Source organism: Salinibacter grassmerensis, from assembly GCF_947077765.1.
Lineage (GTDB): Bacteria > Bacteroidota > Rhodothermia > Rhodothermales > Salinibacteraceae > Salinibacter > Salinibacter grassmerensis.
On record NZ_CAMTTF010000004.1, the window covers coordinates 1 to 230686 of the forward strand.

General features: G+C 62.7%; 202 protein-coding genes, 7 tRNA genes and 1 pseudogene (1 of these 210 cut by a window edge). 79 read left to right on the forward strand and 131 right to left on the reverse strand.

What is annotated here, in order from left to right; translation table 11 throughout:
- The coding region (locus OJB03_RS10110) for a hypothetical protein (protein WP_251923365.1) at positions 1–77 on the reverse strand (77 nt) is incomplete at its 3' end.
- A 438-nt stretch (positions 78–515) separates the two neighbouring features.
- Here OJB03_RS10110 and OJB03_RS10115 point away from each other — a divergent pair.
- Both OJB03_RS10115 and OJB03_RS10120 read left to right on the forward strand, forming a co-directional pair.
- Positions 516–2300, forward strand: a complete 1785-nt coding sequence (locus tag OJB03_RS10115) for an SLC13 family permease (RefSeq protein ID WP_263787042.1) — start codon at positions 516–518, stop codon at positions 2298–2300.
- A 171-nt stretch (positions 2301–2471) separates the two neighbouring features.
- The gene (locus OJB03_RS10120; RefSeq protein WP_263787045.1) at positions 2472–2783 is read left to right on the forward strand and encodes a hypothetical protein; all 312 of its coding nucleotides are present in this window, start codon (positions 2472–2474) and stop codon (positions 2781–2783) included.
- A gap of 132 nt (positions 2784–2915) precedes the next feature.
- On the opposite strand, the gene OJB03_RS10125 is transcribed toward OJB03_RS10120, so the two are convergent.
- The 13 genes from OJB03_RS10125 to OJB03_RS10185 all read right to left on the reverse strand — a co-directional run bounded on the left by OJB03_RS10125 (position 2916) and on the right by OJB03_RS10185 (position 20086).
- Positions 2916–3158, reverse strand: a complete 243-nt coding sequence (locus tag OJB03_RS10125; RefSeq protein WP_263787047.1) for a hypothetical protein — start codon at positions 3156–3158, stop codon at positions 2916–2918.
- 84 nt (positions 3159–3242) lie between these two features.
- Positions 3243–4853 (reverse strand): hypothetical protein, encoded by a 1611-nt coding sequence (locus OJB03_RS10130; RefSeq protein WP_263787048.1) that lies wholly within the window; start codon positions 4851–4853, stop codon positions 3243–3245.
- 543 nt (positions 4854–5396) lie between these two features.
- Entirely contained in the window at positions 5397–6218 is an 822-nt protein-coding gene (locus OJB03_RS10135) for a segregation and condensation protein A (RefSeq protein ID WP_263787050.1), read from the reverse strand.
- A 62-nt stretch (positions 6219–6280) separates the two neighbouring features.
- On the reverse strand, positions 6281–7267 hold the full coding sequence (galE, locus tag OJB03_RS10140; RefSeq protein WP_263787052.1) for a UDP-glucose 4-epimerase GalE: 987 nt from the start codon (positions 7265–7267) through the stop codon (positions 6281–6283).
- A gap of 153 nt (positions 7268–7420) precedes the next feature.
- On the reverse strand, positions 7421–9556 hold the full coding sequence (gene pnp / locus OJB03_RS10145) for a polyribonucleotide nucleotidyltransferase (RefSeq protein WP_263787054.1): 2136 nt from the start codon (positions 9554–9556) through the stop codon (positions 7421–7423).
- Between the two features lie 141 nt (positions 9557–9697).
- Positions 9698–9964, reverse strand: coding sequence for a 30S ribosomal protein S15 (rpsO, locus tag OJB03_RS10150; RefSeq protein WP_263787056.1), 267 nt, complete (start codon positions 9962–9964; stop codon positions 9698–9700).
- A gap of 125 nt (positions 9965–10089) precedes the next feature.
- The gene (locus OJB03_RS10155) at positions 10090–11025 is read right to left on the reverse strand and encodes a bifunctional riboflavin kinase/FAD synthetase (RefSeq protein WP_263787057.1); all 936 of its coding nucleotides are present in this window, start codon (positions 11023–11025) and stop codon (positions 10090–10092) included.
- Between the two features lie 458 nt (positions 11026–11483).
- Complete coding sequence (rbfA, locus tag OJB03_RS10160; protein ID WP_263787059.1) at positions 11484–11882, reverse strand: 30S ribosome-binding factor RbfA; 399 nt, start codon at positions 11880–11882, stop codon at positions 11484–11486.
- Positions 11883–11958: 76 nt separating this feature from the next.
- Positions 11959–15099, reverse strand: coding sequence for a translation initiation factor IF-2 (gene infB, locus OJB03_RS10165; protein ID WP_263787061.1), 3141 nt, complete (start codon positions 15097–15099; stop codon positions 11959–11961).
- A gap of 70 nt (positions 15100–15169) precedes the next feature.
- Positions 15170–16810, reverse strand: a complete 1641-nt coding sequence (gene nusA, locus OJB03_RS10170; protein WP_263787063.1) for a transcription termination factor NusA — start codon at positions 16808–16810, stop codon at positions 15170–15172.
- A gap of 66 nt (positions 16811–16876) precedes the next feature.
- A complete protein-coding gene (locus OJB03_RS10175) occupies positions 16877–17359 on the reverse strand; it encodes a ribosome maturation factor RimP (protein WP_263787065.1) in 483 nt (160 codons plus the stop codon).
- A 275-nt stretch (positions 17360–17634) separates the two neighbouring features.
- A protein-coding gene (gene prfB / locus OJB03_RS10180) for a peptide chain release factor 2 (RefSeq protein ID WP_263787067.1) occupies positions 17635–18772 on the reverse strand; the annotation gives its coding sequence in 2 pieces (ribosomal slippage) (positions 17635–18702 and positions 18704–18772; 1137 coding nt in all).
- A 111-nt stretch (positions 18773–18883) separates the two neighbouring features.
- Positions 18884–20086, reverse strand: a complete 1203-nt coding sequence (locus OJB03_RS10185) for a pyridoxal phosphate-dependent aminotransferase (protein WP_263787069.1) — start codon at positions 20084–20086, stop codon at positions 18884–18886.
- A 191-nt stretch (positions 20087–20277) separates the two neighbouring features.
- Here OJB03_RS10185 and OJB03_RS10190 point away from each other — a divergent pair, with 191 nt between their 5' ends.
- Entirely contained in the window at positions 20278–21765 is a 1488-nt protein-coding gene (locus OJB03_RS10190; protein ID WP_263787072.1) for an aldehyde dehydrogenase family protein, read from the forward strand.
- 120 nt (positions 21766–21885) lie between these two features.
- On the opposite strand, the gene OJB03_RS10195 is transcribed toward OJB03_RS10190, so the two are convergent.
- The 7 genes from OJB03_RS10195 to OJB03_RS10225 all read right to left on the reverse strand — a co-directional run bounded on the left by OJB03_RS10195 (position 21886) and on the right by OJB03_RS10225 (position 29321).
- Positions 21886–22194 carry a hypothetical protein gene (locus tag OJB03_RS10195; protein ID WP_263787074.1) on the reverse strand — a complete coding sequence of 103 codons (309 nt, stop codon included), beginning with the start codon at positions 22192–22194 and terminating at the stop codon, positions 21886–21888.
- A gap of 178 nt (positions 22195–22372) precedes the next feature.
- Complete coding sequence (locus tag OJB03_RS10200) at positions 22373–22723, reverse strand: hypothetical protein (RefSeq protein ID WP_263787076.1); 351 nt, start codon at positions 22721–22723, stop codon at positions 22373–22375.
- A gap of 75 nt (positions 22724–22798) precedes the next feature.
- Positions 22799–23539 (reverse strand): DUF434 domain-containing protein, encoded by a 741-nt coding sequence (locus tag OJB03_RS10205; protein ID WP_263787079.1) that lies wholly within the window; start codon positions 23537–23539, stop codon positions 22799–22801.
- 49 nt (positions 23540–23588) lie between these two features.
- A complete protein-coding gene (locus OJB03_RS10210) occupies positions 23589–25010 on the reverse strand; it encodes a malic enzyme-like NAD(P)-binding protein (protein ID WP_263787081.1) in 1422 nt (473 codons plus the stop codon).
- 161 nt (positions 25011–25171) lie between these two features.
- Complete coding sequence (locus tag OJB03_RS10215; RefSeq protein ID WP_263787083.1) at positions 25172–27751, reverse strand: 30S ribosomal protein S1; 2580 nt, start codon at positions 27749–27751, stop codon at positions 25172–25174.
- Between the two features lie 224 nt (positions 27752–27975).
- The gene (cmk, locus tag OJB03_RS10220) at positions 27976–28659 is read right to left on the reverse strand and encodes a (d)CMP kinase (protein WP_263787085.1); all 684 of its coding nucleotides are present in this window, start codon (positions 28657–28659) and stop codon (positions 27976–27978) included.
- 47 nt (positions 28660–28706) lie between these two features.
- On the reverse strand, positions 28707–29321 hold the full coding sequence (locus OJB03_RS10225; RefSeq protein WP_263787088.1) for an LEA/WHy family protein: 615 nt from the start codon (positions 29319–29321) through the stop codon (positions 28707–28709).
- Between the two features lie 100 nt (positions 29322–29421).
- Here OJB03_RS10225 and OJB03_RS10230 point away from each other — a divergent pair, with 100 nt between their 5' ends.
- The 6 genes from OJB03_RS10230 (at position 29422) to OJB03_RS10255 (ending at position 38402) form a co-directional block, all read left to right on the forward strand.
- A complete protein-coding gene (locus OJB03_RS10230) occupies positions 29422–29985 on the forward strand; it encodes a TrmH family RNA methyltransferase (RefSeq protein WP_263787091.1) in 564 nt (187 codons plus the stop codon).
- Between the two features lie 64 nt (positions 29986–30049).
- Positions 30050–32071, forward strand: coding sequence for a methylmalonyl-CoA mutase family protein (locus OJB03_RS10235; protein ID WP_263787093.1), 2022 nt, complete (start codon positions 30050–30052; stop codon positions 32069–32071).
- A gap of 50 nt (positions 32072–32121) precedes the next feature.
- A complete protein-coding gene (scpA, locus tag OJB03_RS10240) occupies positions 32122–34272 on the forward strand; it encodes a methylmalonyl-CoA mutase (protein ID WP_263787094.1) in 2151 nt (716 codons plus the stop codon).
- A 46-nt stretch (positions 34273–34318) separates the two neighbouring features.
- On the forward strand, positions 34319–35356 hold the full coding sequence (gene meaB, locus OJB03_RS10245; protein ID WP_263787096.1) for a methylmalonyl Co-A mutase-associated GTPase MeaB: 1038 nt from the start codon (positions 34319–34321) through the stop codon (positions 35354–35356).
- Positions 35357–35439: 83 nt separating this feature from the next.
- Positions 35440–35940 carry a hypothetical protein gene (locus OJB03_RS10250; RefSeq protein WP_263787098.1) on the forward strand — a complete coding sequence of 167 codons (501 nt, stop codon included), beginning with the start codon at positions 35440–35442 and terminating at the stop codon, positions 35938–35940.
- A 95-nt stretch (positions 35941–36035) separates the two neighbouring features.
- A complete protein-coding gene (locus OJB03_RS10255; RefSeq protein ID WP_263787100.1) occupies positions 36036–38402 on the forward strand; it encodes a glutamine--tRNA ligase/YqeY domain fusion protein in 2367 nt (788 codons plus the stop codon).
- A gap of 46 nt (positions 38403–38448) precedes the next feature.
- On the opposite strand, the gene gltX is transcribed toward OJB03_RS10255, so the two are convergent.
- On the reverse strand, positions 38449–39915 hold the full coding sequence (gltX, locus tag OJB03_RS10260; RefSeq protein ID WP_263787103.1) for a glutamate--tRNA ligase: 1467 nt from the start codon (positions 39913–39915) through the stop codon (positions 38449–38451).
- A gap of 356 nt (positions 39916–40271) precedes the next feature.
- Between gltX and OJB03_RS10265 the strand changes: the two genes are divergently transcribed.
- The 6 genes from OJB03_RS10265 to OJB03_RS10290 all read left to right on the forward strand — a co-directional run bounded on the left by OJB03_RS10265 (position 40272) and on the right by OJB03_RS10290 (position 47335).
- Entirely contained in the window at positions 40272–42296 is a 2025-nt protein-coding gene (locus tag OJB03_RS10265; RefSeq protein ID WP_263787105.1) for a peptidylprolyl isomerase, read from the forward strand.
- Positions 42297–42318: 22 nt separating this feature from the next.
- Entirely contained in the window at positions 42319–43191 is an 873-nt protein-coding gene (locus tag OJB03_RS10270; protein ID WP_263787107.1) for a peptidylprolyl isomerase, read from the forward strand.
- Positions 43192–43246: 55 nt separating this feature from the next.
- On the forward strand, positions 43247–44635 hold the full coding sequence (locus OJB03_RS10275) for a peptidylprolyl isomerase (RefSeq protein ID WP_263787109.1): 1389 nt from the start codon (positions 43247–43249) through the stop codon (positions 44633–44635).
- 76 nt (positions 44636–44711) lie between these two features.
- Entirely contained in the window at positions 44712–45707 is a 996-nt protein-coding gene (locus OJB03_RS10280; protein WP_263787112.1) for an AAA family ATPase, read from the forward strand.
- 163 nt (positions 45708–45870) lie between these two features.
- Complete coding sequence (locus tag OJB03_RS10285) at positions 45871–46641, forward strand: ferredoxin--NADP reductase (RefSeq protein WP_263787114.1); 771 nt, start codon at positions 45871–45873, stop codon at positions 46639–46641.
- A 127-nt stretch (positions 46642–46768) separates the two neighbouring features.
- The gene (locus tag OJB03_RS10290; protein WP_263787116.1) at positions 46769–47335 is read left to right on the forward strand and encodes an FxsA family protein; all 567 of its coding nucleotides are present in this window, start codon (positions 46769–46771) and stop codon (positions 47333–47335) included.
- A gap of 43 nt (positions 47336–47378) precedes the next feature.
- Here the strand turns inward: OJB03_RS10290 and OJB03_RS10295 are convergent, their stop codons facing one another.
- Positions 47379–48182, reverse strand: a complete 804-nt coding sequence (locus OJB03_RS10295; RefSeq protein ID WP_263787118.1) for a tellurite resistance TerB family protein — start codon at positions 48180–48182, stop codon at positions 47379–47381.
- Positions 48183–48518: 336 nt separating this feature from the next.
- On the opposite strand from OJB03_RS10295, the gene OJB03_RS10300 reads away from it, so the two are divergent.
- A complete protein-coding gene (locus OJB03_RS10300) occupies positions 48519–48947 on the forward strand; it encodes a hypothetical protein (RefSeq protein ID WP_263787119.1) in 429 nt (142 codons plus the stop codon).
- Positions 48948–49037: 90 nt separating this feature from the next.
- Positions 49038–50444 carry an aminopeptidase P family protein gene (locus OJB03_RS10305; RefSeq protein WP_263787121.1) on the forward strand — a complete coding sequence of 469 codons (1407 nt, stop codon included), beginning with the start codon at positions 49038–49040 and terminating at the stop codon, positions 50442–50444.
- Between the two features lie 277 nt (positions 50445–50721).
- On the opposite strand, the gene OJB03_RS10310 is transcribed toward OJB03_RS10305, so the two are convergent.
- The 4 genes from OJB03_RS10310 to OJB03_RS10325 form a co-directional block, all read right to left on the reverse strand.
- Positions 50722–54147: a UvrD-helicase domain-containing protein gene (locus OJB03_RS10310; RefSeq protein ID WP_263787123.1), complete on the reverse strand. Its 3426-nt coding sequence runs from the start codon at positions 54145–54147 to the stop codon at positions 50722–50724.
- Positions 54148–54194: 47 nt separating this feature from the next.
- A complete protein-coding gene (locus tag OJB03_RS10315; protein WP_263787125.1) occupies positions 54195–57287 on the reverse strand; it encodes a PD-(D/E)XK nuclease family protein in 3093 nt (1030 codons plus the stop codon).
- 135 nt (positions 57288–57422) lie between these two features.
- A complete protein-coding gene (locus OJB03_RS10320) occupies positions 57423–57968 on the reverse strand; it encodes a thermonuclease family protein (RefSeq protein ID WP_263787127.1) in 546 nt (181 codons plus the stop codon).
- Between the two features lie 16 nt (positions 57969–57984).
- Positions 57985–58284, reverse strand: coding sequence for a hypothetical protein (locus tag OJB03_RS10325; RefSeq protein ID WP_263787129.1), 300 nt, complete (start codon positions 58282–58284; stop codon positions 57985–57987).
- Positions 58285–58437: 153 nt separating this feature from the next.
- Here OJB03_RS10325 and OJB03_RS10330 point away from each other — a divergent pair, with 153 nt between their 5' ends.
- Both OJB03_RS10330 and OJB03_RS10335 read left to right on the forward strand, forming a co-directional pair.
- Positions 58438–59829: a DUF2851 family protein gene (locus OJB03_RS10330; protein ID WP_263787131.1), complete on the forward strand. Its 1392-nt coding sequence runs from the start codon at positions 58438–58440 to the stop codon at positions 59827–59829.
- A 72-nt stretch (positions 59830–59901) separates the two neighbouring features.
- Positions 59902–60243 (forward strand): putative quinol monooxygenase, encoded by a 342-nt coding sequence (locus tag OJB03_RS10335; RefSeq protein WP_263787133.1) that lies wholly within the window; start codon positions 59902–59904, stop codon positions 60241–60243.
- Between the two features lie 80 nt (positions 60244–60323).
- Here the strand turns inward: OJB03_RS10335 and OJB03_RS10340 are convergent, their stop codons facing one another.
- Positions 60324–60833, reverse strand: coding sequence for a hypothetical protein (locus OJB03_RS10340; protein WP_263787135.1), 510 nt, complete (start codon positions 60831–60833; stop codon positions 60324–60326).
- A gap of 387 nt (positions 60834–61220) precedes the next feature.
- On the opposite strand from OJB03_RS10340, the gene OJB03_RS10345 reads away from it, so the two are divergent.
- Complete coding sequence (locus OJB03_RS10345) at positions 61221–64808, forward strand: DUF4175 family protein (RefSeq protein ID WP_263787137.1); 3588 nt, start codon at positions 61221–61223, stop codon at positions 64806–64808.
- A 308-nt stretch (positions 64809–65116) separates the two neighbouring features.
- On the opposite strand, the gene OJB03_RS10350 is transcribed toward OJB03_RS10345, so the two are convergent.
- The 4 genes from OJB03_RS10350 to OJB03_RS10365 all read right to left on the reverse strand — a co-directional run bounded on the left by OJB03_RS10350 (position 65117) and on the right by OJB03_RS10365 (position 65616).
- Positions 65117–65188: transfer RNA gene (locus tag OJB03_RS10350), tRNA-Met, on the reverse strand.
- Positions 65189–65306: 118 nt separating this feature from the next.
- Positions 65307–65378: transfer RNA gene (locus OJB03_RS10355), tRNA-Thr, on the reverse strand.
- Between the two features lie 19 nt (positions 65379–65397).
- Positions 65398–65469: transfer RNA gene (locus OJB03_RS10360), tRNA-Gly, on the reverse strand.
- Positions 65470–65533: 64 nt separating this feature from the next.
- Positions 65534–65616 (reverse strand) — tRNA-Tyr (locus OJB03_RS10365).
- A 241-nt stretch (positions 65617–65857) separates the two neighbouring features.
- Between OJB03_RS10365 and OJB03_RS10370 the strand changes: the two genes are divergently transcribed.
- Positions 65858–66904 carry a sodium:calcium antiporter gene (locus OJB03_RS10370; protein ID WP_263787141.1) on the forward strand — a complete coding sequence of 349 codons (1047 nt, stop codon included), beginning with the start codon at positions 65858–65860 and terminating at the stop codon, positions 66902–66904.
- Positions 66905–66945: 41 nt separating this feature from the next.
- Here the strand turns inward: OJB03_RS10370 and msrB are convergent, their stop codons facing one another.
- Positions 66946–67347, reverse strand: coding sequence for a peptide-methionine (R)-S-oxide reductase MsrB (gene msrB / locus OJB03_RS10375; protein WP_263787144.1), 402 nt, complete (start codon positions 67345–67347; stop codon positions 66946–66948).
- A gap of 52 nt (positions 67348–67399) precedes the next feature.
- Positions 67400–69460 (reverse strand): ATP-dependent zinc metalloprotease FtsH, encoded by a 2061-nt coding sequence (gene ftsH / locus OJB03_RS10380; protein WP_263787147.1) that lies wholly within the window; start codon positions 69458–69460, stop codon positions 67400–67402.
- 288 nt (positions 69461–69748) lie between these two features.
- On the opposite strand from ftsH, the gene OJB03_RS10385 reads away from it, so the two are divergent.
- Together OJB03_RS10385 and OJB03_RS10390 are read left to right on the forward strand one after the other, a co-directional pair.
- A complete protein-coding gene (locus OJB03_RS10385) occupies positions 69749–71728 on the forward strand; it encodes an AMP-binding protein (protein WP_263787150.1) in 1980 nt (659 codons plus the stop codon).
- A gap of 106 nt (positions 71729–71834) precedes the next feature.
- Positions 71835–72935, forward strand: coding sequence for a carboxypeptidase regulatory-like domain-containing protein (locus tag OJB03_RS10390; RefSeq protein ID WP_263787152.1), 1101 nt, complete (start codon positions 71835–71837; stop codon positions 72933–72935).
- Positions 72936–72948: 13 nt separating this feature from the next.
- On the opposite strand, the gene OJB03_RS10395 is transcribed toward OJB03_RS10390, so the two are convergent.
- Positions 72949–73320, reverse strand: coding sequence for a YraN family protein (locus tag OJB03_RS10395; protein ID WP_263787154.1), 372 nt, complete (start codon positions 73318–73320; stop codon positions 72949–72951).
- 21 nt (positions 73321–73341) lie between these two features.
- Positions 73342–73971 (reverse strand): GbsR/MarR family transcriptional regulator, encoded by a 630-nt coding sequence (locus OJB03_RS10400; RefSeq protein WP_263787156.1) that lies wholly within the window; start codon positions 73969–73971, stop codon positions 73342–73344.
- Positions 73972–74181: 210 nt separating this feature from the next.
- On the opposite strand from OJB03_RS10400, the gene OJB03_RS10405 reads away from it, so the two are divergent.
- Complete coding sequence (locus OJB03_RS10405) at positions 74182–75036, forward strand: SAM hydrolase/SAM-dependent halogenase family protein (RefSeq protein WP_263787159.1); 855 nt, start codon at positions 74182–74184, stop codon at positions 75034–75036.
- Positions 75037–75081: 45 nt separating this feature from the next.
- The gene (locus tag OJB03_RS10410; protein WP_263787161.1) at positions 75082–76356 is read left to right on the forward strand and encodes a hypothetical protein; all 1275 of its coding nucleotides are present in this window, start codon (positions 75082–75084) and stop codon (positions 76354–76356) included.
- Positions 76357–76359: 3 nt separating this feature from the next.
- Here the strand turns inward: OJB03_RS10410 and OJB03_RS10415 are convergent, their stop codons facing one another.
- From OJB03_RS10415 to OJB03_RS10435, 5 genes are all read right to left on the reverse strand, one after another.
- A complete protein-coding gene (locus OJB03_RS10415) occupies positions 76360–77760 on the reverse strand; it encodes a sensor histidine kinase (RefSeq protein ID WP_263787165.1) in 1401 nt (466 codons plus the stop codon).
- Between the two features lie 96 nt (positions 77761–77856).
- Positions 77857–79176, reverse strand: a complete 1320-nt coding sequence (locus tag OJB03_RS10420; protein WP_263787166.1) for an adenylosuccinate synthase — start codon at positions 79174–79176, stop codon at positions 77857–77859.
- 54 nt (positions 79177–79230) lie between these two features.
- A complete protein-coding gene (secF, locus tag OJB03_RS10425) occupies positions 79231–80142 on the reverse strand; it encodes a protein translocase subunit SecF (protein WP_263787169.1) in 912 nt (303 codons plus the stop codon).
- Positions 80143–80202: 60 nt separating this feature from the next.
- Positions 80203–82164: a protein translocase subunit SecD gene (secD, locus tag OJB03_RS10430; protein ID WP_263787171.1), complete on the reverse strand. Its 1962-nt coding sequence runs from the start codon at positions 82162–82164 to the stop codon at positions 80203–80205.
- A gap of 151 nt (positions 82165–82315) precedes the next feature.
- On the reverse strand, positions 82316–82579 hold the full coding sequence (locus OJB03_RS10435) for a hypothetical protein (protein ID WP_263787173.1): 264 nt from the start codon (positions 82577–82579) through the stop codon (positions 82316–82318).
- Positions 82580–82791: 212 nt separating this feature from the next.
- Here OJB03_RS10435 and OJB03_RS10440 point away from each other — a divergent pair, with 212 nt between their 5' ends.
- A complete protein-coding gene (locus OJB03_RS10440; protein WP_263787175.1) occupies positions 82792–83646 on the forward strand; it encodes an alpha/beta hydrolase in 855 nt (284 codons plus the stop codon).
- Here the strand turns inward: OJB03_RS10440 and OJB03_RS10445 are convergent.
- The 3 genes from OJB03_RS10445 to OJB03_RS10455 form a co-directional block, all read right to left on the reverse strand.
- Entirely contained in the window at positions 83627–84370 is a 744-nt protein-coding gene (locus tag OJB03_RS10445; RefSeq protein WP_263787177.1) for an SIMPL domain-containing protein, read from the reverse strand. The genes OJB03_RS10440 and OJB03_RS10445 overlap by 20 nt on opposite strands.
- Before the next feature lie 144 nt (positions 84371–84514).
- The gene (locus OJB03_RS10450; RefSeq protein ID WP_263787179.1) at positions 84515–86077 is read right to left on the reverse strand and encodes an asparagine--tRNA ligase; all 1563 of its coding nucleotides are present in this window, start codon (positions 86075–86077) and stop codon (positions 84515–84517) included.
- A gap of 118 nt (positions 86078–86195) precedes the next feature.
- Positions 86196–87017, reverse strand: coding sequence for a UbiA prenyltransferase family protein (locus OJB03_RS10455; protein ID WP_263787182.1), 822 nt, complete (start codon positions 87015–87017; stop codon positions 86196–86198).
- Positions 87018–87322: 305 nt separating this feature from the next.
- Between OJB03_RS10455 and pckA the strand changes: the two genes are divergently transcribed.
- Together pckA and OJB03_RS10465 are read left to right on the forward strand one after the other, a co-directional pair.
- Positions 87323–88930, forward strand: a complete 1608-nt coding sequence (pckA, locus tag OJB03_RS10460) for a phosphoenolpyruvate carboxykinase (ATP) (protein WP_263787185.1) — start codon at positions 87323–87325, stop codon at positions 88928–88930.
- Positions 88931–89356: 426 nt separating this feature from the next.
- A complete protein-coding gene (locus OJB03_RS10465) occupies positions 89357–89548 on the forward strand; it encodes a hypothetical protein (RefSeq protein WP_263787187.1) in 192 nt (63 codons plus the stop codon).
- 287 nt (positions 89549–89835) lie between these two features.
- On the opposite strand, the gene OJB03_RS10470 is transcribed toward OJB03_RS10465, so the two are convergent.
- From OJB03_RS10470 to asd, 3 genes are all read right to left on the reverse strand, one after another.
- A tRNA-Gly gene (locus OJB03_RS10470) sits at positions 89836–89911 on the reverse strand.
- Positions 89912–89956: 45 nt separating this feature from the next.
- Positions 89957–90481, reverse strand: a complete 525-nt coding sequence (locus OJB03_RS10475; RefSeq protein WP_263787189.1) for a GNAT family N-acetyltransferase — start codon at positions 90479–90481, stop codon at positions 89957–89959.
- 47 nt (positions 90482–90528) lie between these two features.
- The gene (asd, locus tag OJB03_RS10480; protein WP_263787191.1) at positions 90529–91608 is read right to left on the reverse strand and encodes an aspartate-semialdehyde dehydrogenase; all 1080 of its coding nucleotides are present in this window, start codon (positions 91606–91608) and stop codon (positions 90529–90531) included.
- A gap of 229 nt (positions 91609–91837) precedes the next feature.
- Here asd and folD point away from each other — a divergent pair, with 229 nt between their 5' ends.
- Positions 91838–92731 (forward strand): bifunctional methylenetetrahydrofolate dehydrogenase/methenyltetrahydrofolate cyclohydrolase FolD, encoded by an 894-nt coding sequence (gene folD / locus OJB03_RS10485; RefSeq protein ID WP_263787192.1) that lies wholly within the window; start codon positions 91838–91840, stop codon positions 92729–92731.
- 35 nt (positions 92732–92766) lie between these two features.
- Positions 92767–93801, forward strand: coding sequence for a mechanosensitive ion channel family protein (locus OJB03_RS10490; RefSeq protein WP_263787194.1), 1035 nt, complete (start codon positions 92767–92769; stop codon positions 93799–93801).
- Between the two features lie 456 nt (positions 93802–94257).
- Here the strand turns inward: OJB03_RS10490 and surE are convergent, their stop codons facing one another.
- The 8 genes from surE to OJB03_RS10530 all read right to left on the reverse strand — a co-directional run bounded on the left by surE (position 94258) and on the right by OJB03_RS10530 (position 103901).
- A complete protein-coding gene (gene surE / locus OJB03_RS10495) occupies positions 94258–95076 on the reverse strand; it encodes a 5'/3'-nucleotidase SurE (RefSeq protein WP_263787199.1) in 819 nt (272 codons plus the stop codon).
- Positions 95077–95152: 76 nt separating this feature from the next.
- Entirely contained in the window at positions 95153–95986 is an 834-nt protein-coding gene (gene panB / locus OJB03_RS10500; protein WP_263787202.1) for a 3-methyl-2-oxobutanoate hydroxymethyltransferase, read from the reverse strand.
- A gap of 148 nt (positions 95987–96134) precedes the next feature.
- The gene (locus OJB03_RS10505; RefSeq protein WP_263787205.1) at positions 96135–96734 is read right to left on the reverse strand and encodes an OmpH/Skp family outer membrane protein; all 600 of its coding nucleotides are present in this window, start codon (positions 96732–96734) and stop codon (positions 96135–96137) included.
- A gap of 70 nt (positions 96735–96804) precedes the next feature.
- Complete coding sequence (locus OJB03_RS10510) at positions 96805–97413, reverse strand: OmpH/Skp family outer membrane protein (protein ID WP_263787207.1); 609 nt, start codon at positions 97411–97413, stop codon at positions 96805–96807.
- A 57-nt stretch (positions 97414–97470) separates the two neighbouring features.
- Positions 97471–100011 (reverse strand): outer membrane protein assembly factor BamA, encoded by a 2541-nt coding sequence (gene bamA, locus OJB03_RS10515; RefSeq protein WP_263787209.1) that lies wholly within the window; start codon positions 100009–100011, stop codon positions 97471–97473.
- A 172-nt stretch (positions 100012–100183) separates the two neighbouring features.
- Positions 100184–101014: an isoprenyl transferase gene (locus OJB03_RS10520; RefSeq protein ID WP_263787212.1), complete on the reverse strand. Its 831-nt coding sequence runs from the start codon at positions 101012–101014 to the stop codon at positions 100184–100186.
- A gap of 168 nt (positions 101015–101182) precedes the next feature.
- Positions 101183–102625: an RIP metalloprotease RseP gene (gene rseP, locus OJB03_RS10525; protein ID WP_263787215.1), complete on the reverse strand. Its 1443-nt coding sequence runs from the start codon at positions 102623–102625 to the stop codon at positions 101183–101185.
- Between the two features lie 70 nt (positions 102626–102695).
- Positions 102696–103901, reverse strand: coding sequence for a 1-deoxy-D-xylulose-5-phosphate reductoisomerase (locus OJB03_RS10530; RefSeq protein WP_263787217.1), 1206 nt, complete (start codon positions 103899–103901; stop codon positions 102696–102698).
- Between the two features lie 197 nt (positions 103902–104098).
- On the opposite strand from OJB03_RS10530, the gene OJB03_RS10535 reads away from it, so the two are divergent.
- The 6 genes from OJB03_RS10535 to serS are packed head-to-tail and all read left to right on the forward strand — an operon-like array spanning position 104099 to position 110708.
- Complete coding sequence (locus OJB03_RS10535; RefSeq protein WP_263787220.1) at positions 104099–105982, forward strand: tetratricopeptide repeat protein; 1884 nt, start codon at positions 104099–104101, stop codon at positions 105980–105982.
- 51 nt (positions 105983–106033) lie between these two features.
- Positions 106034–107311, forward strand: a complete 1278-nt coding sequence (locus tag OJB03_RS10540) for an asparagine synthetase B (protein WP_263787222.1) — start codon at positions 106034–106036, stop codon at positions 107309–107311.
- Between the two features lie 51 nt (positions 107312–107362).
- On the forward strand, positions 107363–107917 hold the full coding sequence (locus OJB03_RS10545; RefSeq protein WP_263787224.1) for an acyl-CoA thioesterase: 555 nt from the start codon (positions 107363–107365) through the stop codon (positions 107915–107917).
- Complete coding sequence (locus tag OJB03_RS10550) at positions 107904–108413, forward strand: RNA polymerase subunit sigma-54 (RefSeq protein ID WP_263787227.1); 510 nt, start codon at positions 107904–107906, stop codon at positions 108411–108413. Before OJB03_RS10545 ends, OJB03_RS10550 begins: the two co-directional genes overlap by 14 nt.
- 27 nt (positions 108414–108440) lie before the next feature.
- Positions 108441–109364 (forward strand): dTDP-4-dehydrorhamnose reductase, encoded by a 924-nt coding sequence (gene rfbD / locus OJB03_RS10555; RefSeq protein ID WP_263787228.1) that lies wholly within the window; start codon positions 108441–108443, stop codon positions 109362–109364.
- 57 nt (positions 109365–109421) lie between these two features.
- A complete protein-coding gene (gene serS, locus OJB03_RS10560; protein WP_263787230.1) occupies positions 109422–110708 on the forward strand; it encodes a serine--tRNA ligase in 1287 nt (428 codons plus the stop codon).
- Positions 110709–110782: 74 nt separating this feature from the next.
- On the opposite strand, the gene fbp is transcribed toward serS, so the two are convergent.
- The 3 genes from fbp to OJB03_RS10575 form a co-directional block, all read right to left on the reverse strand.
- Positions 110783–111868, reverse strand: a complete 1086-nt coding sequence (fbp, locus tag OJB03_RS10565; protein WP_263787232.1) for a class 1 fructose-bisphosphatase — start codon at positions 111866–111868, stop codon at positions 110783–110785.
- A 113-nt stretch (positions 111869–111981) separates the two neighbouring features.
- A complete protein-coding gene (locus tag OJB03_RS10570) occupies positions 111982–112653 on the reverse strand; it encodes a TIGR04282 family arsenosugar biosynthesis glycosyltransferase (protein ID WP_263787234.1) in 672 nt (223 codons plus the stop codon).
- A 54-nt stretch (positions 112654–112707) separates the two neighbouring features.
- Positions 112708–113871: a cysteine desulfurase family protein gene (locus OJB03_RS10575; RefSeq protein ID WP_263787237.1), complete on the reverse strand. Its 1164-nt coding sequence runs from the start codon at positions 113869–113871 to the stop codon at positions 112708–112710.
- Between the two features lie 228 nt (positions 113872–114099).
- On the opposite strand from OJB03_RS10575, the gene murA reads away from it, so the two are divergent.
- The gene (gene murA, locus OJB03_RS10580; protein ID WP_263787239.1) at positions 114100–115416 is read left to right on the forward strand and encodes a UDP-N-acetylglucosamine 1-carboxyvinyltransferase; all 1317 of its coding nucleotides are present in this window, start codon (positions 114100–114102) and stop codon (positions 115414–115416) included.
- Positions 115417–115474: 58 nt separating this feature from the next.
- On the opposite strand, the gene OJB03_RS10585 is transcribed toward murA, so the two are convergent.
- The 3 genes from OJB03_RS10585 to purD form a co-directional block, all read right to left on the reverse strand.
- Entirely contained in the window at positions 115475–119056 is a 3582-nt protein-coding gene (locus OJB03_RS10585) for a hypothetical protein (RefSeq protein ID WP_263787241.1), read from the reverse strand.
- An 83-nt stretch (positions 119057–119139) separates the two neighbouring features.
- On the reverse strand, positions 119140–120063 hold the full coding sequence (locus tag OJB03_RS10590; protein ID WP_263787243.1) for an NHL repeat-containing protein: 924 nt from the start codon (positions 120061–120063) through the stop codon (positions 119140–119142).
- A 15-nt stretch (positions 120064–120078) separates the two neighbouring features.
- Entirely contained in the window at positions 120079–121371 is a 1293-nt protein-coding gene (purD, locus tag OJB03_RS10595; RefSeq protein ID WP_263787245.1) for a phosphoribosylamine--glycine ligase, read from the reverse strand.
- Between the two features lie 146 nt (positions 121372–121517).
- Here purD and OJB03_RS10600 point away from each other — a divergent pair, with 146 nt between their 5' ends.
- Genes OJB03_RS10600 through OJB03_RS10610 form a run of 3 tightly spaced genes read left to right on the forward strand, consistent with a single transcriptional unit; the run spans position 121518 to position 124532 of the window.
- On the forward strand, positions 121518–122774 hold the full coding sequence (locus tag OJB03_RS10600) for a BamA/TamA family outer membrane protein (RefSeq protein ID WP_263787248.1): 1257 nt from the start codon (positions 121518–121520) through the stop codon (positions 122772–122774).
- 49 nt (positions 122775–122823) lie between these two features.
- A complete protein-coding gene (locus OJB03_RS10605) occupies positions 122824–123837 on the forward strand; it encodes a hypothetical protein (RefSeq protein WP_263787250.1) in 1014 nt (337 codons plus the stop codon).
- Positions 123838–123884: 47 nt separating this feature from the next.
- Positions 123885–124532: a polysaccharide deacetylase family protein gene (locus OJB03_RS10610; RefSeq protein WP_263787251.1), complete on the forward strand. Its 648-nt coding sequence runs from the start codon at positions 123885–123887 to the stop codon at positions 124530–124532.
- Between the two features lie 284 nt (positions 124533–124816).
- Here the strand turns inward: OJB03_RS10610 and OJB03_RS10615 are convergent, their stop codons facing one another.
- From OJB03_RS10615 to OJB03_RS10665, 11 genes and pseudogenes are all read right to left on the reverse strand, one after another.
- Positions 124817–125152 carry a MerR family transcriptional regulator gene (locus OJB03_RS10615; RefSeq protein WP_263787253.1) on the reverse strand — a complete coding sequence of 112 codons (336 nt, stop codon included), beginning with the start codon at positions 125150–125152 and terminating at the stop codon, positions 124817–124819.
- A gap of 256 nt (positions 125153–125408) precedes the next feature.
- Positions 125409–128324: pseudogene (locus OJB03_RS10620) on the reverse strand (SbcC/MukB-like Walker B domain-containing protein); the annotation flags it as partial.
- 90 nt (positions 128325–128414) lie between these two features.
- Positions 128415–128846 (reverse strand): hypothetical protein, encoded by a 432-nt coding sequence (locus tag OJB03_RS10625; protein ID WP_263787256.1) that lies wholly within the window; start codon positions 128844–128846, stop codon positions 128415–128417.
- Between the two features lie 110 nt (positions 128847–128956).
- Positions 128957–129547, reverse strand: coding sequence for a CvpA family protein (locus OJB03_RS10630; protein ID WP_263787257.1), 591 nt, complete (start codon positions 129545–129547; stop codon positions 128957–128959).
- A 205-nt stretch (positions 129548–129752) separates the two neighbouring features.
- Positions 129753–130220, reverse strand: coding sequence for a GatB/YqeY domain-containing protein (locus OJB03_RS10635; protein WP_263787258.1), 468 nt, complete (start codon positions 130218–130220; stop codon positions 129753–129755).
- Positions 130221–130301: 81 nt separating this feature from the next.
- Positions 130302–132113, reverse strand: a complete 1812-nt coding sequence (gene ptsP / locus OJB03_RS10640) for a phosphoenolpyruvate--protein phosphotransferase (RefSeq protein WP_263787259.1) — start codon at positions 132111–132113, stop codon at positions 130302–130304.
- 63 nt (positions 132114–132176) lie between these two features.
- Entirely contained in the window at positions 132177–132446 is a 270-nt protein-coding gene (locus tag OJB03_RS10645) for an HPr family phosphocarrier protein (RefSeq protein WP_263787261.1), read from the reverse strand.
- Positions 132447–132542: 96 nt separating this feature from the next.
- Positions 132543–133544 carry a polyprenyl synthetase family protein gene (locus OJB03_RS10650; RefSeq protein ID WP_263787263.1) on the reverse strand — a complete coding sequence of 334 codons (1002 nt, stop codon included), beginning with the start codon at positions 133542–133544 and terminating at the stop codon, positions 132543–132545.
- A 51-nt stretch (positions 133545–133595) separates the two neighbouring features.
- Positions 133596–134234 carry an adenylate kinase gene (locus OJB03_RS10655; protein WP_263787266.1) on the reverse strand — a complete coding sequence of 213 codons (639 nt, stop codon included), beginning with the start codon at positions 134232–134234 and terminating at the stop codon, positions 133596–133598.
- 52 nt (positions 134235–134286) lie between these two features.
- On the reverse strand, positions 134287–134808 hold the full coding sequence (locus OJB03_RS10660) for a hypothetical protein (RefSeq protein WP_263787268.1): 522 nt from the start codon (positions 134806–134808) through the stop codon (positions 134287–134289).
- A 57-nt stretch (positions 134809–134865) separates the two neighbouring features.
- On the reverse strand, positions 134866–135384 hold the full coding sequence (locus OJB03_RS10665) for a phage holin family protein (RefSeq protein WP_263787270.1): 519 nt from the start codon (positions 135382–135384) through the stop codon (positions 134866–134868).
- Positions 135385–135575: 191 nt separating this feature from the next.
- On the opposite strand from OJB03_RS10665, the gene OJB03_RS10670 reads away from it, so the two are divergent.
- Positions 135576–135851 (forward strand): NifU N-terminal domain-containing protein, encoded by a 276-nt coding sequence (locus tag OJB03_RS10670; RefSeq protein ID WP_263787272.1) that lies wholly within the window; start codon positions 135576–135578, stop codon positions 135849–135851.
- Positions 135852–135853: 2 nt separating this feature from the next.
- On the opposite strand, the gene OJB03_RS10675 is transcribed toward OJB03_RS10670, so the two are convergent.
- Positions 135854–136909, reverse strand: a complete 1056-nt coding sequence (locus OJB03_RS10675; protein WP_263787274.1) for a hypothetical protein — start codon at positions 136907–136909, stop codon at positions 135854–135856.
- Positions 136910–137088: 179 nt separating this feature from the next.
- On the opposite strand from OJB03_RS10675, the gene OJB03_RS10680 reads away from it, so the two are divergent.
- The 4 genes from OJB03_RS10680 (at position 137089) to OJB03_RS10695 (ending at position 141179) form a co-directional block, all read left to right on the forward strand.
- A complete protein-coding gene (locus OJB03_RS10680; RefSeq protein WP_263787276.1) occupies positions 137089–138330 on the forward strand; it encodes a 4-hydroxy-3-methylbut-2-enyl diphosphate reductase in 1242 nt (413 codons plus the stop codon).
- Positions 138331–138423: 93 nt separating this feature from the next.
- A complete protein-coding gene (locus tag OJB03_RS10685; RefSeq protein ID WP_263787278.1) occupies positions 138424–139167 on the forward strand; it encodes an SAM-dependent methyltransferase in 744 nt (247 codons plus the stop codon).
- Between the two features lie 228 nt (positions 139168–139395).
- On the forward strand, positions 139396–140766 hold the full coding sequence (locus OJB03_RS10690) for a dipeptidase (protein WP_263787280.1): 1371 nt from the start codon (positions 139396–139398) through the stop codon (positions 140764–140766).
- A 326-nt stretch (positions 140767–141092) separates the two neighbouring features.
- Positions 141093–141179 (forward strand) — tRNA-Leu (locus tag OJB03_RS10695).
- Here the strand turns inward: OJB03_RS10695 and OJB03_RS10700 are convergent.
- The 20 genes from OJB03_RS10700 to OJB03_RS10795 form a co-directional block, all read right to left on the reverse strand.
- Positions 141177–141368 carry a hypothetical protein gene (locus OJB03_RS10700; protein ID WP_263787282.1) on the reverse strand — a complete coding sequence of 64 codons (192 nt, stop codon included), beginning with the start codon at positions 141366–141368 and terminating at the stop codon, positions 141177–141179. The two genes, OJB03_RS10695 and OJB03_RS10700, sit on opposite strands and share 3 nt — an antisense overlap.
- Positions 141369–141453: 85 nt before the next feature.
- The gene (locus OJB03_RS10705) at positions 141454–141711 is read right to left on the reverse strand and encodes a hypothetical protein (protein ID WP_263787285.1); all 258 of its coding nucleotides are present in this window, start codon (positions 141709–141711) and stop codon (positions 141454–141456) included.
- A gap of 106 nt (positions 141712–141817) precedes the next feature.
- Positions 141818–146344, reverse strand: a complete 4527-nt coding sequence (locus OJB03_RS10710) for a hypothetical protein (protein ID WP_263787286.1) — start codon at positions 146342–146344, stop codon at positions 141818–141820.
- Positions 146345–146354: 10 nt separating this feature from the next.
- Positions 146355–148187 carry a hypothetical protein gene (locus OJB03_RS10715; RefSeq protein WP_263787287.1) on the reverse strand — a complete coding sequence of 611 codons (1833 nt, stop codon included), beginning with the start codon at positions 148185–148187 and terminating at the stop codon, positions 146355–146357.
- 397 nt (positions 148188–148584) lie between these two features.
- Entirely contained in the window at positions 148585–149058 is a 474-nt protein-coding gene (locus OJB03_RS10720; protein WP_263787288.1) for a periplasmic substrate-binding domain-containing protein, read from the reverse strand.
- Positions 149059–149063: 5 nt separating this feature from the next.
- Positions 149064–149471, reverse strand: coding sequence for a phage tail protein (locus OJB03_RS10725; RefSeq protein ID WP_263787289.1), 408 nt, complete (start codon positions 149469–149471; stop codon positions 149064–149066).
- A gap of 63 nt (positions 149472–149534) precedes the next feature.
- Entirely contained in the window at positions 149535–150494 is a 960-nt protein-coding gene (locus OJB03_RS10730; protein WP_263787290.1) for an NHL repeat-containing protein, read from the reverse strand.
- Between the two features lie 13 nt (positions 150495–150507).
- Complete coding sequence (locus tag OJB03_RS10735; RefSeq protein WP_263787291.1) at positions 150508–153522, reverse strand: hypothetical protein; 3015 nt, start codon at positions 153520–153522, stop codon at positions 150508–150510.
- Between the two features lie 5 nt (positions 153523–153527).
- The gene (locus OJB03_RS10740; protein WP_263787292.1) at positions 153528–153911 is read right to left on the reverse strand and encodes an HK97 gp10 family phage protein; all 384 of its coding nucleotides are present in this window, start codon (positions 153909–153911) and stop codon (positions 153528–153530) included.
- Between the two features lies 1 nt (position 153912).
- Positions 153913–154233, reverse strand: coding sequence for a hypothetical protein (locus tag OJB03_RS10745; RefSeq protein ID WP_263787293.1), 321 nt, complete (start codon positions 154231–154233; stop codon positions 153913–153915).
- Positions 154230–154652, reverse strand: a complete 423-nt coding sequence (locus tag OJB03_RS10750) for a hypothetical protein (protein WP_263787294.1) — start codon at positions 154650–154652, stop codon at positions 154230–154232. Before OJB03_RS10750 ends, OJB03_RS10745 begins: the two co-directional genes overlap by 4 nt.
- A gap of 92 nt (positions 154653–154744) precedes the next feature.
- Positions 154745–155704 carry a major capsid protein gene (locus OJB03_RS10755; RefSeq protein WP_263787295.1) on the reverse strand — a complete coding sequence of 320 codons (960 nt, stop codon included), beginning with the start codon at positions 155702–155704 and terminating at the stop codon, positions 154745–154747.
- A gap of 34 nt (positions 155705–155738) precedes the next feature.
- Positions 155739–156530 carry a hypothetical protein gene (locus OJB03_RS10760; protein ID WP_263787296.1) on the reverse strand — a complete coding sequence of 264 codons (792 nt, stop codon included), beginning with the start codon at positions 156528–156530 and terminating at the stop codon, positions 155739–155741.
- Positions 156531–156655: 125 nt separating this feature from the next.
- On the reverse strand, positions 156656–157330 hold the full coding sequence (locus OJB03_RS10765; RefSeq protein ID WP_263787297.1) for an LEM-3-like GIY-YIG domain-containing protein: 675 nt from the start codon (positions 157328–157330) through the stop codon (positions 156656–156658).
- A gap of 113 nt (positions 157331–157443) precedes the next feature.
- Entirely contained in the window at positions 157444–158313 is an 870-nt protein-coding gene (locus tag OJB03_RS10770) for a hypothetical protein (protein WP_263787298.1), read from the reverse strand.
- The gene (locus OJB03_RS10775; protein ID WP_263787299.1) at positions 158313–159938 is read right to left on the reverse strand and encodes a hypothetical protein; all 1626 of its coding nucleotides are present in this window, start codon (positions 159936–159938) and stop codon (positions 158313–158315) included. The genes OJB03_RS10770 and OJB03_RS10775 overlap by 1 nt, the downstream gene beginning before the upstream one ends.
- A 34-nt stretch (positions 159939–159972) precedes the next feature.
- Positions 159973–161211 carry a terminase large subunit domain-containing protein gene (locus tag OJB03_RS10780; RefSeq protein WP_263787300.1) on the reverse strand — a complete coding sequence of 413 codons (1239 nt, stop codon included), beginning with the start codon at positions 161209–161211 and terminating at the stop codon, positions 159973–159975.
- A gap of 204 nt (positions 161212–161415) precedes the next feature.
- Entirely contained in the window at positions 161416–162153 is a 738-nt protein-coding gene (locus OJB03_RS10785; protein ID WP_263787301.1) for a hypothetical protein, read from the reverse strand.
- Positions 162153–162296 carry a hypothetical protein gene (locus OJB03_RS10790; protein ID WP_263787302.1) on the reverse strand — a complete coding sequence of 48 codons (144 nt, stop codon included), beginning with the start codon at positions 162294–162296 and terminating at the stop codon, positions 162153–162155. The genes OJB03_RS10785 and OJB03_RS10790 overlap by 1 nt, the downstream gene beginning before the upstream one ends.
- Before the next feature lie 2 nt (positions 162297–162298).
- A complete protein-coding gene (locus OJB03_RS10795) occupies positions 162299–162715 on the reverse strand; it encodes a hypothetical protein (protein ID WP_263787303.1) in 417 nt (138 codons plus the stop codon).
- Positions 162716–162805: 90 nt separating this feature from the next.
- Here OJB03_RS10795 and OJB03_RS10800 point away from each other — a divergent pair, with 90 nt between their 5' ends.
- Positions 162806–163159, forward strand: coding sequence for a hypothetical protein (locus tag OJB03_RS10800; RefSeq protein WP_263787304.1), 354 nt, complete (start codon positions 162806–162808; stop codon positions 163157–163159).
- Positions 163160–163203: 44 nt separating this feature from the next.
- On the opposite strand, the gene OJB03_RS10805 is transcribed toward OJB03_RS10800, so the two are convergent.
- From OJB03_RS10805 to OJB03_RS10845, 10 genes are all read right to left on the reverse strand, one after another.
- Complete coding sequence (locus OJB03_RS10805) at positions 163204–163470, reverse strand: hypothetical protein (RefSeq protein WP_263787305.1); 267 nt, start codon at positions 163468–163470, stop codon at positions 163204–163206.
- Between the two features lie 214 nt (positions 163471–163684).
- Positions 163685–164062: a hypothetical protein gene (locus tag OJB03_RS10810; protein WP_263787306.1), complete on the reverse strand. Its 378-nt coding sequence runs from the start codon at positions 164060–164062 to the stop codon at positions 163685–163687.
- Positions 164055–164414, reverse strand: coding sequence for a hypothetical protein (locus tag OJB03_RS10815; RefSeq protein ID WP_263787307.1), 360 nt, complete (start codon positions 164412–164414; stop codon positions 164055–164057). The genes OJB03_RS10810 and OJB03_RS10815 overlap by 8 nt, the downstream gene beginning before the upstream one ends.
- Complete coding sequence (locus tag OJB03_RS15775; RefSeq protein ID WP_423816374.1) at positions 164411–164785, reverse strand: D-Ala-D-Ala carboxypeptidase family metallohydrolase; 375 nt, start codon at positions 164783–164785, stop codon at positions 164411–164413. Before OJB03_RS15775 ends, OJB03_RS10815 begins: the two co-directional genes overlap by 4 nt.
- 3 nt (positions 164786–164788) lie before the next feature.
- Positions 164789–164959, reverse strand: coding sequence for a hypothetical protein (locus OJB03_RS10820; protein ID WP_263787308.1), 171 nt, complete (start codon positions 164957–164959; stop codon positions 164789–164791).
- 27 nt (positions 164960–164986) lie between these two features.
- Positions 164987–165253, reverse strand: coding sequence for a hypothetical protein (locus tag OJB03_RS10825; RefSeq protein ID WP_263787309.1), 267 nt, complete (start codon positions 165251–165253; stop codon positions 164987–164989).
- Positions 165254–165667: 414 nt separating this feature from the next.
- Positions 165668–166051, reverse strand: coding sequence for a hypothetical protein (locus OJB03_RS10830; protein ID WP_480919094.1), 384 nt, complete (start codon positions 166049–166051; stop codon positions 165668–165670).
- 183 nt (positions 166052–166234) lie between these two features.
- Complete coding sequence (locus OJB03_RS10835; RefSeq protein WP_263787310.1) at positions 166235–166522, reverse strand: hypothetical protein; 288 nt, start codon at positions 166520–166522, stop codon at positions 166235–166237.
- A gap of 15 nt (positions 166523–166537) precedes the next feature.
- Positions 166538–166732, reverse strand: a complete 195-nt coding sequence (locus OJB03_RS10840) for a hypothetical protein (RefSeq protein WP_263787311.1) — start codon at positions 166730–166732, stop codon at positions 166538–166540.
- Between the two features lie 7 nt (positions 166733–166739).
- The gene (locus OJB03_RS10845) at positions 166740–167189 is read right to left on the reverse strand and encodes an NUMOD4 motif-containing HNH endonuclease (protein ID WP_263787312.1); all 450 of its coding nucleotides are present in this window, start codon (positions 167187–167189) and stop codon (positions 166740–166742) included.
- 277 nt (positions 167190–167466) lie between these two features.
- Between OJB03_RS10845 and OJB03_RS10850 the strand changes: the two genes are divergently transcribed.
- From OJB03_RS10850 to OJB03_RS10865, 4 genes are all read left to right on the forward strand, one after another.
- On the forward strand, positions 167467–168945 hold the full coding sequence (locus OJB03_RS10850) for a hypothetical protein (RefSeq protein WP_263787314.1): 1479 nt from the start codon (positions 167467–167469) through the stop codon (positions 168943–168945).
- 117 nt (positions 168946–169062) lie between these two features.
- Positions 169063–169458, forward strand: coding sequence for a hypothetical protein (locus OJB03_RS10855; protein ID WP_263787316.1), 396 nt, complete (start codon positions 169063–169065; stop codon positions 169456–169458).
- A gap of 66 nt (positions 169459–169524) precedes the next feature.
- A complete protein-coding gene (locus tag OJB03_RS10860) occupies positions 169525–170346 on the forward strand; it encodes a hypothetical protein (protein WP_263787319.1) in 822 nt (273 codons plus the stop codon).
- Positions 170347–170420: 74 nt separating this feature from the next.
- Positions 170421–171041: a hypothetical protein gene (locus OJB03_RS10865; protein ID WP_263787323.1), complete on the forward strand. Its 621-nt coding sequence runs from the start codon at positions 170421–170423 to the stop codon at positions 171039–171041.
- Positions 171042–171842: 801 nt separating this feature from the next.
- On the opposite strand, the gene OJB03_RS10870 is transcribed toward OJB03_RS10865, so the two are convergent.
- The 3 genes from OJB03_RS10870 to OJB03_RS10880 all read right to left on the reverse strand — a co-directional run bounded on the left by OJB03_RS10870 (position 171843) and on the right by OJB03_RS10880 (position 173705).
- Entirely contained in the window at positions 171843–172139 is a 297-nt protein-coding gene (locus tag OJB03_RS10870) for a hypothetical protein (protein WP_263787325.1), read from the reverse strand.
- 44 nt (positions 172140–172183) lie between these two features.
- Entirely contained in the window at positions 172184–172525 is a 342-nt protein-coding gene (locus OJB03_RS10875) for a hypothetical protein (protein WP_263787327.1), read from the reverse strand.
- 100 nt (positions 172526–172625) lie between these two features.
- Complete coding sequence (locus tag OJB03_RS10880) at positions 172626–173705, reverse strand: tyrosine-type recombinase/integrase (protein WP_263787329.1); 1080 nt, start codon at positions 173703–173705, stop codon at positions 172626–172628.
- A 1184-nt stretch (positions 173706–174889) separates the two neighbouring features.
- On the opposite strand from OJB03_RS10880, the gene OJB03_RS10885 reads away from it, so the two are divergent.
- Together OJB03_RS10885 and OJB03_RS10890 are read left to right on the forward strand one after the other, a co-directional pair.
- Positions 174890–175087: a tyrosine-type recombinase/integrase gene (locus OJB03_RS10885; RefSeq protein ID WP_263787330.1), complete on the forward strand. Its 198-nt coding sequence runs from the start codon at positions 174890–174892 to the stop codon at positions 175085–175087.
- An 82-nt stretch (positions 175088–175169) separates the two neighbouring features.
- On the forward strand, positions 175170–175376 hold the full coding sequence (locus tag OJB03_RS10890) for a hypothetical protein (protein WP_263787332.1): 207 nt from the start codon (positions 175170–175172) through the stop codon (positions 175374–175376).
- Between the two features lie 129 nt (positions 175377–175505).
- Here OJB03_RS10890 and OJB03_RS10895 read toward each other — a convergent pair whose 3' ends face one another.
- Complete coding sequence (locus tag OJB03_RS10895) at positions 175506–175682, reverse strand: hypothetical protein (protein ID WP_263787334.1); 177 nt, start codon at positions 175680–175682, stop codon at positions 175506–175508.
- Between the two features lie 123 nt (positions 175683–175805).
- Here OJB03_RS10895 and OJB03_RS10900 point away from each other — a divergent pair, with 123 nt between their 5' ends.
- Complete coding sequence (locus OJB03_RS10900) at positions 175806–176660, forward strand: AGE family epimerase/isomerase (protein WP_263787335.1); 855 nt, start codon at positions 175806–175808, stop codon at positions 176658–176660.
- Between the two features lie 54 nt (positions 176661–176714).
- On the opposite strand, the gene OJB03_RS10905 is transcribed toward OJB03_RS10900, so the two are convergent.
- Positions 176715–179129 carry a TonB-dependent receptor gene (locus OJB03_RS10905; protein ID WP_263787338.1) on the reverse strand — a complete coding sequence of 805 codons (2415 nt, stop codon included), beginning with the start codon at positions 179127–179129 and terminating at the stop codon, positions 176715–176717.
- 241 nt (positions 179130–179370) lie between these two features.
- Complete coding sequence (locus tag OJB03_RS10910; protein WP_263787339.1) at positions 179371–179751, reverse strand: hypothetical protein; 381 nt, start codon at positions 179749–179751, stop codon at positions 179371–179373.
- A 203-nt stretch (positions 179752–179954) separates the two neighbouring features.
- On the opposite strand from OJB03_RS10910, the gene OJB03_RS10915 reads away from it, so the two are divergent.
- Positions 179955–180416, forward strand: a complete 462-nt coding sequence (locus OJB03_RS10915) for an NUDIX hydrolase (RefSeq protein ID WP_263787340.1) — start codon at positions 179955–179957, stop codon at positions 180414–180416.
- 214 nt (positions 180417–180630) lie between these two features.
- On the opposite strand, the gene OJB03_RS10920 is transcribed toward OJB03_RS10915, so the two are convergent.
- Positions 180631–181260: a CPBP family intramembrane glutamic endopeptidase gene (locus OJB03_RS10920; protein ID WP_263787341.1), complete on the reverse strand. Its 630-nt coding sequence runs from the start codon at positions 181258–181260 to the stop codon at positions 180631–180633.
- Between the two features lie 132 nt (positions 181261–181392).
- On the opposite strand from OJB03_RS10920, the gene OJB03_RS10925 reads away from it, so the two are divergent.
- The 5 genes from OJB03_RS10925 to OJB03_RS10945 all read left to right on the forward strand — a co-directional run bounded on the left by OJB03_RS10925 (position 181393) and on the right by OJB03_RS10945 (position 185342).
- Positions 181393–182811 (forward strand): amidohydrolase, encoded by a 1419-nt coding sequence (locus tag OJB03_RS10925; protein ID WP_263787343.1) that lies wholly within the window; start codon positions 181393–181395, stop codon positions 182809–182811.
- Between the two features lie 50 nt (positions 182812–182861).
- On the forward strand, positions 182862–184151 hold the full coding sequence (locus OJB03_RS10930) for an amidohydrolase family protein (RefSeq protein WP_263787345.1): 1290 nt from the start codon (positions 182862–182864) through the stop codon (positions 184149–184151).
- Between the two features lie 261 nt (positions 184152–184412).
- Positions 184413–184592 (forward strand): hypothetical protein, encoded by a 180-nt coding sequence (locus OJB03_RS10935; RefSeq protein ID WP_263787347.1) that lies wholly within the window; start codon positions 184413–184415, stop codon positions 184590–184592.
- A gap of 61 nt (positions 184593–184653) precedes the next feature.
- Positions 184654–185094 (forward strand): site-specific integrase, encoded by a 441-nt coding sequence (locus tag OJB03_RS10940; protein WP_263787349.1) that lies wholly within the window; start codon positions 184654–184656, stop codon positions 185092–185094.
- Positions 185091–185342, forward strand: coding sequence for a hypothetical protein (locus tag OJB03_RS10945; protein ID WP_263787351.1), 252 nt, complete (start codon positions 185091–185093; stop codon positions 185340–185342). Before OJB03_RS10940 ends, OJB03_RS10945 begins: the two co-directional genes overlap by 4 nt.
- On the opposite strand, the gene OJB03_RS10950 is transcribed toward OJB03_RS10945, so the two are convergent.
- The 7 genes from OJB03_RS10950 to OJB03_RS10980 all read right to left on the reverse strand — a co-directional run bounded on the left by OJB03_RS10950 (position 185299) and on the right by OJB03_RS10980 (position 191062).
- Positions 185299–185799 carry a hypothetical protein gene (locus tag OJB03_RS10950; protein WP_263787353.1) on the reverse strand — a complete coding sequence of 167 codons (501 nt, stop codon included), beginning with the start codon at positions 185797–185799 and terminating at the stop codon, positions 185299–185301. The two genes, OJB03_RS10945 and OJB03_RS10950, sit on opposite strands and share 44 nt — an antisense overlap.
- A 121-nt stretch (positions 185800–185920) precedes the next feature.
- Positions 185921–186658, reverse strand: coding sequence for a head GIN domain-containing protein (locus OJB03_RS10955; RefSeq protein WP_263787355.1), 738 nt, complete (start codon positions 186656–186658; stop codon positions 185921–185923).
- Positions 186659–186749: 91 nt separating this feature from the next.
- Positions 186750–187247, reverse strand: a complete 498-nt coding sequence (locus OJB03_RS10960) for a nuclear transport factor 2 family protein (RefSeq protein ID WP_263787357.1) — start codon at positions 187245–187247, stop codon at positions 186750–186752.
- Positions 187248–187263: 16 nt separating this feature from the next.
- Complete coding sequence (locus tag OJB03_RS10965; protein ID WP_263787359.1) at positions 187264–188916, reverse strand: M1 family metallopeptidase; 1653 nt, start codon at positions 188914–188916, stop codon at positions 187264–187266.
- 22 nt (positions 188917–188938) lie between these two features.
- Positions 188939–189745 carry a hypothetical protein gene (locus tag OJB03_RS10970; protein WP_263787361.1) on the reverse strand — a complete coding sequence of 269 codons (807 nt, stop codon included), beginning with the start codon at positions 189743–189745 and terminating at the stop codon, positions 188939–188941.
- 161 nt (positions 189746–189906) lie between these two features.
- Positions 189907–190806 (reverse strand): ZIP family metal transporter, encoded by a 900-nt coding sequence (locus OJB03_RS10975; protein WP_263787362.1) that lies wholly within the window; start codon positions 190804–190806, stop codon positions 189907–189909.
- A 181-nt stretch (positions 190807–190987) separates the two neighbouring features.
- Positions 190988–191062: transfer RNA gene (locus OJB03_RS10980), tRNA-Asp, on the reverse strand.
- A gap of 269 nt (positions 191063–191331) precedes the next feature.
- Between OJB03_RS10980 and OJB03_RS10985 the strand changes: the two genes are divergently transcribed.
- Positions 191332–191577: an FmdB family zinc ribbon protein gene (locus tag OJB03_RS10985; RefSeq protein ID WP_263787364.1), complete on the forward strand. Its 246-nt coding sequence runs from the start codon at positions 191332–191334 to the stop codon at positions 191575–191577.
- A gap of 58 nt (positions 191578–191635) precedes the next feature.
- Here OJB03_RS10985 and OJB03_RS10990 read toward each other — a convergent pair whose 3' ends face one another.
- Positions 191636–192010 carry a (2Fe-2S)-binding protein gene (locus OJB03_RS10990; RefSeq protein WP_263787366.1) on the reverse strand — a complete coding sequence of 125 codons (375 nt, stop codon included), beginning with the start codon at positions 192008–192010 and terminating at the stop codon, positions 191636–191638.
- 303 nt (positions 192011–192313) lie between these two features.
- On the opposite strand from OJB03_RS10990, the gene idi reads away from it, so the two are divergent.
- From idi to OJB03_RS11030, 8 genes are all read left to right on the forward strand, one after another.
- The gene (gene idi / locus OJB03_RS10995; protein ID WP_263787368.1) at positions 192314–192868 is read left to right on the forward strand and encodes an isopentenyl-diphosphate Delta-isomerase; all 555 of its coding nucleotides are present in this window, start codon (positions 192314–192316) and stop codon (positions 192866–192868) included.
- 91 nt (positions 192869–192959) lie between these two features.
- The gene (locus OJB03_RS11000; protein WP_263787371.1) at positions 192960–193250 is read left to right on the forward strand and encodes a hypothetical protein; all 291 of its coding nucleotides are present in this window, start codon (positions 192960–192962) and stop codon (positions 193248–193250) included.
- 9 nt (positions 193251–193259) lie between these two features.
- The gene (locus OJB03_RS11005; protein ID WP_263787373.1) at positions 193260–194093 is read left to right on the forward strand and encodes a DUF547 domain-containing protein; all 834 of its coding nucleotides are present in this window, start codon (positions 193260–193262) and stop codon (positions 194091–194093) included.
- A 109-nt stretch (positions 194094–194202) separates the two neighbouring features.
- A complete protein-coding gene (gene gatB, locus OJB03_RS11010; protein ID WP_263787376.1) occupies positions 194203–195729 on the forward strand; it encodes an Asp-tRNA(Asn)/Glu-tRNA(Gln) amidotransferase subunit GatB in 1527 nt (508 codons plus the stop codon).
- 8 nt (positions 195730–195737) lie between these two features.
- Positions 195738–197156, forward strand: coding sequence for a TlpA family protein disulfide reductase (locus tag OJB03_RS11015; RefSeq protein WP_263787378.1), 1419 nt, complete (start codon positions 195738–195740; stop codon positions 197154–197156).
- Positions 197157–197275: 119 nt separating this feature from the next.
- The gene (locus OJB03_RS11020) at positions 197276–197848 is read left to right on the forward strand and encodes a class I SAM-dependent methyltransferase (protein WP_263787380.1); all 573 of its coding nucleotides are present in this window, start codon (positions 197276–197278) and stop codon (positions 197846–197848) included.
- A gap of 46 nt (positions 197849–197894) precedes the next feature.
- Positions 197895–198677 carry a triose-phosphate isomerase gene (gene tpiA, locus OJB03_RS11025; protein WP_263787382.1) on the forward strand — a complete coding sequence of 261 codons (783 nt, stop codon included), beginning with the start codon at positions 197895–197897 and terminating at the stop codon, positions 198675–198677.
- 246 nt (positions 198678–198923) lie between these two features.
- Positions 198924–200006: a class I fructose-bisphosphate aldolase gene (locus OJB03_RS11030; RefSeq protein ID WP_263787384.1), complete on the forward strand. Its 1083-nt coding sequence runs from the start codon at positions 198924–198926 to the stop codon at positions 200004–200006.
- A gap of 108 nt (positions 200007–200114) precedes the next feature.
- Here OJB03_RS11030 and OJB03_RS11035 read toward each other — a convergent pair whose 3' ends face one another.
- On the reverse strand, positions 200115–201020 hold the full coding sequence (locus tag OJB03_RS11035; RefSeq protein ID WP_263787385.1) for a sucrase ferredoxin: 906 nt from the start codon (positions 201018–201020) through the stop codon (positions 200115–200117).
- 269 nt (positions 201021–201289) lie between these two features.
- On the opposite strand from OJB03_RS11035, the gene OJB03_RS11040 reads away from it, so the two are divergent.
- The 4 genes from OJB03_RS11040 to OJB03_RS11055 all read left to right on the forward strand — a co-directional run bounded on the left by OJB03_RS11040 (position 201290) and on the right by OJB03_RS11055 (position 207941).
- Positions 201290–203101, forward strand: coding sequence for an ATP-binding protein (locus tag OJB03_RS11040; protein ID WP_263787388.1), 1812 nt, complete (start codon positions 201290–201292; stop codon positions 203099–203101).
- Positions 203102–203270: 169 nt separating this feature from the next.
- Positions 203271–205010, forward strand: coding sequence for an amidohydrolase family protein (locus OJB03_RS11045; RefSeq protein WP_263787390.1), 1740 nt, complete (start codon positions 203271–203273; stop codon positions 205008–205010).
- Positions 205011–205121: 111 nt separating this feature from the next.
- The gene (locus tag OJB03_RS11050) at positions 205122–206549 is read left to right on the forward strand and encodes an amidohydrolase family protein (protein ID WP_263787392.1); all 1428 of its coding nucleotides are present in this window, start codon (positions 205122–205124) and stop codon (positions 206547–206549) included.
- Between the two features lie 48 nt (positions 206550–206597).
- Positions 206598–207941, forward strand: a complete 1344-nt coding sequence (locus OJB03_RS11055; protein ID WP_263787394.1) for an amidohydrolase family protein — start codon at positions 206598–206600, stop codon at positions 207939–207941.
- Between the two features lie 270 nt (positions 207942–208211).
- On the opposite strand, the gene nadA is transcribed toward OJB03_RS11055, so the two are convergent.
- The 7 genes from nadA to OJB03_RS11090 form a co-directional block, all read right to left on the reverse strand.
- Complete coding sequence (gene nadA, locus OJB03_RS11060) at positions 208212–209309, reverse strand: quinolinate synthase NadA (RefSeq protein WP_263787397.1); 1098 nt, start codon at positions 209307–209309, stop codon at positions 208212–208214.
- A gap of 54 nt (positions 209310–209363) precedes the next feature.
- The gene (gene nadC, locus OJB03_RS11065; RefSeq protein WP_423816378.1) at positions 209364–210218 is read right to left on the reverse strand and encodes a carboxylating nicotinate-nucleotide diphosphorylase; all 855 of its coding nucleotides are present in this window, start codon (positions 210216–210218) and stop codon (positions 209364–209366) included.
- Between the two features lie 124 nt (positions 210219–210342).
- On the reverse strand, positions 210343–211839 hold the full coding sequence (locus OJB03_RS11070) for an L-aspartate oxidase (RefSeq protein ID WP_263787401.1): 1497 nt from the start codon (positions 211837–211839) through the stop codon (positions 210343–210345).
- 303 nt (positions 211840–212142) lie between these two features.
- On the reverse strand, positions 212143–212970 hold the full coding sequence (locus tag OJB03_RS11075) for a hypothetical protein (RefSeq protein WP_263787403.1): 828 nt from the start codon (positions 212968–212970) through the stop codon (positions 212143–212145).
- A gap of 276 nt (positions 212971–213246) precedes the next feature.
- Positions 213247–214878 carry a PKD domain-containing protein gene (locus tag OJB03_RS11080; RefSeq protein WP_263787406.1) on the reverse strand — a complete coding sequence of 544 codons (1632 nt, stop codon included), beginning with the start codon at positions 214876–214878 and terminating at the stop codon, positions 213247–213249.
- A gap of 129 nt (positions 214879–215007) precedes the next feature.
- On the reverse strand, positions 215008–218598 hold the full coding sequence (locus OJB03_RS11085; protein WP_263787408.1) for a TonB-dependent receptor: 3591 nt from the start codon (positions 218596–218598) through the stop codon (positions 215008–215010).
- Positions 218599–219100: 502 nt separating this feature from the next.
- Positions 219101–219865 (reverse strand): DUF6503 family protein, encoded by a 765-nt coding sequence (locus OJB03_RS11090; RefSeq protein WP_263787410.1) that lies wholly within the window; start codon positions 219863–219865, stop codon positions 219101–219103.
- Positions 219866–220078: 213 nt separating this feature from the next.
- Between OJB03_RS11090 and OJB03_RS11095 the strand changes: the two genes are divergently transcribed.
- The gene (locus OJB03_RS11095; protein ID WP_263787412.1) at positions 220079–220516 is read left to right on the forward strand and encodes an SPOR domain-containing protein; all 438 of its coding nucleotides are present in this window, start codon (positions 220079–220081) and stop codon (positions 220514–220516) included.
- Positions 220517–220558: 42 nt separating this feature from the next.
- On the forward strand, positions 220559–221404 hold the full coding sequence (locus OJB03_RS11100; RefSeq protein WP_263787415.1) for a carbon-nitrogen hydrolase family protein: 846 nt from the start codon (positions 220559–220561) through the stop codon (positions 221402–221404).
- Positions 221405–221435: 31 nt separating this feature from the next.
- Here the strand turns inward: OJB03_RS11100 and OJB03_RS11105 are convergent, their stop codons facing one another.
- On the reverse strand, positions 221436–221915 hold the full coding sequence (locus OJB03_RS11105) for a hypothetical protein (protein WP_263787417.1): 480 nt from the start codon (positions 221913–221915) through the stop codon (positions 221436–221438).
- Between the two features lie 168 nt (positions 221916–222083).
- Between OJB03_RS11105 and OJB03_RS11110 the strand changes: the two genes are divergently transcribed.
- From OJB03_RS11110 to glgA, 4 genes are all read left to right on the forward strand, one after another.
- Positions 222084–222311 (forward strand): DUF2905 domain-containing protein, encoded by a 228-nt coding sequence (locus tag OJB03_RS11110; protein ID WP_263787419.1) that lies wholly within the window; start codon positions 222084–222086, stop codon positions 222309–222311.
- Positions 222312–222474: 163 nt separating this feature from the next.
- Entirely contained in the window at positions 222475–224421 is a 1947-nt protein-coding gene (locus tag OJB03_RS11115; protein WP_263787422.1) for a choice-of-anchor B family protein, read from the forward strand.
- A gap of 155 nt (positions 224422–224576) precedes the next feature.
- Entirely contained in the window at positions 224577–225860 is a 1284-nt protein-coding gene (locus tag OJB03_RS11120; RefSeq protein WP_263787424.1) for a glucose-1-phosphate adenylyltransferase, read from the forward strand.
- A 156-nt stretch (positions 225861–226016) separates the two neighbouring features.
- A complete protein-coding gene (gene glgA, locus OJB03_RS11125; protein ID WP_263787427.1) occupies positions 226017–227234 on the forward strand; it encodes a glycogen synthase in 1218 nt (405 codons plus the stop codon).
- A 24-nt stretch (positions 227235–227258) separates the two neighbouring features.
- Here the strand turns inward: glgA and OJB03_RS11130 are convergent, their stop codons facing one another.
- Both OJB03_RS11130 and OJB03_RS11135 read right to left on the reverse strand, forming a co-directional pair.
- The gene (locus tag OJB03_RS11130; RefSeq protein WP_263787429.1) at positions 227259–227525 is read right to left on the reverse strand and encodes a hypothetical protein; all 267 of its coding nucleotides are present in this window, start codon (positions 227523–227525) and stop codon (positions 227259–227261) included.
- Positions 227526–227540: 15 nt separating this feature from the next.
- Positions 227541–228689 (reverse strand): DmpA family aminopeptidase, encoded by a 1149-nt coding sequence (locus OJB03_RS11135; RefSeq protein ID WP_423816376.1) that lies wholly within the window; start codon positions 228687–228689, stop codon positions 227541–227543.
- Between the two features lie 161 nt (positions 228690–228850).
- Between OJB03_RS11135 and OJB03_RS11140 the strand changes: the two genes are divergently transcribed.
- Entirely contained in the window at positions 228851–229429 is a 579-nt protein-coding gene (locus tag OJB03_RS11140) for an RNA polymerase sigma factor (RefSeq protein ID WP_263787433.1), read from the forward strand.
- A 62-nt stretch (positions 229430–229491) separates the two neighbouring features.
- Here the strand turns inward: OJB03_RS11140 and OJB03_RS11145 are convergent, their stop codons facing one another.
- Positions 229492–230205: a ferredoxin--NADP reductase gene (locus OJB03_RS11145; protein ID WP_263787435.1), complete on the reverse strand. Its 714-nt coding sequence runs from the start codon at positions 230203–230205 to the stop codon at positions 229492–229494.
- A 132-nt stretch (positions 230206–230337) separates the two neighbouring features.
- Positions 230338–230686 carry the 3' portion of a hypothetical protein gene (locus OJB03_RS11150; RefSeq protein WP_263787437.1) on the reverse strand. It continues 119 nt past the right edge of the window, so 349 of the gene's 468 nt are visible here — the last part of the coding sequence; its start codon lies beyond the right edge, outside the window; it ends in the stop codon at positions 230338–230340.

A 230686-nucleotide genomic window follows, 5' to 3' on the forward strand; every position in this document is an offset into this window, starting at 1 on the left:
GTCTTCCCGTGGTCGACGTGACCGATCGTTCCTACGTTTACATGCGGCTTCTCCCGCGCAAACTCTTCCTTGGCCATAGGTTCTGTCTGGTAGTGGTATTCAGGGTGAATCGGAGTGGATGGGGAACGTCCGCCACGTCTCGGCGGAGAAGCCTTCCTCTCAGAGGATGGCTCACGACAGGTACCCCCGCAGCATTCGTCGTGCAGTCTGGAAAAACCTTCGATGTCACGCAGGGTTCCAGCGTGACACTGACTTCACTGGCTTTCCAACTCTGAGGAGTGTGCGCGTGGTCTCGTATCCCCACGGAGAGAGACTTCAGGGGCGCGCACTTGGTTCCACGGTTTCTCCAACAGATGCAAGAAGCTTTCCTGTGCATACAGCCCCTGCGTCCCACCAGTATTCGCACACTCCTTCCCGTTCTCCGGCGCGTACACAGACCAATTCCACCGTTCCCCGGTTGTATTAACTTGTGCACAGTCTCTACTCTTCTTCTCTGTAGCCCTCCTCCCTGTCGTATGGACCCACAGTTGCTGATTGTATTTGCGATTCTAGGACTGACCGTCGTCCTGATTGTCACCGAGGCGTTTCGCATCGACGTGGTGGCAATCCTTGCCATGCTCTCGCTGGTCTGGGCCGGCAGCATCACGCCAGAACAGGCGCGATCGGGCTTCTCGAGCAATGCGGTCTTTGCCATCATCGCGGTCATGATCATGGGACGAGGCCTCTACAAGTCGGGCATCACCGAGACGATTGCTAATTTCATCCTACGGGTCGCAGGGTCGGGGCGGCGCCAAATCATCTCCACCGTTTCGGTAACCGTCGGGCTCATGTCCGGACTCATGCAGAATCTTGGGGCCGCCGCCCTGTTTCTCCCCGTCATGACCGGAATCTCAAAACGGGAACAGATTTCCATCTCCAGTCTCCTTATGCCCATGGGCTTCGCCGCCCTGCTCGGGGGCACCCTGACGATGGTCGGGACAAGCTCGCTGATCGTACTCAACGACCTCCTCACCGCCCGGGGGCTCTCCACGTTTGGCCTGTTCGCCGTCTTCCCCATCGGGATCGTCCTGCTGACCGTGGGCGTCGGGTACTTTTCCCTCCTCGGCCCGTATGTGCTTCCGTCCAAGCGCGAGGAAAGTGACACCACGTCCCCCGGCCAAAAGCTGTTGAACGTCTGGGGCCTCTCGGACACCATCTATACCTTTCAGATTTCCAGCGACAGCGACCTCATCGGGAAATCCGCCGAGGAATCCCGGATGGGCGCCAACTACAATATTAACCTGCTGGAGGTGTACGACGACGAGCAGTCGGACTACGACATCTGGAGGGAGATTCGGTTTCAGGAGCGGCAGAAGATTGTCGTTCAGGGTCAACAGGAGGACGTCGAGGCCTTCAAGGACACCTACGGCCTCGAACTTACGGAAGAGGAAGACAAGTCCAGTGTCGGATCGAGCGGGGGGTATCTAGAGGTCGTCATTCCGGCACGATCGAGCCTCGTGGGCAAAACCCTGCGGGATGTGCCTCTCCGCGATACGTATAACGCGCAGGTGGTGCTCTTTTTCAGCGAGAGCGAGGTGGTGGAAAAGGGCCGAACCGACCGGGTCATTCAGGCCGGGGACACGATGGTCCTACACGCGAAGTGGGAAAGCCTAGAGTTCTTCAAGCAAAGTGAGAACTTCATCACCGTTACTCCACTGGAGTATGAGCCGAAGTACCCGGAGAAGGCATGGCTGTCACTTGGTAGCTTCGCGGGAGCGATCGGGCTGGTGCTTGCGCTGGACCTCTCAATCTCGATCGGATTTCTCACCGGGGCCATCGCCATGATTCTCGGCGGCGTCTTGACAATCGAAGAGGCCTATCGGTCGGTCGAATGGAAGGTCGTCTTTCTGATCGCAGGCCTCATCCCCATCGGCATTGCCATGGAGGAGTCGGGCGCCGCCTCGGTCATTGCGCAGACCTTAGTGACCCTGGTCCAGGGCGTCCATCCATTTCTGATCTTGTTTTCCCTGGGCCTGCTGATGACCTTCTTCTCGTTGGTCATGTCCAACGTGGCGGCCACCGTTCTCATGGTGCCCCTGGTGCTCGAGATGGCCGGCACCATCGACCTCACGGCCCAGGTTTTGGTCCTGCAGGTCGGGCTTTGCGCGGCAAACTCGTTCATCTTGCCCACCCACCATGTCAATGCGCTCCTCATGACGCCAGGCGGCTACCGCGTCCCGGACTACCTGCGTGCCGGGAGCATTCTGTCGATCATCTTTGTGCTCGTCACCACCACAATGCTCTACATGTTCTACCTGTAAACACTGGTTCGGAGGGCCTCATCTCGGGGGGCGGCGGTGCCTTCACACGATACACATAGAGAAACCTGAGGCCTCTCCCGTCGGTAGCATTTGGTCCATACTGTATGGGCTCTCTTACACCCGCAGTATCGACTTGACCCTCCGTTTTTCTTTTGACGATCCCGTTCATCCATGAGGTCTCGTTCCGCTAGAAGTCAGAAGGTACAACCTCATACCCGAAGTGGAGAGCTTACCTCCCAGTCTGGCATCATTACTGGACGCCTGGCCGACTGGGCCGATGCCTTGGAAACAACGAGCTCCGAATTGCTGGATGCCATGGACCGCGCCAGCATAGAGCCACTCATCGACACGGGGGCGTCCAAGGACGGAGAGGGTCACGACCGCCCGACCAATCCTGAGCTCCGCTGCATCGCGATGACGGAGGCGGACGTGGGGCGCGTGAGCGCCGAACTGCTCGAGATTTCCCCGGTGGCGCGTGAGTAGGAGGCAGACGGTTCTCATCTCACATTCCTCCTTGTCTGTGCCCGCCGCAGCCCTTAGGGAGCACGGTTCAGCTTAGCCCCCAGAGAACACGCTTGTCTCTGGAGCAGCGAGGACGCCCCGACCTAGAGTCCCCTACCCAGGAATCTTCTGTCCCACAAGGTTTGCGGCTTCGTCCATTAGGCGTTTGAAGCGGTGGGCGGTTGACACACTCTCGAACGAGAGCTCCCAGCGATTCCCCTCCACGCGTGTCAGCGTGAAGTCCGACGGATCAAAGCCTGCCGGTACGGCAAGGTGAACAACCGCGTACATGCGCTTCTTACTGTCGGTCGTCACGGTTACGACGGTCTCGTGACGCTCGACGTCGATCGGTATCATTGCCCTGATTGTTTTTGGAAAGTCGCGGGGATGTCACTGCACCGGGGCCATCGGGCCTCCGGAGGTGACGTGGAGGCGAGCAGACTACTCCTGCGGTGCACGGACCGTCACCTCTCCTGAGGCGGTCCGACGCACCGTCGCCCCCTCCGTGGTGGTTAAAGACTGGGTGGAGCTTGCAGTGGTCGAACTAGAGCTGGTGGGGGTAAGGACCACCTCCAGACTTCCGTTCGGGCCGTTCACGGTAATCGTGACGGTTTCGACCTGGGGGTCTCCCGGCACCTCCGCGTCCGGCTCCTCCACGACCCGAAAGGTAAAGGACGTCGTTTCGTCCATGTTTACGATATCTCCTGCGTCAAACCCGTCCCCATCGTCGTCACTGAGTGCCGTGTCGTCGAGGGTGACGTCGGTGTTGCCCACGGCCTTTACCTTCGTCCCCTCGGCCTGGACCTGGATCGACGTCCCTGGGGCAAGCGGATTTCCATTCTGCACATCCTGCACCGTCAGATCGTACGTCTGAGGTAGATCCGTCGGGCTCGGCTTAATGTCGCCAGGATCAACTGTCACCTCTGGTCGCCCCGAAAAGACAACGGGAATCGTTTCGGTGATCTTGTTCTCGTTGCCGTTGCCTGTGTCTGCCGGATCGGGGCAGTTGTCGGGGCTCACGATCGTATTGACGTCGTCGGTTCCTACTGTGCTGGCCTGTACGGTGCCGACCCCGCCAGCCGGCAACGGGTTCGCGGACGTGAGCGCAACGGACCCTTGCCCCTGATCATTGGTCTGAAGGGAGCCTCCGATGAGGCCCGCATTTGTGCTAAAGGAGACCGAGGTGCCCGGCACTACGGGGTTTCCGTACTTGTCTCCCACGAACACCTGAACGGAGGTCGTTACGCCGAGGTCAACCAGACCTGGGAAGTTCGTCCGTTCCGGAGCAAGGCTGAAGTGACACTTGTTGGGAAGCCCGCCATGAATGGAGAGCCCCACCGGCTTGGACTGGAAGGCCGTCCCGTCGGGCCGTTCGGTCTGTGCCACCACCTGTACCACCCCCGCTGTCTTCCCGCTCGACACGTTCACGGTCGCCTGCCCCTGCCCGTTGGTCTCTGCGGTGCTCGGGGTCAGGCTTGCCCCTTCGGGCCGCTGCCCAAACCGGAAGTTGACGTCCACAGCCTGATCCGCCTGGATCGCCTTCCCGGTCGAATCGACGACCTGAAACGTTAGTCGAGCAATGCTCGTCCCCCCACTCTCCTGAACCCGAATCGAACTGGCCGATTGATCCTGCAGCACAATGTCCGTGGGACGCCCCGGCTCTCGATTTTCTTCTCCCCCAATCTCGAGCGTGAAACTCAGGTCGGACGCGCCCGCATCGGGCGAGACCCGCCGTGTCTGCCGGACATCGACTCCCTCTTTCGACACCGTGATGACGACCTCCGTCGGCTCGTCCAGGTCAATTCGCTGGTTGAAACGGCCCGTTGAATCGGTCGTGGCCGTCTCTTCGATCTGCTCGCCCGTCTCGTCCGTGAATTGAATGATAACCTGTGCTCCCACCACTGGATCAGAAGCGGCGTTGAGCGCCTGACCAGCCACAGTCGCGTCACCGGAGCCGCCCCCGCCCAAGTCACACCCGAGTCCACCAACTAGGAGAAGGACGGTCGCCAGGATGAGGGATAGCGGTCGACCGGTGCGAGAAGAGAACAACATGAAGCCGGAGAAAGAATCGGAAGCCTGCGCACCATCATGATGTGGCAAGAAGTATTCCGGAGTCTCTCTAACTCTGGCCGGGCACCCCGCAAAGCAACTCAACGCCGTCGTTTTCTCGGTCCGTCCCTGAGTTTAGCTTGGCCCATGAACGATGAACGGAAGAGCAGTACGACAGGAGGAAAACAGATTTTGCCCCGTCTCGCCGTACAGGCAGGTCCTCAGACCCTATTTTTGTGTATTTATGGAGGAATATTCTGTACCCTCTTTCATCCTGAAGAGCAAAATTGAGCTGTACACGATCGGAGAGGTGCTTTTCGTAATGGGACGGCTGGAATTTTTACACTCCGAGATGTTCACGGCCTTGGATCCGTCCATCATCGGCCGACGTCTCCGTTCGGAAACCGCCGCTCGAAGAGGACGGCGAGGAAAAGAGCAGCATTGGCTTTCTAGCACTTTTCCGCAGCGGAAACTTTTGACGAGCCGGACGGGACGTCTCTCGTAGAGGACCGCGCGACGGGTGGTGTGTGGAGACTTTGCTCCTCCTCACTCTTCGTCGGAACGCCCTGGGGACTCCCCAACGGCTCCATCGCCTTGGGGCCCGGAGAGGTCTTGCGGAGACGGATCGTCGGTCCGGAGTGACGTGTCGTCCCGTGCTTCCACAGAGAAGTCGGACGCCCGTTCTTCGATTCGAAGCCGGAGGTGCTGCTGCCGCGTCAGTTCCAAGAGCGCCAGGAAGGTCGCAATCACGAAGCCGCGCGATTCTCCCCGAATCAGTGTCCGAAAGGACACCTGCGACTCCCGACGCAGGCGCTCAATTACATATTGCTGCTGTTCTTCAACGGTATACTCAAGCGGCTCAACTTCGTGGATGGGCGTGTCGTCCTCGTCCTCCTCGTCGGCTTCGAGGACTCGCCCGAGCGCTTCGACCAACTCGAAGACAGACGAATCCACCTCCACTTCGTGGGACTCCTCAACACGCTCCCGGTCCGAAGACGCATCGCCCCGCACGAAGTGCTCGCGCCGTCGCTCGCGGCGGGTGGACAGTTGATCGGCCGCCTCCTTAAACCGCACGTACTCCAGAAGGCGCTCCACCAGCTCGCGGCGCGGATCAACGGATTCTCCGTCCTCGTCGGCCTCCTGCGAGGGCAAGAGCATCCGGGCCTTGATGTTGATGAGGAGGGCGGCCATGTAGATAAAGTCGCCCACGCCGTCAAGGTCGATTTCCTCCATCACACGGACGTACTCGAGGTACTCGTCCGCGATGCGGGCAATGGGGATGTCGTAGATGTCGATCTCATCCCGCTTAATAAAAAACAGGAGGAGATCCATCGGGCCCTCAAATTGCTCCAGCTCAACGCGGTACATGTCCGCTCATGCCGTTGTGGAAAGGACGACGGCGCCTACTCAACCCTTGTTGCTGAAGGCCTTCACTGCAGTCCGTCATACCCGTCTGGGTGACGCTGGTGCCACTCCCAGGCCGAGCCGATGATGTCGTCGAGGGCGCTGTGCTCCGGGGCCCACCCAAGCTCCTCACGGATCTTGTCGCTGCTTGCGATGAGGGCCGGCGGATCGCCCGGGCGGGGATCGCCCTCTTTGGCGGGGATCGCATGACCGGTGACACGGCGGGCGGTCTCGATGACCTCCCGTACGCTGTAGCCCTCTCCGTTGCCCAGATTGTACACGCGGCTCTCACCATCCAGGGCGTTCAGGGCCAGAATATGCGCCTGCGCGAGGTCGAGCACGTGGACGTAGTCCCGCACACACGTCCCATCGGGGGTGTCGTAGTCGTCTCCGAAGATGACGATCTCATCGCGCTGGCCGAGCGCGACTTCCAGCACGATGGGGATGAGGTGCGTCTCGGGGTCGTGGTCTTCGCCCTGGTCGGGCCCGGCGGCCCCGGCCGCGTTGAAGTAGCGGAGCGCGGCGTAGGAAAGGTCCTCGGTCTCGTCGAGCCAGCGGAGGGTTCGCTCCAGGATGAACTTCGACTCGCCGTAGGGACTTCCCGGATCGACCGTCACATCCTCATCGATGGGAATGCGCTCCGGGGTGCCGAATAAGTTGGCGGTCGAGGACAGGATGAAGCGGTCTACGCCGTGCTCCACGGCAGACTTCATCAAGTTGACCCCGCACCGCACGTTTTCGTCGAGGTACAGAAACGGTTTCTCCATCGACTCCCCCACCAGAGTATGCGAGGCGAAGTGCATGATCGCCTCGGGTCGGTGTTCGGCGAGGGCGTGATCAATCAGTCCACGATCGTTCAGGTCCCCGTGGACGAAGGCCGCCCCGTCCGGCACCGCCGCCCGGTGCCCCTGCGATAAGTTGTCGAACACGATCACGTCATTTCCGGTCTCGACGAGTCGTCGGGCCACGGTGCTTCCGATGTACCCGGCCCCTCCTGTTACAAGAACGCGCATGAACGTCAGATCTGTCGTGTGATTCATTCCGAAGACGAACGGCCCCGGCACACGACGGGCCTATACAAAAGGCGAGAGCCTAAGGGCCCTCGCCTTTTGTGAGGAGAAACGTAGCTTCAAGACCCGCCGTGTGCCGCGGGCTGCCCATCCCCGCTATCCGTCCTGTTCTCCATTTTCTTCGACGAACGGCTTGCGCGTGAGGCGCATCTTGCCGTCGTCGTGGACCTCGAGAAGATGGACTTTCACCTTATCGCCCACCTCGAGGTAGTCCTCGACGTTCTCGACGTAGTCGTAGTCGATCTCGGAGACGTGGAGCAGGCCCGTCTTCTCGGGCATGATCTCGACGAAGGCCCCGAAGTCGCGGATGCCCTTGACGGTGCCCATGTAATCCTCGCCCTCCTCCGGCACGGCCACGATTTGCTTGATCCGCTCGATGGCCGCCTCGGCGTCGTTTTGGTTGGTCGCCGCAATCGTCACGATGCCCACGCCCTCTTCCTCCTCAACCGTGATCTCGGTGTTCGTCTCTTCCTGAACGCTCTTGACCACCTTTCCGCCCGGGCCAATGACGGCACCGATCCGGTCGGGATCAATCGTGAGCTTGGTCAGGCGCGGGGCATGGCTGGACAACTCGGTCCGCGGCTCCGAGATGGTCTCCTCCATGCTGTCGAGGATGTGATGACGCGCATCTCGCGACTGCTTCAGGGCCTTCAGCATGACGTCGCGGGACAGGCCTTCAATCTTCATGTCCATCTGACAGGCCGTGATGCCGTCCCGGGTGCCCGTGAGCTTAAAGTCCATGTCGCCCAGGTGGTCCTCCTGGCCGAGAATGTCGGTGAGGACGGTGGTCTCGTCGCCCTCCTGCACAAGTCCCATTGCGATGCCGGCGACCGGCTTCTCGATGGGCACCCCGGCATCCATGAGTGCCATGCTACCGGCGCAGACACTCGCCATTGAGGAGGAGCCGTTCGACTCCATCACGTCGGCGTTGATGCGGATGGTGTAGGGGAATTCGTCCTGCTCCGGGATGACCGGCCGCAGGGCCCGCTCCGCAAGCATGCTGTGGCCGATTTCACGGCGCTTGGGTCCGCGCAGGTAACTGGCCTCGCCCACGGAGAACGGCGGAAAGCGGTAGTGGAGGTAGAAGGATTTGTCTGTATCGGCGAAGACCTCGTCGACCGGCTGCACGTCGTCCGATGTGCCGAGCGTGATCGAGCCGAGTACCTGCGTCTCGCCTCGCGTAAAGATGGCGGACCCGTGGACACGCGGAAGATAGCCAACCTCCATCCAGAGGTCTCGAACATCCGTCTGGTCGCGTCCGTCGATGCGCTTGCCTTCCTCAACGATCATGTTGCGCATTTCGTCTTTCTCCACCTCCCCGATGGCGTCGCGGATGTCCGACGCGGTGTAGCCCTCGGGGGTCTCGCTCTCATCGCCAAGCACGTCGTCGACGGCCTGATCTTTCAGGTCCCCAATTCCGCCGTGGAACGCCTCTTTGCTGTAGGGGCCGTGGATGTGATCGGCCACTTTGGGCCCGTACTCCTCCCGCATGCGTCCAATCAACTCGTCCGGCACGAGATCGGCCTCCCATTCGAATGGCTCGGGCTCGCCCGCCTGCTCTACGAGACGATGCTGCCCCTCGCACAGCCGCCGGATCGACCGGTGGGCCACGTCGAGGGCCTCGATCATGCTCTCCTCACTGATCTCTTCGGCCTCCCCTTCAACCATGACGAGGGCATCCTCCTTCCCCGCCACCACGAGGTCGATGTCACTCTCCTCGGTTTGTTGCATCGTCGGGTTGACAATGTAGTCGCCATCCACGCGGCCCACGCGGACCTCCGCGAAAGGCCCCGCAAAGGGCGCCCCCGACAGCATGAGGGCCGCGGACGATCCAACCCCGGCGATCACGTCGGCGTCGAAGTCCTGCCCCGCCGAGATAACAAAGTTCACGACGTGGACGTCGTGGTAGAAGCCGTCCGGGAAAAGCGGCCGGATCGCGCGGTCAATCAGCCGCGAAGTGAGCGTCTCTTTGTCGGTGGGACGCCCCTCGCGCTTGATGAATCCGCCCGGCACCTTCCCCCCCGCCGCAAACTTTTCCCGGTAGTCAACGGTGAGCGGGAAGAAGTTTGATTCGTTGACGGAGTCACTGAGGGTGGCGGTGGAGAGGACCATCGTGTCCCCCAACCGAGCCACGACGGATCCATCTGCCTGCTTGGCGATGCGGCCCGTCTCCAGCGACAGCGACCGGTCGGGGACAAACTCGATGTCTTCAATGTGGGCTTCAGGCTTCATACGTCTCAATCTGCTGCTCTCATAGGTCAACAAAAGGCGAAAGGGATTCCGACACGAGACCCGTCGGTGGTGGAGCTCTACGCAGCCCCCATACAGCAAACGGCCTCCCGGCAGGACCGGGACGCCGTGTTGCGGAGTAGGCTACTTTCGGAGCTCCAACTCGTCTCGGATGGTACGGTACCGCTCAATCTCGTTTTCCTGAAGATAATTGAGCAGCCGTCGGCGTTTGCCGACGAGATCAAGGAGCCCCTGTCGGGTCGAATTGTCGTTGGGGTGCTCCTCGAGGTGCTCCGTCAGGTGCTCAATGCGCTTCGTAAAGATCGCAATTTGCACCTCCGGGGTCCCCGTGTCGTTAGGTCCGTTGCCGAACCGGTCTACAATGTTCTGTCTCTCTTCGTTGGTAATCATCGTGCGGTGGAATACCTCTTTAGATTATGCCATGCTAAAGAAGAAACCGCGACTCCGGTTTGGGTTCGCGGCCGAATGGGCCGAACACCACTTCCGCCCCGGAACGTCAGGACGGTAGCCAGCCGCTAGGCCTGTGTTCGAATAACGGTTCTGCAACGCTCTTCGTCTTCAGAAAGTTGCGCCACCAATGCCTCCGCGGATTCAAACTTCTGTTCGGCCCGCAATCTTTGCAGGAACTCAACAGAGAGGAATGATCCGTATAGATCGCCTTCGTAGTCGAGAAGGTGCACCTCAGCGGTGACGTCCATTTCGTCGAACGTGGGTCTGCGCCCGATATTCATCATGCCCCCCCACTGGTTCCCATCCGGGAGCGTGACCCGTGTGGCGTAGACTCCAAGGTTTGGGACCAACTTGCGGGCATCTTCGAGCGCGAGATTGGCGGTGGGATACCCGAGCTTGCGTCCCCGCCCCTGGCCCCGCGAGACAACGCCGTTGAGCCGATAGGGCCGCCCCAGGCGATCATTGGCCCGCTCAATGGCCCCCTCTTCTCTCAGCAGGGACCGGATGCTGCTGGACGACACGACATCGTGATCGACCTCTTGGGGAGGAATGACGTCGACCGAAAAACCGTACTCGCCGCCGAGCGCCCGAAGGTCCTCCACGTCCCCGGCCCGGTCTTTCCCAAACCGGTGGTCGTAGCCGACCGTGACCTCCTGCACGCCGACTCGGTTCACCAGCACCTCTTCGACGTACGCCGTGGGGCCAAGCTGTGCGAAGTCGTCCGAAAACGGGACGACCACGAACCGGTCCAGACCAAGGGCTTCCAGCAGGTCCGCCCGCTCGGCCACGGTCGTCAAGAGCGGAACCTCTTCGTCGTGCACCACGGCTCGTGGGTGCGGATCGAATGACACGAGGGTGCTCGGTCCATTCTGGGCCTCGGCCCGCTCCTGCAGGTATTCGATGATTGCCTGGTGGCCACGGTGAACGCCGTCGAACGTCCCGACGGTGACGACCGATTCGGGGTCACGGCTGATGGCGTCCCATCCAATTTCGCGCTTCATGGAGAATCGGCTCGTCCTAGGTCAGCGTATTCAGCAGGGCCTGTAAAGTCTAATCGCGCTCTCCCACAGGCTATCCAGTGGTGGTGCGTACCGGGAATCGAGAGCCCCGCGGGCTTTTTCCCATGAGTTCGGGTTATCGTGAGGAAGAGCGTTCCCATCGGGACCTGTACGATGACCTGAGGCAACTTCAAGTCCGAAATCCCACGACGGTCAGTTCGGCCCTGATGCAATGGGGACTCGATGGGGGCCTGTTTGCTCACCACCCGGCAGCGTAGGCCTGGACGGATCGTTCCGGCCCACGAACACGGTCCTATGGGCGTCGCGATGTGCCCTCTTACTGAGGGGCCCTTCGCGGATTCTGTGGAAGTGCACATGGACGGCCGGAGGTGGTCGTGAAGCCTACCAGCGTACAGGACCGTTCACGGTAGAGCGCTCGCCCTCTCGGCCAAACACCATGTTCACTCACGATCGTCGGGAGTACTCTCTCCGTCTTCAAGCCGCCGCTCTCGCTCCTCGCGGATGCGATCAAACAGGTTTTCCATGCGCTTGGCCTCCTCCATCGACTCGTCGTGGAAGAACTTGAGTTCTGGAATCTCCCGAACCTTGTGCCGAATTCGAGACGCCAGCTGATTCCGGATCTCGTCCGCGAGACTTTCCAACTGCCGGAACGTGGCTTCTCGCTCTTCAGCGGTGTCTCCCATCACGCTTGCGTGGAGGTACGCAATGGAGAGGTCACCGGTCACTCGAGCCCGGGTAATGGTCACCATCGGCTGGAGTCGGTCTGCGTATTCGCGTTGTAGGATGCGGGCGACCTCGCGCTGAACGAGCTCCGCAACGCGTTCAGTATATACACTCATGGTGGGCGGGAGGTGGAGGTGAAACCATCAGAGGACAGAGCCGAGCCACAAACGGCGTCGGGGTGGCGGAACGGAATCAGACCTCAAGCTCCCGTGCCTCCTCGACAATTACGTAGGTTTCGAGCTCATCCTCGGCCTTCAGGTCGTCGAAGTTCTCGATCGAGAGCCCACACTCGTACCCGCTCTGGACCTCATTGACGTCTTCCTCGAAGCGCTTGAGCGAACTGATCTCGCCCTCGTACTGCACCACGCCGTCTCGCACGAGGCGCACCTTGTGGTTTCGGCCCACGGTGCCCTCGTTGACGTAGCAGCCCGCCACCGTTCCCACGTCGGGCACGCTGAAGGTATCTCGAACCTCGGCGCGGCCCTTCGTCTCTTCACGGCGCTCTGGGGAAAGCAGTCCCTCCAGGGCGTCGCGGACGTCTTCGATGGCCGCGTAGATCACCGAGTAGGTTCGAATGTCAACGTCCTCGCGCTGAGACGCGTCCCGGGCCCCGGACGTGGGACGTACCTGGAAGCCAAGGATGATGGCGTCCGATGCGCGGGCCAACATGACATCGCTTTCGGTAATGGCCCCTACGCCGCTGTGAATCACGTTGACCGCCACCTCGTCGGTCTTCAGCTTCAGAAGGGCGTCCGACAGCGCCTCGACGGATCCGCCCACGTCGGCCTTGATGATGAGGTTGAGCTCGTGGAACTCGCCCTCGGCCATTTGGCGGCTGACCTGATCGAGCGAAACCTGGCTCTGTCGCCGAAGCTCCTGCTCGCGGTGGATCCGCTGGCGCTCCTGCGCCACATCTCGGGCCTCGCCCTCGTCGTCCATGACGACGAATTGGTCGCCCACCTCTGGGGAGCCGTCACACCCGAGCACAAGGGCCGGTTGAGAAGGTCCCACTGACTCGATGCGGTTGTCCCGCTCGTTGAACATTGCACGGACGCTTCCGCTGTGAATCCCGGCCAGGAAGGGGTCGCCCGTTTCGAGGGTGCCGTTCTGGACGAGAACGGTGATCACGTTTCCGCGCCCCTTCTCCAGGCGGCTCTCGATGATGACGCCGGAGGCCTCCCGGTTGGGGTTGGCCTTCAGCTCCATGATCTCGGACTGCAGAAGGACCTTGTCGAGCAGCTCGTTGATGCCGTCGCCCGTCTTCGCGGATACCTCGGCGGCCTGAACGTCACCGCCGTACTCCTCCACGAGCACGTTCTGGTCGGCGAGCTCGGCCCGCACCTTTTCGGCGTCCGCCTCGCGCTTGTCCATCTTATTGATGGCCACCACGATGGGGACGTCGGCGGCCTGGGCGTGGTTGATCGCCTCCTTCGTCCGTGGCATCACGGAGTCGTCGGCGGCAACAACCAGGATCACGATGTCGGTGGCCTTGGCACCACGAGCACGCATGGCAGTGAAGGCCTCGTGGCCGGGCGTGTCGAGGAACGCAATGGCCTCGTTGTCGTGGTCGGTGAGCTCCACGTAGTGAGCCCCCACGTGCTGCGTGATGCCTCCCTCCTCTCCAGCCACCACGTTGGCGTTCCGGACGTAGTCGAGCAGCGAAGTTTTGCCGTGGTCGACGTGGCCCATCACCGTCACCACTGGGGCACGCGGCTCAAGGTCCTCCGGATCGTCTTCCTCAACCTCAACGGCCTGCGTGTCCCGCTCCGCGACGAATTCGACCTCGTAGCCGTACTCGTCGGCGACAAACTCGATCGTCTCGGTATCGAGGCGCTGGTTGATAGACACCATCATGCCCGCGTCGAACAGCGTGTCGATCACGTCACTCACGGGCTCCCCGATCAGGTTCGCGAGTTCGCCGGTCGTGACGAACTCGGTCACCTCGAGGATATTCTCCTGCTCACGCTTGCGCTCTCGCCGGCGCTGACGCTCTTCCTCGTGGCGCTTGCGGCGGCGACGGCGGCGACGTTGACGCTCGCGGCTAGCGCCCTGCTCCAGTTCCTGAAGCGTCTCTTGAAGCGTCTGCTCGATGTCTTCCTCGTCGGGGCCACCGCCGCCCTTCTGCTTCTTGCTCTTGTTCTTGTTGCTCCTTTTGTTCTTTTTGCTCTTTTTACTTTTATTCTTGATTTTATCTTTGTTCTTATCTTTCTCTTTTTGCTTGCGCTTGCGCTTACGCTCAGGGCGCTGAAGCTGATCGCTGTCCATCTTGCCAACCACGCTGGGCCCCTTGAGGCGGTAGCGCCCGGCCTTGAGCGTCTCCCCGTCTTCTTCCGCGTCGTCGCCCGCCGCGTCGGCAGAGTCATCTGCCTCATCTGTGTCGGCGGCCTCATCTGTGTCGGCGGCCTCATCTGTATCGGAGGTCCCATCTTCAGGCTCCGCAGACTCTTCCGAGGCCTCTGTGTCTTCCTCAGAGGTGGGTTCGTCTGCCGCGTCGGTCGGTTCTGTCTCCTGATCGGGAGTCGACGCTTCCGCCGTCCCCTCGGCCGACGCCTCGGACTCCTCCTCGGCCGGTTCGGACGCAGTGGCCTCGTCCTCAACGTCATCCGCGACATCTGTCTCTTTCGCCTCTGCGGCCTCCGCATCAGCGGCCTCTGCATCAGCGGCCTCTGCATCAGCGGCCTCTGCATCAGCGGCCTCCGTGTCAGCAGTCTCCGTGTCAGGGGCCTCTTCAGCAACCTCTTCCTCCGAGGTCGCCGCCTCGACTTCCGGTTCCTGCTCGTCGTCAGCTGCTGATCCTTCCCCCTCGTCGGCCTCGTCGACAGAAACGGTCTCTTCATCCGACGACACCTTATCGGCGGGCTCGTCGACGGGCACATCCTCCCCGGAATGCTCCGCTTCATCTTCTGCGGGGGGCTCAGTCTCCGAGGTGGCCTCTTCTTTCTGAGAGGCATGCGGCTCCGCGTCGCCTGAGGCCTGTGGCTCCTCCTCCACGACAGTGGACTCCGGGTCTTCTGCCTCTTCAGCGGTAGACTCCGGCTCGGCCTCCTGCTCCTCATCGAGGGTGGCCACTTCATCCCGCTCCGGACCGCTGTCGTCGTCCTCCGAGCGAAGTTCTCGGATGCGGGCGGCCACCTCTGCGTCATCGGCGTACTCCTCCCGCAGGACGAGATACGCCTCCTCGTCAACAATCTTCGCGTTGAGGCCAGATCCGGAGAGGGCTTCTTCGTAGCCCTCATTTTCCAGAAACTCTACCACGCGGTCTTCGGAAACATTTAGCTCCCGAACGACCTGAAAGAGTTTCTTCGCTTGGAAGTCTTTCGTCTTAGTTGCCATATGGCAATCGGTTGTTGCTCAGACTCACTACAAAAACGACCGCCGGAGTCGTCTCCGGCGGCATGAGCAGTTAGGATCGAACCTCCGGCTCTTCTGGGGTCGACTCCGTTTCCTGCTGCTCTTCAGAAGGGTGTTGGGGAATCTCGTCATCGTCAGCCTCTTCGTCGCCTTCATCCTTCACCGCGTCGTCCTCGTCGATGTGCTCGGGCGCATCCGTGGGCGTCTCGTCAGCGGCCGGGTCTTCCGCATCCGAGTCGGGGGCCGGCGCGTCGACCTCCGGCTGTTCGTCGTCCGGCTGTTCGTCGTCCGCATCGCCCGAAGTCTCCGCGTCAGCGGAATCGGACGGGCTGGCAGAAGACGCGTTTGCCTCGGTCGATGCCTCGCCGGGCACGGTGCCGTCCGTATCGGTCGCCTCCGCCGTCTGTACCGTGAATCGCCCCTGCCGAATCGACTCGATGATGCCGGGTCCCTTCTCGAATTCAGTCTCGATGATCTCCAGCACCTGCTTGGCGGTGTCGCGGTCAAGGTCGGCGCGCCGCGCCAGCGCATCCGCCGACAATTCGAGCACGGCCTTTCCGGTATCGCACCCAATTCGCTTCAGCTTCCCAATGGTTTCTTCTGTAAGTTCATCGCCAAACTGCTCGATGTCAATGTCTTCCTCATCCGCCGGAATTTCGCGGTAGACATCGATTTCGTACCCGGTCAACTGCGAGGCAAGCTTGATGTTGACACCACGCTTGCCGATCGCTTGACTGACCTCGTCTGCCGGCACTTCCACGCGAGATCGCGGGGGCTCCTCATCCTGATTTAGGGACACGTTCGTCGGCTCGGCCGGCGACAGAGCCCGGGCGATGAGCTCTTGGGGATCGTCGGACCACTGCATCACGTCGATGTTCTCGTCGGAGAGCTCCCGGACAACGGCGTTGATCCGGACGCCCTTGACACCCACGCACGCGCCCACAGGGTCCACCTTTTCATCGTGGCTCTCGACCGCCACCTTGGCGCGGTCTCCAGGAATCCGGGCCACCTTCTTGATCTCAACGATGCCGTCGTGCACCTCCGGCACCTCCACTTCGAAGAGGCGCTCCATGAAGACCGGGGAGGTGCGGCTTACCACAACCTGTGGATCACTTCCGGCATCGCGCCGCACTTCTTTGACGACAGTGCGGAGCATGTTGCCCTTCCGGTAGTGGTCCCCCGGAATTTGTTCGTCGCGCGGCAGCACGAGCTCGGTGTCTTCGTGCATCAAAAGCGTCTCGTGGCGACGAACCTGATAGATTTCCCCGACGACAATTTCCCCAATGAGCTCCGTGTACTCCTGGTAGACCTGTTCCTTTTCAATGTCACGGATCCGCTGGCGAAAGGTCTGCCGCGCGGTCATCACCGCCCGCCGTCCAAACTCGCTGACGTCTAGGCCGCCGGCCACCTCGTCACCAACCGCGAAGCCGTCGTCAATCTCCTGGGCCTCGGACTCCTTGATTTGAGTCACCGGGTCTTCCACCTCCCAGTCCCCGACGACCTCTTGGATGTGGAGGATCTGGATGTCCCCCTGCTTCGGATTGAAAATGATCTCGAAGGCTTCGTCCGATCCGTATCGCTTGCGAAGCATCGCGCGGAACACGTCCTCCACGATGATCTGCAGCGTGTCCCGGTCCATATCCTTCGACCGGGCTATTTCCCCAAATGAGGAGATCAGGTCTTCGCTTCGCATAATCCGTCTCGTCCTGTGAAGAAGTAAGTCCGCGTAGCCCGCCGCGTCCGCCCCGGCGCCCCTTACTCACCAGGGCAATTCAATCCGTGCCTGGGTAATGATTGTATATGGCAGTTGAAGGCGCTCCGTAGAAGGAAGCTCCAGCTCAATCTCATCGTCGTCTGCGTCCGTCAAATCCCCGACCACGATCTCTTCGTTGCCGTCGCTTTCGAATCGTACACGCAAGGTGCGGCCAACGTTCTTCCGATACTGCGCCGGCATCGTCAAAGGACGCTTAATCCCGGGCGAGGAGAGCTCCAACTTGTAGCTCCCATCCACCACGTCCTCTACGTCGAGTAGAAATCCGATCTCTTTGCTAATGAGTGCAAGGTCATCGTGGCCCACCTCGTTCTCGGAGTCAATGTACACTTCCACAACCCGTGTCCCCTTGTGCCCTCGCACCTCCACGTCCACCAGGAAGTAGTCGGTTCCGACGATGACCTCTTCGGTCAGTCCGGAAACCCGATCGGCGAGGCGTTGCTGCGTATGGTTCACGAATGCAATCGTCAAGTGTCCAAAAGCACATAGTGCAAAAAAGCGCCCGGCCCGACAGGCGGGACGAACGCCGTGTGCGGCTCAGGATCACCGAGCCGCCCCTCAATCTTCGGATGTCCGCAGACATCAGTACAAAAAGGTGGCGTCGGAGGCCACCTTTTCGCGCTGTTTTCTAGCGGACCACGAAATACGTGTGTCAAAACATTGCAACGTTGGCCCCCATCCGATGTTTCTGCGCGTCCGTCCGCCTCTCCTCGGGCTTCCCCGGGCCAGTTTGCATGAGGACCAGCCTACACCGGAGACGTATCCCGGTCTTTCTTTCCCTTCAGGAGGTAGGCCTTAATGAACGGATCCAGCTTCCCTTCCAGGACGGCCTCCGCGTCGCTCCGCTTGGTTTCCGTCCGGTGGTCGTTCACCATTTTGTAGGGGTGTAGCACGTACGAGCGAATCTGGCTGCCCCATTCGATACTCTTTTTTGAGCTCTCAAGCCGTTCCTTTTCTTCTTCTCGGAGCTGCCGCTCCGCCTGATAGATGCGACTCTTGAGCATCTCACGGGCACGGCGGCGGTTTTGGTGCTGACTTCGCTCTTGGGTGCACGCGGCCCGGACGGTGGTTTCCTCGCCGTTGGACAGAGTGCCCGTCCAAATCAAACGGACGCCCGTTTCCACCTTGTTGACGTGTTGCCCTCCCTTGCCGCCGGACCGAAAGGTCTGGAGCTCAATCTCACCCTCACTTAAGTCCACCCCGATGCTATCATCGACCTCGGGGTAGACGAAGACGCTCGCGAATGAGGTGTGGCGGCGACTGTCGGCATCGAAGGGGGAGATCCGCACCAGTCGATGAACACCGGTCTCGCTTTTGAGGCGGCCGTAGGCGTGTCGTCCCTGCACGTTCAAGGTCGCGCTTTTGATGCCCGCCTCCTCCCCGGACTGCTGGTGGACGAGTTCTATATCGCACCCCTGGTCTTCAGCCCATCGCATGTACATGCGGAGCAACATTTCTGCCCAGTCCTGCCCTTCGGTGCCTCCGGCGCCAGGGTTGATCTCGACAATGGCGTCTCGCTCATCGTCGGGATCGTCGAGAAGGCTCTCCAGCTCCAACCGGTCGAGCTTCTGTTCGAGCTTCGATGCCTCCGCGGCAATCTCGTCCGACATGTCCTCCCCCTCCTCTTCGGAGAGAAGTTGGAGCGTCTCGATGTCTTCGGCCTGTTCCTTGACGTCCTCCCATGCCTCAATCCATTCTTCTTCCCGGGCAATTCGCTTTTCGATCTCGCGGGCTCGATCTGGGTCGTCCCAAAAGTCGGGATCCATCCGCTCTTGGTTCAGCTCTTCGACGGTCATGCGGCGACCGTCTACGTCAAAGATAGCCCCCGAGCGCCTCCACGCGCTCAGCTAGCTGTTCAAGGTCTTCGTCCGAATACGACTTCATGGTAGGAAGGAGAGATTTTGCAAAGAATGAACCGGGCTCCCGTCTTCTCATCCGCGGAAGCTACAACAGCCCGAAGCGGGTTGTTTCTCTGGGACGACTTGGGAAGGGCCGTCAGGACTGGTGCCGCGACACAAACTGGTCGATGCGGGTGATCGCCTCTTTGATGTCCTCCAGGCCGGTGGCATAGGAGCACCGTACGTACCCCTCCCCACTTGGGCCGAAGGCGGTTCCCGGGACGCACGCCACTTTCTCCTCTTCCAGGAGCCGCTGGGCAAATTCCTCGGACGTCATCCCTGTGGAGGTAACGTCGGGAAAGCAGTAAAAAGCCCCCTCCGGTTCGAAGGTGGGAAGGCCCGCGTCGTTCAGGCCCGATACGATGGTGCGGCGGCGCTCGTCGTAGCTTTGCCGCATCTGCTCCACGTCGCCCTTGGCCTCGCGCAGCGCGGCGATGGCTCCCTCCTGGGCCATCGTCGGCGCGCTCATGATCATGTACTGGTGCACCTTGAGCATCGCCTGCAGGAGCGGCTCCGGCGCGCAGGCAAACCCGATGCGCCACCCTGTCATCGCGTAGTTCTTCGAGAAGCCGCCCAGCAGCACCGTCCGTTCGCGCAGTCCGTCAACGGTGGGGACGCACACGTGCCCCCGGTCGTGGGCCGTGCCGTAAATCAGCTGATCGTAGATCTCGTCGGAGACGACCAGCAGGTCGTTGTCAACCACAAGCTGGGCAATCTCTTGAAGCGTGTCGCGCCGCAGCACGGCCCCGGTCGGGTTGTTCGGATACCCGAGGAAGAGCACCTTGGACCGGTCAGTAAGGTGCGGCTCAATATCGGCGGCCGTCACCTGAAAGTCGTTCTCGACGTGGGTCGGGACATGCACGACCTCGCCCCCTGCGAACCGGGCGGACGGGCCGTAGGACACGAAACAGGGTTCGGGGACCAATACTTCATCCCCTGGGTCGAGGAAGGCCTGCATGGCCAGCTGCATTGCCTCACTGCACCCCACCGTGGCGATAATCTCGCCCTCCGGATCGTACGAAAGGCCGTGTCGCTCCTCGTAGTCCTCCGCGATGAGCTCGCGGAGCTCTTCCATGCCGGCGTTGGACGTGTAGCTCGTGCGCCCATTCTCCAGCGCGTCGATGCCGGCCTCCAGCGCCGGGTCTGGCGAGTCGAAGTCCGGCTCCCCAATGCCGAGCGAGATGACATTGTCCATCGTGGCGGCAATGTCGAAAAACCGGCGGATGCCGCTCGGGGGCGTCTCACGCACGCGCTCCGAAACGTACGTATCAAGGTTGGGGGCGGTGGCGGGGGCGGCCATGGGAACAGGTTCGGGTCTGAGGTCAGGCAAGTTGTTAACGTAGATGCGTACTCCGTCTCACCCGGGAGGTTCAGTGATTCTCCGTAACGATGCCGCCCAAACGCACCGCACCGGATTGTACTTTGAAGTTCTCGGCACCTAGATTTGGGAAAGCGCTTTCCCTCTCCAAATTGTCTCTTTTTGCCTCTGGTATGCCCGATACGTTCGACAACTACATCGGTGGCCGCTGGACCGGCGCCGCCTCCCAGGCGACCTTCGACAACCGAAATCCCGCCGACCCCGACGACCGCATCGGCGAGTTCCCAGACTCGGACCCCGCCGACGTGGATGCCGCCGTGCAGGCGGCCCGGGACGCCTTCTCGGACTGGGGCAGCGCCCCCGCCCCCAACCGCGGGAAGATCCTGAAAGCCTCCGGCGACCTGCTCACGGAGCGGAAAGACGAGATCGCTCGATCGATGACCCGCGAGATGGGCAAGCCCTTCTTCGAAACCAAGGGCGACGTCCAAGAGGCCATCGATACGGCCTACTACGCGGCCAGCGAGACGCGACGGCTGTTTGGCACCACCGTCCCAAGTGAGCTGCCCGACAAGATGAACATGGCCATCCGTCGCCCCCTCGGGGTATGCGGCATCATCACGGCCTGGAATTTCCCCGTCGCCGTGCCGTCCTGGAAGATCTTTCCCGCCCTCGCCGCCGGCAACACCATCGTCTTCAAACCAAGCGAAGACGCCCCGCACAGTGGACTTCGCTTCGTGCAGACGCTGATTGACGCGGGCATCCCCGATGGGGTCATCAACGTGGTGCACGGCGCGGACGAGGCGGGAGAGGCGCTCGTGGAGCACCCTGAGGTCGACGCCGTCGGCTTCACCGGGTCCTACGAGGTCGGCACCGCGATTGCCGAAACCTGCGGCCGCCTCAATAAGCCGGTGTCGCTGGAGATGGGCGGCAAGAACCCGATGATCGTGATGGATGACGCAGACCTGGACCTCGCGCTGGAGGGTGCCATCTGGGGCGCCTACGGCACCACGGGCCAGCGTTGCACGGCCACCAGCCGCCTCATCTGTCACGAGGCGGTCCACGACGAGCTTGTGGAGATGATTCGGGACGAGGCGGAAACGCTCGTCCTGGGAGACGGGAACGATGCGGACACCGACATCGGGCCTCTCATCAATCAGGCGGCCGCGGAGAGGGTGCACCGGTACGTCGAGATCGGACAAGACGAAGGGGCCACCCTGAAGACGGGCGGTGCCCCCGCTTCGGTTGACGAGCTCGACGGTCACTTTTACGAGCCCACCCTCTTCACGGACGTGACACCGGACATGACGATCGCCCGAGAAGAAATCTTCGGGCCGGTGCTCGCGACGTTCGAGGTCGGGTCCTACGACGAGGCCGTCACGGTGGCCAACGACACCCAGTACGGGCTCTCGTCCTCGATCTACACCCAGGACGTGAACAAAAGCTTTCGGGCGATGCGTGACCTTGAGGCCGGCATCACGTACGTCAATGGGCCCACGATCGGGGCCGAGGCGCACATGCCCTTTGGGGGGGTCAAAGATACTGGCAATGGGCAACGGGACGGGGGCTACGCCGCCTTCGAGTTCTGGACGGAGCACAAGACCCTCTACGTGGACTACTCCGGCCAGCTACAAAAGGCCCAGATGGACTCGGTGAACGACTAGGTAGAAGTGACTTCTTTTCCTACGTCTTCTCCTGCAATGCGGGTGGTGATGCGTGCCATCACCACCCGTTTTGTATTGCAGAAACGAGGAGACCTCGTGTGCACGAGGTGTCTCCCTCAATTACTCATCGTTTCGAAGATACTCGTCGTTCTCTCGGGCTCGGACGACGGCTTTATAGCTTTCGTCCTCCTGTTGGGCCGAACGCACAATGACGTTCTCCTTGCCGAAGCGGCGGTACAGGAGATTGCGAAGGTTCTGAATGTCGTTCTGCTCAAGGTCCGAGAGCACAATTGCTTCGTCGTCGCCAACTTCACTCCACTTCTGAGCGATAGGCTCATACTTGGACGTACGGCCTCGTCCTCCGCTCGCCCCGAGTTCACGTTCGGCGTCCTGCTGATCCATGACTTCCATTTTAAAATCTGCGTCCATAATTCAAAATATAATTATTACTGAGATTCGTGTCGACACGGAATTTAAAATCAAAGACATGGTTCCCCTCTTCCGTCGGCTTCATTTAATGTCTACACCCACCATTTGGAATCCAAACGCGCTTCATCGTACGCGTTAGTGGAATTGAAGACAGGCCCGGCAATACCCAAGTTGTGACTCATGTACCGACATTAAATACGTATCCATGCTCAATATTTCCTGCCCGTTTTCCGCCGATAAAAACGACAGATCGGAGGTGTTCAATGTGATCAAATCGTTCTTCGACTTCACAGTACGTAACCGTTGCCTCCGGAAATGCCTCCGAGAGCTCTCGGCAGGGCGTTTCTAGGTCGGTGCGATCCTCCAAGGCACTCGTCGCCGCAAATTTGAGGGCCGGGAGCGTCTCTTCGGGCTCGTCCTCCTGAATCGGCCGCCCCTCGAGTTCGTACTCTTCGATAGTCGGGTGGGAGCGGACGGCGTCAGGGTCGTCCGGGTTGGAGACAAGCACATACGTGACGACAGTCGCCATCGGGACACTTTGGGACGTTTTTTCGAGTCACTGCGGAATTTAGGACAGCGCCGCCCGCCGTCCCGGGGATCCACCTCATGCCGAGGGGCTCCGGGATCGCTCACCGTCTGGTCGAAGATCGACGACATGCGCGTCGGGGACGTGGCGGGCGTGAACGAGCGCCTCCAGCGGCAGCCACGCGTCGACGGCGTCGAGAACCGCACTGTCGCTGGTCACAATCGGGGCCGGTACGTCTCTCAGTGTTGCGTCTACCTTGTCCTCCACGACAGGGGTCCAGGCGCTTCCCGTCGCGGAGGAGGCATCCGCAATTTGGGCTTTCACCCGCCCGGCGTTTGAGACCGAGCGGTCAAGGTGCCATGTAACTCGCGCTGGACGCAGGGCCTGAAGGGTGTCTGCGAGATGCCGCAGGGCGGGCGCAGTCTGGTGGGCGACACGGTAGGTGCCCTGCACGGGATCCACGTCGCGGTAGGCCGCATCGCGCCCCATGAACAGGTACGCCCCCCCGAGCATCGCCTCGACAGTGATAAGCACATTGAACCCGTCGAGGTGAAGATCCTGCCCCGCAATGGCCTCCGGAGGGAGACGCGCCCCAAGACGATGTGCTCGCTCGGCGTCGCTGCAGGCCGATCGCGCGACCGCGTTGCGCTGCCGGCGCCTCAACTGGTACCGATTCCCCACAAGCTCGGAGGCACTTTGTCCACCGTAGCCTCGGGTGCGAAGCCACGATAGATCCCGCACAGCGGCTCGGAGCCGATCAAGTTGGGGGCTCCCAAACTGCTCAGGGTCCTCCGGATGGGCCCCACGATTCGCGGGCATGACGACGGGTCGGATCCAAGTACGGGATGCACACGTGGGGCATCTTTTTTTACGTGCGCTTCCGGGCCAGCCCCTGCTTCTGGGCCGTCTCAGAGACCGCCTTCGAGACCTCAGCCACCACGTTCTCGTCAAACACACTGGGGACGATGTAGTCCGGAGTCAGACTCTGATCATCGATTGCGTCGGCAATCGCCTCGGCCGCCGCAATTTTCATCTCACTGGTAATGCCCTTCGACCGGCAGTCGAGTGCTCCTTTGAACAGGCCGGGGAAGCACAGCACGTTGTTGATCTGGTTCGGGTAGTCGCTGCGGCCAGTGGCCATCACGGCCACGTGTGGGTAGGCAACCTCCGGCATGATCTCCGGGCGAGGGTTGGCCATCGCGAAGACGATGGGGTCGCGGGCCATGCTGTTCAGGTCCTCCACGTCGAGGATGTCCGGGACGCTCAGCCCGATAAAGACATCGGCCCCCTCCATGACCTCCGACAGTGTATCGCCGTCCACGGACGGATCTGTCATCTCCGCGTATCGCTGCTTTGCGTCGTTCAGGTCGTCGCGCTCCGTGGTCACCGGCCCTTTGCTGTCGACCCCTACAATCTCTTCGACCCCCATCTCTGAGAACATTTCCGTCACCGCGGTGCCCGCCGCCCCGATGCCGACCGTCACGACCTTGATCTCGTCGAGGTCCTTCTCTACGATCTTTAGTGCGTTGAGGAGGGCGGCGGCCGTCACGACCGCCGTGCCGTGCTGGTCGTCGTGAAAGACCGGGATGTCGAGCTCCTCCTTGAGGCGCTCCTCGACCGCAAAGCAGCGTGGGGCCGCAATGTCTTCCAAATTGATTCCCCCGAAGACCGGCGCGATGCGGCGAACCGTATTTACGATCTCGTCGACGTCGGTCGTGTCGAGGCAGATGGGAAAGCCGTTCACGTTCGCAAACTCCTTGAGGAGCTGCGCTTTTCCCTCCATCACCGGAAGCGCGGCCCCCGACCCGATGTCGCCCAGCCCGAGGACGGCTGTGCCGTCGGAAACGACCGCGACCGTGTTGCTCTTGATGGTGAGCCGGTGCGCATCCTCAGGGGTCTCGTGGATCGCCTCACACACGCGCGCCACCCCGGGCGTGTACGCCATCGAAAGCTGATCGCGGGTGCGAAGCGGGGTCTTGCTCTCAACCTCCACCTTTCCGCCGAGGTGGAGCAGAAAAGTACGGTCCGAGATATTGACCATGTCGACGCCATCAAGATCTCGAAGCGCCTGAACGATCGACTCGGCATGGTCGTCGCTCCGGGTATTGATCGTAATATCGCGGGTCAACTCGTCCTTCTCGGCCCGGACGATGTCGATGGCCCCAATGTTGCCGCCATGCTCTCCAATCTCGGACGTGACTTTTGCGAGCATGCCGGGGCGGTTGGAGATGACTACCCGAACGGTGATCGAGTTGCTGGCACTTGGTAGGTACTCTTCGGTCTCTTCCATAAAGTAGCGCGTCGTGGTGGGAAAGTCGTGCTGCAGAACAAAGGGGAGAACGCAGGGGCAAGGGTCAAAGCACCCCACTGCGGCCCCAAAAAGAAAGGGCGGCTTCCGATCGGGAAGCCGCCCTTTGTAGTTCAGGAATGCGTCTTCGTAGCCCGGGAGGACTAGCTACTCACGGAGCCCGTCTCATCAAACTCATCGAGGGCGTCGGTGATTTCCTCCGCGTAGGCGGATCCGATGCCGTCAAGGTCGGTGAGGTCGTCCACCTCGCGGACATCTGCCAGGGCGTTCACACCCGCGTTCTCAAGTCGCGAGACGCGCGGGAAGTTTTCCGGAAAGCCGTTCGCCTCGTCGAAGGTGGACTCTTCGTCCTCCGATGTTGCCTCGGCGTCAGGCTCATCGCCCACCTCATTCTCAGATGCGGCCTCCTGGTCGTCGTCGGTCTCGGCTTCGGCGTCATCAGCCTCGGCCTCCTCTTCCTCCATTTCACGGCGCAGATCGGCCAGGCCGGAAAGCTCACCGAGCGTGGTAGGGCCGGTCGTCGGCTCTTCCGGCTCGGGCTCCGGCTCCTCCTTGAAGTCGCGCACGGCCTCCTGCTGCTCGCGCTCCTCCCGGCGGGACTCGCGCTGCTCTTCTTTCTGCTCTTCCTCGCGGGCGGCCTCTTCCTTCGCCGTCTCGCTCAGGACGATGTCCTTCTGGTCCTTGTCGAACCGGATGACCTGCAGCTCAAGCTCGTCGCCTTCGTGGTAGTGGTTCTTAAAGGCCTTGGGGCCGTTCTTGAGCTCGCTGCCCGGAACGAAGGCCTCTACGTCGAGCGGCAACTGGACAACAAGCCCCTTGTCCTCCACACGGACGACCTCGCCGGCCGTGTCGTTGCCCTCCCCGTAGGCGTCAGCGAACTGGTCCCAGGGGTTGGTCTTCACCTGCTTGTGGCCCAGAGAAATGCGGCGTCGCTCCTCATCGATGTTGAGGATCACGACATCCAGCTCTTGCTCCTCGTCGACCATGTCGCCCGGATGGCGAATCTTCTTGGTCCAGGACAGGTCCGAGACGTGTACCAGCCCGTCGATGCCAGGCTCAATCTCGACGAAGACGCCGAAGTTGGTGATGTTGCGCACCGTGCCGGTCAGCACCGTGCCCGCTGGGTAGCGGTCGCTGATACCCTCCCAGGGGTCGGGCTCCAGCTGCTTCATCCCGAGCGAGATCTTCCGCTCCTCTTGATCGATGTTGAGAATCTTGACGTCCACCACCTGGCCGAGCGACACCATTTGACTGGGGTGCTCGATGTGGCGCGTCCACGACATCTCACTGATGTGGACGAGCCCCTCAATGCCCTTTTCGATCTCGACAAAGGCCCCGTAGTTCGTGATCGAGACGACCTTCCCCTCAACTGTGCTGCCCTCGTCGTACTTGTTGCCGATTTTGTCCCAGGGATGGTCTCGAAGCTGTTTCAGACCCAGGGAGATACGCTGGCGTTCCTCCTCGTAGTCGAGGACAACAACCTCGAGCTCCTGATCGAGCTCCACGACCTCGCTCGGGTGCGAGACGCGGCCCCAGGACAGGTCCGTGATGTGCAGAAGACCGTCGACTCCACCCAGGTCGATGAAGACCCCGAAGTCGACGATGTTCTTGACGGTGCCCTCGAGCACCTGACCGACCTCGAGCTGCTCGAGAATTTCTTGTCGCTGCTCTTCGAGCTCGTGCTCGATGAGCTCCCGGTGCGAGACGACGATGTTCTCGTTCTCGGGGTTGAGCTTGACAATCTTGAATTCCATCCGCGTCTCCAGGTAGGACTCGAAGTCCCGAACCGGGCGGACATCAATCTGAGAGCCAGGCAGGAAGGCCTCCATCCCGTCGAAGAGCTCCACGATCATTCCGCCCTTAATGCGGCGGATGATTGTGCCCTCGATGACCTCTTCGTCCTCGTAGATCTCCTCGACCCGCTGCCAGCGTCGGACCTTGTCGGCCTGCTCCTTCGAGAGCACGAGTTGGCCGTCGCGGTCTTCCTTGCGCTCCAGATACACCTCCACGGTGTCCCCGGGATGAATTTCGGCCTCCCCGAACTCGTCACGGGAGACAATTCCGTCACTCTTATAGCCGATGTCGATGACCACGTAGTCTTCGTTGACCCGAAGCACGCGGCCCTCAACGATGTCCTGCTCGCGGACATCGATGGAGGTCTCGTCGACGACATCACGGAACTGGTCGTACACCGAGGTGCCGGACGGCGTCTCCTCCTCGGTCTCCAGCTCGTCGAGCGAGACCGTTTGTCCATAGGTCTCACCCGTGAAGCCCTGCTCCTCCTCCGTCCGCTCGAGCTCATCGGGCGAAACGGTGCTCGTCGGCTCGTCAAACTCAGATACGTCAACTGAAGCCTCGTCTCCCGACGGCATCGGAAGGTCCTGAGACGCCTCCTCGACGGCTTCCTCGAGAATGCGGCTCACGAAGCCGGGCTCCGGGGGAGGATCCGCAGGGACCCCGTCGCCGCCTTCATCCGCGGGATCCGCCGGGGCATCCTCTTCGGGCCCCGACTCTTCGGCGGCGGGCTCATCGGCGTCTCCGTCCTCTGCATCCGGTGTCGGCGTGGCGGCGGGATCCGCCGTCTCCACGTCGTCCTCCGCGTCTGCAGCGTCGGCGGGCGGCGCTTCGGGCTCGGCCGCCTCCTCCGTATCGGGAGGAGCGGTCTGAGCATCAGCAGTATCTTGAGTGTCGTCCTTGGAAGCTACTTGTTCTTGTTCTGCCATATACGGTGTGGTAGGTTTGCGAGGCGCTGGCCACACGGCCGGCCAGCGACAAGTGCAATTTGTACCAGCCTGGCCCTGACGATCCAGGAGGGAATGTGAAGAGGGTGAAGGGGGCTTGAGGACAATCGAATCCGCCTCAAGGAAGGGGGTCAAATGTCAGGCGCACCTGTTGAGTGACCGCGATTCGCTCACTGACAGGCGAAAGTTGTATTACGCCCGGCCATCTACGTTCCGCGGGCGTTCTGTGCTTTAACGCGATCTGCGACAAAGTCAACCTGTTCCCTGATGGTGCAATCGGTCGTGTCGAAGATGATGGCGTCGTCGGCACGTCGAAGAGGCGCAATGTCTCGGGTCCGGTCCTGTCGGTCCCGCTCCTCAATCTCAGTGCGGACCTCCTCGAGGGTGACCTCTTCCCCGGCCGCCTCGTACTCTTGAAGCCGGCGCCGGGCCCGTTCGTCGATGTCGGCCACTAGAAAAATTTTGACGGGGGCCTCTGGAAAGACCACCGTACCCGTGTCGCGGCCGTCCAGCACCACGCCGCCGTGTCGGTCGGCCTGGGCGCGCCCAATCCGGCGCTGCTGCTCCACCATGTACTCGCGGACCGGCGCCAGGGTCGAGATGTCGCTCACGATGCGCCCCACCTCTGCGGTCCGGATGCGGTCAGTGACGGCCTCGTCACCGAGGAAGACTTGCATCGTATCGTCCTGGTGCTGCACGTCGACCTCCAGGGAGGGAAGCACGGCCTCCGCTCCTGTCGGCGTGGCGGACGCGCCAACCCGAAGAAAACCAAGGGCCACGGCCCGGTACATGGCGCCCGTATCTAAGTACACGTACCCGAGCCGGGCGGCGGCACGTTTGGCCGTGGTGCTCTTGCCAGAGCCAGCAGGACCGTCGATGGTGACAATCACGTTGGGAAACCACTGGTAAAAATGATGGGGGCAGCGAGGGTGTATGGCTAAGGCGTCTGGGAGCCGTCCCCGACGCTCCGACTCACGACCGTGATGGGAGACGGGTATTGGAGCGGGCCGAGCCTCGTGTTGATGGTCGGCTGTACTCGCAGTTTGAGGGTTTGCGGGGGCGCGTCCCCACCGATGGCCGCGGCCAGGTCCACGAGGCCCTGAAGGTTGTCGTCGAAAAACCGGACGAGGTCGAGCTCCACGTCGAACGGCACGTCCGTGGGCTCTCCGGGCGGCAGGGCCACCTCTTGTTCAAACCGGCCCGATACCGTTTCTTTGTCTTCAAGCAGGAGGGTCCAGTCCATCTGGGTAAGCCGCGCATCGACACTGTTCGAGGACGGATTCTCGGCGCCTAGGTGGAGCGTGAAGGAGAGCGGAAGGGTTCCGTTGGAGAGGGCCGAGCCCAGCCGAAGCACGTCGGTCCCTCGAAGATTCTCGTAGGACTGCACCCTCGCCAGGTCTACCCCCGCTAGGCGGGGCTGCGCCACCCGATCGATCGAAAACTGGACCTTGCGCAGGTTGGCGACCTCCCGAAACGCCGTGCAACCGGCGATGGCCAGTAGGAGAAGGCCGAGGACACACGGTAGAGCCCATCGGAGCCGGGGAGAAAACATGGCGCTGCGCCTGCGTGAGGAGGGCCCGGAAAGAAACAGGGCTTCGGAAAGCGAATTCAGAAGACCGACTACATTTACAAATTTCTCCACCAGTTGCCTCATGCGCAAGCTTAGTTGGGATGAAATTGAGCGACCGGCCCCTGAGGAAGTCCCAACACTTCCGAAGCACCCTGTACGACTCGTCGTGCACAACGTGCGCTCGATCCACAACGTCGGGTCGATGTTTCGAACGTCCGACGCAGCCCGCATCGAGCACATCCACCTCACTGGCTTTACGGGCACCCCGGAGCACAAAGACCTTCACAAAACGGCCCTTGGCGCGCAGGACGCCGTGGAATGGACTCAGCACGACGAGGCGCGCCCCCTCCTCCGTGACCTGAAGGACGACGGGTACACAATCGCGGCCCTCGAGCAGACGGACCATACGCAGCGTCCCGACGCGGTGCCGACCGACGCCTTCCCGATCGCGCTCGTGGTGGGCAACGAGGTGCGGGGAGTGGAGACGGACGTGCTGGACGCGGTCGACCTCGCCCTGGAGATTCCTCAGTACGGCGCCAAGATTTCCCTGAACGTGGGCGTCGCCTACGGCATCGCAGTCTACGACCTGATCCGTCGCTCGCGAACGCTCCTCGGACCGCCCGGAGACGAAGATCGTATGGAGTAAGCCACGATACCAGTACTGCTCCTGTACCCTTTTCCCGCTCTCGGCAAGTCTCCCTCTTCACCTCATGTCCGGAACGGAAGCGTTTCCACCGCTTTTCGACGAGTTCGATGCGGTCGCCCCTAGGGAGTGGCGAGAGCACGTACAGTCGGACCTCGGAGGCGCGTCCCCGGAAGCATTTCTGGAGTGGTCATCCATGGAGGGCGTGTCGCTCCCAGCGTACCTCTCCCCCGAAGCCCTGCGGGACGCACTACACACCGACCCGGAAGGGGGCCATCCGCCCCTGGCCCGCTCCGGGGACGCGCCGGCCAACACGTGGACCGTTTGCCAACCCATCCGGCATCCCGACCCCGAGGTGGCGGGCAAGCACGCTCGGGCTGCCGTCGACGGAGGGGCCGATGCCCTCCAGTTGGACCTCCCGCCCCCGCTTTCCGATGGGTCCGAGGCCACGCCCCGATCGACGGCCAATCTCGCTCAAATCCTCGACGGGATCGACCCAACGAGCACCCCTCTACACCTCGATGGAGGCCCGGCCGCCCCCGCGCTGTACGCACTGCTCCGCGAACACCTCTTGTCCGCACCGGCCGATTTTAACGCCATCCGTGGATCGCTCCTGTTTGATCCCGTGGCCGCGTCGGCGTCGGGCGCGGACCCGGACCAGGCGTTCTCGCTGGCCGACGACCTCGTGGCGGAGGCCGCGGAAACGCCTCACTTCCGCACGGTGACCGTCGACGCCAGCGCCTACCACGACGCAGGGGCATCGGCCGTTCAGGAACTGGCCTGTGCCCTCGGTGCCCTCACTGAACGCCTCGTCCGAAGCACCGAGCGAGGCCTCTCTCTTTCTGCCCTCCTCAACAACCTGCAGGTCCGCGTTCCCGTCTCGACCTCCTACTTTGTCGAGATGGCCAAGCTCCGCGCCCTCCGCCTGCTCGTGCCACAGGTCATCGATGCCTTCGCCCCTGAGGCAGGGCCGCCTTCCAGCTTAGCCCCCACCGACGTCTTCGTTCACGCCACGACCTCTCGGCGTGCAGAGACCGTCTACGACCCGTACGTGAACATGCTCCGGGCCACCACCGAGGCGATGGCCGCGGCGCTTGGGGGGTGCGATGCACTCACCATCCGGCCCTACGACGGCTCCGTAAAGCCCCCCGATGAGTTTGGCCTCCGCATCGCCCGCAACACACAACTCATCCTGCGTCACGAGGCGCACTTCGATCAGGTGGCCGATCCGGCCGCCGGGTCGTACTACATCGAAACCCTGACCGACCAGCTCGCCCAACGGGCCTGGGCTCAGTTTCAAGATCTCGAGGCGGAAGGCGGGATTGTTCAGGTGCTCCGCAGCGGCGACCTGCACGCACAGATCTCCGAGACGCGGGCGGAACGTCGTCAGGCCCTCGACGAACGGGACCAGGTGCTCGTCGGCACCACGCACTACCCCGCCCTCGACGAACGACGGCGGAGCGACCTGGTGGCACACGATGCTACGCCTGCGAGCGGCGGATCGCCTCCCTCCCTCGACGCATCATCCACCGATGCGCTCCGGACGGCACTCCGCGACGGCCACGCGCTCCGGGACGTCACCTCGGCCCTCCAGTCCGACTCGACAGCGATCGACCCACTGCCCCGCGTCCGGCTCGCCGATGAGGTGGAGACAGTCCGTCTTCGGACCGAGGCACACGCCGAGTCTCAGGGCGGGCCCCCTCAGGTCCTGCTCGCTCCACTCGGCCCCGCCGCCGTCCGCAGCGCCCGTGCGAATTTCTGTCGCAACTTCCTCGGCGTGGCGGGGTTCGCGATTAAGGAGCCCCTCAAGTTCGAATCCGTGGACGCGGTGGCCGACGCGGCGGTTGAGCAGGACGCCGACGCGGTGGTCCTCTGCAGCTCGAACGAACACTATGCCGACCGTGCCCCCGCTCTCGCCGCGGCCCTTGCCGACCGCGGCCACGATGCCCTCCTCGGGATCGCCGGCGCCCCCGACGAGATCGATGTTGACGGCGCCGCTGATTTCTTCGTTCACAAGGACAGTCCCCTGCGAGAGACCCTCACTGCATTGCAGAGCCTCCTCGGCATTGCGACGGGCGACGAGACCTAGCGCCCCCGTTCCCCCTCTACTCAACGCCTGTCCCCCGATCCCCGCCCGCCATGCGTCCCGATTTTTCCAATATCGAGTACGATCCGCCCCGTAAGGGCGGGTCGCCCCCTGAAGACGCCGCCTGGTCGACACCTGAGCACATTGACGTCGACCCGGCGTACGGGCCCGACGCGCTTGACGACCTGGACCATTTCGACTTCGACTCGGGCCTCCCCCCTTACCTCCGCGGACCGTACACAACCATGTACAAGTTTCGGCCGTGGACCATCCGGCAGTACGCAGGCTTCTCGACCGCAGAGGAGTCCAACAAGTTTTACCGTGAGGCCCTCGCGTCCGGCCAGAAAGGGCTCTCCGTGGCCTTCGATCTGGCCACCCATCGGGGCTACGACTCCGACCACGACCGCGTGCGGGGCGACGTGGGCAAGGCCGGCGTCGCCATCGATACGGTCGAGGACATGAAACGCCTGTTCGAGGGCATTCCGCTCGGCGACGTGTCGGTCTCGATGACCATGAACGGGGCGGTGCTCCCCGTCATGGCCTTCTACATCGCCGCCGCGGAGGAGCAGGGCGTCGCCCACGAAGAGCTGGCGGGCACCATCCAGAACGATGTTTTGAAGGAGTTTATGGTGCGTAACACGTACATCTACCCGCCGCAGCCTTCCATGCGGATCGTGGGGGAGATCTTCGCCTACTGCGCCGCGGAGATGCCGAAGTTCAACGCCATCTCGGTAAGCGGCTACCACATGCACGAGGCGGGGGCCCCGGCGGACCTGGAGCTCGCCTACACGCTGGCCGACGGCCTAGAGTACCTGCGCACGGGGCTCGACGCCGGACTCGGCATCGACGACTTTGCACCGCGGGTCTCCTTCTTCTGGGCGATCGGCATGAACCACTTCATGGAGATCGCCAAGATGCGGGCGGGACGGATGCTGTGGGCCAAGCTCGTGAAGCAGTTCGACCCGGAGAACCCGAAGTCGATGGCCCTGCGGACCCACTGCCAGACCTCCGGCTACAGCCTCGCCGAGCAGGACCCCTTTAACAATGTGGCGCGCACCACCATCGAGGCAATGGCCGCGGCGTTCGGCGGCACGCAGTCGCTCCACACGAACGCGCTGGACGAGGCCATCGCACTGCCCAGCGAGTTCGCTGCGCGCATCGCCCGCAACACGCAACTGTACCTGCAGGATGAGACCGACATTACGGAGGCCGTCGACCCGTGGGCTGGGTCCTACTACGTCGAACACCTCACGGGGACGCTGGCCCAGCGCGCGTGGACGCTGATCCAGGAAGTGGAGGAGGAGGGCGGCATGACGCGCGCCATCGAACAGGGACTGCCGAAACGCAAGATCGAGGAGGCCGCCGCCCGCAAGCAGGCGCGCATCGATGCCGGCGAGGAGACGATCGTGGGCGTCAACGCCTACCAGACGGAGGCCGACGAGCCGATCGAGCGGCTGGAGGTGGATAACGAGGCGGTCCGGCGCGCACAGCTTGACCGCCTCGACCGAATCAAGGACGAGCGGGACGACGCCGCGGTCCGAAACGCACTGAATGCCTTGACCGAAAGTGCCGAGACGGGCGACGGCAACCTGCTCGCCCGTGCCGTAGATGCGGCGCGCACACGGGCCACCCTCGGTGAAATCTCGGCGGCCCTGGAGGACGTGTTCGGGCGGCACACGGCGCGGACGGAAACCATCTCAGGGGTATACGCCTCGGAAGCCGATAAGAATGAATATTTCCACACGGCCCGCGACCGGGCCGACCGCTTTGCTCGCGCCGCCGGTCGGCGTCCCCGCATCATGGTTGCCAAGATGGGTCAGGATGGGCACGACCGTGGGGCGAAGGTCATCGCTACCTCGTTTGCCGACGTGGGCTTCGACGTGGACGTCGGGCCGCTTTTCCAAACCCCGGACGAGGTGGCACGCCAGGCCGTGGAGAACGACGTCCACATCCTCGGCATCTCCAGCCTCGCCGGCGGGCACAAGACGCTCGTGCCGGAGGTCATCGACGCCCTGCAGCAGTACGGGCGGGACGACGTTCTCGTGGTCGTGGGGGGCGTCATCCCGCACGACGACTATGAGACGCTTTACGACCAGGGTGTGGCCGCCATCTTCGGCCCCGGCACCAACATCGCGGAGGCCGCCACCCAGATCCTCGACGTTCTCCTCGACCGGTACGACGAGGAAGCGCCCATCGAGGCGTAGCCGATCGCACTTCTCCACCGCAGGCACCTGTGTTCCCCCTCACGTCGTGGCCCCCCTCAATCCCAACCTCCAGGACCAGTCCCGGCCGTCTCGTCCGGATGCGCGGTCGGCCACCGACTACGTGACCGGCATTCTCGACGAAGACCGGGTGATGCTGAGCCAGGCCATCACCCTCCTCGAGAGCACCCGCCCGGACCACCGCGACACCGCCCGGACGGTCGTGGAGGAATGCCTCCCCCACAGTGGCGACTCGATTCGGGTGGCCGTCACGGGCGTTCCCGGCGTCGGCAAGAGCACGTTCATCGAGGCCCTCGGGCAGCGGCTCGTGGCGGAGGGCCACCGCCTCGCCGTCTTGACGGTCGACCCCAGCAGCGAGCGGTCGAAGGGGAGCATTCTCGGGGACAAGACCCGGATGGGAGCCCTGGCCTCCGACGAAGACGCCTTTATTCGCCCGTCCCCTACCGCGGGCGCCCTGGGGGGCGTGGCGCCCCGAACCCGCGAGGCCATTCTGTTGTGCGAGGCGGCCGGGTACGACACGGTGTTCGTGGAGACGGTGGGGGTCGGCCAATCGGAGATCAGTGTGCGCTCGATGGTCGACTTTTTCCTTCTCCTCGCCCTGGCCGGCGCCGGGGACGAGTTGCAGGGCATCAAGCGAGGCATCGTAGAGGTCGCCGACGCCATCGCCGTCACGAAGGCGGACGGGGACAACCGCGAACCCGCCAAGGCGGCCCGCGCGGAGTACGAAAAGGCGCTGCGCCTCCTGTCGGACCCCGACTCCGGGTGGGAGCCTCCTGTGCTCACGTGTTCGTCGCAGACCGGTGCGGGCCTCGAGGACGTGTGGGACGCCGTGGAGCGCTACCGCACCCATGCTCAGGAGACCGGCTTCTTTGAGGAGCAGCGCCGCCGACAGGCGCAGCACTGGATGGAGCAGGCCATCGAGCAGCGGCTGCACGAGGAGTTCTTCTCCGACCCCGACGTCCAGGCGGCACAGGAAAACGTGGAGGCGGCGGTTCGGGACGGACGCCTCAGTTCTCTGGCCGCCGCCGAGCGACTCCTGTCCGTCCACCGCGACTCGACGGGTTGACGCCTCCACCGGAACGCCTGACTCACCAAATTTTAACAGTACTGGTCGCTCCTCCTGCTCTACAACGCTCCGCCTTGCTCGTCATGCCACGCTTTAGTCGCGTCCGGCTATCACTTCTGCTCGTTCTCGGGGCGGGACTTCTGGGAGGGTGTGCCGCGTCCCAGTCCGCGCAGGACGAAGCCGCGGCCCGGGCCGCAGCGGTAGGCACGTGGTCGTACGAGGTCGAGGATTTTGCCCCTCTCGACCAGGGCCGCTTCCACATTACCGTGCAGGATGGGGACCTCCAGGGAATCGTGCGAGATCGGCGGCTCGGTCGGCTGCGCGCCAGCGTGAGGGTGCACGACTCTCGTCTGGAGATTGACCTCAGGGACCTTCGGATTTCCGGGTACATCGAAGACGATCAGTTCACAGGGTTCCTCCGCCGGTCTCAGTGGGAGGTAACGACCCGGCGACAGACCCGCACCCGGTCGCAGTTCCGTTCGGCGTCGCTGTTCGCCCGCCGCGTTCGAAGCGCCGCCGCGGTGGACAAGCCACAGGTTTTGGAGTGTCGGTCCCTTCTGCGGGAGGCCGACGACTGCGACTAGTCCGCAAGGGACGTACGGATCTTTCGGGAAGTCCCAGACTTTCAATGGTCTAACTGTTTTCGAAGAACGCCGCAACTCAAGCCTTACCCCTCCTTGTGACCACGTCGGACCCTTCGGCCGAGCGCCCGCGCGACAACTTCGTTTACGACATCATCGACGAGGACCTCGAACAGGGGACCTATGGCGACCGGGTCGTTACTCGGTTCCCCCCCGAGCCGAACGGGTATCTCCACATCGGACACGCGAAGTCCATCGTCCTCAACTTTGGCATCAAGCACGATTACGCCGACCGGGCCGATACCCGCTGTCACCTGCGGTTCGACGACACAAACCCCGATACCGAAAGCACCGAGTACGTCGAGTCCATCAAGGAGGCAGTGCGGTGGTTGGGATACGACTGGGAGGAGCACGAATACCACGCGTCCGACTACTTCGAGCAGTTCTACCAGTACGCGGTGACGCTCATCGAGCAGGGCGACGCGTACGTCGACAGCCTCAGCGAGGAAGAGATCCGCGAGTACCGCGGGACGGTGGACGAGCCCGGAACCCCCTCCCCGTACCGCGACCGGTCCGTCGAGGAGAACCTGGAGCTGTTCCGCAGAATGAAGGCGGGCGAGTTCGACGACGGCGAGCACGTGCTGCGGGCGAAGATCGACATGAGCTCGCCGCACATGATCATGCGGGACCCCCTTCTCTTCCGCATCAAACACGCCCATCACTACCGTCGGGGAGACGAGTGGTGCCTCTACCCGATGTACGATTACGCCCACCCGCTGGAGGATACCATCGAGGACATCACCCACTCCCTCTGTACGTTGGAGTTCGACAACAACCGACGCGTGTACGACTGGGTCATGGAGCACTGCCTGGACGAGGACGACATCCCATCCCGCCCCCGCCAGTACGAGTTCAACCGGCTGAACCTCGGCTACACGGTGATGAGCAAAACGAAGCTCCGTCACCTGATTGAGGACGACCTTGTGGGTGGGTGGGACGACCCGCGCCTTCCCACGATCTCGGGACTTCGCCGCCGTGGCGTGCCCCCGAGCGCCATCCGTTCGTTCTGCCGAAAGGTGGGCGTGACCCGGTCGCAGAGCCGTGTCCAGATCGGCCACTTCGAGCACGCGCTCCGCGACGACCTGAACTCGAAGGCTCCCCGGGTCATGGCCGTCCTCGACCCGCTGAAGGTGGTGGCCACCAACGTGGAGGCGGACACGGTCGACTGGATCGATGCGAACCACTGGCCGCGCGACATCGACAAGGACGCGACGCGACCGGTGCCCTTCACCCGCGAGTTTTACATCGAGCGGGACGACTTCCGTGAAGACCCGCCCGAGGACTTTATCCGGCTCGCCCCGGGTCGCGAGGTGCGCCTGCGCCACGCCTACTTCTTTACCTGTGAAGAGGTCGTGCGGGACGAGGACGGCGTCGTGACGGAGCTCCGCGGCACCATCGACCCCGACACGCGGGACAGCACCGCCCCGGATGGGCGCTCACCGGACGGGACGCTGCACTGGGTCTCCGCCGCCCACGGCGTTCCGTTCGAGGCGCGGCTCTACGACCGCCTGTTCGGGGTGCCCGACCCCGACGCCCGCGACGAGCATTTCACCGAGTTTCTCAACCCGGACTCGCTCAATGTCCGACAGGGCGTTTTAGAGCCCGCCGTGCGCGACCTGGAGGCCGACCGGCGGGTGCAGTTTGAGCGGCAGGGCTACTTCTGGCCCGACCCGGAGGCATCCCGCCCCGACGCGCTCGTGTACAATCAAATCGTGCCCCTCCGCGACACGTGGGGTGGGGACGAGGACGGGCTCACCCAGGAGGAGCTGGAGCGGCGACGGCGGGCAAAGGAGCAGCGCAAACAAGAACAGAGGCAGCGCTCGCTCGAAGGCAAAACCGACCCCGCCGAATACCTTGACGATGCCCAGCAGGACCGGTTTGACCGGTTCCATGACGAGCTGGGCATCGACCGGGAAGACGCCGCCACCATCGCAGGGGACGATTCGCTGGCGGGCTTTTTCGAGCGGGCGCTGGAGCACTACGACGCCCCGGTGCCCGTCGCCAATTGGACCGTCAACGAGCTCCTCGGTCGGTTACAAGACCAGACGGCGGCGGACCTTCCATTCGGGCCGGGCGCGTTCGCGGAGCTGGTGCGGCTCGTGGATACGGAGATCATCTCCACCCGCGGGGGCGACGAGGTCCTGGACGAACTTCTCGAAGGAGGTGGCACCCCCGAACACATCGTGGATGACCGAGGCCTGCGCCAAGTAGACGACTCTGAGGCCTTGCACCCCACCGTCCAATCCGTTCTCAACGACCACCCCGATGAAGTGGCCCGGTACCGAGAGGGCAAGAAAGGCCTGATTGGCTTCTTCATGGGGCAGGTGATGGACGCCACCGATGGCGCCGCCAGCCCCGAGCTCGCCCGCGAGCTTCTGCAAGAAGAACTTGACTCCTCAGAATAAGCCCGACGAGAACGGCCTTGCGCGCTCCCCGCTCATCTCTATCATTCTATCCAAGCGTCTCGGCCGCCCGGTGCATCCGGCGAATGCAGGCCTTCTTCCCCACCGCGGCGAGCAGGCCGAACACGCCCGGTCCGTACGACCGGCCGCTCACGGCAAGGCGGGACGGGTGAATAATGGCGCCGGCCCCCACGTCTTTCTCGTCGGATAGGTCGCGGAGCTCGGTCTCCACCGTATCCGTGTCGAAGGGATCGACCGCCTCCAGCCGATCGGCGTAGGCGAGCAAGAGGTCGGCGGACTCGTCCTTCCACCGCTTTTCCACGCCCGCCTCTTCGTACTCCTCCGGGTCCTCGAAGAAGTAGCGGTTCTCGGTGACGATCTCCGGCACCACCTGGATGCGATCTTGCACCAGCCCGCAAATGGTTCGGAGACGGTCGTCGCTCACGTCGTAGCCGGCCGCCTCGACGTGGGGACGGGCCTTCTCCGCAAGTGCGTCGACTGAGAGGTCGCGGACGTAGTGCTCGTTGACCCAGCGCAGCTTGTCGAGGTCGAACTGCACGCCGCTGGCCCCCACACGATCGAGACTAAATGCCTCCACCGTCTCGTCCAGGGAGAAGAGCTCCTCCTCCGTCCCAGGACTCCAGCCCAGGAGCGCGAGGAAATTGAGGAGCGCCGCTGACTCGTAGCCGGCCTCCCGGTAGTCCATGACGTAGACCGGAATGCCTAGCTCATTGGCGTCCCGCTTCGAGAGCTTCCCGCCATTCGGGCTCAGAATCAGCGGCAGGTGCGCGAAAGCGGGCGGTTCCCACCCCAGCGCATCATACATGAGCACGTGCTTCGGGGTCGACGAGAGCCACTCCTCGCCCCGGATCACGTGCGAGATGTCCATGAGGTGGTCATCGACAATGTTGGCCAGGTGGTAGGTGGGCATGCCGTCGGACTTCACCAGGACCTGGTCGTCGATCTCTGAGGTGTCGAACGACACGGTGCCCCGAATTTCGTCCTCGACCTGTACCGACTCCTGACGCGGGACCTTAAGCCGAATGACGTAATCTTCGCTCTCGCTGATAAGCTGCTCGACCTTTTCGTCGGGCAGGGTCAGCGAGTTCCGCATCTGTTGGCGCGTCGATCCGTCGTACGCGCCGTGCGCCTCCCGCAACTCCTCGAGCTCCTCTTCCGTGTCGAATGCGTAGTACGCTCGCCCAGCCTCAATGAGCTTCTGGGCGTACTCGTGGTAGTGCTCCGAGCGTTCGGACTGCCGATACGGGGCATAGTCGCCGCCCTGCTCGGGTCCCTCATCGTGCTCCAACCCCGTCCATGCGAGGGCCTTCCGAATGTCGTCTTCAGCCCCTGGTTCATAGCGGGCCTGGTCGGTGTCCTCAATGCGCAGCACGAAGTCGCCATCGTGCTTGCGAGCAAAGAGATAATTGTACAGCGCCGTTCGCAGCCCACCGATGTGGAGGCGGCCGGTTGGGCTTGGTGCGAAACGGACACGAACAGAAGCGTCGGAAGCCATTGTGGGCGAGGACGGTACGTTGGAGAAAGGAATCGAGACAAGGCACTGATCCACGCACTGATCCACCCGCCCCGACATATTCGATCAAGGAGCGCGCGGCAAACTTGTCAACCACGCATTTTGTAGAACTCGTCCGGTCCTCAGTTCCTCCACGGACTGGAATTGGCGGGGGATTTGCGAAGCTCAACTCCCGGGTGGGGTCCTCTATTTCCGCTGTCGCCGGGATCCGACAATCACCACCGCGCGAATTCGTATCAATCCCCAGTGCAAACGGGAACGTTCGGTTGCAATCTGCGGACCCGGGTCGGTAGCATGTAAACGCTTCCCCAAGCCCCCTTCAAACTGGTGCGCTGTTTGTGTTGCCTCTTCCTCACTCCCCTATGATTCGCCTCGGGTACACGCTCGGCGTTCTCCTTCTTGCCGTCCTCGGAGTGGCCTGTAGTAGCAGCCCGAAGACCACCGAGCCCCCCCCCAGCGCCCCGCCCTCCGACGATACGGTCGTCGCTCACTACGCCGACACGACCCTGACGCTGGCCGAGCTGGACTCGGCGTTCATCGACGCCGCGGGTGGCCCCTCGGCCGCGGCCGACAGTTCCCTTCAGGCCTACCGGGACTTTCTCGATCGGTACCTCCACTTTCGCCTAAAGGTGCGCGCCGCCTACGATGCCGGGCTGGACACCCTCCCACGCGTCCGCCGGGAGGTCCACGACTATCGGCAGGAACGGGCCCGGCCCCAGCTCCTGCGGGAGGAGGTCTACGAGCCCCTCGCGCGCACCCTGTACGAGCGCCGGACGCAAGCCGTGGACGTGAGCCACATTCTGATCCGCCCCGCCTCGTCCCCGGACACCCTCACGGCCTACCGCACGGCCCAGGCGATTGCCGACTCGGTCGGGCAGGGCGTGCCGTTCGGCGACCTGGCCCTGCGAAACTCCGACGCCCCCGCAGCCCGGGAGGAGGGCCGTCGCGGCTACCGGGGTCGGCTCGGCTACGTGCAGGCCGGGGACATTGCGAAACCGTTCGAGGACCGCATGTACGCGCTGTCCCCCGGCGAGACGAGCGACGTCTTTCGGACCAAGTTCGGCTACCACATTCTCAAGGTCCACGACCGGCGGCCTGCGGAGCAACCCATCGAGCTGGCCCACCTCCTGCGCCGGCCGCAGGGCGACAGCGCCGCAACTCGCCGTCTGCTCGACTCTCTCCGGACGAAAATTCTAGACGGCACCCTGTCGTTCGCCGCGGCGGCCCGAGAGTACTCTCAGGATCCGCAGTCGGCCTCGAAGGGAGGCGCCCTCGGCGAGGTCGTGCCCCGGGCGCTCCCGTCTCCCCTCCGCGAAACCGTGGCGACACTCGACTCGGTCGGTGCAGTGTCGGAGAGTGTTCAGAGCCGCTTCGGGTATCATCTTCTGAAGCTCATTGATCGGCAGCAGCGCCCCTCCTTCGACGAGGCGTACAGCGACCTGAAGGACCGCCTCGTCGGCCGGCCGCGTGCCGAGCAGCGCACGGCCGCCCTTGCCCGCACCGTCCGCACGGAGGTGGGGGCCAGCACAGACACCACCCGGCTTCTCGCAACCGCTCGTGCCGCCTCGGCCGACTCACTCGCCCGTCCTCTCCTCACGTACGCCGATACCCTGTCGGGCGCTGCGCCCCCGGCAGCCACCCTGGGCGACTCGGTCTACACCATCGACCAGATGGCCCAGCACCTCATGCAGACCGACGGAGGCGCCCAGACGACCCTTGCGGAACTGATCGAGTCCTTTTTGAACGAAAAGGCCCTCCAGTACGCCGCCACGCGCCGGGCTCAGACCGACCCAGCCCTCCGCCAAAATATTGAGGAGTACCGCGACGGAACGCTTCTTTTTCGCTACATGCAGGACTCGGTCTGGGCAGCCGCGGCTCGGGACACGGCCGGCCTGCGGAGAACATACCGGCAAAACCGTACAAAATATCAGTTTCCGGAGCGCGTCCGGACTCTCGCGCTCCGCGCTCCCGCGGACTCGGTGCTCCGTCCCTACGCCACGCTGTACGGGCGGGACTCTTCGGTGACGGCCGTCCTCGATGCGGCCGCGACCGATTCCCTCATCTCCACCGACACCGCGTACGTCACCGACCGCTCCGCGGACGTCTACCAGTCGGTTCGTGCTGCCGCCGACGGGGAGGCCACGGGCCCATTGGCCCAGGGCGACGAGTGGCTGTTCTTGATCCGGGATGCCCGCCTTCCGCCCCGTCCCATGCAGTTCGAGGAGGCCCGAAGCCGCGTCGTACAGGACCACCAGGACCGCCTTGAACAGCGGGTGCTACGTCGTCTGCGGGAGCGATACGACGTGGAGACGTTCCCGGAACGCCTCCGCCCACCAGTCAGTGACGCTCCCACTGCTCCTTGATCGCACGGCTTTCTCTGCACCGATGATCTTCACCGCTCCCCCCACCACGCGTTCCCGCGTCCTCCTTGTGCTTCTTCTTTTGGGCGCAGGGCTTGCCGGATGCGAGACAGAGGCCCCGCCCGACTCTTACGTGGCCCGTGTGGGGACAAACTACCTGACTGAGGCCGACCTGGACCGGATGCTCGGTAGCATGGGCCCTGTTGGCGACTCCACCGAGGCCCGGCAACAGGCGATCGACCAATGGGTGACCCGCAGGCTTCTGTACCGGGAAGCCGAACGGCTGAATCTCGGCTCCGACGACGAGGTTCAACAGCAGTTGCGGCGCCAGCGGCGCGCCGTTCTCGTATCGGCCCTGCGCACTCGGCTCGAAGAGAAGGCCGACGTGCGTCCCACGGCGGAAGAAGTGCGCATGTATTTTGAGCGCCACGAGGAGCAGCTGCGCCTCCGGGAGCCGTACGTGCGCATCCAGTACCTAGCCACCCCGGACCGTGCGTCGGCCCAAACCGTCCGACAGGCACTGCGCGCACCCTCTGCTCCCCCCGATACCACCTGGGCCCGTCTCGTTGCGGAGTACGCCACGGACACGACCCAGGCCCGCCGGTTGTCTCGCCGCTTCGTCCCTCAGAGTCGACTTGCCCGGCGGCTGCCTCCCCTCGCGGACCGAATTCAGGATCTTCAGGAGGGAGACACCACTCCGGTCGTCCAGGCCAACGGGCGCTACCACGTGCTCCGCCTCGACCGCCGGCTTCCGGAGGGCGCGCCGCCAAAGATCGACTGGATTGAGCCCGAAATCCGCCGCCGCCTCCGAATCCGCACCCGGAAACAGATCCACGCAACCGAGGTTCAACGCCTGCGCAACAGAGCCCAGGCCGACGGGGCCCTCGAACGGCCGTAGCATTTCCCCACTGTGTCCCGTCGTTCACCGCCCTTCGAATTCGAGTCGTACTTGCATGCGTCACGTGTGCCGCGTTTTCTCATCTTCTTTCCAATGTGGTGGAGGCGTACTGCTTGGGGCCGTTCTGCTCCTCGCAAGCTTCGCCCCCGCCCATGGCCAGAATACACAGGTAGTGGACCGCATCGCCGCCGTCGTGGGGGATGAGATTGTCCTGAAGTCCGAGGTTGACCAGCTCGTCCGCCGTCAAACCCAGCGGCAAAATGCCTCCTACTCCAACACCCTTTGGATGGAGGCCCTTCGGCAACTGGTCGACCAGAAGCTCCTGGCCGAAGAGGCACGGCGCGACACGACCATCACGGTCTCGGACCAGCAACTGAGCGATCAACTCGACCGCCGGATCAACCAGTACGTCAAGCGCGCCGGGAGCGAGGAGCGCCTGGAGCAGGCGTACGGCAAGAGCATCCTCGAAATCAAAGAACAGTTCCGGGAGGACCTTCGGGGCCAAATTTTGTCCCAGCAGCTGCGGCGGCGGCACATGCAGGGCATCGACATCACGCCCAGCGAGGTTCGCCAGTGGTTTGAGAGAATCCCGCAGGACTCACTGCCCCAGCTTCCCAAGACCGTTCGCCTCTCCCACATCGTCCGGTACCCGAAGCCAACGGAGGAGTCTCGTCAGCAGGCGAAGTCGCTGATTGCCTCCGTTCGGGACTCGATCGTCAACGGTGGAGCCTCCCTGGAGGCCATGGCTCGCCAGTTTTCCGCGCCGGACGCCGCCGGCACTGCATCCGGCGCCCTTACCAACGTAAATCTCGACGACCTCGTCCCCGAGTTTGCCGCGGTGGCGTCCCGGACCCCCGTCGGCACGGTGTCACAGCCCTTCTACAACGAGAGTCAAAATGGCTTCCATATTCTCCGGATCGACTCCAAAGACGGAAGCGCCGTGGATCTCCACCACGTGCTCATCAAGCCCGATGCCCCCACCGGTGAGCGTGCGAAGGAGTACCTGAGCGCCGTGCGCGACACCCTTCTCAGCGATGAGGACGTCCCCTTCGAGCGCATGGCACGGCGGCACTCCGAGGAGGACCGGACGGCCCAAAACGGCGGCCGCGTGACCGATCCGGAGTCCGACACGCGCGACTTGGTCCTAGATGCCCTCGGGCCCTCTTGGACCCGGACGATTCGGACCCTGGACCCTGGAGAGATCAGTGAGCCGTCTCGCGTGCAGCTGCTAAACGGCGACGAGGCCTACCACATCGTCCGCCTTGAGCGCCGCGTGCCCGCCCACCGCGCCAGTCTCGAGACCGACTACGCGCGCATCCGTCAGCTTGCCCTCCAGGACAAGCGCAGCCGAAAGATGCGGGAATGGACCGATCAACTCCGGGAGAAAATCTACGTGGACATTCGCATCACGGAGTCGGAGCTGACGGCCATGCGCCGTCGTTAAATCCTCCGCCTCCTGTCGCCGCTGTTCGTGCCGGTCCGATTGACGGACCCCGCTCTGCTTCTGAGTCGATTTCCCTATGCCTCCTTCCTCGTCCTCCCCTCCGCAGGACCCCGAGACGCTCGACGAGCTCAGCACGGCCTACGACGGCCTCCGACAGGAGATTGGCAAGGTCATCGTGGGGCAGGAAGACATTATCGAGATGGTGGTAGTCTGCCTCATGGCCCGCGGGCACACGCTTCTAATCGGGGTGCCCGGCCTCGCCAAGACCCTTCTCGTGCGCACCCTCGCCGGGGCGCTCGACCTGGACTTCAGCCGGATCCAGTTCACCCCCGACCTCATGCCCAGTGACATCACGGGGACGGAGATCATTCAGGAAACGCGCGACGGGCGTCACTTCGAGTTCGCGGCCGGGCCTGTCTTCGCAAACGTCATCCTCGCGGACGAGATCAACCGCACGCCCCCCAAAACCCAGGCGGCGCTCCTGGAGGCCATGCAGGAGCAGCACGTTACCGCCGCGGGCGAGACCCACACGCTGGACGATCCGTTTTTCGTCCTCGCCACGCAAAACCCCATTGAACAGGAGGGCACCTATCCCCTCCCCGAGGCTCAGCTGGACCGATTCATGCTCAACCTCTGGCTCGACTATCCCTCGTTCGACGAAGAGACCGAGGTCGTTCGCAGCACCACCGCCGGTCCCCAGTCGGAGGTGTCCCCCGTCATGAGTGCCGACGAACTGCAGTCCTACCAGGAGTTTGTTCGGCAAATTCCGGTCGCCGACAACGTCATCGAGTACGCTGTCCAGCTTGTCACCCACACCCGACCCGACTCCGGAGAAGCCCCCGAGTTCATTCAGGATTACTTGAGCTACGGCGCCGGCCCTCGGGCCTCTCAATACTTAGTGCTGGGCGCAAAGACCCTCTCCGCCCTGGACGGACGCATGACCCCGGTGGAGGACGACGTCCGCCGGATGGCCGTTCCCGTTCTGCGACACCGCATCGTTCCGAGCTTCAACGCGGAAGCGGACAACGTGTCGTCGGTCGACCTGATTGATCAGCTTCTCGACGAGATGTAACGGCATTTTGGGGACGCGGGTCGGGCAAGCTAAAACTCGATTCTCAACCGGCGGTAGCATTTCTTGAAATAGGAGGGGTCAACTGCCCTGCTGAAACCGAGTGGCTCTGACGCTGCTCGGTCGCATCGCGCGCTAATTTCCTCACGAAGCTGCCGAACGCAGAATGGACGCCTCCCGGTACAGCCGGTTGACTTTTGTGGAACGGGTCGACTTCTCCGAAGAGCTTGCGGTGTTTCGTCTTCGTGCCGACGCCCCCGTCGACTTTACGCCGGGGCAGTACGCCACCATCGGGCTGATGAACGACGACCGCGACCGCCCGCTCCTTCGCCCCTACTCGGTCGCCTCGGCCCCCGGAGGCACGGAGCTGGAGCTGTTTATCGAACGAGTGGACGACGGGGCACTCACACCGGAGCTGTGGGACCTCGAACAGGGCGCGGACGTGTGGATGCGGGATAAAATCGTCGGCCGATTCACCTTGGATCCGGACCGCACGCATCATCTCATGGCGGCGACGGTCACCGGCGTGGGGCCCTACGTCAGCATCATTCGGGACCAACTGCAGAGGCTCCGTGCCGGGGCCCTGGATGCACCGAAGCCGATGCTCGTCCTGCACGGGGCGAGTCGGTCCTGGGAACTCGGCACGTACCTCGATGAGCTTCGGACGCTGGCCGATCAGGTGAAGTGGTTCGAGTACGTCCCCACTGTCAGTCGTCCTTGGGAGGACCCGGACTGGGACGGCGAGTGCGGGCGCGTCGAGGACGTCCTGCGGAAGCACCTGGACGCTACTTCATTCGCCCCGTCCGACAGCGCCGCCTACACCTGTGGGCATCCGAAAATGATCGATAAGGCCCAGGGCATTCTCCAGCGCGCCGGGTTTGAGGAGGACGCGATCCACGAAGAGAAGTACTTCGTGGAGCGCAACGGGAACGGATAGCCCCACAATCGCCAGCGACCGGTCTTCCGGGCGGGGAACCGTACATCAGGCGGTAGATTTGCCCCTGACCCACCTCAGATGGAGGTAAAACCCTCTGCCCCCTTCACCAGCCCCCCGGGATCACCTCATGCTTGGTCGCCTGATTCTGCTCTTCTTACTCACGCCCGCGGTGGAGTTGGCCCTTCTCATCCAGGTGGACCAGCTTATCGGGTTCTGGGCCACGATCGCGCTGATTATCGTGACCGGCATCGTGGGAAGTCATCTGGCCCGCCGAGAGGGGCTGTCGACGTGGGGGCGTCTCAACCGCCGGCTGCAGGCCGGAGACCTGCCCGGAGAAGAGCTTGCCGACGGTATCATCATCCTAGTGGCGGGCGCACTGCTCATTACGCCCGGCATTCTGACCGACGTGGTCGGCTTCTCCGGACTGATTCCCTTCACGCGCACCCGCCTCCGCAACGTACTGATGCGCTGGTTTCGGCGAAAGGTCGACCAGGGCACCATGCAGGTACAGTTTGGCATGTTCGGGGGCTCCACCGCCTCTGGTTCCAAAGGGGCAAATGTCCCCCCCCGGTCGCCCGGTGGCCCCCGCCGGTCCACGCCGGACGATACGTGGGAGGGGCGGCCTCAGGATCGGCCCAACCACGTGGACGAGCCGCAGGAAGACGGGAGCGGAGGCGCACCGTCTTCCTCCTAACTTCGGGCCCCAAACGGTCAGGTCCGAAGCAGATTGGCAACGTTCACCCACTGTGCCCGTTCATCCGTACGTTTACGTCCCAGGCCTGGGCCAGGGACGAGATGAGATCACGTTCGGTCCGGGTGAGGTGGCCGTCGGCCCGAGCTACGGTGTAGAGGTCGTCGAGGGCCGTCAGAAGATGCGTGCTCGATAGGGCCTCTTTCAGCGCCTCTACCGAGTCGTAGATGAGGTCCTCCTCGGGCTGCTCCGCGTACACCTGTAGGGCCCGCCGCACCACGTCCCGCAGCGCCTCCGTCGACCGCTCCGGCTGCCACTCCTGCAGCCGCTCCACCATGACATCCACCGTGTCCCCCGACAGGTCGTCGCCGGCGGTGTGTCCCACGAGGATGTAGAGAAAGGCCAGCTCGTGGATGAGCCCCCAGTCCTCGCCTCGGCGCTGCACGACTGCCGATGTGTTTTCCAGAAGGTCTTCGCTGAGTGCCTTGAGCGACCACGCCTCCGCCAACGTGTGGATGAGCCCCTGTTCCCGCTCCAAGAGCACCCCGTCGGCCTCCGCAATGCGGATCAGGTACCGAATCGTGTCGCGTCGCTCCTCCGAAGAGAGGGCCGATTTGAGCTCCCGTACGGCCCGCCGGAACTCCGCCTCGGCCTCCCGCTCGGCAAAGACCGTAGCGGCCTCTACGATCAGGTCCTGAACAGTGGGTTCGTCCATGGACTCCCACGCCTGAAGAGCGTTTTTGAGCACCATGAGCTCTTCGTCACTGAGCTCATGGTCGGTGCCGTAGGCGAGGGCGATATACACGACTGCCAGGTCGTGGGTCGTCGTCCAGTCGTCGGGAGTGTTCATGGGGGATGAGGGCTGAATTCACGGGACATCGCGCTGCAAGTATACAGAACGACGGCCCCGAAACGCAACGGGACGGGGCCGGTGGTCGCACGGTGGCCTGCCTATTCGTTCTCCATTGCCCCCGCGACCAGACTCACCACTGGGGCTGTCGGCACAGGAGGTGTTTCAAAAGCAGAGGGAGCGGTGCCACCGAAGGCAGCCAGACATCCGACGGTTTCCCTGTGAAACCGGTCGTGATCTGTCCCTGTCGGTGTTGCATTCGTCCAGATTTGCTGCCAATGTTGGGTGTGCCGTGGTGTCCGGCCCCTGGTGTCTTTCTCATCCTCTCCCCTTGTCATGTCCGCCATTGACCCTGACGCCCTTGAGTCGCAGGTCGCTCAGCGGCTTGATCCCCACGGCAGCGACGGCGTCCAGGCGGCACTCTCCGGGGTTGTGGATCTGGATGCGTTGGAAGAGGGCCGCTACGGTGAGGTGCTCGGGGCCATTGACCAGCGGCTGACCCAAAGTCGGTACTCGCTGCTGTCGATGGTTGTGGCCGGCATTTACTTTGGGATGCTCGTGGGGTTGTGGCTGGTCGACGGCTCCACCTGGGGCCGCATTGCCCTTTGGCTTACCCCCACACTCTTGGTGGGCGTGTACGGGCTGTACGCCACCCACCAAACCGTGCGCCAGATTCGACATCTGTCGGAAACCCGGGCCATGCTCCAGCTTCTGACGGACAGTCTGTCTGTCGACAGGGGACCGGATTCCCCAGCGGAGCGTTAGTGGAGCAAAAAGGCCCGCCCGAAAGCCTTTTCCAGTCAATTCAGTATCCGCGCCCGACGCCTTTCCCCTCAATTTCTCCTAACTGATTTGATGTTCGACTCCGCCACATATCGTTCGCGGCGTCGCACGCTCGTTGAACAAGAGCGCCCCGCGTCCGGGCTCGCATTGCTGCTCGGAAATCGGCGGTCCCCTCGCAACTACGTCGACAACCCCCACCCTTTTCACCAGGACGGCACTTTTCTGTACTACTTTGGGCTCGACCGCCCCAATCTGTACGGCCTCGTCGACCTCGACGCAGGGTCCTCGACCCTGTACGGCGAAGAGGCGACCCTCGACGATGTGGTTTGGGAAGGGGAGCAGACCGCTCTTCGGGAGGACGCCGCTTCGGTCGGCGTCGACACGGTCGATCCTCCTTCGGCCCTCGACTCTCGACTCGCGCAGGCCTGCGAACAGGATCGCCCCATTCACGTCCTTCCCCCGTACCGCGATGAGCACCGGCTCCGCCTGGGGGCGCTGCTGGACCGCCCTCACTCTCAACTCGACGACGCCGTTTCGGAGTCACTGATTCGCGCTGTGGTCCGGCAACGGTCGGTCAAGTCTTCGGAGGAGGTAGCCGAAATCGAAACGGCCCTCGACCGCACCGCTCAGGTCCACGCCTGCGCTCAGGGGCACGCGGTCCCCGGCGCGTCCGAACAAGAAATCATGGGGGCCATGACGGGCCTCCTGGCGAGCGAGGGGGGTAGCTTCTCGTTTACGCCGACCTGTTCGGTACGGGGTGAAGTCCTGCACAACCACTCGTACCCAAACACGCTTGCGGAGGGCGACCTTCTTCTGGTAGACGCCGGGGCCACCTCGCCTGGCCACTACGCGGGCGATGTCACCCGTGTCACGCCGGTTGGGGGGAGCTTCACGTCTCGACAGCAGGCCGTCTACGAAGCCGTGCTGTCGGCCCAAACCGCCGCCATCGACGCGCTCGCTCCCGGCGTGCCCTTTATCGAAATCCACAAGCACGCCGCCCGCACCCTCACGGAGCACCTGATCGACCTGGGGCTCATGCAGGCCCCCGCCGACGAGGCAGTCGCGGCGGGGGCCCACGCCCTCTTCTTTCCGCACGGCCTCGGGCACATGATGGGCCTCGACGTCCACGACATGGAAAGCCTGGGGGAGGAGTTTGTGGGGTACGCTAGGAATCAGACCCGCCCAGAGCAATTCGGCCTCCACACCTTGCGCCTGGGACGTCCCCTGCAGCCCGGATTCGTGGTCACCGTGGAGCCGGGGTGTTACTTCATCCCTCCCCTCATCAAGCAGTGGCGGGCGGACCAACGACACGAGCGGTTTATCAACTACGAGCGGGTGGAGGACTTCTTGGGGTTTGGCGGCATCCGCATTGAGGACGACATGCTGGTGACCGAGGACGGAGCCCGCATCCTGGGGCCCGACATTCCGAAGGCACCGGGCAAGGTGGCCGCTCGGGCTGGCTCCTCTGACCCCGCCTAGCCCCCCAGCCGTCATGCGAGTTCCCCTAGGGGGCATTCGGAGCGTGTGCCCAGATCGTGCGCATCAGGCGGAAACGTCTTTCGTGCACGACGAAGCATGAGTCCGACCTCGCCCCAGATTCGAGACTGCTGTGCGTTGGCTCGCCGGCTTGTGCCTGCTGTCCCTTTCGGATTGGCGACGTGCAGCTCTTCGTCTAAACCGAGAGTGACGGCGAATGGTGGAGCCGGCGCCATACACCGTTCTCAGTGACGACAGACCGTGTCCCGAGTAGAGCCGATTAGTCCGCGGAGCGACGGGCCAGAGAAAGGGATTGCTCGTCCCTTTCGGGTTCTCCAAACAGGTGCGCCCCGGCGTCCGCAAGCCAGAGTCCCACGTTCGCGACCGGCTCGTCAACCACGGCGGTCCAGGCCCTCGCGTACATCTGGAGCTGTCGGACATATGGATGGTCAAGGGACAGGGTTGCTGGCGGCTGGCCCTGTATGCGATCGGTCTTGTAGTCAACCAGCGTCCAGGCTCCTCCCTGTCGACAGGCCAGGTCGACCGTGCCCCGACGCACGATTGGAGTCTCATGCTGGACTGCGTGGGCGATCGGGTACTCGGCGTGCACGCGATCCGCGTCCTGCACCAGCGCCCACACGCGGCTGTCCAGGAACCGCCGGACCATCGTCGTAGCCCGCTCAACGGCGTCGGGCGTGTTCTCCGCCCCTGTTCGTTCGAGTACGGACGCCACCACAGATTCGTCGGTCCACGGGGCCGGACGGCCCGTGCGGACGCACTGCTCCAGGAGCTGGTGGATTACTGAGCCAAACGCTTCTCCGTATCCTTCCGACGCCGTGGACGGACGCACGGCGGAGGCACAATCGCCTTCGGTGACGGACTCCGTCCGGTACGAGGGACGAGATTGATGCTCAAGTTGAGCGTCCCGTCCAGTGCGCTGGGCCTTCAGGTCGGGGGCAGGGGCCTCCAGCCGGTCACCGGGCGGCTCCGTGTCTGGAATCTCCAGTTCGGGGACGTCCGCCGCGTCCAGGTGTGAGTAGAGGGGCGCCCAAGGGCCGTCCTCAGGCTTTTCCGGGTAGGTCGATACGACCAACAGGGATTTCGCCCGGGTGGCCGCCACGTACAGGAGGCGGCGCTCCTCGGCCGCCTCATGGCGCTCCTCACTCTCGCGGAAACTCTCGTCCCGCCCGTCTGCGGGCCTCTCCCATCCCAGCGGTGGGTGCGTCACTCGTTCACGGTAGCCGCTTCCCTGTACGATGGGGGCGACGAGTTCACCGGCCTCCCGGCGGAGGTGGCGACGCACTGACGGCCCGCTGCTCCGGCTGTACGGATCGGCCAGGAATACGACCGGCGCTTCGAGTCCCTTGGCCTGGTGCACGTTCATCACGCGCACCGCGTCATCGCCGCCTGTCTCCAGGGTCATGCCGTCCACGTCTTCCTCCCCGTCGACCACCCGCTGCAGCTCTTCCAGCACCTCGGCCCAGCCGAGTCCCTGCGCGGCAAGATCCTGCACGTAGGTGATCGTGCGGAGCACGCGCCCGGCCCGGAGCGACCCCTCGGCCGCGTCCGGCGGGTGCGCGGCCCCGGCGAGCAGCCCCAGGTCGTCAATCATCTGTTCGATCGCGACGCCCGGACGGTGCTCGTGAAGCAGGCGCCGTGCCGCACGCAGGTGACCGAAGGCCTCTTCAAACAGCCGCGCTGTCTCGGCCGGAAGGGCCTCCAGCACCGACGCCGGCACCGGCTCGTGCATGCAATCAAACGACCCGCCGGCCTGCGAAAACCGGTACAGGTCGTCGTCACTCGCCCCCACGAGTGGCCCCTTCAGGTACGCCACACACGCGACCTCGTCGTCGGGGCGGAGGGCGCAGGTGAGCAGGTCCACGAGGGCCTTTAGCTCGGCCGCCTCGCCCAGGTCCTCACTCCCGGTCACGGTGTACGGAATGCCGCGCTCGGCCAGGGCCTCGGCGTAGACGGAGAGGCGCGACTTGGTCCGCGTCAAAATGAGAAAGTCAGAATAGTCTGCACCGCCGGAGAAAATCGCCCCGTCCCGATCGTCAGCCCTCTCGTTGAGCCCTTCTTCCCGAGCGCCCCGGATGAAACGGGCAATGCGCTCGGCGTCCTGCCGGGCGATGTCGGTCCCCCAGTTCCCACGCACCTTTTCAAGGTTGATCCGCCGCACCCCACCCACGTCCTGGTCCGTCGTGCGCTGGGGGTCGAACGGGGTGTATGTAGCCTGGAGATCCACCAGGTCTGAGTCGTCGAAGAGGGTCCCAAACGCCCCGTCGCACCAGTCGCAGATGACGTCGAGCGAGCGGAAGTTCTTGGTCAGCGTCACGGCCTCGCCCCCCGTCTCCTCGATGCGCTCGCCGACGGCATCGAACACCTCCATGTCCGCCCGTCGGAATCGGTAGATGGATTGCTTGTCGTCCCCGACAATGAAGAGGCTGCCAGGGATCGGACGGCAGTCGGTCCAGGTGGTCTCGGTCGGAGTGCGGCTGGTGAGGTAGAAGAGGAGCTCCGCCTGCAGCGGGTCTGTGTCTTGAAACTCGTCGACCAGCAGGCGGGGATGGCGCTCCTGAATGGTCGTTCGGAGGCCAGGGTGGTCGCGCAAGAGGTCCCGAGTGCAGGCGAGCAGGTCGTGAAAGGTGAGCCGGCCCTCTTTCCGTCGAAGGGACGCAAACCCGTCCACAGCCGGACGGACGAACGCCACGACCTCCTGGTGAACGTAGGCCCGCCACCGACGCAGGGCCGGCTGCACCACATCGCGCACCAGCGCGGGCAGGTGCTCATCCCGCAGTGTCCGCGCCCAGTCGTAGGCGTCCGTTTGGGGGCCGCGCCAGCACTTTAGCGTCACGTCCGCCGACTCCTCGTCGGCCACGCCAGCAAACAGCTCGAGCAGCTCTGCCCGCTGGGCCGGGGTCTCCACGCCCGTCTGCGCGATCAGTTTTTCCGCCGTGTCGAACGCCCGCATCACCTCGTCGCGGCCCTCGGGCAGCGCATCCGGACGGCGGGCCTGCCACGTGTCGAGTTCGGCCCGCACCGCCGCCACGGCCTGCTCCAGCTCAGGGACGGTGTCCGGAGCGTCGACGTACGGGTCCAGCTCGGGGTGTTCGCACAGCCGCTCGAAGTAGGCGTCCAGGTCTTCCGGCTCCATCCCCAGGCTCGTGAGCGCCTCCATGCGGGCGGGCCGGTCGGCCTGTACGGTCTGGAGATAGTCCTGCCAGGCGCGGTCGCGGAGCTCCCGTTCCTCCCGGTCCTCCAGGCCCGCAACGAATCCAGGGGGGAGGTCTGCCGCAATTGGCCGCTCGCGCAGGAGACGCGCGCAGAACGCGTGGATGGTGCCGATGAAGGCCTGCTGCGCATCCTGGAGGGCGGCCGTAACTCGTCGTTGCTGTGGGCTTTCCGCCGGCAGTGCCGACTGAGCACGCCGGAGCTCCTCGTAGAACCGCTTGCTCATTTCCCCTGCCGCCTTCCGGGTGAAGGTAATGGCCGTGAGATCCTCCACGGCCACCCCCGAGCGCACGAGGGCCACCATGCGGGCCACGAGGGCCGTCGTCTTGCCCGAGCCGGCCGCCGCCCGGACGAAAAAGTTTGTGTCCGGCTCGAAGGCCGAGAGGGCCGGCACCTTGTCCTCCCGCCATGGACCAATCCGTCGGCGAACAGCAGCATCGTCGTACGTTGAGGAGACCGAGTGGGGGACAGACATAAACGCTGGTCGGTATGGGTGAAAAACGGCAGTTGGGCAGCCGATGACTACCCGAAGGACGGGGGGGTGGGACGCTCCTCGGGATACGTCTTCGCCTGGAGGGCCGTGCTCCGGGCCGGCAGATCGCGGAAGAGGCGGTCGTACCCCCGGTACCGCCATGCGTTGAGGTACCGGGCACGAGGATGCATCGGGAAACTTCCCGAGGCGGCAAGGGCCCTCAGCCGATCGAGAAGCCGCCCCACCTCGGCCCGGTGCCGGCCCGGATCGAAGGCGAGCCGCGTGCCGCGCTCTCGGGTCGTTGGGAAATAGTAGCCGGACGCCCCGACCGTCTCGTCCGTCAGCGTGGCGAGCGCATAGGCGTAGAGCGCCCACTGCAGCTGGGCGCCGTCCGCAACGGGGTCGCCCTCCTCGAAGGAGGACGCGCGCCCCGTCTTGTAGTCCCACACTGCAAGGGTTCCATCCGGCCGACGATCCACGCGATCGATGCGTCCTCGGAGGGACATCTCACGTCCCTCAACCGGGATCGTAACCGCCCCAAAGTCCTCCTCATCCCGCCGGTACGGGCCGTAGCCAAACCCGACTTCGTGGTACAGCGGCGCGTGGGTGCGACAGTGCTCCGTCTCGCCCCGTAAGAACACAAGCGCGTCCTCCCGGAGCCGACGAAAGGCCGCCTCCTCCACGACGTCGCTCGGAGGCGCGACCTTTTCGGCTTCCGTTTCAAACGCGGCCCGGAGCGTATCTTCGAGGAGCGGTTCGTGCTCAGGCGCAGGCGGCACGTCCCGCTCCCGGAGGGTCGTCATGAACGCCTCGAAGGTGGCGTGGAGAATGCTGCCGCGCCGAAGGGCATTGAGCCAGGGCTCGTCGTCCAGCGCAGGCTCGTCGAGGGGCTCGACGCCCAGGACGTATTGTAGAAAGTACAGATACGGGGTCTCAGCGAAGGTCTCTAGTCGCCCCGCCGACATCGGCTCGGCGTTCTCGCGGTCCCGAAGAAAATCCAGTTCCGGATACGTCCCCGCCTCCAGCAGTCCGTCGTGCACCGTGTACTCGCCGCCCTGGCGGGCCTGTCGGGCCTCCTCCCCACGCCGGACCCAGGGGTAGCAGTCGGAGAGTGCGTCGCGGGCAGTGCTCGCCCCTGTGCCTGCGCTGCCTCGATTCCGAGAGACCGTCAACCACGCCTCCATGTCGTTGAGACAGGTGCGCTCGCCGGTCGGCACAATGCCTTCGGTCCGCTCGGACTCAACCTCAGGGGTCTCCTCCAGCCGCAGAAAGAGCGGGGAGGGATACCGTTCCTCCCCACTGTCGAGGTCGAAGACGCGGGTGTACAGGGACAAAACTCCGGCGTGTCGCGCAAGCGCCTGTTCGTGGTGCCACTGCGCCTCGTCCGAGGCCGAGCGTCGCTCGGGAAGCTCTCCGTCCAGGGATTCGCTGAGCGCACGACGATCCGGATCGCGGAGCATGGCGTCCTCCACCGCCGCCGTCGAGAGCGTGTCGCTATCCATCCCGACGACGCAGAGGTACGGGCGGTCGCCGTACCCCGCACTTTCGAGCGGCACGACGTGCGCAGTGCCGGGGCGCGGGTGCTCGGCCCGCACGTACTGTCCCTCGAGCCAGCGCCGGAGGAGGGCGGCGAGTTGTGGGCCGGACGCCTCGTAGTCTACCGGGGCTCGTGTAAGGCGGTCGAGGCGCTGCCAAAGAACAGTACGACCCGCCTCGTCGAGCGTCCGCTCCGCCTCCGGCTTGTCTTCGGCGGGCGGGTCAACAGGGCCGAACCGCTCGACGAACTGCTGTGCTTTCGCCGCCATCTCTTGCACGGAGGCCTCTCGCGGGACGAGATTCAATAGCGTCTCCACGAGCCGGGCGACAAACTGCAGCGCCCGCCGCTTTTCACGATCCCGCTCCGGGTCAAGACCACGCTCCTCCAACTCCGCAATGCGCTCTTCGATTTCTCCGATCGCGGCCCCGAGTGCTTTCGCGTATCCGTCCCGCCCGGGCTCGTATCGTCGCGCGGCCAGCAGGGTCGCAACCTCGTGGGCCTCTAGGAGCCCCGCCCCCGTCCCGTTCTCGATCTCGGAACGCATCCGGTCGATGCGGAGATGCCCACTTCGCAACATCCGGATCAGGACCGCCGGGTCAAAGTCCTCGGTCACCCACTCCAAGAACGCGAGTAGTGCCGTGCCCGTGCGGGTCTTCCCCGCAGACACCCCGGTCGCGATGGACACCGGCAGGCCCACTCGCTCGGCCCGGTCGGCAATCAAAGAGACGTAAGGCTGCTCTCCCGCCACGGCAATTTCCACCTCGTCAAACGGCACGTCGGCATCGAGGAGATCGCGGACGAGCGCGTCCACCTCCTTCGCGCTCCCAACCGCCCGACGCACGTGAACCTCCTGAACCGTCTCGTTTTCCTTCTCGCCGGGCGGCAGCGGGGCGTCCGCAAAGCGCGCAGCGGCCGTTTGCGGAGGCGGGGCCTTCGACTGCGGGCGGCCAATCCGGTAGAACGCCTCGGCCTCAGACCGGACGGCACGCAAAAACTTCTGGGCCTCCTCCGGCAGGTCCACGGCGTCGCACACCGCTACCACGGAGGTCTCCACGGCCGGAGATGCCTCCTCTCGCACGCACCCGGTGGCCCACCGGAAGACCTGCGCGTCGTCGTAGAGATCGTTTGCGTCTAGCGCATCCAGGTATCCCTCGTAGCAGTCCGCCACCACCCGAAACGTCGCCGACGCGTCCTCCGTCTCGGCTCGCTGCTGCACGTCCGCCAGCGGGGCCCCATTCCGGCGGAGCGTCTCGATGGCCTCGGCCACCGTGTCGGCCAGCTGACGGGGGCCGGGCAACCCATCGAGCCGCCCCCGACGCCGTAGCTGCTCCAGCAGGCGCGCCGCCAGAAACGACCGCCCGCCGACCGGCAGCTCGCTCCGCCCCGAGGCAAGCATCCAGGGCTGCGCCACCTGTTCGGCGTGGTGACGCACGATGCGGGTTGAGACTCCAGCCCATCCGTCCGCGTCCCGCGCAAGTGCATCTTCGAGGGCGCGCCCGATTTGCGTCCGGGGCACGAGAACAACCTTCGGCGCGTGAGGATGGGCACGGCAGAGGGTCCGGAGCTGAGCGCCCGGCGAGGCGGAAGATGCAGACACAGCTGACATAATCGAGGAAAACGAACACAGAGAACGGTGGGGCTGGCCGGCGGATGCTATGCCGCATACAACCTGCCGGCTGAACGGCACAATCCAAAGTGGACGAGCGGATGATCTGCTGGGCATGCCAACTCTCGCTCGGAGCTACGGGCCCTCCTCGCCCCGCCACGTCCACGGCGGCACCGGGTCGGACTGCGCCCAGAGCCCCCGCTCATTCGCTCGGGCCTGCTGCTCCAAGCGGCGATACTGATCGTTGTGGGGGGCCTGTCCACGGTCCCACCACGCGAGTCCATTTCGGAGCAGATGCTCGTTGAGCACGCGGTCGTTCACACGCACCACGAAAGCGGAGCGGCCATCGGGGCCGTCCGTCTCCGCCCGGGCCTGCACGTCCGTCCGGAACACAACACGTCGCACAACCTGGGCCGCCGCGTCGGCAAAAGGCTGTCCTCGCTCGGGCGCGTCGATACCGTACAACTCGACCCGTACGATTTGTCCGGTTTCACGGAGGAGGTGGATCGTGTCCCCGTCCAATACCCTGTGCCCTTTGCCCACGTACGACTGCCCCTGTGCGAGGACGGGGCCCCAAAGAAGGAGCACAAGGCCCGCGAGCACACCTCGCCGTCCCCACACGAGCGAAAACGAACAGTCTTCAGCGTTTACGGCGATAAGAATACAGGTAGAGACAGACATCAAGCGACGGATTCTGTCAAAGCATGAGCCCTACGAGTCCGCCAAGGGCCGCCGCGGCCCACACCACGAGACTCAACCGACGGAGTGTCTTCTCGCCCGGACGGCCCCGGCGCGCCAGCCATCCCCCGGCGGCCCGAAACCCCATGCCCAGTCCCACCCCCACGAGGACCCAGGTCTCGGACACCCGGAATGGATCGGTCCAGTGCGACGCGAGCGCGATCTCCAGCGCGAGCGCCCCAAGCAGCAGAGCAACGATCACACTGAACACCCGCCACGACGCCAAGTCTGGGGGCCTCCAGCGGTCGGACGTGTCCATTCCGGATCGTGGGTTATCAGGGTAAATATCGGAACCGGAGGGGTCTCCGAGAAGCGAAGGCTGTTTTCGCCGCCGCAACGTTATGATTGTGCAGGGCAGGTGTCTGACAGACACAGGCCGCCGAACGATCCCCATGTCCACCGAGCCTGTGTCATGCCGACGCTCGACTCCCCGCTTTCCGACCCCGATACCCTCCACGAACCCGCCCCGGAAACCGCTACGGTGCCGGAGGCGCTCGTGCAGGACCTCTGGGCTCAGCAGCGCTTCGAGACCGAGGACCTGGCCACGACCGACGGAGACACCATCGACGTTTGCGACCCGGGGCAACTCAACGCCGATGCCGGGCCGGATTTTCAAAATGCCCACGTTCGCATCGGGGGGATAGACTGGCGTGGACAGATTGAAGTCCACACCACCTCCGGCGGGTGGTTTCGTCACGAGCACCACACCGACCCGCGCTTCAACAGCGTGGTGCTCCATGTGACCCTCCACGCGGACATGTGGACCGGGGGGCTGCTCCGGGCCGACGAATCCCCACTCCCCGAACTCGCGCTCTACCCGCGCCTCGACACACCCCTCCGCGAATTGCTCTACTCGTTCAGGACGCGGGCCGACGACGATGCGCTGCCCTGCGCGTCACGCTGGGACGAGGTGCCGGCCGTCCGGCGCCAGTCGTGGATCCGCCGACTCGGCCAAGATCGACTCACCGAAAAACGCGACCAATTGCCGGAACCGTCGGAAACACCCCCGGCCGAGATTCTCCACCAGCATCTGTTCGGCGGACTCGGCTATGCGAAAAATGACGCCCCCATGACGACACTCGCTCGACGAACCCCCCCGAAGGTGCTCCGTCCCCTCGACGCGGCCCCAGAACGAGAGGCACTTCTCCTCGGAACGGCAGGACTCCTTCCTGAGCCCGGTGACTTGCTGGAGGCGGACCGCCCCACGGCCGACTACGCGATGGCCCTCCGGGACCACTTTCGGCGGCTCCAAGTCGGCCTCGACGTCCGGCCGATGGCCTCAACGGCCTGGACCTTCTTTCGCCTCCGGCCCAACAACTTCCCCCCGCTTCGTATTGCACAGGCAGCGGCGTGGTACGGCGAGGGGGGCCTGTTGCGCGAGTCTCCGGTCTCCACACTCCGCACGGCGCTGGGGTGCGACACTCCCGTCGCGACGCTTCGGGAGGCGCTTGCGGCCTCTCCCCCAGCGTTCTGGCGCACGCACTACCACCTTACGAAGCGGGCCGCCGAGCACGACCCCAGCCTCGGCACGTCTCGCCGCGACACGCTTCTCGTCAACGCCGTGGTGCCGGTGCTCCTACAGGATGCCGAGCGTCGGGGAGACACCGCACAAGCCGACGCTGCGCTAGACGTGCTCCGCGCACTTCCGGCCTCCCAGGACCATGTGGTCCGGCGCTTTCAGGACCTCGGCACTGATCCCGAGTCGGCGTACGACGCTCAGGGCCTCCATGAGCTCTACAAAAACTACTGCTCGGCGGGGGGCTGCCTGGACTGCCGGATTGGCCAGCATCTCCTCAGCGACTGAGGCGTTTCCAACTCCCCACGCCGCGATCCATAGAAGGCAGCGCGTAACGGCCCTCCACACTCCCAGTCGCCCGTGCTCGTTCGTATCGTTCGGATGACGTTCGCTCCTGACAAGGTCGATCAGTTTCTCGCCCACTTCGACGAGGCCGCTCCGCACATTCGATCGGCTCCAGGCTGTCGGCACCTTGAGCTCTGGCAGGGTGCGGATGCCCCCGCCGTGTGCACCACCTATAGTCAGTGGGAAAGCGCGGAGGCACTCGACCACTACAGAGACAGCGACCTCTTCCGGCGTACGTGGTCGGCGGTAAAGCCCCTGTTCGCCGAGCGCCCTCGCGCCCAGAGTTACACCGTCGCCCGCCCAGCCGGCGCGATTGACGACGCCGCCCGAGACGCTCCGAATCCGACTGGCACTTGAGAGCCCCCGTTGTGAATTGATAGGCCAGAGGGCGCCCCCAGAAGCAACTCAGGAAGGCCACAAACCAGTATACAGGCCCCTTAACGGTCGCCGAGGGCCTGCTCCATACTCAGCCGCTCTTCGTCCTGGAGGGACGGGAAGTTGACGGGGCGGATGGTGTATCGTCGCTCTGTTTCCGGAGCCGTGGGCCCGACCTGATCTCCCTGAACGGTCGCGTGCACGGACCGCACCAGGTGTCGGTACTTCTTCTTCATTATTTTCTTTTCTTTGACGGTGGCTCCGTACCCGCGCTGAAGCGATCTGTAGGCGCTGCTGGCCGAGAGCCGCTCAACCCGGTTCCGTTGGGTCTCCAACAAGCCCTCGTGTTCGTCCAATAGGGCCTGGTAGTCCTCCGCCAGTGCTTGGAGGGTGTCGGACGCCTCCGCGGCGTCCGTGAGGGTGCGAAAATCGGCCTCGGCCCGGTCGAGCTCGTCGGCGAAGGCCTCAACCGACCGCTGCATCGCCTGATAGGTCTTCGGCTTGGAGTCGTACCCGCCGTAGGTGCGACACCCACTGGCCAGCAGTCCCACGAGGGCGAGAAGGAGTACCAAACGGTCTGCGTGTAGCATAAGGGAGGCGAAGAAAGTGTAACGGCACGCAAGAAGATCTACTGCACGAATGCGCGAAGGTGTCCGTCGAAATGCGCCTTTGATCCCACGAGCACCAATTTGCGTCCATTTTCACGTTGGTCTCCCGCGAGCGAGGACGAACTTGTGCGCCACGAGACCGGGTTCAGGATGAACACTCAGAGAAACACCAAACGATACAGAAAGGTACGCTGACACGGCACGACGCATCAAAGGCATTCCGCCAACCAGTCTTTCAGCCAGCACAGGGGCCTTTCGTTGTTGGATGCTCCCAGCACCAGGATCTTCGGGACGCTCTCCTGTGTCCCGCCTCCCGCCGGATATACGCTTTCCGATCAGCTTTTCCCGCCCATGAGCGAACAGACGGCCCAACTCGTCGAGCGCCTCCGCACCCGTCTTCGTCGGGTGACGCGACGCATGTCATGGGCGCGGCTCGCGTTCGGGGGAGCTCTTGCGGGAGGGACCGCAGCGGCCCTCTGGGTTCTCGCCGCCACACTGGAGGCGACGCTGTGGCTTCAGCCCAGCCTTCGCACCGGCCTGCTCCTTGTTGCCGGCGCCGTTCTGTTGGGAATCGGCGCGGCGTTCATCGCCCGCCCGGTGGGCCGCCTCCTCGGACTCCTCGACGGCCCGTCCGAAGAGGACATCGCCCGGACGGTCGGCGAGCATCACCCGGTGGTGGCCGATCGGCTGGTGAACCTGCTGCAACTGGCGGAGGGCCAGCGGTCGCACGCCCCCGCCCCGTACGTGGACCAGGCCGTCCAACACCTCGCCGATCAAATCGACGAGGTGCGGTTCGACGAGGTAGCCGACTTTCAGCCGGCACGACGGGCCGCCCGGTGGGCTCTGTTTCCAGCCCTGGCCGTTCTGACGTTTCTCCTCGCCGCCCCCTCCACGTTCCTCGACGCCTCGGAGCGTCTCCTTGCTCCGCGAACCGAATTCGAGCGGCCAGCCCTGTTTCAATTTGACGTGCGCCCAGGCGACGCCCAGCTCGTCCGGGGCGATTCGCTTCGCGTCACCATCCAGGGCACCGGCACCGTCCCCGAGACGGCCACGCTCCTGCTTCGCTCCCCCGAGGGCACATCGCCCCGGCGCGTCGCCGTGCAGGCCGATTCCATGGGCACCTACCAGCACACGGTCCCAAACGTCCGCCGCCCCCTACGCTACCGCGTGGCGGCCTCGCCGGTCCGCACAGAGTGGTACACGGTGGAGGTGGCCCAGCGTCCCATCGTGCGACGGCTGCGACTCCACGTGCGCCCGCCCGATTACACCAACCGCCCCGCCCGGGAGCTTGCCCCCAACGTGGGCACCGTGACGGCCCTCCCCGGCACAGAGGTTACGGTATCCGCGGCCCTCGGCGGGGCTGCGGTCACGGACGCAACGCTTCACTTTGAGAATGGCCCCGCTCAGTCACTTACGGTCGCTGACGACTCGGCCACTGGTCGCTTTCGCCTTCGCCGCGAGGACACCTACGCCCTCCACCTGGAGAGTGCAGACGGCATCTCGAACCGCGATCCGATCCGCTACGAGGTCGATCTTCAGACCGACGCCCGGCCGTCGGTCTCCTTCCTCGAGCCCGGCCACCCCGCCGAGTTGTCGCCGGATCTCACACAGCCGCTTCGGCTCCAGCTCAGCGACGACTACGGGTTCCGGCGGGCGGCCCTGTTCTACCGTCGCACCGGCGGGGCAAATGCGGACTCGTCGTTCGCCTCCATCGACCTTTCCCTGCCCGATGCTCAGGCCACGGACCAGGTTCTCTCCCACACATGGCTCCTCGCTCAGGAGAGTGGCCTCAGCCTGGAGCGCGGGGACGAGGTCGTCTACTACGTCAAGGCCTGGGACAACGACACCGTGAACGGCCCCAAAGGCGGCCGCACCGCCACCCAGCGGCTCCGCTTCCCCTCTCTTTCTGAACAGTACGAGGAGCTCGACACCCTGCAGCGGGAGACCGGCGAGCAGATGCAAGAGCTCGACCGGCGGTCGAAAGACGTGCAGCAACAGTTTCAGGATCTTCGCCGGGAGGTTCGCCGCACGCGAGAGGCGGACTGGGAGGACCAGCGCCAGATCGAGCGGCTGCAGCAGAAGCAAAAGTCGCTCTCCCAGAGCAAGTCGAGCCTCTCGCGCCAGGTGGATTCCCTGAACCGCGAGATGCAGCGCAAGGACCTGTCGAGCCCAGAGACCAGCAAGAAATTTCAGGAGCTGAAGCAAACCATCGACGAGATGGAGTCGAAGGACCTGCAGAAGGCGCTCGAAAACATGCGCCGGTCGATGCAGGACCAGAGCTTCCGCCAGATGCAGTCGGCCATGGAGCAGGCCCAGTCCCGCCTCAGGCAGCAAGAGCAACAGCTGGAGCGCACGCTCAACCTGTTTAAGCAACTGAAGGCACGGCAGAAGATGGAGGAGCTGGGCCGACGGGCGGAGGACATTCGGAAGCGGGAGGACCAAGTTGCCCAGGAGACGTCCGAGCGCATGGATGCGCCCTCCGACGCGGACTCGACTGGCCAGTCTCAGGAAGGGCCGTCTTCGTCGGCCCCGCCGTCGTCCGACTCCACGACGGTGCCCTCCCCCTCCGACTCGTCCCGGGCCGATGCTTCCTCACCGAGCGCCTCGGACTCGACAGCCAGCGCGCCATCCGACTCGCTCGCCTCACAGCGGTCTCCGAAGGCCGACTCGTCGGCCAACCCAGACCTCGCGCGCGAGCAGGAGGAGTTGGCGAACGAGATGGAGAAGCTCATGGAGGAAATGAAGAGCGCCGAGCAGGACATGGAGGGCGTCCCGTCGGCCCCGAAGAAGGACCTTCAGCAAATGCGAAAGCAGATGCAGAAGCAGGACATGTCGGGGCAGATGCGACAGAATAGCAAACAGCTTCGGAAGAACCAGCTTCAGAAGGCCCGTCAGCAGCAGCGGCGGTTGCAGAAGCGCCTCCAGAGCATGCAGTCTCAGATGTCCCAGATGCAGCAGCAGATGAAGGGGCAGCAGCGCCAGATGAACATGACGGGTCTCCGTAGTACCCTGGAAAACACCCTTCGCCTGTCCACAGACCAAGAGGCCCTCCGCACGACCCTTGAGGAACTGGAGGGAGGCGGCTCCGCCGTTCGTCGATTCGCTGCCCAACAGAAGGGACTACAAGATGGCCTCAACCACGTCGCCGACTCGCTCCAGTCCATTGCGAACCGACTTCCACGAATGTCAAAGGCCGTTCAGGAGAAGACGGGCAACGCGTTGCGGGCGATGGGGGACGCGACCGCCGCACTGGACGCCCGTGAGGGGGGAAAGGCCACCGGCTACCAGAAGACCTCGATGATGCACCTGAACGAGTTGGCCCGCCTGCTCTCTGATCTGTTGGATCAGATGAAGCAGCAAAGCAGCGGCGGAAGCGGCAAGATGTCGATGCAGCAGGCCATGCAGCAGCTGCAACAGGCCTCCGGCCAGCAGCAGAAGCTCAATCAGCAGATCCAGAAGTTCCTCAGCAAGGCCCAGGGCAATCGTCTCTCAAAAGACATGCAGGCCCGGCGGAAGCAGCTCGCCAAGCAGCAGCGCCAGATCAAGCAGCAGCTCGACGAGATGAACATCGAGGAGGAGGCAAAGCAGAAGTTGATGGGCGACCTGCAGAAGATTGCCGACGAGATGGAGCAGTCCGCCGACGATTTGCAGGGCGGCCGCCACAGCCGAGACCTCATTAACCGCCAGCAGCAAATTCTCAGCCGTCTTCTCAACGCCCAGCAGTCGCTCCGCACACAGGGCAAGAAACAGCAGCGGCGGGGGCGCCAGGCGGACGACGTTGATCGACAGCCTCCCGGCGACCGTCCTGACTCGGAGGACACCGACACACTCCGGCGCGACCTCATTCGCGCTCTGGAGATGGGGTACGACTCAGACTACGAGGCGCTCATCAAGAAGTACTTTGAGCTTCTTGAGCAAAGCGAGGGGACGCGAGACTAGCCGATCCCCCTCCACGTCGGCCCCGTCGGAGAGCTGACGTCTCCAACTTAAACACCTCCGTCGTGCTCATCGGACCGGTGCTGTTGGTGAGTCAGGGTCGAGCACCCGTCTTGGGCGGAGTAGAAACGACGTTGGGGGCACGAGCGAGTATCCAGCTCGGGGTACGCCGGTGCCGTAGTCCGAACGGTCTCAGTCGTTGGGCGATAGATCGGTCACTTCTGCACCGATCGATGCTGGCACCTCTCTCACCTAACAACAAAAACGGCTCCGTCGACTGACGGAGCCGTTCAAGGTGAATACTAAATCAGTAGCGGGGGCGGGATTTGAACCCGCGACCTTCAGGATATGAGCCTGATGAGCTACCACTGCTCCACCCCGCGGTGTAAAGCATCATCTGGTATTCGCCACGTCCCCCTGAGTTCCGTCATTCGTCGGTTTCACGGCGATCTAAAACCAATTCAATCTCTCTTCGGAAACCGGCCAGTACCAGATGCTCAGAGCCGCCTCCCGGACTCGAACCGGGGACTTCATCCTTACCATGGATGTGCTCTACCACTGAGCTAAGGCGGCCGCTACAACCTGTACGGTGAGCGGGAGACGGGATTTGAACCCGCGACTTTCACCTTGGAAGGGTGATGCTCTACCCCTGAGCTACTCCCGCAAGGTGCTTTCAAGCTTGCAGTCCCGAGCATTCTCTACTCGGGGCATCTCATTTAAGATCGAGGTGGGCCGGGGAGGATTCGAACCTCCGAAGGCATAAGCCGGCAGATTTACAGTCTGCTGCGTTTGGCCACTTCGCTACCGACCCGAGGAGCTACTCGGTGCTGATTCGACCAGTTGGTCAACTCGGCGTTGCGGTTTCCCTTCTAGATTCTGACGGCGGAAAAGTTGCCCGGGAGGGGGGCGAATTTCAAATGAAGAGGTGGAGCTTCCTGTATTCCGGTCTGCCTGGGTCGGTGTCCCTGGTCCCTCCCCCGGTGAACTCCGTCTTCGATGAGTGGTTGGAGGAGCCGATTCGTGACGCTGTTTCCTCCAATTCGAATCCCTGTATGAACGTCATCGCGACGATTCTGGCCTACACGGGCCTCGCGATCGCATCCACCGTCGTCGTCTGGAAGGGCAGTGAGTGGCTTGAATCATCCGCCGAGGAGTTGTCGGCGTATTACCAGCTTCCCCCTCTCGTGCAGGGGTCCGTTGTGCTCGCAGTCGGATCGAGCTTTCCTGAACTTTCGACCGCCGTGTTATCCGCCGCCCGGCACGGCGACTTTGAACTCGGCGTTGCGGCCGTCGTGGGCTCCGCCCTTTTCAACATTCTCATGATTCCGGCTCTCGCCGGCCTGTGGGCGGGGGAGCAGCTGGAGTCGACCCGCGATCTGATCTATAAGGAGACCCAGTTCTACCTCATCTCGATCGTCGTCCTCCTGCTGGTGTTCTCCTTCGCTGTCATCTACAACCCCCTCTCGGGAGATACGGTGGCCCAGATTGGGGGCGTGACGCGCGGCCTCGCCCTGCTTCCCCTCGCGCTCTACGTCGTGTACGTGTATTTACAATACCAGGACACACGGGATTATCAGCCCGAGGCCCCTCCCGCCGACATCTATCTTCCGAAACAGGCAGGATGGCTCGTAGGATCGCTACTGGTCATTCTCGTCGGGGTGGAAGGGCTCATTCAGTCGGCCGTGGCGTTCGGTGACATCTTCGGCACCCCAAGCTTTCTGTGGGGCATTACGGTCGTTGCAGCCGGCACCTCCGTGCCAGATGCCTTTGTCAGCATCCGGGCGTCTCGGTCCGGCAGTTCCGTTACAAGCGTGGCCAATGTGCTGGGCAGCAATATCTTCGATCTCCTCGTCTGCATCCCTGCCGGGGCTCTCGTCGCCGGTACGGTCGCCATCAACTACTCTGTGGGGATGCCCATGATGGGGGTGCTTTCTCTCGCCACCCTCGTCGTTCTCCTTACAATGCGGTCGGAAATGGTGTTGACCACGCTCGAGGCCTGGGGGCTCATCGCCCTGTACTTGGCATTCGTGGTATGGATGGGGGCCGAGACGGTGGGGACCGTCGATCTGATCCCAAACCTTCCCCCTCCCGGCCCGTAACGTGTCCCCATTAGCGGTCGCGCCGTTGGGACCGGGGCCTACTACTCGTCGTCAAAGTCAAGGGCCGCAGAATTGATGCAATACCGTTGTCCTGTAGGCTCTGGGCCGTCCTCAAAGAGATGCCCAAGGTGGGCCCCGCAGTCGTCGCACACCACCTCGGTCCGGCGCATCCCGAGGCTGTGGTCGGACTTCAGCTCGACGTTTCCCTCTTCCACCACATCGTAGAAGCTAGGCCAGCCGCTGCCAGACTCAAACTTGGTGTCGGAGTCGAAGAGGGGGGTTTCGCAAACCACACAGCGGTATAGGCCGTCGCCCTTGTGGTCCCAGTACTTTCCACTGAAGGGTTTCTCCGTGCCCGCCTCTTGGGTGACATGGTACTGCTCTTCGGTCAGCTCATCACGGAGTGTGTCATTGGACGGACGGAGCGGATCAATTTCAGCCATGGTGGGGGATGCTGTTCTGAAACGTATTAATCTAGTGTACGACCGGTGGGACTCAAGAACCGGAGGCACCGCCGGTTCCGGAGGCGTGATCTTCCTCCGGCTCGCCTCCCTCTTCAATTACCTCGGCCTCGTCGGGCTCGTGCTCGTCCACTGACCCATTCTCCTCAGACGCGACTTCGCCGTTGGTGCCGTTGGTCGTAGGCATGTGGCCGATCTCGTCGGTATCTCCGTTCACAAGGTTGAGGACGTCCTTGCCGGGCACTTCTTCCCGTTCGATGAGCATCTCGGCCAGCTGGTCGAAGGCCTCGCGGTGCTCGGTCAAGGTATCGACGGCCCGCTGGAAAGCATCTTCGGAGATGCGGCGGATTTCCTCGTCCACCTCTCGGGCCGTGTCGTCACTGTACTCGCGTCCCTTGGCAATCTCGTCGCCGAGGAACACATTTCCCTGATCTTCCCCCAGGGAGATGTGCTTGAACTGGTCCCCCATTCCCCAGTCGAGAACCATCTTTCGTGCCATCTTCCGCACCTGCTTGAGGTCGTTCTCGGCGCCACTCGTCGCGGTGTCGAAGATCAGCTCCTCCGCCGCACGGCCGCCCATGATGACGGCCAGGCGATCCAGGATGTAGTCGAGCCGATAGAGGTACTTGTCCTTTTCTGGCAGTTGCTGGGTCACTCCCATGGCCTTCCCCCGAGGCACAATGGTCACCTTGTGCACCGGGTCGGCGTTGGGGAGAACCGCCCCGACGATGGCGTGGCCAGCCTCGTGGTAGGCCAGGAGCCGCTTCTCCTCATCGTCCAGCACCATGCCGTCACGCTTGAGGCCCATCATGACCTTGTCTCGCGCTTCCTCAATGTCGCTGTACCGAATGGACTCGTGCTCGTAGCGCCCGGCCAGGAGTGCCGCCTCGTTGAGTAGATTTTCGAGGTCTGCCCCACTGAATCCAGGCGTGCTGCGCGCGATCTCCTCAAGATCCACGTCGTCGTTCAGCGGCTTATTCCGGGCGTGGATCTTCAGAATCTCGTGGCGGGACTGCTTCGTGGGCAGGTCCACAGTGATCTGTCGGTCAAAGCGGCCGGGCCGCGTGAGGGCCGAGTCAAGAATGTCGGGCCGGTTTGTGGCCGCCATCACGATCACGCCTTCGTTCTCTTCGAAGCCGTCGAGCTCCGACAGCAACTGGTTGAGGGTCTGCTCCCGCTCGTCGTTGCCGCCCCCGAGGCCCGCCCCCCGCTTGCGGCCAATGGAGTCAAGCTCGTCGATGAAGATGATGGCCGGAGACGTTTCCTTTGCCTCGCTGAACATATCCCGGACGCGAGAGGCCCCAACGCCCACAAACATCTCCATGAAGTCGGATCCCGACACGCTGAAGAACGGGGCGTTCGCCTCACCGGCCACCGCCCGGGCAAGCAGTGTCTTGCCGGTTCCCGGCGGGCCTACCAAGAGGACCCCCTTCGGCACCTTGCCCCCGAGCCCCTCAAATCGCTTCGGGTTCTTCAAGAACTTGATGATCTCGCGGAGCTCCTCCTTCGCGCTGTCGGCACCGGCCACGTCGTCAAACGTGGTGTCCTCCTCGTCCTTATCGTAGAGCTCTGCCTTGCTCTGCCGGACCGAGAACAGCCCCTGGCCCTGTGACTGCATTCGACGGAGGAAGATGTACCCCACTCCGAACAGGAGGAGAACGGGCAGGAGTCCCATGATGACCAGCCCCCATGGGAAGCTGCTCTCGGGCTTCGTCACCACGTTCACCCCTTGTGACTCAAGTAGGTCCATGAGCTGCTCGTCCCCGAACGAAGGGAGGTAGGTCACAAAGTTTTGATACTCGACCGTATTTCCCTGTTCGGTACGGGTGGCCTGGGACTGCAGCTTGCCGTTGATGGCGTTGCCCTCCACCTCCACGCGCTCCACATTTTCCTGCTGCAGCTGCGTGCGGAACTCGCTGTAGCTAATGCGCTGGCCCCCCGACGCCCCCATGCCAAAGTAGGTGTATGCCCATAGGGCAAGCAGTGTCCCGGCAACGACCCAGACGATGAGGCGCCCACGGCTAGTTCCTGAGGGCCCTCCTCCGGGCAGCCCGGATCCGTTCTGATCGTTATTCTGAGAAGTTTGGTCAGCCACGTCGACTCAGTCAATTAGGAATGATCATCGAGGGCTCCCTGGCACGGGGACGTTGCCCAGAGCGCAAGGGTAGACCCAGAACATCAAGCGTCTCCTCATACACCCGTGGGTATGGATTGTGTCCCACCACAGGCCTGTAGGGAATGTTCTTTCATTCAGAGAATGTACGTTACACAGACGTTTCGGGGATGGGTCCGGAGATATCGGTTGCTTCTATTCCACGGTGAAGATTATTGTGTAAGCCCTTTCACCTCCTTCTCTTTTCGTTCACCGGTCCCATTTTCCCTCATGTCCACTGACATGTCGCACCCCTCTAACTCGTTTCCGTTCGGCCAAGATGTCGTGTGGCGCCCCGACCCGGACGTCGTCGCTGACTCAAATTTGCGACAGTTCATGGATCAACACGACCTGGCGGACCTCTCGGCCCTCCGAGCACGGGCCGCCTCGGACGTCGCCTGGTTCTGGGACGCGGTGCTCGACGACCTGGACATTGAATTTTACGATCCGTACGACCAAATCGTCGACCTCTCGGCGGGCATTGAGCGGCCCTCCTGGTGCGTAAACGGGAAGATGAACATTGTCCACAACCTCCTCGACAGGTGGCAGGGCACGCCCGTGGAGGACCGCGCGGCGCTGCGCTGGGAGGGCGAGGACGGGACCACGAAGACGCTGACGTACGGCGAGCTTCACCGGCGCGTCTGTCGCTGTGCAAACGCGCTGCGGGAGATGGGGCTCGGGACGGGCGACCGAATTGGCTTGTACATGCCCATGACCCCGGAGATCGTCATTGCATTCCTGGCGATCGCAAAAATTGGGGGGGTGCTGCTGCCTCTCTTCAGTGGGTACGGGGTCGGGGCACTGGTCACCCGGCTCCAAGGGGCGGAGGCGCAAGCCCTCTTCACGGCCGACGGCTTTGCGCGCCGAGGTCGTCCCATCGAGATGAAAGAAACCGCGGACGCGGCCGTCGAGCAGTGCCCCACGGTCGAACACGTCATCGTCCGTCGTCACCTCGGGCGGGATGACACGCCCATGACGACCGGGCGCGACCGCTTCTGGGACGATTTCGTGGCGGGGCACGATCCGGAGGCCCGCACGGCCCGCACCAGCGCCGACGACGTGGTCATGGTCATCTACACGAGCGGCACCACCGGGCCGCCGAAGGGGACGGTACACACCCACTGCGGCTTTCCCATCAAGGGCGCGCAGGACATGTACCACCCGATGGACCTGAAGCCGGGAGAGACGATGTACTGGATGAGTGACATGGGATGGATGATGGGCCCGTGGCTCGTCTTCGGCACGCTCACGGTGGGGGCGACCATGGTGCTCTACGACGGAGCCCCCGATCACCCTGACCCTGGACGCCTCTGGCGAATGGTAGACGACCACGAGGTGACCCACCTCGGCGTCTCCCCCACCCTCATTCGTGCCCTCAAGACGCACGGCGACGCGCCCGTGACAGCGTCCAATCGGTCGAGCCTCCGCGCCATCGGTTCCACCGGCAGTCCTTGGGACCCCGAGTCCTGGTCGTGGTGCTTCGAAACGGTGCTCGACGGCGAGAGGCCGATTCTTAACTACTCCGGCGGCACCGAGATCTCCGGCGGCATCCTCTGTGGCAACTTCCTGGAGCCCCTCAAGCCCGCCGCATTCTCCGGCCCAGTCCCCGGCATGGACGCCGACGTCGTGGACGCGGACGGCACGCCGGTCCGGGAGGAGGTCGGCGAGCTCGTCCTGCGGGCGCCCTGGATCGGCATGACGCGCGGCTTCTGGGGCGACGACGACCGCTACCACGAGGCGTACTGGGATCGGCTCGACGACGTATGGGTGCACGGCGACTTTGCGGCCGTCGACGAAGACGGGCTCTGGTACATCCTGGGCCGCTCAGACGATACGATTAACGTGGCCGGCAAGCGCCTCGGCCCGGCCGAGATTGAGGCGCTTCTCAACGCCCACGAGGCGGTCGCCGAGAGCGCGGCCATCGGCGTGCCACACGACGTGAAGGGTTCTGAGATCGTCGCCTTCGTGATGCTGGAGCCGGACCACGCCGAAACCGCGGCCCTCCGCGAGGAGCTGATGCAGGTCGTCGTGGACGAGATGGGCAAGCCCTTGAAGCCGCGTGAGATTCGCTTCACCGACGCCCTGCCCAAGACGCGCAACGCCAAGGTCATGCGGCGCGTAATCCGGGCGGCGTACCTGGGAGAAGAGCTCGGCGATACGTCAAGCCTGGAAGACCCGAGCACCGTCGAGGCCATCCAGGAGGCGCGGTAGGATCCCCCCTACTTCTGCGCCTCGCCTGGCCCACAGACAAACATCCCCCATTTCTCGCCATTGAACAGTGTACGAACTCGTAAAGGAACGATGAATCCAATCCGATATGTGGGTGCGTCTCGTTGCGCTCCTGGCCGTCTTGACGTGTGTGCCTGGGGGCGCGTCGGGCCAGTCCACCGGCGTCATTGAAGGACGGGTGCTCGACGCCGACTCGAATGCGCCACTCCCCCGCACCCACGTCTTCGTAGTGGAGTCAATGCACGGCACCGTGACCGATTCAAGCGGGCGGTTTCGGCTGGAGGGCGTCCGCCTGGGCTCGAAGCGGCTGTACGTGTCGCGGGTGGGACACGAGCGGCGTGCGCTCTCCCTCCGGCCCGCCCCCGATCGTCCCTTGACCGTGACCGTGCGCCTCGACGACAAGGTGCTCGATTCACCGCCGGTCACGGTCTCGGCGGAGCGCGACGACGAGTGGTACGAGCGTCTGGACCACTTCAGGCGTCTGTTCATCGGGCGCTCGGACCTAGCAGAGGACTGCACGCTCGTGAACCCCGAGGTCCTCCGCTTCGACGATAAGTGGTGGGGTCGGTTCGAGGCGTGGGCCGAGAAGCCGGTGGTCATCGAAAACCGGGCCTTGGGCTACCGCCTCACCTACTTCCTGAAGGAATTCGAAGAGCGGGGGTCGGTGGTGCGGTGGGACGGCGAGCCGCTCTTTGAGGCCCTCACGCCGACGGACTCTGCGGAGGCCGCCCGGTGGCGGCAAAACCGACTGGGGGCCTATCGAGGGTCCCTCCGTCACTTCCTCCGTGCCCTCATGAGTGACCGGCTCGACGCGGAGCACTTTGACCTCTACCGCCTGCCTCGGGCGTCCGCCGTCCGCCGCACTGCGCGCGCCGATCGCTTCCCCACGAGCCGCGATCGCATTCTGGAGGCCGGCCCCGACTCCACCTATCTCCTCAACGCTCACGATCGGCTGGAGGTGGTCTATCACGGGAGGCCGGAACGCAAGGCGTACCTTGAATGGGCCGACCTGCGCCGGCGCACGCCTCGGGACCACCAGACGTCCCGGATCGAAATCAATGAACGGCCTCTCCACGTCGACCCGTCCGGCGAAATTATGGAGCCCTACGGGGCCACGCTCTACCAGTATTTTGCCTTCACCGCCCGGATGGCTCAGCGCCTGCCTCGTGGGTATGAACCGCCGCGGTAGCGCGGCCGGTCCCTCAGCTGGCCCAGAAGGCATTTTCGTAGTGGTGAACCTCCGGTGCCCGGTCGGTCAGCATGACCGTCACGACGTCGAAGCGGGCCGGAGCCCCCTCGGACGCATGCTCGTGGAGGTAGCCTCGGGCCGCGTGGTGCAGTGCCTCTCGTTTCTGTGCGGTGATCGAGGCTTCCGGCGCCCCAAATCCCGTCCCGCTCCGGGTCTTTACTTCCACGAAAACGTACTCCGTATCCGCACCGGGCCTCCGACACACCAGATCCAACTCGTTGCGTTCATAGCGGTAGTTGCGCTCCAATATCTCATAGCCGGCCTCGTCGAGATGGGTGGCGGCGATCTCTTCCCCGCGGTCTCCAATGTCGTTGGTCGTTGCCATGACGGACAGGGGAGCATCCCATCAGGAGGAGTCGGGAGAGGTGGTGGTGTCCTCGGACTCGCCCAGCCGGCGCGCCACGGCGAGCAGCTGCTCGATCTGATCGACATCTCTGTTGCGGACGAGCGGCAGAAGGGCCTCGGAGGCGCCCTCGAGCACGTTCAGGAGGTCGATGAGGTCGGCAAAGCGGTGGTGGAGCGCCTGTTCGGGCCCTGGATGGCCTTCGAGCGGCTCGCCGTCCTCGACCAGCAGATCGGTACACTCCTGGAGACGCGATCGGACGGGATGAATCTCCCGACGCTCACGTTCTTCGATGATGCATGCGGCAATCCGCCACACATCGGTCTCTGCCCGGTAGTAGTCCTTGCGCGAGCCCGGACGGTGCGTTTTGTCCGCAAGGTTCCAGTCCACGAGCGACCGGAGATTCATGTTGGCGCTGCCCCGGCTCACGTCCAGACACGCCATAACCTCGTCGGTGCTGAGGGGCCGCGCCGCGCAGTAGAGCAGCGCGTGAATCCTCGCCCTGGTGCGGTTGATCCCCCACGCCGACGCCATCTCCCCCCAAAGGGAGACAAATCGGTCGACGGCGACTCGGGCCTTGGAGTCGCGGTGAAGGTCCAGGAGATCAAGCCCGGACGGCTCGGGGGATGACATGGATGAGGCTGTGTTGTTGGCAGCCCGGTTTTCTGGGGGAATGCCCACCAGCGTGATGAAGCCAACTCCTAAATCCCTCCGAATTGTTTCTCTCAGGCGGGGCGGGTCTACACATCACGGTTCACGGTTCGTATGCTCATGTCCCATCACTGAGATGCGCTACACCTGCCGTCGCACTCACGAAGCACTTTTCCACATCATTCGAGGCCCATGTCCGCCCCCGCCCCCCTCTCGCCCCCCATCGTCACCCTCACAACGGACTTCGGCACGGAAGATGCGTATGTGCCGTCGATGAAGGGGACGATGCTCTCCATCTGCTCGGACGCACGACTCGTGGACGTGACCCACGAGATCAGCCCACAGGACGTCATGGAGGCGGCCTTCGTGCTGCAGTCGGCCCGCCCCTACTTTCCCGACGGCGCCGTGCACCTGGTGGTGGTGGATCCAGGGGTGGGCACGGAGCGACGCGCCGTGGCCCTCCGCGCCGAGGGGCAGTGGTTTGTGGGCCCCGACAACGGCGTCTTTCCACTCGTGCTGGATCAGGCGTCGCCAGACGCCATCGTAGAGCTCGACGATCCGACCTTTTGGCGGGACGAATCGCCAAGCACGACGTTTCACGGCCGCGATATTTTCGCTCCCGCCGCGGCCCACCTCGCCGACGGCCGGTCCGTGGACGCCCTCGGGACGTCGATCGACACGCTCGAACCGCTCCGCTGGGCCCGTCCGTCGACCGGTGCCCAAACGGTGCAGGGCTGGGTGGTGCATGTGGACCACTTCGGCAACTGCATCACGAACATCCGGCGCCCGGCGATGGCCGAGGCCGCCGGCCTAGAGGAGCGAAATCCACCGCTCGACGCCTTTCCGCCCCTCAAAACCTATGCGGGCAACACGACCCTGCAGGCCCTCCACCCGACGTACGGGGCCGTGCCAGAGGGCGACCCGCTCTTGCTTTTTGGAAGCACGGGCTACCTGGAGATCGCGGCCAATGGGGGGAACGGCGCCGAACTACTGGACATACGAAAGGGCGATTCCATAAAAATTGTCTTCCAGGGGCCGTCTGAATAGTCCTGGTCTTCGGTTGCGTCCTCTACGCCCCAGGTACTTTTTCCCATGGCGCTCGCGTCTACGTCCCCCGACCCACCCTCTCCCCTGAAGAACCTGGAGGCCCTCTACCCACTCGCCTGCACGCTGGTGGGCGACGAGGCCGCTCCGTCCCTTCTCGTCCGGGTTTACGAACGGGTGGCCGACGCGCCACCGGACGAACGCCCCGATACCCCGGAGGACTGGCTCGCTCTGCTCCTTCGGGAGGCCCCAGAACAGGGCCAGCCCCCCGGCGGCCCGGAAGCATCCAACCCCTCGGCCACTCCGGATGCGGGGTCACTTCGACGCGACACCGCAGAGCGCCTCGCCCGCAACACCATGCCTGTCGCGCTCGCAACGTGCTCGACTGCAGAGCGATTTGTTCTCGCCCTGAACGCGTCCCGACTGTCCGAGGCGCCCCGATCCGCCCGGCTTCCCTTGCTTTTTGACGCCCCCCTTCCTACCGACCCGTCCGCGTTGCTAAGAGAAAAACTACGGGCGGTGCTCTCGGCCCCCGAGGCCGACCTGATCGACGAGACCCTCTCCGACGCGGAGCTGCAGGGAGCCCTGCGCAACGTGCTCCGGGATCACTTTGCCCCAGTGCCCAGCTCCCTCCGCGCTCGTCTCCGTGCCGTCCTGCGGTCGTCTTCCTCCGCGGCGGACGAGGAAGAGGAGGACGAGGATGCCCCCGGAGCGAACCCCTCTGCGGCGGTCGACACGTCGGGCCGTCTGCTCGGCCGGCTTCCATCGCGGCCGAAGCCCCGCACTCTACTGGTTGTCCTTTTGATGGGGGTCCTCGTCCTCGGTGGGGGACTCGGGGTGTCATACCTGACAGGGTCCTCGTCGGCCTCTTCCCCGATGCCCCCAACCCTCACGGCCTTTTCCGCGGGGCAGGCCGGGGCCGTGACGACCGAGCTCGCGACCACACAGCCGGCCGAGGCGGAGGCCTACCTGGACTCAACGTGGGGCCGCCAGGTGCGCCTGCCCTCCATTGAAAACGCACAGCTGCAGGGCGTCGGGCAGCTCCGGGCGTCCGGCAACACCGAGATTCCCGTCGTGCTGTACACGGACGACGATGATGCACGCATCGCTGCGTTCGTGTACAGCTACGCCCTCGTCGACCGGCTCGACGACACCGCGACCCTGGACACGCAGGTCCGATCTCAGCTGGCCCAGCGCAACCAGTTCGTCGCCGACGGGCAGACCGCCGGGCCCGGCCTCTTGTGGCGCGATCGGGCCAACATCTTCGTCGTCGTCTCGCCTACCCTCTCCTCCGACACGCTCCGGGCACGGGTACAGCCGTAGACACTACCCTGCACCCGCCGCCGGAATCTCGATGCGGAAGGTCGATCCCTCTCCGACCGTCGACGACACGAGTTCAAGGCGTCCGCCGTGGTAGCTTTCGATCACGCGGCGGGCGAGGCTCAGGCCCAGTCCCCAGCCGCGCTTCTTGGTGCTGTACCCCGGTCGGAAAATGTTATTCCACTGCTGTCCCTCGATCCCACGCCCCGTATCTTCGACCTCGATAAAGACCTGTCCCTCTTCCTCCCACGCCGTCACCGCGATGCGGCCCTCCGCGTCCTCAATCGCGTCGAGGGCATTCTTGAGGAGGTTCTCGAGCACCCACGCGAACAGCTCCTCGTTGGCCTCGGCCCGCACCCGCCCGGGCAGGTCCACGGTTAGCGCGATGGACTGGCCCTGTTGAGGAATGCGCCGGCGGAGGTAGCTCGCCGTCTGCTCGATGATTGGCACCAAGTCACAGCGTTCCAGCTTCGGCTGCGAACCGATGTCCGAGAACCGATCCGCAACCCGCTGGAGCCGCTCCACGTCGTTTTCGATCTCCGTCAGGGCCCGCTCACGCTTGTCCTCCGACAGGTTGGGCGTGCGCAGCATCTGAATCCACCCCATGAGGCTAGACAGGGGCGTCCCGAGCTGGTGGGCCGCCTCCCGGGCCATCCCCATCCAGAGGCTGCTCTGCTCGCTGCGGCGGATGTAGGAGAAGCCAAAGTAGCCCACCATCACGAACAACCCGACGAACACCAGCTGCACCCACGGAAACACACGTAGCTCCGTGATGAGGGCCGACTCGTCGTAGAACACGTACTGGGTGAGCCGATCCGAAGAGGTGCCTGTCTCCTCCCCTGGAGTGCCGGACACATCGATCCGAACCGGGATCGGCTCGAAGGCCGACCGCATGTCGTCCAGTTTATCTCGCAGCTGTTTCTGTACCCCTGGGGACCCGTCCACGGGAAGCGCCGCGGTGGTGTCTGGCACCCCTACATTCTGCCAGCTCAGCGGCCGTCGACGCGTCGAGTCGGTGATGATGGCCGGCACCTCGAACTGGTCCGGCTGCAGGATTTCGTTCAGGATGAAGTTGAACTCCCGCGTGGGCGGCATGGCCCGGGCCCAGTCGACCGCCTCCTGCAGGGCGGCCACCTGTTCAGCGGAGAGGGTGTCGCCGGCGGGACGGGCCTTCAGGGACTGCAGAAGCGAGTCGAGCCGGCGGAACTCTTCCCGATGCGGATTCGACGCCTGCTGGGTCTGCACGACCTGCTCCAGCCCATCGGCCCAGAGCTGGATGACCGCCTGCTCACGCTCCTGCAACCGATCGACGAGCCGCTGGGTGTACCAGAGCGACGCCAGGGCAATCCCCACGGCAAAGACGATGAGGCCGAGCTTGAGTTGGACCGACCACCGATAGGCGTCCATGGCACCGCGGGGTTGTGTACGTATGAGTCCACCGCGAGGGACGAACGTACGAACCGGGTCCTCCCCACGGCGAGCACTCCCCGCCGATCTGGGGACTCAGGCCGCGGCCATCGGCTGCACGTCCGTAATGATCTGGCTGCGGCGCGGTCCGTTTGAGACCAGCCCAATCTCCACGTCGAGGTAGTTCTCGATGAAGGCGAGGTAGTCTTGGGCCGCTCGGGGAAGGTCGTCGACATGACGCACCTCCGAAATGTCGGCCTCCCATCCGGGCAGGGTTTCGTACTGGGGCTCCACGCGGGTGAGGTTCTGCGGCTCGCTCGGGAAGCGCCGAGAGGTCTTGCCGTCGTACTGGTACTCCGTGCACACCTTCAGCTCGTCAATCCCGGAGAGGACGTCGAGCTTGGTCAGGGCCAGCTCGTTGAAGCCGTTCACCATGCAGGTGTAGCGCAGGGCCACGAGGTCGAGCCAGCCGCACCGGCGGGGACGGCCCGTGGTGGCCCCAAATTCGCCGCCCTTCTCCCGCAGCGCCTCTCCGACCTCCCCGTCGAGCTCTGTGGGGAAGGGCCCGTTGCCGACGCGCGTGCAGTACGCCTTCGCGATGCCCAGAACGCGATCGATCTCGGTGGGCGCGATCCCGAGCCCGGTGCAGCACCCGCCGGCCGTGGGGTGGCTGGAGGTGACGTACGGGTAGCTGCCAAAGTCGACGTCAAGGAGCGACCCCTGAGCCCCCTCGGCCAATACGCGGGCCCCGTCGTCGAGGGCGCGCGAGAGGTAGGCCGAGGTGTCGGTGACGTAGTCGTCGATCTTCTGGTCGAACTCGACATATTCTTCCACGATGCGGTCCACGTCCAGCGCCTCGGCGTCGTAGACGTCCCGGAGAATGGCGTTCTTCTCTTCGATGGAGCGGCGGAGTTTCCGGCGCAGCACATCCTCATCGAGCAGATCGACCACCCGGATGCCGGTGCGGGCGAACTTGTCGGTGTACGCGGGCCCGATGCCCCGTCCCGTGGTCCCAATTTCGTCGTCGTCGGACGCGGAGGCTCGGTCCTCTTCCTGTGCCGCCTCGATCGCCTTGTGGTACGGCATGATGAGGTGGGCGTTGTGGGAGATCTTCAGCCGCCCCTCCACGTCGATGCCCAGCGACTCAATCTTTTCGATCTCCTCCAGGACCGCCTTCGGGTCCAGCACCACGCCATTCCCGATGACGCAGGTGACCCCTTCGTGGAAGATGCCGCTCGGCACGAGGTGAAGGACAAATTCTTCGGTCTCGCCCTCCTCGTCCCATACGATGGTGTGGCCGGCGTTGGCGCCGCCCTGGTAGCGGGCCACAATGTCCACGTCCGGGCTCAGAAGGTCCACAATTTTCCCCTTCCCCTCATCGCCCCACTGGCTTCCAATTACGACAGATACTGGCATGGCAAACGGTATCGATTAAAAAGCAAGTCGGTGTTGTCGTCTGCGCTGCCCCCCTTACGCTGCGCTCCCTTCGAGACGACGGTTCAATTCCACGATCGTGGGCGAGGCGACGAAGATCGACGAGTACGTTCCGATGACGACCCCGACGATGAGGGCGAACGAGAAGCCCCGCAGCACCTCGCCCCCGAAGACAAACAGAATCGTGACCACGATGAGAGTGGTTAGGGAGGTCACGACGGTTCGGCTCAGCGTCGCGTTGATCGACCGGTTTACGATCTCGTCGAAGGCCTCCGTCTTAAACAGATTGACGTACTCTCGCACGCGATCGAAAACCACGACCGTGTCGTTCAGCGAATATCCCACAATCGTGAGGAACGCGGCGATAAGGGACTGATCAATCTGGAGAGAAAACGGGGCGATGCCGGCCAGGACCGAGAAGATTCCGAGCGTAATCGTCACGTCGTGCACCAGGGCCGCCACGGCCCCAAGGCTGTAGCGCCACTCAAAGCGCACCATGATGTAGAGGAACACGACGAGCAGGGCCCCCAGCACGGCGTAGATGGCCCCCCGCTTCAGGTCCTCCGCGAAGCGCGGCCCCACCACGTTGGTGCTCTCGATTATGATGTCGCGCCCCGAAAACTGCGCGCCAAGTGCCGACAGCACCTGGTTCTCCATCGTCGTAATGTCTCCCTTCTTCGAAATTCGGACCAGGTGGCCGACGTCCCCAAACCGTTTCACCTCCGGCTCCTCCTCAAATGATTCTGTGAGGGCGGACCGGACGTCGACGGTTTTCAGGTCCGTCGTGTTGCCCACAACAAACTCCATCCCCCCGCGGAAGTCAATGCCCAGGGCGAGCCCCTTCGTGAGCAACGAGAGGATACTGATCGCAAGCAACGTCCCCGAGATGATATAGCCAATGCGGCGGTTCGGGATGAGACTGTAGTCGGCGTTTTCGAAAAGACGCATGGTAATCCGTCGTTGAAGAAAAATCCCGTCGTGATGACAGCCTGGTGTGGGGGCGGCGCCCTACCCGTAACTCACCTGCATTCGGCGTTCCTCGACCATGTAGTCGAAGACGATGCGGGTGACGATGATGGCCGTGAAGAGCGAGGCGAGAATCCCGGCCATGAGCGTAACGGCAAAGCCCTTGATCGGGCCGACGCCGAAGGAGTACAGAATGACGCCGACGAAGAAGGTCGTGATGTTGGCGTCGAGGATGGCGCTCAGAGACTGCTCGTAGCCGGCATTGATCGCGGCACGGAGGGTCTTGCCGGTGGCCTGCTCCTCACGCACCCGGTCGTAGATGAGCACGTTGGCATCCACGGCCATACCGATCGTGAGGACGATCCCGGCGATGCCGGGCAGGGTCAGGGTGGCACCGAACCCGGCGAGGATGCCCATGATGAGAATCAGGTTCAGCAGCAACGCAATGTCGGCCACGACCCCGGCCGTGCGGTAGTACATGATCATGAAGAGCACGACCAGAAGAAACCCAGCCACGACGGAAATAAAGCCGGCCCGCGTGGACTCCTCCCCGAGGCTCGGTCCGACCGTGCGCTCCGAAATAATGTTCAGGTCCGTCTGGAGCCGGCCCGACTGCAGGACGGTGACGATGTCCGAGGCCTCCTGCCGCGAATCAAGCCCGGTAATCTCTGTGCGCCCCCCGGAAATTCGGCTCTGGATGTTCGGGCTCGAGTACACGACGTCGTCGAGGACGATCGACACGCGGTTTCCGATGTTCGCCGCTGTAATCCGGTCCCAGCGTCGCGCGCCGTCCGAGTTCATGGTGATGGAAACCTTCGGGTCATTTGTCTGCCGGTCGAACTGAACCGACGCCTCCGTGACCACCTCGCCGGTGAGCTCCGGCTCCGCCCGGACGGCCAAAAGGTGAAATGCCTCGCGCCCGTCCTCGGTGGTCAGCACGGGACTGGCCGTCCACATCGGCTCGACCCCAGGGGGCATCATCTTCTGAACCGACGGGTCCTGGAGAAGCTCGTTCACCCGCGACGTGTCGGACGCGAAGGCCCGCCCGATGACCGGCTGGTCCTGTCCGGGCATGGGTTGCATCGCGGCCAGAAGCGAATTCTGGGGCCCCGTCTGCACCCCCTCCCCGGGCTCCGTGAGAGCCGTTCCCTGCTGCCCCCCGGATGCCTCCTGCCCCGACGCCGCCGCAATCTCGGTGCCCTGCGTCACTTCGGACGTGTCGGTCGAGGCCTCCATCGCGGCCGTATCGGCGGCCTGGGCCTCCGCAATGCGGGCGGAGTCCTCCGCGGTCGGCTCGTAGTACTCGATGATGCGCTGTACCGACTCCCCCAACTGCTGAGGATTCGCCATCAGGTGAAAGGTGAGCTGCGAGGCGCTCTCCAGCAGGTCCCGGACGCGCTCTCGCTCACTCACCCCCGGAAGCTCCACCACAATTCGCTCGTCGCCCTGTCGCTGAATGGACGGCTCCGTCACCCCGTACTGGTTGACACGGTTTCGGACGACCTGAATGCCGTTCTGGACGGCCGCGTCCGCCTGGCTCTGCAGGTACTCCAGCACTTCGTCGTTCGAGGAGCGTCGCGTAATGTCCTCGCCCTGATTGCGGAAATACCGGGAGAGGCGGCCGTCCGGATTTTCGGCCTCAAACTCCTCAACGAACGCCTCCACGACCGACACATTCTCTTCTTCTGCGCGCTGCTCCGCCGCCCGGAGGGTCTGCTGAAAGGCCTCATCCTTGTTGACCGCCAACTGGTCGAGGAGATTTCCGACTTCCACCTCCAGCGTCACGTGCATTCCGCCCTGAAGGTCAAGCCCCAGGTTGAGGGAGCTTTCGTCCACCTGCTGAAGCCACTGGCGGTTCTCCTCCTGATACTCCACCCGCTCCCCCTCGGGCATGTTGTTCATTTTGTAGCTGACGTACAGGTTCTGCACCGAGGGAAAGAGGTAGAACCCGCACAGCCCGACGAAGAAGATCGTGAGTCCAACTTTAAAGCCGTTCCCCTGCATAGAAGACACTCGTTCAATTCAAGTAGAACCAGATTGAGAGACGGGCCCATCCGCCGTGCCGCTGCAACGGTCCACGAGGAGGGCCGACGTAGGCCTTCCCACGGGCGTCCCGTCGTAGGGGCCCCACGGGACGAGAGACGAAGGAACGACCCTACGGTCCCAACGGGCGGGACGCGACCAGCACACGGGCCAACCACCGGGCCTGAAGGGGAAGGAGAACGGCCCGCTCCGCCGGTGGGTCTTTGAGAATCCGAGACTGAGGACGGAGGGTGTCCCAGATGGGCCGCTGCTCTCGTCGCACACTGCGCCCCCTAGACACCGCCCATTGTGAGAACTGCTGGACGAGTCGGGCGAGCCTCCGGAACGGCAGCGCAACGAGCGCCGGGCAGGTCCAGAACAACAGAAAGAGACGCATGAAAAGGCTCGCCGTCCGGATTGGAGTTGACGGTTACCAAAAATAACAGGGTTGATGTAATTGTTTCCCCGATAGGTGCCGCGGCTTCTTCTCTCCTCCAAATTGTTGGGGGTTTCACCCGCCGGGGCCCCGCCCTCTTGTTACTTCTCCACCGAGTCGGCCACTTTGTGGAGCGCCTCATCCGGTCTTGTTCTCGTCGACCCTTACTCCCCATGCCGCCTTCCACCGAAGCGGATACGTTCCGCACCTACGATGGCCTCTCGCTCGCGACGCGACAGTGGATGCCGAGTGGGCCCCCGAAAGCACACGTTCTTCTGGTGCATGGCTACGCCGAGCACTGTGGCCGGTACGACCACGTCGCGGATGCCCTCGTGGGGCAGGGGGCCGCCGTCCATGCCTATGATCAACGGGGCCACGGGCGCTCGGAGGGACGGCAGGCCTACGTGGATCACTTTGAGCAGTACCTCGCAGACCTCGATGCGTTTCGGCTGCACGTCGCCCCCGAGGACGAAAAGCCGGTTGTTCTCTTCGGCCACAGCATGGGCGGGCTCGTCACGTTGCTCTACGTCTTGAACCGCCGTCCCGAGGTTCACGGTCTACTGCTCAGTGCCCCCGCCATCGAGGTGAACCCCGACCTCGCCCCGGTCTTACGCCGCACGGCTCAGGTCCTCGGCCGCTTCGCTCCCACCCTGCCAACCGTGCGCTCCCCGCAGGGATCAATCTCTCGGGATCCGGCGGTCCTAGAAGACGCAATGAACGACCCACTCAACTACCACGGGCGCACCCTCGCCCGCACCGGCGCCGAACTCTTGCGGGCCGGGAACGAGGCCCAGCATCGCCTCCATGAGCTGACGACCCCGTTTCTCGTGTTTCACGGCACGGCGGATCCCCTCGTCTCACCCACCGGAAGCCGACATCTACACGAGCAGGCCTCCGCCCCCGACAAGACCCTCAAGCTCTACGACGGCCTCTACCACGAGACCCTCAACGAGCCGGAGCGCGAACACGTTCTCGGAGACGTGAGCACCTGGCTCGCAGAACGGTTGCCTACCGATCCGACCCCGTAAGGAGGCCGAACGTCACCTGCACCTGGGCCGAGACTTCAATTTCCCCAGCGGCATATGCCTCCGGCTCTTCCTGACCGGTGCTGGTGGTCTTGGCCATCTCCATACGGGCCACCCGGGGCTGGGGACGCACGAAGTCGAAGCTTTGCTCGTTGATGGTCCGCACGGCCCCGAGCCGGGCGTCGAGCGTCTCCGAGAGGAGGCGGGCCTTCTCACGGGCCGCCCGGGCCGCCTCGCGCAGTGCCTCGTTGCGGAACTGCGTCCGATCGCTCAGCTGATAGTCAATATTGTCCACCCGGTTCGCCCCGCTGTTTACGATGTCGGCCACGAGCTGAGGAAGCAGTTCCAGTCGATCGAGCTCGACCACCACCTGACGGGTGGCCTCGTAGCCCACCCGCTCGCGTTGGTTTTTCTCGTCGTTGTACTCGTACCGGGGCTGGAGGCGGAGGCGCTCCATGCGCATCTTTTCGTCCGGGACGTCGAGGGCGCGCACCGCGTTGAGGGCGTCTTTGGCACTGGAGGCGTTCTGGCTGCGGGCCTGCTCGGCCGTCGCCGCCCGCGTGACCACCCCGAACCGAACGACGGCCTGGTCGGGCTGCGCTGTGACGGTGCCCTCCCCGCTCACGGACACGGTCGATCGGTCGTCGTCCTGCGCGGCGACGGGTCCCGCCACGGCAAAAAAGGCCGCAAAGACGACGAGCCAGAAGGAGCGGACGTGACAAGACATCGGAGAAAGGGGCTGGATGAGAACAACGCAGATGACACTCGGGTCTTCAGAACGGGTCGGCGACCAGAATTCGTACTACTGTTCTTGCACCTGTTACAGGTCCAGCAGGCCCGCGGGCCATGTGCCCTCGACTTTTTCTACCTCTTACGGGTGCAGGCGCGCAATCGTCCGCGGGAAGGGAATGGTCTCACGCACGTGGTCGCGGCCGGTAATCCAGGAGACCGTCCGCTCCAGGCCCAGCCCGAATCCGCTGTGGGGCACTGAGCCGAACTTGCGTAGGTCGAGGTACCAGTCGAACACCTCCTCCGGCAGGTCATGCGCCTCGATCTGCTCCTTCAGGAAGTCGAGGTCCGTCGCCCGCTCGCCCCCGCCAATGATCTCGCCGTAGCCCTCCGGCGCGAGCACGTCGATGCCCATCGCCAGGCGATCGTCGTCCGGGTCGCGCTTCATGTAGAAGGCCTTGATCTCGGCGGGGAATCGGTGCACGATGACGGGACGATCAAAGTGCCACGTGAGCACCGTCTCGTCGTCGCCGCCGAAGTCGGAGCCCCACTCAAACGTCTGCGCCGACTCCTTCCAGTCCGGCAGGTTGCGGAGGGCCTCCTCAATCTCGTCGACGCGCTTGTTGATCTCGATCTCGCGGGCGTCAATCTTGCGCTTCACGTGCTTCTTCGCCTGGCCGCGGCGCTTCTGGTTCTCCTCTTTCTCCTCCAGAAGCTCGGCCTTTTCCTCCTTTAGTGCCTCCATCCGGGCATCAATCATCTCGGCCGTCTCGTCGCTACGGAGCAGATCCACCGCCTCGTCGTAGCTGATTCGAGGGAACGGCGCTTCCACCTGTTCGAGGACGGACGTGTCCCGGTCCAGCGCCTCCAGCTCTTCCTCGCAGTCCTCTAGGACGGCCTGGACAATGTGGGCCACGAAGTCCTCCGCGAGTTGGGCATTCATCTCCAGATCGTAGAACGCCATCTCCGGCTCGATCATCCAAAACTCGGTGAGATGGCGCCGGGTGGCCGACTTCTCTGCCCGGAATGTGGGGCCGAACGTGTAGACTTTGCCGTAGGCCATGGCCATCGCCTCCCCGTGCAGCTGTCCGCTCTGGGTGAGGTAGGCGCTCTCGTCGTCGAAGTAGTCCAGGTCAAACAGCGTGGACGTCCCCTCCACAGCATTTCCCGTCAAGACGGGCGCGTCGGTCTGGAGGAACCCGCGCTCCTGGAAAAAATCGTGGATGGCCGTCTCGACACGGTTGCGGATGCGCATGACCGCCCACTGGCTCTCGCTCCGGAGCCACAGGTGGCGGTGCTCCATCAGAAAGTCGATTCCGTGCTCCTTCGGAGTGACGGGGTAGTCCCCCGACTCCCCGATCCGCTCGATGGCGTCCGCCTGCAGTTCGTACCCCCCTGGCGCGCGCTCGTCCGCACTCACGGAGCCGGTAATTTCGAGCGCGGCCTCCTGCCGCACGTCGTCGGCGACGGCCCAGCTGTCCTCGTCCACCGCGTCCTGCGGCACCACGCACTGCACGAAGCCGGAGCCGTCGCGCAGGATCAGGAACTTGATGCCCCCGGAGCCGCGCTGGTTGTGGAGCCAGCCCTTCAGGGTGACCGTCTCGTCGACGTGATCGGCGAGGTCCTCGATGCGGGTAAAGTCTTCGATGGTTCCGTCCTCGCGGTCGGGACTGAGCATCGGGGCGGAGGAGTCGGCGTCGGACATGCGTCGGAGAGGGATGGGTGAGAACGAGTGACGGACGAGACAGAGCACCGTGCGGACGAACGCACCGTCAACGTGATACATCGGCGCGGGCTGAGGTTCCTCCCCGTAACGGCCTTCGTCAGACGATCATCCACCGCACAAGCGCAGGGATGAGGGGCCACGCCACGACCAGATCGGCGAGGAAGGCATCGCGGGGCCGCGACGGGTCTAGTCCCCAGACCGTACCCCCCATGAGCAAGAGGCCCACGGCGTCAACCCCGATGAGCACCGGGGTCGTCGCGACAGTGGCCCACCCCAGGGCCCCGAGGGCCGCAACGAGGAGCCCACTCGTCGCCGTCCATTGCACCCGTCGCAGCGTCCACTGTGGCGCCCAGGGCGCAAGGCCGGCCTCGGTGTCGCCCCGACGGTCGCCCCAGTCCGCAAGCATCAGGTTGGGCAGGATGAACAGCGTACGGTACCCGAAGAACAAGAGCGCTTCGCTCCCGGCCGTAGATCCTGCCTCCATAAAAGGAAGCAATGCCCCACCGGCGGCCCAGGTCGTGGCGATGGCCCCCGGCTTTGCGAGCCCGACGAGCACAGGGCGCTCCCCCGCCCACGACCGGACGTGCAGGACCGCCACGCCCCCCAGTGCCGCCGTCCCCAGGAGCGTGGCCCACTCCAGGTACGGAAGCAGTGCTCCACCGACCGCGAGGAGCCCCCCCGTCTCGGTCGCCAGCCACCCCTGATGCGCCCGGATCCACGCCACCCGCTCCGGACGGTTGAGACGATCTTCGGGGGAGGCGCCCCACACCCGATCCGCCGCGTAGATTAGCGTGACGCCGCAAAAGCCCACGACCAGCAGCGGAAGGTCCATGGGCAGGCCGAAGAGGCCGTACGTGCCCGACATCAGCGCCACGGCGACGCCACCAACCGGGGCCGGGTCGTGGTACAGAGCGCCCATCAGTCCAAATCTCGATGGACCAACGGGACGTGATGGTGACATACGGCAGAAAGCGCGTCGTGGGTACCGCCCTGTGCACAGCGTGGGATTCTCAACGAAACCGTAAAGTCATACCTTGTTGTCCCCGCGCCCTTCCGATTCGCAAGGGCCCCCAACGAATTGTTCATGGCAATTCTCCCTCGAAACGATTAGCATGAACGTCGGCCGACACGGAAGCGCTTCCAAAAGCTGTTTTGTCTCTTGCCGGGTTTCCTTCCGCGGGAGGCACCGCTTGCACAGACTTCGCGGACCAATTCAACGCCACGATGCCTCTTCCCGATCACGTGACGTCTCACCTCCGTTCCCTCCAGCTCGCCCCCGACACGGTACACTACAACCTGAAGCGGCCCCGCCTCTACGAAGAGGCCCTCGACCGCAATGAGGGGCGGCTCGCCGCGGACGGCCCACTCGTGACCCGCACGGCCCCGTACACGGGCCGAAGCCCCAACGATCGATTCATCGTCCGCGACGCGTCGGTGGCCGACCAGATCAACTGGGGCGACGTGAACCAGCCCACGGACCGGGCTACGTTCAACCATCTCCACGGGCGGATGGCCGAGCACGCCGAGGGGCGTGACCTCTTTGTGCAGGATCTCCACGCCGGATGGGACGAGTCGTACCGCCTTCCCGTCCGCATCATCACCGAAAAGGCGTGGCACAGCCTGTTCGCACGCAACATGTTTGTGCGGCCGGACGGCCCCGTGCCGGACTCGTTCGAGCCCGGGTTTACCGTGGTGGACCTTTGCGAGTTTGAGGCCGATCCGGAACGGGACGGGACCAACTCCGAGGCCGCGATCTTCGTCGACATTGCCCAGAACCTGATCCTGATCGGCGGCACGCACTACGGCGGCGAGATCAAAAAGTCCATTTTCTCGGTCCTCAACTATCTCCTCCCCGAGGAGGGCGTGCTGCCCATGCACTGCTCGGCGAACGAGGGGGACGACGGGGACACCGCGGTCTTCTTTGGCCTGAGCGGCACCGGCAAGACCACCCTCTCGGCCGACGCGAGCCGCACGCTCATCGGCGACGACGAGCACGGCTGGAGCGACCGGGGCGTCTACAACTTCGAGGGCGGCTGCTACGCAAAGATGATCGATATCACCCCAAAAAGTGAGCCCGAAATCTACGGCACGACGGAGGAGTTCGGGACCATCCTGGAGAATGTGATCGTGGATCCCAACACCCGCGAGCCGGACTTTTCGGACGACACGATCACCCAGAACACACGCGGCTCGTATCCCCTCCACCGCATCCCCAACGCCTCCTCGGACGGCCAGGGCGGGCATCCGGACCACATTCTCTTCCTGACGTACGACGCGTTTGGCGTGCTGCCCCCGGTCTCGGAGCTCACCCCCGCACAGGCGATGTATCACTTCTTGAGCGGATACACGGCTAAGGTCGCCGGTACCGAGGCAGGGGTAAACGAACCGAAGGCCACCTTCAGCACCTGCTTTGGCGAGCCGTTCATGGTACGCGATCCATCGGTGTACGCCGAGCTCCTCGGCCAGAAAATTCGTCGGTACGACACCGACTGCTGGCTCGTGAACACGGGCATGACGGGCGGTCCCTACGGAGAGGGACACCGCATTGCACTGGACCACACGCGGGCCATGGTGGACGCGATCCTCAACGACACCCTGAGTGACGCTTCCCGCACCCAAGACCCGGTCTTTGGGCTCTCCGTTCCCGCCCGGGTCCCCGGCGCTCCGACCGCTCTCTTGACGCCCCGCAAGACGTGGGATGACGCGGAAGCGTACGACCGACATGCCCGCGAGCTGGCCGACGCCTTTGCCGACAACTTTGAGACGTACGTGGACCAGGTTGGGACGGAGGTTCGCGCCGCCGGCCCGTCGCTGGAGAGAGCACACGGCTGATGCAAGAGACGGAAGGAGGCCCCAATTGCTATCAGTTTGGCCCTTTGACGCCACGAGGAGTGTAGACTACGGCGTTGAAACCGCCATCCGGACGGAGCGTGTGAAGACAGACCAGGAGTCCCGATGGCGGAGACGCCAATCACGGTACCCGGACCCGAGAGGTGGTGTGCCCATACCAACCACAGCCCCCAAACCGAAAGAGCAATAGGAACGACGGCAGAAGATTGGTGGTGATTCGCCCCTCGGCAAACTTCCCTGTGGGGCCGCGACCAATCGTAAAGGGGCCAGACCGTCTCGGGCCGCATTCGCTGTCTCACTCCGACCTGCAGGAACAGATTGGCGCCTTGGGCCTCCGCTGATCGGCGCTCCGAGATGAAAGAGACTGGCGGCCCACCGATGTTTGCTCCCGGAATTGGGATTGAGGGAATGGAAGACGTCAACAGGATAGACGCGATGCACAAGAGATGTGCCCTCTACCGGGAGGCTGGCGCCGACGGGGTCTGGATCGTGGGCCCAGAGAGACCGGTTCAGTTCTTCGGCGAGGGGAGGAGGGAGCGGCCAGACTTCGTGCCTGACGTCCCCGGTCGCGTGCAGTTTGAAGGCCACACCGATCCATGAGTGGATGCCCCATACATTCCGGCGATGAGTCGCCCTCCTCCACCGATCGGTCCGCCTCCGTACGGTGGGACTTCATCTTCCTGGGTCTGGCCGTGGGGATGCTAACCTTGATCCTGGCCGTGGCCTTACAATTGCCCTAGTGGTGGACGCAGCCCATCGTCCGTTTCACCCCACCGCTCCATCCGCACCGGAGCGAAATGCACTTTTAAACACAGGAGTTCGGGGGACCCCAATAGAAAAAGCCCTGCTTTCTCACTGAAAGCAGGGCTTTGCGGTCTGCGTGTTTGTGGAGCGGGCGATGGGAGTCGAACCCACGACCTTCTGCATGGCAAGCAGATGCTCTAGCCGCTGAGCTACGCCCGCGTCATAATCTATTCTCTGAGACGAGCCTGTCTCGGGTGCGTTCCGCTAAAAGCCAATCTTTTTGGATCCTTCGTCGTCCGTCGTGTCCTCAGCGCCCTCGTGCTCGACCGCCAACGTAACGGTAAGCGGACGGGCCTCTTGCGCCGCCCAGAAGGCCTGCGCCTCCTCATTGGCCGCGAGGACGTTGAGGCGAAGGCGCTGCGCCCCGATTCGATCCGTCCAGTCGCGCACCGCCTCCACGAGCTGGCTGCCCAGGCCCTGCCGCCGCTCGTCCGGCCGAACATACAGCTCGTCGATGAAGACCTCCGAGCTCTCCGCGTAGATGGGCGGCGGGCCCCACCGATGCGCCGTGGCAAAGCCCGCGACCTCGCCGTCTACCTCCGCCACGTACACACGGTACGTCTCGTCGTCGAGCCATTGGGGGAAGTCATTTTCCCACCGGTCCCGGGCGTCCTCCGCAATGCCGAAGCGCTCCTCCATCGCCTCCTGCTCGTCGAGAAGCTGCGCCCACAGGTCGCCCACCGCGGCTTGATGATCGGGCTGGGCGCGTCGCACGTCGGGAAAGGCCATGGAGAATTGTGTCGTGAGAAGCAGGACAGGCAGGCTACGCGTCGCCGCTACGCCGTCGTGGTAGCGGCCTGTGGGCGCTCCAGGTAGCCCTCCGATGCCAGCAGTTCGGCGTTGAGGAGGGCCCCGCCGGCCGCCCCGCGCACGGTGTTGTGCGAAAGGAGAACAAACTTGACGTCATTGACGGGGCAGTCTTGCACCCGCCCCACCGAGACGGTCATGCCGCCCCCAGCCTCCACGTGCCGCTGCGGCTGGGGCGCATCGGGCGCGTCCAGGACCTGCACGAACGGGTCGGGGCGGCTCGGGAGCGACTCAGTCACGGCGGGTGCCTGAAAGTCACGGAGCGCGTCGCCCACAGCCTCGGCGTCCACGTCGTCGCGGAACCGCACGGAGGCGCAGGCCAGGTGCCCATTCCGAACCGGCACGCGCGTGCACTGCGCACTCAGGGTCAGGTCCGCCGGGACGACTTCATCTCCGGCCAGCATACCCAGAATCTTGCGCGGCTCCGTCGCTAGCTTTTCCTCCTCTCCCCCAATGTGGGGAATGACGTTGCCCACCGCGTCGAGCGATGGCACGCCCGGGTAGCCGGCCCCGGACAATGCCTGTAACATCGTCACCTGCACCGCTTCCAGATCGAACGCATCCATCAGGGGATGGAGCCCGCAGATGAGCCCCGTCGTGGAGCAGTTCGGATTGGTGACAATGAAGCCCCCGGAGCCCCACGACTGCTCATCGATTAGGGCAAGGTGACCGGGGTTCACCTCCGGGATAAGGAGCGGCACCTGGTCGTGCTGCCGGTAGTTTTTGGCATTGGAGACGACCGGGAGGCCCGCCCTCGCGAAGGCCTCCTCGATCTCGCCCGCCACGGCAGAGTCGAGCGCGGAGAACACGAAATCGCAGTCCATGTCCTCCGGCTCCGTCGACTGTACCTCGAGGGACGCGACGGACGGCGGGATCGGCTGCCCGCTCAACCAGTTTGCTGCGTCGCTGTACGGACGTCCCGCCGATCGCTCGGACGCCGCCACGGACGTGATCGTGAACCACGGATGATCGTCAAGCAGGCGGATGAACGTTTGTCCCACGGCGCCCGTCGCCCCAAGGATGCCGACCCGGTAGTTGTGTTCGTCCATGATCTTGCAAGCCGCTCGGAAGAAGGTGAAAGCAATCGCTGGGTCCGACAAGGCCCCCGCGAGACTGCCTGGCTGCTACCGTGCGTTTTTCGAGCATGTTCCCCTCCCTGCAGACGGCCTCGCAATCGTCCCTAATTCTTCGTGCATGACGGTTTGCGCGCACCCAGTCGTTTTGTAGATTACGGATGTCTCTCCAATGTGTCCTCACAATCTACCTTCTGCTTCCTCTATGCCCGACGCCTCTGACGCCGACCTGCTCGACGGACAGGCCCTTTCCCAGGCCGTTCGCGACGAGGTCAAGGCCGACATCCAAGCCTGGACCGACGACCACCGCCCGCCGTTTCTTTCCGCTGTTCTCGTTGGGGACAACCCGGCGTCGAAGGCCTATGTGCGCGGCAAGGAAAAAGACGCCGCGGAGGTCGGCATCGAGACCGAAACGCATCGCCTCGACGCCGACACGTCGCAGGCTGAACTCCTCGACCTGGTGCGCGACCTAAATGCCGACGCCTCGGTCGACGGCATCCTCGTACAGCTTCCCCTCCCCGACCACGTCGACGAGCGAACCGTTATCGATGCCGTGGACCCGTCGAAGGACGTGGACGGCTTCCATCCCGAAAACCTAGGCCGCCTGATGCGCGGCACACCGCGGTACGTACCGGCCACGCCGTACGGCATCATGGAGATGCTGTCGCGCTCCGACATCGACCCGGAAAGCATGGACGCGGTGATCGTGGGGCGATCCAACATCGTCGGCAAGCCCCTCGCCAACCTGCTCCTGCGTCGCACGGCCAACGCCACGGTCACCGTCTGCCACAGCCGGACGAAAGACCTCGCCGCCCACACCCGCCGGGCCGACCTTCTGGTTGCCGCCGCCGGCCAGGCCGCCTTCATCGACGCCGACATGGTGAAGGAGTACGCCGTGGTGATCGACGTGGGCATCAACCGGGTCGACGACCCATCGACCGACCGCGGCTACCGACTCGTCGGCGACGTCGACTTTGAGGAGGTCCGTCCAAAGGCTCGTCGGATCACTCCCGTGCCGGGGGGCGTCGGGCTCATGACACGGGCGATGCTTCTGAAGAACACCCTCAAAGCAGCGCGGCTGCGGGCCGAGTCGGCGTAGGGCCCCTCTTTTCCATCCTGCCTCTGTACGGCGCCATGGTCGCTCCCCAGTCCCTTCCTCAGCGATTCCAAACGCGAACGGACACCACGGCCCAGTCGGGGCCCGTTGGTGAGGCCGCCAACAAGTTCAACAATGCATTCAGTGACGGCCTCCGTCTCTTCCTGGATGGCAACTGGGAGGGACTCTACGATCACCTTACGTCGGGGGCCCTGTACCTGGTGGGGCTGCTCACCGAGCGGGGGCTTCAGTCTCTCGCAGCGTTTCTGCTGTTGTACGTCATCTACCGGGCGCTGTACATCGCGTCCGAGCGTGCCCTGGACCGCAGCGACAGCATCGAGCCGGGCCTCCAGAGCCTCCTGCTCAAGACCTTCCGGGTGGCGTCGTTTTTCTTCATCGGTACGGTTGTCCTCGACCAGCTCGGCGTGAACGTGGCGGTGCTCGTCGGAGGCCTGGGCATCGCGGGGATCGTCGCCGGGTTCGCGGCGCGGGACTCGCTGGAGAATTTTATCGCGGGCGTCACGGTCCTCGTCGACAAGCCGTTCCAGGTGGGCGATTACATCGAGATTGACGACCAGTACGGACAGGTCGACGAGATTACGCTCCGTTCCACCCGCCTCCGCACGGTCCGAAACCGCACCATGGTGCTCCCCAATACGCACATGATCACGCAGGACCTGATGAACCACACCAAACGGAAGGTGCTGCGTATCGACATCGCCTTTGGCATTGCCTACAAGGAATTTCCCGATGAAGCGCGGGCGGCCCTTCTTTCTCTCTTCGAAGGCGACGATCGGGTGTTGGTCGAGCCGGGCCCCAGTGTGGTCGTGACGGAGATGGCGGACTCCAGCGTCAACATGGCTCTTCGCTTCTACACCCGCGATCCGGACCAGGAGGTGGCGCTGCGCTGGGAGTACACGGAAAAGGTCCGCGAACAGCTGCGCGAGGCCGAGATCGAGATTCCTTTCCCCCACCGCCAACTCTTCCTCGACGAGGCGAAGGCCCTCCAGGGGTCAGACCTCCTCGCTCCCACGGACGGCTCCACGAACGGAGAAGGATCGTCGACGGAGTGATGAGCAAATCAGTCGCTGCGCACCGTCACTACGGTGGTCCGCCCGCGAGGCCTGACATCACATTCGAGGTGGGAACCCTGCTGCCACGTGCCGAGGATCGGGGCCGCCGTCCCCGTCCGGCACGGCGACTGACGGGCTCAGCGTGGCGGCCTAGAGGTGCGAGTGGCCGTTGCCGCCGTGCCCGCGCTACTCGTGGTCGTAGGTCTCGTCAAGCGGGAAGGGCTCGTCGGGTTTCACCGACAGGTTCCGCTGACAGCCCGGCTCGAACTCGATGGTGCCGGCCCCTGCACTGCCGACGTTGTGCACGTGCAGAGTCCTGCATCAGTCTTCGACGCGCGAACCGTCTCCGTCACCGGGTCTGTCAGGTCGTGCATGTCCAGGTGCCCATCGGTCGATCACTCGATGCGGTCCTGACACGTGGCCATGGACCTACTCAGGGCGGGCAGGGAAACAGGACTATTCGGCGTCGTCGGGCCCGGACGACTCGTCCCAGTCCCACTCCCCAAAGGCATCGAACGCGTCATGGGCCGTCATGTCGTGCTGGATCGGGGTGACGGACACGTAGCCCCGCTCAACGGCAGAGAGGTCCGTCTCCTGCCCCTCGTCGAGGTTCACAAAGGTCCCAGCGAGCCAGTAGTAGGGCCGGTCGGTCGGGTCCGTCCGCCGTTCGAAGCCCTCCTCCCACCGCGACCGGGCCTGGCGAGTGAGCGCAACTCCTTCAATCTCTTCTGCCGATAGTGCCGGAACGTTCACGTTCAGTAGCACGCCCTGCGGCAGCCCCCGCTCGAGCGCCCAGCCTGCGATGCGCCGGGCCCACTGGCCCGCCACCTCAAACTGCGGCTCCGACCATTCACACAGCGAGATGGCCAGGGAGTCCAGCCCCAGGATCGAAGCCTCCGTGGCGGCACTCACCGTGCCCGAGTAGAGCACGTTCACGGCCGTGTTCGGGCCCTGGTTGATGCCACTCACCACCAGGTCGGGCGGCGCGTCGAGCAGTTCGTGGCAGGCAAGCTTGACGCTGTCGGCGGGCGTTCCGGTCACGCCCCAGGCGGGGATGGGACCGGACGGCACCTCGAACGCCTCCCGATGCGCACGAACCGGATCGCGGACCGTGATGGCGTGCCCCACGGCGCTCTGCTCGGTGGTGGGTGCCACGACAGAAAGCTCGCCCAGCCCATCGAGGGCCGACGCGAGCGACTGAATGCCTGGGGCGTGGATGCCGTCGTCGTTGCAGAGAAGGATGCGGGGCTCATCGCCCGACGCGGGACTACTCATGTGTGGTGGGGATTTCAACTCGTAAAATAGACAGACTCCTCCCGCCATCAATACAGCTCAGCGGGACGCTCAAGGATCAGTAGCTTTCGTCCTCGTCGGGAAACGACCGGTTCCGCACGTCCGACACGTACTCGCCGATCGCGTCAACAATCGTCTCGTCGAGGCGGGCGTAGCGGCGCACGAACCGAGGCTCAAAGTCCGTCGACAGCCCGAGGGCGTCGTGGGACACCAAAACCTGCCCGTCCGTCTGGTCGCCCGCCCCAATTCCGATCGTCGGGATGGAGAGGGACGCCGTCACCTCCGCCGCCAGGTCGGCGGGGATCTTTTCCAGCACGAGGGCGAAGCATCCGGCCTCTTCGAGCCGTTTCGCGTCGGCACGAAGCTCGTCGGCCTCGTCCTCGTCGCGGGCCCGCACCTGGTAGGTGCCGTAGTCGTAGATGCTCTGGGGCGTGAGGCCCAGGTGGCCCATCACCGGGATGCCCGCCGTCACCATTCGCTCCACGGCTTCGACCACCGGCGCGCCCCCCTCCAGCTTCACCGCGTGGGCCCCAGCCTCCTTCATCACCCGGATGGCCGAGTCGAGAGCCTCCGTCGAATCCCCTTGGTACGCGCCAAACGGAAGGTCGACGACCACGAGCGACCGGTCGATGCCCCGCACCACGCACTGCGCGTGGTAGATCATCTGATCGAGGGTCATCGGGAGCGTGGTCTCGTGCCCCGCCATCACGTTCGCGGCGGAATCGCCGACGAGCAGCACGTCCGCACCGGCCCGGTCCAGGAGCCGGGCCGAGGTGTAGTCGTACGCCGTCAAGGCGGCGATTGGCACCCCGGCCTCCTTCATCTCCTGAACGGTTTTGGTCGTCACGCGCGAGACGTCCGCGACGTCCGGGGGGGAAGAATCGGCACCCATGAGGTCGTAGAATCAAGTGGACGAGAATGGTCCCCCCAGAGGCAACCCGCAGCTGGTGTCTTCTTCCCTGAGTCGGGCCGGACATGCTCCACCGGCCCGACCCACTTGGAAGAATGAGGCGCTTCTTCGAAAACCCGGGGCGTTGAGGCTACTGTCCGGCCCCGCCTCCCCCGGCCGGCGGCGCGTTCTGGTCCAGGGTCGGAGAAGGTTCGCCGGGAGACTGTGTAAGCGAGATGCCGAGTTCTCCCGCAACATCGCGGGTGATGTCGGCCACACGCTCACTGGTCTCGTCCTCGTAGAGAAGAACCTGTCGACGCAGAACCATGTCCAGCTCCTGCTGGGCTGCTACCTTGTCGATCGCTCCCTGGAGCTTCTCCAGCAGGGGCTGCATCATTTTGCGACGCTGCTGCTGCATCTGCTGCTGGCGCTGCTGAGCGGCACGCTGGAGCTCCTGCGAGCGCTGCTGGAGCTCGCGCTCACGCTCGGCCCGCGCAGAGTCATCGAGCAGCGACTGCTGCTGTTGAAACTGCTTGACCCGCTTCTGAAACTGCTGGCGCTGCTGCTGGAGCTCTCGCTGTTGCTGCTTCATTTCCTGCTGCACCTGCTGCTGTACGTCCTGCATCTCCGGCATACTCACCAGGACGGCCTGCTGGTCGACATACCCGATCTTCTGGGCCTGCGCCGGCATCGCGACCATCGCCGCGAGGAGAAGGAGAAGTGAAAGAAACCTTGTAACTCGATTTGACATGGCCATAGGACCTGTTCCGAAAGCTAGTTTTCTGATGAATACACTGTGTTTGTACAGACAGGGGGCTTCGTCATCGCCCTTCTGTCTGCTGCTCGGGGGTCATCCCGAGTGCCCGAAGCACCCGATCGTTCAGATTGTGATCGTCCCGAGCGTACATGAAAAGCACCTTTTCGCTCTTGTCGAAGACGTAGTCGTATCCTTCTTCCGTGGCGACCTCCTCGGTGGCGTTGAGAATGCGTTTCTGAATGGGACGCATGAGCTCCTGCTGCCGGGTGTACAGCCGGCCGTCCGGCCCGAAATATCGCTGGCGTAGTTGTTCGACTTTTTTCCGGGCCTTCTGGATGGCCGCCTGCTTCCGCCGACGTTCTTCGTCGGTGTATAGAAGCTCCCACGCCCGGTACTCGTCCCGCAGGGCCTGCACTTTTTCTTCCTGGTCCTCGATCTCGGCGCGCCACTCGTCCTCCAACTGGTCGAGCTTCTGTTCTACACTCGTGTATTCTGGAAGCTTCTCTAGGATGGCCTGCGAGTCGACGTACCCGATTTTCTGCTGGGCATGTGCCTCAAGGCCCCACAGCACGCACAGCACCGGGGCGATCAGGGCAATCCGACCCAAGCGTCGCGCAGCGGCCCCGGCGGAATTTCGGATCGTGCCCCCTCCGTCACGTCGCTGATCCTGCATAACACTCGGGTCGATGGCTGGTTCGGTGCAGGCGAGCGGTGGGCATCCCTTCGTTGATTATCGTCCGCCCCCCCCTCCGCCAAAGCCCTGCCCCAGCGAGAACTGGAACGACCAGCCCGGCGATTCGATGCCGCCCGTGTCGAGCGAGCGGTGGGACTCAAAGTTGTATCCGTAGTTGAACTCAATCATGCCGACAATGGGGAGGAACAGCTTTACGCCCACCCCGGCCGATCGGTACAGGTCGTTGGGGGTGTACGCGTTCAGGCTGCTCCACGCATTGGCCGCGTCAAGGAACAGGTACGGACGGGCCTGCAGCTGCTGCGACTCGACTGCCTTCCAGCGAAACTCGGAGGTGTACTTGTTCATCACCTGTCCGCCCTGCGGCTGCAGGTTCCCCCCTCGGGTGCGGTTGAGGGGCCCGATCACGCCGCGGGGGTACCCGCGCATGAAGACCGGGTCCGTCCCGAACGTGCCGCCCTGATAGTCGAACGGCGTCCCGCCCACCTCGAAGGTCTCGAACCGAACCGGGTCGCCGGTGATGGAGCCGATGTAGCCGAAGTTGGTCCCAACGCCGAACGAGAAATTGTCCCCGATCGGGACGTTCCAGCTGGAGTTGAGTCGCCACTTGTGATACTGAACCAGGTCGCCGATCGGCGGGGCCACCTCCACCGAGAGCGACACCCTCGATCCGGTGCGGGGGAACGTGGGGTTATCGACGGAATTGCGGCTCAGCGACTGCCGGAACGTGATGGACTGATTGGTGCCGTACGGGACGCTGCCGAAGAGGGGACGCCGCTCTCCAGTGCTCGCGTCACGGCCCCGGTTGTCGTAGAGCTGAAATCCTACGCGTGACCCGACCATGAATTTGTCATCGGGCCAGTTCAGGCGCTGGCGGACGAACAGGTTGGCCGAGATGTTCTGGAACCGACCGTCGCGGATGCCGCGGGACGCGCTGCGCCCCCCAAAGACCGAGCGGGTGTACTTCGAGTACGACACCGACCCCCCGACCGGCGTCGGGCTACCCCCAAACCAGGGCTCCGTAAAGGAGAGCGAGTAGTTCTGGTAATAGGTCCCGTTGGTCCGCACGTTCACGCTCAGCTTCTGCCCATCGCCAGACGGGAGCGGGCGCCAGGCATCTCCCTCGAACAGGTTCTGGGCCGAGAAATTGTTGAACTGAAATCCAAGCTGGAGGACGAGCCCGAACTGCCCGAACGTCCCGGAAAGCTGCAACTGATCGCTCCCCACCTCCTCAACGCTGTAGCCAATGTCTGCCTCCTTGTCTTGCTGGTCTACACTGATGTTGGGCCCTCCGGACAGGGATTCCTGACTGAAGTAGTCCAGCTGATTGAGGCGGCGAATCGACTCCTGAATTGCGCTGCGGCTAAACCGGTCGCCGGGCACCGTATACAGCTCTCGACGAATGACGTAGTCTTTGGTCTTCGTGTTGCCGGAAATGTTGATGTCGCCGAAGTTGTAAACTTCGCCCTCCCGCACGTCCATCGTGATGTCGAGCGAGTCCTCTCCAACAACCCGCACCGTCGGCTGCACGTCCGCCCGCATGTATCCGCGGTCCATGTAGAGCCCCAGCACCCCACTCTGCCGCCCACTGCCGTACAGGTTCTCGTCGAGGGCCTTGCCGTTGTACACCTGGCCCTCCGTGAGTCCCAACTGCTCAGACAAGATCCGGTCGGGATAGACGCTGTTGCCCTCCCAGGCGACCTCGCGAACATGGTACTGATTGCCCTCGCGGACCTCGACGTCAATCCCAAGGCCGCCGTCTCCCATGTAGTACACCGAGTCACGGACGATTTGGGCATCGTAGTAGCCGTGCTCGCGGTAAAGATCGACGACGAGGTCAAGGTCGTCCTCGTAGGCGTCTCGCTTGAACTTTTCGCCCTTCCAGATGCGCCACCAGCGGTTCTCGCGCGTCTCCTCCATCGCACCCCGGAGGTCCCCGTCGTCAAACCGCTCGTTGCCGAGAAACCGGATGCGTTCCACCTCAATTTCCTCCTTCCGATCTACGTTGAAGACCAGTCGGACCCGGTTGTCCTGGGTGTTCGTGCGCTGCACGTCGACTTCCGTCCGCAAATAGCCCTCGTCCTCGTAGAAGTTTTGGATGATCTGTTTGGTCCGCTCCACGTCAGAGGGACGGGCGGGACTTCCCTTCAGCAGAGGAATCTGCTTCTTCAGGTCCTCACGGTCCCCATTGTCGATGCCCTGCAACTTGTACGCGGTGAGGGTGGGCTCGGGCGTCACATCGATGACGAGAGTAACGTTGCCTCCCGATTGGTCGGTCCGGTGGATGGACACGTCCGAGAATGACCGGAGGTCGTAGATGGCGCGGATGGCCTGTCCGATGGCCTGCCCGGACGGGAGCGTCACTTCCTGACCCGTCGCCAGACCGCTTGACTGGATAACGAACTGGCGCGTCTGCGCGTCATCCACCCCGCGCACCTGGATGTCCTCAATCACATACGCAGGACGCGGCGCAGGCGCACGCCCCGACCCGGACGCGGGGCTCGTCGTCTGAGCAGCTCCCACGAGGGGCGCACCGACAAAGAGCACAGCGAGAACAAAAGCGGAGAGCCGTAAACGCATACTGACTGGGCGCTCGTTTGAGGACGACGCTTTGTGGCAATCAGCCCGGTAAAACAGGAGTCCACCTGGGCGGTTTCGGGACGACGGGCATGCGTGTTCTCTTTAACGCACCTTCCCCAGGAATTATTCTCTCCCCCGCCCAGAGACGACTCGGTCCGGGTGGGATATCCCACTATGTTTCCGTGGTGGGGTCGTCGGTGGCGGAGCGCTCGATGCGGCCGAACCGGCGGTCGCGGTCCTGATAGCTGCGAATGGCCTCATACAACTGGGCCCGCCGGAACTCCGGCCAAAACTCGTCGGTGATGTAAAACTCCGTGTAGGCGCTCTGCCAGAGCAGGAAATTGGACAGCCGAAACTCGCCCCCCGTCCGAACCAGAAGGTCAGGGTCCGGCATGCCCGACGTGTCGAGCTGCTCCTCGAACAGAGCAGCGTCGATGTCGTCCGGAGAGCACTCCCCCGCTTCTACCTTGGCGGCAAGGTCCCGGGCGGCCCGCACGATTTCCCAACGCCCGCTGTAGGAGAGCGCAAGGGTGAGCGTCATGCGGTCGTTCTCGGCCGTGTCGCGCTTGGTCTGTCGGAGGGCATCTTGGCAGGACGCGGGAAGCTCGGACAGGTCGCCGATGACCTGCAGCTGGACCCCATTTTCCATCAGTGTGGCCCGTTCCTCCCTCACAGTCTGCACCAGGAGCTCCATCAGCGCATTGACCTCCGCCTCGGGCCGCTCCCAGTTTTCGGTGCTGAACGTATAAAGGGTGAGGTAGTCGATGCCGAGTTCCGCGCAGGCCTCCGTTACGTCGCGGACGGACGTCACGCCCTCGTGGTGCCCCACGACCCGGGCTTCGTCCCGCTCCTGAGCCCAGCGGCCGTTCCCGTCCATAATACAAGCAACATGAGCCGGGAGCTCTCCCCGATCCCGAAGGGCGTGCTGCAGTTGCTCGTCGCTGAGCTCGGCCGCCTCAAACTGGGCGGATCCGTTCGCTGAGGGATGCCGAGACGATGCCATGGGACTACGTCGCTCCGTCCGAATGTACGCACGATGGGGACGCTCTCTCCCCAGTTTTGAGAAGTGCAACAGGGCTGTAACCTACGAGGCACTACTTCGAAGGTCAACGACCCCCTCTGCGCATTTTGTATCAACCGATCTCCCCGACGAGACCGCCCCGGCTCCGGGCTACAGCCGCAGAATGTCGTTAAAGATAAGGAACGCCATAAACCCGATCAGCAGGATCATGCCCACCTGCTGGGCCACCAGGCGCACCCGCACGGAGGGGCGGCGCCGCGTGACGGCCTCGTAGAGCAGAAACAACAACTGTCCGCCGTCCAGCGCCGGGATGGGGAGAATGTTCATGATGGCCAGCGTGATCGAGAGCGCTGCGATGAGCCGCCAGTACGCAGTCGCGCCCGCGGCCGCTGCTTCACTGGTCACGTCCGCGATCATCACCGGCCCGCCGAGACTATCGGTTAGGCTGTCACGGCCTTCAGCAATCCGCTTTAGGGTGACGACGATGTTGCGGCTATACGTCCAGGTGTCCACGGCCCCTGCCTTGAGTGCAGCCAAGGGGCCATACGTCACGGTCCGAATCCCGAACTCGTCGAACAGGGCCTGCCGCGTGACCGCGCTCGCATCGGGGCTCCGAACGCCGAGGAGGTACTTCTCCCGGTCCGAATCATACCGGGCAGAAACCGAGTCCGAAAACACGACGCCCTGACCGGTCCGCCGGACAATTTGGGGCGACCGCGACCGGTCCGACTCCCCCACAAGGGAGTCCGGACGGAACCAGTGCATCGCCACCCGTCCCCCCTCGGCCTGTTGCAGCCGCGCACTCATCTCCCGCCAGAACCGCACCGTGTCCCCCTGAATGGCGTAGATCCGATCTCCGGTCTGTAGCCCCGCCGAGTCGGCCGGGCTGCCGGCTACCACGGCCCCGATGAGTGGGGGCTGAAACCCAAGCCCAAAGCCCTGTTCGTTGTTGCGGGCGCGGCTCAGTCGCGAAATAAAGTCAGGGGGGCCGGTAATGGTCTGCCGCTCCCCGTCCCGAAGAACGGTGATCGTCAGCGTATCCGCCGCGATGAGCGACGACGGCTCCACCTGCTGAAAGCGCTCAAAATCGTTGCCGTTCACCCGGACGATGCGGTCTCCCGTTCGCAGTCCCAGGTCGTGGGCAACCGATCCCTCCTCCACGTACACCTGTTCCACGTTCTTCGCAGGGATGTAGGTGTCGCCCCCACTCCAGCTCAACCCGCCAAAGATTAGGATGGCCAAGAAGGCATTGAACGTTACCCCGGCACTGATCACGATAATGCGCTGCCACACCGGCTTCCCCCGAAACTCCCACGGCTCGGGGTCGGTCTCCACGTGGTCCGTGTCGAGGCTTTCGTCGATCATGCCACTGATCTTCACGTAGCCGCCCAGCGGCGTCGCGCCGACCGCGTACTCGGTGTCCCCGTACGTCTGGCCGAACAGCGTCGGAGGAAACCCAATCGAGAAGCGCTCGACCCGCATGCCAAAGTACTTGGCCGCCAGGAAGTGGCCCAGCTCATGGACGAACACCAGGATGGTGAGCGCCAAGAGCACCCAGAGGGTAGATGTGAGAATGCTGATTACAAGCTCCATACAGACAGCAGAGGGGACCGTGAGGCCAGCACGCCTCGGTGGAAAGGCAGCAACGAATTCATCCTGTCGTTCAATTTGATGCCGGTAAGGGGAGTTCCTTGACCCGCCGTCGGGCCTCACTGTCCGCCGTCACTAGATCGTCTAGGGTGGGATTGGGCCGAACGGAGACCTGCTCAAGCGCCCGTTCGACCGCACGAGGAATGTCCAGAAAGCCCAGTTGCCCCTCCAGAAAGCGCCCCACGGCCGCCTCGTTGGCGGCATTCAGAATCGCCGGGGCCGTGCCGCCCGCCTCAAGGGCATCGTAGGCGAGCCGCAGGCACGGAAATTTCTCCAGGTCCGGCCGCTCGAAGTCGAGGCGCGACAACTCGTCCCAGTTCAGTCGCTCGTGGGACGCGGGCCAGCGGGACGGGTAGCTCAGCGCATATTGGATCGGCACCTTCATGTCGGGAACGCCGAGCTGTGCCTTCACCGCCCCGTCGGCGAACGACACCATCGAGTGCACGATGGACTGCGGGTGGACGAGCACCTGAATGCGGTCGACCGGCACGTCGAACAGCCACTTCGCCTCAATTACCTCCAGGCCTTTGTTCATCATGGTGGCGGAGTCGACCGTGATTTTCGCCCCCATCGACCAGTTCGGATGGTCGAGGGCTTCGTCCACCGTAATGTCGCCGAACGTCTCGGCCGGGCGGTTCCAGAACGGCCCGCCAGACGCGGTCAGCACGAGCTCCTCAACCGATCGCTCAGACTCGCCCGCCAGGCACTGAAAAATGGCCGAGTGCTCGCTGTCAACGGGCAGCAGCTGCCCGCCTCCGTCCTCCACGGCCTGCGTCACCAGCGCGCCCCCCACGACAAGCGTTTCTTTATTGGCGAGGGCGACCTGCTTCCCCGCCCGCACCGCCCCCAGGATGGGTCGGAGCCCCGCAAAGCCGACCACCGCCCCCAGCACCACGTCCACGTCCGACCGCGTGGCTGCCTCGCAGAGCCCCTCTGTGCCAACGAGAACCCGCACGTCCGGCGCGTCCGCCGGCAGCGTTTGTCTGAATGCCTCGGCGCTCTCGGCGGACCCCACGGCCACACAGTCGGGACGGAACTCCTGGACCTGCTCGGCGAGGCGCTCCACGTTCTGATAGCAGGTGAGCACCCGGACGTCGAACCGGCCCGGGAAGAGCCGTACAACCTCGAGCGTCTGGGTGCCAACCGACCCGGTCGCGCCGAGGAGGGCGAGCCGTCGTGGCTCCGGGTCCGACGTGCCGTTCTGGGAGAATGCGTCCATGAAGATATGCCACACTAGACTAGTAAAAGTCGAACCCATCGCTCCGCCGGTCGCCGCTTCGCCAGATCAGGCCGGACACGGAGCTCAACCCCGGAAACGTCCGTCTCGGGCGCACCGTAGGGTACCATCCAACCTTGGTCATCCCCCTCGTGCCCCGAACGCACAGGCCCTCTCCCCCACGCCTTCCCATCTCCGCCGTGCCCCACCGTCCTCTGCCGCGGTCGATTTCCGTCGAAGGCCTGCACCGCCTGCCGATCGTACTCGCCCTTGGGCTCCTGCTCGGGATCACGGCCGGCCCCGTCTGTGCTCAGCAGTCCGACAGCACGCAACTGAAGAAATTCCAGCGGGTCAACGAGTTCCTGCGTGCCGACCGGCCCGAGCGCGCCCTTCCCCTTCTGGAATCTCTGTACGCTAACGCCCCCGAGAACACAGCGTTCTACCGGAAGCTGAAGCAGACCTACGAGAGCATCAAGCGCTACGACGACGCCCTGCGGCTGGTGAACGAGCGCATCGGCTCCACCCCGACCGTTTCTCGCCTCACCGAAAAAGCCCGGCTTCAGTACCAGAAGGACGCAGTGGACGCCGCCAACGACACGTGGGATCGGGCGCTCGCTCTTGCCCCGAACAGGGCCCAGACGTACCGGACCGTCTACAACACCCTGGCCGAGCTTCGCCAGTTTCGCAGGGCCATCGCGGTCCTCCAGAAGGGGCGCACCGCCCTCGACCAGCCCGACGCGTTCCGGACCGAGCTGGCGCACCTGTACGGCCTGGACGGCCAGTTTGAGGCGGCCATGCAGGAGTACGTTGCGTTTCTTGCCGAGGCCCCCAACCGCCTTAACTACGTCCGAAGTCGCCTCCGGACGTTCGTGGAGCAGGGGCAGGGCATCGAGGCCAGCATCCAGGTGCTCCAGCGCACCGTTCAGGAGAACCCCCTGAGCGAGGCCTACCGGAAGCTCCTGGCCTGGCTGCACACGGAGCAAAACGACTACGCGGCGGCATTCGACGCGTACCGGGCCCTGGACCGACTCGGGGACCGTCAGGGACAGGTCCTCTTCCAGTTTGCCCGGCGGGCCGCCGACGCGCAGCGCTACGGCGTCGCCACCCGGGCCTGTGCGGCCATCCAGGAGCAATACCCGCGGTCGGGCGTCGCCCCGGAGGCCCAAAGGCTTCGCGGCGACCTCTACCGCCGGTGGGCGGACCAGGGTGCAGACTCCACCACGGCGGCCCAAGACTCTGCCCGCTACGCCCAGGCCCGAACCGCCTACGAGACGTTCCTCCGAGAGAATCCAGGGCACGCGGACTATCCGGCGGCCCTTCTCCGGCTCGGTACGCTCCAGATCGACGCCTACCGCGCCCTGGACGACGCCCAGGATGTTCTCAGCCAGCTTGTGTCAGACCACTCGGAAACCGCGGCCGCCGATGAGGGGCAATATCAGTTGGGCCGCATTGCAGTGCTCCGGGACTCGCTCGACCGGGCCCGCCTTCTCTTTTCCCGCCTGGCCGCCAGCGCACAGTCAAGTGACCTCGCCGATCAGGCCCAGTACGAACTGGCACTCCTGCACTTTTACCAGGGTGAGTTCGACGCCACGACGGCCCGGGCCTCCGCCATCAGCAAAAATCCGTCGGCGGACGTGGCCAACGACGCCATTGCGCTGAAGACCCTCCTGCAGGAGGCCCGCGGCCCTGACTCGCTCGATACCCCCCTTCGCACCTTCGCTCGCGTTCGGCTTCGCGAGCGGCAGCATGCCCACGACCGCGCCCTGGACTCGCTCGACGCACTCCTACGGCGACACCCGCGGCACCCACTCGCCGACGACGCCCGGTTTCGGCGGGGCCACATCCATCTCGCCCGCCACGACACCTCGGCGGCCCTCGCGGCGTTTCGGGCCGTGCCGGAGCAGCACCCGCGCAGTTCCTACGCCGACCGCAGTCTGTTCCGGAGTGCGTCCCTCTTAGAGGCAAGCGGCCGCCCCACGGCAGCCGTCGAGATCTACGACCGCCTCTTGTCGGAATACCCCAAGTCCCTCCTCGCAGGGGATGCCCGCAGCCGCCTCCGTGTCCTCCGCCGGTCTCAGGGCTGACGCCGCGTCCATCGTTTCGCAAACGCCTTTCTCCAACCCGCACGCTCCGCAATGCGCCTCCGGTCCGTTCTTGCCTTTGCCGCTGCGCTCGTGGTCTGCGTCGTTGCCACGCCCCCGGCCGCGGCGCAGGACCTGCTCATTCCGATGGACGAGCAACAAGAGAACCACCTGAAGGCCTACGGGGCCGTCTACGCGGCCCTCCAGGACGGCCAGACGGTCGACTGGCTCCTCAATCACCGCGGTGGGTCGTTCCTCGCCGAGGCCAGCGACGCCGTCCGTCAAGAGCTGCAGGTCCGCGGCGTCACCTTCACGGCCGTGAGCGCCGGCCAGGCGTCCAAGATCATCGCAGAGGTGGAGGCCGACGGCAGCAACAAGTCCGTCGTGCCTCTTGAGAAGGCCCCCGAGATTGCCGTCTACGCCCCGGAGGGGGCCGTGCCGTGGGACGACGCCGTCCGGCTGGCCCTAGAGTACGCCGAGGTTCCCCACGACGTGATCTACGACGAGGAGGTGCTCAACGGCGACCTCGCGTCCTACGACTGGCTGCACCTCCACCACGAGGACTTTACCGGCCAGTTCGGCAAGTTCATCCGCTACCGCAACGAGCCCTGGTACATTCAGAAGCAAAACAAGGCCGAGGCGGCGGCCGAGGAGTTTGGGTTCCGCAAGGTGAGCCAGCTAAAACTGGCCGTGGCCGAGCGCCTCAAACAGTATGTCTCGCAGGGCGGCTTCCTGTTTTCGATGTGCTCCGGCACCGAGACCCTCGACATCGCCCTCGCCGCCCACCAGGCCGACGTCGTGCCCGAGGAGTACGACGGAGATCCGGTGGACCCGAACGCGCTGGATCGGCTCGACTTCAGCAACACGCTCGCCTTTCGCAACTTTACCCCCAACCTCAACGCCCGCGAATACGAGCACTCCACCATTGACGTGGGCCCGCCGCCCCCGGAGATGCGAGACCCCTCGCTGGACTACTTCACGCTCTTTGAGTTCAGCGCCAAGTGGGACCCCGTGCCCAGCATGCTCACGCAGAACCACGTGGCGACCGTCAAGGGCTTTGTCGGGCAGGCCACCGCCTTCAACAAGGACGCGTTGAAAGAGGACGTGGTGGTTCTCGGGGAGGCGCCGGACCGTCCACAGGTGCGGTACATCCACGGTACGCACGGGCAGGGCACGTTCACCTTCTACAGTGGGCACGACCCGGAGGACTACCAGCACTTCGTGGGGGACCCGCCCACCGATCTTTCGCTGCATCCCAAATCGCCCGGCTACCGGCTTATTCTGAATAACATTCTCTTCCCCGCCGCCAAGAAAAAGAAACAGAAGACCTGACGTCCGCGGCGCGTTCTCTCCCTTCACCTTCCCTCCGTCGTCCCCGCCTCTATGAGTTCATCCCTCCCCCCCAAACCGGTCTCGGCCTCCGAGTGCAAGATGACCGAGATCGTTCTCCCCAACGACACGAACGGCCTCGGCAACATGATGGGCGGCCGGCTGCTGCACCTGATGGACAAGTGTGCAGCCATCTCTGCCCAGCGGCACGCCAACCGCGTCTGCGTGACCGCCGCCGTAGACAGCGTCGAGTTTCAGTCGGCCATCCGAAAGGGCGAGGTGGTTGTCATCGAGAGCCATGTCAATCGGGCCTTCCGAACGTCGATGGAGGTGGAGCTCAACGTATGGGCCGAAAACCCGCTCGAAGAGACGCACCGGAAGTGCAACCGCGCCTTTTACACGTACGTGGCCCTGGACGAGGACGGCGGCACGGTGCCCATCCCGGACGTATCCCCGGACACGGAGCAGGAGCAAGACCGCTACGAGGCCGCCGCCAAGCGGCGCGATATTCGCCTGGTGCTTGCCGGGCGGAAGGAGCTTGAAGACGCGGCGAGCCTCAAGGAAGACATGCTGACGGCACTACAACACTCGACGGATGCCCCTGCGTGAACCGACCAGAGCCACGCCGGGGCGCCGCCCGACCCGGGCACTCGCCTCACTGGTTGTCCTGGTCCTATTGATTGCCGCCACCGCCAGTCCGGCAACGGCCCAGCGACAGCCTGGGGCCCTGGGCGCCGGATTCCAGGTTGGACGCCCTGGGGGGCTCGCCCTCAAGTGGTATCGCTCGTCCCCGGCGGTGTACGACGGGATCATCAGCACCGACGGCGACGACTTCATCGTCGGCCACATGCATCGGCTCTGGGAGCGCCCCATCTCCGATTCGCCCCTCCACCTCTTCGCGGGACCCGGCCTGATGGTCGGCACGTCCCGGCTCACCCAGTCGCCCCGTCTTCGCCTCGGCCTGAGTGGCGAGGTTGGACTCAATTTTTACGCCGAACGCTTCGAGGTCTTCTTGCATGTGACGCCCGTCCTCCGGTTTTTGCCTAGTACCCACACGGCGGTTGATGGCAACGTCGGCCTCCGCTACTACCTCCGGTTCCCCTGACATCACGGGCGTCCCGCAACTGCCCTCATGCTGTTCAATCGTGTTCTCATTACCGGCGCCAACGGACTGCTCGGGCAGGCCCTGGTCCACCGCCTCAGTCAGAACCGCGAATACGACGTGCTCGCGACTGCTCGGGACGACACCCCCCGGTTTGAGGACGGGTCGTGTGGCTATACCCCACTCGACGTGACTCAGCCAGACGACGTGGCCCGGATCTTCGAGGACTTTGCCCCCAACGTGGTCGTGAATTGCGCCGCGATGACCGACGTGGGGGAGTGCGACGAACACCGAAGCCAGGCGTGGGCCGTCAATGCCCGCGCCGTCAAAACACTGGCGAAGCACTGCCGCACCAGCGGGGCCCGCCTCGTGCAGGTCTCCACCGACTTCGTCTTCAACGGCAAGCGAGGCCCCTACGACGAAGAGGCCCGCCCCGACCCCGTCAACTACTACGGGCGCACCAAACTGGCGGGCGAAAACGCCGTACGGGAGGCCGGGCGTGCCAACTGGGCCATCGTGCGCACCGTTCTGCTCTACGGCACGGGTCGGGACCTGCGCCGCTCAAACATCGTCCTCTGGGTTGCGGACCAACTGTCTCAGGGCGAATCCCTCCACATCGTCGACGATCAGCACCGCACCCCCACGCACGTCGACGACCTGGCCGACGGCATCGAGCGCCTGCTTCACCACGAGACGACCGGCATCTACCACGTGTCCGGGGCCGACATGGTCTCGATCTACGAGCTGGCCTGCACGGTGGCGAGGGAGTTTGGGCTCGATGCCTCCCTCATCGAGCCCGTGCCGAGCGACTTCTTCGAAGACGCCGTGGAGCGCCCGCCGCGCACCGGCTTCGTCATCGACAAGGCCCGAGACGAACTCGACTACGACCCGCGCCCGCTCGACGACGGCCTCCGTGCCGTCCAGGCATCCCTGCAGGGCTTCTCTAGCCCATGACTCCCCCTATATCGCTATCGCTTCTCTCGTCCGTCCCACTCTGGACCCCGCGCTCCCATGCTCAACCTCGACACCGTCCGCAACGATCCCCGTCGCGTCAAAGAAGCCCTCCGGGCCAAGGGCATCGGCTCTCCCGACCTCGTTGACACCCTTCTCGAAGTCGACGAGACGCGCCGGTCCACCATCACGGAGCTGCAGGACCTTCAGTCCCGTCAGAACGAGCTCTCCCAGCAAATCGGGACGCTGAAGCGGGAAGGCGAGGACGAGGAGGCCGAGGCGATCATCGAAAAGACCGGCCGGATGAAAGAGGAGATCAATCGCCTGAAGGAGGAAGTCCAAGAAGTGGAGGCCCAGCAGGAGGAGCTCGTGCTGGAGCTCCCGAACATTCCGCACCCGAGCGTCCCGGTCGGGGCGGACGAGGACGACAACGAGGTCGAGGAGACGGTCGGCGAAATGCCCTCGTTCGACTTCGACCCGGCGCCGCACTGGGAGTTGGCCGACCGGCACAATCTCGTGGACCTGGAGCGGGGCGCCAAGGTGGCGGGGAGTGGCTTCCCGTTTTACCTCGGGAAGGGGGCCCGGCTCCAGCGGGCCCTCCTCAACTTTTTCTTGGATCGCGCTCGGGAGCGTGGCTACACCGAAATGCAGGCCCCGCTCTTCGTGAACCCGGAGAGCGCAGAGGGCACCGGGCAGCTCCCGGACAAGGATGAGCTGATGTACGAGATTCCGCGCGACGACTTCTACCCCATCCCCACCGCCGAGGTGCCCGTTACCAATTTCCACCGGGACGAAATCCTCGCGGCCGACGACCTGCCCCGACAGTACTGTACCTACTCGCCCTGCTGGCGGCGCGAGGCCGGCAGCTACGGCGCGGACGTACGTGGCCTCAACCGCCTGCATCAGTTCGACAAGGTTGAGCTCGTCCGGATCGTCCACCCCGACGAGAGCTACCGCGCGCTCGACGCGCTTCTGGAGGACGCCGAAAGCGCGCTCGACGCCCTCGATCTGCCCTATCGCCGCCTCCTCATGTGCACTGGCGACATGGGCTTCACGCAGGCCAAGGTGTACGACCTGGAGGTGTGGAGTGCGGCGCAGGACCGCTGGCTGGAAGTATCCTCCGTCTCCAACTTTGAGGCCTTTCAGGCCCGTCGCGCACAGATCCGCTACCGGCCCGAGCCGGAGGCCAAGCCGGAACTCGTCCATACCCTCAACGGGAGCGGCCTCGCCTTTCCTCGCGTTGTCGCAGCCCTCCTCGAAAACAACCAGCAGCCCGACGGCACCATCGAACTACCGGAGGCGCTCCACCCTTACACGGGATTTGCCCGAATCGGAGCGGAAGACTGATATCTGCAGTGATCGATGCCCCGTGCAGGGAACCGGACAGGCCCCGCTCGCATCATGAGGCCCGCCCCACCCTGTCATGCCGGGAACGCCTGCTCCGGCTCGCCCTGCAGAAATGCCTCGGCCCGGCGAACCATCTCTTCGCTGCCAATGAAGAGCGGCGTGCGCTGGTGGAGCTTGTCCGGATCCTTTTCGAGGATGCGCTGGTGCCCGTCCGACGCCGCCCCGCCGGCCTGCTCGGCGATAAAGCCCATCGGGTTGGCCTCGTACATGAGGCGGAGCTTCCCCTCCGGACTGCCGTCCGTCGCCGGATACATGTAGATCCCCCCTTTCAGGAGGTTGCGGTGGAAGTCCGACACGAACGAGCCGATGTAGCGCGTCTTCGCAGGACGATTGGTTTCCGGGTCCTGCTGCTGGAGCCAGTCGATATAGTCCCGCAGCCCGCCCTCGAAGGAGTGGTAGTAGCCACTGTTGATCGAGAAGAGTCGGCCCCGAGACGGCGTCTGGATGTCCGGATGCGACAGCAGAAACTCTCCGATCGACGGGTCCAGCGTGAAGCCGTTCACCCCGTTGCCGGTGGTGTAGACCAGCATCGTGGAGGAGCCGTAGACGACGTATCCGGCGGCCACCTGCTCGGTCCCGGCCTGCAGGGCCGCCTCCGGATCCGGCTTCTCCTCGTCGAAGGCGTCTGGCAGCCGGTAGATGCTGAAGATGGTGCCCACCGACACGTTCACGTCGATGTTGGAGGAGCCGTCGAGGGGATCGAGGAGAACAATATACTTTCCGTCCCCCTCCTTCGAAACGGTGCTTATGGGGATCGCCTCCGCGTGCTCTTCGGAGCCGATGAGGCAGCACTCCCCGCCGCGCCGCAGCGCCTGCACAAACTCGCGGTGGGCGAGGGCGTCCATCTTCTGCTGGACCTCCCCCTGCACGTTTCGCTCGCCCGTGCTGCCGTAGACGTCGAGAAGCCCGGCGCGGCGCATGTCGCGGTTCACGATCTTGGCGGCCAGGCTGATGTCGCGCAGCAGCCGCGAGAACGCACCGGTAGAGTGCGGGAACGAGTCCTGGCGATCAAGGATGAATTGCTCGAGGGTTTGGAACGTGCCCAGGTCGTCTTCGGGGGCGCCGTCACCGGCGTGGGATGTGCGAGGAGATCCGGTCATGACGTGCGTGGATGGAATATGAAGAGGGAAAGTGCGGGGGACAGAGCCCTGTACCGAGCAAGATACAGGATTTCGGAAGCGGTTCCAAATGTGGGTGGCACCCTGGTCTTTTTTCACTGGACGAGCGCCCCAAGCTCAAGACGATCCGCAATCCGTCGAGTGTTCGGGGCGTCCGCGGGCCGCTTATCCAGATCCGTCAGCAGACGGTCCAGGTCGTGCGGTCGATCCACGTCGTACCATTGCGGGAGCACCGTGACGTCCGCCCCGGTCCGCCCGGCGCGGGCAAGCGTATCGGCACACACCTTAGAGTGGCTGTAGCTCATGTCGTCGAACAGCTGCGGGTAGAAGGCGCTCATGCCCAGCAGGTAAAACCCGCCGTCTTCGGTAGGGCCGATGCAAAGCGACGCCGGGTTCTGAAGGGCCTGATCCGCCCGTCGCAGGAACGAGCGAGGCAGGGTCGGATGGTCGCTCCCCATCACGATGACGCGCCCGTAGCCGGCCCCCAGGGTCTCCCGGAAGGCCTGCTCCATGCGTGCCCCGAGCCCGTCCCCCGTCTGTACGTGTACGTCCACGCCGGACGGCACCGCGTCGAGCTCTCCATCGGGCAGCGGCGGGGCCAGGTAGAGCTGCACGTCAGCCTCCAGCCGCGTGACCCGGCGCAGCGTGTCCCGCAGGAACGCCGTGTAGAGGCGGGCCGCTTCCGAGGGACTCAAGGTTGGTGTAAGGCGCGTCTTGACGGACCCCGGTCGCGGGACCTTGGCAAAGACGAGAACAGAAGTGTCCATTGGGTGTGGGACCCGAGGGGAAAAGGGCGCCGGAATGCCACGTCGCGCCCGGCGTCAGCGCATGCGTTGCAGGGTGGAGTGAAGGGTGTCGAGGGCCTCATCGATGTCCGGCTCGGTCGTCTTCGCCCCCAGTGAGAACCGAACGGCAGCGGCGGCCGTCGAGCGATCGAGCCCAATGGCCGTGAGGACGTGGCTCGGTTCCAGCGCCCCGCTGGTACAGGCCGACCCGGCCGAGACGAGCACGCCCTGCATGTCCAGGTTCAAGATCAACATCTCCCCGTCAAGGGGCTCCTCCTCGACCGGCGGAAAGGCTACGTTCACGACGTGTGGCGCGACGGGGGCCTCGTCCAGCGGCGTGTTACAGACGTACGGCCCGGGCACCGCGTCGTCGAGCCCTTCAACGAGACGCCGCTGAAGCCGGGACAACCGCTCTGCCCGTTCCTCCGCCTCCGCCACGGCCCGCTCTAGCGCCTCCGCCAGCCCGATGGCCCCGGCCACGTTCTGGGTACCGCCCCGGCGGTCGCGCTCCTGAGAGCCCCCCTCCACGAGCGGGCCAAGGTCGACGCCGTTGCGGACATACAGCACGCCAATGCCCTTCGGCCCGTAGAACTTGTGTCCGGAGAGGGACAGCAGATCCACGCCGAGGTCCTCTACGTCGAGGGGCTGCAGGCCCGCCGCCTGGACGGCGTCGCAGTGCAACAACACGTCGTGCTCGTCGCAGACCCTCGCCACGGCCGGGATGTCGTTCTGCACCCCAATTTCGTTGTTCGTGTGCATGAGGGACACGAGGGCAGTCTCCTCCTCAATCGCCGCTTCCACCTGTTCAGGGGTAACGGCGCCGTGGGTGTCCGGCGATAGAAGGGCCACGGGCCGCCCCTGCTCCGACATTCGCCGGGCCGGCTCCAGGACGGCCTTGTGCTCGGCGGTGGAGGTCACCAGGCCGGCCTCCGACCCCGTTGACGCCGCCCCCAAGACCCCCTTCAGTGCCAGATTATCGGCCTCGGTCCCCCCACTGGTGAAGACAATCTCACTCGGCTCGGCCCCCAGACAGCCCGCGACGCGCTCCCGCGCCTCCTCCATTGCGACCCGTGCCCGCCGTCCCATCTGGTGCACCGACGACGCGTTCCCGTATTCCTCCAGCAGGTACGGTTTCATCACCTCAAACACCTCGGGGTCGAGAGGCGTGGTGGCGGCGTGATCGAGGTAAACGCGCTCCATCAGGCGAAGGAAGTCGGTGCGTCGAGAAGATATAAGGCATGCGGAGACACTCCAACAATCTATCTTACGAAGCAGCGGGTCGGCTGATTCGGACGCGGCACGGTCGAATCCCGCATATTTTGTCGACCCTGCCGACGAACAATTTCAGGGGTTGGCATTTTCACCCGGCAACGTTTTTCAGTTTGCGACCGGCCTAGCATCTCCTTTTCCCACCAGCATCGTTGCTTCATGGATAAACTCGTCGTTCGCGGAGATTCGTCCCTTCAAGGCCCCCTCACCGTGAGCGGGTCGAAAAACACGGCCCTCCCGCTCATGGCCGCCACCCTCCTGGCGAAGGGCCCCTCTACCATCACCAACGTGCCGGACCTACGGGACGTGCGCACCTTTTCGAAGGTCATTCGGCACGGGGGGCCGGCGGTGACGTTCGATGCCGACGCCCACACCCTCTCGGTGGACGCGACCACCATCGAAACGCCGGTGGCGCCCTACGAGATGGTCAAAAAAATGCGCGCCTCCTTCTACATGCTCGGTGCGCTCCTGGGGCGTTGCGGGACGGCCAAGGTATCGCTCCCCGGGGGCTGCGCATGGGGGCCGCGACCGGTCGACCTGCACATCGAGGGCATGAGGGAGTTCGGGGCCGACATTGAGTTGGACGAGGGTTACGTGCACGCCTCCACCCCGAAGGGCGGGCTCGCGGGCGGCACCTTCCGGCTGGAGCCCGTGAGCGTGGGCGCCACGATCAACCTTCTGCTCGCCGCCGTAACGGCCCGGGGCGGCTCCAAGATCGAGAACGCGGCCCAGGAGCCGGACGTCGTGGCCTTCGGGCATGCCCTCCAGGAAATGGGCGCTCAGATTGACGGCCTCGGCACCCGGACGATTGAGGTGCAGGGCGTCGACGCGCTCAACACGGGCACCTTCCGCAACACGCCCGACCGCATCGAGCTGGGCACCTTCATCCTCATGGCCGCGACGGCCGCCGAGCCCGGCCACCCCGTCGACATCCACGAGGGCACCCACGAGCACCTGGGCCCGGACTTCAAGGAAAAGCTGGGCGAGACCGGGGTCGACGTGTCCTACGGCGACGAGACCGTGACCGTCGTGCGCCCCGAGACGATTCGTCCGGTGTCGGTCGAGACGTCCCCCTTCCCGGGCTTCGCGACCGACCTGCAGGCGCAGTGGACCGTCCTGCTGAGCTGCGCCGATGGCACGGCCACGGTGACGGACACAATCTACGACGACCGGTTCAAGCACGTGCCGGAGCTGCAGCGTCTCGGCATGGAGATCGAGGTCGACGGAAACACGGCGACGGTACACGGGGGCGCGCCGTTGAAGGGAGCAAAGGTCATGAGTACGGACCTCCGGGCCGGCGTCTCCCTCGTGATGGCCGGTCTGCTCGCCGAGGGCCGCACGGACGTTCTCCGCGTCTACCACCTCGACCGCGGGTACGAAGATCTCGAAGACAAGCTCCGCGACGCCGGGCTCACCATCCACCGCGAGGAGTACGACGAGTTTGCCGAGCCGGACCGGGCCCCTGCACAGGGGTAGCTCCCCAGCGTGCGACCGGTTACAGACGTCCGGAAGTCCGCCGGTAGGGAGGCGGGCGTCAAAACGAGGCGTTGAGCTGCACGCGCACCGTATGGATGGGGTCGGTCGTGGCGGGGGCGCGTCCATCGTAGTTCAGCGTGGCACGGAGGCGGTCCGTAAACGCGTACTGCCCCTGCAGCCCCCAGAGCAGCGAGGTGCCGGGCCCGCGTCCATCGGTCAGTTCGAACTGCGCCCGCCCGACGGCCGCCCCGTTGAGGTCGACGCGTGCCACCTCGGCGTTCGCCGTGAGCCGCAGGCGCCCCGCGCGGCGCCACGTCAGTTCGAGGGGCAGCGTGTACAGGTCGGCCCGTCGCCCCTTCGCCCGGTCCCGCTTGCGGGCGTATACCCCCGCCAGGGTCACATCGAGCGTGCGACGGGGCTGGTACGAGACGCTGGGCCGAATTCGGAGCGTACGGATGTCGAAGCTGCGGGCCTTGTCGAAGGCCTCGCTCTCCACCCGATCACGTTCCGACGTGCCCGTCGCTCGGAGACGCCAGGACGAGGCCGGGCGGAGCTGCCCCTCGACCTCCCACCGGTTCAGGAACTGCCGCTCGCCCCCCACGGCGCGCTCCGTGAGGCCCCGCACCTGCCGCCAGGAAACATCCAGGCCGTATCCCCGCTGCGCCCGAAACACTTCCAGGCGCTGCTCGAGCCGCAGTGACCCATCGGTCGTGCGCCCCGGCCGCCGGAATTCATCCGGATCCAGCCGGTAGAGGGCCGTGGGGCTGTCGGTCCGGCTCTGCTCACGGACCTGAACGCGCGTTTCGGTGGTGATCCGGCGCAGCCCCTGTTTCCACCACGCGTCCCCGTCCGGCCACAGGCGCCGGGGCCGCAGCGCGAGGCGGGTGCGCAGCTGCAGATCAACGACGGATTCGAGCGTGTCGGACGGCACGAAGCGCTGCACGTACGTGCCCTCGTTGGGGGTCGTCTCCGGAACGAACTCGTCGATCTGCTGCACACCGTCGCCGTTCGCGTCGCGCCACATGTATTGGCCCCGTTCGGGCGACGTTTGGACGTATACCTCGCGCTGAATAGGGGTGCGCTCGGTCGCCGCGTCGTAGAACAATCGAGCATCGACCGCCCGATCCAGTGGCCGGGCGCGCCCGTCGAACCGCATGACGATCGACTCGGTCTCGCGCCGCTGCTCGGTGCGCCGGAAGACATCGGTCACGTCTCGGCGTCGCAGTCCGCCCCGCACCGACACCCGGTACGGCGCCTGGGGATCGAGGGCGAGCTCCGTCTGGGCCGTCCACGTCCGCGACGCGTCCCGAAACGATCCATCCACGACGCCCTGCTCGGTGCGGCGCTCCAGGCTGCCGGACGCCTCGACGGGCCCGTTGACGTACGACACCCCGGGACGGACCTCTAGGAACCGAAACGACTCGGCCGTCAGGCTGTCCGTGGCGCGTGCCCGCTGGCGTCGGCGTTCCCGCCGCACGTTGAGCCGAGGCTCCAGGCGTCCCCCCCAGAGCGGCTGGCGCACCGTGGCCGCCTGTCGCCGCCAGGCGCCATCGATTTGCGCAGAACGGTCGGTGCTGGTGATGGAGACGGCCCGGAGTGAGAGACGAGGCCATCCGGGTTCTTCAACAGAGAGGGCCCCACGGCGCCGCCACGCCTCGTAGGCCGAGCCGACGGACAGCCGCCCGCCGCCCGCCTCCAGAGACGAATCGCTTCCCCAGTCGACGGTCACCTGTCCCTCGTCCACCGTCTCGTTGCCGCGATCTTGGAGGCGGCCCGGAAGCCCCGACCCGCCGCGCGAAAGATTCCACCGCCGTCCGTACTCGATGGGACGCGTCTGGTCGAACGTGACGAAGTTCTGCCCGCGCTCGCGCCGCCGAACCTGTCCCGACACCGTCCCGAGTTCCATGCTCCCCACTGTCATTGTCATCGGGTCGACCCGCACCCCCGCCGTGTACGCCCGCCCCCGATCATCATCCGCGTCACGCCCCGAAAATCGATTCTGATCATTCAGCGACCCGGCCCACTCCCCGAACACCTCAACGCCGGCCACCGGCTCGACCGATCCCGTCAGATCAACGAGGCGCTGACGGGTCGGGGCTGGAAGCGGCTGAACGGGGGCGTACGCCCCGCTCCCCGGCCCTGCGTACTCGTAGACGACCCCATTCGTCTCGGCCCCGGCGCGCTGGTAATCTCCTTCTCCGCTCCCCACCCGCGTGAAGCGGACCCGAAAGACCGGCGTATCCGGGGGCGGCGCGTCCTCCACAGCAGCGAAGATCGTATCCTGCGTCCCGTCGGGCGACGCGATCGGCTCGCGGCGGTAGTGGACGTAAGGCGCATCCGAATCGAACTCCACACGGCGCGCTCCGCTCCGGACCGCCGACTCGTCTCCGGCCCGCGCGAGGCGGAGCGAGTCCTGGCGGGACAGGTCGAAGGCCGTCTGAAAGTCGCGCCCGTCGGCCTGCCGGACAACCGTGGCCCCCACGTTGACCCGGGCGTCGCCATCGCTTCCCTGCCACACTCCCGCCGTCGCCCGCCCGCCGACCAGCGTCCGCGTGAACTGCGTCGTCGAGTACTGAAACTCGACGGTAATGCGCCGATCGTCGGTGATGAGGCGGTCGGCAGTGAATGTGATCTCGGCCTGCGTGTAGTCGATCACGTAGTCCTCAGTCTGGCCGCGCGTGAGGCGCTCCCCGTCTAGGAAAACACGCTCCGATCCCGCCACGACGATGATGGCCTCCTCCCCGTTCGCCCCTCGAAGCCGGTACGGGCCCTGGACCCCGTCGGTCGGCTCAAGGTCTTGGGTACGAAACTGGCCCCGGCTCACCGCCCCGAAGGCCGTGGCCTCCCCCTCCGCCAGCCCGGCGGCCGCGCCCAGTCCGTCACTCTCGACCAAGACGCCCTGCACCTTCTGCGAAAACGAGCCGAACGTCCCGCCGTCGAGGTTCACGTCCACGTCGCCGAGACGGACCCGTCCCTGAGGAGCATCCACCGACAGAAAGACACGGTCGAAGTCCTGCAGGCGCTGGGTCGTCCCCTCCGGCTGGATGGGTGTGTTCTCGTCGGTGAGTAGGGCCTGGACGAACACGCTGTCGGCCACCTCGCCCTGCAGCTGCATACGGAGCCCCGACTCCACGCTCACGTCGCGCTGCGTGCCGCCCACCACGCCCCGCGAGATCGAGCCGCTCCGCTGGATGTCGACGCCGGCGAAGGGATTGAACCCGGTGGTGTCGGGCCGCTCCTCCTCCACGACCACCGTCGCCGAGTCGGCCGTGGCACTCGTGTCCGGGGCCCGGCGGCGATACACCTCCTCGAAGGCAAACGGGTACGTCCGGTAGCGGGCAAACAGCGTGTCGCGGGCCCCAAGGAGGTCGTCCCGACGCACCCACAAACGCCCCGTCCGCGCCTCGATCCGGTACTCGGACGTGTCGAGACGCGTGGGGCCGACCCGAACCGTCTCGCTTCCCGGAAGCACAAACCGGCGCAGTTGATACGGCTGCGGCTGAAAGGTGTCGATCGTATCCCGGTGACGCCCAAGGTCTTTCAGCACCTGTGTCGTGTCCTGTGCCGCCGCCTCTCCCAGGAGCAGCCCCCCCACGCCACACAGCAGCAGCACCCGAACAATCGACGGAGCGTACGACACGAGCAGTACCGCGCCAGCGGAGCGAAACGATCATGAGCGATTCCCAGGGCGCCCTCTTCGAGACGGCGTTCGTCCTCCTGCCGCTACCAGGCCGGGCGCCGAAGCAGCCGCGTTTCGGTGAGCAGATACACGCGGTCCTGGTACGCAGCCACGTCGACGAGTGGCTCTCCGAGGTCGACCGTGTGCTCCGCGACGACGCCCTCCGATCGGTCCCACACGAGGACGCGGTGCGCGCAGACGATCCACAGTCGGCCGCGGTGGACGGCAAGGGCCTGTATGTTCGCAGGGGCGAGCCCGGCGACGCGGCGGCGGAAGGTGCCAAAGGCATCGTAGATGAGCACCGCCTCGCGGCCGGCGTCGGCCACATAGAGGCGCCGATCCGGCCCTGGAGCCAAGGCCACCGGATTCTGGAGCCGCCCCCCTCGTCCAGACACGAGGGATTGCGACCGCCCACCATCACTCCACTTCCACACTCGGCGGTCGCGTGCATCGAGCACGAACACAGCCCCCTCGTCGTCCTGCACCACCCCAATCGGCCGCCCGTCGCCCTGGACCAGGGTGCCTCCCCGTCCGTCCTGAACGGTCCACTCCGGGCCCGCCCGCCCCTCGGTCCGCCCAACGGGCAGCGACTCGAGATACTGTCCCTCCATCGAGAACCGCTGGACGCGCCCGTTGTAGGTGTCGGCCACGAGAAGGACCTGCCCGTTCGTCGGATCTATGGCCGAGGGCGTGTCGAACTCGCCCGGCCGCGTGCCCGTCCCGCCCAGGACGTCTCGGCGGGTGCCGTCGGCCTCGAACATGGCCACCACGTCGCGCCCCGCATCGGCGACGTAGAGGCGGCCTCGCGGATCGACCGCGAGCGCTCGCGCCTCCTCGAATCGCGCGAGGACCGGTTCTGCCCCGCGGTCCGGCGCCTGCGCACACGCTGGACCGACGGTCCATACGCCTCCGCACCCCCATAGCAGCAGGAGTCCAAGACCAGCACCTAGCAAATGGCGAGGACGCATGTATACAGAAGGAGTCTAGGACGCATCCAGGTGAGCCAGCCCCTTTTCGCCAATATCGCTCCGGTAGGTCTCGCCCTCAAACCCGACGCGGTCAACGCCGTCGTACGCTCGGCTGAGGGCCGCCGGCAGGTCTCGTCCGGTGGCGGTGACGCCGAGCACGCGTCCCCCACCGGTCACGAGCGTCCCCGCCGGCGTAAGTCGTGTGCCGGCGTGAATGACCGACACGTCCTCGAGGGCCTCCGCGTCCCCAATCCCAGTGATCTCGACGCCCGTCTCGTAGTCGATCGGGTATCCCTCCGAGGCGAGCACGACACAGGCCGCCGCTCCGGGCGTGGTCCGAAGGTTGCCGCCCTGCAGGTCGCCGTCCGCGAGGTTCCGGAAGACCGCGGCCAGGTCCGACTCTACGAGCGGGAGCACGACCTGCGCCTCGGGATCGCCGAGGCGGCAGTTGTACTCGACCACCTTCGGCCCTTCCTCCGTAATCATGAGGCCGCAGTAGAGCACCCCACGGTACGGCGTGCCTTCCTCCTGCATGCCCTGAAGGGTCGGCTCTATGATCTCGCGGCAGATGCGTGAGAGCAGCGTTCCGTCCACGATCGGGGCCGGGGCGAACGCGCCCATGCCCCCCGTATTCGGGCCGGTGCCCCCCTCCCCGATGGGCTTGTGATCCTGGGACGGCGGAAGAAGAACGTAGTGCGCACCGTCGGTGAGGGCAAGGACGCTCACCTCCTCCCCCTCCATCTTTTCCTCAATCACGACCTGATCGCCCGCCGCCCCGAAGGCCCGTTGGTTTACGATCTGGCCCAGCGCGTCGTGGGCGTCATCTAGGGTCGAGCACACGAATGCGCCCTTCCCGCCCGCCAGGCCGTCCGCCTTCACCACGACCGGGGCTCCCACGTCATCGAGGTAGGCCGCCGCTTCGTCGGCCTCCTCCGCGCCGAACACTCGAAACGATGCCGTCGGCACGTCGTGGCGCGCCATGAATTGATCGGCGAAGGCCTTGCTGCCCTCTAGTTGCGCGGCGGTCTTCGTAGGCCCCACGATAGGCAGGCCGGCCGCCTCAAATCGGTTAACGATGCCCTCCACGAGCGGCCGTTCGGGCCCGACCAGGGTCAGGTCGATGTCCTCCGTCTCCGCAAAGTCAACCAGTCCGTCCAGATCGGTCGCCTCCAGGCCGACGTTCGTGGCCTTCTGGGCGGTGCCGGGATTGCCAGGCGCGGCAAACAGGGCGGACACCTGATCGCTTTGGGCTAGGGCCTCGACGAGCGTGTGCTCTCGTCCTCCACTTCCGACTACGAGGATTCGCATACGGTTTTTGATGACTGACCGGGAAGAAGCAGTTACACTGAAACCTCCCCCCTCGCCGCGCCGTGCGGCAGGGTCCATTTTAGTATAGGTGACGGCATCCACTGATGCACACGCTCCTGTCTCGTTTTTCCCGCTGGTCATCCCGGATGCTCCGTCGCCGGAGTGGCGCCCGGCCCGTCCTCGCACTTCTCCTCGGCGGGATGATCGGGCTGGTGGCAGCCCCGGCGGCCGGCCAGGCGTTCCCGGGCGCCCCAGACGAGCCCGGTACCAACCTACGGGTGTACCCCCTCGCCACGTGGAGTCCACGGGTCGGCGTGGGCGCCGGGGCCGGACTCGTCGTGCACCACCTGGGGCGTCGGCACGCACAGGCCCTCCTTGCCGCGGCGCCCGCCCAGCACGAACAGGTGGCCACCGCGGCCTGGGCCAGTGCTAATCCCGACCGGGCCCGACAGTACGTGCTCGTGAGCGCACGGGGCCTCCATACAAACCGGGATTGGTTCTACGGACTCGGGCCCGGGTCGTCGTCCGACGCCCGGCAGCCCATTGAACGCTCTGCCGTGCAGGTCCGCGTTCGGGCCGGCCAGTACTTTCTCGACCGGCGACTGCTCCTCCAGCCCCACGTTGGCCTCTCGACACACCGGGTCGATCGCGTCCTGTCCCCTGCGGACCCGCGCCTGGACGAGGCGTCCCGGCAGCACCTCCGGCAACTGGCGAGCAGCCGCATCGGCCCGTTGTCCCCGAGCCATACCGGCCTGCGTGTGGGGGTCGACGTGCGGTACGACACCCGTTCCCCCCGTCCTCGGCCTACACGCGGCGTGCTCCTGAACGGCGGCTGGGAGCGGTACGGGTCGCTCTCGTCCTCCTTTGTGCAGTACGATCGCCTGGACCTCAGCGCCCGGGGATTGGTGCCCCTGGGCGGCGCACATCACCTGGCGGGACAGCTGTCGCTGGCCCACACCGTGGTGCGGGGCGAAGCCTCCGTTCCCTACTACCTGCGCCCGATGCTCGACGGCACCCGGGTCCCCGGACTGGCCCGGCACCGCTTCGTTGGCTCCGACCGCCTGATCGGCAGCGTGCTGTACCGCTTTCCCCTTGTCCAGCCCCTGGGTGTGGTTCGTCTCGGCGGCCACGTGGGCCTTCACGCCGCGAGCGTGTACGACGACGTGTTTTCCGACGCGGCCCTCGACGTTGCATTTGACGACGCCGCGGCCGTAAGCGACACGTCCGTTCCCCTACGGCCGGCCGCGTCCATCGGGCTCCGGATGGGGCTCTCCTTCCGCGAGGTGCCCTCCCTCGACCTTGCGCTCGGCATCAGTCCGGAGGGAGTGACGGGCGTCCGGTTTGCCCTGCAGCAGGACCTACAGGCCCTGCGTCCGCCTCTCCACCAGCTGCGTCAGCCATAAACCCGCGCTCCTCGTCCACTCGGTCGCTCCATCGATCCCTCCGTTTTCCATGCCGACCGTCCTCGTTGCCGTTCTCTCCGTCCTCATCGGAACGTATGCGCTTCTGGCGGGGGCCGCGGCGCTGGGTTTTCTCGCCGTCCGGGACAGTTCGCCGCCGAGCGCGCCTGCAGAGTGGCCGTCCGTGGCGGTCGTCCCTGTCCAGGCCAAGGACGTGGGACGCCTCCAGGACGCCGTACAGTCCTGCGAGTATCCCGCGGACCGCATCGAGGTTGCGCGTCCCGACGCCCCCCGCCCGCGGACGGACGGAGACGGGCTGGCCTCAAGCGATGTGACCCTGACGCTTCCCCCCACGGCCGACGTCCCGCCCACCTGGCCCCAATCGATGGTGCGGCGACGCCAACCCGACACGCCCGTCGTGATGGGGCCCACGCTGGTGGAGCACGACAACCTGTTTCTTCCCCGCCTGGAGGCCCTGCAGCACCTGGGCCGCCTGACGCTCCTCGGCGGAGCCGCGCATCTGGGGCTCCCCCTCGGCCCCGGCACGGCCAACCGGGCCCTCGATGCCGGGCCTTGTGCCTCCGACTCGACGTCTCCTGAGGAGTCTGTGCCGCCCTCTCCCCTTTCAGCCGCCACGTCCACCTTCAACCCGGAGCCGGAGGCCGCCGTGATGCGCGCGCCTGTCGACTCGTTCGCCGATCTTCTCCGGAGACAGGCCGAGTGGTTCCGTCACGCAATCCGCGCGTCGTCCCGGTTCGTGCAGGCCCAGGCCGCAGGGCTCTGGCTGGTCCACGCCGTGCTGCTTGCCTGCTGTGCCGTCGCCCTCGCGTTGCCCGCGTGGCGACAGCCCACCCTCGCCGCGCTTCTCGGCAAGATGGGGGCGGACGTGATGCTCACCCTCCCGGCCGCGTCTCACTTTGGGCAGCGGCGCCTGCTCCGGTCAATCGTCGCGACCGTCCTGATGCTCGTGCTCTCCATTCCTCTCGCGGGCGGATGGGCCCTGGCAAGCCCGTCTCGGACAGGGCAGTTCAAACGGGACGATCGTGGCAGAACGACGGTGACCTGATTTCCCCACCCGACTCGTGAACCAATCTCCGTCGCACGCCTCCCGCAATGCGCCTCCTCATTCCCTACCTGGCCACCCATGGCCTGCGCCCGTTCCACCGCTTCGTTCCGGACCTCCTCTGGCGGATCGAGGCGGAGGCCAAGACCGCGTACCTCACGTTTGACGACGGCCCGACCGAGGAGCTCACGGACGATCTGCTCGACCTGCTTGCGCAGTACGACGCGCAGGCCACCCACTTCCTCGTCGGCCAGAACGCGGACCGCCATCCGGACCGTGCCCGCGCCATTGTACGGGCTGGGCACCGCGTCGGCAACCATACCTACACCCATGTCGACCCCTGGTCCGTGCCCCACGAGCAGCTGCAGAATGAGCTCTCCCGCACCACACGGCGGCTGCAGTCCCTCACAAAAACCCGAGTCCGGGCGCTCCGCCCGCCCTACGGCCACCCCACGCAGCGGCTCCGCCAGTGGTGTGCGGCCCAGAACCAGCGGATGGTGATGTGGGACGTGATGCCGGGCGACTACCTGAAGACGGCCCGGGCCCGGCGGGTATCAAACTTCGTGGTGCGCCACGTGCGCCCCGGCTCTGTCATTGTCCTCCACGACAACCCCACCTGCGAAGACGTAACCCTCCCGGCCCTAGAGACCATTCTCCATACGCTGTCCGCCGAGGGCTGGACGTTCGACGCGCTCTGACAGCCCTCCCTCACATGAATGCAGAGCATGGGAGCATTCCCTAGATTCGACGAAGCCTCAGCGGGACTCTCGAACGAAATCGGAGTTGATCCGCGTGGCCTTTCCTTCTCAGCCCCTTCGAATCCTGTTTGCTCCCGACGCCCCGGACGAGACGGCCACTGAGGTGCACTGCTGCCGCCACGGCAGCATCCTCCCCCATGTTCTGCGCGAGACGCTGCGAGAGGTGCCGGTGGCGACGTGGCAAACAGCCGTCTCGACGGCTCGGTCCCCCGCTGGAGGCAGGCCTACTCGTCGAGTTGGTCGCGGAGCTCGACGAGGAAGGCCCGGAGCGCTTTCAGGTCGTCTTCGATTTCACTGTCCCCCTCCGCCCCGGCGTCCTCGCGTGCGATGGCCTGCCGTGCGCCCTCGATCGTGTACTTCTCGTCCTTCAGAAGGTGACGAATGCGTTCGACCGTTTCTACATCGTCCTTGGTGTAGACCCGCCGCCCGGCCCGGTTCTTTCGGGGACTCAGGACCTCGAACTCCTGCTCCCAATACCGGAGGACGTGGGGCTCCTGGTCAACGATTTCACCAACCTCCCCGATCGAGTAGTAGAGCTTCTCGATTTCGTCCTCAGGCATGAGCGTAGACGATCGGCAGAAAGGACGTGAGCGGAAGAGTTATGCTCCCCGTACGACACTGGGCCGTCACCGTTCGGGAGACACCCCGCCGGACTGATTCTCGTCGGTCGGGCTACGCCCCGACGAGTTCGAACGTCGAGCCGACGGAGGGATCCTTCTCGACCTCGATGCGCACCGGAAACGCTCGCTTGAGCCGTTCGAGGTGCGTGATGACGAGAATCTTCGCGAAGTCCTCGCGGATCGCCTGGATGGCCTCCACGAGGCGCTCGATCCCGGTCTCGTCCTGCGTGCCGAACCCCTCGTCGATCACGAGGGTGCGCACCCGCACGCCGCTGCGCTCGGCCAGCAGTTGCGCCAGTGCGACGCGGAGGGCAAAGTTGACCCGGAAGCTCTCGCCGCCCGAGTACGTCTCGTAGGGACGAGGCGCGCCGTGCTCGTCGGTGATGATAATCTCGAGCGTTTCCTTGGTGCCTCCGCTTTTCTTCTCCTTGAGGGTCTCGAGCCGCACGTGCATCCGGCCGTCGGTGAGCCGATCCAAGATACGATTTGCGCGCTCCTCGATGTCGGGAAGCGTTTCTTCGATGATGAGCGACGGGATGCCGTTCTTCCCAAAGGCGGCGCGGAGGTGCTTGTACCGCTGCCGGTCGGCAACGGCGTCTTGACGCTCTTCTCGGGCCTCCTTCAGGGCCTCCGTGTCCGCCGCGGCCTGCTCTAGCTGCGCGTTCAACTTGCCGAGGCGCTGCTGCAAATCGTTGAGCGCCTCTTCTTCCGCCTCCACCCGCTCCGACACGTCCTCTTGCTCGGCGACCACCTCAGGCTTGTCCTCCAACGCCGACTCGCACTCCGCGAGGCGTCCGGCCAACTCCTGTTTTTCCTCCTCGGCCGCTTCCATCCGGTCCCGAATGCGGGTGCGCTGCTCCGCCCACTCGGTGCGGTTTTCCTGGGCGTTGACGAGGGCGTTGTGGCGATCCGGCACGTCGCTCAGCTCCTGCAGTCGCTCCCGAATTTCTTGGAAGCGGTCCGGGTCGAAGTCGAGGTCGTCGATCTCCTCCCGCAGAGCCTCCATGTCTGCCTGTAGGTCCTCGGCCACGCGGTTCTCCTCCAATGCCGTCCGGAGCTGCTCGATCTTCTCGTCCCGCCCGTCCCGTTTCTCCGTCAGCTCCTCCCGACGCGCCGCTGCGCGCTCGATCTCGCCCAGCCGATCCGCGTACCGGTCGAACTGTGCCGCCCGGTTCTGCAGGGCCTCGAGGGCTTCCGAATCGACCTCCACGCCCGCGAGGCGCTGCTTGCAGGCCTGCCACTGCCGCCGTGCAGACTCTGCGTAGCGCCCCTCCGTGAGGCGCTGGTCAAGACGCTCGGCCTTTTCACGGTGGGCCGCAAGCGCCTCCGCCGTCTCCTCCAGCGACCGCTTCTGCTCCTGTGCCGTCGCGAGGGCCTCCCCGACGTCGTCCAGCGCCTCGCGCTTCTCCTGAAGCTGGCGGTACGTCCGCCGCAGTTCGGCCCGTTGCTCCTTTTCTTCGTCCAGTTGCGCCTGGGCCGACTCGATGGCCGTATCGAGCTCGTCGATGTGGGTCCGGAGCGTGGCCTCCGCCTCCTCCCGGTGCGTGTCGGTCAGCTCGGTGCCACAGGTCGGACACACGTCCCCGTCGGCCGCCCGGAACCGCCGTAGCTCCTCAACCTCCCGCTCGCGTTCGTCCCGGAGCGCCTCCAGCTGCCCCGCCTGTTCCTGCACGGCCTGGGACAGGATCTTCCCCTCCTCCTCGATCTCGGCCATGCGCTCGTCCAGGGCCGCCCGCGTCTCCTGCTTCAAGCGAAGCGCCTCGATCCGCGTCTCGATCTGCTCTCTCTCTTCCAGCGCCTCCGCCTCCTCCTCAATTTGGGACCGGAGGGTGTCAATCTCGCCCCGGAGTTGCTGGCGGGCCCCTACGATGGCCTCCCGCGCCTCGGCCTTCTGCTGCTCCAGCCGGTCTCGACGCCGACGCACCCGCTTCCGCTCGGGCACCCGCTGCCGGGCCGCCTGGGCCCGCCGCAGGCGGGTCTCTACCTCGTCCCGCTGGGTGAGGGTCTCCCGACAATCAGCCAGCGACTCTTCAATCCCGGACCGCTCGGCCACCAGTCGCTCCAGGCGGCGCTCGACGTCGTTGCGCCGCTCCTGAAGAGCAGACGCCGTTTCGTCCAGCTTCCGCTTCAGGACCCGGTGCCGTTCGCGCGTGTCCTCGAGTGCGTCCCGCTCTGCGACGAGGGACTGATGCTCTTCGTAGGCCTCCTCGATGGCCGTGCGGTCTTCTAGAAGCGCCTCGGCCTCCTCGATGCGCTCCGTAAGGGCCTCAATCTCCTCATGGTGCTCGTCGATCCGATCGTCCAGACCGGCCATCGATTCGCGAATGGACTCGGCCTCCCGGGCCGTTGCCTCCAGATTGGCTCGTTTCTGGGTCAGCGCCGTCTCCCGGTCGCGCAGATCAGAGAGGGTGTCCGTCTGCGCCTCAATGTCCGCCTGCACGGCCGCCCGCTCTTCTTCCCAGTCCGGCACGTCCTCCAGGGCCGTCTCCAGGCGCTCCACCTCCACCGTTGCCCGCTGCTGGCGCTCCTTCGCCTCGCGCCAGTGGTCGCGCGCCTCGTCTTCGAGCGCCTCGTACCGACCGAGGTTGAGGATGCGGGTAAGGATCTCCTTGCGCTGGCTGGGGCGCTTCTGGGTAAACTCGTCGGAGCGGCCCTGCAGAAGAAAGGCCGAGTTGATGAACGTGTCGTAGTCCAGCCCCAGCGTGTCCTCGATCCGTGCCTGCGTCTCGCGCTGGGTTGCCCTCGTGAGGGGACGGTAGCCATCGCCCGCGGCGTCGCTGAGCTGAAACTCAAGGTCCGACGAAGTGGTCTTGCCCGTCTCCGATCGGGAGAAGGAGCGGACCACCCGGTAGCGCGTGTCTTCAAGGTCGAAGGTGAACGAGACCTGCATGTGCCGGGTCCCGATCCGGATGAGCTCCTCATCGGGCTTGCGGCGGCCGCTCGACTTGCGCGCCTCCCCCCAGACGGCCCACGTCATGGCGTCGAGAAGGGCCGACTTGCCCTCCCCGTTGCCACCGGACAGGCAGGCCACGTCGAAGTGATCAAATTCGAGGGGCGGGGCCTCCGTGCCGTAGCTCAGGAAGTTTTTCAGTTCCAGACGGACCGGGACCATGCAGGGGACAAGCGCGGACGAGAAGACGAGACGCCGGTGGGACTACGGGAAATTCCCGATGCGCCCGCGCTGTTTCCAGGACGCGCCGTCTCACCGAAATTCCACGGGCGTCACGATCACGGTTGCGTCCACCACGTCGGTCAGCTCCCGGTCGCGCAAGCGATCATTGAGCTGCGCCTCCGCGGCGTCGGCAATCCGGGCCCGCTCCGGTGCGTCCAGGGCATCGTCCGCCGCCGCCAGGGCGGAGCGGTCGGCCTCCACGTTCAGGTCGGCCTCCACCCGTTGGCGCGGCGCCCCCGGCACCCGGTCCCGTACGAGACTCAAGTCGACGGCAAGCGTGCAGTCCTCCGCGCCTGCACCATCCAGGATCTCACGGGCCGTGTCTTCAATCGCCCGCTGCAGATCCTCCGCGAGCTCTGGACGCAGGCGTCCGTTCTCCTGCACGAGGCCGCGGATGGTATCGAGCTCAACGTCCCCGACAATGTGGAGGTCGATCGAGATGTCGCTTCCAAGAACGGGCATAGGAACGAGCAAGGTTGATGAACCCACATGCATGAACGAACCGGTACCGCCAAATACACACCTTCATTCGCGTTCTTCCCGAGTGCCCACACGAGCCTTATCCCGCGTCACTAGACGTCGGAGCGGAGGCCCGAGCGGGTGCTCTCCGAATCGGACGACTCCGGGACCGCATCCATACGGGACCGCACCTGTCGGCCCAACTGGTCAGCCGCTCGTTTGGCCGCGGGAAACCAAGACTCGGTCGCCTCGATCGTCTTGGGCAGGAGCTGCGCGACCGGGCGGTAGAGCGCCGAGTCGGTCCGCGTTTCCTTCTCCGGAAGCTCCAGGCCGGCGAGGACCAGAAAAAGCAGGCTCAGGAGCAACGCCGCCTTTGCCCCGCCGACCGCTCCCCCGGCCGCCCGGTTTAGAAATGAGAGGGACAGGGTGTCGAACAGCTGCTCCAGGAGCCGAGCCAGGACCAGAAACAGGAGATAGACGCCCAAAAACAGCACCGTGAAGCCGGCGAGCGGCGCGACGGACTCGGCCAGGCCCAGGCTCTCCACGATGAGGGTCCCCACCGCCCCCATAAACTCCACGGAGAACAGAAGCGCGGCCACGAGCCCCAGCAGACTGGCCGCCTGACGCACGGCCCCCACCAGGTACCCACGGATGAGCCCCGCGAGGAGGATGGCAAGGATAAGCCAGTCGAGCACAGTCAGCATGTCAACACCGCCGGTGAACTGGATGCGGGATCACGGCCGAAAAGATGAAGAAGAGATGCAATTATATAAAGCGGCCCGCGGGGACAAGGTTCACGGCAAAGAGGAGGGGCCCTGAAGCGGGTGGGCGACGCGCTGAAAAGCCCCGGAGCACGCGCCGGGTCCACCGCGCGGAGAGACGTCCCGACTGATCCGTCCAGGGGGCGGCCTAATCCGAGAGGCGATCCTGCACCATTTCTCGCACGCGGTTGCCGTCCACTCGGCCGCGCAGCTCGTCCATGGCGCGCCCCATGACCGGCCCCATGTCGGCCATCGAGGTGGCGCCCACGTCGTCGATGATGGCGTCAAGCCGCTCGGCCAGCTCTTCGTCGCTCAGCTGGTCTGGCAAATAGTCCTCGAGAACCTCAATCTCCTCCCGCTCTTTCTGGGCCAGGTCGTCGCGATCCGCCTCCTCGTACTGTTCGATCGAGTCGCGGCGCTGCTTGACTTGCTTCTGGACGACGGCCAGTTCCTCCTGATCCTCGAGGCTGGAGTCGGACCCCGACCGCCGCTTCGCAATCTCTTTGTTGGCGAGGGCCGCCCGGAGCGATCGGAGGGCGCGCCGGCGCACGTCATCCTGCGCCTTCATGGCGTCGGTGAGGTCCTGCTTTACACGGTCGAGAACGGAGTCGGACATGATTTGCGGTCGGAGATGACTGGAAGGGGATGAAGGGCGGGTACCTAAACAGGCCATGTGCTCTTTCAGCGCCGCTGCGGGTCATCGGTCGGGGGCATCCGTCGCCGAAGCAGCAGTTTCGGAGGACGATAGATGGGTGTCGACCCACGTCCGGGCTCGGCGGCGCACCGCCTGGGCATCGTCCTCCTGCAGCACCTCACGGCCGAGGCCTTTGGCCGCGTCGTACTCAATTTTCCGGATGATCCGGCGCACAGTGGGCAGCGACTGGGGCGAGACGCTCAGGGTATCGACGCCGAGGCCCAGCAGCACCGGCACCGCCTGGACGTCGCTCGCGATTTCCCCACAGACCTCCACCGGACAGCCGGACATCCGGCCCGCCTCGACGACGCGCAGGATCAACCCGAGGACGGCCGGGTGCAGCGCGTCGTGCCGCGCCGCCACCTGTTCGTTGGCCCGGCCCACCGCCAGCACGTACTGGGTCAGGTCGTTCGTGCCGATGGAGAAAAAGTCCACGACCTCGGTGAACGCAGGCGCCTGCAGGGCCATGGCGGGCACCTCCACCATTGCGCCGAGGGGCACATTCGGATCGTGGGGCACGCCGTTCTCCGTGAGGCGGGTACTCTCCTCGTCTAGCATCCGCCGCACGCGCCGCACCTCCGCCACGTCCGTCACCATCGGCAGTAGGACCCGGAGGGGCCCCTGTCGGTTTGCGCGCAGGAGGGCCCGCAGTTGGGGGCGCAGGAGCTCGTCGGGACGGTCCAGAAGCACCCGAAGTCCCCGCCAGCCCAGAAAGGAGTTGTCGTCGTGTGCCCCAGTGGCCTGACGGGAGAGCTGATCGCCCCCTAAATCCAAGAGACGGATCGTAGCGCCCTCGTCGCCGGCGGCCTCAATGACCCGCCGGTACGCATCCACCTGCCGTTCCTCGTCGACCGAAAGCGAATCGCCATCGGCCAGCAAAAACAGTTCAGTGCGAAGAAGCCCAATGCCGTCCGGCGGGTCGGCCTGGAGCAAATCGAGGTCGGCCTCCAGCCCCACGTTGGCCCGCAGGGTGACGGTGTGGCCGTCGGTCGTTCGGAGGGGACGGCTGGGCTCTTGCTCCCCACCTTCTGTCGCGGTCGACGCGTCGGCCGCTCGCCGTCGGTAGTCGTCTACAGTGGACGGATCGGGGCGGGCAATCAGACGGCCCTCGTCCCCGTCGACAATGACGCGATCTCCCGACGACACGGTCTCTAGTGCCTCCCCGGCCCCGACGAGGAGGGGCAGCCCGAGCGCCTGGGCGACGATGGCCGTGTGCGAGGTGGGTCCCCCGCGGGCCGTGACGCCCCCCAGAAGGTTATGGCGTCGGAAGTGAAGCAGGTCGGTGGCGGTCAGGTCCTGGGCGGCCACCACCGAGTGCGCATCGATGGGGGCCGCGGCCGCACTTCGTTGTAGCGCCCGCAAGAGACGGCGCTCAAGCTCTCGGAGGTCGTCGGCCCCGGTGCGCAGGTGGGCGTCGTCGCTGTCTTCGAGTCGTTCGCGGTGGGCCGACAGCACCTCCTGCACCGCCGCCCCCGCCGGCTCTTTCTCGTCCTCGATACGTTGCCGGACGGCTTGCAGCACGTCTTCGTCGCGCAGCATAAGGGCCTGCGCCTCGAAAATGGCGTCGGCATCCGGCACCAGGGCGTCCGGCGCCAGTGCGCGAACGGTTTCCAGCTCCTGCTCGGCCCGTTGTACGGCGTTGGCCAGGCGATCCAGTTCTGCGTCCACCTCGTCCGGCGGAATGGAGTCTCGCTGCACGGGGGGGGCAGAGGCCTCGTACCGGTACGCGGTGCCGATTGCGATTCCGGGCGCTGCACCGGTGCCTTCAATGAGGAGTTCGTCGTCGGAGGTAGACTCCGGGGGCGTCTCTTCCATGGCATAAGTGACTGGCAGTGGCGGCCTGCACTGAGTCCGGCCTCATGGCTCGAACAGGCCGGATTAGAGCTCTTCTCCGAATCCATCCTCAAAAAGCGCCTCGATCGCGTCGGCGGCCTCGTCCTCGTCCGCCCCCTCCACCAGGAGCGTGAGCGTCGCGCCCTGCTCGGCGGCGAGGGTCATGACCCCGATGACACTCTTCCCGTTGATCTCGTAGTTGTCGCGTCGCAGGAACACATCCGCGTCGAATTGGGACGCGGTCTTGACGAGCATCGACGCCGGCCGCGTGTGCAGGCCGGCCCGGTTGCGGATGGTGACTTCGCGTTCAATCATGGGGCGTTGAAGGGGGAACGGCGGCGGGCGATCCGCCCACCGGACTCCATTCTGGGGCTCTCCGGCGGGGCAACCGGCGACGGACAGTGGCAACGGTCAGTACTCACGCGCCTGCAGACGATCGAGGAGCCAGTGGAGCGCCTCCGCTGCGGCCGTGTCCGGGAGGAGGTGCAGATGGTCTCGGGCCTCCTCTGTGTACGTGCGGACTGCCTCCCGGGCCTCCTCGAAAATGCCAAGCTCCGCCATCCGCTCACGGGCCTCCGGCACGTCGTCCACCGGAAGCCCCCCGTCGGTCACGAGACGTGCGAACCAGTCGTGCTCCCTCCCCTCGGCACGCTCCAGGGCGCGCAGGGTCAGGAACGTTTTCTTGCCCTGCACGAGATCGCCCCCCACTCCACGCCCCCACTCCTCCTCATCGTCGGCGGTGAGGTCGAGCAGGTCGTCCTGAATCTGAAAGGCCCGTCCCACCAGCCGGCCGGCCGTGCCGAGGCGATCACACTCGGGCGCCGGGGCCCCTCCGATGACGCCCCCCAGCTCGAACGCGGCCGAAAGGAGTGCCCCGGTCTTGCGGTCGATCATGTCCAGATAGGCCTCCACCGTCACCGCGTCGTCGGTCTCGAACGACGCGTCGAGGGCCTGGCCGGCACAGAGCCGCTCCACCATTGGGTGGTACACTGCGTAGAGGGCCTCTGCGTCCGCTCCGTCCACCTGGCCCAGCAGGTCGTAGGAGAGGCCCATCATGAGGTCTCCCGCAAGGATCGCCGTACCGGGGTTCCATTTCGCGTGCACGGTTGCGCCCCCCCGTCGCTCCTCGTCTTCGTCCATCAGGTCGTCGTGGACGAGCGTAAAGTTGTGAAACACCTCCACGGCGAGGGCGGCCGGCAGCGCCCGGTCGACGGACGTGCCGTACGACTGGGCCACCAGGAGAAGCAAGATGGGGCGCACACGCTTCCCGCCGGCCCGCAGCACGTGCTCCACGGCGTCGTAGAGCGAGGCGGGTGATCGCTCGTCCACCACCGCCGGCAGGGCCTCATCGATGCGCGCCCGCAGCGCCGCCACACGTTCATCGGACGACACGCTCTGCGTGGAGGAAGCCATTGGGGAATCGGGGTCAGCCAACGTGCTCAACAATCGTGCTCGGTGCAGCCCCTAGCGCTCAAGGGCATCCAGCGCCTCCTCGATGCGCCCGAAGACCTCTTCGATCCCTCCGGTCCCGTCCACCGGGACGAGCAGGTCTCGCTCTTCGTAGTACGTAGCCAGCGGCTCCGTCTCCTCGCGGTACACGTCGAGCCGGTTCTGGATGGTGTCAGGCTCGTCGTCGGAACGCTGGACGATGAGGTCCGAATCTACGTCGTCGGGGGGCGGGTCATGGTCGAGGTGATACGTTTCTCCCGTTTCCTCGTGGACCCGGCGCCGACTGAGCCGGCGCACGAGCACATCGTCGGGCACCTCCATGCTGAGGACGGCGTCGAGGGGCGTCTCGTTCGACTCCGAGAACTCGGTCAGCCACTCCGCCTGCTGGTCGGTACGCGGGTAGCCATCGAGCATGAAGTCGTCGTGGCCCTCGTCGGCGATGGCCTGTTCGGCGAGATCACGGACCAGCGCGTCCGGCACCAGCTCCCCCGCGTCGATGTAGGACTTGGCCTTCGTGCCAAGCTCAGTCTCCTGCGCCATGGCCTCTCGGAGGATGTCTCCGGTCGAGATTTGGGTGATGCCGTGGCGCTCTTCCAACAGCCCGGCCTGCGTGCCTTTTCCGGCACCCGGCGGGCCAAAAATGATCAGTCGCATCTGTGTGGGTCGGTCGTGCAAAAGAATGCGTGGACGGGGGTCTGGCGCACCCTCATTCGAAGAGCTCGTCCTCCAGTCCCGCTACGTCGGTGTCGTCGAGCCAGGAGAGGATTTGATCGCGGATCACCTCGCGGGCCACGAGGCGCACCACAAACCCGAGGCTATCGCCCAGGAACCCTCCGCCGGAGCGACTCGCCGAGGATGACTCTTCCCCATCGCCCCGGTACACCACGAGGGGGGCGCGCCCTCGCAGGGCCTCCTCCACGGCCTCGCCCGGCGTGTCGCCCGTCGCCATCGCCTCCTCCACCTCCGTGCGGAGGGCGTCGATATATTGATCCAGCAGCTCCGCGTGCTCGGGCCGCCGCGAACGGCCTCCCCCGACGAGGGCCCCCACCGCCACGCCGGCCGCCAGCATGCCGCCGACGCTCTTCAGCGGGTTCTGGACGACCCAGTCGCGCAGCGACGAGCCGGTGGTGGACACCTCATCCTGAAGCGAGTCGAAGCGGTCGGCCATGGCGTCCGCTGTTTCTCGAAGGCGCGCCTCCACATCCGCTCTGGTCGAGTCCGAGTCCATGGGGCAGAAAGGGTCGTAAAACAGATTAGTCGAAAAGGCCTGGCGCCTGGGTGCCCACTACGCCTCTATATCTGTATCGGGCGCGGAAGTGCGCGTCTCGGAGGCGCCCGCCTCGTCCACCGCGGCCGAGGCGGAGCGGGCCGAGGGGCCCTCATCCGACGCGGCCTGTTCTCCACGAAGAGACTCCAACAGGTTGGACGGCGGCATCAGGGTGGGCTTCGTCACGCGGAGGGTCACGATGATCAGGATGAGCGCCACCGACACCGCGAGGAATCCCCAGAACGGATGCCCAAGCAGCCACCCCACCCCCAGTGCCACGGTCGTCAACGAGAAGAACGCGGCGAAGAAGGCAAACACGGCGACCGTGAGCCCAAGCGCCAGGTCGTTCTTAAACGCGTCGAGCCGCTCCTCCACCTCCAGAATCGCAAGGTCGGCCCGCAAGTCAATCCACTCTCGGAGGTCCGTGAAGAGCCCCTGTGTGTGGGCCGCGATGCGACTCACCTTGCCGCCGTCGGGGGACTCCTCCACGGGGCGTTCGGCGTTCGGGGCCGACGGGCGGTCGTCGAGGGACTCCATGACCGAGTAGGGAGACGTGAAGCTGGAAAGGTGGAGAGTGATAAGATACCATATTCTGCGGAAGACGCAAGTGAATTCACCGTACAACACCAGCGGTCGTTCCACCGTGAACTCACCTGTACGGTCCCCGTTTTGCGACATCTGACGTCGTCTCTTCTCCCTTTCCCACCGACCCCGGTTCCAGAACCCCCATGGCCACCACGCAGGCGGAGTCGACCCCCAACCCGAACAGCCTCAAGTTCACGACGGACGAGGGCCCGTTTCTCGACGACGGCGTGGCCGCGTACTCCTCAGCGGACGAGGCCGCGGACGATCCCCTCGCCCGCCGTCTCTTCACGGTGTCGGGGGTAGACGACGTGTTCATCACCCCCCAGTTCGTCACCGTCTCGAAGGCCCCCGCCGTCGACTGGAGTCGCGTGAAGCCGGACGTAGAGACGATTCTGGCCGAGCACCTGGAGGCGGCGTAGCGTCAGCGCAGGGCCCGCACGAAGTTGGCGACGGCCTGTCCCCCATCGTCCGCGAGGGGCGGGAGGTGAAGGTCGCCCGGCGTGCGGAGCGGCCAGGTCTCGGGCAGCTGGTCGTGCAGCGGCTCGCGGGCCACGACCGCGCCGAGCACCGACCGGTGGTCGTCAATCCAGTCGCCGACCGCGTCCAGGTCCCCGTACTCCGTCCACCGAAGGTGCCCCTCGGGGCTCGGCTCCGTCGGATCGCCCCGGCTTACGAGAAACTCAAGGCCCTCGGCGTAGGCCCGCGGCTCGTCCCGGGCCTCGAGGAACGCCTTCTGCATCTGGAGGGCGCCCGGCGTATCCTCGTGCGCCGGGAAGACGCCGCGAAAGCGCGCCATCGCTTCGAGGTACGGGTCCGGGGACAGGTCGCTCGGGGCCCATAGGAGCGCGAGCCGCCGGTGCCCGCCGCCCTCATAGAGCAGCGCATCCTCCGCCAGTCCGCCCTGAGCGTCGTCGCCCTCGTGCCCGTCGAGGACCGCCACAGCGCGCTGGGAAGGACGCACGAGTCGACGGTCGTCCGCGATGTTGTGGTCGTCGCACGCCTCGCGGACCGCGGCGGCGCCCTCTCGGGCCGGCTGCGCCGTGACCGCGGAGGCGCGTTCGAGGAGGGCCCCCTTCTCCACAAACGCCGCGTCGATGCCGTCGGCCCGGTCCATCACCGCTTGCGCAAACGCGGGAAGCAGGGCGGGCGAGACTTCGGGCGTGTGTCCGAGGTACGTGTGCCCCTCGGCCCACACCGCCACGGCGTCCCGGAACCCCACGAGGGGGCCGGACGGGCCGTGCAGAACGCCCACCGTCGTACGGGCCTCCGGGGCTCCGTCGCCCAGCCACTCGGCAAGGGCCTCGGGCGTGAGGCGCTGCATCCACCGGTTGAGGGCGTAGTCGAGCGCCTCTTCGGTCCACCGGTTGGGCGCCTCCAGGGTATCGGCAACGGCCGTTTCGCGGGGCGGATGGTCCGGCTCCCGCCAGTCCGCGGCGGCGTCGGCAATGGCGTCGATGCGGGCTTGCTTCGAGCTCACGTACACATGGGGTAGTCAGGGAGACACGACACGTGTTTTGCTGCGCCCTGCACGCGCACCCCGGCACCGGTTGTTCCTCCTTCACGCCCTCCACACGTCGGCCCGCTCTGAATCACCGGCGGTCCCCTTCCGTACGACCGGGCGGAGTGTCACTGTCCTCCCGCGATTTCCGACTGCTTATGCGCCAGTTCGACGTTCCCACGTTCTACAAAAGCCCCATCATCTCGACGGTCACGGACGCGCGCCAGGCCACCGACCCGCGCAAAAAAGACCTGTCTCCATCGGTGATCGACTTCGGGCCGGTCCGCTTTAAAATCGCGCGCCACTTCGGCTTCTGCTTCGGAGTGGAGCAGGCCATCGAGATCGCGTACGAGGCGCTGGACGAAAACCCCGGCAAACGGATCTTCCTCCTCTCGGAGATGATCCACAACCCGCACGTGAACGAGGACCTGCGGGACCGCGGAATCCAGTTCCTGCGCACCACACAGGGGGAGCAGCTCATCCCGTTCGACGAGCTGGAGCCCGACGACGTGGTCATCATTCCAGCCTTTGGCACCACGCTGGAGGTGGAACAGGAGCTCGAAAAGCACGGGGTCGACACCGAGACCTACGACACCACCTGCCCGTTCGTCGAGAAGGTGTGGCGCAAGAGCTCCCAGATTGGGGATGACGACTACTCGATCGTGGTCCACGGCAAGCGGTACCACGAGGAGACGCGCGCGACGTTCTCCCACGCGAAGGAGGAGGGGCCGGTGGTCGTCGTGCGAGACATGGAGGAGGCGGAAGAACTGGCGAAGGTGATCCGGGGCGAGAAAGACGCCGGCTTCTTCTACGACTACTTCGAGGACAAGTACTCGGAGAACTTTGACCCGGAGCAGGACCTGCGGAAGCTGGGCGTGGTCAACCAGACGACCATGCTGGCGGAGGAGACCGCCGCCATTGCGGACCTGATGCGCGACGCCATGATGGAGCGCTACGGCGAGGCCAACGTCGAGGAGCGCTTCGCCGACACGAGCGACACGCTCTGCTACGCCACCAACGAAAACCAGAACGCCACGAAGGTGCTCATCGAGGACGGGGCCGACCTCGGCATCGTCGTGGGCGGCTACAACTCCTCGAACACGAGCCACCTCGTGGAGCTCTGCGAGGAGCACATGCCGACCTACTTTATCCGGGACGCCGGCGAGTTCGACGCCCCGTCGGAGATTCATCACTTCGACGTCCACGCGAAGGAGGAGGTCGCGACGGACGACTGGTTTCCCGCCGAGGACACGCCGGTCGACGTGCTGCTCACCTCCGGGGCCTCCTGCCCCGATGCCCTGCTCGACGAGGTCGTCCGCAACATCATCAGCTGGTTCCCGGACGCCCGTCCCGTGGAGGAGGCCATTGCTCCTTTCAAGGAGGACTTGGACGACGGGTAGGTGCTTCTCGTTGACCACTGCACTGGGTGACCGATCACGTTGGGGGCGACCGCGGTCGCCGTTCCTCCCCCGTCTTCTCCCTTCTCTCCACACATGCCCTGGTACGAAGAGTGGTTCTGGAGCGACGCGTACACCCGCGTCTACGACCACCGAGACGACGCGGAGGCCGAGCGGCTGGTCGACCTGATTGAGCAAAAGATCGCGCCGGCCTCGGGGGCCCACATCCTCGACATCGGCTGCGGCCGGGGCCGGCACGCCCGGGCCCTCGCCCGGCGCGGCTGGCACGTGACCGGCCTCGACCTGTCGGAGGCCGCCATCGCGGCGGCGCGGTCGAGGGTGGCCGGCGACGACCTCGACGTGAGGGCCTCCTTCCAAGTGGGCGACATGCGCACCCCGGTGTGCGATGGGTGTGCGGACGGGGTCGTCAACCTGTTCACGTCCTTCGGCTACTTCGACGCGGACGCTGAGAATGAGCGCGCCCTCGCGGCCATGGCGACGGCCCTGCGGCCCGGCGGGTGGTTCCTCCAGGACTTCCTTAACGCCCCCCACGTTGCCGAGTCGCTGGGGCCCTCCGAGTACGAGACCGAGGATGGACACACCATCCACCAGGACCGCTGGATTGAAGACGGCCGTGTTAACAAGAAGATCACCGTCCACCAGAATGGCCACACGGAGACCTTTCAAGAGAGTGTGCGCCTGTACACGCTGTCCGATCTGACGGACATGCACGCCCGAGTGGGCCTCGAGGTCGTGGAGCTGTTTGGGGACTACGACGGGGGCAGCTACGTCCCCGGCGAGAGCCCGCGCCTCCTGCTTCACGCCGTACGCCCAACGTGACGAAGGCAGTCCGTGCGTCTCCAGCCGTGGCGCACACTACTCTCAAGGGAGGCTCTCGCCACGCGGGGGCCCGAGACGGAGACGCAGTGCCCGTTTCGTGAAACATCCGATCCCTCCGTCTGGACATGCGGCCTCTTTTCTTGTATTCTGTGGGTTCCCGTTGCCAGAACCATGAGGGAAACCCTTCCTGCTCTCTCGAACGTCGCTCATCGCAAGTTGATACCGCCCATGGACACCGCGCTCAGCTACGCCGACCGCCACGCCGACCGGTTCGTCAGCGAGCTTCAAGAGCTCCTGCGCATCCCGTCGGTCAGCACCGACTCCGCCTACGACGACGAGGTGGAGCGGGCCGCCCAGTGGCTCACCGACCACTTCGACGGCATCGGGATGGAGCACACCGAGATCATCGAGACCGACGGCCATCCCCTCGTCTACGCCGAGCACATCACCGACCCCGACAAGCCGACCGTCGTCGTGTACGGCCACTACGACGTGCAACCGCCCGACCCGCTGGAGGAGTGGTCCACCGACCCGTTCGAGCCAACCCGGCACAACGGCGCCCTGCACGCCCGCGGTGCATGCGACGATAAGGGCCAGATGTTCATGCACGCGAAGGCCGCCGAGGCGTACCTGTCGGCCGAGGGCGACCTTCCGGTCAACCTCAAGTACATCATCGAAGGCGAGGAGGAGACCGGCTCGATGGCGATCGAGACGTACGTCCGCGATCACGGGGAGCGGCTCGACGGCGACGTCGTCCTCGTTTCGGATACGGCCATGTTTTCGCCGGAGACGCCGTCGATCACGTATGGCCTGCGCGGGCTGGCCTACGCCGAGATCACCCTGGAGGGCCCGAACCGCGACCTCCACTCCGGCAACTACGGCGGCGCCGTGGACAACCCGGCCAACGCGCTCAGTCGCCTTGTCGCCGGCCTGCACGACGACGACCACCACATCGCAATCCCTGGGTTCTACGAGGACGTGCGCGACCTGACGGAGGCCGAGCGCGAGACCTACGCCGACCTCCCGTTCGACGAGGCGGCCTGGCGGGACACCATCGGCATCGACGACGTGCGGACCGAAGGGGGCTACACAACGCTCGAATGCCTCTCGGCCCGCCCCACACTCGACGTCAACGGCATCTGGGGCGGCTACACCGGTGAGGGCGCCAAGACGGTGCTGCCGTCCCAGGCCCACGCCAAGCTCTCGATGCGCCTCGTGCCCGACCAGCAGTTGGGGGACATCTACGACAAGCTGGAGGCCCACCTGGAGGCGGAAGTGCCCGACACGATGACCTTTTCCATGCGGCGGCTGCACGGGGGCGAGCCGGTGCTCGTCGACCGGTCCGCCCCGCCAATGCAGGCCGCAAAGGACGCGATGGGCGAGGTGCGCGGCACCGATCCGGTCTTCGTGCGCAACGGCGGCACGATCCCGGTGGTGGCGGACTTCCAGAACCACCTGGGCCTGGACAGTGTGCTTATGGGGTTTGGGCTCGACTCCGACGCCATCCACTCCCCCGACGAGCACTTCGGCCTCGACCGCTTCCACCAGGGCATTCAGGCCATCATCCGGTTCCACGACCACTACGCCGCGATGGCCTAAACTGCCCCGGTGGACGCGTGCCGCGCTTCCACTCTCGTGTTTCTTCGGGGTCGGGTCCCCGGTCGGGATGGGCGGCCGGGGGACGGTGCGGCCCGGAACCTGAGGGATGATCTACGAATTGAGCCCCCTCGGTATCCACAGGGCCGCCCGCCGCACCTCTTCGGGGCCCCGGCGGATTCAACCGCACTCTTGCCCGAGTGGCGGAATTGGCAGACGCGACGGATTCAAAATGGTGTGTCGGATTCTCATAAACTACTACAAAACATAGACTTACAAAAATAAAAACCGCAAAGGGGTAGTCCCTTTGCGGCGCTTATAACTACGTTGGCGGTGTGGTGGAATTGGCAGACACGCGGGATTCAAAATCCTGTGGGGTTTGTAGCCCCGTGTGGGTTCGAGTCCCACCACCGCTACTTCTTCGCCACGGTCTTCGCTGCGTGCTCTCCAACGTTGCCCAAAGCGTAGATCCCTGCCGTCCACTTTACAAGTTCAACCCAAAGCTCCGGCGGCAAGATACCGACTGTTAAAAAGGTGGTCGCCGATACGAAGACAATTAGCGTTACTTGGAGCTTTCTCGACTTTAGTTTTTCGGTGTAGTCCATAGGATCGTTAATTTAGCGTTCTAAGCGGCTGAAGGGCAGGGGCTTACCGATGCCCTTTCCCCCGCTTTTTATAATCTTTTGTTGGTTATAAAGGTAGCCCAAATACTACTGCCAAAATAGCGTGGATAACAAAAAGCCCACCTACGACGTAGTTAATCCAACGAGAGTTTTTATTTACTTTCTCTTTCAAATCGGACTGGCTTTGTATACGCTCTTCTTGCGCTGCGTTGGACTGTTCGAGGCGGCGCAAGCGCCCGTTTATTTCGTCCATCCGATCTGCTATTTTCTTTTTTCTCTCGTTTAGCCTTTGCAGGCTTTGAATTACTTTCTGCTCGTTGTCCACTTGGTTTGGCTTGAATTATGCGTTCAAGTTTCGAGCATAGCCGCTCTTCCTCGTCGGCAAGCTCTTGTTCAAATTTAATTAGCTCTTCGATAGTCATAATTTTGCGTTACTCATAGTTCACTTGGTCTACGTTTCCGTTCGGCTGCTTGAAGAAGAGCAAAACGCCATCACTTCCGCTACGCTTTGCATAAAGCCTACCTTTGCCGCTTGGCGGCGCTGGTGGTTCGGAACTGTTTTTTCCTCTTCCTTGAATATCGATATATGCGTTGCTGTTAAACTCGTATAGGTTGGCAAGAGCCCCACCTTGAATAATAAAGTCGCTTTCCTGAACCGACACGTTGCCGTTCGGACCTGGCTGAATATACACGTCTTCTGCCTCTGAAGTAAGCTCCAAACGGTCCTCTGCTTTTACTCGAAGGTTGGAGTGAAACGAGCCAGTGTAGTACTCCGACTGTCCACGAACGTAGCCGTGAAAGTTATTTTGATTAGGCAGATCTCCGTACCAAGCTATTTGGTTATAACCGAACGATCCGGTCTGCATACTTACGCCGTTGTCGTCGATCTTAAACCCTCCGTCTCCGGTTACAATCTTTCCGGTGTTGAGAGTAAAGGTCCCGTCGATATTTAAGTCTAGAGAAAAGAGTTGCGTCGTATCGATCCGGTTTGCGTCGACTGTTCCAGTAACAATATCTCCCCCGTCGATCCTTGTGTACGACTGCTTAAAGCCGGAACCCGTATAAGTGTACTGCGCGTCTCCGTCGTTGGTATCGATCCACACGTCCCCCTTTTGTAGAGAGTCGCCGTTGTCTCTGCTGCTTGGCTGCGTGTCGTTTCGAATCGTCGTCGTGTTTTCGGAAGGGTCGAAGCCGTCTGTAAAGGTGGTGTTGCTGTTTATTTTGAGCTTCGAAGCGTTAATGTTAATCCCTTCCGTCGAAGCGTTGATAGACCCGATAACGCTGTCTGTCTCAACGGGGCTAAATGCCACCGAATCAAGAACAACTAAGTCGGTGTCAATAACTCCCCCGCTTATAACTGTCGTGCCGTTTTTTAGAGAGTCGTCAAGTATGCCGTTAAGGTCGGTTCGAACGCTATCGTCTAGTCCGTCTGCGTAGTTGAAAGCCGCCGTTTCTGCGTCCGTTTCGGCACTGTCAACGTAGCTTTGGTCTGCTAGATTTTGCGCCTCTGTACCCCCTACGGTAACAGAGTCTTGAATAATTCCGTCTTCTGCTACGACTACGCCTTTCAAATACGCGTTGTCGCTCCATATACCGTGATCCTGCGGAGTTATGCCGTCGATGTTAGGCATACCGCTTACGTTTCCGAAGCGTGCTCTTGGCTGCCTGTTGTTAAAGTCTGCGTGGCTGTTTATGCCGTCGAGCGTGTCTATAAAGGGTCCGTAAGGGCTAAGAAAGACAGAGCTATCTCGTGAAGTATCCGACGAACCGACAACAACAAGGTCGTCGCCCTTCTCTGGCTTTTCGGACGTAGAGTTAGAGACCGATACTTCGACGGTCTTTGTGCGGTTGGAAGTGGAGTTAACCGTAAGCTCCAACTGCTTTATGATCGTTCGGTCTCCGCTGCCTAAGTCCGACTCTTGAATAAGGCAAATATCGGTTGTCTGTACGCCCGTAGGCTCTGCAAAGGTAAGCGTGTAAGGTCCGCTTCCGCTTACGCTTTCGACCTTGCCCCCTCCCGGTCCGAACACTCTGTCGCCCTTAGTTACAGTGATCTTGCGAAGCTCAAATTCCCGAGCGATAAGGCTACCCCGTACTTGCAGATCTTCAAACCAACTCTCTTGGTCGTCTATAACGGTTCCGCTGCTGGAAAAACCTGTTGCTGCACCCTGCGTCCGAAGCGTCGTGTCGTCAAGCACAACGCGGCTTGTGTGCGTCTTCAAGCCGCTTATCGTCTCGTCTTCGGCTTTGAAAGAAAGCGGTGCTAAGTCTGCAAGAAGGTTCGTCGTGCTTCCGACTTTCGAAAATACGCCTTGCGGGTCGTTGTCTGTTTTAAGAGTTGAAAGCCCGTTGATATCTACTTCGCCGTCGTTGCCGATATCAACGTTGATCGCCCCCGCTATCCTCCGAAGAGATCCTTCCGTTCCGGCAACCCATTGGTCGTTTGTCTCGTCCCACCGGATAAGGGCGTTTGGAGAATTGAACCTATTTGCGCTTATATCTACGTCTCTTACAGTGCCGTTTTCGGTTGCGCTCTCTTCCGAAGCGGCTGTGTTGATCTCCAAAAGGGCGTTTCTTACGTCGAGATCGTTAAGCGTAAGATCGGTTGCGGCTGAATCTATGTCGTCGTTGTTAAGCCCTACCGTAGAAGTGTAAGTGTCGTTGTCTCCGTTTCGGGCAAACAGATCGGACGGTTTGTTAGTGATCTCGTCCCATATGCCGGAACCTTCTCCTACACTTCCCCCGCTTCCGGCTCCCCCGCTGCCGCCTCTTGAAGATCCCCCACCGGACTGCATTTCGTAAAACGCTTGTTCGAGTCCGGCTGTACCGGAGTCTTTAAGCCTTGTAAGCTCTACTTCCGCACGGTCGCCCCTTTGCCCGTTGAACTGCCGACGCAAGTAAGATACGGTGTAGAGCTTGCCGTTTATGTCGAATACGTCTTCGGGGCTTATGTCTGCTCCGTCTCGAAGCTCTACTTCGTGGGTAAGCCTCTCTAAGCTGTCCCTTTGCTCTCTCATACGGTGCTTTGCCGTAAACTCTTCGATGCTTTTACCCGAAGGCGATTCGCCGGAGCTGTAAGGACCTTCTTTCCAGTCGTTTGTTATATCTACACCAGAAAACTTAATTGCCTTCGGGTGCCCAACTTTAGGACCATCACCGATTAGCTGTTTAATTTCCTCTTCTCTTCCGGTTTGGTCATCAAGTGCGGTGTAAGAAGTTGAATTTATAACTTCGTCATCTACTGTAACCTTCAAGGATATGTTGTCCAGTAGCACTTTTTGATCTGATCCTACTGACAATTCTACTTTTGCATAGAAGTATGGTTGACCTGTAACCTTATCTCCGGATATAGTTCGGACAGGTAGTATAAGTTGTTGATTTTGTATGTTAAAATCAGAGTTAGGAATTCTTTTTGGCGGCGAAAACTCTGTTTCCGAAGTCGTCCACGTGTAGTATTGAACTTTTGCTCCTTCGGGAATCTCTTCGGAGATTTTACCTTTCAAAACCCCATCTTCACCCTTAGCAGGTTTTTTAAGATCAATCGTTGCGATTGGGCTATTGAAGTCTGGGTTTTCAGAAGGGTTGTATACTTGAAGCTTGGTTCCGTTAGGAATAATTATTTCATCAGATTCGGGTAGTTTGTCAATAAAAACTTCTCCGTTATCTGCGGGAAGAGCTTTACTTTTTACATTAGCTGTCTTCCTTTTTGCATAGTAGTCCCCAACGGAAAGTTTAAACTTTGCTTCCGTGCTGATTATTCTTTTCGCAAACTCCCAATTACACCGAATTGCCCCTCTTGGACCAGGATCTCTTATAGTGGCGGGAACTGTTTGCATTAATTCAGGTGGTTCCGAAGGGTTAACCCCACCCGGTTCTAAGTCTTGCTCTAAAAGAACAGCTTGTTGGTTTTCCTGCGAAATATCGCCGGGAAGGTTGTTGTAACTCTCAATCGAAACCGTAGAACAAACTTCTGATTGACCTGCACCGTCACACTTTTCGTTTACACTCCACCCTGTTAAGTCTTCCTCAAACCCCCCGTTTTGAATAAGTTCACCCAATTTTTCGTATAGGTAGACAGATTTTGAAAGGCGAAGGCGTCGGACTCCTGACCGTGGCTTATCTTTTTGTAGCTTTATAGAAAGGTCGTTCGTAAGGTCTTTTTGCGTCGGGTTGTTGTTTGCAACGTCGCTAACCCCGTCCCACACTTTAATAGACCCGTCCCCTGCTATGCGGTGGCGCTGCCGCAAAACCCAATCCCCGCTTGTGTTCTGAAAAAGCTGCATACCGAAGCGGTCAAGCACCGCTTCCAAAATCGTTCGGGCGTTATTTTCTTCGGTAGTTCTATATTCGCCGTCTTCTCCTTCAATCGGTTCCAGTTCGTCAAAGGCTTGCTCGTCTACTTTGTAGAGCTTTAAAGGAAGCGTGTCCCCCCCGATTTGGTTGCCGCTACGGTAGGCGTACCACTCCATATTAGCGGCTATATTAAGGTCTTGCGCCCCTCTTACAAGCCGTCTAAGAACCTCGAACAAGTTGGTCTTTCCCGATAGGTTTAGCTCTGCGTTTTCAAGCAGTGCAAGCCCGTCGATAGCTTCAAGCTTTACAACCTCTTTGTCTGTGTAGGGGTTGTCTCTTCTAAGGTCGGTTGCAAGATATCCTTGCCAATAAAGGTCGCCTTCAACGTAAAACTGTACGCGGTATTCTTTATCCGGCGCGTCAAAAGACTCTTCGGAAAGTGCCTCTCCGTTATCGTCTCCGTAAAACCGAAGCACAGCCGTCGAAACGTGAAGCGGAACCGATAGGTCGTTCTTTTCTTTTTGGCTCCAAGTTATCTCAAACGGGCTACCTGTTGGCGTAAGGTCGTATACGGATCCGCTGTATCCTTGCTTTTGAATTTTAATTTCGCAAGAGCCAGAGTTTTTATTCTGCCAAGTTGAACTGTACTTTGTGCCGTAAGCCATATACTTTTGTTTAAGATCTATCGGTTCGTCCCTTTCTGCGGTCGTCTTGTTTTGTGGTTTCGAAAGAAGTAACTATGTCTCTTCCCTCTGTCCGCGTACTTCCGGTTATGTTAATGTTCATATTTTGAGTAGTGCTGGTTGCCCCTGCTCCTGTCGTTTGCGTTACAGCCGAAGCCGCCGACGCTCCCGACGTTGCTGCACCCGCCGACGACGTTGCTGCTCCTAATCCTCCACCGCCACCGATAATACTTTTAAAGCTTGAAGCAAAAGAGGTGCTGCCGATACCAAGTACGCTTAAAAGTGCCGACGCTATAACCGCCTTTGCGATAAGGGCGATAAGTTGCTTTACAAGCCCTTTTATGATCTTCTTAAACGAGTCCAAGAGGTTTTCCCCTTCAACAATAGCGTCTGCGATAGCACCGCCCATTTGCTCCGAAAAGGCAAAAACTGCTTTTTTTCCAAACGCTTTTATCCTTTTTCCAAGCTGAAATATCATACCACGAAGAGGATTAAGTTTTCTCTTTAAGCGGTCAACTTCTTTACCGTAGTTTTGAATACCTTTCATTTTTCCTTCCGGAAGAAAGTTGCCAATACTATTATCTCCGGTGTCAAGGCTTGCTTGCCCTGCCCCTTGAACTTTAGAAGCGGGTGCTGCGGGGCTTGGAAGTTGTCTTGTTGGTGCTTCAAAAAGGTCGCTGTCTTGGTCAACGCCAAAGTCCCGCTCTCCGGTGTCTGTTGATCCTGTGGCGTTTTCCACAAGCTCTTCGCCGTGGGCACCACCGAGGTCTTTCATATCTTCGGAAGACTCTTCTAAGGCGTCGTCCATCTGTTCAACGCTCTGTTTCATACTCTCCCAATCGGGCGTTCCGGCGCTTTCGGGGAAGAAGCTTTCGAGGTACTGCAAAGCGTTAATAACGCCTTTTGCAAGCGCTTGGAAGATCCGAACTATGCCGTCGATAGCTTCAACCAGCACAAAGCCAAGGAAATACCCCGCCGCTGCCGTCGCGTCGTGAAGCGCTGCAAAGGTGCGAATAAGAAAGTCAAGTGCTCTAAGGATAGCGGGTATATTATCGACAAAGCCCCTTGAAGCATCGATCATAGACGGAACCCACGTCTCTGCAAAGTCGGCAAGCTCCGGTATAACCTTCTCTACTTCTTGCGCCATAGACTTCAAAGCCGGAATAACCGTGTCGGCAAGAAGGGGGCTCATTTCCTTCACAAACTGCCTCTTCAAGTTTTCTGCGGCGTTGTTAAGGTCTTTCATTCCGGCTTGAACTGCCGCCGATCCTGCCCCGTCAAGCTCGTTAGCAAGCTGCATAGCCTTCACAGCAAGCCCCGCTGCCCCTGCTAGTGCGGCACCCGCCGTTAGTGCGGCTGCTCCAACCCCTGCTATCGCTGTTCCGGCGACTGCTGTTGCGGCTGTTGTTCTGCCTAGTGTTGCGGAAAGCTTTCCGGCTGCTTCGCCGATATCTCTTCCCATATCTTCTTCGATTACTCCGGTCATACCGACCGCTTCACCGACGCCTCTTCCGACTCTTCCTGCACGGTCTGTATCGACGTTTACTTCGGCGTTTACGTCCCTGCCGTCTATGTCGTTAAGAGCCCTGTCGAGTTGTTGTACTTCGTCTTTTGCCCCGTCTACGTCTCCTTCCATAGACGAAAAGTTTCGGGCAAAAGCACGGGCAAGCCTTTTCGTTGATCGTTTTAAGTCTTCGGAGTCGTCGGTTACGTCTGCCATTTGCTCCCCCGTATCCTCTACGGTGTCCCCCGCAGACTTCATCTTCCGTTCGAAGCTAGAAGTGTTTGCCGTTAAGTTTGCTTGTAGAGCGTCTAGTTGTGCCATACTGTTTAGTTAATAAAAAAGGCTCCGTTGCCGGAGCCTTATTTGTGTTCGTCCCAATCGTATTCTTCCGGCGATATGTGGGCGTCTGCGTGCTCTGTTCCGTCGAACCCAAGTAGCTTATCCATCGACGGCGGCTGCTCTTCTGCCATCGACGTTGCGTGCATCATCTGTTCAAGCCTTGCAAAACGAGTGTCTTTTTTTAACTCTTGGTCCCAATAGGCTATAAGGCGGTGAAAGTAGATTCGGGGGGTTGCTTCCCAAAAGTCTTCTACGTCGTCGTATCCTACCTGAAAAGCCGTTTGAATAAGGCTATGGAAGTCGTAGGTGTCGATAAGCCTGTCAACGGGGTCGCCCGTGTCTATCGGCTCTTCGTTTTCTCCACGGGCAAGGTGCCTATCTATGCTTTTTTTTGACGGTCGCTAACTTCCCGCTCGTTGATGTACTCGTTGAACTTCTCTGCCTCTGTCTCTTCAAGATCCGATAGCCAAGCCCCAACGTCTTCGGGGGTAATTTCTTTTTCTCCGACAACCTCTTCGCTCATTTCGTCGGCTTCGGGGTCGTAGGTTACTTCAACCTCTTCGGCAGTAAAGTCCTTGCCCGCTCTCCTGTGCCCCTCTTCAAGGCAGTAGAACCACTGGTAAAGCACGAAGTCTGTGCCCCCTTGCGACGCTACCAAGTCCTCTTTATCCTCTTCTGAAAGCTCTTCAACGGACTCTGCGCCTACCTCTTGAAGCTTCTCTTGCAGGGCGCTAGCCATTTTCTCCCTGTACTCCGAAGTGTTTAGCTCTTCCTGGATGTTCTTAACTACGTTGAAGTTATAAGAAACAGGGCGGTGTTTGCCGCCGATTTTAATAAAAGTTAGGTTATCCATCTATGTTACGCTACTTGATCTTCGGTAATCTCTCCGTCTGTGCGGATCGTAAGCTCAAAAACGGAAAGCTCGTTAAGGTTGTGTGTCCTGCTCCAATCTTCGATATGACCGTCAAACTTAATTTGTACGTCGCCTGTCTCGTCTCCTTCAAGCTTCATAGAGGTTGGAGAGTCGCTTTCAAAGGCGGCTTGAATAAGGGTTTGTCCTGGGTCGTCCGGTGCATACAAGCCGCTAATAGTTACCTCTCCCTCTCTTAGCCCTCCGATGTAAGAAGCGTCTGTTGGGCTATCGTCGCTTGAACGGTCGAGCAAGTCCTTGGAGCGGTTAACGCTTTTCTCTCTCGTTTCTCCGACTTTCTGCATAGTGCCGCCGTCGTCGATGTAAAATCTGTACTTTTGACCTTTCTCTGGCATATTATTATTTTTTGTTTAGGGTTCGTTTCTTCTGCTATTAAGTATAACGGGTTTGATTAGTATTTAGACGTATACGAAAGCTTTGTATACCCCCAATACAGATCCGTCGCTGTAAGTATTGTCAAATACAAATCCTAGAGTTGGACTACTGTTAGCTGTGGAAAAATTCCATATAGTACTTGAAGTCGAAACATACACGCTAGAATCGTAATAGCTAATGTTTTTTGGAACCTCCGATATATCTAAACTGAAGTTAAAGGTTAGGTCTAAATTAAATCCTCCAAAGTTGTAGTTACCTGCTTCGTCCCAAGCCACGTAAAGTTCTCCGTTTGGGTTAGACATCAATTTTACAGGCACTCCGGAATTAAAACTACCAGTATATGTAGTAGCAACAGAACTGCCGTCGGTGGTAAGTTTTTTTAACTCTCCGTTTGCGTTTCCGTAAATAACGTTTCCGTTTCCGGTTGTTGCAATAGCTGTTTTGTTTTCCGACGTGTTGTAGCTCCACAATTCGTTTCCGTTAGTATCAAACTTTCTAATAGGACCGGAAGAATCTTCCGCTACAACAGCGTTTCCGTTATCAAAAACGGCTAAGTCATTTACTCCCGATATCGAAGTTGAAAACCATTGATACGACCCGCCGAACCTTTCGAGTGTTGTAGAAGTGGCAACGTAAACGTTATCGTTTGGCTTGTTGTAAATAAGTTTTTGTGGATCGCTTCCGCTGGTTGTTCCCTGTAAATTTATAGATCCTGGTTGGAAGCCTCTCGTATTAAATTTGCTTATTTGTCCAGACGAATTTACTCCATACATTTCGTCTTTGCTCGCTTCTACGTCAATGCTTACTTGATGACCACTAAAGTCATTTTGCCAAGCTACTTGAGGACCGCCGTTGTTTGCCAATGAATATACTTTCCCTTCCGTAGAGTTGCTGGTAATAAAGTAATTTCTTACTCTGGGTTGGACTTCTTTGTTGCCCTGCGTTATATTTTCCCAACTTCCATTTATTTTTTGATAGAACATACTGTTTATTTGTTTAAGTTAGGTTGATAGTTGCTGTCTTAGATGATCCATTAGGGAAGGATACAGCAAAAACCAACTGGTCGTTATATTTGTCTAGTTCAAGTGCGATAAATTTATCATTTTTAAGAGCGGCAATTTCTTTTGCCTCGTTCGGGTCTCCTATGTTTGAACTTACGTCGTTCATAACGTTGTCATTTTCCGCTCTTGTGTCGAAGTAAATGTCTCCGTTTTCTCCTAGTGAATTACTAGGCACCCCTCTTCCTTGCAGGTCGGCGTGTGCCTTTACGCTTGCGGAGTTGTCTCCGTCGTCGGTAACTGCTATTCCCCTTCCGAAGTTGATGCCGTCTGCTCTGGAAAGAACGCTTGTAGCGGAGTCCTCTATTCCGATTCCCCCGTCTACTGTTAGGCTGTTGTTTGCGTCGTCGTACGTAAGCCCGATACCGCTGCCGCCTGTAAGTAGGCTGTTTGCGGCGTCTTGTGCGTCTTCGTCCGTGTAGTGGGTAAGGTCGCTGATCTGGCTTTCTGTAACTGTAAGAGCCGATTCGTGCTGCGTAACGTCGGTCTCCGTGACCGTGTACCCCGTGATAAATCCGGCGTCGTTTGTGTAAGTCGAAAGGTTATCGTCTACGTCAACTGTAAGCGACGGAGCGGCGTCGTCGTACGTAACAGAAGCGTTCGTGCCGCCGCTTAACAGGCTTGCAGCGTCGTCTTGTGCCCGTTCGGTGGTATAGTAAAGGTTGCTTGTCCCTTCGCTTAGACCGTCTGTTGTCTTGCTTCCGAAGTCGCTGTCAAAGTCGGTAGAGCCGTAGTGCGTAAGATCGCTAATTTGGCTCTCCGTGATGGTCAAGGCGGTTTCGTGCTGCGTAACGTCGGACTGCGTAACCGTGTACCCTGTAATAAACCCGCTCGTAGAGTTGTCAAATTGGCTTAGGTCCGAGGTTACTTCGTAGCTTACGTTCCTGTTTGCGTCGTCGTAGGCTACGCTTATAAGGCTCTGTGTGCCCGTAAGAACGTTGTTGTATACGGCGTCTTGAACCTCTTCGCTTGTAAGCTGCGTGTCGGTAGAGCTTACAGTTATAGCGTTGTTGGCGTCGTCTCTCGTAACCGAAGCGTTTGTACCGCCCGAAAGTACAGAAGCCACGTGGTCTTCAACCCTCTCGTCTGTGTAGTAAAGGTTACTTGTGCCTTCACTTAGAGCGTCGGTTGTTTTGTTGCTAAAGTCTGTACCGAAGTCCGTAGACGTGTAGTGGGTAAGATCGCTAATTTGGCTTTCGGTAATAGTAAGTGCGCTTTCGTGTTGGGTTACAGCACTTTCACTTACGCTAGAAAGAAAGCCCGAGGTTGTGTTATCATACTGGCTTAGGTCGTCGTTAACGTTGAACTCCGTTCCAGAGAGAGAAAGCAGAGTTCCGGCGCTGTAAGTCGTATCTGTGCCGTCGATAGTAAGACTGTTTCCGGCGTCGTCGTACGTCAAGGCTACGTTGCTTCCCCCCGTAAGAAGAGAGTTTACAGCGTCTTGCGCCTCTTCGTCTGTGTAGTGGGTAAGGTCGCTAATTTGGCTCTCCGTGACCGTTAGAGCGGCTTCGTGTTGGGTTACGTCCGACTCCGTTACCGTGTAACCGGAGATAAAGCCAGCGTCGTTGTTCAAGAGGCTTACGTTCTCCCCTTCTTCCATATAGGTTGCAGGAATATCCGACGCCGTAAACTTATCAAGATCGCTGATTTGGCTTTCTGTGACCGTTAAAGCGGTCTCGTGCTGCGTGACAGCGGCTTCGCTTACGCTTGAAATATACCCTGTCGTAGAGTTGTCGTACTCGCTTAGGTCGGTCTCGACGTTTACCGTAAGAGTGTTTCCGGCGTCGTCGTGGCTTAGAGTTGCGTTTGTACCTCCGGAAAGAAGGCTATTTGCTGCGTCTTGCGCCCTCTCTTCGGTAAAGTACAGGTTGTTTATGCCTTCACTTAGGTTGTCGCTGGACTTGTTCGAAAAGTCGGTGTCGAAATCCGACGACGTGTAGTGTACGAGGTCGCTAATTTGACTCTCTGTGATAGTAAGCGCCCCTTCGTGCTGCGTAACGTCGGACTCCGTTACGGTGTAGCCCGTAATAAAGCCTATGTCGTTGTTATAAGCGCTTAGGTTGTCGTCAACGTCAAGCGTTAAGTTGCCGTTGCTATCGGTGTAAGTCTTAATTACGTGCGTGCCGCCCGAAACGAGGTTGCTTACGCGGTCGTCAACTCGCTCTTCTGTAAAGTACAGGTTCGAGCCCTCCGCTAGGTCGCCCGTAGCAAAGTTCGAGAGACCGCTAATAAAGCCGCTTACAGAGTTGTCGTATTGGCTTAGATCCGACTCTATTTCGAAGTCTACTTCGTCGTTGCTGTCGTCGTAGGTAACGTCGATAAGGGTTTGTGTACCTGTAAGAACGTCCCACGCTTTGTCCTGAATAACTTCAAAGCTTATGTCGTCCGCTGTAACGGTTAGCGAGTCGCTTTCGTCGTCGTAAGCAAGGGTGATCCCCTCCCCCCCTTCAAGCAAGCTGTCTACGGCGTCTTGTGTCCGCTCTTGCGTAAAGTAAAGGTTGTTTTCTCCCTCTATTACTTTGTCGCTTGTTATGCTTACAGCGTCGGCGCTGCGGTCTTCTACTATCGTATACGCAAGGGTAATCGTTGCTTTCTTTTCGGTGGTCCCGTCTCCAGAAAAAGTCGTCCGGTTTACGTTGTCGATTTGTTCGTCTGTAACTTCGGCACCGGAAACATAAAGTGCGTTTTTAAATCCGTCTTTAACGTTTTCAATGTTTTTCTCGAAGCCGTAGTCGTTAATCTTTCCGGCTTCCCACTGGTACCAAAGAGCAATATTAATTGTTGCTTCTGTTACCCTCGAATCGTCGGTGTAAAATACTTCGTCGTCTACGCCTTCAAGAGTAACATACGGAAAGTCCGGTGGAGTAGGTACGGACGTATAAACTTCGACCGTATTATAGTAGTCTATTTTTTTGAGCCTTTGGTTGACCGACTCTATAAGATCAAGTATCATATTTTTTAAGTTGTCTCTATATCTTCAATTCTTTCTTTAAGCCTTTTGCCAAAGTCCTTTGTCTCTTCTCGAAAGGCTCTTGATAAGGGAAACTGTCCTTTTTGCGTGTAAGTGCGCCCAAGCTCGTCCGTCCCGACAAAGCCGAACTCTATTCGCTTTGCGTACTCGACGGGGTTGAAGACGACGCCGGAAAAACCGTCCGCTGATAGCTCGTGTTGATAGCCTCTTACAAGCGTTCCAGTCTCTTCGGGGGCGTTGTCCTTTGCCTTGTTTTGAACGCTCTTAGTCGTCTTGTCAACCTCTTCTTTTGTCTCTTCAACGGCTTTTTCGGTGTACTCTTCTATCTGCTCTTCAACCTCTTCAAAACCGTCGAACTCTACGTCAAGCATATTATTTTCTGTTTACTACTATTGCCCCGTTGAACGCCCCTTTCGGCTGGTACTCTGCAACGGAGCAGATTACTTCGTCTCCTGTGCGTGTCGTAACCTTCGCTTTCATACCGACGCTTACGGCAGTGTAGTCGGGCGCTTTCGACGGAAAAACCGTTAGATCTCCGACCTTCTCAAAGCCGCCGTCCGGTCCCGCTGTCGTGATCCCTTCTTCGTCAACGGTTGCGCTGGACTCGAACAAAACGGTCTCTACGCCCTCCACGTAACCGAAGTCGTTTTGCGTTCCGGTCTCTTCGTAAAGCGTTATAGATCCGTCATTCATATTAGCGGTCTTGCGTCAAATTCTGTAAGAAACTTGCCGAAGTTCGGCGGTCGTTCTTTTTGCATAAGCTCGTTATCGAAAGAAACGCTTTCTTTTCCTACGCTTCTGGACTCGTGGAAGGGGTTGTTATCTTTTTTAAGTAAGTTCCACCACAACTGGCTTCCGACCGTTCTTCGGTAAGCCTGCAAAAACTCTCGTTCTTGCTCGTTGGGGTTGTCGTCTAGACCGTGCTCTTCCCACTCGTAAAGATATACAATTCGGTCCCCCACTCCGTTTGTATAAGTATAATAATCTAAAACCAAGTCTTCGGCTCTATCTGCTAAACCTTCTGTCGCGTTTTCGGGGTTGACCCCTGCATCGGTCGGTATGTACTTCCGGTGCTCCTGTAAGTTAAAGTAAGAGTCTGCTTCAATCGGCATACTGTTTATTTTTGTTTGTATAAAAGAAAAACCCGAACCCGACGACTGCCGAGTTCGGGTCTTTCTGTGACGTTCAAAGAGTTGCCCTTTGCTTAAATAGTCTTGATAATAACGCCTGGACTATTCTTGATACTGGACATAACGTGATTCCAGTTTGCAGTATCAACAAGCTCTGCGTCGGACGGGTGATTTGGTCCGTCGTAGCTAAACCCGCGAACATCAACTTTCTGCCCTTGGATTCCTGCCATACGCGTTGCTGGTCCTGCTTGCCCCGTTACATCCGTCTCCGTGCTCATTCCCGGCGCGAATAGCTCTTCAAGCTGAAGCGCTCCGTCGCGGAGTGCAAGCGTTCGGAACTCTTCACCGTCAACAAGAGCGTCGTTGTCGATAACGATAGCGTCCCTGTTAAGCGTGCCTACGGTTCCCTCGTAGATCGTAGCGCCTGGAACGTCGGTTCCTGCTTGGTTAATAGCGTCGCCCATAAGGTCGTAAAACGGCTTGGAGTGCATAACAAAGGTTCCGATCTTAGAACCCGCGTCTCCAAACGCTGCAAGCCCGTCAACGAGTGCTTGGTAGTCAAGCTTTTCAAGGCTTGTGTCTCCGGTGTCGGGGTTGTGCTCAACGGTCAAGCCGGATTCGCTTCCGCAAGCTCCGACCATACCCTTAACGAGCGTGTTTACGTAGTCCTCTTGCGTATCTTCTGCAACTTGCTCTCCGAGGACAGCCGAATACTGCTGGCTGTTCATTTGCCGCCTTTCAAGTTCGATATCTCGTACTTCGAACGGTCCGACTCGACGGGTAACGTGCGGTACGTCCCGCTGTCCTTCTCCTAGCTCTTGAATAGTTGCGTCTCCTGTACCGGAAGGATCCATTTCGTTAACGGTGCCTCCGATACGCTGGAAGAACGATTCTCTCGTCTTCTCTCCCTGCGCGTCGTCAACAGAGATAGTAACTTCGGGTCCTGCCTGGTTTACGAACGCTTCAACGTTCTCTTGTAGTGTGTCGCGGTAGCCCCCACGAAACTGCTCTTCGAAAAATACAAAATTAGCCATTTTGGTTAGTTTATAGTTTAGTGATTCAATCTTCTTAACTTTGTGGTAGTGTAGCCCAAGCGTCGTAGCCGTTTTCTGCGATATAATCTGTTCGGTCTACGTCTTGCTTGGTAAGTCCTTTTTGTGTGGTCGTGTTTTCGTTGTATCCCGAGTCTGTTTTTTGCGGCTTGTCAATAGCAAAGCGATTCCATTTGCCGTCCGATAGCTCTCGAACAACTTCATCGATCTCCTTAACAGCCTTATCCGACTTGTTCGACGGAACGGGGTCGCCGTCTTTGTCAACAGCAATTCTACGAAAGTTTCCGTCTTCGTCTTCTTTAAACTCTGTACGCCTCTTTACGTCTTCAATAAAGTCTTGCCGAAAGTTGCCTTCAATTACCTCTTCATCGAAGTAGGCGTCGGCGTGTTCAAGAATAAGGTCTCTGTCGCGCTGCTCTTTTAGCTTCTCGTACTTCTCTTCGACCGGACGATATTCTTCCCGTACGTTCTCTTCGACCTGTTCTTTTAATTCGGCAATCTTATCTTCTTTAAGATCGTCTACAACTTCTTGGTGCTCTTCGAAGATTTGATCGACTGAACCTTCGCGCAAGTCTTCTTCGCTTACAAGGTCAAGGTCAACCCCAAGTTCTCGTAGGCTTTGCTTTTTGCCTCTTAGAATCATATCGTCGGCGTGCTGGTCGAACTTGCTTTGAAACTTTTCGTCTGCAAGCTCTTCTGCCTTGCTCTCGACTCTATTTTCAAGCTCTTCCTGCGTCAACTCTAAGGTTTCCGACGTTTCTTCTGTCTCTTGCTGTTGTGCCTCTTCGCTTTGCTCTTCATCTGCCATAAAAAACTAGGTTGTTTCCTAAATTAAAATCACCACTATAAGTTAAGATCAACCGCTTGGGTGAGTAGTGGGAGACTCGACGGGCGGTGAATCCGTCCATTTTGTACGTTATTAGATATGCGGTTCTAACTTTCTTTTACAGGGGGCTTAGGATCAACGTGCTGCCAGCTTTTGTCGCGTTTTATTAAAGACACGTTTGTTTGATCTATTCCATAAGAACTTGCAATTTCTTTCTGCGTCATATTGGAGTTTCTTGCAAGCCACTTAACTGTTGCAGCCTCTTCTTTTGTAAGAGTAGAATCGGGGTTCTCTTCTCCTTTTGTGTTAGTGTTCTTGGACATTTTTCTTTTAGAATCTTCGCTGTGTGTTCGTCCGGAAAGAGCTTTTGATAGCTTTCTTCTTGTCTCTTCCGAAAAAGTCTTGCCCTTGTGCGCTTCCGACATCTTCTTGCGTACCTCTTCTCGTTTCGACGGGTGATCTTCTCCCGCTTTTACGCCTTTGCCCCCTCTTGTCATATTTGTTAGGTTCTCGTACACGTCGTCTCTCTGCAAGATAGCCTCTTCAAGAGCGTAAGCCTTCTCTTCGGTCAAACCGCCCTTAATAATTTTGCTAAATGGTTCGTAGCCTTGCCGTTGCAGTTTGGCTATTTTGTTGTCTTTGTACGGGTTGTCCCCCGTTGTAGAACTGTAAAAATGATTTTCGTGCCTATATCCTGTGCCCTTGCCAATGTAAAAACAAACGTTGTTGCCGTCGTCGTCTTCGTAAAAGAGCCCGTAAACGTAGAATCTGTGCTTATTCATAGTACTATAAAATAAAAAAAGACTTAACCGCCGTGTTTAGGGCACGACGACCAAGTCTGAATCTCGTTTCGTTTGTGCGTGAAAGCGCCCTAAACACTCTCACTGTTTACATATTAGTCAACAAATTTATAGCGGCTTGAGCAGGTGCAAGACGGGTGGGGTAGGCTTGGAAACTCTTCTGCGGGATACACCCCGCTGCCTAAGCCGTATTTATCTTGCGTTGCAAGCGTATCGCAAATGTCTTCGTGTGTATGGTTTGTAGATAGCGTCCACTTTAGCCCCTCTACTACATCCGAACGCATACCCGCTCGACGATCTGCTTCCAAGAAGGACTGCGACATTTCTGTTCGGGCAATCATACGAGCGTCGCTACCTATACGCCTTGCAAGCTGTTGTAGCCTCTCGTTCGGCTCTTCTGTTGCAGCACGTAGACCGCCCCGCCTACCAAATCTTGATACTGCCTCCTGCATTTCTGCATCTCCGCTTGCAAGCGAAGCCATTATGCGGTTTGTCGCCTTTTCGGGGCTTGAACCGTTTCGGACCATAGCCGACAACTCTTCTTCGACCATAGCCCCCGATCCTCCCCAATTCTCGACGGTTTTAAAGCTGTCTACAACGTCAAGAGACCGCCGCTTATACATATCGTCTATTGCGTCCGTAGCCACCTTAGAAAGGCTTTCGTCAAAGATATTATCCGAGCCTTTAACCTGCTTTAAGGCTTGCTCGTGCGTAGACATTCTGCGTTTTAAGGCGTTTATCGTCGCTTCTCTTATGCGACGTTCGCCTTGCTGTGCAAACCTCTTAAAAGCCCTCTTAAAGGCTGCAACAACGGCAGGGGTGTTTGATAGATCTTCTGGAAGCTCTTCGTCAATAGCCTTTACGTACTCTTCTCCGATTTTAGTAAAAGCGTTGTTTATTAGCTCCGGAAGATTCTTATTTCTAGCTTCGGTTACTATGGAGTTGTATTCTCTCTCGTCTGCCATTATTCGATATTAATAGGGGCTTGGTCGCTTGCCTGTTGCTCCTGTGCTCTCGTGATTTGCTGTTCACGGGCTTCGGCAAGCAACTCTTCTTCTTCATATTCTATGTTCATTAATTCTAGGATCCTGCCGACTACGCGACTTTTGGTTTCCGGCGGCAGTTCTATCGATGGAACGTCAAAGAAGATCGACCGAAGCTTTTTGGCTTGCGCCTCTTTGTTTGTCGGTTCGAAGTCCGACGTTCTGCTTACAGTTGCTTGCCCCCAAAGCGACGGAGAGTTTTGAAAGTAAACCTGTTCGAGAAGCTGCAACACCTTCTGCTCTCCACGGTCTAGCTCGTTTTTAAAGACGTTTAGGATAGCCTCTAAGCCGCTTCGAAAGTCCTGCCGTAGCTCTGTTGCGGTTTTCTGTACGGCGCTGTCTTGGTTGTTAAGAAAGAAGCTCTTGTACAAGTCCGCTTCTTTGCGCTTGATCGTGTCGCTGTAACTCTCGACGGGTTCGGCAGAAGGGTTGATAAACTGCCCCTTGCCTTGTACAGTGCGCCCCCCTCTCGTAAGTGTTCGCCGTGCCTCTTCAAAGCCTTGGTCTTCTACGTCGAGCGTAAGCAGTTGCGCGTTCATCATACGCTGCTTGTGGTCGCGTTCGGACTGTTTTTGAAAGATCCTGTTTGCCTTTACTGCAAGCTCCGAACCGACGTTAATATCAAGCTCCATTTCGACAACCGGAATCGTTTTGCTGCTTTCGTCTTGCTCTGCTCCGTCGTAAAACTCGTACGTTCCAGAGATAGGGTTGCCGTCGTCGTCGGTTACTCGAACAACTTCGTCGTCTTGCTTTCTGTATCTGTCGAAGCCTTCACGGTGGTAGTGAATGTACTCAACTTGTTCTCTGCGCTTGGACTTCAAAGACGGCTCTATAACCCTCGTGTCTTGAACTAGCAGTTCTACAAGGTTGCCCCCCTCGTACTTTTTGTTAACGACGTTGCGCGGATCGATAAATTTAATTTTTGCTTCGTCGTCGCCCTCTTCACTTAGCCCCTCTACCAAGACGTAGGCTTTGTCGAACTTCAAAAGTTGTATAAGCAAGTCCTGAAATTTTTCGCTCCACGAAGTACCCTTTCCATCGGCTTCTTTTTTTAGCTTAGAAGCTACGTCGCCTCTTGCAGGGTGATTTTTAAGCCCTCTGTCTTGGTCGTCTTCTTGCCAAGTGCGCTTATTTTTGTCGGCTACTGCCGCCATCATTCCGGCATAGGTGTTTACGACTCGTGCAAAGTGGTTCGTGTAGTCCGACGTTTTAAGGCGGTCAACGTAGTTTTGCAGCGGCTCTCGTGGCACCCTTGGAAGGTACGTTCCATACATACCGTCGTCTCCAAGCGTAATCGACTTCTTTTTTAGCACTTCCGATACCTCTACTTCGCCGTTATCTTTTATCTCGTCTACAACAAAGTCAACGGTCGCACTGTCAAGCGTGCTTTCCATCTTGCTTCCAAGACGGGTCGACTTATCTGCAATTTCGTCAATAAGTGCTTGCCCGTCGTAGTGCTTGTGCTGGTACGTCCACTTCTTGCGGTTTTCTCTATACTCTTTACACCGCTTGTCCAGCCAAGTTGATTTTTTGTTTCTGTGTGCCATATTAGTTTTGTTTGACGTTCACCTTTTAGATATGCTAAAAGAAGGGTCTGTTCATTTTGAATCCACCCTTTGTTTGCTTGCTGTTTTCTTCGTCTTCGCTAAGGTGTTCGATAGCTTGGGAAAAGGCGTCTGCTAGGTCGTCGTGTTGTCCGTTCGGAAACTCTAATATGCCCTGCTTTTTGTCGAGCAAAAGAGTCGAGTAGCAGTCCGGATGCACGAATATATTTTTATCGTTTACAGACATTTTTGCTATCTTTGCTCGTGCAACCTTATCGCCCTGCACGTCTACTTCTTCGGCTGGAAGCCCGTTGCGCGTAAGAGCTTGTACTAGGCTTTTGCCGGAAGCCTTATTCTCTATCATTATCGGGCAGTCGTATCGGGATATGCTCTGCAAAAGCTCCGGTAGTTCAAGCCAATCGAAGCCTACGTCGAGCACATAGACGTTACCGCTCCGGTCTTTTGCCGCTTTCACCCAAGCAGAAGCAGAGTTTTGTTCGTTCTCTGTGTAAGCTGCGTCTACGTGCAAGCCTGTATCAACTAGCTCCACAGAATCGGGCTTTCTCATCCCGAAAAGGTCTTCTTTCCAGATATTACCGGACTCCGGTGCTGGTCGCTGTTGGTACAGAGCGTTCCACTTGTAAGCCCCCTGCGTGCCTTTAATCTGCTTCAAGTCCTCTACGTCGTACCTTTCGGGGCACAAGGCTTCCCCTGCCTCTCTGTCTGTCCGAACGACGTTGCAGCCGTCCGGATAGTCGATCTCGTTTTCTTCTTTAAGCGCCGGAAAGCTAACGATCCTCCAACCCTCCGGTCTGTCTGCTTCTCTCTCTTGCTGTAAGAGCGTTCCTGCAAGGTCCTTTCTGTGCCAACGTGTATGGATTACGATAACAGAAGCGTTCGGCTCTAAGCGGGTGTAAAAGTCGCTGCTAAACCACTCCCGCAAGCTTTCCCGCTTTGTGCGGCTGAAAGCGTCTTCTATGCCCTTAATCGGGTCGTCTATAATAGCAAGGTCGAACCCCTTGCCTGTGATCGATCCCCCAACAGAGGTTCCAAAGAAGCCGCCGTTTTTATCTGTCTTCCAGTCGGTTTTTGCTTTTGTGGATTTAGATATACTGCCGTCCGACCGCCTGAAAAAGCGCCGTGCCTCTTCGGAGTGGTCGGAAACAAAGTCTGCGTTGTAGCCGACGATACCGACGTTCTTGCTTGGGTTGCGGTACAAGTAGTACGCAGAAAAGAGTTGTGTAGCCGTTAGAGACTTGCCGTGTCGAGGCGGCATAAACATCATAAGGCGGTCGTTTTTGCCTCTCTCGACCGCTTCAAGCTCTTCTACAACCCGCTCTATGTGGTCGTAAAACTTGTAGTCTGGAAAGACCTGCTTGATAAACTGCCGGAAGCTTTTCTTCTCTTCCTCTTCGGTAAGCTCTTCAAGCTCGTTTACTAATTTAGATTTGGCGTCTTCGTCGTTAAAGATATCGCTTAATTAACCTTGAAATACTTTCTTTATGTCGTTAATAACTTTGCGCTGCGCGTCTTTGTCTGCGTGCTGCTCCAAAGAGGTTTTGAGCACTTCGATAAGTTTATCTACCTCTTTCATCGTAAGAGCGTGGTTAGCTTCAACGTCTTTCTTTGCTTTCCACGTCTTCGTTATGTCCCTGCTTACTTTAAGAAGCGTTTCTTCGGTTACGTTTTCTGCGTCGTCAAAGCGCTCTAGAAGATTCTGCTGTACGGCTTTCTGCAAAGCCATTTCGTCTTCGATGCTGTCAAGCCGTTCGTCGTTTAAGAACCGCTCCATCTTTTCTTGAAGCTCGTTGTCGCTGTCCTCTTGAATTTTGTAGATCGGCTTTAAGTAGTCCTGCACAGGTGGGTTTTCTTTTGTCCCGCCGCCGTGCATACGGCACGTGTCGAACCCGTTTCTAGCAGGGTTGCGGCACCGCTTGCCTGTGTTCTGCGTGGTGGCGGTGCAACGCTTAACGGGTTGCTTCCCCCCTTTTCCATCGGGGATCATAATGTGATCTTGGGATTCGGGGTAGTCCTTATAGCCCCTGGACTCGTGCCGCTTTTCGTAGAGCTTGCGCCTTTGCTCTTGGCTTAAGTGCTCTTTGCCCGGATCTTGCGCAAACTGCCTGTTCAAAGACTTCGCTTCGTCTTCTGTGTAAACAGAGTCGAAGTTCTCCCAATCAACGTCTTCGATATTATTTATTTTGCTAAGATCTGCCATTATTCTTCGTAATCTGTGTTCTCTTCAACCCAGTCTTCGACTAGCTCTTTCATAGTCTTGCCTTCTTTTGCAGACTGGACTTTAAGAAACGTGTGGTGATCTTCGCTTACGGTAACTTCTTTTGTATCTCTTGTGTTAGCCATAATTAATTAATCATTTCTAGGATTCCGGAGATTTGGTTTCCGTTAAGGCTGTTTGGCACGTCTTCTGCCTTGACGGTTTCAATCTCTACTTCTCTCGTTTTTTCTTCTAGCTCTCGAATCTCGTCTTTTGCTTCGTTTTTGGCTTCGGCGCTTTGAAAAGCATATAGCCCGTCTTCTGTCGGTTCGCCGTACTCCTGTTGAATCTCTCGAACTTGCTTTTGCACGTCTTGCGCCAGCGGTTCAAGCGTCCGCTTGTTGCGTGCCCCTGCTAGGTTAAAGTTCCAAGCGTGGTCGTAGTCGTCTTCAAGAACGTTTTTTAGTTCGGCGTAAAGGTTGACAATTCTGCTGTTTTGGATCTGCATAATTTGTGTTTGTTTTTGGTTCGTGTCCTTGACTGCACTGTTAAGTATAATAGGCATAACTCTTGTTTTCCGTAAATAGAGTTATACTTAATAATAGAGCAGGCAAGTTGCTTGCCCTTTCCGAACCACAAACAAAAACTTATTACTATGACTCGTTTTATTACTATTATCGCTTTCGCCTTTGCGCTTGTAGGTTGCACCGGAGCCGGAGAACTTGCAGAGAAAAGAGGTTACACCGGAGCTAAGAAGCAGTGTATGAGCAAAGACAAACCCGACGTGTACTGCGGCGGTCGCTACACCTTAGAAGACGTGCAGACCATAAACGAAAACAACTACGTGGCTAGCTTAACGTACTCTGCTAACCCTCGTCCGGACGTTCTTATCGGCTGTTGGCGGTCCGATATGTTCGGCGTAACGAACTGCTATATGTTCGAAAAGAGAAGCGGCGTCTGGAAGGTTGAAAGCCACTCTCAAGGCTCTTACAGGTCGTTTGCTTATTAAACTTCCCTTCAACAGCAAAGCCCCCCGGCGACGGGGGGCTTTTTTTATTCGTCTATGATCGCTTCCGAGGGTTCAAGCAAAAACACTAGCTTTTCCTTGTGCCCTGTCGCTTCGGCTGTTGTCTTCGGGCACCACTTCGTATCTGTCTCCGGTTTGTCCATCTTGCCAAGATCCCACACTAGACGCCCCCCACCTTTGAAGTAGCAAACGTAAAGCGTGTCGTCTATGCCGTCTTTGCGGTTGTGCCTCTCTGAAAGCGCCTTCATTTTCTTCGCTTCCAGAATCCAAGTGTCGTACTTGCCTTTCGGCACGTTGCGGTGTTTGATCTCGACTTGTGCCGTTTGTCCCGCTACTTCAAGTTCTGCGTCGTAAATCGATTTCGGGTCGTCGGAAAAGTCTATGTCCGCTTCGTTCCAGTTTTCTTTAAAGCGCTCTCTTCCTTTCTTCTCTGCCTGTGAAAAAGAATCGTTAATTTTAGTTTAGTTGATAGAGCGTCTTCCGCTCCTGTTTGTGGTTCTATGTTTTTTATGCTCCGATGAAGTAACCAATTATAAGACCCCCTGCCACTGTTACATATGACCGAATCTTCTGATATAACTTTTGCTCTTCAAGGCGGCTGATTCGTTCGTCTCTTGCTTTGATCCTTTCGTCTTTGATATCAAGCTGTTTTTCGGTTAGCTGCAAGATCGTAGAGTCGCGTAAGGCTTTCTCTTCGTAAAGCTCTATTTGACGGGCTTGCTCTTCGATAAGACTGTCTTGTAGCTCGACGCGTCGCTTCCGCTCTTCAACGCTTTCTTTCAAGTTGCGCAACGCTTCTGTCGAGACAGTTACGCTATCCGTCTGCGCTTTTGCAGGGCACGTAAGAAAGGCTACGATAAGCAGAGCAGCGAAAACTTTATTCATAACTGTTTGCCCACTTTTTTAGCTGTTCTGCGTCTTCGTCTGCGGTCCTATCAACGCTTTCAACGTCTTCTCTTAGCCTCTCTGCACGCCGCTTAGACTGTTTTATCTTCTTTTCGGTGTTGTCCTTCTCTTGCTTTGCTTCGTCTATGCGGTCCTGTGTGCTTCTGCTTTCGCTTTTTAACTTTCGGTCGGCTTTCTGCCAAGCATCGACCCAACTCTTTTGCTTTCCGAAAGCTAGATAAAGAGCCGCCAAGAGGATAATAGCAGCCGATACAGCCGCTCGTTTTCCGAAGAGATAGTAGGCAAGGGCAACTGCCCCGCCCGCTGCTAAGACGTAGAGAAGTGCTTTCATATCTGTGCTAAGTGGACGTGCCCCAACTCCGGATATGGAATATTTTCTTCAACGGGCAAGTCGGTTAGGTCGATAGCTCTTGATAGGCTTTGCGGGTCTTTGTCCGGTACAACTATGTCGGCGGCTTTACCCTTCTTGTGCAAGCTACCGGAGACGCCGCCTACGGCTTTGTTAAGCTCTTCGGACCGGAACCCGCTTGTAACTTGCACCGGACGGTTTAAGAAGCTCCGTACAGGCTGCAAGACTTCAACACATAAGCTTCGCAAGTTTTGAATTTGCGAAGCGTTAGGGGTGTTGTCGATCTCTGGATATTCTGCGGAGCCTGTGAACTCCTGTAAGTCGAAGTTTTTAGTAAGTCGTAGTGTATCCATTTATTATCTGTTGTCGATGCCCCAAAGCATAACTTTTTCTTCGTACTTCTCCACTTTGGGCAAACGTTTAGAGTTTTCGTCTACGAGGTCGTATGCTTCGTCAAATTTGCCTGTGGTTACGTCTTCGTTCTGAATAGAGACGTAAACCATATTTTGTTTACTTTCAAGCTCCATAGTTCTTTGATTTGTTTTGCGCCCTCTTCATTCCTCGTTTAAGTATCGCTCTATGCGCTCTTCTTTTGCTTCTTGGTCTATCTGCTCCATAATCTTTCGGGCTTGCCGCCGATAGTACTCGTTCTCTCGACGGATCTGCTCCGACCGTTCAAGCCTTTCGTCTCCAAGTATGCTAACTACGCGTTCGTAAGTAGTGTCGAGCATATCTGCTATTCGAGACGGGGGCATACCGTCTTCAAGGTGCAGGTTTAAAACCCGCTTGTCATCGAAGTAGTGTTCTTTTTTCTTTCCCATTAGTTTAGGTTGATTCTGAAAGAGTGATAAGGTTGCTTCGTGCCGACTCTATCTGTCGAGTGCAAGTAATAGCTTGTGTTTTGCTTCAAGTCGGTCATTTCTATGCCGATAAACGTTTTCCCGTCTGCGTGCCTTTGTGCGTCTTGAAAGCCTACGCTCTCGTCTCTTACAACTTTTAGCGTCTCCTGCATTATTACTTCTTTGGTGTATCTGTCCATATTAGTTTTTTGCCTGACTAAGAATTGCCCTTTTTCTCAGCGCTTTAAGTTTGTATATAAGTTCTTGCCGTTCAATACCGCACTTTCTCATATACCTAAGCTCGTGATTACAGAATACTTCACTCCTTTCAAACATTCTTTCGTCGTCGAATTGATTTGCGTATTCTATGTCGCGCGACGTAAATAGCATAATATATTATTGTTGTTTTGCATTTCGTATAAGCCGGACCACTTGAAGGGCGTCCGATAAAGCGGTGTGGTCAACGGGCTCTTCTATTCCGGCTCTTTCTAAACACTCGTCTAGCGTCGGGGGGCGCTCTTCCTGTAGCTTGTAGTAAAGCGTCGTAGGGTCGAGCACTCTTGCACGGACGCAGAAAGCGTCGGTAAAGTGAGGCATTTGCTCTTTTAAAAAAGGAATATCGAAAGTCGCAGCGTTTTTGCCTGCTACTGTTATGTAGTCTCTGCCGAACGGACTATCGCAAAAGCCCTCGTCTACAAGCCAACCTTTAAGGCTAGCTGCAAAATGCTTCGGCTTAACAGAAGGCAGGTCGGAGTTAAGCAAGCCGTTTTCACTTGCCATTTCCAGAGACCGCCGTTGCCCTATAACCGTGTCGTTGTGAATCTGCCGTTGGTAGGTGGGCAAGTCTTCTATCGGGTCGCCGTTGTCTATAACTGCTCCTACTTCCAAGATGCTGTGCTCTTCGGGGTCAACTCCGGCTGTCTCTATGTCGAGGGCTAAGTAGCTAATTCTATTTTGGTTGTTTTAACTGCGGTGCGATAGGCTTTTGTTATTTAGCTTGCTGCAAAGCTCTGGATCTTCTGCCATAGCAAAGAGGGTCGTGTAAGCCCTGATTAGCTGCTCTTCCGAAGCGTTGTCTTTGAAAGGTCTGCTTACCTTTTCGTCCCACTGGCAATCCGTAGCGTAGTCGAAAGCTATACGCTTAAAGCAGTGGTCGAGGTAAACGGGGTAGCCGTCTTCTTCTTTTGCTTTGCGTGGCAGCACTTTTTGTGCAAGATTGTCGATTCTGTCGTTTAGCTCTTGGCGGTTCATATCTGTGGTTTTGGTTTAAGGGTTAAATAGCTCTTCGAAAGCGGCGTCGGCTTTCTGCCTGTCTTCTTCGGTCGGTCCGTCGTCTTCGCCAGCGTCAAGATTGGCTTCTTCTTCGCCGCCGAACACTTCATCGAAAGCCTCTTCTGCTTCGTCTTGCGCGTCTTCTGTGTCGAGTCCTGCCCACTCTTGAAAGTCTACGTCGTCTTTCATTATCGGTTTAATTTCTATTTTGGTAAATTCCGCACGAAAGTTTTCTAACTACGCTCTTGGTAGCGCCGTACTTTTCCGCTACTTCACCGCTGGTCTGTTCGGTGTTTCTAACTTCGCGCTTCATATCGTTTAGCTCTTCTACGCTGTACTTGGAGCTTCTTCTAACATTTTCTTTCCTAGTAACCCACTGCAAGTTATTTATGTCGTTGTTCGATTTGTCTTCGTCTATGTGGTCTACTTCGTGGTCTTCGCTAGGCTGCTCCGGTCCGAAGTTCTCCATAACAAGTCTGTGGACGTTGAACGTCTTGCCCTGCCCGTCGGAGCTAATTCTTATGATTCTATAACCGTTGTTTTGATTTGTCTGTACTTTAAGCTCTCTTCCGGAGTGCTTTGACCATACCCTTCCGTCGTCGCTTATTTTGTGGTTAAATCCGTCGATATCTTTCCAGTTTGCCATAGTGGTTCGTTTGTTTAAGGTTTTATGTCTTCTTCGTCTATTGTTATGTATGTTTCTATCTTATAAAGTTCGAATAATCTTCTTTTGCGTATACACGAACTTCGCAAAACGGTCTTATATGTATAAACAGAAGCGGGACACAAGAACCACCGACACACAACCTGTTTGGCGACGGCAAGCTTAAAAGCGTTTAGTTGGTGGTTCGGTTATCCGCTTATAGCCTGCCGTCGCCTTTTATTTGCTAAAAACCGAACCACAAAACATAATATAAAAAGAAATGAACAACACGATACTATTTGGAGCAGATAAAGGCATTTCTGGAGAGATCGCCTCTAAGCTTATAGACGACGAAGTTTTAACTTTGCCGCCGCAAAAGACTTATCGAAACAAAAGGCGCAAAGAGCTACGACGCTTTCTTTACAACTTGATACACGCCCGTAGTCTAACAAAGGCAAGAGATACAGCCGTAAAAGTAGCTCTTCCGCTAAGAGAGATAAACCAAAACAACTGCTACAACGGCAAAGTAAGTTACAGCGGGTTGAAAGCAGTTATGAGCGACTTGCAAGAAAGCGGCTACCTTTACGTTAACAAAGGCAGCTTCTTCGTAAACTGCTCTAAGGAGTGGAAAGAGGCTTGTCTTGAAGACGGAAATCTAAAGAACAGGTGTACGGAAGTTTGGGGCACCCGAAAACTAAACAGTCTTATAGACGACTACCTTAGAGAGAATACAGACGTTGGAGCAGACGTAGACTTGCTCGTTACCTCTACCGGAGTCGAGATCAAAGACAAAGAAGGGCAGGTAGTCGGAAGCGTCGAAAAAGAAGACGAAGTTGAAAAGGTAAAAGAAGTAGACGACGCCACTGCCTCTGCCGTTACCCTCTCTCTCCCTCTGTCCTCTCTTGTCTCCTCCATAAGTGTTAGAACATCCCCCCTACGGGCGCAAGGGGGCGCAAGCTCTTCCCTCTCCACCTCTTCACTCTCTCTCCCCTCCATTAATGTTAGAACATCCCCCCCCGTCCCTTACAAAGAGCAAGAAACAGCAATCGACAAACTACACAACGTTGTTGTCCACAGGATCGGGGCTGCGTGGAGTTGGAAGCACCGAATCGAAGACGGGCGGCTTGTTTACGAGGTGCCGGAAGAAGCCCTAAGCAACACAAGAAAGTACGTAAGGGGCAGTTGGAATAAAGGGGGGCGCTTTTACAACGACGTGCAAAACGTTCCGTCCGATTGGCGAAAGCATCTCCGAATCGAAGGCGAAGAGGTAGTAGAGCTAGACTACGACAACCTGCACTTTAATATGCTCTACGCGAAAGAAGGCGAAGAGCTAGAAGGCGACGCGTACAAGACGACTTGCAATTTGCTTGAAGAGCTTGCAAGAGACGTAAACAAAACTACGGCAAACGTAATGCTCAACGCACGAAGCCCACAAGCCTTGTACGGGTGCCTTAAAAACAACATAGACTGGAAAGAAGAGGTAGGGGTAAGCATACCCGACGAAGCTTTTAAGCCGCTTGTAAACGCCTTAAGAGACAGGCACGAGCCGATAAAAGAATGCTTCCACTCCGACGTAGGGGTTAGCTTGCAGTACGAAGACAGCCGACTTGCCTACGAAGTTATAACGGAGACGGGGGGCACGCTTGGGGTCCACGACGGCTTTGTTGCGAAGAAAAGCAAAGAGCAAGAGCTTCGAAAGAATATGAAAGAGGCGTTCCGAAGCGAGTACGGGCAAGACATTTCTGTGTCATCGGAATAAAACGGAGCTATGATATCGATAGGACAGGGGGTTCTTATAGGTAGCCCGAAGACTGGAACACCTTTTGCTCTGGAAAAAGGGCAAGCAGCAACGTTTCATTCAACCCCTTTCCGACCGATGCCTAAGTCCTTAGACGAAGTAAAGAAGACCGAAGAACAGATAGACGAAAGCGAGTTCTTTGCAAGGTTTTCCGGTGGAGGGCGCTCGACAAAATGGAGCAAGATTGCCGACGAAGTAGAGAATATGGAAGTCGGAGAGGCGAAAGTATACAGCGACTTGAAAGAGTCTACGATCTCTTCGATACGGAACCAAATCTACAAGCTCAACGGATCGGTAGAGGACCGGACCGACCTGGACAGCAAAAACAGGCACCGGAAGTACATCGTCAAAATGTCGAAGACGGGCAAAACTCGAATCGAAGAAGGGCAGAACGGCAAAGAGAAAGAGTACGACCTGTACGAAGTCGGCATACTTCGGCAACAGCCGCAACCCTTGCCCAACGGAGAAGCATAAGTGCCCCACCGATCCCCCCGCATACAAGCGGGGGTTTTCTTTTTGTGCAAAGACCCGTCTTGCGCTATGGATCGCCCTTACTTCTTAGACGAGTTTCTTGAAAGCTTCGGCTTTTGGTTTAGGGTGCAGGACCACAACCCTTTTCCGAAGTTTGATAGCGGCTGGACAAAAGAGTTCGAAGAAGACGAGTACGACGGCACGCTTGGAGACCCGAACGATAGCGATTATAGACCGACGTGGAAGCGAAGTGGCGAGTGGGACGAAGACTTTCAAGAGCTTTGGGACTTTGCCGGAAACCACGGCATTTACAAAGGTGGAGAGTGGAGAATAAACCCTGCTTGCTATGAAGAGGAATGGGATTTTGACTTTATTGACCAAGAGTACAGTTACAGCCCCTCCACCGACTATCTGCTATCTAAGAACCCAGAGAAAAAGTTTTGGACTCTCTTAGACCGGATAGAGGGAACGAGCGAAGAAGTGTTTTGCACCCTCCGGACCAAAGAAGGGGGTTTCGACCACGCTTCGATACCGGAGTTTCGAGAGGCGTACAACGACCACTGCTTCGAAGTAGAAGACAGTTTCGAGGTTGGAAGAGGAAAAACGTATCTTGCTTACGGAGTCAAAGGCGTTAAAGCCAAGGTAAACGGAACAGTGCTTGTGAAAAACGGCAAGGGCTACTTCGTCGGAGTCGAGCAAGAGAAAACAGGCGGCGAAGTCGTAAGCAAAAACGCAAAGGTGCTGAAAGGGGAAGTCCACCACGACACCTTAATGCCTATCCACGGAAGGACAGACTTTATAAAAGTCGCAGATGACGTTTCGGAGATATACGAGATAGCAGACGACATATACGCAAACCACGAGATCCGCTATATGCAAAACAACTCTTAGAACCCGCATAGTAGCTCTCTGCAAGGCGCTTGCAAAACAGAAGTAGCGTTGCCCGTCCGATAACAGAAACCTCTATGAACCGCCCTTACTTTCTTGACGAGTACATAAAACAGTTCACTTTGTCGGTAGGCAAAAGGGTAAAGTCGCCGGACGTGAACTTTCGAGAGTTGAAAAGTTGGCTTGGCAGAGCGTCCGACAGCGTTGTTGAACAGCCCGACAACTGGACTTACAAACAGAAAGACTTAACGCACGTCCCAAGCGGTTTCCGTAACGTACTCGACTGGGTAAGAAAAACAGGGATTAAGGGGCAAGTAGACCTTTTCGTAGATACGATAGACGGCAGTTACGACGAATACGGCGTATCGGAGATCGAAAAGCAAATAGAAGAGAAGTGCTGGCTTGCCGTCGAGAGAATAACCGTATCGGGAGAGGACTACACCGCCTACGGGCTAAAGTGGCTTCCGGAATACGAAGAAGGCATCGACCCGATACTAACCGATTGGGGAGACGACTACTTCGTTGGGCACTCCATTATGAGAGATAAACCCAAAAGCGAAGCGGCTTCCGTCTACGTTAGCAAAGACGATTTCGATAGCGTTGAGCTATATTCGGACGATCCTGGCGATATGTACGAGGACATAGTAGAACAGGTATTTAAAAACCACGACCTGCGCTACATACGAAACAACTCGTAAGAGGCGCTGCAAGAGGCTGTATAGAGCGTTCGAAGAGAGGCAGGGGGCAACCAAACCCTCCTGCCTTTTCTTTTTTAAGGGGCTTACAAAGGCTTTGCCCTTCCGAAAGGGGGGGCAAATTTAAGGACCGATAACAAGAGCTTATCAATTTTTATCGGCTGTAAAATGTCTTTCGCTAGGGGGTTAGCAACCCACCCCCCTGCCGTTGCCTTCATATGCCCGATATAGAGAGAAAAGAGGTTCGCTAGGGGGTTAACGACCCGTGCGGGGCAAGGGGGGTCTTAGTGGAGATAGCGTTGGGGGGTGCGGAGATAAAATAGCTTTCCCTCTCCCTCTTAGCACCCCGATGGCAGGGCGGTAGAGTACCTGTACTTGCCCTTCTTTCCCTCGTTGCTCCGATGGCAGAGCAGTTGAGCTACCTCTGTACCCCTCCTAGCACCCCGATGGCAGAGCAGTTGTCTATGCTTCCCTCTCGTTGCTCTTAGCAGTTGTCTATACCCCTCTTCCGCTCGTTTTTTATGCCTTGTCCCCCCTCTTGCAAACAAAAAAGCGGCAACCCGCCGCAAAGCGAGTCGCCGCCGTTGACGGGGCTTGTGTCTGCCCACCTCCGGACCATTTATAGACCCGAGGGTGTCGCATACCTTTGTTCTAAAGGCATTTAGGGTGATGACTCCCCGTATGCACTGCTTTACCGTCGCTAGTTGTTTACTGTGCGGGTTTGCTTTGTTTCGGGGGGTCATAAAAAAAAGACGACCCGATTATGAGCCGCCTTTTTTCTTTCTCTGTAAGTATGATCGAAAATTAGGTCTCCGGAAAGACAAAGACTTCGTAGACCGCTTCCTGTTGGTCCTTGCCCTCTTCCCCTTCTGCCTTTGCGCTTTTTACTTCGTAGTCGCCGGAAGCGTTGTCGTCTAAGTAGCGGCGAAGCCCCGACACTTTACTGTACCCTTCCAGAGAAAGTTGAAGGACTTCGTTTTCTTCAAGCCCTTCAACGTCGTCAAGGTATTCGGCAAACATCGACTTTCCCCCTCCACCTTGGCTTCGGAGATCGGAAAGTTGTTTTTTTGCTTCGTCGGCTGAAAGCACGTTATCGGACATAAAGGCGTGTTGTCGGTTTTATTAACGGATCTGGCTTCCGGTTTTCATTGGTGCCGCACGAACTCTGTTCCGGTCGATACCACTTCCCCTTGACGCTTGATAAGGTACTTTTGCTCTTTCTTGTCGCGCAAAAAGCGAACGACTGCATCAAGCGGTATAGCCTTTTTCACCGTCTCTCTTTCGGCTGCAAGCTCCACGTCGTACAGATACGTGGTGTCCGCAACCTTAATCGCTTGCTCGTACAAAAACTGTGGGCTTTCCCCTATCTGCTTTGCGGCAAGCTTTTTTAAGCGGCAAAGCTCCGCTGCTTCGGAGTCTGTAAGGCTTTCAAGGTGTTTGTTGATTAGGTTGTTGATTTGATTTTTCGCTGCTTTCCACTTGTTCATAATCGGCTGCTTTGCTTTGTGCGTCGTTTTATGCGTCGACGACGACAAGGTCGAAGCAGCCTTGTTCTATTTTCTTTTACTGATCTACAGTCTCTTCACACTATAAACTGTCCATCATATCTTCTAGGTCTCCTGCGTCGAGGTGGGCGTACATCGAAACGATTCGCCTTGAAGACTGCCCCACCATTCTAGCTATTTTCTCGTACGAGTAGTCTTTTTTAACTAGCTCTGTAATAAACATATGCCGCAAGCTGTGGTTGGTCATTTCCTCGTAGCCGATTTCCGTTAAGAAGTGCCCTGTACGCCTAGACCAGTTCGAGCGGTCAACGTGCGTTTCTCTCTGTGGGCTTTCAAAGACGTAAGGGGTCGTTCCATCGTTGTCTATTAGCTGTATCTCGTCCCATATGTGCTTTAAGGGGATTACCCTGTTTTTGCGCTTAAACTGTATCGTCGCCGTCCGGTTAGACTGGTTTAGGTAAGCGTACTTGCCCCTGTCCGTAAACGTTTTGTGCCAAGTTAAACGTATTACCTCTCCGATTCGAAGCCCCGCGTTTGCTTGTATCCATAGGGCTTTCCAAAGCCTGTCGTCTTCGTTGTATACGCGGTGCTTAATTTCTTTTTTGATCTCGTCAAACTCTTTTTGAGAGGGTACTTCTACGTCCGATTCCGGTTGCGGTATGTGGATCCGGCTAAATGGTCTACTGTCTATAACCTGTTGGTCGTGCAGCCAAGAAAAGAAGCTTGATAGGTGGCGCAAGTTCGTTTCTACTGTCGTTGAAGAAACCGACTGCAAGCGCCAGTACTTGAAGTCTCTTATGTGGTCCTCGTTGGGCTCTGCGGTTAAAATATAAGGGTCGATTCCCGATTCTTCTTCGATCCAACGACCAAACATTTTTAGTGCAAGTCTGTCGCTGTTGATCGTATAGTCGGACAGTTCCCCCGCCCGTTCTTTCATCCGTCGAAGCTCTAAATAGTCTTCTTTCGCCTCTTCGAACGTCGTGTCTGCTAGGTCTTCCCCCCGTTCCAGTTTGCGGTAGTAGTCGTCCCACTTGCGCTGCTTTTTCTTTGCTTCGGTCTCTTCTTTTGTCTTCAAAGAAAAGCCGACTCGCTCTTTTTCGTCCTCTTTGGTTACGTAGGCTTGGTAGTAGTAGACGCCCCTTTTCGTGTAGATACTGGACATATGCAGAGTTGCGTTATGACCGTTTCGACTTGATGTCGGGACGACAAGGTCGAGTTGCAGGTTCCAAAAAAGCGGTAGTTATAGGGGTTGCAAATTCACTACCTTGCACTGTTTCGCAACAGCATAAAGCGTTGACAGACAACGGGTAAGGTCGGGTGTAAAAGAGCCCTCACAGATTCAAAATCCGTTGTCCTTTCCTGGACGTGAGGGTTCAAGTCCCTCCTCGGGCACCACCTCACCAGGGCTGGGGAGCCCTCTTGAACGCCGCTTGGAGGGAAGTAACAGAGGTTTCTTGTCTATCTTTCTCCTGTTCTACCTTTCTCCCCTCCCTCTCGTCTCCGGCCAGATGGTAGTAAAGATCGAGCTAATCGGTCGTAAATCCGGCGAACTGGCTCCGTATCTCCGTGTAGCCCGGGAGAGCTAAATCACGCTCTCCGGCAACCACAAATCGGGGTCGCTATGAGTTCGCTCTACCAGAAACGGGGCATCTTCTACTACCAAGGCGAGGACGAAGACGGGAACCGCATCTAGAAGTCTTTGCGCACTCGGGATGAGGCTGGGGCGAAGGAGAAGAAAGCGAAGTTGGACGAGCGGTTTTCGTCGGATTTCCCTTTCACTCTCTCTAAGCTCATTGAGGACTATTTGGAGCACCGCCGCCGGAAGCGGGACCGAGATGAGCTGTCGGGTCGGACGGTCGGTTCTGACGAGTATGTTCTTCCCCTCTTCCTCAGTTGGGTTGAGGGCAAGTACGGAACGGTCTTCTCCGACGAGGTAGGCGAAGTCAACTTCTCAGCTTTCAGAGAAAAGCGGCTGAAAAACGTCTCCCCCACAACTGTCGGCAAAGATCTGCGCCACATCCAGTCGTTCTTCTCTCATCTCCGCCGGAAAGAGGTTCTTTCAAGAGGCCCGCTTACGCCTCGGCGAAATGGCAATGATGAAGTGGCGACGAGGTCTCGAGGATGTGAGCACGGGACACGCCCGGAACTACGTCTATCTTGCGCCTAAAGAGCAGACGCTCACGACTAAGTTCAAGCGGAAGTTGCGAGCAATCCCCGTCGGATAAATTTGGGATATTTTTGAACGTATGAAGGCGCAGAAATATCCTTCAGATACTTTCGTCTTCTCTTCTCCTGTGACTGACAGTCACCTCACCACTTCCACTCTCTGCCACCTGGAAGGACGAAGTGAAGAGGGTTGACGAACTCTCTCGCCCGTATACCTCCCCCTCCATTCGCCACCGGGCCGTGACGCATCTGCTTCGGCAGGGCGTCCCCGTCTACAAGGTCGGCAAAATCGTCGGGCACAGCTCGGAAAAAATCACGGAGCGCTACTCACACTTCATTCCCGGCGACCTGGAAGACGCAATGAGCCTTCTGGAATAGGGTTTGACAAAACAGAGGTCACGCGAAGGTTCGTCTTTCGGATCGTGCGTTTCGGATTTTTACCTCCAATAGAGTGTACGACATGCCGTTTGCCGGAGTCATTCAGGAGCTGGAAGAAAAAGGGTTCGGCGTGAAAGTCGTTGACGGTGGTATCATTGCCCGTCTCGGTTCTCGCAAGCCGAGCCGTCATGAGTTGGTCAATGCGGTACCCAGGCTCGAAAACTTCCTCATGGAGACGGTTGGAGAAGGTGTGTTCATTTCGTCTTGGGAAGAACAGTTCTCGGTCTGAGCAGGCACGAGGAGCCGATCAAAAGCGATGTGCGCTGTTGTCTTGGTCACTGTGGAGTCTTCGAGGGTGGAAAATGGCAGTGAGCCCTCCAGTCCCTCGTCTATTTAGAGCTGGAAATAACCGCTCGTCTCACTTCCCTACCCTGTTTCCAAACTTCTCGGCGAGGTCGGAAAGCACCTTCTCGGCGGCTTCGGAGAGTTCGTGGTCGTCGGTCTGCTCTCCCATGTCCTCATCTGTTTCCTCCTCTTTCTCTTCGTCCTTGTGGACTGGTGAAAGCGTCCACACGCTCTCGTCGGGATAGTCCAACTCTTCGGAGCGCTCACGGGCGTTCATGCGGGAGCATGCCTGGGACCAGGAGCACGGCGGGTACGTCGATGCCCTGCACCGGGACGGGTCTGTGAAGAGCCCCACAAGGACTTCTCCTCCCAGTTGGCTCCTCTCTCCGGCTACCTGCTGTACCTCTATTCCGCAGCCCGCACCCCCACGTACCTTCGCGAGGCGGAGCGGATCATGGACCTGACCCTCACCCACATGCAGGACGACCGTGGGTGGATTCTGGAGCGCTTCGCAGCGGACTGGACGTTTCGTCCAGACGACCCGAAGAACAGCCACATCAACGTGGGCCACAACGCGGAGGTGGCCTGGCTGCTGCTCCGGCTCCACGCCCTCACCGGCAAGGAGCGGTACCGGCGCAAGGGGCTGGCACTCACGGACAAGCTTCTGAGAACAGCCTTCCGCGACGAGACCGGCGCGTGGCGCCACGAGCTCCGGCGCACCGACCCGGCCCGGCACCCCGACACGGCGGTCTGGTGGGTGCAGGCGCACGGCAACATGCTCCAGCTCTATGCCTACTGCGCCACCGGGGCCGACCGCTACCTGGACGCCTTCCGAAAGGGCGCCCGGTTTTGGATGGACGCGTTCGTGGACGCCGACCACGGCGGCACTGTGCTCCGCACGACCCTCGACGGAACGGTGGTGGACGGCGAAAAGGCCGTGCGCACCAAAACCTCGTACCACGCCGTCGAGCACGCCCTGCTGGCGTCGCTCTACCTGGACCTGTGGGCCAGGGGGGCGGCCACGACGCTTCACTACCGCCTCGACTCCGTACAGGACCTCTCTCTTTCTCCGCCTCTTGTCGAAGACACGCCCCGGATCGAACGTGTGCTCGTAGACGGTACCCCGCGTCCCCGAACCGCCTTCCCCGATGGGACAGTGCGCCTCCCGGACACCCTCACCGCCCCGGTTCGTCTTCAAATTGACCTGAGTAGCCCCTCATTCCCATGATCCGTTGGCGTCCTTCCGGAACAGTGGCCCCGGGAGGTGACCCCTCCCGTCCGGTTAGAACGGCACCGAGAGGCTGACGCGCACGTCCCGCCCCGGCGACAGGGCGTACCCCTTGTACGTGTCCAGGAAGTCGCGGTACGTGGTGTCGAACGCGTTGCGTACCTCAACGCGAAGGATAGGCGTCACGCCCAGACCAAGCGCGAACCGGCTTTCCGCGGACGCGTCAACGGTCGTGTAGGCCTTCGTGGACGCCGTCCCGAACGGCGGGTTGGGGCCCCCCTCAAGGTCGTCGAACTGCGAAAACGGTTCAAACCGACCAGCCGCGTCCTTGTCAAAGCCGCGCTTCAGGTCTACCTCGATCCGCGGACTGCGGAGCAGCCCGGGGCCGTCGGGCGTGACGTGGACAAAGCCCTGTACGTTGTTGGCCGGGAGCAGCGGCAGGTCCCCATCGGCCCCGTTGGGGCCGAGGCCGTCGCCGCTGCCGCCGAGGACGGTCGCCTGCCCGCCTACGTGCAACCAGGGCCGCAACTGCGCCTCCACCTTCGCCTCTATCCCAGGGATGACGGCATCGGTCTGGTTCGCCTCGTAAATCGGGGGCCCATTTCCCTGCGGTCCGCGATTATCGCCTGTGTTCTCCAGGTAGATGTAATCGTTGATGGCGTTCACGTACCCGGTAAGCTCGGCGGTCAGCCGGTCGCGTCGCACCCGCACCGACACGTCGGCGCTGTAGGCGCGCTCCGGGTCGAGGCTCGGCGTGCCCCGCTGGAACGCCGCAACCCCGCCGTGGACGCCATTGGCGTACAGCTCAAAGATACTGGGTGCCCGAAAGCCGCTGCTCAGATTGGTCGCTACGGCCACGCCGTCGGCCACCTTCACGTTCGCCCCGACGGCGCCGGACAAGGTCAGGTAGTCGTTCTCCAGCGCGTCCGGGTCGTCTGTGTTCTGGTTCGGCTCCGCGTCGATGGTGCGGACGTCGCCCCGAACGCCCGCGTTGAAGGTCCAGGGGGCGAGGTCGATCTCCTCAAATACGAAGAGTCCCACGTTCCAGGTGTCGGCGGTTGGCTGCAGCTCCGCCGAGCCCCGCGTGTTCGCGTCCTGGAGCTGGACCTCCGCGCCGAGCGTGCCGCTCACAGGTCCGACCTTCGGGTGGGCCACCTCCAGGCGCCCGGTGTAAATGTCGGTCTTTAGGTCGAGGGGATAATCAAAGTCCCCAAACCCCCCGTTGTCGTCGATGAAGTCGAGCGTCTGAGTGCCATTGTCATTTCCCGATTGACGAATCGAGGTCTGGACGCTCAGGCGGGGCCGGACCACGAAGCCGTCGGCCACGAGGTTGGCCTTCGCCACCAGATTCCCATGCTCCAGGTTTTGGCCAAGGCCGTTTGCGTTCTCCGCTCCCGGGCCTCCTGTGGGAAGCAGGAAGTTATGCCGGTTGATCCAGTAGTCCCCGTAGACCTGCACAGTCCCGAAGTCCCCCTGCGTGCCGACCTGCGCGTAGCCGTTCCACTGCTCGAAGTTCGTGAACGGGACCTCGTCGGTGTACTTCGGATCTCCGAAGGTGCCGCCGTTGCTCGTGTCGAAGAAGGTGTCCTCGTCGGGCGCGGTGTAGTTGCCGGCAACGCGCCGCTCGAAGCCGACACGGACGCCCACCGGGCCGCGGGCGCCCTGGAGATCCAGTCCCACGGCGCGCTCGTTGTTGTTCGTGAAGTACTGAGAGCGAAATGTGCCCCCGAGTCGGGTCGCGTCCACGTCGGCGGTGGGGGCGTCCTTGGTGAGCACGTTGATCGCGCCGCCGAGGGCGTCGGAGCCGTACTGGATGCTGCTGGGGCCGCGCACCACCTCAATGCGCTCGGCCTCGTTCGTGGAGGTGGAGGGGAAGTGGCGCACCCCAAACTGGTAGTACTCCTGGGCGATGCCGTCTTTCAACAGGCGGATGCGGTTGCCCGAGAGGCCGCGCAGCACAGGCTTGCCCGCCTGCGAACCCGTCTGGATGGAGGAGACGCCCGCAACGTTGCCGGAGAGCACGCCGCCGAGCGACGCGCTGCCCTCGGTGTCAAGGTCCTCGGCGCCCAACACGCTGACGCTCTGGGGCGTGGTCAGCGTGCTTCGGGCCCGCGCCGTGCCGGTGACGGTCACCCCGTCCGTCTCCAGCACGCGCTCCTTGAGCGACACGTTGATTTCGCGGGTCGCGCCGGCCTGGAGGGTGACCTCCCGGATGGCCGTCTGGTAGCCGACGAATCGAATTTCGAGGGTGTGGTCGCCGGGCGGAAGCCCGTCGAGCGTGTACTGGCCGTCGGGGCCAGCGGTGGTGCCCCGCTGGAACGCCACGTCGGCAATCTGGGCGCCGGGCAGGGGCGCCCCGTCCGCGTCCGTGACGGTGCCGGTCACGGTGCTGCGGGTGGACTGGGCCTCGGCGGTGGGGATGAGGAGGCAGGTGAGAAGGGAAAGAACAACGAGGATACGGGTCGACATAAAGCGAGACAAACGGATGCAACGGAGCAAACAGATCGGGGCCGTCCATCAGGGACGGACGAGGGGCGACAAGAGGAGACCTGCCCGTTGCAGTCGCGGCGACTTGCGGCATGCACGCACATCGGTTCCACGCGCCGGGTTTGCTGCCGACCAGAACGGACGCCGGGTCGATGCGGACGACACGTGTACACGCAGGGCATCCGTAGCGTCCGGAGGGCGGACGGTGCCGGACGCACCGGGACTACGCTAGACGGGCCTCGGAGAGAGAGGGAGGCCCGCGGATGAACGGATCGGCCACCACGGGGGCGACGGCCGCCTGCGACCGAACCTCGACGGCCAGGGTCCCGACTGTGCGCGGGGCCGTGGACGGCGGCGGGGTCGGCGTCACCACCAGAAGCCGGGTGGCACAGAGGTCACACTCCGGCACAACACGACCGTCGGTCGTGTCCGTCCAGAGGGGGCCCTCCGCGGCGTGCACGTCCGCCGGGTGACAAGACGATTCCGCCTGATTGCTCCGTTGCGCCGCCCCGTGCTGCACGAGGTGTACGGTCGGCCCAACGACCCCGCCCGTGGCGAACGCCACGAGCAGTAGCCCGACCAGAATGCGGCGGCGTCCCTGCATGGGAAGACGGAGAGTTGTTGGGGTTCTTCGTCCCTATTGTCGAGCGCCGACCCTGGTTCCTCGGTTGAAAACGACCACACATGCACATTCATTCACACGACTTACTCTCACAGGGCCACCGGGGCAGGCCCTCCGGATCGATACTCTCAGCGCCGTTGACTACATTGGTGCTTGAATCATCGGTCTTCCAGCCGCCGCCCGTCATGCCTGGATCGGTCGTCCGTGTCGTCGACGTGTACCCGTACCGCGACTCGTCCGTGAACCCTGAGTTTTTGCTGCTCCGCCGCGCCCCCGGCACGCAGTACGCCGGGCAGTGGCGCATGGTGGGGGGCAAAATCGAACCCGGAGAGGCGGCGTGGGAGACGGCCCACCGCGAGGTCACTGAGGAAACCAGCCACGCCCCCAATCGGCTCTGGACGGTCCCCTCGGTCAACGCGTTCTACGAGTGGCAGGACGACCGCATCAATCTAATTCCGGCCTTCGCCGCGGCCCTGCCCGCCGACCCGGTGCTCGACGAGGAGCACGACGCGTTCGCCTGGCTGCCGGCCGAAGAGGCCGTCGACCGGCTGACCTGGCCCGAGCAGCAGCGCCTCCTCCGCCTGGCCGACCAGACGCTCCGAGCCGGCATTCCGCCGCGCCTGGTCGTGCAGGCGGCCCCCGAATAACCGCTCCGTTTCCCAGACGGTCGTCCCCGTGCCTCGGTCGCCCCGCGTCCCCGCTGGGCTCTGCCTGGAACGCCCACTCCGGGTCCGGGGACGTGACCCAACAAGGTGGTGCACACGAACCACAGGCGCAGGACAGGCGTCAGGACGTTCACCGAGCGGGTGGGGGGGCCACCGCCCAGCTGCGCCGTCGGTAGCCGTGGGCACGCCGGCTCCGTCATCCGTCCCCACCAGGACCCGCCTCCGCCGCGGACGGGACGAACCACCCCTCCCGCAGCGCCAGGAAGCCGAGCAGGTTGTTAACGGCATGGGCGAGCACCGGGGCCCACAGCGAGCCCGTGACGGTGAAGAGCCCGCCCAGCAGCCCGCCCATCCCGGCGGCGTACAGACCATAGGGGACGGCGTCGCGTCCCCACACGTGGGCCGCCCCAAAGAGCAGGCTGGCCCCCACGAGGCCCATCTCGGCCTGCAGCCAGCCTCGGAAGAGCACCTCCTCCCCGATTCCCGACGCGAGCGCCAGCAGCACGAGACTCAGGGTTCGCACACCGCGTAGTTGAGGACGCAGCGTGCGCACGAGGGGGCGGTAGATGGTGCGGTACAACGGGTTGCGCGTCCCTCCGGACCGAAGCAGCATCAGGTGGAGCACCACGAGCGCACATCCCGCCAGCACACCCCATAAAACGGCATCGGGCGCCCACCGGAGCTGTGCACCCCAGTCAATGCCCCGCCACAGTCCTGCGCCCCACCCGCCCAGGCCCAGGGCGACCTCGGACAGGAGGCCCATCCACACGAAGGCAGTCGCCCTCCGCTTCTGAGCATTGGGGATTGGCTCAGACGCGTTCTCCATGGCATTGAGAGGGCTCGATCGCGTTCCAGTGTGTTGCGTCGCCGCAGGCTCGGTGGTACGTTGGAACAGCTCGGGCCCGTTCCCGGAGTGTGGACCCGCTCTTCCGCCAACCGCCAACCCCTTGCGCCCTCCATGCCCGCCTTGTCCCGCCTCGCGTGCCTCTTCGCCGTCGCCCTGCTTGCCGGCTGCGCCGGAACCGATTCGTTGGCTCCTTCCTCGCCCAGCGGGGCACAGACGGAGTACGACGCGGCCACGCGGGAGAACATGCGCGAGGGCACCTACAACGACGCCTTCACGTCGAGCTACGAGCCGCTTCCGGCTACGCCCACACTCATCCAGAACGCCACCGTCATGACAGCCGCGGGCCGGACGATCGAGAACGGCGACCTGTTGATGCGGAGTCGCCAGATCGACACGCTCGGCACCGACCTGCCGGTCCCCGACGATGCGCGGGTGGTGGACGGCAGCGGCATGTACGTGACGCCGGGCCTCATCGACAGCCACTCGCACCTGGGCGTGTCCGCCACGCCGGAGGTGGGCCCGCACTACGACAACAACGAGGTGGGCATGGCCACGCCCCAGCTCTGGATGGAGCACGGCGTGTGGCCCCAGGGCCCCGGCTTTGCGCGGGCCCTGGCCGGCGGCACCACCACGGCCCTCCTCCTGCCCGGCAGCGGCGACCTGATCGAGGGGCGCGGCTTCACCGCCAAGCTCCTCCCCGCCCGCACGCCGCAGGACATGAAGTTTCCCGACGCGCCCGGCACCCTCAAGATGGCGTGCGGCGAAAACCCGAAGGGCGGCTCCAATTTTCCCACCACCCGCATGGGCACGGCCGCCGGGTTCCGAAGCACGTTCCTCGACGCCCGAAACTACCGCGAACAGTGGGACGCGTGGCTGGCCGACCCGACCGGTGCGCCGCCAGAGCGCAACCTCGGGATGGAGACACTAGCACAGGTGCTGCGCGGCGACATGCTGGTGCAGGTGCACTGCTACCGCGCCGATGACATGACCACGATCATGGAGATTGCGCAGGAGTTTGACTTCGATGTTCGGTCGTTCCACCACGCCGTGGAGGCCTACAAAATCCGCGACCTGCTGGCCGAGCGGGACATCTCGGCCTCCATGTGGTCGAACTGGTGGGGCTTCAAGATGGAGGCGTTCGACGGCATCCCGCAGAACGTGCCGCTGGTGCACGAGGCCGGGGCCCGCGCCATCGTCCACTCCGACGACGACCTCGAAATCCAGCGCCTCCACCACGAGGCCGCGAAGGCGCTGCGGGCAGGACGCGAGGCGGGACTCGACATCTCGCGCAACGAGGCGCTCCGCTGGATCACCGCCCACCCGGCCTGGGCCCTCGGCATCCACGACCGCGTGGGGACGCTGGAGCCCGGCAAGAACGCCGACGTGGTGCTCTGGTCCGGCGACCCGTTCAGCGTCTACACGAAGGCCCGGCGGGTATGGATGGACGGCGCCCTCGTCTACGACCGCACCGACCCTGAGCGCCAGCCGCGCTCCGACTTTGAACTGGGCGGGCCCCGCACCGAGAACTGACGCCCGGCTTTCCGCCTCCGCCGCCCTGTTTGCCCCAACGCCCGTTCCCCATGCGCATTTTCCGCTCCGTCCTGCTCGCCCTTCTGCTTCTCGCCGGCCTCGCCGTTCCGGCCGCGGCCCAACCCACCGCCCTCGTGGGCGGCACGGTGCACCCCGTGAGCGGCCCCGCGATCGAGGACGGCGTCGTGCTTCTGCGCGGCGACACGATCGCGGCGGTCGGCCTCCGCGGCGACGTGTCGATTCCCGCCGACGCCCGGCGGATCGACGCCTCCGGGGAGGTGGTGACGCCGGGCCTCATGGACGCGGCCACGGCCACCGGCCTCATCGAGGTGAGCGCGGTGGGCGAGACCCGCGACAACGCCCTCAACACCGACGACGCCATCCGTGCCGCCTTCCGCGTGACGGACGGCATCAATCCCAACTCGGTGGTCGTCCCCGTCACGCGCCTCGGGGGCGTCACGACCGTTGCCTCCACCCCGTCCGGCGGGGCTGTGGCCGGGCAGGGGGCGGTGATTGACCTGCACGGCGAAACCATCGACGAGATGCTGGTGCGCGACCGGGCGGCCCTCTACGCCGCGTTCACGCCAGAAGCAGCTGAGGCGACCGGAGCAGCGCGCGGCGGCCTCGCCATGCGGCTCCGCGAGGCGTTCGAGGACGCCCGGTTCTACGCCGAGAACAGGGACAACTATCGGCGCGGGGCCACACGCGACCTCTCGATGTCGCGACTCGACCTGGAGGCGATGGCGGCAGTGCTCGACGGCGAACGGCCGCTCGTGGTGCGCGCCGCCCGCGCCAGCGACATCGACGCGGCCCTGCGCATCGCGGAGGCGTTTGGCATCGATCTGCGCATCGAGGGCGGCGAGGAGGCCTGGATGCGGGCCGACCGCCTGGCCGCGGCCGACGTGCCCGTCGTCGTGAAGGCGCTCAACAACCTGCCGACGGCGTTCGACCGCCTGGGCACGCGGTTCGACAACGCCGCCCGGCTGGCCGAGGCCGGCGTGTCAGTGGTGATTTCGTCATTCGACACCCACAACGCCCGCAATCTGCGGCTGGAGGCGGGCAACGCCGTCCGGTTCGGTCTGGACCGCGACGCGGCGCTCCGGGCCGTCACCCTCGCCCCGGCCCGGATGCTGGACGTGGCCGACACCCACGGCTCGCTGGAGGCCGGCAAGACGGCCAACGTCGTCGTGTGGTCGGGCGACCCGTTCGAGCCCCTCACGAGCGTCGAGCACGTCTTCATCGGCGGCACGGAGATGCCCGACGACTCGCGCCAGAAGCGGCTCCTGCGGCGCTACGAGGACCTGGGCGAGTGGCCGCCGGGCTACGACGACGGGTCGTAGCGAAAACGCCCACCGGCCCCGGGCACGGGAAAATGCTTGCTCCAGTCTACGCCGAGAGGATGACCGCGTCCGACCAGCCGTTCACTTGCTCGCGTCGTCACTTCCGCTCGAAGAAAGCGAACGGCTCTACCGACCGCGTCGAGAAACGGCAACCGTCCAGGTTCAAGGGCAGCAGTGGTTATGCCGCAGTCTCTTCTACCGGCGATACGGTCAGTCCCTTCCAGATCATCCCGCCGATGCCTCCCCACCCAGAACCAGGCCTTGAGCGCCCTGGTCTTTCTCCACGAACAGGTGCCGAGCACAGAGCTTGGCGAGATTGGACCGATCGACCGGGCCGACGAGCCCAAGCGTCCCCCCACGGTGCTCTCCCCCGAGGAGGTGCGTCACCTGTTCGACGCCATGTCGGCAGGCCCGAATCGCCTGGTCGCTCATCTCCTGTAGGGCCGAAGGTCATCCCGCGGATGGGAGCGGACTTCGATTGTCGGAAGCGCTCCGGCTCCGGGTGAAGGAACTCGACGTTGACTCGGACCGCATCCACGTGCGGGACGGCAAGGGCGGCAAAGACCGGTCGACGGTGCTGCCCGAGCGCCTCCACGGTCCGCTCCGGCGGCACCTGAAAAAGGGGAAGGCCCAGTACGAGGCGGACTACGCCGAGGGCGTGGGCAGCATCTACCTGCCGGACGCCCTCGCGGAAAAGTCCCCCAATTCCGCGACGGAGTGGCGATGGCAATATGTCTTCCCGTCCACCCGGCTCTCGGAGGACCCGCGCAGCGGCACCGTCCGCCGCCACCACCGCTTCACCTCATCGGTGCAGCGGGCCGTCAAGACGGCCGCCGACGCGGCGGCCATCGAGAAGCACGCCCCCTGTCACACCGTGTGCCCTAGGCGAAGCGAGGAAGTAGTTTTAGACTGCGGCATTCGTTTACTCCGCTTCGCTTCGTGAACCTCCCTGCGGTCGGGTTGGCCACGCATCTGCTGCAAGACAGCACCGATGGGCGCACCATCCAGACGCTGCTGGATTACGAGCAGCTGCGCACCACCATGCAGTTCATCCACGTCCTGGAGCAGAGCGGCGACGGGGTCCCTCGCCCGCTCGACATCTCTCTCAAATCGCCTCTCGCCCGCCGGTCGCTCCGGCCCGTCGCCCTCACACCATGTAGTCGTCCGTGGGCACGTCGAGGAAGTCCATGAGCCAGTCGAGGGCCCAGGTCTGGTTGTCCTCGCCGCTCCACTCATAGCCGGCCTGCACCTCGTCGGCCACCTCGGGCCAGTCGACGGTCCAGTCCTTATATACGTGGAAGGAGAACTGGCTCACGTCGGTCTCGAAGTAGACGCAGCCCTCGTCGGGGTCGTAGATGGAGGTGGCGGTATCGTCCGCACGGGCCTGCTTGGCGGCCCACGCCACGAGCGGGACCTTGAAGCGGTAGTCCATCTCGTGGACCCGCTTGGCCTCGCTGTTGAGGTAGTTGGCAAGGACGACGCTCCCGTCCCCGTGCTCGATGGCCGCCTCCGCGGCGTCACGGGTCGAGGGGTCGGCGTCGATCTTGTCGAGGGCCGCCTCGATCAGGGGCCACACCTCCACAGGCTCGGAGTCATTGGCGGCGTCTTCTTCGCGGGGAATCGTGACGGTACAGCGGTCAAGGTCCACGGGCGGTACGGGATTGGTGAACGAAATCAGGCGCGTCGGTCCGATAATGGGAGTCCGACAAGTGTCCGTAATATGCACGCCGGGCTCAAAAGATCGCGCCGGCGGACCCGGGACCTCGCCCTCACTCGATCGGGCCGACCTCTCCACTTCCCACCGTACTCGTGGAGACGGAGGGCTCTCCGCGGTAGTGGACGTCCCCGGAGCCGAAGATGGAGGCGTCCAGTTCGTCGGTCACGTGCACCTCCGCGTCCCCGGACCCGGCAATGCTTGCCTCCATCATCCGCGTTTCCAGGTCCGTGGCCTGCAGATCGCCCGACCCGGCGATGTCGACGGTGAGGGCGTCCGTCTGCCCCCCGAGCATTGTCGTTCCCGAACCGGCCACCTGTACCTCCAGCTCGTCGGCGTTCACGTCCAGGCGCGTGCGGCCCGACCCCGCGACGGTGAGTTCGAACGTCTCCCCCTCAATCTGATTCTCGCCGACAATCTCGCCCGCCCCCGCCAGCGACACGGACTCGATCGTCGGCGCGGTCACGTAGATGTCCACCGTCCCGTCGTAGGACTCGTCGTCGCCGAAGAGGCCGCCGAACAGGCCGTCGTCCTCATCGGCCGGAAGTTCGAGCGTCCCGTCGTCGACCTCGATTTCGAACTGGTCGAGGACGGCCTGCGGGGCCTCGACCTCGACGGACCGTTCGGGGCCCTGCCGCAGGTAAAGGGTCCCGGGCGCCCGAAACCCAACGGCGGTGAACGCCTCTACCGAGCGGGCCTCACGGGTGCTCTCTTGGGCAGAGGCGACGTGGAGGGGCAGAGCAAGGAGGACAGCGAGCAGCGCGGTACGCAACACAGACGTTGGTTGGGGCATGGTGCGGCGGACGGATTGGTGACAGAATGCACGAACGCCTACAAGGCATCTTCATCACGGCCGGCCGCGCGCCAGTGTTACACCGTCCTCTCTACCGCGATTTCCGCACCTCAGCGGGGACGTCACAGGCTTGTCGCCGGGTGTCCGTGAGCTGGAGGATCCGCCAGCCGTTGGGCCCCTGCACCAATTGCACCGTGTTGACACCACAGTACGACCGCTCGTCACCGAGGTAGAAGACGTACGGCACCCAGGCGCTCGCAAGTGGCCCGTTCACCCGAACCTCCACGTCCCAGGTGCGCTCGTCCCATACGCGCTCGTGGGGCTGGCCGACCGACTCGACGAATGTGTCGACTGGGGTTTCGCTCACGCCGGCCGTGTCACTCGGACCTACCGCGGTGTACAGGCGAGCCTCGTCGTGGAAAACGGCCCGGACCGCGGTGCTGTCCCCGGCCCGCATCCCGTCGAAAAGGGCGTCGATGGTAGCGCGGATGGCCTGCTCCGTGGGGGCAGGGTCCTCTTCGGGCTGGGCCGACGCGACCGGGCCCAGAAGACTTGCCACGAAGAGGAGCGCCAGGCAGCGACGCATCATGGGGCGGTGGAGGCTGCTATTCGGCGCGGCGCATCGACAGCTCCGCGAGGAGATCCGTATCGGGATCGATCGTAACGGACGACGGCGCCCGTGGACAGTTGACGCGCGACTGTGCCTCCCGGCCCCGCATGAAAAGCGTCGTGGTGCGGGGAGAAGACGCTTCGAGGGCCACCTGCACCGGCACCTCAAACGGCCGCTCGGCCTGGGTTTGGCGCAGCGTCACCACACACTCGCCCGCGGCGGCGTCGTGGCGCCAGGTCCCCTCGATCACCGGGTGCCCCGGGCGGCGCGTCCACTGGTCGAAGAAGGCCTCCAGATTCTGCCCCGAGACATCCTCCATCACGGCCCGGAAGTCGCGGGTGCTCGCATTGCCGTCCCGGTAGCGCTCGTAGTAGGTCCGCAGGCCCGTCCAAAAGGTGTCGGTGCCCACCTCGCGACGGAGCATGTGCAGTACCCAGCCCCCCTTCTGGTAGGGATTCGCGTTGAGGAGCTCGTTCGGATCGCTGTAGGTCGTGTCCACAAGGGGCGTGTCCGGATTTGCGTCGTGGAACTGCACGACCTGCCGCCGTGCAGCGGTCATGTATCGCGTCAGGGCCGCCTCCCCCCGGGCGTGCTCCAGGTACAGGCCCGTCAGGTACGTGGCGAAGCCCTCACTGAGCCAGAGGTGCGGCCAGTCCGCCTCGGTGACGGTATTCCCGTACCACTGATGCGCAATCTCGTGGGCCAGCAACGAGGTGTCGTCCTCGCCGTCGGCGACCGCCGTCTCGCTATAGAAGATGGAGGCCGCGTTCTCCATGCCCCCGTACCGCGTGGTGGACTGCACGTTGGCGAGCTTCTCGTACGGGTACGGCCCCAGGTTCTCTTCAAAGAATCGGAGGATGGGCGGCGCCTGTCCCAGGTCCTTGAGGCCCGGCCCCCGATCCTCCGGGTAGACCCAGCTCTGCACCGGCACCCCGTCGACGGTGCCGGCCGTCTCGACCGCAAAGTCGGCCACGCCGATCACCATCACCTTCGGCGGTAGCGGCACGTCGGTCCGCCAGTGCGTGTGGCGCGTGGTGCCCGCCACGGAATCGGCCACGAGCGCACCGTTGCTCACGACCTCGTACCGAGCGGGCGCCGCCACCCGAAACTCGACGGTCGCCTTGTCGGACAGGTGGTCCACCACCGGCAGCCAGTGGCGCGCCCGGTTCGGCCAGTTGTCGCCGAAGAAGGTGCGGTCGCCGTGCTGGTTGGTGCCGATGATGAGGCCGTCGTCCGGCACGCCCGCATATTGAATGCGGAGCGTGCGCGTCTGGCCCGCCGCGAGGTCGGGCGGCCGGATGCGGAGGACATCGTCGGCGTGGCGGTAGGACACGGCCTGTCCCGCCTCGGCCACCGACTGTACGCGCATTCCCGTGTCGCCGTCCGACGACCGGCCAATCAGGTCGAGCCGCACGGCTGTGAGCGTGTCGGTGTCGATGCGGACCTGCACCGTGGCCGTGCCCTCGATCCGGTCCGTGGTGTCGGACAGGGCGAGGGCAAAGTCGTAGTCCTGCACGTCGATGCCGGGCTGGGGCTGTGCGGCAGGGCCCGGGGCCGGCTGGGCGCAGGCCCCGCGGCCCCCTAGCAGAACGCCTCCTCCGACCATCGCCAAAAGGACCCAGCGCCACATGGATAGCTCAACAGTCATGATTCAGGCCTCCACAGGGAGCTTAGTTTCCAGAGCGAACCTCGATCTCGCGGGTCGTGTCGTTGAATGGACCCGGCACAACATTGCCGTCGCTTCCGATGAGCTGGAGGGTCACCTCGTAGGTGCCGGCCTCCAGTCCCGTCACGAACGCCGGGGCCCACTCGGTCAGCGTCGTCGACGCGACCTCGCTGCCCTCCGCGTCCCGAATGGTGTAGCGGGCCTGATAGGCATCTTCGCCCAGCTCCACGTTGTGCAGGTAGAAGTCGAGCATGATCCGGTCGGCGCCGTCGCCGCTGTAGGTTCCCTTCGGGCGGCTGTAGATGATGGACGGCTCCCTTGGGCCCAACATGAACGCGCCGGACTCCTCCCCCACGTAGAAGTTGACGAGATCATACGCCTCCTTCCCTTTTACGCCCTCGTGGTACGACCGGCTCGGGAAGGCGACGAGGGTGTGCGCCCCCGATTCCAGATCGCCGAGGTCAAAGGGCGTGCCGGCCTCGTAGTTGGCCATGTAGGGCTGGTTGTCCACGATGATGTGGAAGTGCTGCCCGTTTCCGGAGTTGGCGAGTGCGTCGGCCCGCTCCGTGTCGGTCTGGATGCCCGGCTCAAAATTCTCGGCCTCGATCGTGACGTCCACGCCCGCACTGTCGACGACCGCACTGTCGGCCGGGGCCGTCGCGCGAGCCATGGCCCCGTCAATGGAGGGCGAGCGGTCGCCCGCCTGAATTTGCACGCCGTTGCCCCCCTCGCCCCCACAGCCGGCCAGGAGCAGGAGCGCGCCGCACACAAGGGCGAAGGCGGGAGCGAGGACAGGACGAGACTGGAGCATGGGGCGTTGGGACGTTGGTGAAGGCAGCACAGGAAAGAGACGGATCTGTGGCTTTTTAGAGTGCACGGTAAGAATAGGCAGCAGGGCCCCGCCTGTCAACGCGCCCCCCCCACAGCCCCGCCTCCTTCTTGGGCGCTTCGGTCGCCACCGCGCGTGCCTCCTCAGGCGTGCAGGCCCCACCACGTGACGAAGACGACCAGCCCGCCCACCAGGGCACTCGCCACGGCGTGAAGCCGGAGGCGATCGAGCAGGTGATGCTGTGCGTCAAACTCGCCCTCGGCCGTCTCGCCCTCGGTCAGTCCGGCGGCCTCCGACACTTCGCCCCCCATTTCACACCGTGGGAGGAAGTCGAGCGCGACGTGCAGGAAGACGCCCGTCGCCACGCCGAAGACGAGGGCGTGCACGATGTCGCTGCCGGGCGGGGACACGAACCCGACCGGAACCGCCGCGGCGGCCACGGCGGCCGCCGGCACCAGGAGCACCGAGACGGACCGGCCGGCGCGGTACAGCCGGCGCGCTGCCGCGTAGCCCGCCGGCGCCTTGTGCGACACGATGGCGAGGCCGAGCGCAGGGCCCAGGGCCGGCATCGTTGCGTAGACGGCCCCAATGACAAGCCCGGCGGCCAGCGAATGGGCCGTCAGCTCCAACGTCGTGGCGTCGAACGGAAGGTGGAGATGGGCTAGCTGATGCTGGGCCGCGTGCAGCAGGAACCCCACGAACACCCCCGCCGCGATTCCGAACCCGCCGACGACCGGATCATGCCCGATGGCACTCGGGATGAGGAAGGCCCCCGTGCTCGTAATCATGGCGCCGCTCGCCACCCCGTACCCCCACGCGAGCCGGCGTGCCTGCTGCTCACTCCCCGACCGGCCCATCGCCTCGGACCGTGCGCCCCACCAGGCGCCCCCCGCCATCGCGGCGAACGCCGTGGCCCCGATGGCGAACAGCTTCCAGAGCGACGCCGCCGTCGCGAGTCCCAGCGCAGCAACAAGGACCCCGGCCCCACCCCACCCGACCGGTGACATAGAGCGCGCAGGCGACGGCAGGGAGAAGGAGGACATTGCGCACCGAAGCAGGGGAAAGACAGCGAAGGGGGAGGACGGCCGTAACGACGCGAACGCCCTTTTGGGCTGGCGGAGATGGGCACGGAGGCCCGGACTGGTTCCCGGGGTCTCTTGACCCCTTCCACAGAGCCCAAACGACAAAACCCTCGATTCCGAAGGATCGGAACCGAGGGCTGGGCGGTCCGGACGGGACTCGAACCCGCGACCTCTGCCGTGACAGGGCAGCATTCTGAACCAACTGAACTACCGGACCGTCGATCTCAAAATTGCACATATGTCTAGAACTGAAACCCGGTTGGGTTCCGGGCACGAGAAATGTTCACACAGGTTCAACCCATCCCTCAATCTTGTGCGGTCCAACACGCGAGGTCTGAGGCTCCTTGAATTTCTCTCGGGACTGTGCGTTGCCCCGGAAACAATCGAAATTTAAAAGGTAACAGGCCTTGGTCCACTCACGCAAGGGTGGGGCCACGTGTCGTTCTCAAACGCATTGATCTTCTCAGACCGCCGACAGACCCGATAATGCCGACCTACACGTACCGCCGCGAAGATGGAAGCACCTTTGAGGTCGATCAGCCCATCACCGAAGACCCTCTCGACACGTGCCCGGAGACGGGGCAGGACGTGGAACGGATTATCACCGACAACCCCGGGGTCATCTTCAAGGGCGAGGGCTTCCACGTCAACGACTACGACGACCACGGGCCCAAGGAGAAGGCCCCGGACTCCGGCGATACGGACGAAGACGCCGAAGCGGAAGCGTCGTAGGCACCAGCGCAACCCAGTTTGAGGCCGTGTCCCCGTTGTCTCTCCAGAGCGCAGGGACCTACCTCTCCTCCAGCGTCTCGATCGAAAACCATTCCGCGTCCGGCTCTACCGTGATGGCCGGCTCCGGGCCCGCATCGTCCCACCCCTGATCCTCCACCGTCATGAGGGGCGTCAGCGTCATGTCCCGGTCCACCACGATCTGACAGGCGAGGCGCATCTCTCCGAACTGGCCGATGTCGGTAAGCTTGTCGTACTCGGCCTCGGTCATGACCTGAGGCTCCCCCTCCGCGAATTCTACCCGGCACGTCGTGCACTGGGACTCCCCCCCACAGCGGTGCCCCACCGCCGCCCCACAGTCCTCGATGGCCCGAACGAGCCGGGTGCCTTCTTCAACTTCGCAGGTGCCAAGGCCTTCAACTGTGAGCTCGTGCATAGAAGTTCGTTGCTGTTGGGGAGTGTGTAAGCCGAAGTACGGTCAAGTGGGCTTCTGAAGAGACGAATCCGAAACGAGTACGTCAAGTGGAGGCAGCAGGGCCCCCTCCCAATGAGAATCCCCGCCCCTGCGCTGGTTCGAAAGGACCCTCAATTCGTCTCTTCACGCTGGGCGCCCGACGTCGCCCGGTTGGGAAACGTTCTGGGATAAACCCGTAACGTGTGGCGTCTTCGGGCAACGAGGACCGGCCCCACCATTCACATTGGCGTCGGACTCTCACCGCTTTCTCTCCACCTTTGGCCCATGCCCCATCCCGTCGTACTGGTCAATGAGGACGACCGGCCGCTCGGCACCGCCGACAAGCTCGAGGCACACGCTGAGGGGTGGCTTCACCGCGCCTTTTCGGTGTTTGTTTTCGACCCCACCGGTCGACTCCTTCTCCAGCGACGAACCGGCGACAAGTACCATTCCGGCGGGCTCTGGTCGAACACCTGCTGCAGCCATCCCCGGCCCGAGGAGGCCCCGGTCGACGCGGCCCATCGCCGGCTGCCCGAGGAACTCGGCTTTACGGCCCCTCTGACGCCCGCCTTCCAGGACCGCTACGAGCTCTCCGTCGGGGACAACCTCGTGGAGCACGAACACAACCACGTGTTCATCGGCACAGCCGACGCGCCTCACATTCGCCCCAGCGCCGATGAGGTGGACGACTGGGCGTGGATCTCCCCATCCGCCCTGCGCGACGACGTGGTGGCCCGCCCCCACCGGTACACGGCGTGGTTTCGGCACCTTCTGCCGTCCGCCCTCGCGGCTGCCCCGTCCACATCCGGCGATCCGTCGGCGTCCGCCCCCACTGCATAGCCCGTCCGGCGGGCGGACCATCCGGAACTCTTGGCGACGGAAGCCCTCCGATGTGTCCTCAGCATTCTTTTCTCTTCACCACCTTCCTCTCGTGCCCGACGGTCGCCCCCCGTACCGACAGTACGCAGGCCTAGCCTTTGTCATCCTGACCTACGTCGGGGGCATCATCGGTTGGTCGTGCGCCGTCCAACAGGCCGAGCCCGCCTCCCCTCCCGAGAACTCGGCTCAAGTCCAGGCTGTCCCCTTTGGGAGCGAGCGCTGGGCCACTCCCCCTCCGGCCGCCGTCGATTCGGGGCCGCCCTGCGAACGCTCCTCCTCGTCCGGGCACGCTCCAGACCGTCGTTCCCTCTCTCGTCTCTCGTACGCCCCCACCAACCTCTGACCACCACCGATGGCTGGGCGGATATGGATGCTCGCACTGGTTCTGTGCATCGGTAGCGGCGGCCCTCTCGCCGTGGCCTCCACGGGCGCTCCCTGCGCCGTGTCGGATTCGACCCGGCACGCCGCATTCGACCGCCTGCTGGAGCGGTTCGTGGATTCTCAGGGCGACGTGGACTACGCGGCCCTGCAGACGCAGGCCGACACTGTGCTCGCCCCCTACCTCCGAACGCTGGCCGGCGCCCGCCCCTCCACACTGGACCGGGAGGGCCGCCTTGCCTTCTGGATCAACGCGTACAACGCCTACACGCTAAAGCTAATCGTCGACCACTTTCCGGTGGCGAGCATCCGGGACATTGACGGGCCGCCCGGCGGCGGCACCCCATTTGAGCGCCCCGTCGGCCCCGTCGCCGATACCGTCCGAACCCTCGACGAGATCGAGCACGAGATCATTCGCGTGCGGTTCGACGAGCCGCGCATCCACTTCGCGCTCGTCTGTGCCGCCAAGAGCTGTCCGCGCCTCCGCCGGGAGGCCTACACGGGCCCGCAGCTCGACGCACAGCTCGACGCACAGGCCCGCCGGTTTCTGAACCTGTCGTCCAAAAACCGCATTCCCGACGGCGACGGCACCATCGCGCTGTCTCGCATCCTGAAGTGGTACGGGGGGGACTTCGGGCCTACCCCAGCCGCCATCCAGCGGGCTCTCGCCCCCTTCTTCCAGGGGACGGTGCGCGACTCTTTGACGCAGGGCGCGTACACGATCCGCTACCGGCCGTACGACTGGACCCTGAACGACCCTTCCCTAGATCGGGGCGACGGGGATCCCGACATCGCCGCCGACTCCTGATCCCCCGGCCGGGACCGAACATTTTCCCGCCCCCCGGGTTTTTCGTTTCCACATGCCTGCCGGGAATTCTCCCCGCCCGCTCATTTCGTTCTGACCCTGTCCGATACGTATGGCCTACGAGAGGTACGAGCCGGTTATCGGCCTGGAGGTGCACGTCCAGCTCCAGACCAACGCCAAGATCTTCAGCCCCGACGCCACGGCATTTGGGGCCGCCCCCAACAGCCAGGTCGACCCCATCAGCCTCGGCCACCCGGGCACGCTGCCGGTGCTCAACGAAGCGGTGGTCAAGCATGCCCTGCGGCTCGGCGTGGCAACCCACTGCTCGATCGCGGACCGCTCGGCCTTCGCGCGCAAGCACTACTTCTATCCGGACCTGCCGAAGGGGTATCAGATCTCCCAGTACGACACGCCGATCTGCTACGACGGCTACCTGGAGGTCTTCCCTGGTGAGGAGGAAGACGCGTCCCCGTCCGCCCCGGACTCCCGACGTATCGGGCTGACGCGCATTCACATGGAGGAGGACGCGGGCAAGTCCGTGCACACCTCGTCCGGCCACACCACCCGACTCGACTACAACCGATGCGGGGTGCCGCTGCTGGAGATGGTGACCGAGCCGGACCTCCGCTCTCCACGGGAGGCGCACCTCTTCCTGCGGCGACTGCGGCAGCTGGTGCGCTACCTGGGCATCAGCGACGGCAACATGGAGGAGGGCTCCCTGCGCTGCGATGCGAACGTGAGCGTGCGCCCTCGGGGCCGCGAGGCCTTCGGGACGCGCACCGAGCTAAAGAACATGAACTCGATGCGCCACGTGGAGCAGGCGCTCGACTACGAGATTGCCCGCCAGATTGCCGCCGAGGAGCGGGGCGAGTCCATCACGCAGCAGACCCTGCTCTGGGACACAGACTCGGGCACGACGCGGCCCATGCGCTCGAAGGAGGAGGCCCACGACTACCGCTACCTGCCCGATCCGGACCTGGTGGAGGTACAGATCGAGGACGACATGATCGAAGAGGTCCGCGAGGGCCTTCCCGAGCTCCCGCGAGCCCGCCGTCGTCGGTTCGTCGAGGACGTGGGCCTGCCGGAGTACGACGCCGGGGTTCTGACTGAGGAGCGCGCCGTGGCCGACTACTTCGAGGATGCCCTGCGGCACCTCTACAAGCGCACCAAGGGGGGCGACACCGACGCACAGGCCAAGGCGGTCTCGAACTTCGTCATGACGGACGTGATGCGCGTGCTCAACGAGCGGGATCTCTCCGTCGGCGAGTTGGACGTGGGCCCGGAGCGTCTGGCCCAGCTCGTGTTCCTGCGCCTGGAGGACAAGGTGAATTCCAATGGCGCCCAGGAGGTCTTCGAGGCCATGCTCGACACCCCCGATAAGAGCGCGGGCCGCATCGCCGACGAACGGGACCTGATTCAGGTCACCGATCGCGGCGCGATTGCCCCCGTGGTGGAGGACGTCCTGGACGACAATCCAGACAAGGTGGCCACCTACCTCGGCGGCAAAGACGGCCTCCTCGGGTTCTTTATCGGCCAGGTGATGCAGCGCTTCGACGGCTCCCCCGATCCGGAGCTGGTCCGGTCGCTGCTTCGGGAAAAGCTCGATGCGCGGCGGGACACGGCGAATGTCGACGAGTAGCCGCTCCGATGATTTCCTACGGGTTCCCCCTTTCCAGTGCTGTCCCGTCGGGGCGGTGCGTCCTGGGTGCAGTTCTCCTCTTCGTTCTGGGCAGTGCCTGCCAGCCCCCCTCCTCCTCGGTCCAGAGCCACCTGACGGGCCAGATCATCGTCGACTCGTCGGCCGGCGCCCTCGACGCGTACCGCGACATTCGGCTCCTCGTGGTTCGGCCGGACGGGCGCCGCCTGGACACACTGGGCCACGCCCGGCCCGGCCCCGACGGCCACGTCCAGATGCCGATTTCTGCGCCGGAGCGGAGCGTCTACGCCCTGTCTCTCTGGGGGCGGGGCGGTCGCGAGCAACTCGCAAGCACGGAGTACGTGGTGGCCCCCGGCGACACCGCCACGCTTCGCGTTCGCCTTCCGCTCCAGGGCGAGGGGCTTCGTCCCGCGTCGCCGGAGAATCGGGCCCTGCAGGCGTACCGCAACGCCATGACGATGCACCAGCGCCTGCTCACACGCCGGCTCCGGAATGCCCCGCCCAGCGCCAACGTGCAGGTCCAGAACATCCGCCTCACCAGTAGCGTCCTGTGGGACCTCCGGGACCGCTACCCCGGCACCTTCGCCGCGGAGTTTGCCGCCGTCGAATCCCTCTCCCTGCTCGAGGGCTGGAACGACTCATTGGTGGCGGCCCGCGCCCAGCAGATCGGCACCGCCAGCCCGCGCTACGTCGACGCCGCCCACATCGCCCGGCGGGCCGAGGCCCGCCTCTACGGCCACCAGGCGGCGCTCACACTTCTCGACACCCTGGAGGTCCGGGCCGCCAATGCGCGGCAGCAGGCTGGGGTCCAGGCCGCCCGCATCCAGGCGTTCCTGGACAGCGCACAGGTGGAGGCGGCCCTCTCGGCGTCCCAGCGGCTTCGGGCCCGATTTCCGCGCACGTCCTGGGCCGAATGGGCCCGACGCACAGAATACGAGGCGGCCCGGCTGCGGCCGGGCATGACGGCGCCGAACCTGACGCTCCGGACCCTTCGCGGCGATACCCTCTCCCTCCGCTCCCTTCGGGGCCGGCCCGTCGTTCTCGAGTACTACCGGCCCGGACTCGACTTGTACGCCCTCCAGCGCCCCCTCCGGAACGCCCTGTACAATGCCACCCGGGCCGACTCCGTCGCGTTCATCTCCATCTCCACCGAGCCCGACACGCTCGTCAACCGCGCCTTTTTGCGAAACCGACCGCTTCCGGGCCGTCGGGCCATCGCCGCCGACGGGACGAGTGACCCGCTCGTCACCCGGTACAACGCCGTCCGCGTTCCCCGGTGGGTTCTCATCGACGACACGGGGGCAATCGTGGACTGCTACCGGGCGGGCGATTTCCCAGCCCTCCGGCAAAGCCTCGCCCAGCTCCTCCGGCCGGAGCCCTCGGCGGACGCCCCGCTGTCCCTTCCCTGACCGTTTCCGACGATCCTTCATGAAGTCAAAACGTGACGGCCTTGAAACAGGCCCCGCTGTCCGCGTACTTGGCTCGTGCCGGTTCACCGTTGGTCTCCCGCGATTGCCCCGCCCGTGCCATGCCGTCCGTTCTCTCCGGGACCCTTTCCTACATCAAGAACTTTCTGCGGGACCAGGATGTCGCGGCGATTGTGCCCTCCTCCTCGTTCCTGGTCCGGCGCGTCTGCAAGTGGATCGACTTCGAGGAGGACCAGGTCGTCGTCGAGTACGGCCCCGGGAACGGGGTCTTCAGCGAGTTCATCCTCGACCGCATGACGGCGGACTCGACCCTCCTCCTCGTCGAGAGCAATCCCGACTTCGTGGACATGCTCGAGGAGTGGACGGCCGACGACCCCCGGGCGCTCGTCGTGCAGGACCGGGCCGAGCACATCGTCGACATTCTCGACGAGCACGACATGGGGGCGGTCGACTACGTCGTGTCCGGAATCCCCTTTTCCTTCTTCGACGAGGATGAGCGGGAGGAACTGCTCGCCCGAACCCGGGACGTGCTCGCGGAAGACGGAAAGTTTCTCGTCTACCAGAACTACAACCACTTGGAAGCCCCGCTCCGCAAGCACTTCTCGGAGGTCACGAAGGAGTACGAGCTCCGCAACATCCCCCCGACGATGTTTGCCTACGAGGCGCGGAAGTAGGACGGCCCCTGCCCGACTCGATTTCCCCCACAACCTCACCCCGTCTATGCTGGTCGCTGGCAATTGGAAAATGAACACCGACGTCCCGGAAGGCCGGGCGCTCGCCGACGCCATCGCAGAGGACCTTTCGTCCGCGTCGTCCGATCTCGGCAATGTGGACGTCCTGGTCTGCCCCTCACACGTTCACCTGCCGGCCGTCCTCGACGCACTGGCGGACACCCCCGTCACGGTGGGGGCCCAGGACATGCACGCCGAGGACGAAGGGGCCTACACCGGCGACGTGTCCGCCCCCATGCTTACCTCAATCGGGTGTGACGCCGTCATTCTCGGCCACTCCGAGCGGCGCAAGTACTACGACGAGACCGACGCCGAGGTCAACGCAAAGGTGAAGCAGGCCCGCGCCCACGGCCTCGTGCCCATCGTGTGCGTCGGCGAGACGCTCGAGCAGCGGAAGGCGGGGGAGGCCGACACGGTCGTCCAGAACCAGGTGGACGGGGCGCTGTCGGGGGTGTCGATCGACGGCCCGGACGACCTCGTCGTGGCCTACGAACCGATCTGGGCGATCGGCACCGGCGAGTCGGCCGAGCCTGAGCAGGCGCAGGAGATGCACGCGGTGATCCGGGACGACCTGGCGGGGCGCTACGGCGGCGACGTGGCGGACGAGGTGCCGCTCCTCTACGGCGGCAGCATGAAGCCACACAACGCCTACGGCCTCCTCTCCCAGCCCGACATCGACGGTGGCCTCATCGGCAGCGCCAGCCTCGCGGCCGAGAGCTTTCTCGGGATCGCCGAGAAGGCCGTGGAGGTGTTGGCGGCATCCGAGGACTGACGCTTCCCGCCCATCGGGGCTTCGCCGTGGCCTGACGTAGCGACTGGACGCCCGTCCCCCAGTGGATTGGTTTGCACGCCGCCTTTCTAAATTCCTATACTTTCTATTGGGGGCGATGATCGCCCTGCGTCATCGACGTGGACGAAAACCTTTTCTCTTCTTATTATGTGATGTAATCCCTCGCCGTCCACGCCCGACCGAGGTCTTCCCCTTGTCGATTTGTCCCACAACCCTCCCAACCGACCCATGGCCCAAGCAACCCGCACCCCCATTGCCAAGCACCTCGGCGACGAAGCCGAAGACCTCCTCGACCACGAGTGTGAGACCATTCCGAAAGACCAGGTCTACCTTCCCGGCCCGGATTTCGTCGACCGCGTCTGGAAGGGCTCCGACCGCAGTCCTCAGGTCCTCCGGTCGATGCAGCAGATCTTCAACCACGGTCGCCTTGGCGGGTCTGGCTACATCTCCATCCTGCCCGTCGACCAGGGCATCGAGCACTCCGCCGGCGCCTCCTTCGCGCCGAACCCGATGTACTTCGACCCCGAAAACATCGTCAAGCTGGCGATCGAGGGCGGCTGCAACGCCGTGGCCACCACCTACGGCGTGCTCGGCTCCGTGGCGCGAGACTACGCCCACAAGATCCCCTTCATTCTCAAGATCAATCACAGCGAACTGCTCTCGTACCCGAACCGGTACGACCAGGTGCCGTACGCCCGCGTCGAAGACGCCTACGAGCAGGGCTGTGTCGGCGTCGGGGCCACGATCTACTGGGGCTCCGAAGAGTCGAACCGCCAGCTGCAGGAGATCTCGAAGATCTTCTCCCGGGCGCACGAGCTGGGCATGACCACCATCCTCTGGTGCTACGTGCGCAACAAGGAGTTCGTCCTGAACGGCTCCAACTACGAGGGCTCGGCCGACCTCACGGGCCAGGCCAACCACCTCGGGGCCACCATCGAGGCGGACATCATTAAGCAGAAGCAGCCGACCCTTACGGGCGGGTACCAGGCCGTGCGGGACCACAAGGACGACGGCTACGCGAAGGACCCGTCGCTCGTCGACGAGAAGCTGCTGACGGACCACCCGATCGACATGACCCGCTACCAGGTCGCCAACAACTACATGGGACGCTGCGGCCTGATCAACTCCGGCGGGTCCAGTGGCGAGAACGACCTGCAGCAGGTCGTCCGGACGGCCGTCATCAACAAGCGCGCCGGCGGGATGGGCCTCATCACGGGGCGCAAGTCGTTCCAGAAGCCGATGGAGGACGGCATCGAGATCCTGAACGCCATCCAGGACGTGTACCTCGACGACGACATCACGATTGCCTGAGCGCGTCGTCGTGCTGGGCGCTCCCTGCCATTTCGTACCAGGGACTACAGCGTGCCTCCACTGCCCGGTGGGGGCACGCTTTTTTGCATCTCAGGGGCTTTCTGCATCTCAAGGGCGGGCTGTCTCGTCGCCCTCCCATCGCACGTGCCAGTCCGTCTCCGGCTTCGCCTCGCGACTTCCGCAGCTGTGCGGGAACGGCGTCCCACGCTGCTCCTGCCACACGTGCGCCATCCGCGTCTCGTCCGCGGCCCGCACCCGAACCGTCCACTGCGCGTCCGTCTTCTCCGCCCCCACGCCCTGCACGGCCGAAAGGGCGGTCGTCCCCAGGCGTCGCCGGAGGGACAGGCACGCCGCCTGCACCGGCCGCGGCTGATGGACCGCCCCGCGCACCCGGTCGAGATCATGAAGGTGCCCGCGCCGATGCGCTGCCACCAGATCGGCCATGTCGTCGGGGCGGAGCCAGCCGTAGTGCGTGCCGTGGGGCAGCACCAGGGCAGTGGGGGCAAAGCGGTGTCCGCCGAGGTGGGACGTCTGCCACGCGGCCTCGGGGGCGGTGTCGGCCATGGCCCGGGCGACGGGACGTCCCCACTTGGCACAACAGGCATCCCGGCGGCCGTTCACACAGGTGAGCACGAGCGGCCCTGCATCGGTGGCGGGACCGGACGCCCGCAGCGCCTCGGGCACCTGCAAGGCCGGAATGTCCTCGTAGGCCCCGAGCGACCACTCGCGCACGACCGGCCGTGGCCCGGACCGCACGGCGATGCAGCGAATGCGGCCCGGGTCGTCCCACCGTTCAAGCCCCCGACGGATGAGCTGCACGCGAAGGTCGGGCATCGTGTCCGTCCACCCCGCAATGGCCCCGTGTACGCTCGGGCCCCAGTCCGCATCCTCGACCGCATCTGTGCTCCACGGCGAGGGGTCTTCGATTAGGAGCCAGTGTGCGGCCTCGGTGGCCGTGCCCGTCGGTGATACGTCATGCGAGCGGGCCAGCCGGGAACAGAAGTCGGAAGCCATGTGCACGTCTTTACTGAAGCAGGTGGGGGATCCTCGTGTCGTTCGTATGTGCGGGGACAGCGCCAGATTCTCCGTATCGCCTCCCAAACGAGACCGGGCCGTCCCTGTCGCCCGCCTGCGGCCAGCTGCACACCGGGGTCGGCGCGGCAGCTAAAAATGGGAACTTGACGGTTCTTTTATGGCCGAGAAACCAGCAGGAGCATCGAATCTCGTGCCGGCCCCTCTCGTTCGCCTCACCACGTCGGTTTCCCTCCAAGTTCTTCGTGTCCATGCCCGAGCCCGAATCGTCCGAGCCCGACGCGGCCTCGCCCGTAGACGATGCCCCCGAGGCCGTCCCCGATACGCCACCGCTCGACCCGTACACGGCCCACTACCCCTCGTGGGCCCGGGAACTGGCGCGGAAGTACTTCACGAAGACGGTGTCCACCTTCATCCTCCACGGCGATATTCGCGACGTGGTGCCGACGGAAGACCGCGACGGCGCCCGCATTTACCCGCCGCTCCGGCGCTTCCTGACCGACGACCTGTTTGCCGCCCGCGACGTGGTGGTCTTCTACGACCGCAGCGCCGGAATCCACTTCGCGGACGCGGCCTCCCGGCAAGACTTCAGCCGCGCCCTGGCCGGGGAGGAGAGCCTCGCCGGCACCGAATACGAGAACAACCTCCCGAAGGCCCCCAACAAGGTCTTCGAGCTCCTCGAGAACTACTTCCGTCTCCGCCTCTCGAACGGCACTCGGGTGGCCTGCGTCGTCGACTACGCGGAGACGGTGGCCCCCATGGCCGAGGCGTCGATGTACTCGGCGCAGGACCGACAGTCGCTCGTGTACCTGCAGAAGTGGTCCCGCGACGCGCTCTTCCTGGAGAACGACTTCACGCTCACCCTCCTCACCGAAAACCTAACGGATCTGAACCAACAGCTCGTCCAGAGCCCCCACACCGCCGAGATTTACGTCCCGATTCCCGAGGGGGACGACCGGCAGGCATACATCGACTGGGCACTGGACGAGCGGGGCGACCTGTTCCGGGCGCACTCGGACGTGTCCCCGGAGGCCCTCGCCCAGAACACGGCGGGCCTCAACTACACCCAGCTGCGGACGATCCTGGCCGACGTGCTGGAAAACCAGAACCGACTGACCGCCGCGACGCTCTCCGACCTGAAGAAGGAGTTCATCGAGGCGGAGGCGTATGGGATGCTTGAGTTTATCGAGACGGACAACTCGCTGGACCTGATCGCGGGCCACACGGAGGCGAAGCGCCACCTGCGACAGGCCGCCCACGCGGTGCAGACGGGGCAGCACGACGTGCTCCCGATGGGATACCTCGTGAGCGGGCCCGTGGGCTGCGGCAAGACCTTCCTCATCAACTGCTTCGCCGGGGAAATTGGGATTCCGATGGTGAAGCTCAAGAACTTCCGCTCGCAGTGGCAGGGCGTGACGGAGGGCAACCTGGAGAAGATTCTGAACCTGCTGGAGGCAATGACGCCGGTGGCCGTCATGATCGACGAGGCCGACGCGGCCCTTGGGAACCGCGACATGCAGGGCGACAGCGGCGTGAGCCAGCGCGTCTTCTCACAGATCGTCTCGTTCATGAGCGACCCGGCGCACCGGGGGCGCGTGATCTTCTTCCTCGTCACGGCCCGCCCCGACCTGATGCCGGTGGACCTCAAGCGACAGGGGCGCGCCGAGGAGCACCTCTCTCTTTTCTACCCGCACAGCCGCGCGGACCGGGAGGAACTCCTGCAGGTGATGATGCGCCGAACGGGCGTGGACCTGCCGGTCGAAGAGGTCCCCCCTGAACTGCTAGAGGGCGAGCGGACCTACAGCGGGGCCGACATGGAGGCCGTCCTGACCCGCGCCGCCTTCCGTGCCGCCGGGTCGAACGACGGGGCCGTGACGCCGGCCCTCCTGCAGGAAACGGTGAACGACTTCATTCCGCCCACCTACCCGACGGAGGTGGAGCTCCAGCAGCTCGCCGCCGTGCTGGAGTGCACGAGCCGCGACCTGCTCCCGGAGCGCTTCCGATCGATGAAGCGGGAGGAGGTCGTCGAGCGGCTCGAACAGCTAAAGCGAACGGTGGGCTAGGGCCGCCCGCGCCCCCTTCCCGGCCGCCCTGCTCCTCCCGCGCGACGAAATGCATCCGGAGACGATGGACGCACGGACAGGCGCAACGGCCCGGATGACACTGTCCATCGGCGCCCTTATGTTACGGATGATTTGGTTTCCCGCTCCTCATTGGACGCACGCCGCCCGCATGACTGCTTCGACATTTCGCCGCTACGGACTCGGCCTTCTCAGCCTCGTCCTGTTGGCCCTGCCGTCTCGCCTCTCTGCCCAGGACTACGAGGTGCCGACGGTGACCGACACGTACGCCCTTCAGAACGCCCGCGTCGTCCAGGCCCCGGGGCAGGTGCTCGAATCGGCCACCGTCGTCGTGCGGGATGGTGTGATCGACGCCGTGGGCCCGGACGCCGAGGTGCCGTACGACGCCCGCACCATCGAGGCGGACTCGCTCGTGGTCTACGCCGGCTTCATCGACGGACTCTCGCACGCGGGGGTCGAAATGCCGGAGACCGAGGACGAGGACGTCGACGACCCCGGGAACCCGCCCCCCGACGCGGCGGGCATTCAGCCGGACCGGTCCGTCCGCCCGTTCCTGACCCCCGACGAGTCGGACTTGCAGTCGCTGCGGAAGGCCGGGTTTACTCTCGGCCACGTCGCTCCGGAGGGACAGATGCTTCCCGGCACCAGCGCGCACGTCTTCTACGGCGGGGAGACGGCCAACGACATGGTCCTGGAGACTGCCCCCACCCTCTTCGCCCAAATCCAGACGTCCGCCGGCTACGTGTACCCGGCCACGGACATGGCCGTGATCGCACAGATGCGGCAGTTGTACCGCGAGGCGGAGCGCCGACAGCAGCTTGAGGCGGCCTACGAACAGGACCCTGCGGGCCGCCCGCAGCCGCCCCAGGACCCGCAGCACAGCGCGCTCTTTTCTGTGCTGGACGGCGAGCAGCCCCTCGCCTTCTACGCCGACGAGGCGCTCTCCCTCCACCGCATCCTTGCGCTGCACCAGGAGCTCGACTTCCCGCTCGTGCTGGCCGGGCTCGGGGAGAGCCACGAAATGGTCTCTACGCTTCAGGGGGTCGACGCGCCGCTCTTTCTGACGCTCGATCTGCCCGAGGCGCCCACGCGGTCGACGGGTCAGGACACCACTGTGGTCGACACCACCAGCACCCCGTCCCGCTACTACAACCCGGACCTGAGGGTCCTGTCGCACGAGACAGTCGGCGAGGAGGACGAGAACCTTGAGCTCCGGCACGCCGCCGAGCGCCAGACATACCTAGAAACGGCGGCTACCCTACACGAGGCCGGACTTGAGTTTGGGTTCACGACCCGCGAGGCCGATCCGGGAGACGTGCGCGACAACCTCCGCACAATGATCGAACAGGGCCTGCCCGAACAGACGGCGCTGGCCGCTCTCACGACGCGTCCGGCCACCCAGCTTGGCCTCAATGACCGCCTCGGAACTGTGGAGGAGGGCAAGATCGCCAACCTGGTCGTCACCGACGGATCGTACTTCTCGAACGACACGGCGGTACAGCACGTCTTCGTGGACGGTCGGCTGTACGACTACAGCACCGACGGGTCCGACGAGGGGGAGGTGAGCGGCGACGTGTCCGCAGTGCTCGGCACGTGGTCGTATACGCTCGAAACCCCACAGGGAGACCTCTCCGGTGAGGTTGCGATCGAGGGCGACCAATCGGGCCTAGACGGCACCTTCACCGGCCCGCAGGGCGACGAACAGCCGCTCCAGTCGGTGTCGTTCGACGGCACCACGCTCTCGTTTACGGTGGACTCGCCCCAGGGCGGCTCCGTGTCTGTCTCGGTGACGGTCGAGGGCGATACCTTTGACGGGTCCGCCTCCACGTCCGGGGGGTCGTTCCCCATCTCTGGGGAGCGCACGAGCACCCCCGGCACGGCGAGGAAGTAGCGTTTGACCGTCCTCGTGCTCCACAAAGAGGGCGATTCTAAATCCCCGGCCGACCCCGCGCTCCGGCCTTTCCTTTCGACGATGTTTTGCGTTCTGGCTTTCCGCTCCCCTATGCTCTCCCTCTTTCCCTCCCGCCTTTCCTTTGCTCTCGGCGTCCTCGCCGCCGTCCTGCTGGTCGCCACGCCCCTGCAGGCCCAAGACCGGCTGCGCGGCGACGCCCCGGACGACTGGCTCATTCAGGACGCCACCGTGCTGACCGTCACGAACGGCACCATCGAGAACGGCGACATCCTCGTCCGGGACGGCGACATCGCCCAGGTTGGACAAGACCTCTCCGCCCCCAGCGGCGTCGAGACGTACGACGCCAGCGGCGAGTACGTGATGCCCGGCATCGTGGAGGCCCACCAGCACATGGCCATCAGCGACGTCAACGAGGCCACCAACCCCGTCACCGCCGAGGTCGGCGTGGGCGACGTGCTCAACCCCTACGACGTCGGCATTTACCGCGCGCTGGCGGGGGGCGTGACGACCGCCCACGTGATGCACGGCTCCGCCAACCCCATCGGGGGGCGCAACGAAACGATCAAGCTGCGCTACGGCGTCACGAATCCCGATCGCCTGGAGATGGAGGGTGCGCCCCGGACAATCAAGTTTGCCCTCGGGGAAAACCCGACCGGGCTGTACGGCCAGGGCCGCGACCAGGTGCCCCGCACCCGCATGGGCGTCGAGCAGGTCATCCGGACGGCCCTCACCGAGGCCGAGCGCTACATGGAGGCGAAGCAGGCCTACCAGAACGGAGAGCGCCCTCGTCCCCCGGCCCATAGCGAGCGGATGGAGGTGCTCGCGGGCGTCCTGCAGGGCGACGTTCTGGTGCAGACCCACGGCTACCGGGCCGACGAGATGCTCATGCTCATGGATGTCTTCGAGGACTTCGGCATCCAGGACCTCGTCTTCCACCACGCGAACGAGGGCTTCAAGATTGCCCCGGAGCTGGCCGCCTTTGGGGACAATGGCGCCGGCGCGACGGTCTTCTCCGACTGGTGGTCGTACAAGTTCGAGGTCTACTACTCCACCGCCTACAACGCCACCGTCCTCGCCCAGAACGGCGTCAACGCGTCCATCAACTCCGACATTCCGGGGGAGCAGCGCGACCTGTACCTCCAGGCCGCCAAGACGCAGCGGTACGGCGACCTCTCGGACACCCAGGCCCTCAGGCTCGTGACCCTCAACCCCGCCCGCCAGCTCGGCATCGCCGACCGCGTGGGGTCCATTGAAGAAGGGAAGGCCGCCGACCTCGCCATCTTCAGCGAGCACCCGCTGTCCGTCTACACCAAACCGCAGCGGACCTACGTCGACGGGGTCGTGCGCTTCGACCACGACCAAGACCCCGACGACATGCGGCTCCGCGTGGACCCGGAAGGCACCGTCGACCTGGCCCGGGACGGCTGGAGCCGCCACGCCGCCCACAGTTGCTTGAAGGGCGTGACCCAGTTGCGCGCCACCCGCAACGGCGTATCCCTCGAAAACACGGGCCGGTAAGTCCCGCCCACTGCTTCTCTGATCGCCTGCTGACCAACACGTTTGCTCATGCTATCTCCCTCCCGCCCGCGAATTCAGAGTGCATCCGCGGTGCTGACCCTGTTCGTTGCCCTCCTCCTGGCCCTGCCCGCCCACGCCCAGAAGCAGCCCGGCTTCCAGGGGCCGTTTGCCCTCACGAACGCTCAAGTGATCGTCGCCCCCGGCGACACCCTTGACAGCGGCACGGTCGTCATCCGCGACGACTCGATCGCCGCCGTGGGGCCAAACGTATCGGTGCCTTCTGACGCACAAACGTTCGATCTCTCGGGCCAGATGGTGTATCCCGGGTTCATCGACAGCGGCACGCACCTTGGCCTCGCAGAGATCGGCTCGCTTCCGGAGACGCAGGACTTCAACGAGGTCGGCGACCTCACGGCCCACATGAACGCCCTCACGGCCGTAAACCCTAGCACCGTGCACGTGCCCACGACGCGCGCTCACGGCATCACCTCCGTCATCACGGAGCCGGAGAACGGCATTTTACCCGGGACGTCGGCCCTTATTGGCCTCCACGGCTACACCCCCGAGCAGATGCACCTGGGAGGGGTGACCCTCACGAAGCTGAACTTCCCGTCCGTGGGGCGTCAGGGCCCCTCGGACGACCGGTCGCCGGATGCAATCCAGAAGGAAGCTGAGAAGGCCCTCAACCAACTCAATGACTTGTGGGCCCAGGCCGAGCGGTACGCCCGGATCGACTCGGCGGTGGCGGAGCAGCCCGAGGCGCGGCGCCAGCCGGAGTTCGTGCCCGCCATGGAGGGACTGCTGCCCGTCATTCAAGGCACACAGCCCCTCATGATCTCCGCCAACGCGGCGGCCGACATCTCAAAGGCCCTTGACTGGGCGGAGGAGCGCGGCGTGCTCGACCAGGTTATTCTGAGCGGGGCGCTGGAGGGGTGGCGCGTCGCCGACGAGATCGCGGCCGCCGACGTCCCGGTGTTGGTTGGCTCCATCATGCAACCCCCGAGTCGGGAGAGCGACCGCTACGACAAGGCGTACCGCACTCCTGCCCTCCTCCACGACGCCGGTGCAACCGTGGCGCTCCGCTCCGGCAAGACCGAGAACGTGCGAAACCTCGTCTTCCACGCCGGCTTCGCCGCCTCCCATGGGCTCGGCAAGACGGAGGCCCTCCGCGCCATCACGACCACCCCGGCGCGCATCTTTGGCGTCGCGGACCAGGTGGGAACCATCGAGGCCGGCAAGCGGGCCAATCTCTTCGTCGCCGACGGCGATCCACTTCAGCCCGCCACCGACGTGCAGCATCTCTTCATCGACGGGTACAAGCTGCCGCTCGAAAACCGGGCCACGAAGCTGTACGACGAGTTCCTGAACCGGAATCCAGGGCTGAAGAAGTAGTGTTCACCCTGGGGCGTCCCATCCGAGCAGATTCTGTGCTATCGGGTCCCGGTAGACCTGGACGGGTGCTCTCTCAAAGGCATCGTCCAGGCCCGATCTGGAGCCCATCCAGCTACATGGATTGGGAACTCCAGGCGGGCCGAGCACTCCTGAGGTGGGGATGATGCAGTCAATCGAGGTTGGGACAACTAAGGGGATCGGAGGACTCTCAGGCAGGCATGCGCTCCGAGGACTCTCTCGGATGCGCGAGCAGAGCCACTCGCCAGTGAGCTACCCAATCTTGAGCATGCGCTCGACGGCCTCCAGCGCCCGCACGCGCACTTCCTCCTCGATCTCGATCTGGTACTGGTTGCTCGCCAGGTTTCGGTAGGTGTCCTCCAGAGTGATCTGGTTCATGTGCGGGCATCGCTGCCAGCACATCCGGAGCAGGTTCTTGTCGGGGTTCTCGCCCATGATGTTGTCGCCCATCGAGCACTCGGTGAGCAGGAGGTAGCTCTCCGCGTCGGTCTCCTCCACGTAATCGATCATGGACGAGGTGCTGCCGGAGTGGTCGGCCTCCTCCACGACTTCCGGGCTACACTCAGGGTGGGCCAGCACCACGGTGTCGGGGTGCTCCTCGCGAGCCTGCTGCACGTCCTCCACCTGAAACATCTCGTGGACCACGCAGCGCCCCTCCCACCCAATCAGATCGGCGTCGGCGGCCTCGGCCGGGGCTCCGTCCCCACTCGTGGGCGCGCCATCGCCTCCCACGTCCTTTCGCTCGCGCTTCTGGGGGAAAAGCACATCCTTACCGGTCTCCTGGGCCACATTTTGGGCCAAGAACTCGTCCGGGATGAAGATGACGGTGTCCGAGTCGAGCGACTCCACGACCTGCGCCGCGTTGCTGGAGGTACAGCAAACGTCGCTTTCGGCCTTCACGTCGGCGTAGGTGTTGACGTACGTCACGACCGGAAGCCCGGGGTAGCGCTCGCGCAGGCGCCGCACGTCCTCCGCCGTGATGCTCTCGGCCAGCGAACAGCCCGCCTCCTCCGCGGGCAGGAGCACCGTCTTGTCGGGGTTCACGATCTTGGCCGTCTCGGCCATGAAGCGCACACCGCAGAACACGATCGTGTCCGCCTCCGCCTCGGCGGCGCGCCGGCTCAGCTCCAGCGACGAGCCGGTGTAGTCCGGAATCGTGTGGAAGAGGGCTGGCTCCATGTAGTTGTGGCCAAGGATGACCGCGTTTTGCTCCTGTTTGAGCTCGTTGATCTCGGCGGCCATCTCAGCTTTGTGGCGGAGCTCCTGGTCGCTCGGCATGTCCTCGAGGCGTTCTTCAAGGACGTCGTAGAGCGCGTCGGGGTCAGTCAGGGTAGCAGCGTCGTTTACCATGGGAGTAGGCTACGTGCGTCGGTGAGGGATCGGAGTGAGGCACCGGAAACTGTCTCAACGGGCCCGCATGCTGACGTCAAAGGCCTCCGCGGAGTGCGTGAGGGCTCCTACAGAGATGGCGTCAACGCCTGTCTCGGCGACGGTGGAAACCGTGTCGAGCGTCACCCCGCCGGAGGCCTCCAGCGGTACGCGCCCGTCGGCCCGCTCCACCGCCTGGCGAAGCGTCTCGGGGGACATGTTGTCGAGCAGGAGGTAATCGGGCGCGAGGGCGAGGGCTTCGTCCAGTTCGTCGAGGGTCTTTACCTCCACCTCGATTGAGTACGTGTCGCCGTGCGTATCACGGACGCGGCGCACCGCCTCGGTGATCCCGCCGGCCCCGTCGATGTGGTTGTCCTTGATGAGGACCATGTCGTAGAGGCCCATTCGGTGGTTGTGGCCGCCCCCCTGCTGCACCGCGTACTTGTCGGGGCGACGATGGCCCGGCAGCGTCTTGCGGGTATCGAGGATGTCCGCCGCCGTATGCGAGACCGCGTCGACAAACTGGCGCGTCAGGGTAGCGATGCCGGACAGGCGGCCGACGAAGTTGATGGCCGGGCGCTCGGCGGCGAGGAGCGCCCGCCCAGGCCCGCCCACGGTCGCGAGGGTCTGTCCGGCCTCCACCCGTTCCCCCTCCTCCACGGACGGCGTGAACCGCAGGGCCGGGTCTACGAGGCGAAACAGGGCGTCGGCCAGCGGCAGCCCCGCGACCACGCCCTCCTCTTTCGCTACGAGGTATCCGTCTAGGACCGCGTCGGGCCCCAGCGTCGCCGTGCTCGTGGCGTCCCGGCTCGACGGCGCCTCCTCGCCAAACCACCACTCCCCGTCGGCATCTACGTCCTCCGCGATGCTCAGCCGCAGGAGCGACAGCACAGAGGGGTGACGAAGAGCGTCCGGCAGGGCGTGCCGGGCCCGCTCTCGGGGCGACGAGACGGACGTTGGGTCGGTGGTCACTGTATGGGGGGGTCGAACGTTCACATTGCGCGCGAGGATGCGGTCAAGATGCCGACGGGGCGTCGGGGCGTTCCATGTAGTGGCACCCCACGGAGGTCTCGTTGGCCGCGGCCGCCTCGGCGATCAGGCGGGCCACCGTGCAGGCCGATCGGAGTTCGTGGACGCCGCGCCGGGCACTGGGGTCCGTCCAGGTGGCAACGTCTGCCTCCAGGGCATGCACATCGTCAAGGGCCCGTTGGAGGCCGTCGGGGGTGCGGCGAAGGCCCACGTGCTCGTCCATTGCCCGCTGAAGGCGCTCGAAGGACGCACCGAGGGCCTCGTCGGACGGCGGCGATCCAGCTGTCGTGGAGAGGGTCACCTCCTGGTCGGTCGGCGCAGCCCCTGCGGCGTTGGTTCCCGCCCGCAGCCCCCACACCAGCCCCTCCAGGAGCGACGTCGAAGCCAGCCGGTTCGCCCCGTGGACGCCCGTCCGGGCGCACTCTCCTACGGCGTACAGCCGGTCGAGCGAGGCCCGCCCACGGGTATCTACGTCGACCCCTCCGCAGAGGAAGTGTTCGGCGGGCACCACCGGGATGCCAGCAGACGGGTCCACCCCGTGATCCGCACACATCGCCGCGAGGTCCGGGAAGGTGCCGGCGAAGTCGAACGACGACACGTCGAGCGTGACGCGCCCGGTTCGCTCGTGCGCCTGCTCCACGGCGCGAGCCACCACGTCTCGGGGGGCCAACTCGGCGTCCTCGTGGACGTCCGGCATGAAGCGGTCGCCCTCGGCGTTTCGGAGGACCGCTCCTTCCCCGCGCACCGCCTCACTCACCAAAAACGGATCGCCGTCTGCCACGCAGACGGTCGGGTGAAACTGCACGAACTCCATGTCGGCCGTCGCGGCCCCGGCCCGATGGGCCATCGCGATTCCGTCTCCGGTCGCCCCTCCGGGATTCGTGGAGCGGCTGTAGAGAGCCCCGATGCCCCCGGTGGCGAGGATGGTGGCCCCGGCGTAGTGATGTTGCACTGCGTCTCCTGACTTGAGGAGGGCCCCGTGGATGCTTCCGTCTCGCTCTAAGAGGTCGATAGCCGCAGTGTCGCCCTGAATCTCCACACGATCGTGATCGGCGAGGTAGTTCAGAAACGGCTCGTGGATGTGCCGGCCCGTCGACGCATCCACGTGCAGGATGCGGTCCTCGGAGTGGGCGGCCTCTCGCCCGTAGTGAAACGACGCGCCGTCGCCTCCGGTGTCGAACCCGACCCCGAGCGTGTCGATGAGCACGTCCCGGACGGCGGCGTCGGCATTCTGGACGAGCACGTCGAGGGCCTCGGGGTCGCTCGTGCCACTGGAGGCCACGTGGATGTCCTCTTTGAACTGGCGAGGCGCTTTGCGGGCCACCGCGATTCCGCCCTGCGCCCACCACGTGGAGGCGCCTTTCGGCTGCGTGGCCTTCGTGGCCAGGGTGACCGAGGCGCCCTCACGGGCTGCCCCCAGCGCGGCGGAGAGGCCCGCGATGCCGGAGCCTAATACGAGGATGTCAGTCGTGGAGTGAGTCATCAGGGAGACAGAGCACCTGTTTACTGCGCGAGGACGCGTCGTTGCCCTCCATTGCACCGGATGGACAACGGGCAGCTAGACCCTCTTCTAGCGTGCCATATGGAGGCATTTTTAGGCCCCAAAAGAGCGTCTGATCCGCACACGCAGGAACAGGACCCCGATGTTACCCACTCCCTACACGATCCGCGGCGTTATGTTGATGCAGTGCTCGCCCCTTCCCCCACCGCAGTCACCCGGTGCATCTGTCTCAGTTCGGACCGATGCTTCTGCTTTGCGGCGTGTCTGAGGACAGCAGGGCTCGGTTTACGAGTGGTCTTCGGGCGAGAGCGGAGCGATAAACACATCCCGCTGCTCGTTGGTGATGCGCAGTGTACGGGGACCGTCCCAGGTGACCGCCTCGGCCTGCTGGGATTTCTGGGCGGGCAGGGCCATGCGCCGCGGCTCGACCGAGAGCCAGTGCGTGCCGTCCTCGGGCCGTGGGAAGAGCCAGACCGACGCGGAGCCCAGGACCGCCAGGCGGTCGCCGCTAGGGCTGAGGGCGGCGGCCGTGGGCGGCGGGATGGCGTCGTGCCGGTCCACGAGCGTCAGCGTGTTGACCTGGTGAGCCTGCTTCGTGTCCAGCCGGTACAGCTTGGTCCCCCGCTCGAGACGGTTGATCTGCTGCCCCGTCCGGTGCTTGGTGAGCACATAGAGGGTTCCGTCGTCCACGAACAAGCTCTCCGCGTCGAACTCCCACTCTTGTGCGGGAAAGGCCTTCTGGTCCGGATACCGGATCGGCAGGTGCGTGAGCGGCCGGGTCCGGCGGTCGTGGTAGAACGGCTCGCGGAGCACGTAGATGCCGAGGTCGCGCCGGGCGTTGCCGTTGTTGCCGATGTCACCGAGGTATAGCGTGCTGTCCTCCACCGCGATGTCCTCGTAGTCGATGTGGGCGGCCGCTCCGATCTGCACCCCCGGCCATGCGGGCTTGTCGCTGTCGTCGGCCTCGGCCCCCGCCGCGTAGTCGCCGGCCTGCCAGGGGGCCATGTGCACGGCCCCCGTGCTGTCAATGGCAAAAAGGCGGGGGGCGTCGCCACTGTCGTTGTGGACCCACCACACGTTCTCTTGCCATCGGCTCCGGACGATGCCGCTCATTTCGTCGATGGGCGGATGTTCAACGTGACCCGCACGCTCAAGACGGAGTGAGTCCGGGTGTTGTCCTGAGGCCCTGAACGGCACGAGAAGACAGAGTAGGAGGACAACGCACGCAGATGCCATCCGGACCGAAGAGAAAACCATACCCGTCAGAATTTCGGAGTGTGCCAAGAGGCCGTGGAAGATCTACTGGGTGTGAGGACTCACCTCCAAACACCACTGCCCGACGGAATGACCGCCGGGCAGTGAAAACCGATCTGGGATCTTCGAGAAGTGCTACGGGGAAACTGGAGTCACCGTTACCTCAATGACGTCGAACAGCGGTGTATCCTCGATATCGGAAGCAACACGTTCCACCGTTCCACTCTCAGAAGGACCCGTGTTTGCTCCGGACTGTCGCGGTGCCTGGTTGACACCCACGCCAGGCTCCTGATCCGACTCAGTGTGGGCGTCGTAGAGGCTGAGTGCATCTGTCACATTGCGGTTGATCGGATCCCCGTTCTCTTTGAACAGCGGCAGGCCCGCCGGGTCGAACGCATAGAAGTAGTCGTTCGACTGAATGTGCATCGTGGCGATAGAGAGACGGTCTCCCGGATAGTCATCCCCAGGGGTATCCGCGTCCACAATAAAGGTCACCTCCTTAGTGGGAAGAAGTGGTCCCCCTCCGAAGGATGCTCCGTCCGTCACTGCACTCGCTCCTCCCAGCGTCTCAACGAGCGTGCCCGGATTCCCGTCTTCAGCAAGACTCTCGATACCACCGTAAGCAGCCCTGGTTAGCCTGAACGGCTGGATGTCGTCCGAGTGGGTCGCGACAGCACCCGGCGAGAGCGGTACTGTGATCCCCGTCGCGCCGTCAAGCTCGGTGGCGTGGGCACTGGGATCTCCGTTCTGGGCGAGGTCCGCCAGCCCAGTGCTGGCCGTGCTGTCTTCAAGTCCAATGAAGCCAGGATACCGCACGTCTTCTTCCGGGCTCACATCGCTGGGATCCGCCGCGGGTGTCTGATCGAAGTGGGCCGCGTACGTGCCCGGTGAAAGCTCAATGTTTTGACTTGGGTCGGCGACATTCTCAACCGTAACGGTGAATTCGTACCCACCGGACCCACCAGCACTAACTGGATCTTCTTTGCTCTCAATCGAGACACTGATCACGTCCGATGTGGCTGGGTACTGAACGCCTTCCTCCTCGAGCATTCCGTCACCATTGTCATCGGTGATCTCGACGATTTGATCGTCCGGGGCTTCCGTTCCAGCATCCCACAACCGGACGCTATCAGTGACACTTACCGGCCCATCCTGTCCAAGCGGTGCCCCACTCTCTCTAAAGAGCGGGATGCCTTCCGGGCGAAAGGCGTAAAAGGCATCATCCGCATCATCCGACGGAATGTGCCTCGACGCGAAGGAAAGAGCCATTCCGGTCCCTGGAAGCTCCTCCGCACCAACGGAAAAGCGGAATGTCTCCGTGTCACCACTCCCAATCGGGCTCATTCCCCCAAACGTCCCACTCTTCGTGATGGGGAGTGTGCTGTCTCCCGGAGCAGCTATCTGTCCGACATTTTCTATAGTCACCTCAAATCGCTGGGTCCCGATGCTCACCTCTCGGGTCGTCGAGTTCGTCGTCCCGTCGGTTCCCTCTGTGGTGAGTTCAACCGTGTATGTGCCCGGCTCATCGTACGTGTACTCGACGCCCTGCCCCTCGGCGGTTGCGCCGTCGCCAAGCTCCCACGTGCGGCTGTCGATCTCTCCACCTGGGTAACGACTGCGGTCTCGAAGGTTGACCGTCGAGTTGTTGGTTTCCACCTCGAAGCTTGCAACCAGGTCGCCGTCTTCGTTGCTACTGTCGCACCCCACCGCGAAGATGCTGAGGCTAAGGACAAGCAACGTTGAGAGGATGCTGTATCGAGTACGCATAGGAATGGAATCGTTGTGTGGGATTACGAACAAATCTCCGGATCATACTGAAGTGATAGGCCTCCTCCATCCCGACCCGGACTCTTTCGAGCCCGGGCCGGGAGAACGAGGGCTGAAGTTGGTCCAGAGTTAGAAGTTGTAGCGGACACCAAACTTCATCTGCCACTGCGAGCTGTAGGTCGAACCAGTCCGGATCTCGTCGAAGACATCCTCCTGGTCGAGCGTGCGGATCCGATCAGCTACACCGTCGCCGTTGGTGTCTACCGCACTATCAATCACACCCTGAGCCGTGTAGACGGGCGTCAGGTCCGTGCCTGCCGGGTTGCCGTCGCCCTCTCCCGGCGGGTTCTCGAAGCGATTGAAGGAGGTCAGATTCACCTGGCCGACCCCGGCGTAGCGCTCTCCCCAGTCCGTGCCGAACACATCGCCCAGCAGGCTGGAGAAGTTGAACACGTTCGCCGTGAGCTCCACGCTCTGCTGCCGTCCCAGGAGCTCCTGGAAGATTTCGAGGCGGAGGTTGAGGTCGACGACTCCCTCCCATGGCGCCCGGTCCGCGTTCCGCGAGGTGTACTCACCGCGCTTCCGGCTCAGGTAGTCGTTCTCGCGGATGAACTGGTCGAGTGCCGCGGCCTGCTGCTCGGCCGTGATGGTCGGGCCAGTGTCCTGATCGATCTCCGAAAACTGGAGGCGGCTGGCCGTCTGCGGCACGTAGAACAGGGAATTCTCGTCGCCCCGCTCTTGAACCATGTTCTCGCTGCCGCCGATGACGTACGAGAACGGCCGCCCGGACTGCCCGTCGTAGATCAGCGTCGTCGTGAGGGCAACCTGGTCTCCGAGCTGCTGGCGGTAGGAGAACCGTCCCAGCACACGGTGGCCGGGCGAGAAGTCCGACTGGGCCAGGTCGAGATTATTGGCCCCATTGACATGCTCCACACCGTCCCAGAGGGAGTTAATCTGGGAGGACAGCCCGTCGTTTACGGAGTAGGATTCACCGTAGGTGTACGACACGTCGGTCCGCAGGCCGCTGTTCTCCGTCACAATGCCCTCGAACGTCTTCCGGAGCCGAGTTGTGATGTTGTAGGAGTACCCGCGGCTCGTATTGCCCACGCGGTGAATGTTCGAGTAGCGTGTGTCAATGCGCTGATCACCAGCCTCAGTGTACTCGCTGTTCCCCGGGCCGTACTGCTCCGGCACCCAGACGGGCCGATTGTCGGGCCCGTTCAGCGAGGCGTTGGCCGGGCGCAGGTTTACGTTCGTGACCAGGACGTTCTTGAGGGTGTTGGAGTACTGCGCCTCGAACGTCCCCACGATGCCCCCTGGCAGTTCCTGATCCACCCCGATCGAGGTGCGCCAGAAGCGCGGGTTGAAGTAGTTCTCCTCGAACATCTCCAGACGCCCGCTCGGAATGAGGTCCGTCTCAGACCGGTCAGAGACATCAGCCACGGTCAACCCATCTTCGGCGGGATTCGGGTCGAACGGCACGTTGTCCACGATGAAGTCGATGCTTCCAGTGTTGGTGCCGTTGTTGAGGTACATTCCTCCAGGCCAGACGAACGGCTGTCGGCTGGTGAAGACCCCCGTACCGCCTCGAATCTGAGTCCGCTCGTCCCCGAACACGTCGTAGTTGAAGCCGAAGCGCGGCGCCCAGTGGAGCACCGGGTCTGGCGTGTCGCCCGGCCGGGCTCCGTTCATCGAGTAGTAGTCCTCGATGGCGGGAATGGTCGTGTTGCGCGGGTTCAGCTGCGGGGACGCATCGTCCGGGACGGCCGAGTTACCCCGGTTGGCGTACGCCGGGTCGTCCAGGTACACCGGGATGTCGACCCGCAGGCCTCCCGTAATTGTCAGGCGCTCGCTCGCCGTCCACTCGTCCTGGACGTAGAGGCTGGTGTTGAGCGCGCGGAAGGCGCCCTCGGCACTCGTGCCATCACCAACGACCTCTTCGAACTGGCCGGAGCCAGGGGTATTGTCTTGGAGCGAGAAGGCACGAGCGTAGAGACTTGCCGCCGGCTCATTTGGGTACTGGCTACAGTCGAAGAACTCGCTTCCCGGGACGCCCTCGGAGCCGGTCGCCGCACAGACGGTCTGTGCAAATTCATCCATCGAGGTTCCGTTGTCTCCGGCCAGAAAGTCTGAGAACTGGTACCAGCCGTAGTTGAAGGGGACGAACCGGTTGGCCAGGTCGTAGAGCTCGTTGTGCGTTCCCACTGTAACGGTGTGGTCCCCCAGGAAAAAGTTGAAGTCATTCGTGAGGGTGAAGACCTCCTGCTTGAGGAAATTGACTGTCGAGAATGGTTCGCCGCCGAGGGAGATGTCCGCACCACCATCGAAGATATCGATGGTCGGGAAGGGCTGGCTGAGGTTCGTATTCCGGTCGTCTTCTACGTTTTTGTAGCTGAGAATCAGCTTGTTGGCGTAGTTATTCCCGAACGTGCTGTTCAGCTCCAGCGCGCCAATCTGCGTCGTGTTCGGGAAGACCTCGTTCCGGCTGGCGAACGAGAGTGCGCTGTTGCCGCCTCCGAAGGCGTCCACGTTTTCGGAGCTCGAGTAGCTGTACCGGGCGCTCAGGCGATTATTCTGGTTGATGTTCCAGTCAATCTTCCCCAGAAACTTGTCGCTGTCGAGCGTGGTGGCTTGTCCACGGAACCCGCCGGGGTTGTACTGATCCCCAACCGTATTCTGCAGAAAGCTGACGAGGTTGTCCACGTCCTCCTGCGTCTGGATGGCCGTTCCCTGAAAGTCGCCGTCCGGTCCTAGGGTGCTTTGGAACGGCTGCGGCGAGGACTCCCGGTTGATGTCAAAGTTGACGAAGAAGAAGAGTTCGTCCTCGACGATGGGTCCGCCGAAGCGTCCCACATAGCGCTCGTTCGTGAAGTCCGGGAATGCCCCGTCGGGAAGATCTTCCGTGACGTTCTGGTCCCGGTACTCAAAAGCCACCGATCCCTTGTACTGATTCGTCCCGCTCCGGGTGATGGCGTTGATGGCCCCGCCGCCGAAGTAGCTCTGCGTGACGTCGTACGGAGATACCTCGATGTTGAAGCTCTTGATCGCATCGGTGCTGATTGGCGAGGCCCCCGTCTGTCCGCCGTCGGTGCCCTGCGCCGAAAGGCCGAACACGTCGTTGCTCACCGCACCATCGATGAAGACGGAATTGTACCGGTTGTTCTGACCGGCAATCGAGATCGAAGAGCCGTCGTCATCACTGTTTCCAACGATCGCCTGAGGCGTGAACCGCGCGAAGTCTGCGATCTCACGGTCCAGGGTCGGTGCGGTCTCGACCTCTTCCTGAGAAATGTTGGTGGAGAGGCCCTTGCGGCTCTCGTCGAACACGGCGCCCTGCTCCCCCACAACCGTCACTTCGTCCATCTGCTCGGTCTGCGGCTGTAGCTGGAAGCGAAACTCCCGCGTCTCCCCAAGGTCAAGCTGAACCTCAGTCTCACGCTTGGACTGGTATCCCACAAACGAAGCCGTGATTGTGTAGGGACCGCCCACACGCACGTTCGCGACGGTGAACTGACCGTCTTCGCCGGTAGACGTACCGTAGCGCGACCCGCTCGGCTCATGCACGGCCACGACGTTGGCGCCCGGAAGGGGGGCCCCATTCTCGTCGAGGATCGTGCCACTGACGGTTGCCGAGGTAACGCCTTGGCCGTGGGCGGCCGGCGGCCAGCCAAGGAGCCCCACGAGCAAAAATAAGGGAAGGATTGTAGCCCAACGTTTCATGATGGACGAATGGGTTGTTAGACCAAAAGCGAGTAAGGTGAAGTACCGATCCCGGATTTCACGGCGTTGATTCTTTTTATCGCCTGACGCACTCAGCAAACCGGGGTGAAGGCGATAACCATCCGTACGATACGAACCATTTCCTGCTTTTGCCACCTCTCTTTTTTAAGATACTATGCCTCGCACGTCTTTAATGTCGGGATAATGGTTTCATAACAGTCGACCGTTCTCAAGTACAAGTTTTTCAAGCTCTGCACCGGCTCCGAAGAGGCGTGAGACGACCTTTCCGACATTCCTCAGGGCGTCCTGGGATCGACCGGTCGCATCCACAACACCCACCGGTCCCGCGGTGCGAGGTACTGACGGAAATCTCATGGCTCGCGGTGCACCGCCGCAGTGCACTGGAGCGCCCCGGCACCAGCAGCGTCGCCAGCAGTGCGCATACGAAATAAGCATCTCAATTCGACGGGTTGAGCCGCACCCCTCGCGGGCGTATCCTCCGTCAGAGTGGACGGACCTGCACACTGTCGATCTCAATCTCCGATACCAATTCCAGGGCGTCGCTTTCCAAAAGCGCCGGATACCGCGCCATCTGGTCCGCGGTCAGCGTGTCGGCCGTATAGTTGTGGTAGTCCGCAACGCGGACGCCGGTGCGTCGCCGAACGTTGTGGGCCTCCCGAAACCGGGTGCCGGCCTCCTCACCGGGCCCCTGCCCGAACGCGTAGGCCAGGTAGTCCATGGCGTGGGTGTCCGTGCGAAACCAATACACGAACACATCCTGCCAGTCGGACCCGCCCCCCTCTTGCTGAAAGGTCACATCCACACGGTGGTACGGCACACCGTCGATCGTATCGCGGCCACTGTAGGTCGGCTGCACGGCCGGGTCTCCAAGGGGCTCGGGCAACAGGGCAAAGTACGCCACCGAGTTGACGGTCGTCTCAACCGCCCCTCGCTCGGACGGGGAGAGTGAGACCGTGTCCCCCTCGACCACCCGGTAGTGCCCATTGTTCGTCAACCCCTCCACGACGGACCGCCCCAGCGAGTCGGTATAGGCACGCCGGTAGTGAAAGCTCCCCCCGTCCTGTCGGACGCGGTACGCGTCGCCTCGGAAGTTGAACGTCACCAGGGCCTGGTCGAGCACCGAAGCGCCGTGCGCGGCCCGGGCGCTGTCGATCACGGCCTCGGCGGACGGCGGGGACTCCGGGGCACTGCAGGCCCCGAGAAGAATCACGAGGACCGCGGCGGAGAGGAACGAGAACATGCGCATGCGAGGTGAATGGGTCCATGCAGTCAGAGAACAACGAGAGACATGTCTAATCGTCCACGGGAAGTGGAGTTGCACTGGAACGTTGAGGACGCACGGCCTTCTCCTTCCCCTCTCGCCCCGAACCGTACGCCGAGGCGGTGCGTAGGGGAAATCTTGTAGAGCGAAAATGGGGCGCGGCCCCGACGCCTCTCCTTTTAAACCACTTTCTTCTGCATGGCCCCACCGAATTCTGTTCGATTCCAGGCCCTAGGCATTCTGGTCGGGGTGTGGGTGGGCGGCCTGCTTCTCGGGGCCTGCTCGGGCCCGCCCCCGGCATCCACCGGCCGGTCTTCCGAGGAGGAGCCGAGCCCCCGCGTCTACCACGTGCAGCTTCGCCTCACGGAGGACAGGACCCGGGCGGCCCAGACCCTTGGGCGGGCCGAGAAGTGGTGGCGCGAGCAACCGCCGGCAGACCGCCCCCCGCTTGCGCAGGGGCCCCGCTCCTCCGAAACGCCCGTCACGATTGCGTGGAAGGCGCCCTTCTACCGCGTGCGACTCGGACCCTTCGCCACAGAGACACGGGCCGAAGCCGTCCTCGACGCCGCCCGCCCAACGTTCCCGGATGCCTTCATCGCCCCGGACCGCGCAGACGCCCCCGACGAGAGGCGCTGACCTCCGGCCCTCGTGCTCTCCGACTTGCTATCACACACAGCCATGAACATTGCCCTCGTCCAGCATGCCGCATCGCCCCCATCCGCTCCTGCGGTCGAGCGTGGAGCACACGCGGTGCGGGAGGCCGCCGACGCCGGGGCCGACCTCGTCGTCTTCCCCGAGCTCTCGTTCACGCCCTTCTACCCCCGGGTGCCCGTGACGGAGCGGAGCCAGAGCGCCCTCGACCTGGCCGAGCCGGTGCCGGGCCCCACGACCGAGGCCCTCGCCGAGGCCGCCGCCGACTGCGGGGTGGTCGTGGTCTTCAATCTGATGGAGCGGGACGGGGGCCGCACGTTCGACACCTCGCCCGTCCTCGACGCCGACGGCACACTGCTGGGGCGGACGCGCATGATGCACATCACCGAGTACGAGCACTTCCACGAGCAGGGCTACTACGCCCCGGGCGACACCGGCGCGCCGGTCTACGACACGGCCGCCGGGCGGATCGGCGTGGCGATCTGCTACGATCGCCACTATCCCGAGTACCTGCGAGCCCTGGCCCTGCAGGAGGCCGATCTCGTGGTGGTGCCGCAGGCCGGAACCGTCGGCGAGTGGCCCGACGGGATGTACGAAGCCGAGCTCCGGGTGGCTGCGCTCCAACACGGATTCTTTGCGGCCCTCGCCAACCGAACCGGGACGGAGGGCCAGATGCAGTTTGCGGGACGATCCTTCGTGACGGACCCGTCCGGGGCCGTCCTTGCCCAGGCGCCCGGGACGGAAGAGACGACCCTGCACGCGTCCGTCGCCCTCGGCCGGACGGCCGACGCTCCTGCCCGCCGGTTGTTTCTGCGCCACCGCCGCCCGGACCAATACGAACGAGGCGCCGTCGCGTCAAACCAGGACGACTGAATATGTCACCCCCGTCCGCGCCGCCCTCCTGCTAGGTGAAGTACACGCCCAGGTACCGGTTCCACAACATCAGGACGAGCATCACGACCCAGAGCAGGTGGCCCACGCCGGTCCCGATGGCCACTTTCTTCCGCGCCGCGTCGGCTGCGTCGGCGCCGAGCGACGCGCCCCCATCCCCCGTCACGAACGCCCGAAGCGTATTCCAGCCCGGCCGGATGACGAAGAGCTGATCGGCCGCGAACAGCACGATGAGGGTGACGGACGTGTGGTAGAGCGGCCCGTAGGCGACGAAGTGCCCCCCCGCCACGAACGCGCCGAGCGAGAAGACAAGGGTCAGCACTGCGAAGATGTTCATCTGCCACACGGTAGACGCCCCGTCGTTCGCGAGCGCGACTCCGGCCTCCCTGCCCTGGTCGAGCACCGTGCGGGCCCGCCCTGCGAGACGGAGGCCCAGCCCGAACCACGCGGCAGCCGTGATGATGTGGAGCGTGACGAGAATGGAGAAGATCATGGAATCGAAGGGGGGTCAGCCTGAATCGTGCTCGGTGCCTTCTCACGCACGGCCTGAGGGAGAGTTTTGTCGGCACACCTTCTTCGTCGCCGGGGACCGGACCGAACGAGAAGGCCCTATTTCGCCTACGATAAAGTGCTGCGAGCCCGACACAAAATCCTCTCTCGCATGGATGCTCCCACCCTCGGCCGCGGACTGATGTACCTGGGCGGCGGGCTCGTCCTCCTGGGCGGACTCGTCGTGCTTCTCGGCCGGGCGCTCGACCTGGGCAACCTTCCCGGCGACCTGGTCTTCCAGGGCGATACCGTTCGGGTCTACGTGCCGATCGCCACCATGATCGTGCTCAGTGTCGTACTCACGCTTCTCGTAAATCTGGTTCTTCGGCTCTTCCGGTAGGCCTCGGCACCTCAAAACGCCCGCGGCGCCGGACCGTCTCGCCGGGACGACAGCCCCACCGGATCTTCTCGGCACGTCGGTAATTGCAGATTTATCCGCAGGAACCTGTGCTTTACGCCCAGCACGTCTCTCCCGTCTTTTTCTCCCCGGCTCGTCGTGCGTCGTGCAGTTCTGGCCCACTGAACACCCGCCATTCTCGTTCTGGACCGCAGCCCTCCTCGGCCTGGCGGTTCTCGGGGTGCGCCCAGGCCTTCAGGCCGCCCAAGGACAGTCCTCCATCACCGGAACGAAAGTCGTGTGCACGGACGGAACGGCGGGCCCGTACCCATGCGCCGACGCCGACCTGCTTTCGCTCTTGTCCATCGAGGCCCTCGGCGGCACCGCCGACACAGAGCTCAACGACGTGTGGGGCTGGACCGACCCCCAGACCGGGACCGAGTACGCCCTGGTGGGCCGCACCGACGGCACCGCGTTCGTCGACGTCAGCACCCCCACGGAGCCGGTCTACGTGGGCGAGCTTCCCTCCCACACGACGGAGAGCACCTGGCGCGACGTGAAGGTGTACGACCACCACGCCTTTGTTGTCAGCGAGGCCCCCGGACACGGCATGCAGGTATTTGACCTGACGCGTCTCCGTGACGTGGGCGCGGACGAGCGTCCCAGGACATTTGACGAGACCGCTCACTACGACGGAGGCGATTCGGTCCGCCTCGAAACTGCGCACAACGTCGCTGTCAACCCCGAGACGGGGTTTGCCTACATCGTTGGCGGGGATGCGTCTGGGTCGGGGTCGACCTGCGGCGGGGGCCTCCACATGGTCAACGTGCAGTCCCCCGCCGCCCCCACCTTCGCCGGGTGCTTTCCCGATGTCGCCGCAGACGCCGGCGGATCCGGGCGGCCGGCCCGCTTTTCCGAGGCGGCCTCGGTGACGCCTCCCGCCCTCGACGCACGTCGACCCAGGACCTCGCGCGCGAAAGACTCCGGGTACACCCACGATGCACAGTGCGTCACGTATCGAGGGCCGGATACCGAGCATCGGGGCGACGAGATCTGTATCAACGCCAACGAAACCGTCCTCAACATCGCCGACGTGACCGACAAGGACGCCCCCGTGACGATTGCGGAGACGGGTTATCCAGACGTCGGGTACGTCCACCAGGCGTGGCTCACGGACGACCACCGCTACCTCTACGTCGACGACGAGCTGGATGAGCGGAATGGCCTCGTCGACCGCACGCGCACCCTGGTCTTCGACGTGACGGACCTGGAGACCCCGACGCACGAGGCGACCTTTGTCGGGTCGACCGGGGCCATCGACCACAACCAGTACCTTCGGGGCTCGTACGCCTACCAGGCCAATTACGCGAGCGGCCTTCGGGTCCTGGACGTGGCCGCCCCCAAAAACCCGGAGGAGGTGGCGTACTTCGACACCTACCCAGACAGCAATGCGCCAAAGTTTCGGGGCGCGTGGAGCACCTATCCGTTCTTCGACCGCAACATGGTGCTCGTCAGCAGCATCGGGCAGGGACTGTTCGTGGTACAGCCACAGCCCGCGCCCTTCCTGTCGTTCACGGGCACACGTCAGGGCCGTAGCGTACAGCTTCGGTGGACCACCTCTGCGGCCGCCCAGACCGCTCGGACGGACGTCGAACACAAAACGCCCGAGGCAGACACCTGGGAGCGACGAAGAACCATTGAGGGACGCACCGGTGCCGGCCCTCATGAGCACGATGTGTCTCTCGACGACCTGTCCCCCGGGACCCACCAGTTTCGACTACGACACATCCCGGCGGACGGACCCGCCCGCACAAGCCGGACAAAATCCGTGAAGATTCTCCCGTCCGCCGCGGCCATGGTGAGCGGCCCCGCCCCAAACCCGACCCGTGGCCAGTCCGTTGTTCAACTCACCCTCCGCGAGACGCAGGATCTCCGTGTGGCCCTACACGACGAGATCGGGCGTCGTGTCCGGCTGCTCCAGGACGGGCGTGTCGAAGCGGGGGTGATTCACCGATTCCGTGTCCGTGCCTCCCGGCACGCCGCTGGCACGTACTTCCTCCGTATTCAGGGAGAGTCGGTACAGGTCTCGCGCAAAGTGGTCGTCATGCGGTAGCACTGCCGGTGCGTCGGGCGGCCACACGACGAACCGAGTTCTTCTTGTATCCGCCCTGACGGTTCCCTCTTTTCTTTTACGCCCCCCACGCCCCGACCGGACCGTTGCGCTGCCCGGCTTGCGGTGGCTCTTCCCTCGCATTTGCCCTCGCTCTTATGTCTACGTCGCTCGACAACTCCATCCTGACCGTCATCCTCGGTGGCGGCAAGGGCACCCGCCTGTACCCCTTGACCAAGCTCCGCGCCAAGCCGGCCGTGCCCCTCGCCGGGCGGTACCGACTGATCGACGTGCCCGTCTCCACGAGCATCAACTCGGGGATCACTCGCATTTTCGTCCTCACCCAGTACAACTCGGCCAGCCTCAACCGCCACCTGGCCCGGGCCTATCAGTTTGACCGCTTCAGCAATGGGTTCGTGTCCATCCTGGCGGCCGAACAGACGCCGTCGTCCAAAGACTGGTTTCAGGGCACGGCCGACGCGGTGCGCCGCAGCCTGCCACACATCGAGGGCCACCGGCACCGCCACGTGCTCATCCTGTCGGGGGACCAGCTGTACTCGATGGACTACCGCAAGATGCTGGCCCACCACCGGGAGACGGATGCGGACGTGACCCTCGGCACGATTCCGGTGACGGCCGACGACGCCACGTCCTTCGGCATCCTGAAGACCGATGACGAGCACATCATCACCGAATTCCACGAAAAGCCCGACCGCGACGAACTCGACGGCCTGCATAGCCCCGTCAATCCCGCCCTCGAAGACGAGGGCCGCGTGTACCACGCCTCGATGGGCATGTACATCTTCGACCGCGAGCCCCTGCACGAACTGCTCGACGCCAACCCGGACGACCACGATTTCGGCAACCAGATCATCCCGAAGGCCATCGACAAAATGCGGGTGGCGAGCTATCCATTCTCCGACTACTGGAGCGACATCGGCACCATCCGGTCCTTCTACGAGGCCAATCTGATGCTGGCGGAGCCGGAGCCCCCCTTCAGCCTCTACGACGCCAATCGCCCCCTGTACACCCGCGCCCGAATGCTGCCCCCGGCCAAGATCCAAAACTCCACCGTCCAGGACTCGCTAATCACGGAGGGCAGCCTCGTCGAAAACAGTCAGATCTCCAAGTCCGTCGTCGGCATTCGCTCGTACGTCGGCCCCGACACCACCCTCAAGAACACGGTCATGATGGGGGCCGACCACTTTCGGTGGCACGACATGGAGGAGCGCGGCTTCGTGGAAGGCCCGGCCAATCCCGGGATCGGGGAGAACTCGTACGTCGAGGGGGCCATCATCGACAAGAACGTTTCCATCGGCAAACGGTGCATCATCAAGAACCGGGACAACGTCCAGGAGGCCGAAGAGGAGAAGTACCACATCCGCGACGGGATCGTCGTCATCCCCAAAAACACGCGCATCCCGGACGACACGATCATTTAAGCACGCATTCGAGCCTGGGCGTGGGGGCCTTGGGAGTGTGACTGTGGATGCCCGTTCCGTTCCGCGCTCCCTCGCTCTTGCGCACCGGCACTCTCCCCATTCGTCGTGGACGGAGCTTTCTCCTCCACTCTCTTTGCAGATTGACGCCCCAGCGCCATGAAGATTGTCATTCTCACCAACGAGTACCCGCCCAACGTCTACGGCGGGGCCGGCGTGCACGTCGAGTACCTCACCCGCGAGCTGGCGAAGTTGGAGGACGGCCGACACGAGATCGACGTGCTCTGCTTCGGCGAGCAGGACGAAACGAACGACAACCTGCGGGTCCGAGGGGTCGAACCGGACATTGCGGTCCCCCACCAGGACGAGCGCCACGCCAAGTTCATGGACGCGATGGCGCGCGACCTCATGATGGCCGGCTCGGTGGCCGACGCCGACATCGTCCACGGCCACACCTGGTACTCGCACCTGGCCGGCTGTCTGACAAAGCAGCTGACCGGCGGCCAGCTGGTGCTCACCACCCACTCCCTGGAGCCGCACCGCCCTTGGAAGCGCGAGCAGCTCGGCACGGCGTACGACGGCTCCTCGTGGGTCGAGCAGACCGCCTACGAGACCGCAGACGGGGTTGTGGCCGTCTCCGGCGCGATGGAGGACGACGTACAGGCCCTCTACGACGTGGGGGATGCGGAGACGGAGGTCATCCACAACGGCATCGACATCGAGCAGTACCGCCCGCGCCCCGACCGGTCTGTTCTGGAAGACTACGGCGTGGCCCCCGACCGGCCGTTTGTCCTCTTCGTGGGCCGCATCACCCGACAGAAGGGGATCCTGCACCTCGTGGAGGCCATCCGCCACTTCGACCCCAACATTCAGGTCGTCCTCTGTGCGGGCGCCCCCGATACCGAGGAGATTGGGGCGGAGATGGAGGAACGCGTGGAGGCCGTCCGTGCCGAAACCGAGAACCGCATCGTGTGGCTCGCCGAGATGCTGCCCCGGGAGGACGTGATCACGATGTACACCCACGCCTCGGTCTTCGTCTGCCCGAGCGTGTACGAGCCCTTCGGCATCATCAACCTGGAGGCGATGGCCTGCGAGACGCCGGTCGTGGCCTCGCGTGTGGGCGGCATCCCCGAGATCGTGGTGCCCGAGGAGACGGGCCTCCTGGTGGACGTGGACCCGACCGGGGGCGACGATGTGGAGCCCGCCGCCCCCGAGGCCTTCGCCCGCGGGCTGGCCGACGGCGTCAACGCCCTCATGAACGATCCCGACCGGCGCGACCAGATGGGCACCGCCGCGCGGCAGCGTGTGGAGGAGCAGTTCAGCTGGCGGGCCATCGCCGAGCAGACACTGTCGTTCTACAAGTCGCTCCTGACTTAGCCCGACGTCGGTACGGGGCGGTCCCTACGCCGGGGCCGGGGGCACGGGGTCGTCGGGCGCCGCGGAGGCATCTTCGTTCGGTGACGGCTCTTGTCCGGTCGCTGCCCGCGCCTCCGCCCACGTGTCGTTGCTCGCGAGGAGCCGCTTCGCATCGGCGAGGGACACGTCGAGCCCATCCAAGATCACCCGCAGGGCCTCCAGGCGGGAGCGTCCCTCTCGGCGCAGCCGCCGGAAGGTCGTCTCGATTTCTTCGTCGCCCGGCGGGGCCGGACGGTCCGGATCAGCAGCCATCAGCGGGGGCGGGTCCTATTCATTCGCGTCGACGCGGCCGGCCTCGCGGAGGATCGTGCGAAGGCGGTCCAGTGGCAGGGCCTCCTGCGTGTGGCCGTCGCGGCCGGTAACCGTCGTGGCGGCCGTGAGGGCGTTGTACACCGCCTCCTCGACGGCCTCCACGGTGGCCAGAAAGAGCGGGCTCATCTGGTCGTTCGGCAGGAGCGAGTCAGGACGTGGCGTTGCGTCACCGGAGCGGCGATTTTGGGTCGAGAAGGCCACGACGAAGTCGCCGGAGCCGTTGCTCGAGTAGCTACCAGTGCGGGCGAGTCCGAGCATGGCCCGCTTGGCCATCCGTTCCAGGTTGCGGGGGCTGATTGGGGCATCGGTTGCCAGCACGATCATGCAGGAGCCCGCGTCGTCCGTGCCCTGGCCCTCCATCACGGACCGAAAGTCGTAACGGCCCAGCCGCTCCCCCACCGGCACGCCGTCGATTCGAAGCACGCCGCCATAGTTGGCCTGGACGAGGGCCCCCACGGTGTGTGTCCCGTACTCGTTGGGGAGCACGCGCGAACTCGTGCCGATGCCGCCCTTCCACCCGAGGGCGCTGGTGCCCGTGCCCGCCCCCACGCTGCCCTCCGCCACGTTTCCACCCGAGGCGTCCTCGATGGCGGCCCTCACGTCGTCCCGCGTCACGTGCCGCCCCCAGATGTCGTTCAGGTAGCCGTCGTTCGTTTCGCCGACCACGGCGTTGACCGATCCCACGTCTCCGTGGCCGGGCCGGCCGAGGGTCCAGGCCACGGTGGCGTCCACGGCCGTGCCCACGTCGAGTGTGTTCGTGAGTACGATGGGCGTTTCGATTGTGCCCAATTCTTGCACTTGGAGGAAGCCCGCGGCCTTGCCGAAACCGTTTCCCACGTGCACCGCCGCCGGCACCTTTTCGCGGAAGAGATCGCCCCCGTGCGGGCGAATCGCCGTTACGCCGGTGCGCACCGAGTCTCCCTCAATCAGCGTGCGGTGTCCCACCTGCACCCCCGCCACGTCCGTGACGGCATTGTGCGGGCCGGGCGCGAAGAGACCCGGGGCAACCCCGAGGTCTCGAAGACGCACGGACTCAGGCTGGGCCATGCTGGTCATGGGGACGATGCAGAACAGGAACGAAGCGACGAGACAACGAGGCGACATACCGGTCCATCCGGGGGGCAGAACGGGACACGCGGCCATGTGTCGTCGAAATCTTATCCCCGTGTTAGAGTTCTGTGATAACTCCGTGCCGGGGCCAAAGTAGACTTAAGGGACGACGGAGACAAGGACTCGCGCCTTTTCCACCTGTCCAGTCTGTTCTCATGAAACGGCCCCAGCCCTGCACCGCCAACGATCCGACGATTGAGGACCTCAAGGCCGGCAACGAGCATGCATTCCGGTGCCTGTTCGAACAGGAGCGCGAGCGGCTTCGCCGCTTCGTGGTCAAGCTGATCGAGGACGCCGACGAGGCGGAAAACATCGTTCAGGAAACCTTTGCCGAGGCCTACCGCCAGATCGAGGACTTTCGGGGCGAGGCGTCGGTGTCAACCTGGCTGTTTTCCATTGCGAAGCACCTGGCCTACGGCCATCTCCGCACGAGCGACCGGCACAACTACCTCGAGCACGAGACCATCGAGTTTCTGCAGGTCGACCAGGATGGAACGACCGGCGGCGGAACGCGGGAGGACGTGGAGCGCTCTGAGCGCAAGCAGATCGTGCACGACGCCTTGCAGGAGCTGCCGGACCACTACCGGCGCGTGGTGCAGCTGCGCGATCTGGAGGAGCAGTCCACCGCGGAGACGGCCGAGCAGCTCGGCTTGACGGAGGTCAATGTGCGCGTTCGGCTTCACCGGGCCCGAAAGTCCCTCCGCGAACACCTCTGTGAACGGATGGAATGCTAAGTCTGGGACGCAGGAGGGGCCGTGGGGAGTCCTCTTGAGGGCTGCCTTCTTTACACTCAGGGCTACTCCGCTACGGCCCCCTCTTCCCACCCCTCCGTGAACACGTGACCCGCCGGCACCTCTAGGTCGGAGAGACGCGCTTTGGTCTCCACGACCATGTCCGGCACGCCACAGACGTAGAAGTGGGGCGTACTCGTGTCGTCGATGACCGCCGAAAGGTGGTCCTGCACGTACCCGGTGCGGCCGTGCCAGTCTTCGCCGGACAACACGTACTCGACCGAAAAGGCCTCATGACTCGCCGAGAGAAGGTCGAGCGTCTCCCGGTACATGACGCTCTCTTGCGTGCGCTCGCCGAAGAGCAGGGTAGTACGCCCCTCTCCCACGTGAAGGTGCTGGGTCGCCATCGCGAACAGCGGCGTGAGCCCCGTTCCCGTGGCGACAAACACCGCGTCTCGATCGGGATCCTCCAACTGGAGGTTCCCGGACGGCGGCGTAACCGGAATCGAATCCCCCACCGTCCGGTCGTGCATCCAGGTTGAGCATGCTCCCTCGGGGTACCGCTTTATCGCCAGGGACAAGGTATCAGTTCCGGGCTGGCTCACCGGCGAGTAGGGCCGGTAGCGCGCGTTCCCGTCTGCGTCCTCGAACTCCACGCTGACGTGCTGACCGGGCACGAAGTCAAAGAGGTGCCCCTCCGCCCGGATCAGGAACTGCTTCACGTTTGGCGTGAGAGCGTGGACGGATTCGAGCGTCGTGTCGATCGTATCGAGCGGCATTCGGTGGGGCGTTGTGCGGGCTGAAAAGCTAACGTGGGAGTCAGGGGCGGAAGGAAGGAACCTGAATCATCGGTTCTTCGGTGTCCGGCTCGGGGCCCTCCCGGCCAAGACCTATCAGATTCGTCCACCGCCCTACGCGTCCTCCCCTGAGCGCTCGTGGGCCTCGGCAAACGCGTTGGCCTCGTCGGCGTCCCGGAAGAGGGTGACCCGCGGATATCGCGGCTTGCCAATCCATGCGTGATGGGCGGAAACGTCATTCTCCACGAGCACGCGGTCGGCCTCTGCATCCTCGAACACCGCGACGTGCTCGTTCATGTCCGCGTCGGCAAGGGCGTCGCGGAGCGCCTCCACGGAGCGGTACTGCCCTACTTCTTCTCCCTCGTCGGGCCCTGCCACCTCGGCCCGCGCGGAGTGGGCCTGGATCGAAAGCCACTCCCCCGACGGGGCCCGGACCACCACGAACAGGCCCTGGGCAGGCTGT

Bases quoted from the DNA above. Each gene is read 5' to 3' on its own strand.
- OJB03_RS10115 (WP_263787042.1), top strand. From the start codon at position 516: ATGGACCCACAGTTGCTGATTGTATTTGCGATTCTAGGACTGACCGTC.
- OJB03_RS10120 (WP_263787045.1), top strand. From the start codon at position 2,472: ATGAGGTCTCGTTCCGCTAGAAGTCAGAAGGTACAACCTCATACCCGA.
- OJB03_RS10125 (WP_263787047.1), bottom strand. From the start codon at position 3,158: ATGATACCGATCGACGTCGAGCGTCACGAGACCGTCGTAACCGTGACG.
- OJB03_RS10130 (WP_263787048.1), bottom strand. From the start codon at position 4,853: ATGTTGTTCTCTTCTCGCACCGGTCGACCGCTATCCCTCATCCTGGCG.
- OJB03_RS10135 (WP_263787050.1), bottom strand. From the start codon at position 6,218: ATGTACCGCGTTGAGCTGGAGCAATTTGAGGGCCCGATGGATCTCCTC.
- galE (WP_263787052.1), bottom strand. From the start codon at position 7,267: ATGCGCGTTCTTGTAACAGGAGGGGCCGGGTACATCGGAAGCACCGTG.
- pnp (WP_263787054.1), bottom strand. From the start codon at position 9,556: ATGAAGCCTGAAGCCCACATTGAAGACATCGAGTTTGTCCCCGACCGG.
- rpsO (WP_263787056.1), bottom strand. From the start codon at position 9,964: ATGATTACCAACGAAGAGAGACAGAACATTGTAGACCGGTTCGGCAAC.
- OJB03_RS10155 (WP_263787057.1), bottom strand. From the start codon at position 11,025: ATGAAGCGCGAAATTGGATGGGACGCCATCAGCCGTGACCCCGAATCG.
- rbfA (WP_263787059.1), bottom strand. From the start codon at position 11,882: ATGAGTGTATATACTGAACGCGTTGCGGAGCTCGTTCAGCGCGAGGTC.
- infB (WP_263787061.1), bottom strand. From the start codon at position 15,099: ATGGCAACTAAGACGAAAGACTTCCAAGCGAAGAAACTCTTTCAGGTC.
- nusA (WP_263787063.1), bottom strand. From the start codon at position 16,810: ATGCGAAGCGAAGACCTGATCTCCTCATTTGGGGAAATAGCCCGGTCG.
- OJB03_RS10185 (WP_263787069.1), bottom strand. From the start codon at position 20,086: ATGGCCGCCCCCGCCACCGCCCCCAACCTTGATACGTACGTTTCGGAG.
- OJB03_RS10190 (WP_263787072.1), top strand. From the start codon at position 20,278: ATGCCCGATACGTTCGACAACTACATCGGTGGCCGCTGGACCGGCGCC.
- OJB03_RS10195 (WP_263787074.1), bottom strand. From the start codon at position 22,194: ATGGACGCAGATTTTAAAATGGAAGTCATGGATCAGCAGGACGCCGAA.
- OJB03_RS10200 (WP_263787076.1), bottom strand. From the start codon at position 22,723: ATGGCGACTGTCGTCACGTATGTGCTTGTCTCCAACCCGGACGACCCT.
- OJB03_RS10205 (WP_263787079.1), bottom strand. From the start codon at position 23,539: ATGCCCGCGAATCGTGGGGCCCATCCGGAGGACCCTGAGCAGTTTGGG.
- OJB03_RS10210 (WP_263787081.1), bottom strand. From the start codon at position 25,010: ATGGAAGAGACCGAAGAGTACCTACCAAGTGCCAGCAACTCGATCACC.
- OJB03_RS10215 (WP_263787083.1), bottom strand. From the start codon at position 27,751: ATGGCAGAACAAGAACAAGTAGCTTCCAAGGACGACACTCAAGATACT.
- OJB03_RS10225 (WP_263787088.1), bottom strand. From the start codon at position 29,321: ATGTTTTCTCCCCGGCTCCGATGGGCTCTACCGTGTGTCCTCGGCCTT.
- OJB03_RS10230 (WP_263787091.1), top strand. From the start codon at position 29,422: ATGCGCAAGCTTAGTTGGGATGAAATTGAGCGACCGGCCCCTGAGGAA.
- OJB03_RS10235 (WP_263787093.1), top strand. From the start codon at position 30,050: ATGTCCGGAACGGAAGCGTTTCCACCGCTTTTCGACGAGTTCGATGCG.
- scpA (WP_263787094.1), top strand. From the start codon at position 32,122: ATGCGTCCCGATTTTTCCAATATCGAGTACGATCCGCCCCGTAAGGGC.
- OJB03_RS10250 (WP_263787098.1), top strand. From the start codon at position 35,440: ATGCCACGCTTTAGTCGCGTCCGGCTATCACTTCTGCTCGTTCTCGGG.
- gltX (WP_263787103.1), bottom strand. From the start codon at position 39,915: ATGGCTTCCGACGCTTCTGTTCGTGTCCGTTTCGCACCAAGCCCAACC.
- OJB03_RS10270 (WP_263787107.1), top strand. From the start codon at position 42,319: ATGATCTTCACCGCTCCCCCCACCACGCGTTCCCGCGTCCTCCTTGTG.
- OJB03_RS10275 (WP_263787109.1), top strand. From the start codon at position 43,247: ATGCGTCACGTGTGCCGCGTTTTCTCATCTTCTTTCCAATGTGGTGGA.
- OJB03_RS10280 (WP_263787112.1), top strand. From the start codon at position 44,712: ATGCCTCCTTCCTCGTCCTCCCCTCCGCAGGACCCCGAGACGCTCGAC.
- OJB03_RS10285 (WP_263787114.1), top strand. From the start codon at position 45,871: ATGGACGCCTCCCGGTACAGCCGGTTGACTTTTGTGGAACGGGTCGAC.
- OJB03_RS10290 (WP_263787116.1), top strand. From the start codon at position 46,769: ATGCTTGGTCGCCTGATTCTGCTCTTCTTACTCACGCCCGCGGTGGAG.
- OJB03_RS10295 (WP_263787118.1), bottom strand. From the start codon at position 48,182: ATGAACACTCCCGACGACTGGACGACGACCCACGACCTGGCAGTCGTG.
- OJB03_RS10300 (WP_263787119.1), top strand. From the start codon at position 48,519: ATGTCCGCCATTGACCCTGACGCCCTTGAGTCGCAGGTCGCTCAGCGG.
- OJB03_RS10305 (WP_263787121.1), top strand. From the start codon at position 49,038: ATGTTCGACTCCGCCACATATCGTTCGCGGCGTCGCACGCTCGTTGAA.
- OJB03_RS10310 (WP_263787123.1), bottom strand. From the start codon at position 54,147: ATGTCTGTCCCCCACTCGGTCTCCTCAACGTACGACGATGCTGCTGTT.
- OJB03_RS10315 (WP_263787125.1), bottom strand. From the start codon at position 57,287: ATGTCAGCTGTGTCTGCATCTTCCGCCTCGCCGGGCGCTCAGCTCCGG.
- OJB03_RS10320 (WP_263787127.1), bottom strand. From the start codon at position 57,968: ATGTCTGTCTCTACCTGTATTCTTATCGCCGTAAACGCTGAAGACTGT.
- OJB03_RS10325 (WP_263787129.1), bottom strand. From the start codon at position 58,284: ATGGACACGTCCGACCGCTGGAGGCCCCCAGACTTGGCGTCGTGGCGG.
- OJB03_RS10330 (WP_263787131.1), top strand. From the start codon at position 58,438: ATGCCGACGCTCGACTCCCCGCTTTCCGACCCCGATACCCTCCACGAA.
- OJB03_RS10345 (WP_263787137.1), top strand. From the start codon at position 61,221: ATGAGCGAACAGACGGCCCAACTCGTCGAGCGCCTCCGCACCCGTCTT.
- OJB03_RS10370 (WP_263787141.1), top strand. From the start codon at position 65,858: ATGAACGTCATCGCGACGATTCTGGCCTACACGGGCCTCGCGATCGCA.
- msrB (WP_263787144.1), bottom strand. From the start codon at position 67,347: ATGGCTGAAATTGATCCGCTCCGTCCGTCCAATGACACACTCCGTGAT.
- OJB03_RS10385 (WP_263787150.1), top strand. From the start codon at position 69,749: ATGTCCACTGACATGTCGCACCCCTCTAACTCGTTTCCGTTCGGCCAA.
- OJB03_RS10390 (WP_263787152.1), top strand. From the start codon at position 71,835: ATGTGGGTGCGTCTCGTTGCGCTCCTGGCCGTCTTGACGTGTGTGCCT.
- OJB03_RS10395 (WP_263787154.1), bottom strand. From the start codon at position 73,320: ATGGCAACGACCAACGACATTGGAGACCGCGGGGAAGAGATCGCCGCC.
- OJB03_RS10400 (WP_263787156.1), bottom strand. From the start codon at position 73,971: ATGTCATCCCCCGAGCCGTCCGGGCTTGATCTCCTGGACCTTCACCGC.
- OJB03_RS10405 (WP_263787159.1), top strand. From the start codon at position 74,182: ATGTCCGCCCCCGCCCCCCTCTCGCCCCCCATCGTCACCCTCACAACG.
- OJB03_RS10410 (WP_263787161.1), top strand. From the start codon at position 75,082: ATGGCGCTCGCGTCTACGTCCCCCGACCCACCCTCTCCCCTGAAGAAC.
- OJB03_RS10415 (WP_263787165.1), bottom strand. From the start codon at position 77,760: ATGGACGCCTATCGGTGGTCGGTCCAACTCAAGCTCGGCCTCATCGTC.
- OJB03_RS10420 (WP_263787166.1), bottom strand. From the start codon at position 79,176: ATGCCAGTATCTGTCGTAATTGGAAGCCAGTGGGGCGATGAGGGGAAG.
- secF (WP_263787169.1), bottom strand. From the start codon at position 80,142: ATGCGTCTTTTCGAAAACGCCGACTACAGTCTCATCCCGAACCGCCGC.
- secD (WP_263787171.1), bottom strand. From the start codon at position 82,164: ATGCAGGGGAACGGCTTTAAAGTTGGACTCACGATCTTCTTCGTCGGG.
- OJB03_RS10435 (WP_263787173.1), bottom strand. From the start codon at position 82,579: ATGCGTCTCTTTCTGTTGTTCTGGACCTGCCCGGCGCTCGTTGCGCTG.
- OJB03_RS10440 (WP_263787175.1), top strand. From the start codon at position 82,792: ATGCCGCCTTCCACCGAAGCGGATACGTTCCGCACCTACGATGGCCTC.
- OJB03_RS10445 (WP_263787177.1), bottom strand. From the start codon at position 84,370: ATGTCTTGTCACGTCCGCTCCTTCTGGCTCGTCGTCTTTGCGGCCTTT.
- OJB03_RS10450 (WP_263787179.1), bottom strand. From the start codon at position 86,077: ATGTCCGACGCCGACTCCTCCGCCCCGATGCTCAGTCCCGACCGCGAG.
- OJB03_RS10455 (WP_263787182.1), bottom strand. From the start codon at position 87,017: ATGGGCGCTCTGTACCACGACCCGGCCCCGGTTGGTGGCGTCGCCGTG.
- pckA (WP_263787185.1), top strand. From the start codon at position 87,323: ATGCCTCTTCCCGATCACGTGACGTCTCACCTCCGTTCCCTCCAGCTC.
- OJB03_RS10465 (WP_263787187.1), top strand. From the start codon at position 89,357: ATGGAAGACGTCAACAGGATAGACGCGATGCACAAGAGATGTGCCCTC.
- OJB03_RS10475 (WP_263787189.1), bottom strand. From the start codon at position 90,481: ATGGCCTTTCCCGACGTGCGACGCGCCCAGCCCGATCATCAAGCCGCG.
- asd (WP_263787191.1), bottom strand. From the start codon at position 91,608: ATGGACGAACACAACTACCGGGTCGGCATCCTTGGGGCGACGGGCGCC.
- folD (WP_263787192.1), top strand. From the start codon at position 91,838: ATGCCCGACGCCTCTGACGCCGACCTGCTCGACGGACAGGCCCTTTCC.
- OJB03_RS10490 (WP_263787194.1), top strand. From the start codon at position 92,767: ATGGTCGCTCCCCAGTCCCTTCCTCAGCGATTCCAAACGCGAACGGAC.
- surE (WP_263787199.1), bottom strand. From the start codon at position 95,076: ATGAGTAGTCCCGCGTCGGGCGATGAGCCCCGCATCCTTCTCTGCAAC.
- panB (WP_263787202.1), bottom strand. From the start codon at position 95,986: ATGGGTGCCGATTCTTCCCCCCCGGACGTCGCGGACGTCTCGCGCGTG.
- OJB03_RS10505 (WP_263787205.1), bottom strand. From the start codon at position 96,734: ATGTCAAATCGAGTTACAAGGTTTCTTTCACTTCTCCTTCTCCTCGCG.
- OJB03_RS10510 (WP_263787207.1), bottom strand. From the start codon at position 97,413: ATGCAGGATCAGCGACGTGACGGAGGGGGCACGATCCGAAATTCCGCC.
- bamA (WP_263787209.1), bottom strand. From the start codon at position 100,011: ATGCGTTTACGGCTCTCCGCTTTTGTTCTCGCTGTGCTCTTTGTCGGT.
- OJB03_RS10520 (WP_263787212.1), bottom strand. From the start codon at position 101,014: ATGGCATCGTCTCGGCATCCCTCAGCGAACGGATCCGCCCAGTTTGAG.
- rseP (WP_263787215.1), bottom strand. From the start codon at position 102,625: ATGGAGCTTGTAATCAGCATTCTCACATCTACCCTCTGGGTGCTCTTG.
- OJB03_RS10530 (WP_263787217.1), bottom strand. From the start codon at position 103,901: ATGGACGCATTCTCCCAGAACGGCACGTCGGACCCGGAGCCACGACGG.
- OJB03_RS10540 (WP_263787222.1), top strand. From the start codon at position 106,034: ATGCGCCTCCGGTCCGTTCTTGCCTTTGCCGCTGCGCTCGTGGTCTGC.
- OJB03_RS10545 (WP_263787224.1), top strand. From the start codon at position 107,363: ATGAGTTCATCCCTCCCCCCCAAACCGGTCTCGGCCTCCGAGTGCAAG.
- OJB03_RS10550 (WP_263787227.1), top strand. From the start codon at position 107,904: ATGCCCCTGCGTGAACCGACCAGAGCCACGCCGGGGCGCCGCCCGACC.
- rfbD (WP_263787228.1), top strand. From the start codon at position 108,441: ATGCTGTTCAATCGTGTTCTCATTACCGGCGCCAACGGACTGCTCGGG.
- serS (WP_263787230.1), top strand. From the start codon at position 109,422: ATGCTCAACCTCGACACCGTCCGCAACGATCCCCGTCGCGTCAAAGAA.
- fbp (WP_263787232.1), bottom strand. From the start codon at position 111,868: ATGACCGGATCTCCTCGCACATCCCACGCCGGTGACGGCGCCCCCGAA.
- OJB03_RS10570 (WP_263787234.1), bottom strand. From the start codon at position 112,653: ATGGACACTTCTGTTCTCGTCTTTGCCAAGGTCCCGCGACCGGGGTCC.
- OJB03_RS10575 (WP_263787237.1), bottom strand. From the start codon at position 113,871: ATGGAGCGCGTTTACCTCGATCACGCCGCCACCACGCCTCTCGACCCC.
- murA (WP_263787239.1), top strand. From the start codon at position 114,100: ATGGATAAACTCGTCGTTCGCGGAGATTCGTCCCTTCAAGGCCCCCTC.
- OJB03_RS10590 (WP_263787243.1), bottom strand. From the start codon at position 120,063: ATGCGTCCTCGCCATTTGCTAGGTGCTGGTCTTGGACTCCTGCTGCTA.
- purD (WP_263787245.1), bottom strand. From the start codon at position 121,371: ATGCGAATCCTCGTAGTCGGAAGTGGAGGACGAGAGCACACGCTCGTC.
- OJB03_RS10600 (WP_263787248.1), top strand. From the start codon at position 121,518: ATGCTCCGTCGCCGGAGTGGCGCCCGGCCCGTCCTCGCACTTCTCCTC.
- OJB03_RS10605 (WP_263787250.1), top strand. From the start codon at position 122,824: ATGCCGACCGTCCTCGTTGCCGTTCTCTCCGTCCTCATCGGAACGTAT.
- OJB03_RS10610 (WP_263787251.1), top strand. From the start codon at position 123,885: ATGCGCCTCCTCATTCCCTACCTGGCCACCCATGGCCTGCGCCCGTTC.
- OJB03_RS10615 (WP_263787253.1), bottom strand. From the start codon at position 125,152: ATGCCTGAGGACGAAATCGAGAAGCTCTACTACTCGATCGGGGAGGTT.
- OJB03_RS10625 (WP_263787256.1), bottom strand. From the start codon at position 128,846: ATGCCCGTTCTTGGAAGCGACATCTCGATCGACCTCCACATTGTCGGG.
- OJB03_RS10630 (WP_263787257.1), bottom strand. From the start codon at position 129,547: ATGCTGACTGTGCTCGACTGGCTTATCCTTGCCATCCTCCTCGCGGGG.
- OJB03_RS10635 (WP_263787258.1), bottom strand. From the start codon at position 130,220: ATGTCCGACTCCGTTCTCGACCGTGTAAAGCAGGACCTCACCGACGCC.
- ptsP (WP_263787259.1), bottom strand. From the start codon at position 132,113: ATGGAAGAGACGCCCCCGGAGTCTACCTCCGACGACGAACTCCTCATT.
- OJB03_RS10645 (WP_263787261.1), bottom strand. From the start codon at position 132,446: ATGATTGAACGCGAAGTCACCATCCGCAACCGGGCCGGCCTGCACACG.
- OJB03_RS10650 (WP_263787263.1), bottom strand. From the start codon at position 133,544: ATGGCTTCCTCCACGCAGAGCGTGTCGTCCGATGAACGTGTGGCGGCG.
- OJB03_RS10655 (WP_263787266.1), bottom strand. From the start codon at position 134,234: ATGCGACTGATCATTTTTGGCCCGCCGGGTGCCGGAAAAGGCACGCAG.
- OJB03_RS10660 (WP_263787268.1), bottom strand. From the start codon at position 134,808: ATGGACTCGGACTCGACCAGAGCGGATGTGGAGGCGCGCCTTCGAGAA.
- OJB03_RS10665 (WP_263787270.1), bottom strand. From the start codon at position 135,384: ATGGAGTCCCTCGACGACCGCCCGTCGGCCCCGAACGCCGAACGCCCC.
- OJB03_RS10670 (WP_263787272.1), top strand. From the start codon at position 135,576: ATGGCCACCACGCAGGCGGAGTCGACCCCCAACCCGAACAGCCTCAAG.
- OJB03_RS10680 (WP_263787276.1), top strand. From the start codon at position 137,089: ATGCGCCAGTTCGACGTTCCCACGTTCTACAAAAGCCCCATCATCTCG.
- OJB03_RS10685 (WP_263787278.1), top strand. From the start codon at position 138,424: ATGCCCTGGTACGAAGAGTGGTTCTGGAGCGACGCGTACACCCGCGTC.
- OJB03_RS10690 (WP_263787280.1), top strand. From the start codon at position 139,396: ATGGACACCGCGCTCAGCTACGCCGACCGCCACGCCGACCGGTTCGTC.
- OJB03_RS10700 (WP_263787282.1), bottom strand. From the start codon at position 141,368: ATGGACTACACCGAAAAACTAAAGTCGAGAAAGCTCCAAGTAACGCTA.
- OJB03_RS10710 (WP_263787286.1), bottom strand. From the start codon at position 146,344: ATGGCTTACGGCACAAAGTACAGTTCAACTTGGCAGAATAAAAACTCT.
- OJB03_RS10715 (WP_263787287.1), bottom strand. From the start codon at position 148,187: ATGGCACAACTAGACGCTCTACAAGCAAACTTAACGGCAAACACTTCT.
- OJB03_RS10720 (WP_263787288.1), bottom strand. From the start codon at position 149,058: ATGGATAACCTAACTTTTATTAAAATCGGCGGCAAACACCGCCCTGTT.
- OJB03_RS10725 (WP_263787289.1), bottom strand. From the start codon at position 149,471: ATGCCAGAGAAAGGTCAAAAGTACAGATTTTACATCGACGACGGCGGC.
- OJB03_RS10730 (WP_263787290.1), bottom strand. From the start codon at position 150,494: ATGTTCTATCAAAAAATAAATGGAAGTTGGGAAAATATAACGCAGGGC.
- OJB03_RS10735 (WP_263787291.1), bottom strand. From the start codon at position 153,522: ATGATACTTGATCTTATAGAGTCGGTCAACCAAAGGCTCAAAAAAATA.
- OJB03_RS10740 (WP_263787292.1), bottom strand. From the start codon at position 153,911: ATGCTTGACGTAGAGTTCGACGGTTTTGAAGAGGTTGAAGAGCAGATA.
- OJB03_RS10745 (WP_263787293.1), bottom strand. From the start codon at position 154,233: ATGAATGACGGATCTATAACGCTTTACGAAGAGACCGGAACGCAAAAC.
- OJB03_RS10750 (WP_263787294.1), bottom strand. From the start codon at position 154,652: ATGCCGATTGAAGCAGACTCTTACTTTAACTTACAGGAGCACCGGAAG.
- OJB03_RS10755 (WP_263787295.1), bottom strand. From the start codon at position 155,704: ATGGCTAATTTTGTATTTTTCGAAGAGCAGTTTCGTGGGGGCTACCGC.
- OJB03_RS10760 (WP_263787296.1), bottom strand. From the start codon at position 156,530: ATGGCAGATGAAGAGCAAAGCGAAGAGGCACAACAGCAAGAGACAGAA.
- OJB03_RS10765 (WP_263787297.1), bottom strand. From the start codon at position 157,330: ATGAATAAGCACAGATTCTACGTTTACGGGCTCTTTTACGAAGACGAC.
- OJB03_RS10770 (WP_263787298.1), bottom strand. From the start codon at position 158,313: ATGGCAGACGAGAGAGAATACAACTCCATAGTAACCGAAGCTAGAAAT.
- OJB03_RS10775 (WP_263787299.1), bottom strand. From the start codon at position 159,938: ATGGCACACAGAAACAAAAAATCAACTTGGCTGGACAAGCGGTGTAAA.
- OJB03_RS10780 (WP_263787300.1), bottom strand. From the start codon at position 161,211: ATGCCGCCTCGACACGGCAAGTCTCTAACGGCTACACAACTCTTTTCT.
- OJB03_RS10785 (WP_263787301.1), bottom strand. From the start codon at position 162,153: ATGGCAGATCTTAGCAAAATAAATAATATCGAAGACGTTGATTGGGAG.
- OJB03_RS10790 (WP_263787302.1), bottom strand. From the start codon at position 162,296: ATGGCTAACACAAGAGATACAAAAGAAGTTACCGTAAGCGAAGATCAC.
- OJB03_RS10795 (WP_263787303.1), bottom strand. From the start codon at position 162,715: ATGCCTATTATACTTAACAGTGCAGTCAAGGACACGAACCAAAAACAA.
- OJB03_RS10800 (WP_263787304.1), top strand. From the start codon at position 162,806: ATGACTCGTTTTATTACTATTATCGCTTTCGCCTTTGCGCTTGTAGGT.
- OJB03_RS10810 (WP_263787306.1), bottom strand. From the start codon at position 164,062: ATGAATAAAGTTTTCGCTGCTCTGCTTATCGTAGCCTTTCTTACGTGC.
- OJB03_RS10815 (WP_263787307.1), bottom strand. From the start codon at position 164,414: ATGAAAGCACTTCTCTACGTCTTAGCAGCGGGCGGGGCAGTTGCCCTT.
- OJB03_RS15775 (WP_423816374.1), bottom strand. From the start codon at position 164,785: ATGGATACACTACGACTTACTAAAAACTTCGACTTACAGGAGTTCACA.
- OJB03_RS10820 (WP_263787308.1), bottom strand. From the start codon at position 164,959: ATGGAGCTTGAAAGTAAACAAAATATGGTTTACGTCTCTATTCAGAAC.
- OJB03_RS10825 (WP_263787309.1), bottom strand. From the start codon at position 165,253: ATGGGAAAGAAAAAAGAACACTACTTCGATGACAAGCGGGTTTTAAAC.
- OJB03_RS10830 (WP_480919094.1), bottom strand. From the start codon at position 166,051: ATGGCAAGTGAAAACGGCTTGCTTAACTCCGACCTGCCTTCTGTTAAG.
- OJB03_RS10835 (WP_263787310.1), bottom strand. From the start codon at position 166,522: ATGAACCGCCAAGAGCTAAACGACAGAATCGACAATCTTGCACAAAAA.
- OJB03_RS10840 (WP_263787311.1), bottom strand. From the start codon at position 166,732: ATGAAAGACGACGTAGACTTTCAAGAGTGGGCAGGACTCGACACAGAA.
- OJB03_RS10845 (WP_263787312.1), bottom strand. From the start codon at position 167,189: ATGGCAAACTGGAAAGATATCGACGGATTTAACCACAAAATAAGCGAC.
- OJB03_RS10850 (WP_263787314.1), top strand. From the start codon at position 167,467: ATGAACAACACGATACTATTTGGAGCAGATAAAGGCATTTCTGGAGAG.
- OJB03_RS10855 (WP_263787316.1), top strand. From the start codon at position 169,063: ATGCCTAAGTCCTTAGACGAAGTAAAGAAGACCGAAGAACAGATAGAC.
- OJB03_RS10860 (WP_263787319.1), top strand. From the start codon at position 169,525: ATGGATCGCCCTTACTTCTTAGACGAGTTTCTTGAAAGCTTCGGCTTT.
- OJB03_RS10865 (WP_263787323.1), top strand. From the start codon at position 170,421: ATGAACCGCCCTTACTTTCTTGACGAGTACATAAAACAGTTCACTTTG.
- OJB03_RS10870 (WP_263787325.1), bottom strand. From the start codon at position 172,139: ATGTCCGATAACGTGCTTTCAGCCGACGAAGCAAAAAAACAACTTTCC.
- OJB03_RS10875 (WP_263787327.1), bottom strand. From the start codon at position 172,525: ATGAACAAGTGGAAAGCAGCGAAAAATCAAATCAACAACCTAATCAAC.
- OJB03_RS10880 (WP_263787329.1), bottom strand. From the start codon at position 173,705: ATGTCCAGTATCTACACGAAAAGGGGCGTCTACTACTACCAAGCCTAC.
- OJB03_RS10890 (WP_263787332.1), top strand. From the start codon at position 175,170: ATGCCGTTTGCCGGAGTCATTCAGGAGCTGGAAGAAAAAGGGTTCGGC.
- OJB03_RS10905 (WP_263787338.1), bottom strand. From the start codon at position 179,129: ATGTCGACCCGTATCCTCGTTGTTCTTTCCCTTCTCACCTGCCTCCTC.
- OJB03_RS10910 (WP_263787339.1), bottom strand. From the start codon at position 179,751: ATGCAGGGACGCCGCCGCATTCTGGTCGGGCTACTGCTCGTGGCGTTC.
- OJB03_RS10915 (WP_263787340.1), top strand. From the start codon at position 179,955: ATGCCTGGATCGGTCGTCCGTGTCGTCGACGTGTACCCGTACCGCGAC.
- OJB03_RS10920 (WP_263787341.1), bottom strand. From the start codon at position 181,260: ATGGAGAACGCGTCTGAGCCAATCCCCAATGCTCAGAAGCGGAGGGCG.
- OJB03_RS10925 (WP_263787343.1), top strand. From the start codon at position 181,393: ATGCCCGCCTTGTCCCGCCTCGCGTGCCTCTTCGCCGTCGCCCTGCTT.
- OJB03_RS10930 (WP_263787345.1), top strand. From the start codon at position 182,862: ATGCGCATTTTCCGCTCCGTCCTGCTCGCCCTTCTGCTTCTCGCCGGC.
- OJB03_RS10955 (WP_263787355.1), bottom strand. From the start codon at position 186,658: ATGCCCCAACCAACGTCTGTGTTGCGTACCGCGCTGCTCGCTGTCCTC.
- OJB03_RS10960 (WP_263787357.1), bottom strand. From the start codon at position 187,247: ATGATGCGTCGCTGCCTGGCGCTCCTCTTCGTGGCAAGTCTTCTGGGC.
- OJB03_RS10965 (WP_263787359.1), bottom strand. From the start codon at position 188,916: ATGACTGTTGAGCTATCCATGTGGCGCTGGGTCCTTTTGGCGATGGTC.
- OJB03_RS10970 (WP_263787361.1), bottom strand. From the start codon at position 189,745: ATGCTCCAGTCTCGTCCTGTCCTCGCTCCCGCCTTCGCCCTTGTGTGC.
- OJB03_RS10975 (WP_263787362.1), bottom strand. From the start codon at position 190,806: ATGTCCTCCTTCTCCCTGCCGTCGCCTGCGCGCTCTATGTCACCGGTC.
- OJB03_RS10985 (WP_263787364.1), top strand. From the start codon at position 191,332: ATGCCGACCTACACGTACCGCCGCGAAGATGGAAGCACCTTTGAGGTC.
- OJB03_RS10990 (WP_263787366.1), bottom strand. From the start codon at position 192,010: ATGCACGAGCTCACAGTTGAAGGCCTTGGCACCTGCGAAGTTGAAGAA.
- idi (WP_263787368.1), top strand. From the start codon at position 192,314: ATGCCCCATCCCGTCGTACTGGTCAATGAGGACGACCGGCCGCTCGGC.
- OJB03_RS11005 (WP_263787373.1), top strand. From the start codon at position 193,260: ATGGCTGGGCGGATATGGATGCTCGCACTGGTTCTGTGCATCGGTAGC.
- gatB (WP_263787376.1), top strand. From the start codon at position 194,203: ATGGCCTACGAGAGGTACGAGCCGGTTATCGGCCTGGAGGTGCACGTC.
- OJB03_RS11015 (WP_263787378.1), top strand. From the start codon at position 195,738: ATGATTTCCTACGGGTTCCCCCTTTCCAGTGCTGTCCCGTCGGGGCGG.
- OJB03_RS11020 (WP_263787380.1), top strand. From the start codon at position 197,276: ATGCCGTCCGTTCTCTCCGGGACCCTTTCCTACATCAAGAACTTTCTG.
- tpiA (WP_263787382.1), top strand. From the start codon at position 197,895: ATGCTGGTCGCTGGCAATTGGAAAATGAACACCGACGTCCCGGAAGGC.
- OJB03_RS11030 (WP_263787384.1), top strand. From the start codon at position 198,924: ATGGCCCAAGCAACCCGCACCCCCATTGCCAAGCACCTCGGCGACGAA.
- OJB03_RS11035 (WP_263787385.1), bottom strand. From the start codon at position 201,020: ATGGCTTCCGACTTCTGTTCCCGGCTGGCCCGCTCGCATGACGTATCA.
- OJB03_RS11040 (WP_263787388.1), top strand. From the start codon at position 201,290: ATGCCCGAGCCCGAATCGTCCGAGCCCGACGCGGCCTCGCCCGTAGAC.
- OJB03_RS11045 (WP_263787390.1), top strand. From the start codon at position 203,271: ATGACTGCTTCGACATTTCGCCGCTACGGACTCGGCCTTCTCAGCCTC.
- OJB03_RS11050 (WP_263787392.1), top strand. From the start codon at position 205,122: ATGCTCTCCCTCTTTCCCTCCCGCCTTTCCTTTGCTCTCGGCGTCCTC.
- OJB03_RS11055 (WP_263787394.1), top strand. From the start codon at position 206,598: ATGCTATCTCCCTCCCGCCCGCGAATTCAGAGTGCATCCGCGGTGCTG.
- nadA (WP_263787397.1), bottom strand. From the start codon at position 209,309: ATGGTAAACGACGCTGCTACCCTGACTGACCCCGACGCGCTCTACGAC.
- OJB03_RS11070 (WP_263787401.1), bottom strand. From the start codon at position 211,839: ATGACTCACTCCACGACTGACATCCTCGTATTAGGCTCCGGCATCGCG.
- OJB03_RS11075 (WP_263787403.1), bottom strand. From the start codon at position 212,970: ATGAGCGGCATCGTCCGGAGCCGATGGCAAGAGAACGTGTGGTGGGTC.
- OJB03_RS11080 (WP_263787406.1), bottom strand. From the start codon at position 214,878: ATGCGTACTCGATACAGCATCCTCTCAACGTTGCTTGTCCTTAGCCTC.
- OJB03_RS11085 (WP_263787408.1), bottom strand. From the start codon at position 218,598: ATGAAACGTTGGGCTACAATCCTTCCCTTATTTTTGCTCGTGGGGCTC.
- OJB03_RS11090 (WP_263787410.1), bottom strand. From the start codon at position 219,865: ATGCGCATGTTCTCGTTCCTCTCCGCCGCGGTCCTCGTGATTCTTCTC.
- OJB03_RS11095 (WP_263787412.1), top strand. From the start codon at position 220,079: ATGGCCCCACCGAATTCTGTTCGATTCCAGGCCCTAGGCATTCTGGTC.
- OJB03_RS11100 (WP_263787415.1), top strand. From the start codon at position 220,559: ATGAACATTGCCCTCGTCCAGCATGCCGCATCGCCCCCATCCGCTCCT.
- OJB03_RS11105 (WP_263787417.1), bottom strand. From the start codon at position 221,915: ATGATCTTCTCCATTCTCGTCACGCTCCACATCATCACGGCTGCCGCG.
- OJB03_RS11110 (WP_263787419.1), top strand. From the start codon at position 222,084: ATGGATGCTCCCACCCTCGGCCGCGGACTGATGTACCTGGGCGGCGGG.
- OJB03_RS11120 (WP_263787424.1), top strand. From the start codon at position 224,577: ATGTCTACGTCGCTCGACAACTCCATCCTGACCGTCATCCTCGGTGGC.
- glgA (WP_263787427.1), top strand. From the start codon at position 226,017: ATGAAGATTGTCATTCTCACCAACGAGTACCCGCCCAACGTCTACGGC.
- OJB03_RS11130 (WP_263787429.1), bottom strand. From the start codon at position 227,525: ATGGCTGCTGATCCGGACCGTCCGGCCCCGCCGGGCGACGAAGAAATC.
- OJB03_RS11135 (WP_423816376.1), bottom strand. From the start codon at position 228,689: ATGTCGCCTCGTTGTCTCGTCGCTTCGTTCCTGTTCTGCATCGTCCCC.
- OJB03_RS11140 (WP_263787433.1), top strand. From the start codon at position 228,851: ATGAAACGGCCCCAGCCCTGCACCGCCAACGATCCGACGATTGAGGAC.
- OJB03_RS11145 (WP_263787435.1), bottom strand. From the start codon at position 230,205: ATGCCGCTCGATACGATCGACACGACGCTCGAATCCGTCCACGCTCTC.